At 63.7% G+C, this 175,320-nt stretch carries 143 protein-coding genes, 2 rRNA genes and 1 pseudogene (2 of these 146 cut by a window edge); 92 read left to right on the top strand and 54 right to left on the bottom strand.

Going from position 1 to position 175,320, the window contains the following annotated elements; genetic code table 11:
- The 6 genes from L2Y97_RS19295 to glpK all read left to right on the top strand — a co-directional run.
- Positions 1–2,047, top strand: a 23S ribosomal RNA gene (locus tag L2Y97_RS19295); it begins 838 nt to the left of the window's first position.
- 122 nt (positions 2,048–2,169) lie between these two features.
- Positions 2,170–2,284, top strand: a 5S ribosomal RNA gene (gene rrf / locus L2Y97_RS19290).
- Between the two features lie 273 nt (positions 2,285–2,557).
- A complete protein-coding gene (locus tag L2Y97_RS19285; RefSeq protein WP_247429860.1) occupies positions 2,558–3,331 on the top strand; it encodes a DeoR family transcriptional regulator in 774 nt (257 codons plus the stop codon).
- A 203-nt stretch (positions 3,332–3,534) separates the two neighbouring features.
- On the top strand, positions 3,535–5,049 hold the full coding sequence (gene glpD, locus L2Y97_RS19280; protein ID WP_247429859.1) for a glycerol-3-phosphate dehydrogenase: 1,515 nt from the start codon (positions 3,535–3,537) through the stop codon (positions 5,047–5,049).
- Between the two features lie 42 nt (positions 5,050–5,091).
- On the top strand, positions 5,092–5,931 hold the full coding sequence (locus tag L2Y97_RS19275; protein ID WP_247436914.1) for an MIP/aquaporin family protein: 840 nt from the start codon (positions 5,092–5,094) through the stop codon (positions 5,929–5,931).
- 12 nt (positions 5,932–5,943) lie between these two features.
- Positions 5,944–7,449, top strand: a complete 1,506-nt coding sequence (gene glpK, locus L2Y97_RS19270) for a glycerol kinase GlpK (protein ID WP_247429857.1) — start codon at positions 5,944–5,946, stop codon at positions 7,447–7,449.
- A gap of 163 nt (positions 7,450–7,612) precedes the next feature.
- Here the strand turns inward: glpK and L2Y97_RS19265 are convergent, their stop codons facing one another.
- Positions 7,613–8,548, bottom strand: a complete 936-nt coding sequence (locus L2Y97_RS19265; protein WP_247429855.1) for a carbohydrate kinase family protein — start codon at positions 8,546–8,548, stop codon at positions 7,613–7,615.
- 383 nt (positions 8,549–8,931) lie between these two features.
- On the opposite strand from L2Y97_RS19265, the gene L2Y97_RS19260 reads away from it, so the two are divergent.
- The 15 genes from L2Y97_RS19260 (at position 8,932) to lpdA (ending at position 28,221) form a co-directional block, all read left to right on the top strand.
- On the top strand, positions 8,932–9,978 hold the full coding sequence (locus L2Y97_RS19260) for a rod shape-determining protein (protein ID WP_247429854.1): 1,047 nt from the start codon (positions 8,932–8,934) through the stop codon (positions 9,976–9,978).
- Between the two features lie 38 nt (positions 9,979–10,016).
- Positions 10,017–11,036, top strand: a complete 1,020-nt coding sequence (gene mreC, locus L2Y97_RS19255; protein ID WP_247429852.1) for a rod shape-determining protein MreC — start codon at positions 10,017–10,019, stop codon at positions 11,034–11,036.
- On the top strand, positions 11,033–11,524 hold the full coding sequence (gene mreD / locus L2Y97_RS19250) for a rod shape-determining protein MreD (RefSeq protein WP_247429850.1): 492 nt from the start codon (positions 11,033–11,035) through the stop codon (positions 11,522–11,524). Before mreC ends, mreD begins: the two co-directional genes overlap by 4 nt.
- Positions 11,521–13,536, top strand: a complete 2,016-nt coding sequence (gene mrdA, locus L2Y97_RS19245; protein WP_247429849.1) for a penicillin-binding protein 2 — start codon at positions 11,521–11,523, stop codon at positions 13,534–13,536. Before mreD ends, mrdA begins: the two co-directional genes overlap by 4 nt.
- A gap of 2 nt (positions 13,537–13,538) precedes the next feature.
- A complete protein-coding gene (gene rodA / locus L2Y97_RS19240; RefSeq protein WP_247429847.1) occupies positions 13,539–14,654 on the top strand; it encodes a rod shape-determining protein RodA in 1,116 nt (371 codons plus the stop codon).
- 62 nt (positions 14,655–14,716) lie between these two features.
- Positions 14,717–15,754: a lytic murein transglycosylase B gene (gene mltB, locus L2Y97_RS19235; protein WP_247429846.1), complete on the top strand. Its 1,038-nt coding sequence runs from the start codon at positions 14,717–14,719 to the stop codon at positions 15,752–15,754.
- A 161-nt stretch (positions 15,755–15,915) separates the two neighbouring features.
- Complete coding sequence (locus L2Y97_RS22575) at positions 15,916–17,262, top strand: septal ring lytic transglycosylase RlpA family protein (protein ID WP_425492785.1); 1,347 nt, start codon at positions 15,916–15,918, stop codon at positions 17,260–17,262.
- Positions 17,263–17,304: 42 nt separating this feature from the next.
- Entirely contained in the window at positions 17,305–18,528 is a 1,224-nt protein-coding gene (locus L2Y97_RS19220; RefSeq protein WP_247429843.1) for a D-alanyl-D-alanine carboxypeptidase family protein, read from the top strand.
- Positions 18,529–18,540: 12 nt separating this feature from the next.
- Positions 18,541–18,831 carry a DUF493 family protein gene (locus L2Y97_RS19215; RefSeq protein WP_247429841.1) on the top strand — a complete coding sequence of 97 codons (291 nt, stop codon included), beginning with the start codon at positions 18,541–18,543 and terminating at the stop codon, positions 18,829–18,831.
- A gap of 207 nt (positions 18,832–19,038) precedes the next feature.
- Positions 19,039–19,707, top strand: coding sequence for a lipoyl(octanoyl) transferase LipB (lipB, locus tag L2Y97_RS19210; RefSeq protein ID WP_247429839.1), 669 nt, complete (start codon positions 19,039–19,041; stop codon positions 19,705–19,707).
- A gap of 12 nt (positions 19,708–19,719) precedes the next feature.
- Complete coding sequence (lipA, locus tag L2Y97_RS19205) at positions 19,720–20,721, top strand: lipoyl synthase (protein ID WP_247429837.1); 1,002 nt, start codon at positions 19,720–19,722, stop codon at positions 20,719–20,721.
- 26 nt (positions 20,722–20,747) lie between these two features.
- Positions 20,748–23,066: a carboxy terminal-processing peptidase gene (locus L2Y97_RS19200; RefSeq protein WP_247429835.1), complete on the top strand. Its 2,319-nt coding sequence runs from the start codon at positions 20,748–20,750 to the stop codon at positions 23,064–23,066.
- A gap of 338 nt (positions 23,067–23,404) precedes the next feature.
- On the top strand, positions 23,405–24,250 hold the full coding sequence (locus L2Y97_RS19195; protein ID WP_247429833.1) for a mechanosensitive ion channel family protein: 846 nt from the start codon (positions 23,405–23,407) through the stop codon (positions 24,248–24,250).
- 404 nt (positions 24,251–24,654) lie between these two features.
- Positions 24,655–26,343: a dihydrolipoyllysine-residue acetyltransferase gene (gene aceF / locus L2Y97_RS19190; RefSeq protein WP_247429831.1), complete on the top strand. Its 1,689-nt coding sequence runs from the start codon at positions 24,655–24,657 to the stop codon at positions 26,341–26,343.
- 15 nt (positions 26,344–26,358) lie between these two features.
- On the top strand, positions 26,359–28,221 hold the full coding sequence (lpdA, locus tag L2Y97_RS19185; RefSeq protein ID WP_247429829.1) for a dihydrolipoyl dehydrogenase: 1,863 nt from the start codon (positions 26,359–26,361) through the stop codon (positions 28,219–28,221).
- Between the two features lie 80 nt (positions 28,222–28,301).
- Here lpdA and L2Y97_RS19180 read toward each other — a convergent pair whose 3' ends face one another.
- Together L2Y97_RS19180 and L2Y97_RS19175 are read right to left on the bottom strand one after the other, a co-directional pair.
- The gene (locus L2Y97_RS19180; protein ID WP_247429827.1) at positions 28,302–28,784 is read right to left on the bottom strand and encodes a DUF1330 domain-containing protein; all 483 of its coding nucleotides are present in this window, start codon (positions 28,782–28,784) and stop codon (positions 28,302–28,304) included.
- 76 nt (positions 28,785–28,860) lie between these two features.
- Complete coding sequence (locus L2Y97_RS19175) at positions 28,861–29,316, bottom strand: REP-associated tyrosine transposase (RefSeq protein ID WP_247436911.1); 456 nt, start codon at positions 29,314–29,316, stop codon at positions 28,861–28,863.
- A gap of 239 nt (positions 29,317–29,555) precedes the next feature.
- Between L2Y97_RS19175 and L2Y97_RS19170 the strand changes: the two genes are divergently transcribed.
- Positions 29,556–30,884 carry an APC family permease gene (locus L2Y97_RS19170; RefSeq protein WP_247429825.1) on the top strand — a complete coding sequence of 443 codons (1,329 nt, stop codon included), beginning with the start codon at positions 29,556–29,558 and terminating at the stop codon, positions 30,882–30,884.
- 45 nt (positions 30,885–30,929) lie between these two features.
- Positions 30,930–33,059, top strand: coding sequence for a beta-agarase (locus tag L2Y97_RS19165; RefSeq protein ID WP_247429823.1), 2,130 nt, complete (start codon positions 30,930–30,932; stop codon positions 33,057–33,059).
- An 81-nt stretch (positions 33,060–33,140) separates the two neighbouring features.
- On the opposite strand, the gene L2Y97_RS19160 is transcribed toward L2Y97_RS19165, so the two are convergent.
- The 4 genes from L2Y97_RS19160 to L2Y97_RS19145 form a co-directional block, all read right to left on the bottom strand.
- Positions 33,141–33,323: a DUF2061 domain-containing protein gene (locus L2Y97_RS19160; RefSeq protein ID WP_247429822.1), complete on the bottom strand. Its 183-nt coding sequence runs from the start codon at positions 33,321–33,323 to the stop codon at positions 33,141–33,143.
- 307 nt (positions 33,324–33,630) lie between these two features.
- The gene (locus L2Y97_RS19155; protein WP_247429820.1) at positions 33,631–34,038 is read right to left on the bottom strand and encodes a hypothetical protein; all 408 of its coding nucleotides are present in this window, start codon (positions 34,036–34,038) and stop codon (positions 33,631–33,633) included.
- A 2-nt stretch (positions 34,039–34,040) separates the two neighbouring features.
- Positions 34,041–34,508, bottom strand: a complete 468-nt coding sequence (locus L2Y97_RS19150; protein ID WP_247429819.1) for an Mpo1 family 2-hydroxy fatty acid dioxygenase — start codon at positions 34,506–34,508, stop codon at positions 34,041–34,043.
- 119 nt (positions 34,509–34,627) lie between these two features.
- Positions 34,628–35,524, bottom strand: a complete 897-nt coding sequence (locus L2Y97_RS19145; protein ID WP_247429817.1) for a phosphoribosylaminoimidazolesuccinocarboxamide synthase — start codon at positions 35,522–35,524, stop codon at positions 34,628–34,630.
- Positions 35,525–35,795: 271 nt separating this feature from the next.
- Here L2Y97_RS19145 and L2Y97_RS19140 point away from each other — a divergent pair, with 271 nt between their 5' ends.
- From L2Y97_RS19140 to L2Y97_RS19095, 10 genes are all read left to right on the top strand, one after another.
- On the top strand, positions 35,796–36,107 hold the full coding sequence (locus L2Y97_RS19140) for a c-type cytochrome (protein WP_247429815.1): 312 nt from the start codon (positions 35,796–35,798) through the stop codon (positions 36,105–36,107).
- Positions 36,104–36,919 carry a co-chaperone DjlA gene (gene djlA / locus L2Y97_RS19135; RefSeq protein WP_247429813.1) on the top strand — a complete coding sequence of 272 codons (816 nt, stop codon included), beginning with the start codon at positions 36,104–36,106 and terminating at the stop codon, positions 36,917–36,919. Before L2Y97_RS19140 ends, djlA begins: the two co-directional genes overlap by 4 nt.
- 173 nt (positions 36,920–37,092) lie before the next feature.
- The gene (gene rpe / locus L2Y97_RS19130; protein WP_247429811.1) at positions 37,093–37,767 is read left to right on the top strand and encodes a ribulose-phosphate 3-epimerase; all 675 of its coding nucleotides are present in this window, start codon (positions 37,093–37,095) and stop codon (positions 37,765–37,767) included.
- Positions 37,768–38,048: 281 nt separating this feature from the next.
- The gene (locus L2Y97_RS19125) at positions 38,049–38,825 is read left to right on the top strand and encodes an SEL1-like repeat protein (RefSeq protein WP_247429809.1); all 777 of its coding nucleotides are present in this window, start codon (positions 38,049–38,051) and stop codon (positions 38,823–38,825) included.
- Between the two features lie 26 nt (positions 38,826–38,851).
- Positions 38,852–39,619: a hypothetical protein gene (locus L2Y97_RS19120; RefSeq protein ID WP_247429807.1), complete on the top strand. Its 768-nt coding sequence runs from the start codon at positions 38,852–38,854 to the stop codon at positions 39,617–39,619.
- Between the two features lie 33 nt (positions 39,620–39,652).
- Positions 39,653–40,396 carry an SEL1-like repeat protein gene (locus L2Y97_RS19115; RefSeq protein ID WP_247429805.1) on the top strand — a complete coding sequence of 248 codons (744 nt, stop codon included), beginning with the start codon at positions 39,653–39,655 and terminating at the stop codon, positions 40,394–40,396.
- Positions 40,397–40,853: 457 nt separating this feature from the next.
- Positions 40,854–41,543, top strand: coding sequence for a proteobacterial dedicated sortase system response regulator (pdsR, locus tag L2Y97_RS19110; protein ID WP_247429803.1), 690 nt, complete (start codon positions 40,854–40,856; stop codon positions 41,541–41,543).
- Positions 41,540–43,537 (top strand): ATP-binding protein, encoded by a 1,998-nt coding sequence (locus L2Y97_RS19105; RefSeq protein WP_247429802.1) that lies wholly within the window; start codon positions 41,540–41,542, stop codon positions 43,535–43,537. The genes pdsR and L2Y97_RS19105 overlap by 4 nt, the downstream gene beginning before the upstream one ends.
- 201 nt (positions 43,538–43,738) lie before the next feature.
- Complete coding sequence (locus L2Y97_RS19100) at positions 43,739–48,391, top strand: RHS repeat-associated core domain-containing protein (protein ID WP_247429800.1); 4,653 nt, start codon at positions 43,739–43,741, stop codon at positions 48,389–48,391.
- A 481-nt stretch (positions 48,392–48,872) separates the two neighbouring features.
- Positions 48,873–49,163 (top strand): hypothetical protein, encoded by a 291-nt coding sequence (locus tag L2Y97_RS19095; RefSeq protein WP_247429798.1) that lies wholly within the window; start codon positions 48,873–48,875, stop codon positions 49,161–49,163.
- A 41-nt stretch (positions 49,164–49,204) separates the two neighbouring features.
- On the opposite strand, the gene L2Y97_RS19090 is transcribed toward L2Y97_RS19095, so the two are convergent.
- Positions 49,205–49,771 (bottom strand): hypothetical protein, encoded by a 567-nt coding sequence (locus L2Y97_RS19090; protein WP_247429797.1) that lies wholly within the window; start codon positions 49,769–49,771, stop codon positions 49,205–49,207.
- Positions 49,772–49,955: 184 nt separating this feature from the next.
- Between L2Y97_RS19090 and trpE the strand changes: the two genes are divergently transcribed.
- On the top strand, positions 49,956–51,431 hold the full coding sequence (gene trpE, locus L2Y97_RS19085; protein WP_247429795.1) for an anthranilate synthase component I: 1,476 nt from the start codon (positions 49,956–49,958) through the stop codon (positions 51,429–51,431).
- Between the two features lie 97 nt (positions 51,432–51,528).
- Here the strand turns inward: trpE and L2Y97_RS19080 are convergent, their stop codons facing one another.
- Positions 51,529–51,852, bottom strand: a complete 324-nt coding sequence (locus L2Y97_RS19080; protein ID WP_247429793.1) for a hypothetical protein — start codon at positions 51,850–51,852, stop codon at positions 51,529–51,531.
- Between the two features lie 54 nt (positions 51,853–51,906).
- Between L2Y97_RS19080 and L2Y97_RS19075 the strand changes: the two genes are divergently transcribed.
- Positions 51,907–52,629, top strand: coding sequence for a hypothetical protein (locus L2Y97_RS19075; protein ID WP_247429791.1), 723 nt, complete (start codon positions 51,907–51,909; stop codon positions 52,627–52,629).
- A 65-nt stretch (positions 52,630–52,694) separates the two neighbouring features.
- On the opposite strand, the gene L2Y97_RS19070 is transcribed toward L2Y97_RS19075, so the two are convergent.
- Positions 52,695–53,453: a hypothetical protein gene (locus L2Y97_RS19070; protein ID WP_247429789.1), complete on the bottom strand. Its 759-nt coding sequence runs from the start codon at positions 53,451–53,453 to the stop codon at positions 52,695–52,697.
- Positions 53,454–53,475: 22 nt separating this feature from the next.
- On the bottom strand, positions 53,476–53,835 hold the full coding sequence (locus L2Y97_RS19065; RefSeq protein WP_247429787.1) for a hypothetical protein: 360 nt from the start codon (positions 53,833–53,835) through the stop codon (positions 53,476–53,478).
- Positions 53,836–54,084: 249 nt separating this feature from the next.
- Here L2Y97_RS19065 and L2Y97_RS19060 point away from each other — a divergent pair, with 249 nt between their 5' ends.
- From L2Y97_RS19060 to L2Y97_RS19040, 5 genes are all read left to right on the top strand, one after another.
- Complete coding sequence (locus tag L2Y97_RS19060; RefSeq protein WP_247429785.1) at positions 54,085–54,567, top strand: DUF4019 domain-containing protein; 483 nt, start codon at positions 54,085–54,087, stop codon at positions 54,565–54,567.
- Positions 54,568–54,822: 255 nt separating this feature from the next.
- The gene (locus tag L2Y97_RS19055; RefSeq protein WP_247429782.1) at positions 54,823–55,158 is read left to right on the top strand and encodes a hypothetical protein; all 336 of its coding nucleotides are present in this window, start codon (positions 54,823–54,825) and stop codon (positions 55,156–55,158) included.
- 214 nt (positions 55,159–55,372) lie between these two features.
- Positions 55,373–55,813 carry a hypothetical protein gene (locus tag L2Y97_RS19050; RefSeq protein ID WP_247429780.1) on the top strand — a complete coding sequence of 147 codons (441 nt, stop codon included), beginning with the start codon at positions 55,373–55,375 and terminating at the stop codon, positions 55,811–55,813.
- A gap of 52 nt (positions 55,814–55,865) precedes the next feature.
- Positions 55,866–56,369, top strand: coding sequence for an Imm21 family immunity protein (locus L2Y97_RS19045; protein WP_247429777.1), 504 nt, complete (start codon positions 55,866–55,868; stop codon positions 56,367–56,369).
- Between the two features lie 20 nt (positions 56,370–56,389).
- Positions 56,390–57,073 carry a hypothetical protein gene (locus L2Y97_RS19040; protein ID WP_247429775.1) on the top strand — a complete coding sequence of 228 codons (684 nt, stop codon included), beginning with the start codon at positions 56,390–56,392 and terminating at the stop codon, positions 57,071–57,073.
- Between the two features lie 194 nt (positions 57,074–57,267).
- Here the strand turns inward: L2Y97_RS19040 and L2Y97_RS19035 are convergent, their stop codons facing one another.
- The 4 genes from L2Y97_RS19035 to L2Y97_RS19020 form a co-directional block, all read right to left on the bottom strand.
- Entirely contained in the window at positions 57,268–58,644 is a 1,377-nt protein-coding gene (locus L2Y97_RS19035; RefSeq protein WP_247429773.1) for a leucyl aminopeptidase family protein, read from the bottom strand.
- A 66-nt stretch (positions 58,645–58,710) separates the two neighbouring features.
- On the bottom strand, positions 58,711–59,412 hold the full coding sequence (locus L2Y97_RS19030) for an HAD family hydrolase (RefSeq protein ID WP_247429771.1): 702 nt from the start codon (positions 59,410–59,412) through the stop codon (positions 58,711–58,713).
- Positions 59,413–59,422: 10 nt separating this feature from the next.
- Positions 59,423–60,916: a substrate-binding domain-containing protein gene (locus tag L2Y97_RS19025; RefSeq protein WP_247429769.1), complete on the bottom strand. Its 1,494-nt coding sequence runs from the start codon at positions 60,914–60,916 to the stop codon at positions 59,423–59,425.
- A 267-nt stretch (positions 60,917–61,183) separates the two neighbouring features.
- The gene (locus tag L2Y97_RS19020; protein ID WP_425492784.1) at positions 61,184–62,539 is read right to left on the bottom strand and encodes a Do family serine endopeptidase; all 1,356 of its coding nucleotides are present in this window, start codon (positions 62,537–62,539) and stop codon (positions 61,184–61,186) included.
- A 439-nt stretch (positions 62,540–62,978) separates the two neighbouring features.
- On the opposite strand from L2Y97_RS19020, the gene L2Y97_RS19015 reads away from it, so the two are divergent.
- The 5 genes from L2Y97_RS19015 to L2Y97_RS18995 all read left to right on the top strand — a co-directional run bounded on the left by L2Y97_RS19015 (position 62,979) and on the right by L2Y97_RS18995 (position 68,768).
- Positions 62,979–65,123, top strand: a complete 2,145-nt coding sequence (locus L2Y97_RS19015) for an adenosylcobalamin-dependent ribonucleoside-diphosphate reductase (protein ID WP_247429768.1) — start codon at positions 62,979–62,981, stop codon at positions 65,121–65,123.
- Positions 65,124–65,147: 24 nt separating this feature from the next.
- Positions 65,148–66,245, top strand: coding sequence for a histone H1-like repetitive region-containing protein (locus tag L2Y97_RS19010; protein WP_247429766.1), 1,098 nt, complete (start codon positions 65,148–65,150; stop codon positions 66,243–66,245).
- 63 nt (positions 66,246–66,308) lie between these two features.
- The gene (locus tag L2Y97_RS19005) at positions 66,309–67,070 is read left to right on the top strand and encodes a TSCPD domain-containing protein (RefSeq protein WP_247429764.1); all 762 of its coding nucleotides are present in this window, start codon (positions 66,309–66,311) and stop codon (positions 67,068–67,070) included.
- A gap of 46 nt (positions 67,071–67,116) precedes the next feature.
- On the top strand, positions 67,117–67,707 hold the full coding sequence (locus tag L2Y97_RS19000; protein WP_247429762.1) for a hypothetical protein: 591 nt from the start codon (positions 67,117–67,119) through the stop codon (positions 67,705–67,707).
- Positions 67,704–68,768: a DUF262 domain-containing protein gene (locus L2Y97_RS18995; protein ID WP_247429760.1), complete on the top strand. Its 1,065-nt coding sequence runs from the start codon at positions 67,704–67,706 to the stop codon at positions 68,766–68,768. Before L2Y97_RS19000 ends, L2Y97_RS18995 begins: the two co-directional genes overlap by 4 nt.
- A gap of 75 nt (positions 68,769–68,843) precedes the next feature.
- Here L2Y97_RS18995 and L2Y97_RS18990 read toward each other — a convergent pair whose 3' ends face one another.
- Positions 68,844–69,671 (bottom strand): NaeI family type II restriction endonuclease, encoded by an 828-nt coding sequence (locus L2Y97_RS18990; RefSeq protein ID WP_247429758.1) that lies wholly within the window; start codon positions 69,669–69,671, stop codon positions 68,844–68,846.
- A 131-nt stretch (positions 69,672–69,802) separates the two neighbouring features.
- Between L2Y97_RS18990 and L2Y97_RS18985 the strand changes: the two genes are divergently transcribed.
- Complete coding sequence (locus L2Y97_RS18985; protein ID WP_247429756.1) at positions 69,803–70,600, top strand: hypothetical protein; 798 nt, start codon at positions 69,803–69,805, stop codon at positions 70,598–70,600.
- An 89-nt stretch (positions 70,601–70,689) separates the two neighbouring features.
- Here L2Y97_RS18985 and L2Y97_RS22570 read toward each other — a convergent pair whose 3' ends face one another.
- Together L2Y97_RS22570 and L2Y97_RS18980 are read right to left on the bottom strand one after the other, a co-directional pair.
- Positions 70,690–70,989, bottom strand: a complete 300-nt coding sequence (locus tag L2Y97_RS22570) for a hypothetical protein (RefSeq protein WP_425492783.1) — start codon at positions 70,987–70,989, stop codon at positions 70,690–70,692.
- 41 nt (positions 70,990–71,030) lie between these two features.
- Positions 71,031–72,017: a DNA cytosine methyltransferase gene (locus tag L2Y97_RS18980; protein ID WP_247429754.1), complete on the bottom strand. Its 987-nt coding sequence runs from the start codon at positions 72,015–72,017 to the stop codon at positions 71,031–71,033.
- Between the two features lie 780 nt (positions 72,018–72,797).
- On the opposite strand from L2Y97_RS18980, the gene L2Y97_RS18975 reads away from it, so the two are divergent.
- The 5 genes from L2Y97_RS18975 (at position 72,798) to L2Y97_RS18955 (ending at position 77,620) form a co-directional block, all read left to right on the top strand.
- On the top strand, positions 72,798–74,174 hold the full coding sequence (locus tag L2Y97_RS18975; protein ID WP_247429752.1) for a phospholipase D family protein: 1,377 nt from the start codon (positions 72,798–72,800) through the stop codon (positions 74,172–74,174).
- Between the two features lie 619 nt (positions 74,175–74,793).
- The gene (locus tag L2Y97_RS18970) at positions 74,794–75,264 is read left to right on the top strand and encodes a MarR family winged helix-turn-helix transcriptional regulator (protein WP_247429750.1); all 471 of its coding nucleotides are present in this window, start codon (positions 74,794–74,796) and stop codon (positions 75,262–75,264) included.
- A gap of 95 nt (positions 75,265–75,359) precedes the next feature.
- Positions 75,360–75,926 carry a hypothetical protein gene (locus L2Y97_RS18965; RefSeq protein WP_247429748.1) on the top strand — a complete coding sequence of 189 codons (567 nt, stop codon included), beginning with the start codon at positions 75,360–75,362 and terminating at the stop codon, positions 75,924–75,926.
- 101 nt (positions 75,927–76,027) lie between these two features.
- Positions 76,028–76,381, top strand: coding sequence for a hypothetical protein (locus tag L2Y97_RS18960; RefSeq protein WP_247429746.1), 354 nt, complete (start codon positions 76,028–76,030; stop codon positions 76,379–76,381).
- Between the two features lie 102 nt (positions 76,382–76,483).
- Positions 76,484–77,620, top strand: coding sequence for an alpha/beta fold hydrolase (locus tag L2Y97_RS18955; RefSeq protein WP_247429745.1), 1,137 nt, complete (start codon positions 76,484–76,486; stop codon positions 77,618–77,620).
- A 24-nt stretch (positions 77,621–77,644) separates the two neighbouring features.
- On the opposite strand, the gene L2Y97_RS18950 is transcribed toward L2Y97_RS18955, so the two are convergent.
- Together L2Y97_RS18950 and L2Y97_RS18945 are read right to left on the bottom strand one after the other, a co-directional pair.
- The gene (locus L2Y97_RS18950; RefSeq protein WP_247429743.1) at positions 77,645–79,183 is read right to left on the bottom strand and encodes a hypothetical protein; all 1,539 of its coding nucleotides are present in this window, start codon (positions 79,181–79,183) and stop codon (positions 77,645–77,647) included.
- A gap of 58 nt (positions 79,184–79,241) precedes the next feature.
- Positions 79,242–79,454 (bottom strand): hypothetical protein, encoded by a 213-nt coding sequence (locus L2Y97_RS18945; protein WP_247429740.1) that lies wholly within the window; start codon positions 79,452–79,454, stop codon positions 79,242–79,244.
- A gap of 82 nt (positions 79,455–79,536) precedes the next feature.
- Between L2Y97_RS18945 and L2Y97_RS18940 the strand changes: the two genes are divergently transcribed.
- Both L2Y97_RS18940 and L2Y97_RS18935 read left to right on the top strand, forming a co-directional pair.
- Entirely contained in the window at positions 79,537–80,886 is a 1,350-nt protein-coding gene (locus L2Y97_RS18940) for a serine hydrolase domain-containing protein (RefSeq protein ID WP_247429737.1), read from the top strand.
- Positions 80,887–81,127: 241 nt separating this feature from the next.
- Positions 81,128–81,907, top strand: coding sequence for a hypothetical protein (locus L2Y97_RS18935; protein WP_247429735.1), 780 nt, complete (start codon positions 81,128–81,130; stop codon positions 81,905–81,907).
- A 183-nt stretch (positions 81,908–82,090) separates the two neighbouring features.
- On the opposite strand, the gene L2Y97_RS18930 is transcribed toward L2Y97_RS18935, so the two are convergent.
- Entirely contained in the window at positions 82,091–82,558 is a 468-nt protein-coding gene (locus L2Y97_RS18930; RefSeq protein WP_247429733.1) for a DUF2846 domain-containing protein, read from the bottom strand.
- 159 nt (positions 82,559–82,717) lie between these two features.
- Positions 82,718–82,963 (bottom strand): hypothetical protein, encoded by a 246-nt coding sequence (locus L2Y97_RS18925; protein WP_247429731.1) that lies wholly within the window; start codon positions 82,961–82,963, stop codon positions 82,718–82,720.
- 659 nt (positions 82,964–83,622) lie between these two features.
- Here L2Y97_RS18925 and L2Y97_RS18920 point away from each other — a divergent pair.
- Entirely contained in the window at positions 83,623–83,856 is a 234-nt protein-coding gene (locus L2Y97_RS18920; RefSeq protein ID WP_247429729.1) for a DUF6429 family protein, read from the top strand.
- Between the two features lie 26 nt (positions 83,857–83,882).
- Here L2Y97_RS18920 and L2Y97_RS18915 read toward each other — a convergent pair whose 3' ends face one another.
- The 4 genes and pseudogenes from L2Y97_RS18915 to L2Y97_RS18905 all read right to left on the bottom strand — a co-directional run bounded on the left by L2Y97_RS18915 (position 83,883) and on the right by L2Y97_RS18905 (position 86,111).
- Positions 83,883–84,347 carry a hypothetical protein gene (locus L2Y97_RS18915; RefSeq protein ID WP_247429727.1) on the bottom strand — a complete coding sequence of 155 codons (465 nt, stop codon included), beginning with the start codon at positions 84,345–84,347 and terminating at the stop codon, positions 83,883–83,885.
- 90 nt (positions 84,348–84,437) lie between these two features.
- Complete coding sequence (locus tag L2Y97_RS18910; RefSeq protein ID WP_247429725.1) at positions 84,438–84,716, bottom strand: hypothetical protein; 279 nt, start codon at positions 84,714–84,716, stop codon at positions 84,438–84,440.
- 128 nt (positions 84,717–84,844) lie between these two features.
- Positions 84,845–84,991: pseudogene (locus tag L2Y97_RS22615) on the bottom strand (flavin reductase family protein); the annotation flags it as partial.
- A 199-nt stretch (positions 84,992–85,190) separates the two neighbouring features.
- The gene (locus tag L2Y97_RS18905) at positions 85,191–86,111 is read right to left on the bottom strand and encodes an alpha/beta hydrolase (RefSeq protein WP_247429723.1); all 921 of its coding nucleotides are present in this window, start codon (positions 86,109–86,111) and stop codon (positions 85,191–85,193) included.
- Between the two features lie 125 nt (positions 86,112–86,236).
- Here L2Y97_RS18905 and L2Y97_RS18900 point away from each other — a divergent pair, with 125 nt between their 5' ends.
- The 4 genes from L2Y97_RS18900 (at position 86,237) to L2Y97_RS18885 (ending at position 95,587) form a co-directional block, all read left to right on the top strand.
- Entirely contained in the window at positions 86,237–87,157 is a 921-nt protein-coding gene (locus L2Y97_RS18900) for a LysR family transcriptional regulator (RefSeq protein ID WP_247429721.1), read from the top strand.
- Between the two features lie 162 nt (positions 87,158–87,319).
- On the top strand, positions 87,320–87,892 hold the full coding sequence (locus L2Y97_RS18895; protein ID WP_247429719.1) for a hypothetical protein: 573 nt from the start codon (positions 87,320–87,322) through the stop codon (positions 87,890–87,892).
- Between the two features lie 16 nt (positions 87,893–87,908).
- A complete protein-coding gene (locus L2Y97_RS18890; RefSeq protein ID WP_247429717.1) occupies positions 87,909–90,560 on the top strand; it encodes a T6SS phospholipase effector Tle1-like catalytic domain-containing protein in 2,652 nt (883 codons plus the stop codon).
- 323 nt (positions 90,561–90,883) lie between these two features.
- Entirely contained in the window at positions 90,884–95,587 is a 4,704-nt protein-coding gene (locus L2Y97_RS18885; RefSeq protein WP_247429715.1) for an autotransporter domain-containing protein, read from the top strand.
- A 108-nt stretch (positions 95,588–95,695) separates the two neighbouring features.
- Here L2Y97_RS18885 and L2Y97_RS18880 read toward each other — a convergent pair whose 3' ends face one another.
- Positions 95,696–96,115, bottom strand: coding sequence for a hypothetical protein (locus L2Y97_RS18880; RefSeq protein ID WP_247429713.1), 420 nt, complete (start codon positions 96,113–96,115; stop codon positions 95,696–95,698).
- A 223-nt stretch (positions 96,116–96,338) separates the two neighbouring features.
- Positions 96,339–97,250 (bottom strand): LysR family transcriptional regulator, encoded by a 912-nt coding sequence (locus L2Y97_RS18875; protein ID WP_247429711.1) that lies wholly within the window; start codon positions 97,248–97,250, stop codon positions 96,339–96,341.
- Positions 97,251–97,421: 171 nt separating this feature from the next.
- On the opposite strand from L2Y97_RS18875, the gene L2Y97_RS18870 reads away from it, so the two are divergent.
- Together L2Y97_RS18870 and L2Y97_RS18865 are read left to right on the top strand one after the other, a co-directional pair.
- A complete protein-coding gene (locus L2Y97_RS18870) occupies positions 97,422–98,432 on the top strand; it encodes a zinc-dependent alcohol dehydrogenase family protein (protein ID WP_247429709.1) in 1,011 nt (336 codons plus the stop codon).
- A 220-nt stretch (positions 98,433–98,652) separates the two neighbouring features.
- Positions 98,653–99,564: an MASE1 domain-containing protein gene (locus tag L2Y97_RS18865; RefSeq protein WP_247429707.1), complete on the top strand. Its 912-nt coding sequence runs from the start codon at positions 98,653–98,655 to the stop codon at positions 99,562–99,564.
- A 9-nt stretch (positions 99,565–99,573) separates the two neighbouring features.
- Here L2Y97_RS18865 and L2Y97_RS18860 read toward each other — a convergent pair whose 3' ends face one another.
- Together L2Y97_RS18860 and L2Y97_RS18855 are read right to left on the bottom strand one after the other, a co-directional pair.
- Entirely contained in the window at positions 99,574–100,023 is a 450-nt protein-coding gene (locus L2Y97_RS18860; protein ID WP_247429705.1) for a hypothetical protein, read from the bottom strand.
- Between the two features lie 319 nt (positions 100,024–100,342).
- On the bottom strand, positions 100,343–100,921 hold the full coding sequence (locus L2Y97_RS18855; RefSeq protein WP_247429702.1) for a hypothetical protein: 579 nt from the start codon (positions 100,919–100,921) through the stop codon (positions 100,343–100,345).
- Between the two features lie 239 nt (positions 100,922–101,160).
- Between L2Y97_RS18855 and L2Y97_RS18850 the strand changes: the two genes are divergently transcribed.
- Together L2Y97_RS18850 and L2Y97_RS18845 are read left to right on the top strand one after the other, a co-directional pair.
- The gene (locus L2Y97_RS18850) at positions 101,161–101,982 is read left to right on the top strand and encodes an AraC family transcriptional regulator (RefSeq protein ID WP_247429699.1); all 822 of its coding nucleotides are present in this window, start codon (positions 101,161–101,163) and stop codon (positions 101,980–101,982) included.
- 11 nt (positions 101,983–101,993) lie between these two features.
- A complete protein-coding gene (locus L2Y97_RS18845) occupies positions 101,994–103,067 on the top strand; it encodes an alpha/beta hydrolase family protein (RefSeq protein WP_247429696.1) in 1,074 nt (357 codons plus the stop codon).
- Here the strand turns inward: L2Y97_RS18845 and L2Y97_RS18840 are convergent.
- The 10 genes from L2Y97_RS18840 to L2Y97_RS18795 form a co-directional block, all read right to left on the bottom strand.
- Complete coding sequence (locus L2Y97_RS18840; protein ID WP_247429692.1) at positions 103,064–103,324, bottom strand: hypothetical protein; 261 nt, start codon at positions 103,322–103,324, stop codon at positions 103,064–103,066. The two genes, L2Y97_RS18845 and L2Y97_RS18840, sit on opposite strands and share 4 nt — an antisense overlap.
- 2 nt (positions 103,325–103,326) lie before the next feature.
- Complete coding sequence (locus L2Y97_RS18835; RefSeq protein ID WP_247429689.1) at positions 103,327–105,267, bottom strand: hypothetical protein; 1,941 nt, start codon at positions 105,265–105,267, stop codon at positions 103,327–103,329.
- 326 nt (positions 105,268–105,593) lie between these two features.
- Positions 105,594–106,697, bottom strand: a complete 1,104-nt coding sequence (locus L2Y97_RS18830; RefSeq protein ID WP_247429688.1) for a DUF6351 family protein — start codon at positions 106,695–106,697, stop codon at positions 105,594–105,596.
- An 89-nt stretch (positions 106,698–106,786) separates the two neighbouring features.
- Positions 106,787–108,346 (bottom strand): M56 family metallopeptidase, encoded by a 1,560-nt coding sequence (locus tag L2Y97_RS18825; RefSeq protein ID WP_247429686.1) that lies wholly within the window; start codon positions 108,344–108,346, stop codon positions 106,787–106,789.
- A gap of 171 nt (positions 108,347–108,517) precedes the next feature.
- Complete coding sequence (locus tag L2Y97_RS18820) at positions 108,518–109,381, bottom strand: alpha/beta fold hydrolase (RefSeq protein ID WP_247429684.1); 864 nt, start codon at positions 109,379–109,381, stop codon at positions 108,518–108,520.
- An 85-nt stretch (positions 109,382–109,466) separates the two neighbouring features.
- Positions 109,467–109,961, bottom strand: a complete 495-nt coding sequence (locus L2Y97_RS18815; protein ID WP_247429682.1) for an SRPBCC family protein — start codon at positions 109,959–109,961, stop codon at positions 109,467–109,469.
- Positions 109,939–110,301, bottom strand: a complete 363-nt coding sequence (locus tag L2Y97_RS18810) for an ArsR/SmtB family transcription factor (protein WP_247429680.1) — start codon at positions 110,299–110,301, stop codon at positions 109,939–109,941. Before L2Y97_RS18810 ends, L2Y97_RS18815 begins: the two co-directional genes overlap by 23 nt.
- A 5-nt stretch (positions 110,302–110,306) precedes the next feature.
- Positions 110,307–111,356 carry an alcohol dehydrogenase catalytic domain-containing protein gene (locus tag L2Y97_RS18805; protein WP_247429678.1) on the bottom strand — a complete coding sequence of 350 codons (1,050 nt, stop codon included), beginning with the start codon at positions 111,354–111,356 and terminating at the stop codon, positions 110,307–110,309.
- On the bottom strand, positions 111,353–111,694 hold the full coding sequence (locus L2Y97_RS18800; protein ID WP_283248292.1) for a carboxymuconolactone decarboxylase family protein: 342 nt from the start codon (positions 111,692–111,694) through the stop codon (positions 111,353–111,355). Before L2Y97_RS18800 ends, L2Y97_RS18805 begins: the two co-directional genes overlap by 4 nt.
- Positions 111,695–111,706: 12 nt before the next feature.
- Positions 111,707–111,988 (bottom strand): hypothetical protein, encoded by a 282-nt coding sequence (locus L2Y97_RS18795; protein WP_247429677.1) that lies wholly within the window; start codon positions 111,986–111,988, stop codon positions 111,707–111,709.
- 181 nt (positions 111,989–112,169) lie between these two features.
- Here L2Y97_RS18795 and gcvA point away from each other — a divergent pair, with 181 nt between their 5' ends.
- Positions 112,170–113,081 (top strand): transcriptional regulator GcvA, encoded by a 912-nt coding sequence (gene gcvA / locus L2Y97_RS18790; protein ID WP_247429675.1) that lies wholly within the window; start codon positions 112,170–112,172, stop codon positions 113,079–113,081.
- 20 nt (positions 113,082–113,101) lie between these two features.
- On the opposite strand, the gene L2Y97_RS18785 is transcribed toward gcvA, so the two are convergent.
- From L2Y97_RS18785 to L2Y97_RS18775, 3 genes are all read right to left on the bottom strand, one after another.
- Positions 113,102–113,875: an SDR family NAD(P)-dependent oxidoreductase gene (locus tag L2Y97_RS18785; RefSeq protein ID WP_247429673.1), complete on the bottom strand. Its 774-nt coding sequence runs from the start codon at positions 113,873–113,875 to the stop codon at positions 113,102–113,104.
- A 100-nt stretch (positions 113,876–113,975) separates the two neighbouring features.
- Positions 113,976–114,989 carry an alpha/beta fold hydrolase gene (locus tag L2Y97_RS18780; protein ID WP_247436905.1) on the bottom strand — a complete coding sequence of 338 codons (1,014 nt, stop codon included), beginning with the start codon at positions 114,987–114,989 and terminating at the stop codon, positions 113,976–113,978.
- A 5-nt stretch (positions 114,990–114,994) separates the two neighbouring features.
- On the bottom strand, positions 114,995–115,936 hold the full coding sequence (locus tag L2Y97_RS18775; RefSeq protein ID WP_247429671.1) for a LysR family transcriptional regulator: 942 nt from the start codon (positions 115,934–115,936) through the stop codon (positions 114,995–114,997).
- A 112-nt stretch (positions 115,937–116,048) separates the two neighbouring features.
- Between L2Y97_RS18775 and L2Y97_RS18770 the strand changes: the two genes are divergently transcribed.
- Both L2Y97_RS18770 and L2Y97_RS18765 read left to right on the top strand, forming a co-directional pair.
- The gene (locus L2Y97_RS18770) at positions 116,049–117,485 is read left to right on the top strand and encodes an NAD-dependent succinate-semialdehyde dehydrogenase (protein ID WP_247429668.1); all 1,437 of its coding nucleotides are present in this window, start codon (positions 116,049–116,051) and stop codon (positions 117,483–117,485) included.
- Between the two features lie 10 nt (positions 117,486–117,495).
- Positions 117,496–117,825 carry a carboxymuconolactone decarboxylase family protein gene (locus L2Y97_RS18765; protein ID WP_247429666.1) on the top strand — a complete coding sequence of 110 codons (330 nt, stop codon included), beginning with the start codon at positions 117,496–117,498 and terminating at the stop codon, positions 117,823–117,825.
- Between the two features lie 51 nt (positions 117,826–117,876).
- Here the strand turns inward: L2Y97_RS18765 and L2Y97_RS18760 are convergent, their stop codons facing one another.
- Positions 117,877–118,413, bottom strand: a complete 537-nt coding sequence (locus L2Y97_RS18760; RefSeq protein WP_247429664.1) for a hypothetical protein — start codon at positions 118,411–118,413, stop codon at positions 117,877–117,879.
- 288 nt (positions 118,414–118,701) lie between these two features.
- Between L2Y97_RS18760 and L2Y97_RS18755 the strand changes: the two genes are divergently transcribed.
- Positions 118,702–119,787 carry an alpha/beta fold hydrolase gene (locus tag L2Y97_RS18755; RefSeq protein WP_247429662.1) on the top strand — a complete coding sequence of 362 codons (1,086 nt, stop codon included), beginning with the start codon at positions 118,702–118,704 and terminating at the stop codon, positions 119,785–119,787.
- 37 nt (positions 119,788–119,824) lie between these two features.
- Here the strand turns inward: L2Y97_RS18755 and L2Y97_RS18750 are convergent, their stop codons facing one another.
- Together L2Y97_RS18750 and L2Y97_RS18745 are read right to left on the bottom strand one after the other, a co-directional pair.
- Complete coding sequence (locus L2Y97_RS18750) at positions 119,825–121,741, bottom strand: sensor histidine kinase (RefSeq protein ID WP_247429660.1); 1,917 nt, start codon at positions 121,739–121,741, stop codon at positions 119,825–119,827.
- 8 nt (positions 121,742–121,749) lie between these two features.
- Positions 121,750–122,427: a response regulator transcription factor gene (locus L2Y97_RS18745; RefSeq protein ID WP_247429658.1), complete on the bottom strand. Its 678-nt coding sequence runs from the start codon at positions 122,425–122,427 to the stop codon at positions 121,750–121,752.
- Between the two features lie 289 nt (positions 122,428–122,716).
- On the opposite strand from L2Y97_RS18745, the gene L2Y97_RS18740 reads away from it, so the two are divergent.
- The gene (locus tag L2Y97_RS18740) at positions 122,717–123,454 is read left to right on the top strand and encodes a TlpA family protein disulfide reductase (RefSeq protein ID WP_247429656.1); all 738 of its coding nucleotides are present in this window, start codon (positions 122,717–122,719) and stop codon (positions 123,452–123,454) included.
- A gap of 127 nt (positions 123,455–123,581) precedes the next feature.
- Here L2Y97_RS18740 and L2Y97_RS18735 read toward each other — a convergent pair whose 3' ends face one another.
- Positions 123,582–125,231: an OFA family MFS transporter gene (locus L2Y97_RS18735; RefSeq protein ID WP_247429654.1), complete on the bottom strand. Its 1,650-nt coding sequence runs from the start codon at positions 125,229–125,231 to the stop codon at positions 123,582–123,584.
- 241 nt (positions 125,232–125,472) lie between these two features.
- On the opposite strand from L2Y97_RS18735, the gene L2Y97_RS18730 reads away from it, so the two are divergent.
- The 5 genes from L2Y97_RS18730 (at position 125,473) to L2Y97_RS18710 (ending at position 129,778) form a co-directional block, all read left to right on the top strand.
- Complete coding sequence (locus L2Y97_RS18730) at positions 125,473–126,969, top strand: DUF1254 domain-containing protein (RefSeq protein ID WP_247429652.1); 1,497 nt, start codon at positions 125,473–125,475, stop codon at positions 126,967–126,969.
- A gap of 92 nt (positions 126,970–127,061) precedes the next feature.
- Positions 127,062–127,676: a trimeric intracellular cation channel family protein gene (locus L2Y97_RS18725; protein ID WP_247429649.1), complete on the top strand. Its 615-nt coding sequence runs from the start codon at positions 127,062–127,064 to the stop codon at positions 127,674–127,676.
- Positions 127,677–127,827: 151 nt separating this feature from the next.
- Complete coding sequence (locus tag L2Y97_RS18720; protein WP_247429646.1) at positions 127,828–128,178, top strand: type II toxin-antitoxin system RelE/ParE family toxin; 351 nt, start codon at positions 127,828–127,830, stop codon at positions 128,176–128,178.
- A gap of 49 nt (positions 128,179–128,227) precedes the next feature.
- Entirely contained in the window at positions 128,228–128,566 is a 339-nt protein-coding gene (locus L2Y97_RS18715) for a helix-turn-helix domain-containing transcriptional regulator (RefSeq protein ID WP_247429644.1), read from the top strand.
- Positions 128,567–128,725: 159 nt separating this feature from the next.
- A complete protein-coding gene (locus L2Y97_RS18710) occupies positions 128,726–129,778 on the top strand; it encodes a class I SAM-dependent methyltransferase (RefSeq protein ID WP_247429643.1) in 1,053 nt (350 codons plus the stop codon).
- Positions 129,779–129,792: 14 nt separating this feature from the next.
- Here L2Y97_RS18710 and L2Y97_RS18705 read toward each other — a convergent pair whose 3' ends face one another.
- The gene (locus tag L2Y97_RS18705; RefSeq protein WP_247429641.1) at positions 129,793–130,437 is read right to left on the bottom strand and encodes a glutathione S-transferase family protein; all 645 of its coding nucleotides are present in this window, start codon (positions 130,435–130,437) and stop codon (positions 129,793–129,795) included.
- Positions 130,434–131,345 carry a LysR family transcriptional regulator gene (locus tag L2Y97_RS18700; RefSeq protein ID WP_247429639.1) on the bottom strand — a complete coding sequence of 304 codons (912 nt, stop codon included), beginning with the start codon at positions 131,343–131,345 and terminating at the stop codon, positions 130,434–130,436. Before L2Y97_RS18700 ends, L2Y97_RS18705 begins: the two co-directional genes overlap by 4 nt.
- A gap of 157 nt (positions 131,346–131,502) precedes the next feature.
- Between L2Y97_RS18700 and L2Y97_RS18695 the strand changes: the two genes are divergently transcribed.
- The 3 genes from L2Y97_RS18695 to L2Y97_RS18685 all read left to right on the top strand — a co-directional run bounded on the left by L2Y97_RS18695 (position 131,503) and on the right by L2Y97_RS18685 (position 134,592).
- Entirely contained in the window at positions 131,503–132,498 is a 996-nt protein-coding gene (locus L2Y97_RS18695; RefSeq protein ID WP_247429637.1) for an aldo/keto reductase, read from the top strand.
- 262 nt (positions 132,499–132,760) lie between these two features.
- Positions 132,761–133,000, top strand: a complete 240-nt coding sequence (locus L2Y97_RS18690; RefSeq protein ID WP_247429635.1) for a phosphopantetheine-binding protein — start codon at positions 132,761–132,763, stop codon at positions 132,998–133,000.
- Positions 133,001–133,284: 284 nt separating this feature from the next.
- Positions 133,285–134,592, top strand: a complete 1,308-nt coding sequence (locus L2Y97_RS18685; RefSeq protein ID WP_247429633.1) for a two-component system sensor histidine kinase NtrB — start codon at positions 133,285–133,287, stop codon at positions 134,590–134,592.
- 112 nt (positions 134,593–134,704) lie between these two features.
- Here L2Y97_RS18685 and L2Y97_RS18680 read toward each other — a convergent pair whose 3' ends face one another.
- Both L2Y97_RS18680 and L2Y97_RS18675 read right to left on the bottom strand, forming a co-directional pair.
- The gene (locus tag L2Y97_RS18680; RefSeq protein ID WP_247429631.1) at positions 134,705–136,012 is read right to left on the bottom strand and encodes an XVIPCD domain-containing protein; all 1,308 of its coding nucleotides are present in this window, start codon (positions 136,010–136,012) and stop codon (positions 134,705–134,707) included.
- 20 nt (positions 136,013–136,032) lie between these two features.
- Positions 136,033–136,530: a hypothetical protein gene (locus L2Y97_RS18675; protein ID WP_247429629.1), complete on the bottom strand. Its 498-nt coding sequence runs from the start codon at positions 136,528–136,530 to the stop codon at positions 136,033–136,035.
- 603 nt (positions 136,531–137,133) lie between these two features.
- Here L2Y97_RS18675 and L2Y97_RS18670 point away from each other — a divergent pair.
- Positions 137,134–137,436 (top strand): hypothetical protein, encoded by a 303-nt coding sequence (locus L2Y97_RS18670; protein WP_247429627.1) that lies wholly within the window; start codon positions 137,134–137,136, stop codon positions 137,434–137,436.
- 137 nt (positions 137,437–137,573) lie between these two features.
- Here the strand turns inward: L2Y97_RS18670 and L2Y97_RS18665 are convergent, their stop codons facing one another.
- Positions 137,574–138,464, bottom strand: coding sequence for a LysR substrate-binding domain-containing protein (locus L2Y97_RS18665; protein ID WP_247429624.1), 891 nt, complete (start codon positions 138,462–138,464; stop codon positions 137,574–137,576).
- Positions 138,465–138,681: 217 nt separating this feature from the next.
- On the opposite strand from L2Y97_RS18665, the gene L2Y97_RS18660 reads away from it, so the two are divergent.
- From L2Y97_RS18660 to L2Y97_RS18625, 8 genes are all read left to right on the top strand, one after another.
- Entirely contained in the window at positions 138,682–139,437 is a 756-nt protein-coding gene (locus L2Y97_RS18660) for a response regulator transcription factor (protein WP_247429620.1), read from the top strand.
- On the top strand, positions 139,400–142,921 hold the full coding sequence (locus L2Y97_RS18655) for an ATP-binding protein (RefSeq protein WP_247429617.1): 3,522 nt from the start codon (positions 139,400–139,402) through the stop codon (positions 142,919–142,921). The genes L2Y97_RS18660 and L2Y97_RS18655 overlap by 38 nt, the downstream gene beginning before the upstream one ends.
- A gap of 288 nt (positions 142,922–143,209) precedes the next feature.
- Positions 143,210–154,432: a VCBS domain-containing protein gene (locus L2Y97_RS18650; protein WP_247429614.1), complete on the top strand. Its 11,223-nt coding sequence runs from the start codon at positions 143,210–143,212 to the stop codon at positions 154,430–154,432.
- Positions 154,433–154,488: 56 nt separating this feature from the next.
- A complete protein-coding gene (locus L2Y97_RS18645) occupies positions 154,489–156,378 on the top strand; it encodes a TolC family protein (protein WP_247429612.1) in 1,890 nt (629 codons plus the stop codon).
- Between the two features lie 34 nt (positions 156,379–156,412).
- The gene (locus L2Y97_RS18640; protein WP_247429610.1) at positions 156,413–157,165 is read left to right on the top strand and encodes an efflux RND transporter periplasmic adaptor subunit; all 753 of its coding nucleotides are present in this window, start codon (positions 156,413–156,415) and stop codon (positions 157,163–157,165) included.
- A 4-nt stretch (positions 157,166–157,169) separates the two neighbouring features.
- Complete coding sequence (locus L2Y97_RS18635) at positions 157,170–158,552, top strand: efflux RND transporter periplasmic adaptor subunit (RefSeq protein WP_247429608.1); 1,383 nt, start codon at positions 157,170–157,172, stop codon at positions 158,550–158,552.
- Positions 158,549–160,678, top strand: coding sequence for a site-2 protease family protein (locus tag L2Y97_RS18630; protein ID WP_247429606.1), 2,130 nt, complete (start codon positions 158,549–158,551; stop codon positions 160,676–160,678). The genes L2Y97_RS18635 and L2Y97_RS18630 overlap by 4 nt, the downstream gene beginning before the upstream one ends.
- Before the next feature lie 423 nt (positions 160,679–161,101).
- Complete coding sequence (locus tag L2Y97_RS18625; protein ID WP_247429604.1) at positions 161,102–161,353, top strand: hypothetical protein; 252 nt, start codon at positions 161,102–161,104, stop codon at positions 161,351–161,353.
- A 227-nt stretch (positions 161,354–161,580) separates the two neighbouring features.
- Here L2Y97_RS18625 and L2Y97_RS18620 read toward each other — a convergent pair whose 3' ends face one another.
- Complete coding sequence (locus L2Y97_RS18620; RefSeq protein ID WP_247429602.1) at positions 161,581–161,835, bottom strand: CsbD family protein; 255 nt, start codon at positions 161,833–161,835, stop codon at positions 161,581–161,583.
- A gap of 148 nt (positions 161,836–161,983) precedes the next feature.
- Here L2Y97_RS18620 and L2Y97_RS18615 point away from each other — a divergent pair, with 148 nt between their 5' ends.
- The 5 genes from L2Y97_RS18615 to L2Y97_RS18595 all read left to right on the top strand — a co-directional run bounded on the left by L2Y97_RS18615 (position 161,984) and on the right by L2Y97_RS18595 (position 168,713).
- The gene (locus L2Y97_RS18615; RefSeq protein ID WP_247429600.1) at positions 161,984–164,584 is read left to right on the top strand and encodes a glycoside hydrolase family 31 protein; all 2,601 of its coding nucleotides are present in this window, start codon (positions 161,984–161,986) and stop codon (positions 164,582–164,584) included.
- Positions 164,585–164,715: 131 nt separating this feature from the next.
- Complete coding sequence (locus L2Y97_RS18610; protein WP_247429598.1) at positions 164,716–165,750, top strand: glycine betaine ABC transporter substrate-binding protein; 1,035 nt, start codon at positions 164,716–164,718, stop codon at positions 165,748–165,750.
- A gap of 38 nt (positions 165,751–165,788) precedes the next feature.
- Positions 165,789–166,973, top strand: a complete 1,185-nt coding sequence (locus tag L2Y97_RS18605; RefSeq protein ID WP_247429596.1) for an ABC transporter permease — start codon at positions 165,789–165,791, stop codon at positions 166,971–166,973.
- Positions 166,970–167,887 (top strand): ABC transporter ATP-binding protein, encoded by a 918-nt coding sequence (locus L2Y97_RS18600; protein ID WP_247429594.1) that lies wholly within the window; start codon positions 166,970–166,972, stop codon positions 167,885–167,887. Before L2Y97_RS18605 ends, L2Y97_RS18600 begins: the two co-directional genes overlap by 4 nt.
- Before the next feature lie 112 nt (positions 167,888–167,999).
- Positions 168,000–168,713: an ABC transporter permease gene (locus L2Y97_RS18595; protein WP_247429592.1), complete on the top strand. Its 714-nt coding sequence runs from the start codon at positions 168,000–168,002 to the stop codon at positions 168,711–168,713.
- A 195-nt stretch (positions 168,714–168,908) separates the two neighbouring features.
- Here L2Y97_RS18595 and L2Y97_RS18590 read toward each other — a convergent pair whose 3' ends face one another.
- Positions 168,909–170,957: a M13 family metallopeptidase gene (locus L2Y97_RS18590; protein WP_247429589.1), complete on the bottom strand. Its 2,049-nt coding sequence runs from the start codon at positions 170,955–170,957 to the stop codon at positions 168,909–168,911.
- A gap of 240 nt (positions 170,958–171,197) precedes the next feature.
- On the opposite strand from L2Y97_RS18590, the gene L2Y97_RS18585 reads away from it, so the two are divergent.
- The 3 genes from L2Y97_RS18585 to L2Y97_RS18575 form a co-directional block, all read left to right on the top strand.
- Entirely contained in the window at positions 171,198–171,974 is a 777-nt protein-coding gene (locus L2Y97_RS18585; protein WP_247429586.1) for an iron-containing redox enzyme family protein, read from the top strand.
- 59 nt (positions 171,975–172,033) lie between these two features.
- Positions 172,034–174,778 (top strand): putative bifunctional diguanylate cyclase/phosphodiesterase, encoded by a 2,745-nt coding sequence (locus tag L2Y97_RS18580; RefSeq protein WP_247429583.1) that lies wholly within the window; start codon positions 172,034–172,036, stop codon positions 174,776–174,778.
- A gap of 190 nt (positions 174,779–174,968) precedes the next feature.
- Positions 174,969–175,320: the 5' portion of an HAD family hydrolase gene (locus L2Y97_RS18575; RefSeq protein ID WP_247429581.1), read on the top strand. Its footprint extends 323 nt past the window's final position; 352 of the gene's 675 nt are visible here — the first part of the coding sequence; its start codon is at positions 174,969–174,971; its stop codon lies off the right edge, out of view.

The following is a 175,320-nucleotide window of genomic DNA, read 5'->3' as shown; positions in this document are numbered from 1 at the left end:
GGGTAGAGCACTGTTATGGCTAGGGGGTCATTGAGACTTACCAAACCATGGCAAACTCCGAATACCAGGACATGCTACACGGGAGACACACGGCGGGTGCTAACGTCCGTCGTGAAAAGGGAAACAACCCAGACCCGCAGCTAAGGTCCCAAAGTCATAGCTAAGTGGAAAACGATGTGGAAAGGCATAGACAGCCAGGAGGTTGGCTTAGAAGCAGCCACCCTTTAAAGAAAGCGTAATAGCTCACTGGTCGAGTCGGTCTGCGCGGAAGATTTAACGGGGCTAAGCTATGCACCGAAGCTCGGGGTGTACGGATTTTGATCCGTACGCGGTAGAGGAGCGTTCCGTAGGCCTGTGAAGGTGAGTCGTAAGGCTTGCTGGAGGTATCGGAAGTGCGAATGCTGACATGAGTAACGATAAGGGGGGTGAAAAGCCTCCCCGCCGAAAGCCCAAGGTTTCCTCGCGCAACGTTCATCGGCGCAGGGTGAGTCGGCCCCTAAGGCGAGGCAGAAATGCGTAGTCGATGGGAAGCAGGTTAATATTCCTGCACTTTTCTACAGTGCGATGTGGGGACGGAGAAGGTTAGGTCTACCAGGCGTTGGTTGTCCTGGGGAAAGGCGGTAGGCGGTGATCTTAGGCAAATCCGGGATCACATACGCCGAGCACCGAGACCAGTCCTATGAGGACGAAGTGACTGACACCACGCTTCCAGGAAAAGCCACTAAGCTTCAGCTGTAGAAAAACCGTACCGTAAACCGACACTGGTAGGCAGGGTGAGAATCCCAAGGCGCTTGAGAGAACTCGGGTGAAGGAACTAGGCAAAATGGCACCGTAACTTCGGGAGAAGGTGCGCCCTTTGGTGTGGTCACGTGCGTGACTGAGCATCGAAGGGTCGCAGTAACCTGGCCGCTGCGACTGTTTATCAAAAACACAGCACTCTGCAAACACGAAAGTGGACGTATAGGGTGTGACGCCTGCCCGGTGCTGGAAGGTTAATTGATGGGGTCAGCCGCAAGGCGAAGCTCTTGATCGAAGCCCCAGTAAACGGCGGCCGTAACTATAACGGTCCTAAGGTAGCGAAATTCCTTGTCGGGTAAGTTCCGACCTGCACGAATGGCGTAACGACAGCGGCGCTGTCTCCACCCGAGACTCAGTGAAATTGAAATCGCTGTGAAGATGCAGCGTTCCCGCGGCAAGACGGAAAGACCCCGTGAACCTTTACTATAGCTTTACACTGAACGTTGAGTTCTTCTGTGTAGGATAGGTGGGAGGCTATGAAACCGAGACGCTAGTTTCGGTGGAGCCATCCTTGAAATACCACCCTGAAGTGCTTGACGTTCTAACCTAGGTCCGTAATCCGGATCGGGGACCGTGTATGGTGGGTAGTTTGACTGGGGCGGTCTCCTCCCAAAGAGTAACGGAGGAGCACGAAGGTACGCTCAGCGCGGTCGGACATCGCGCACTGTGTGCAAAGGCATAAGCGTGCTTGACTGCGAGATCGACGGATCAAGCAGGTACGAAAGTAGGTCTTAGTGATCCGGTGGTTCTGTATGGAAGGGCCATCGCTCAACGGATAAAAGGTACTCCGGGGATAACAGGCTGATACCGCCCAAGAGTTCATATCGACGGCGGTGTTTGGCACCTCGATGTCGGCTCATCACATCCTGGGGCTGTAGCCGGTCCCAAGGGTATGGCTGTTCGCCATTTAAAGTGGTACGCGAGCTGGGTTCAGAACGTCGTGAGACAGTTCGGTCCCTATCTGTCGTGGGCGTTGGAGATTTGAGAGGGGCTGCTCCTAGTACGAGAGGACCGGAGTGGACGTTCCGCTGGTGTTCGGGTTGTCATGCCCATGGCATTGCCCGGTAGCTATGAACGGAAGCGATAACCGCTGAAAGCATCTAAGCGGGAAGCGCGCCTCAAGATGAGATCTCCCGAGAGCTAGACTCTCCTTAAGGCACCATCAAGACTAGGTGGTTGATAGGCACGGTGTGGAAGTGCAGCAATGCATTGAGCTTACGTGTACTAATGAGCCGTGAGGCTTGACCATATAACCCCAAGACGCTTCACCGTCTTAACTCTTATAAGCTCGATCCGAATCAAACCCGGACGCTTGTCACTCGTTTACACCCTCTGTGGAGCCGGCGCTCAAGGCGCTGCTCCCACCCCTTCCCTGGCGGCTATAGCGGCGTGGTCCCACCTGATCCCATCCCGAACTCAGAAGTGAAACGCGCATGCGCCGATGGTAGTGTGGCTCAAGCCATGCAAGAGTAGGTCACCGCCAGGGGCTTTATCCTAGAAGGCCTCCCCAACCGGGGAGGCCTTCGTCTTTTGTAAAACCCGGTCTCAATGAGGCCGGGTTTTTTCTTGCCCGCAATTTACCCAACCGCTCCTGTAGGAGCCCACCCTGTGGGCGACATCTCCTCGCCCAAACCCCCCATCCCCCCGCGACTCCCTGTCGCGCACAGGGTGCGCTCCTACACCGCGGTTGCGGGGTTTGGTCGACGGTTGGTGGGCGGTTTGGTTCAAGACAGCGTGCGGCTGGGCTACTCTTACGTTTATGACAACGGATCTCCGCCTCAACCGCCGCCAGGAAGAACTCATCGCGATCGTCCAGCGCGAAGGCTTCGTGGCCGTCGATGAGCTGGCCACGCACTTCGACGTGGCGCCGCAGACCATTCGCCGCGATCTCAACCTGCTTGCCGATGGCGGCCTCATCCGCCGTTACCACGGCGGCGTCAGTGCACCCTCAAGCATTGAGAACGTGGCGTACGCCGCGCGCCAGACCCTGCAGGCCGCGGAGAAGAACCGGATCGCCCAGGCGATCGCGCGGCACATCCCCGATGGCTCGTCGCTCTTCATCAATCTGGGCACGACCAACGAGGGCGTGGGCCGGGCATTGCTCGAGCACCGCAACCTTCGCGTCATTACCAACAACCTCAATATCGCCATCCTGCTCAGCGACAACCCGACCTTCGAGGTCATCGTCGCCGGCGGGGTGGTGCGCGGTCGCGACCATGGCGTGACCGGCGAAGCCACGATCGAGCTCATCCGCCAGTTCAAGGTGGACTACGGCATCATCGGTATCTCCGGCATCGAGCTCGACGGCACCTTGCTCGACTTCGATTTCCACGAAGTCCGTGTCGCCCAGACCATCATCGATCATTCCCGCCAGGTCATCCTGGGCGCGGACCACACCAAGATCGGGCGTAACGCCATGGTCCGCCTGGGCGATTTCTCCCGTGTCGATGCCTGGTACACCGACAAGCAGCCACCCGACGAGCTGATGCCCGTGCTGGCCGCCTCAGGCACCCAGCTGCACATCGCTGAGTAATCCATCCCTATTTACGCTGCATTGCAGCGTGCGATGTTCGTTTGTGTTCGAATATGCTCCTTTGACGCCAGCGAAGCGTGACACGCAGTGTGAAATGTTCGTTATCGCGCAAGGATGCCGCTGAAAATCGTAAAAACGAACGTACCCGAGCGTAGGGTTTTTCCTCGTGCAGCCACCTTCGCCCCTACCGAGCGGAGCGTGTGATGGTTGAGCAGGTCGATGTCCTGGTGATTGGTGGTGGCGTGAACGGCGTGGGCATTGCCCGCGACGCAGTAGGACGTGGCCTTTCGGTATGGCTGTGCGAGCGCGATGACCTCGCATCCCATACATCCAGTGCCGCCACCAAACTGATCCACGGTGGCCTTCGCTATCTCGAACAGTTTGAGTTTGCGCTGGTAGGCAAAGCACTCGCCGAGCGCGAAGTGCTGCTACGCGCCGCGCCACACATCATCTGGCCGCTGCGTTTTGTCTTGCCGCACCAGCCGCATCTGCGCCCCGCGTGGATGATCCGCATCGGCCTGTTCCTCTACGATCACCTCGGTCGGGGCCGCCGTACCCTGCCAGGTTCGCGCCGCGTACGCTTCGGCAAGCATGTCACCGGCGAACCGCTGCGCAGTGAGTTCACCCAGGGCTTCGTCTACTCCGATGCCTGGGTGCAGGACGCGCGCCTGGTGGTGCTCAATGCCATGGATGCCGTGCACCGCGGCGCGAAGATCGAAACGCACACCAAGTGCGTCAGCGCACGGCGGGATGGCGACAGCTGGGTCGCCGAGCTTGAGAAGCGCGACGGTACCCGCCACTTCGTTCGCGCACGCGCGCTGGTGAACGCCGCAGGCCCCTGGGCCGCGAGCTTCCTCGATGACGTCGCGCACGTGAAGCACAGCCACACCCTGCGCCTGATCAAGGGCAGCCACATCGTGGTGCCGAAGATCTTCGATCACCGCTACGCGTACATCTTCCAGCAGCCTGATCGCCGCATCGTGTTCGCCATCCCCTACGAGCGCGACTTCACCCTGATCGGCACCACCGATATCGAATACAAGGCCGATCCCTCGCACCCGGTCATCGATGCCGAGGAAACCCAATACCTGTGCGAGGCGGCCAACCGTTACTTCAAGAAGCAGCTCACCCCGGCCGACGTCGTCTGGAGCTACAGCGGTGTGCGCCCGCTCCTGCAGGATGAAGCGGGCAGCGCCTCGGAAGTCACGCGCGATTACCTGCTCGATATCGACCAGACCGGTGGCGCACCCTTGTTGAACGTCTTCGGTGGCAAGCTCACCACGTTCCGCAAGCTGTCCGAAGAGGCGATCGACAAGCTGGCCCCGTTGCTCGGGAACGACAAGCCCGCCTGGACGGCCGATGCCCGGCCGCTTCCTGGTGGCGGTGAGCGCGATATCGATGCGCTCACTGACGATATCCGTTCATCGCGCCCCTGGCTGCCGGAAACCTTCGCCTGGCGCCTGACCCACATGTACGGCACCCGCGCACGCGATCTGCTCGGCGAAGCGAATGGGCTTGAAGCACTGGGCACGCATTTCGGTTCCGACCTTTACCAGGCCGAAGTGGATTACCTCGTACGTCACGAGTGGGCCACGGAAGCCGAGGATATCCTCTGGCGGCGTAGCAAGATCGGCCTGCGCGTGAGCGCCGACGATGTGCGCCGCCTTACTGACTACCTCAAACAACGGGTCCCGCAAGGGCCAACCACCACCCCGTAACGCCCCCGGGCGCTACGCACCATGAAACCGATGGAGAGACGGATCATGCGGCAACAGATCGGCGAACTGATATCAGAAGCCCTCGCGATGTTCATCATCATCGCGTTCGGCGATTCCGTAGCGTGCATGTACGTGCTCTACGATCCCAGTCCCTACCTCAACGCGTATTGGGGTGTGTGTATCGCGTGGGGCCTGGCCGTCACCATTGCGATCTACGCGACCGCCTCGGTTTCCGGTACCCATGCGAACCCCGCGGTAACACTGGCCCTGGCCATCTTCCGCGACTTCTCGTGGAAGAAAGTGGTGCCGTACTGGATCGCCCAGGTGATTGGCGCGTTCCTCGGCGCGGCCATCGTGTACGCCCTGTTCGGGCCGGTCATCGATCACTTCAACGAAACGCACAACCTCACTCGCGAGGCAGGCGGCGCGGCCGGTGTGTTCTTCACCCACCCGGGCCTGGCGATCACCCCGATGCACGCGTTGTCCGATCAGATCATCCTGACCGCCTTCCTGCTGTTCGGCATCTTCGCCATCACCGAGCAGTACAACGAGACCGCGCCGGGCGCCAACAGCGGCGCGCTGATCATCGGCCTGCTGGTCGCCACGATCGGTGCCTCCATGGGTTACCTCGAAGCCTGGGCGATCAACCCGGCCCGTGATTTCGGCCCGCGCCTGTTCGCTTACTTCGCCGGCTGGGGTCCTTCGGCGCTGCCTTCACCGGATAACTACTGGTGGGTGCCCATCGTCGGCCCGCTGATCGGCGGTGTCGTCGGCGGTGGCGCGTACCAGCTGCTTGTGCATCCGTTCCTGCCGGCCCGCCAGCGTGCGCTCGAAGAGGCGCGCCAGGCGGCGAACCGCAATTCTTCCAACCCCACCCGTTAACAGAGGCCAGAGATGAGCAAGCAGAAGTACATCCTCGCCATCGACCAGGGCACGACCAGCTCGCGTACCATCCTGTTCGATCACGACGGCAACATCGCCGGCACTGCGCAGCGCGAGTTCCCGCAGATCTTCCCGCAGCCGGGCTGGGTGGAACACAACCCGCGCGAGATCATGACCAGCGTGCTGTCGACCATGACCGAGGTCATCAGCAGCTCCGGCATCGATGCCTCGTGTATCGAAGGCATCGGCATCACCAACCAGCGTGAAACCGCGGTGGTGTGGGACAAGGCCACGGGCCAGCCGATCTACAACGCCATCGTGTGGCAGTCGCGGCAGACCGCCGACATCTGCGAGCGGCTGAAGAAGGAAGGCCACGACAAGATGGTCCGTGACAAAACGGGCCTGCTGATCGATGCGTACTTCGCCGGCACCAAGGTGCGCTGGATCCTCGATCACGTGGAGGGCGCGCAGGAGCGGGCGGAGAAGGGCGAGCTGCTGTTCGGCACCATCGATACCTGGGTGATCTGGAACCTCACCGGCGGCAAGGTACACGTCACCGATTACACCAACGCCTCGCGCACGCTCATGTACAACATCTATGAGCGGAAATGGGACGACGAGCTGCTGAAGATGCTCAACGTACCCAAGGCCATGTTGCCGGAAGTGAAGTCGTCCAGCGAAGTGTATGGCAACACGCAGGCCAAGCATTTCTTTGGCCGTGAAGTACCGATCGCCGGTGTCGCCGGTGACCAGCAGGCGGCACTGTTCGGCCAGGCCTGTTTCGAGCCGGGCCTGGCGAAGAACACCTACGGTACCGGTTGCTTCATGCTGATGAACACCGGTGAGAAAGCCGTCCCATCGAAGAACGGCCTGCTCACCACCATCGCGTGGGGGCTGGACGGCAAGGTGGAATATGCGCTGGAAGGCAGCATCTTCGTCGCCGGCTCCGTGATCCAGTGGCTGCGTGATGGCCTGCGCATGCTGGGCAAAGCCTCGGATTCACAGCAGTACGCCGAACGTGCCAAAGATAACGATGGCGTGTACTTCGTACCCGCATTTGTTGGCCTGGGTGCACCGTACTGGAAGAGCGATGTGCGCGGCGCGGTGTTTGGCCTTAGCCGCGGCACCACGAAGGAGCAGTTCATTCGCGCCGCGCTCGAATCCATGGCCTACCAGACCCGTGATGTACTCGAGGCAATGCAGAGCGATTCGGGCATCAGCCTGAAGGAACTGCGTGCCGATGGCGGTGCCATCGCCAACGACTTCATGGCCCAGTTCCAGGCCGATATCCTCGACGTGACCCTGCTGCGCCCGAAGGTGCAGGAGACAACCGCCCAGGGTGCCGCCTACCTCGCCGGTCTCGCCGTCGGCTTCTGGAGCAGCAAGGAAGACATCGCCAAGCGATGGGCGGTCGATCGTGAGTTCAAACCCTCGATGACGAAGGAAACCCGTGACGATCTGTACGACGGCTGGAAGCAGGCGGTGAACGCCACGATGGGCTTCAAGCCCCGCAACTAAGAATCGCCGATTCCTGTAGAAGCGCGCTTGCGCGCGATGTGGGTTACCGCAAACCCCATCGCGCGCAAGCGCGCTCCTACCGGGGGGCATGTCGCCACGGCAAACGGCGGGCACAAAAAAGGGGGCGGCGCATTGCTGCGCCGCCCCCTTTTTTTAAGGCTTATCAGCCCAGCTTGTAACCGAACTGATCTTCAAATTCAGCGACGAACTGGTCGTAAGTGAAGAACTGGTTCTGCGTGCCCGGGTGCTCGACCTTCAACGCACCCATCAGCGATGCCATGCGGCCCACGGTGGCCCAGTCGTAGTTCTTCATGATGCCGAAGATGAGGCCGGCGCGATACGCATCGCCGCAACCGGTCGGATCGACGACCTGGCGCTCGCGGGCCGGCGGGATCTCGATCGTGCTGCCATCGGCGTAGATGAGCGAGCCGCGCGGGCCAAGCGTCACGATGTACGCCTTCACCTTCGAGGCGATCTCTTCCGCGTTCCAACCGGTGCGCTGCTGCAGCAGCTGCGACTCGTAGTCGTTGACGATGACGTAGGTCGCCTTCTCGATCATCGAGCGGAACTCTTCGCCGTTGAACAGCGGCATGGCCTGGCCCGGATCGAAGATGAAGGGCACGCCGCGCGCTGCGAATTCATCCACGTGCTGCAGCATGGCTTCGCGGCCATCCGGCGCGACGATGCCGAACTCGTAATTCGGGATATCGCGCACGTGGTTGTCGTGCGCGTTCGACATGGCACCCGGGTGGAACGCCGTGATCTGGTTGTTATCCAGGTCGGTGGTGATGAAGCACTGCGGGGTGAACATGTCGTCGTACTGGCGCACGCCATCCAGGCGAATGCCGTGCTTTTCCATGTGCGCGCGGTACGGGGCGAAATCCTGGCCCACCGTCGCGACCGGCATCGGCTCGCCGCCGAGCAGCTTCAGGTTGTAGGCGATGTTGCCGGCGCAACCGCCGAACTCGCGGCGCATGGCCGGCACCAGGAACGACACATTCAGGATGTGCACCTGATCCGGAATGATGTGGTTCTTGAACTGGTCCTGGAACACCATGATGGTGTCATAGGCGAGCGATCCGCAGATTACGGCAGTCATCGTGTAAGCAACCCTGAAGAAAATAGGTAGGTCGTAGGAGCGCACCCTGTGCGCGACATCGTTACGCGATGACGCAGCAGGGCTTGTGGCTCTTCCGCGAACGGCGTCGCCCACAGGGTGGGCTCCTACAGCCGGACAGCGTCGCCCACGGGGGCGCCTACGGAAGTCGTGCCGGAGAGGGCTCCGGCAAACCGGCGGATCGTACTAAAAAATGCCCCGCCGGGCGACTCCCCCATTGCGTACAGATTTACGGGATCGGTACAGCATCCACTCGCATCATTCAGACTTACAAGGCTTTCTTAACTTCTCCGCCCTTGCGCCCCAAGGGGTCGCAATCTAGACTTCCGTGCTTACTTTTCCGGCTATCGGGCGCCCGCCGCATCATGTTTAAGAAGTTCCGCGGACTCTTTTCGAACGACATCTCCATCGATCTCGGCACGGCGAATACGCTCATTTATGTGCGTGGGCAGGGCATTGTCCTGAACGAACCGTCGGTGGTCGCCATTCGCCAGGACCGTGGTCCGGGCGGCCCGCGCGCGGTTGCCGCCGTGGGTGGCGATGCCAAGCGCATGCTGGGCCGTACCCCGGGCAATATCGCCACGGTGCGCCCCATGAAGGACGGCGTCATCGCCGACTTCACCATGACCGAGGCGATGCTCCAGCACTTCATCAAGCAGGTGCACCGCTCGCGCATGCTGCGCCCCAGCCCGCGCGTGCTGGTGTGCGTGCCCTGCGGCTCCACCCAGGTGGAACGCCGCGCCATCAAGGAATCGGCCGAAGGCGCCGGTGCCCGTGACGTCTTCCTGATCGAAGAGCCGATGGCGGCCGCGATCGGTGCCGGTATCCCGGTGCACGAGGCCCGCGGCTCCATGGTCCTCGATATCGGCGGCGGCACCTCCGAAGTGGCGGTCATCTCGCTGAACGGCATCGTGTACTCGCAGTCCGTGCGCGTCGGCGGCGATCGCTTCGACGAGGCCATCATCAACTACGTGCGCCGCAACCACGGCACCCTCATCGGTGAATCCACCGCCGAGCGGATCAAGCTCGAAGTGGGCTGCGCCTTCCCGCAGAGCGAAGTCCGCGAGATGGAAATCTCCGGCCGTAACCTCGCCGAGGGCGTGCCGCGCATGTTCTCGATCAACTCCAACGAGGTGCTGGAAGCCCTGCACGAGCCGCTCTCCGGCATCGTGGCGGCGGTGAAGGCCGCGCTGGAGCAGACCCCGCCGGAGCTGTGCTCCGACGTGGCCGAGCGCGGCATCGTGCTTACCGGCGGTGGCGCCCTGCTGCGCGACCTGGATCGCCTCATTTCCGAGGAAACCGGCCTGCACGTGGCCGTGGCCGATGACCCGCTCACCTGCGTGGCCCGCGGTGGCGGCAAGGCCCTGGAGATGATCGACCAGCACGGCAGCGATTTCTTCGCGTTCGAATGATGGACGCGCGCGCCGCGTCGGCCTGGGCGCGCTAATCCATGGCCCTTAATCGCGACGATAAGTCGCCGTTGTTCTCGCCCGGCGTGGCGGGCACCCTGCGGCTTATCGTGTACCTCGCGCTCGCCTGCGTGCTGATGGTCCTCGACCATCGCGGCGGGTGGCTGGCCAATGTGCGCTACGGCCTCTCCATCATCGTCGAGCCGGTGTATCGCATCGCTGGCCTGCCGTCGCAGGGTTTCCAGGCGGCGACGGTGGCGTTCGCCGATCGCCAGCGCCTCACCGAGGCCAACCAGCGCCTGCGCGAGGACCTGCTGCTGGCCAATGCCAAGCTCAACCGCATGGCGTCCGTGGCCGAGCAGAACCAGCGCCTGAAGGAACTGCTCGATACCCAGCACAGCCTCTCGCTCAACGTGCAGCTGGCCCGCCTGATCGGCGTGGACCTGGGCGCGTTCCGCCACCGCATCACGCTGAACGTGGGCGCGCGCGACCAGGTGAAGCCGGGGCAGGTGGTGATCGATGCGCGCGGCGTCATGGGCCAGATCATTGAAGTGATGCCGACCACCTCGGTCGCCATGCTGATCACCGACCCCAACCACGCCATTCCGGTGACCATCGAGCGCACCGGCCTGCGTACCGTGGCTTACGGCTCGCGCGGCGGCGACATGCTCACCTTGCCCAACATCCCGGTCTCGGCCGATGTACAGGCCGGCGACAAGCTGGTGACCTCCGGCCTGGGCGGCCGTTTCCCGACCGGCTTCCCGGTGGGCACCATCCGCGACGTGGGCCAGACCGCGTCGGGCACGTTCCTCTCAGCGAACGCCATGCCGGCCGCCGATCTGGATCGCAGCGAAGACGTCCTGCTCCTGCACGATCTGGCCGAACCGGCCGGCCCGCCCGAACTGGCGCCCAATGCCGGTCCGCCGGCCGACATGGCCCCGGACCCGAACGCACCGCCGAGCACGCCCGTACCTAACCCGACGCTGCCCAAGGTCACCGCACCCACGGCCAGCGGCGCGCCCGCGCGCGCTTCCACCAGCGCCACCGGGAGCACGCCATGAACAAGACCCGCGTACGCCAGCTCTGGTTTGCCGCCACGCTGCTGCTCTCGCTCGTGCTCATGCTGATCCCGCTGCCGGGCCCGCTGACGCCCTACAAGCCCTATTGGCCCGCGCTCGTGCTGCTGTACTGGTGCCTGCAATCGGGCGATCGCGTCACCCTGGGCCTGGCCTTCTGCCTGGGCGTGGGCGCCGATCTGTTCGATGGCATGCTGCTGGGCGAGCAGGCGCTGCGCCTTACCGCCATGGTGTTCATCGCGCTGCGTTTCCGCTCGCGCCTGCGCTTCTTCCCCATGTGGCAGCAGACCCTCGCCGTGCTCGGCTTCCTGCTCAACGATCGCGTGCTCCTGCTGCTGGTTCGCGTGCTCGGTGGCGATCCGCTGCCGCCGGCGGATTTCTGGATCTCGCCGTTCGTGGGCGCGGCGCTGTGGCCGTTCCTGTTCCTGATCCTCGATGACCTGCGTGCGCGCCTGCGCATCCACGAGGCATGAGCCGGCGGCGCGCCTCCATTAAGGAAATGCGCGGTGAGGTGGCGTTGTTCCGCCGCCGCGCCCTGGCTGGTTTCGCCCTGATCCTGCTCGGCCTCATCGCGGTGTGCACGCGCTACGTGTACCTGCAGGTGTACCACCACGATGAATTCGCGGCGCGTTCGGAGCAGAACCGGATCAAGCCGCGCGCGATCCCGCCGGCGCGCGGGCTTATCTACGATCGCAATGGCGTGCTGCTCGCCGACAACGTGCCGGCCTTCCGCCTGGAAGTGACGCCGGAACAGGTCGGCGACATGGACAAGATGCTCGCTGATCTCGGGGCCGTCGTGCCGCTCAGCGACGACGACATCACCCTGTTCAAGAAGCAGGTGAAGCAGAGCCGCCGGTTCGAAGGCGTCCCGCTGAAGCTCAAGCTCACCGAAGACGAGATCGGCCGCTTCGCCGTGAACCGCTGGCGCTTCCCCGGCGTGGACGTGGTGCCGTACCTCACCCGTCGTTACATGATGGGCCCCGAGTTCGCGCACGTGCTCGGCTACGTCAGCCGGATCGATGCCGATGACCTCGATCGCATGGACGATGACGAAGAGGCCAGCTACAAGGGCACCACGCACATCGGCCGGATCGGTATCGAACGTTCTTACGAAAAGCTCCTGCACGGCGCGCCGGGCTATGAGCTGGTCGAAGTGAACGCCGATGGCCGCACCCAGGCCGTACTGGATACCACGCCGCCCACGCCCGGCAAGAACCTCTACCTCTCGATCGATGTACGCCTGCAGAAGGCGGCGCTGGAAGGTCTCGCCGGCCGTCCTGGCGCGGCAATCGCCATCGATCCGCGCAATGGCCAGGTACTGGCCTTCGCGAGCTACCCCACGTTCGATCCCAACCTGTTCGTCAACGGCATCAGCTCCGCGGACTACAAGTCGCTGACCACCGACCCGGACAAACCGCTGTACAACCGTGCGCTGCGCGGCGTGTACCCGCCGGGCTCCACGGTGAAGCCGCTGCTCGCGCTCGGTGGCCTTACCCTGGGCATCCGCCGCCCGAGCGATACGGTGTTTTCGAATGGCCAGTTCTGCATCCCGGGCCAGAGCCGCTGTTACCGCGATGACGACCGCGGCGGTAACGGCACGGTCAACATGATGCAGGCCATCGAAAAATCAACGAACACCTACTTCTACAAGCTCGCGCTCGACATGGGCATCGACCGGTTGTCCGCCTGGATGTCGAAGTTCAGCTTTGGCAGCAAAACCGGTATCGACCTGGTCGGCGAGGCCGAGGGCGTGTTGCCGTCGCGCGAGTGGAAGGCCACGCGCTCGAAGGCCGGCTGGTTCCCCGGCGAAACCATCATCGCGGGCATTGGCCAGGGTTACTGGGCGGTCACGCCGATCCAGCTGGCGCATGCGATCGCCACCTTTGCTGGGCATGGCATTCCGTACGCGCCACACCTGCTGATGGATACCCAGGATGGCGTGGATAGCCCGCGCGTGGCGCAATCGTTCCCGCCCGAAGGGCCGTCGATCGTCAAGCGCGATAGCGACTGGCAGGCCGTGAACCAGGGCATGATCGACGTGATCAACTCGGGCAAGGGTACCGGCAAGAAGCTGGGTATCGGCTTCCCGTTCGTCATGGCCGGCAAGAGCGGCACCGCCGAACGCTTCTCGCGTAAAACCGACGCCTACGACAACAACAAGAACTCCGCGTACCTGGCCAGCCGCCACCGCGCGTGGTTCATCGCGTATACGCCGGCGGATGATCCGAAGATCGCCGTGGCCGTGCTGCTGGAAGCCGGCGCCTGGGGCGCGCAGGATTCCGGCCCGATCGTGCGCAAGATCCTCGACCAGTGGGTGGTCGACCAGGGTGGTGCGCGGCCGGAAGAGTTGCCTGCCGGCCCGATCGCCACGTCCGATGCGCCGATCGAGAACGCACCCGCCAGCGCCAGCAGCGTGCAGGGCGCGCAGCCCGCGCCGGCCGAAAGCAGCGAATTGCCGCCGGACGACAACGGCGAGGACCAGTAACCGTGCTCGATCAGCTCACCGTCCGCCTGAAGCGCTTCGGCCTGCGCCTGCTTACGCGGCCACGCCTGGACCTGCCGCTGTTGCTGGCGCTGTTCCTGCTCGCCTGCGCGGGCCTGGCCACGCTGTACAGCGCGGGCGGCGGCAATTACTCGCTCGTGGGCGGTCAGGCGGCGCGCTTCGTGCTGGGCGGTGTGCTGCTGCTGGTGATTTCGCGCATCCCGCCGCCCGTGCTGCGCTCATGGACCCCGTGGCTCTATGCCGGCAGCACAGCGCTGCTGTTCGTGGTGGCTGCGCTGGGCGAGGGCAGGGGCGCGTATCGCTGGCTCGACCTGGGCTTCATGCGCTTCCAGCCGTCCGAGCTGCTGAAGCTCACCATGCCGATGATGGTGGCCTGGTACCTGCACCCGCGGCAGCTGCCGCCGGGCTGGAAGGACATCATCGTGGTCGGCCTGCTGATCGCCGTGCCGGCTGGCCTTATCGCAGAACAGCCTGATCTCGGCACCGCGCTGCTCGTGGCAGGGGCGGGCGCGTTCGCCCTGTTCCTCTCGGGCATGGCCTGGTGGCGTATCGGCCTGCTGGTAGGCGGCGCGGGCGCCGCCATCCCGGTGGCATGGCAGTTCCTGCACGAATACCAGCGCAACCGCGTGCGTACCCTGCTGGACCCGGAATCCGATCCGCTGGGCAACGGCTGGCACATCATCCAGTCGAAGATCGCGGTGGGCTCCGGCGGCGTGTTCGGCAAGGGCTGGCAGCACGGCACGCAGTCGCGCCTGGATTTCCTGCCCGAGCACACCACCGACTTCATTTTTGCCGTGTTTTCCGAAGAATTCGGCCTGGTCGGCGTTATCGCCATCATGCTGCTCTACGCCTTCATCATCGGCCGCTGCCTGTGGATCGCGATGAATGCGCGCGACACGTACTCGCGTCTCCTCGCGGGTGCGATTGGCATGAGCTTTTTCGTATACGTGGCGGTGAACGGTGGCATGGTGGCCGGCATCCTGCCCGTGGTCGGCGTGCCCATGCCGCTCGTTAGCTACGGTGGCACGTCTGCGGTGTCGTTGCTCACGGGCTTCGGCGTGCTCATGTCGATCCATGCCAACCGCAAACTCCACGATTAATGGCTGAACACGCGCATCCCGCGGCCCCGGATGCGCCACTTTTGCGTGGTACGCTTCGGGCCATGGATGATGCTCTGCCTGCGCACCGCGCACGACCCGCTCGATTCGCCCCGCGCCTTCTCGGCGTGACGCTCCTGCTCCCCCTGCTTTTCGCCGCGAATGCGCGGGCCGCCACGGAAACCCATCCGGGCCAGGCCGCCCTCGTGCGCGAAGTGGCGAAGGACACCGGCAAGAGCCCGTGGGCGCTGAACAAGCTGCTGAATGGCGCGAAGATGCAGCAAAGCATCATCGATGCGATGAACCGCCCGGCCGAAGGCAAGCCGTGGAGCGCCTACCGGCCCATCTTCCTCACCGAGGAGCGGATCCAGGCGGGCGCGGACTTTTACCGCACGCACCAGGCGCTGCTCGATGGCATCAGCCGCAAGTACGGCGTGCCGGCCGAGTACATCGTCGCGATCGTGGGCGTGGAAACCTTCTACGGCCGCAACACCGGCAAGTACAAGGTGCTCGATGCGCTCACCACGCTCGCCTTCTACTACCCCAAGCGCGCGCCGTTCTTCCGCGAACAGCTGAAGGTGCTGCTGGAGCTGCCCGCGAACCACCTGGGCGGCCCGCTGGATACGCTCACCGGTTCCTACGCGGGCGCGCAGGGCTGGGGCCAGTTCATGCCCTCGTCCATTCGCGATTGGGGCGTGGATTACGACGGCGATGGCCACATCGACATGAAGGGCTCGATGGGCGACATCTTTGCCAGCGTCGCGAACTACTTCAAAGAACACGGCTGGCAGACCGGTGGCCCCATCGCTGCCCGTGCCCAGCCCGATCGCCGCGCGCAGGCACCGGCGGTGCCGAAGGACTGGCGCCCGGTGGCGCCGGTGGAATCGTTCGTCGCCGACGGATTTGCACCGCTGCAGCACCTGGACCCGGGCCGCGATGCACAGCTCGTGCGCCTGGATGGCCCCAGCGGTGACGAGTACTGGTTCACCTTCCAGAACTTCTACGTCATCACCACCTACAACCGCAGCCCCATGTACGCCCTGGCGGTTCATCAGCTGGCGCAGGAAATCCGCGCCCGCGTGAAAGGCCCCGGCGCACGATGAGCAGGGGCACCGTGGGGGCGGTGAACCAGCACGTGGCGAGCGCCCGCCGTAGGAGCCCACCCTGTGGGCGACATCTTTCGGCAAGAGCGCGACAGGGCCTGTGGCGGTTGGGCGAACGGCGTAGCCCACAGGGTGGGCTCCTACGGGTATGCGTTCTTCTTGTGTTCGCGCTGCTTTTGACCGCGTGCGGTGGCGGCAGCCACAACACACGACCATCCTCGGGCAAGCGCAGCAGCGGCTCCGGCCGTCCCTACGACGACATCAGCCGCTCGCAGGGCTCGCGCTACGGCAGCAAGAACGACAGCGTTCCCACGGAGATGCCGGACTTCAGCAAGATCCCGGAGCCGGTGCCGAAGAACGAACCGCGCTCGCTGTACGGCAACAAATCGCCGTACTCCGTGTTGGGCCAGACCTACAACGTGCTGCCTACGCCCAAGGGCTACGTAGAGCGCGGCATCGCCTCGTTCTACGGTAACAAGTTCCACGGGTACAAAACCTCGAACCTCGAGGAATACGACATGTACCAGTTCAGCGCGGCGCACAAGACGCTGCCGCTGCCGAGCTATGCGCGCGTCACCAACCTTGAGAACGGCAAAAGCGTCATCGTCCGCATCAACGATCGCGGCCCGTTCCACGAGAACCGCATCATCGATCTGTCGTTCGCCGCGGCGGTGAAGATCGGCGTATGGCCCAGCGGTACGGGCCTGGTCGAAGTGCGCGCGATCGATCCGAACGATCCGTCGGCCACTTCCACGCCGCCTTACGTGCAGACCACGCCGAAGCCGGCGCCGGTCACGGCCCCACCGCCGCCGGTACGCTCCACGCGCACCCCGCCGGCACCTTCGGCACGTACCGCGCCAACGGCCGCAGCCGTCGCGACCGGTGCCGCGCTGGCCGCCGCCCCGCGTCCGGCGCCGACGTCCACCACCTCCACGCCGGTGGCCGTCGGCAACCCCGAGGATGCTGGTCCGGTCCCGGGCATGACCAACGCCTCCGTGGGCGATGCGTTGCCGCCCGTCGCAGGCGGGCAGGGCAGTGGCATCGTGACCTCGCGTGGTGCGGAGAGTGCGCGGCCGGCCAGCACCGGCACGCCGTCGCCGGCGGCCCTGGGTGCGGCGCGTGCACCTTCTGCCGATATCCAGGCGCCCGTCGGTACCAGCATCCCCGTCGCGAAGCCGGCCGCCGCAGCACCCTCAGGCGCCACGGCCGCCGTCGGAGCTGCCAGCAGTGCCACGCCGAACAACCCTTCGAGCCCGGCCGCCGTCCCCGGCAAACCCACCATCTACCTTCAGGTCGGCGCGTTCTCCGATGTGGCCAACGCCAACCGCGTGGCCGATCAATTGAACCGCGCGGGCCTGGGCCCGGTCAGTGTGATCGAGACCAGCCTGGGCGGCCGCAACGTGCGCCGGGTGCGCGTGGGCCCGCTGGCCGATGTGGATACCGCTGACAAAGTGACCGACCAGATCGCCGGCATGGGCCTGCCCAGGCCCTCGGTCGCGGTAGACTGAGCCCCTTTTTTCCTGTTTGTTTTTGACTGGACCGCTGAAACGATGAAGCTCTTGCCCCGTTCCCTGTTCGCTTTCGCCGCCGCCGCGCTTGTCGCCGGCGTGACCGTGGCGCAGCAGACGCCGCCGCGTCCCGCGGTGCCGCGCCCCGTGGTGCCCGAGGCCCCCGTGCCGCCGCCGCCGGAAGTGGATGGCAAGAGCTGGGTGCTGATGGACTACAACACCGGGCAGATCATCGCGTCGAAGGATCCGGATGTGCAGGTCGAGCCGGCCTCGATCACCAAGGTGATGACCGATTACGTCGTGTCGGCCGAGATCGCCAACGGCAAGATCCACATGACCGACCCGGTCACCATCAGCGAGAACGCATGGCGTGGCGGCGGTGCCAGCACCGATGGCTCCACCAGCTTCCTCAAGCTCAACAGCCAGGTCCCGCTGAAGGATCTGCTGTACGGCATGATCATCCAGTCGGGTAACGATGCCGCCATCGCCCTGGCCGAGCACACCGCGGGCAGCGAGCCGGCGTTCGCGAACCTCATGAACGCCTATGCCAAGCAGATCGGCATGGTGCATTCGAACTTCCAGAACGCCTCGGGTTACCCGATCGCCAACCACTACACCACGGCCCACGACATCGCGATCCTGTCGCGCGCGCTCATCCACGATTTCCCCGAGGATTACGCGATCTCGGCCGTGAAGGAGTTCGAGTGGAACGGCATCAAGCAGCACAACCGCAACCTGCTGCTGTGGCGCGATAACACCGTCGACGGCATCAAGACCGGCCACACCGCGGCCGCCGGCTACTGCCTGGCCGCCTCGGCCAAGCAGGGCGATGCCCGCATGATCGCGATCGTGATGGGTGCCAGCAGCGAAAAGGGCCGCGCCGATGCCGCGCTGGCGCTCATGAACTACGGCTTCCGCTTCTACGAAAGCCACAAGCTGTACGACGCCAACAAGCCGCTGGCCACGCCCAAGCTGTGGAAGGGCGCCGATAACACCCTGCCGCTGGGCGTCACCGAAAACGTGATGATCTCGGTCAAGCGCGGTGATTACGACAAGCTGAAGGCCAGCCTCGATATCCCGGGTACCCTGATCGCTCCGTTCAAGAAGGGCCAGCAGGTGGGCACGCTGCACGTCACGATGGATGGCCAGCCGGTCACCGACGTGCCGCTCGTGGCCCTGCAGGACGCGCCGGAAGGCGGTTTCTTCTCGCGCCTGTGGGACACCATCATGCTGTGGTTCCATAGCGACGACAGCGGCAAGAAGTAAGGAAGGCGCGCCATGAAAGAGATCGATTTCAGCCAGGCCAAGGCCGAAGGCAAGGGCTTCCAGTTCCCGGGCCAGTTCGAGATCACGGCCATCGGCAACGCCAACACGGGCCTCACGGCCCGTGTGCCGGAGATCCTGCACGGTATCGGCCTGGAAGTGCTCCACGAGACGGTGACCTCCAAGCTCACCCCGGCCGGCAACTACGAGTCGGTCGCGGTCAGCTTCGTCGCACCCAGCCGTGAGAAGTACATGGAGGCCCACGAGGCCCTGCGCGCCGACGCCAATATCCGTTTCACGCTGTAAGGCGTCGACACCCTTGTAGGAGCCCACCCTGTGGGCGACATCCTTTCGCCCCACGGCCCCACGGCCCCAGCTCCTGTGGCCATGTCGCGAAAACATGTCGCCCACAGGGTGGGCTCCTACGCGTAGCGGCGGGCGGGGTCGCCATCTTGTATCGTGTCGACCTCACCCGCAGATACCCCGACATCCCCGTCCTCCCCTGAAAGCACCATGACCCTCCCCCTCAACGTTCGCCGGCTGGGGCGCGTGCCCTACGAAACCTCCTGGAAGGCCATGAGCGCCTTCACCGACAACCGCACCGACGATACCGTCGACGAGCTGTGGCTGCTGGAGCATGACCCGGTGTTCACGCTGGGGCAGGCGGGGCTGGATGAACACGTGCTGTTCGCCGGGGATATCCCCGTGGTCCGCGTGGATCGCGGCGGCCAGGTCACTTACCACGGCCCGGGCCAGATCGTGGCCTACCCCATGATGAACCTGCGCCGGGTGGGGGTGAGCGTCCGCGACATGGTCTGCAAGATCGAACAGGCCATCATCGATACCCTGGGCGAGTGGAATATCGGCGCCGAACGGCGCGATGGCGCCCCCGGCGTGTATACCGCCGATGCCAAGGTGGCCGCCTTGGGCTTGCGCGTCCGCCGCGGCTGCAGCTTCCACGGGCTGGCCTTCAACGTGAACATGGACCTGGAGCCCTTCCACCGCATCAACCCCTGCGGCTACAAGGGCTTGGAGGTCACCCAGGTGGTAGACTTGGGCGGTCCGTCGCGGTTGTCAGACGTGGAAGACCAGCTGGTACAGGAATTCTGTAAGCAGTTCGGGTTCCACGAAGTCCCCTCTGAACCCGTTATCCCCGAACTCCCCGCCCGCGTTGCGGTCTGAGGTCGTAGCCAAATGAGCCAAACCGTCCCCACATCCCCCGCCCGCAGCATCCCCATCGCCGTCGTCGACAAGCCCGGCGAGAAGATGCTCGGTAACGACAAGATCGCGCTCAACCGCGCGGCTTTCGATACGGATGCGCCCACCCTGCGCAAGCCGAGCTGGATCCGCGTGCGCCTGCCGCAGGGCAACGCCGTGCAGCAGCTCAAGGCGCGCCTGCGTGAAAACTCGCTGGTCACCGTGTGCGAGGAAGCCTCGTGCCCGAACATCCACGAGTGCTTCAGCAAGGGCACGGCCACCTTCATGATCCTGGGCGAGGTGTGCACCCGCCGCTGCTCGTTCTGCGATGTGGCCCACGGCCGCCCGCTGGCGCCGGATCCGCTCGAACCGGCCCGCCTGGCCGAGACCATCCGCGACATGCGCCTGAAGTACGTGGTCATCACCTCGGTGGACCGCGACGACCTGCGCGATGGCGGTGCCGAGCACTTCGCCTCGTGCATCCGTGCCGTGCGCCACGCCAGCCCCAACATCCGCATCGAAATCCTCACCCCGGATTTCCGCGGCAAGGGCCGTATGGAGCGCGCGCTGGAGGTCCTGAAGGATTTCCCGCCGGATGTGTTCAACCACAACCTGGAAACCGTGCCGCACCTGTACCGCGAAGTGCGCCCCGGTGCCGATTACCAGTGGTCGCTCGACCTGCTCAAGCGCTTCAAGGCGCAGCACCCGGATGTCCCGACCAAGTCCGGCATCATGCTGGGCCTGGGCGAGACCATGGAGCAGGTGCTCGAAACCATGCGCGATCTACGCGCCCATGACGTCGACATGATCACCATTGGCCAGTACCTGCAGCCGACGGCCCACCACCACCCGGTGGTTCGCTACTGGACGCCGGACGAATTCGAGGCGCTGCGCGTCGCTGGTGAAGAGATGGGCTTTGGCCATGTCGCTTCCGGCCCGTTGGTGCGATCCTCCTACCATGCCGACCTGATGGCCCACGCCGCCGGCGTCGTCGAATAAACGCTTAAAGCACTTCGAGGCACTACATGACCCTTCGCCCCGTGTCGCTCGCCCTCCTGCTGGCCCTTTCCGCCACGGGGGCGTACGCCCAGAATGCCGCCCCTCAGCAGCCTGGCGCGACACCGCCGGCGAAGAGTGCCGCGCCGCAGCCGAAGGATGCGTCGGAGGCGGCCACCTCGCCCGAGCCGCAGAAGAAGGAATCCTCCCTTCCGCTGAAGCCCACCTCGGCCGAAACCCAGGCGGCGCAGCTGTCGGCGCGCTTCCTCACCCGGTTCCATTACCAGGCCCAGCCGCTCGACGACGCCATGTCGGCCAAGATCTACAAGGCCTACTTCGACGATCTCGATAGCGAGAAAGTGTTCTTCACCCAGGAGGACATGGCCAAGTTCGAACCGCTGAAGACGCAGTTCGACGATGCCATCTGGAACCAGGACCTGAGCGGCCCGTTCTCGGTGTTCAACCTGTACATCACGCGTGCCGTCGATCGCATGAACTATGCGCGCGGCCTGCTGAAGAAGGGTTTCGACTTCAACACGAACGAAACCTTCAACTTCGATCGCAAGAAAGCCGCCATCCCGAAGGACCAGGCCGAGCTCGACGAGGTGTGGCGCAAGCGCACCATGAACGACTGGCTGCGTCTCAAGCTGGCCGGCAAGAGCGATGACGATATCCGCAAGACGCTCGATAAGCGCTACGCCACGTACATCACGCGCGTGCGCCAGCTCGATGACGAGGACGCCACCCAGGCGTTCATGACCGCCTACGCGAACTCCACCGATCCGCACACCGATTACCTCGGCCCGCGTGCGGCCGATGCGTTCGATATCGCCATGCGCCTGTCGCTGGAAGGTATCGGCGCGGTGCTGCAGGCGCGCGACGACTACACCACCATCCGCGAGCTCGTGCCGGGCGGCCCCGCCGCCAAGTCGAACAAGCTGAAGCCGGGCGACCGCATCGTGGCCATCGGCCAGGGCGAAACCGGCCCCATGGTCGATGTGGTGGGCTGGCGCCAGGATGACGTGGTCAAGCTCATCCGCGGCAAGAAAGACACCACCGTGCGCATCGAAGTGCTCCCGGGCGATGCGGGCGTGGATGGCAAGCACGATATCGTGACCCTTGTGCGCAAGAAGGTCACGATGGAAGAGCAGGCCGCCAAGTCGAAGGTCATCGACGTGAAGGATGGCGATGTCACGCGCAAGATCGGCGTGATCGAACTGCCCACGTTCTACCAGGACTTTGGCGCACGCCGTAACGGCGATGCCAACTTCAAGAGCGCCACGCGCGATGTCGCCAAGCTGCTGACCGACCTGAAGGCGCAGCACGTCGAAGGCGTGATCATGGATCTGCGCAACAACGGCGGCGGCTCGCTCAACGAGGCCACCGAGCTCACCGGCCTGTTCATCGATACCGGCCCGGTCGTGCAGGTGCGCGATGCGCGTGGCCAGGTCGAAGCCCAGGGCGACGACCAGCCGGGCATGTCGTGGGATGGCCCCATGGCGGTCATGGTCAACCGTGGTTCGGCCTCGGCATCGGAGATCTTCGCTGCCGCCATCCAGGATTACGGCCGCGGCCTGATCATCGGCGAGCCGACCTTCGGCAAGGGCACCGTGCAGAACCTGGTGGACCTGGACCGCTTCGGCAAGGCGCAGACCGGCGAAGACGCGAAGTACGGCGAGCTCAAGATGACCATCGCCGAGTTCATCCGCATCAACGGCGACAGCACGCAGCTGCGCGGCGTCACGCCCGATGTGCAGTTCCCGCAGAACGGTGATGCGAAGGAGTTTGGTGAATCCACCTACGACAACGCGCTGCCGTGGCGTCATATCGATCCGGCCGATTACAAGCCGGTCGCCGATCTGAAGCCGATCGTCGGCCCGCTCAACCAGAAGCACCAGGCGCGCGTGGCCACGTCGCCGGCGTGGAAGCTGATGCTGGATGAGCTGGCGCAGTACCAGAAGCTGCGCGACAAAACCGATATCTCGCTGAACTTCGCGGCCCGCCAGGCCGAGCGCAAGCAGTTCGATGCCACGCAGGCGGATTTCCGTGCACGCCGCAAGGCGATCTTCGGCGGCGATGGCAGTGCCGATGCGTCTGACCAGGACAACGGTGATGACGGCCTGAACGCGAACGAGCGCAGCATCAAGAGCGACCTGAAGCAGGAAGCCGAGGCGAAGAAGGCCAAGGACACCCCGCTGGATGAGGCGGCGCATATCGTCAGCGACGAGGTGGCGCTCATCAAGGGTGATGCGAAGCTGGCTTCCGATGTGCTGCCGTATGGCGGGAAGAAGATCGATACACCGCCGCAGACGGCCCAGGCCGCCAAGCCGGTGCCGAGCACGCCGTAACGCTCAAAAGGCCCCGAAAGGGGCCTTTTTTCGTTGGGACCACCATCGCGACGCAGCGCCCGTGCTCGTCCCCCGTGCTCGTCCTCCATGCGCGTCCCCCGTGCTCGTCCTCCGTGCTCGTCCCCCGCGCTCGTCCTCCATGCGCGTCCCCCGTGCGCGTTCCCCGTAGGAGCCCACCCTGTGGGCGACGCTGTTCGCGATCACGTCGCAGGGCCTGCAGCGGAGTCGCGAAAAGATGTCGCCCACAGGGTGGGCTCCTACCGGGCGTGCCACCGGGTCTTCACGGTTTGGTTGATAGCCTGCCCAACGATTCTTCGCTTCGAAAAGGCAGGCATCGCATGCTCGATTTCCTTGATCACCTCGGTATCGACCACGCCACGCGGCTGGTCATCATCGCCTGGTCCATCCGTATCGGCCTTTCGCTTGTGGCGTTGGCCATCGGCTTCTGGATTGCCGCGCGTGTGGCCAATCTCGGTAAGCGTGCGCTGGAACGGGCGCGCGTGGATGACACGCTCGCGGGGTTCCTGCGTAACGCCATCTATGGCCTGCTGATCGCATTTGTGATCGTGCAGGTGATGGGGATGGCGGGTATCCCCACGGCTTCTTTTATCGCCGCACTCGGCGCTGCCGGCCTCGCGATTGGCCTGGCGTTGAACAGCTCACTGTCGAATCTTGCGTGGGGTGTTTTGCTCATCCTGTTCCGCCCGTACCGCATTGGTGATTACGTGCTGGTCGGTGGCGTGGAGGGCACGGTGGAGAGCATCAACCTGATGCATACCTACGTGATCACCCCCGATAACCGTGAGGCCGTGGTGCCGAATTCGAAGGTGGGTGGCGATGCCATCATCAACTTCAATCGCCGTGGAACGCGCCGGTTCGAGGTGAAGGTGGGCATTGCTTACACCGACGATATCGGCAAGGCCATGGATATCGTGCGTGGCCTGCTTGAAGCCGATTCGCGGATCATGAAGGACCCGGCTCCGGGCGTGTGGACCGATAGCCTGGGCGCCTCGAACGTCACGCTGGTGATCCGCGGCTGGTGCACGGTTTCCGATATGTACGGCGCGCAGACCACGCTGCTGCTGAACATCAAGGACCAGTTCGGCCAGGCGGGTATCACCATCCCCTCGTCCTCGACCGATATCCGGCTGCTGCCGGCCGAGCAACCCAAGCCAGCCACCTGACCGTTTGCCGTCCCACCCCGGATACCCCCACGTTCACCGTCACCCCTCCTGACGCCCGACTGTTCACGGTCCCACCGCCTGACGCCCGACCGACTGTCCCACCGCCTGGCACTGCACCGTGTAGGAGCCCACCCTGTGGGCGACGCTCTTCGCCATACCGCAACAGGCCCTGCGGCGCTGTCGCGAGAAGATGTCGCCCACAGGGTGGGCTCCTACAGGGGGCGACCGGCCTATGGCGGGGCCTATTCGGCAGTCGCACAACAGAAATCACCCCGAACAACCGTTTGAATCGTGGGAATCTTCTCCTGAGGGATTACAATCGACCGGTTGCGCCGCAGCACGGCGCCCGACATTCCCCCGCGGGAGGGTTCGTCCGCCCTTCAGCGTTGTTTTGAGGAGGTTCCATGGCCGACGTGAAAGAAGCCCGCGTGCCCGATATCGGTGGCAAGCCGGTGCCCATTATCGAAATCCTGGTCAAGGTCGGCGATACCGTCGAAAAGGACCAGAGCCTGCTGACCCTCGAGTCGGACAAGGCGACCATGGAAGTCCCGGCGCCGTTCGCGGGCGTCATCAAGGAGCTGAAGGTCAAGGTCGGTGACGAGGTCAACGACAACGACGTGATCGCCCTGGTGGAAGCCGCTGGCGCCGCCCCGGCCGCTCCGGCTCCGGCCCCCGCCGCCGCAGCGCCCGCCCCGGCACCCGCCGCTGCCGCCCCGGCCCCGGCTCCGGCCGCCGCCCAGGCTGCCGCGCCGTCGGCCAGCAAGGCCTCCGGCCCGGTCAACGTGAATGTCCCGGATATCGGCGGCAAGCCGGTGCCGATCATCGAGATCATGGTCAAGGTGGGCGACAAGGTCGAAAAGGACCAGAGCCTCATGACCCTGGAATCCGACAAGGCCACGATGGATATCCCGGCCCCGGCCGCGGGTGTCATCAAGGAGCTGAAGGTCAAGGTCGGCGATGAAGTGAACGATGGCGACCTGATCGCCGTGCTGGAAGGCGAGGGTGGCGAAGCCGCTCCGGCTGCCGCCCCGGCTCCGCAGGCTGCCGCTCCGGCGCCCGCACCGGCCCCGGTGGCTGCGGCCGCCCCGGCCCCGTCGAAGGCGGAAGCCCCGGTCGGCGGCGCCCCGCGCACCCCGCCGGTGTCGTTCGATGCCTCGGTGATCATGCCGGACAACGCCCCCTACGCCAGCCCGGCCGTCCGCGCGTTCGCCCGCGAGCTCGGCGTCGATGTGGCCCAGGTGAAGGGCAGCGGCCGCGGTGGCCGCATCCAGCGCGAAGACATCACCGGCTACGTCAAGAACGTGATGACCTCGGGTGGCGCCTCGGTCGCCACCGGCGGTGCTGCCGCCGGCGGTAATGGCCTCACGCTGCTGCCGTGGCCCAAGGTCGATTTCTCGAAGTTCGGCGAGATCGAAGAGAAGCCGCTTGGCCGCATCCCGAAGATCTCGGCTGCGAACCTTGCCCGTAACTGGGCGGTGATCCCGCACGTCACGCAGTTCGAAGATGCGGATATCACCGAGCTGGAAGCCTTCCGCAAGAAGCTCGGCGAAGAGAACAAGGATCTGAAGATCACCCCGCTGGTGTTCCAGATCAAGGCCGTGGTCGCGGCGCTGAAGAAGTTCCCGACCTTCAACGCCTCGCTCGATGCCGCCGGCGAAACGCTCACGCTGAAGAAGTACTTCAACGTCGGTATCGCCGTGGATACGCCAGACGGCCTCGTCGTCCCGGTCATCCGCGATGCGGACAAGAAGGGCCTGCTCGAACTCGCCGCGGAACTCGGCGAGATCTCGAAGAAGGCACGCGACAAGAAGCTCACCGCGGCCGACATGCAGGGCGGCTGCTTCTCCATCTCGTCGCTGGGCGGCATTGGTGGCACGGCGTTCACGCCGATCATCAACGCGCCGGAAGTGGCGATCCTGGGCGTCTCCAAGGCGGCGATGAAGCCGGTGTGGAACGGCAAGGAATTCGCGCCGCGCCTCATGCTGCCGCTGTCGCTGTCGTACGACCATCGCGTGATCGACGGCGCGCTGGCTGCACGCTTCGCTGTGTACCTGGCCCAGCAGCTCGGCGACATCCGTCGCCTGCTGCTCTGACGGAGGCCTGCGTCCATGGCAAACACCATTGAACTGAAGGTGCCCGATCTCGGCGGCTCGCACGATGTGCCGGTCATCGAGATCCTGGTGAAGGCCGGTGATACGGTCGAAAAGGACCAGAGCCTCATCACGCTCGAATCCGACAAGGCCACGATGGATGTGCCCGCCTCGCAGGCCGGCAAGGTCGTCGAGATCAAGGTCAAGGTCGGCGATGAAGTGAACGAAGGCGCGGTCATCCTGACGATCGAAGCCGCTGCGGGTGGCGATGCGAAGGCACCGGCGGAAGCGAAGCCGGCTGCTGCCGCGCCCGCTCCGGCGCCCGCCGCTGCCGCGCCCGCTCCGGCGCCCGCCGCTGCCGCGTCGAAGCCGGCCGGCACCACCGTGTCCGAATCGCCCGCGCATCCCGCGGCCGCTCCGGGCAAGGCCGGCCCTGCGCCAACCGCCGCTGCCGCCACCGGCCGCAAGGCCGATATCGAATGCCAGCTGGTCGTCCTCGGCTCCGGCCCGGGCGGTTACACGGCTGCCTTCCGCGGTGCGGATGTGGGCCTGGATACCGTGCTGGTCGAGCGTTACGAAACGCTCGGCGGCGTGTGCCTCAACGTCGGTTGCATCCCGTCGAAGGCGCTACTGCACGCGGCGGCCGTCATCGATGAAGCCGCGGCGATCGAAGCGCACGGCATCAGCTTCGGCAAGCCCAAGATCGACCTGGACAAGCTGCGCTCGTTCAAGGAAAAGGTGGTCGGCAAGCTCACCGGCGGCCTCGCCCAGATGGCGAAGGCGCGCAAGGTGCGCACCGTCACCGGCGTCGGCACGTTCGTATCGCCGCACGAGATGGAAGTGCAGACCGCTGATGGCGTGAAGCTCATCCGCTTCGAAAACGCGATCATCGCGGCCGGCTCGCAGTCGGTGAAGCTGCCGTCCTTCCCGTGGGATGACGAGCGCGTCATCGATTCCACCGGCGCGCTGGAACTGCGTGATGTGCCCAAGACCATGCTCGTGGTCGGCGGCGGCATCATCGGCCTGGAAATGGCCACGGTGTACGCAGGCCTCGGCACGGAAGTGACCGTAGTCGAGCTCGCCGACCAGCTCATGCCGGGTGCGGATATCGACCTGGTGAAGCCGCTGCAGCAGCGCATCGCCAAGCGTTACAAGGGCATCCACCTCAAGACCAAGGTCGTCGAGGCGAAGGCCACGAAGAAGGGCATCGAAGTCACCTTCGATGGCGAGAGCATCCCCGAGACCAAGCTGTTCGATCGCGTGCTCGTGTCGGTCGGCCGTTCGCCGAACGGCGGCAAGGTGGGCGCGGACAAGGCGGGCGTGGAAGTGACCGATCGTGGATTCATCCCGGTCGATCGCCAGATGCGCACCAACGTGCCGCACATCTTCGCCATCGGCGACCTGGTGGGCCAGCCGATGCTGGCGCACAAGGCCACGCACGAAGCGAAGGTGGCTGCCGAAGCCGCTGCGGGCCAGAAGAGCTTCTTCGATGCGCGCGTGATCCCGTCGGTGGCGTACACCGATCCGGAAATCGCATGGGTGGGCGTGACCGAGCGCGAGGCGAAGGAAAAGGGCCTCAAGATCGGCGTGGGCAAGTTCCCGTGGGCGGCCTCCGGCCGTGCTATCGGCATCGACCGCACCGAGGGCTTCACCAAGCTGCTGTTCGATGAAGAGACCCACCGCATCGTCGGCGCCGGCATTGTCGGCCCGCACGCGGGCGATCTGATCAGCGAGCTGGCGCTGGCGATCGAGATGGGTTGCGAGGCGGGCGACATCGGCCGCACCGTGCACCCGCACCCCACGCTCGGCGAATCCGTCGGCATGGCGGCCGAGGTGTACGAAGGCACGATCACCGACCTGTACATCCCGAAGAAGAAATAAAGCGATACCTACGACGCACCCGGTGGGCGGCCTGATGGCCGTTCACCGGGTGCGTTTTTTTGTGCGCGAACCGGGTGCCGTTACCCAGGATGAGGCTGACGAGGGACGGCGGCATTCAGTTCGCTCAGCGGCAACAGTCGCGAATCTTCGAGGGCGGCCGTCCGGTGCCCAAGACCAACGAGATAAGCCGCGTTGTCGGCGAAGGCGAGAAAGGATTCGACGTTCCGCTGCTTCACCAGCATGGCCACATCCCAGCGTTCATCTGCGGGCCCGATCAATAGGGGACCGCCGGTACCGACAAAGAGAAGCTCACCGCCACTCTCGCGGAGAAAGGGCAGGGTGTGTTCGATGTAGCGATCGAAGGCTTCGGCACCCGAGATGGGCGAGGCCGGGGCGAGCACTGGATGCTCCGAGTAATCCGCGATATCGCGAAAGCGCAGCAGGTTCAGCATCACGACGTTGCCGGTCAAACCGCGACCGACGAAGGCCCGGCCAGCGGCTTGGGTGGGCTCAAGGTACCGCTGGGTTGGGGCTTTCTGTGACATGGCGAAGAGCGATGGCATGGGACGTCCCGTTCCGGAGAGATAATTCACCCGGCTAAAATACACTGCATTATTGTCCGGGTAAATACCCGCGTTCCTACAGCCAAACGGCGTTCCAGTAGGGGTATTGGCCAGCACGTTCAACGATGCCTGCACGAACCGGGTTTGCAACGATGTAGCGGGCCGCGGCGCGGACATCGTCTTCTGCTCGTAATGCGCGATCGTGGAAACCCTTTTGCCATAGCGGCGATTGCCGTCCGTCTTTTCGAAACGCCTTGGCTATGCGTGATTTCAAGCGATGGATGACCTTTGAAAGGTCTTCGTCACCGACGCGCACCAGACCATGCCAGTGATCCGGCATGAGCACCCATGCCATGCATTCGGCGTCACCCCACGTCTTGCGTTCATGAATGATGCGCGCGGCCATGCGGGCGTGGAGGTAATGGCGGAACGCGGGCGAGCGGTTCCATGCCACACACGTCACGATGTAAATGCGGCCCGGCTCCGATACGCGCCCGCGTCGAAGTGCCGCCTGTCCAGGTTTGATAGTCATGCCGTAAAGGTTGCGATCGAGACGGCGCCACAACCATCAGGAAACGCAGCGCCGCCGTGTAGGAGCCCACCCTGTGGGCGACGCTGTTCGCGCCTGGGCAGCAGGACCTGCGGCGTCCGGCGAAAAGATGTCGCCCACAGGGTGGGCTCCTACCGTTGTGCGGAGATGTCGCCCACGGGGGGCGTTTCATGACCTCGGTCATATCGCACAGCAGCGTCGGTTTATGGCATGGTCGCCCGATGCCCGTACCTCAGCCAGCTCACTACCTCCGTCGTCTCGGCACCTGGGATGCCGCGATGATCGTCATCGGCGGTGTTATCGGGGCGGGTATCTTCCGTACCCCGGCCGCTGTCGCCAAAAGCACCAGCTCGGGCACGGAGGTCATCATCCTCTGGGCCGTGGGTGGCCTGCTCACCCTGGCGGGGGTGCTGTGTTACGCAGAGCTGGGCGCGCGAAGGCCGCAGGCGGGCGGTACCTATGTGTACCTGCGCGAAGCCTTCGGCCAGCTGCCGGCGTTCCTGTTCGGCTGGACCATGGCGCTGATCAACTACCCCGGCAGCGTCGCCGCAGTGGCTACCACCTTCGCCGATTACGCCACCCGCGCCGTCGGCCTCCCGCACGAGTGGGTGAAACCGGTGGCGGTGGCGGCCATCAGCTTCATCGTGGCGGTGAACCTCTTCGGCATCCGCGCCGGTGCCTGGGTGCAGAACATCTTCACCGTGCTGAAGCTCGGCGCGGTGGCCATGCTGATCGCCGTCGGCCTGTACCTGGCTCACGGCCACCTGGGCCTCGCGTTCGCGGCGGATACCACCCGTGATGTGCCGCCGGGCATGGTGATCGGCGCGCTGTTGCCGGCGATGTTCGCCTATGGCGGCTTCCACTACCTCAACGACCTGGCTGGCGAAGTCCGCGATCCGCAGCGGACCCTTCCGCGTGCGTTGGGCCTAGGCATGGCCAGCGTCGTGATCTGCTACGTGTTGATCAATATCGCCTACATGGCGGGCCTGGGCCACGCTGGCCTTGCGGCCAGCACGGCTCCCGCGGCCGACCTCATGCGCCGCGTGTTTGGCGAATCCGGTGCCACGGTCATCGCGGTCGGTATCGCCTGTTCCACCTTCGGCTATTGCAGCATTGCCATCGCTGGCGGCGCGCGCGTGCTGCAGGTGATGAGCGCCGATGGCATGTTCTTCAAACCCATCGCACGTATCGATGCGAAGACCGGCGCGCCGCAGATCGCGCTGCTGGCGCTGGGTGCGTGGGCGATCGCGCTGATTCTCTCCGGCAGCTTCGAAGCGCTGGTGGATTACACCACCGTGGGTGAATGGCTGTCGCACGCGTTCGGTATCGCGACCATCTTCTGGTACCGGCGCAAGCTGAAGTCCGAACCGTCGCCGTACCTGGTGCCGGGGTACCCTTGGGTGCCGCTCATCTTCACCACCACCGTGCTGTGCGTGATCGTGGCCACCGCCATCACCCAGCCGCAGAACGCCGGCATGAGCCTGCTGATCATCGCCCTGGGCATTCCGGTGTTCTACCTGTGGCGCAAACGCCTGAACCGGGCTGGTTAACGATCCTACAAATGCGGTTCACGTCCTGGATGAGAAGGTGTGCCGATGATGCTGACACTTGCCCTGTGGCTTGCTGGCCTGGATATGGATTTCCGCCCACCCATGGCGGATGTCGCCCACCCGACGGACCGGATTACCACCCGGGATGCCACGCTGGACCCCACGCCGCGTAGCGTGGCCGGCGGCCCCACTTACGCGGCCGTGACCTTTCATCCGGCGCCTGCCCCCGCGCTTATCGTCCAGCCGCCAGCGAGCTGGCTGGGCCATTTCCCCGGGCGCAAGAACGGCGGGCTCTGGGTGGTCATGCAAAATGGCATGCCCTGGCCGGTGACCCTTATCGTGGATGTCGCCGCGGGCGAGCAGCATCTGAAGACGACGGTGGGCTTACCGCCTGGCCCGCCGCAGGCCTTCACCATGCCGCTTACCGCGACCTCGCCGCGCGCCTATGGCATGCAGGTAGGGCCACCCATGCCCTACATGGATGGCGACCAGAGCCGGCTCGTCGCGCTGACCACCGAAGGCGCGATCGACACACAGAAAATCACCTCGATCACGTTTTCCATTCCGCAGCCCGGTGCGGCGCAGACCGTGCTGTTCGGCAAGATGTTCCTTATCGGGGATGACGGTGGCCTGGGTGGTGCCTACAAGGGCATCGTCGATCGCTTCGGCCAGTTCACCCGAGCCACGTGGCCGGAGAAGATCGATACCGATGCGGCATTGAAGAAGCGGGCGAACGCCGTGCCGAAGGCCGACAACGCCACGGGCCTCGACCCGTTCGGCGGGCGTACCGACATGCCTGCATCGCAGGCCTCGGGCTTTTTCCGTGTGCAGAAGCAGGGCGCGCGCTGGTGGCTGGTCACGCCCGAAGGCCATGCGTTTTTCTCGCTCGGCGTGAACGCCGTGAACCACATCGATGGCCGCACCTACGTGGAGGGCCGCGAGTTCATGTTCACCGCGCCGCCCGCAGCGGGCGCGCCATTCACGGGCACCGGCGATAGCCGCAGCGACAACGGCTCGCAGCGCGATAACGGTATGAACCACGGCCTGTGGTGGGATGTGTATGCGAACAACATCGCACGCACCCTGGGCAATGATTTTGAAGCGGGCTGGCGCAAGCGCACGCTCGATCGCCTGAAGGCCTGGCGCTTCAACACGCTCGGTAACTGGAGCGATCCCGCGTTCGCCGGTGACAAACGCATGGCGTACACCGTGCCCATCTTGATCAAGGGCGACTTCAACACGGTAAGCACCGGGTACGACTACTGGGGCCGCATGCCCGATCCCTTCGATCCGCGTTTCGAGAAGGCCGCGCAACAGGCTGTGGCAAACGCGACGAAGGGCAAGGCGGATGATCCCTGGCTGCTCGGCTATTTCGCCGATAACGAGCTCGCCTGGGCAGGGCAGGGCCCGCAAGGCCGCTGGGCGCTGGCGGTCGGCTCGCTGGCGCAGGGCCCACAAAGCCCCGCGAAACAGGCGTTCCTCGCATATCTGAAAAAGACCCACGGTGATGCCGCGGCGTTTGCGAAAGCGTGGGGCGTCAACGTCACCACCTGGGACCAGGTAGCAGAGCAGAACTTCAAAGCGCCTGATCCGAACGAACCGCATCCGGCCATCGCCGCCGACTACATCGCCTTCCTCAAACTCTATGCCGGGCAGTACTTCAAGACCGTCGCGCAAACGCTGAAGAAGGCCGATCCACACCACCTGTTCCTCGGCGGCCGCCTCGCAGTGCGTACGCCGGAAGTGGAGGAAATGAGCGCGCAGTACACCGATGTCACCAGCATCAACACGTACACGGATCTGCCGGAGCACGGCTTCGATGTGGCGGAGTTCAAGCGATGGGATAAGCCCGTGCTTCTGACGGAGTTCCACTTCGGCTCGAGCGACCGTGGCCCGTTTGGCAACGGCGTGGCGGCGGTGGCGAACGAGGAAGAGCGCGGCAAAGCCTACGCAAAGTTCGTGGAGGCGGCGGCCGCGTCGGGCATCGTCGTCGGCACGCACTGGTTCCAGTACGTCGATCAGCCGGTCACCGGCCGGATCCTGGATGGCGAGAACGCGCACATCGGGCTGGTCGGCATCACCGATATCCCGTTCGAAGGGTTTACGCGTGCGGTGAGCGAAACGAACGTGCGGGTCGGCGGCGGTGGGGCGGGAAACGGAGGGGCGCGCCGCTAAAACCGGGCATCCGGACAAGGCCGGGGGGCCGGAAGCAGGGCAGGCCGCAGGCGATAACGGCTAGCTGGCCGGTGGGGCGGATCAGGCGGCGGGCGCCACCATCATTCCCGTGCGGGTCTCTCCGAGCACGGAACGGCCGAACACAAAGGCCAGCGGCTCAGCCACGCCAATCAGCGCGCTGATCGCCACGTTCTGGTTTGCCGCATAACTCATGGAAAAGGCGATGCTGAAATGCGTCGCCGCGAACTTGATCTTCCGGGCCATGGCCACGTCCTCAATGGGAATGAATCTCATTATGGGGACGGCGCACGCGAAGTCCAACGCATCCTGTGCATGGATCCGATAGCTCCGGGCTATCGCGACCTGCGTAGGAGCCCACCCTGTGGGCGACGCTGTTCGCGGTGCGCCACAGGGACTGTTTTTTTTCGCGAGAAGATGTCGCCCACAGGGTGGGCTCCTACCAGGGGGCGGGAGACAGGGGGCTTAGCGGTGCGCCACAGGGATTGTTTTTTGTCGCGAGAAGATGTCGCCCACAGGGTGGGCTCCTACCGGGGGGCGGGAGACAGGGGGCTTAGCGGTGGATCGTCGTGCCGACGACCAGCGCCACCACCATCACCATGGCGACGGCCATGCAGGCACTGCTCGGCTTCACCCGGCGGGCGTCGATGCGCGGGACCATGCGCCAGATCAGGAACGCGCCCACCAGCATGTCCACCACCAGGGCGGCGCGCATCCAGGGCAATACGAAGATGGACTGGCCGGCGGCCTGGCCGTGCTGGGCGGCGATCACCAGGCCGCCGGTGAGCACCGCGAGCAGGGCCCACAGCAGGCTGGCCAGGTAGGCGCGGTTGAAAACCACCGGCGTCTTTTCCAGCCAGCGCAGCACGAAGAACGCGATGACCGCAGGGACCACGGCGGCGGCGCTGGAATAGATCACCCACCAGATGGCGGCGGAGAACAGCGTAAGCGTCGTCTGCACCGTCAGTAATCCTTGCCCGCGCGGCGCAGGGCCTTGCTCATGAGCCATGCCGGGCCGATCAGCAGGTACTGCAGGTCGGTGAAGAACGACGGCCGGCGGCCCTCGATCTTGTGGCCGATGAACTGGCCGATCCAGGCGGCCACGAACACGATTGCCGCCAGCCACGCGAGGCCAGAGGGCCCAAGCGCGTAGTAGAGAAAATCGGTGAGGAAGGCGAGCGAGATGAAGGCGCCGGCCATGGCCAGGCCGATCACCCGCGACAGGCGGTAGTAGTAGAAGCAGAACGCCAGGAACATGCCGACCACGGCCCACAGCCCCGGCTTACCGAACGCCGAGGGCACCGGGATCAGCCAGATGAAGGCGATGACCGTCCAGGTGATCGCCGGTACGCAGATCCAGTGGATCAGCCGGTTGGTGGGGTTCTGGTGATCCCGGCTGTAGTTGCCGAACCAGGTGGCCGCGTCGCGCATGGGGGCTCCGTAAAACGTCATGTCCGTGAAGCGTTACGCGCCCAGCGTAAAGCGTGGGCGGCGCAGCGCAAGAGCGGGTGCAGCACCTGGTGCCGCCCCCGTTCCTGCGGCACCGGCCTTTAGCTGACGCGGATATCGGCCAGGCGTTCCAGCGCTTCGGCGTACTTGGCGGCCGTGCGTTCGATCACGGCGTCGGGCACGGACGGCGCCGGCGGCTCCTTGTTCCAGCCGCTGTCCAGTAGGTAATCACGCACGAACTGCTTGTCGTAGCTGGGCGGGCTGATCCCCACCTCGTACGATTCGGCCGGCCAGAAGCGCGAGGAATCCGGGGTCAGCATTTCATCCATGATGTAGAGCGTGCCGTTTTCATCGGTGCCGAACTCGAACTTGGTATCGGCAATGATGATCCCGCGGGTGGCGGCGTATTCAGCGGCGAACTTGTAGATCTTCAGCGTGGCATCGCGCACGGCGTTGGCCATGTCTGCGCCCACGGCGGCTACGACCGCCCCAAAGCTCACGTTCTCGTCGTGGTCGCCCACGGCGGCCTTGGTCGAGGGCGTGAAGATCGGCTCCGGCAACTGCTGGGCCTGCTTCAGCCCCGCGGGCAGGGTGATGCCGCAGATGGCGCCGGTGGCCTGGTAGTCCTTCCAGCCCGAACCGATGATGTAGCCGCGGGCGATCGCTTCGACCGGCACCGGCTTCAGGCGCTTGGTGATGACCGCGCGCTTCGCGTACAGGGCCGGGTCCACCCCAGGCGGCAGCACGGAGGCCACGTCTTCGCCGGTCAGGTGGTTGGGAATGAGGTGTTTGGTCTTCTCGAACCAGAAGTTCGAGATCTGGCAGAGCATCTCGCCCTTGCCGGGGATCGGGTTGGGCAGCACCGAATCGAACGCCGAGAGGCGATCGGTGGCCACCATGAGCAGGCGGTTGCCGGGCAGGGCGTAGACATCGCGGACCTTGCCGCGGTGGATAAGGTCCAGGCCGGGCAGGTCGGATTGGCTCAGGGTGGTGGGCACGGCGGGCTCCAGGATCAGAAAACAGGGGACGTAGACAGAATATCTGCCCATTGTACCGGCCGAGCGCCCGACCCGCCGGTAGGAGCCCACCCTGTGGGCGACATCCTTTCGCGACAGAGGAGCAGGGCCTGTTGCGCCAGGCGAAAGGATGTCGCCCACAGGGTGGGCTCCTACCGGGGGCTGTATGTGGCGGCGCTGCGGTGGCGGGATGCCGCAGGTGGCCAACGGCCACCTGCTAGAATTTACGGCTACAGCCCCCACACCTTGGTCCATGCGCAAACTGACGACCGCGGCACTCGCCCTGGCCCTGATCACCCCTGTCCTCGCTGCCCCGCCCGCGAAACCGGTGCGGTTGGGCATGTGCGCGGCGTGTCATGGGGAAAACGGCGTGGCCATTAACGCCGATGCGCCCAACCTGGCGGGTCAGAAGGCGATTTACCTCAAGGCGGCCCTGCACCAGTACCGCGATGGCCACCGCGATAACCCGATCATGCGCGCCATGGCCGGTCCCCTTTCCGATGCGGATATCGACCAGCTTTCCCAGTGGTATGCCGCCCAGTCCCCCTCCAAGGGCGCTCCATGAATTTCACCGGTCTTCTCATCGGTGCTGTCGCCGGTATGTGGCTCACCCACAACCTGCTCGGCGCCCTCATCGGCGGCATGATCGGCTTCATGTTCGATGCCAGCCGCCAGCAGAGCCAGCGGCGGCGTGCCCCCGTGCAGGGCGGTTATGTGGCGCCGCTGTTCGCGCTGATCGGCGCCGTGGCCAAGGCCGATGGCCGGGTTTCCGAAGCGGAAATCGCCATTGCCGAGCGCCTCATGGCGCGCATGAACCTGGACCAGGATGACCGGGCCAAGGCCATCGATGCGTTCAACGAAGGCAAGCAGCCCGAGTTCAACGCCAACGAAGTGATCGACCAGCTGCGCCAGTGGGTGGGCCACCGCCGCGACCACGCGTTCCCGGTGATCGATGTCGTGATCGAAACCGTCCTGGCCGAGGGCAGCGCGCCCTCGCCGGAGAAGATGGCCATCCTGCGCCAGCTGGCGTTCGCACTGCGCGTGAGCGATATGGAGCTCATGGCGCTCATGGCCATGAAGGGCTACGCCTGGAATGGTCAGGCCGGCGGCAACCGCGGTTACGGCGGCCCGCGTGGCAACGGTGGCTACGTGCCGCCGCAGCGGAACACCATGGGCCCGGATCCGTACGCCGTGCTGGGCATCCAGCGCGATTCGGACGAACGTGCGATCAAGCGCGCCTACCGCAAGCTGATTTCCGAGCACCACCCCGATCGCCTGGGCGACCTGCCCGAAGACATGCGCCGCCGCGCCGAATCGCGCGCAAGCGAGATCAATGCGGCGTATGAGCGGATCAAGTCAGAAAGAGGCTTCAAGTAATCCCAACGTGCTGGCCGTTATGATGGTGCCTTAGCGCTGTAGGAGCCCACCCTGTGGGCGACGCTGTTCGCGACAGAGCAGCAGGGCCTGTGGCGATGAGGCAAAAGATGTCGCCCACAGGGTGGGCTCCTACATTTTCGATACGCCGTTTCCATTGCCTACAGGTACACGTCATGGCCAAGCAGTCTCCCGTCATCGCCCCGTCCATCCTCTCGGCGGATTTCGCCCGCCTGGGTGAGGACACGCGCAAGGTGCTCGATGCCGGTGCGCAGTGGGTGCACTTCGACGTGATGGATAACCACTACGTGCCCAACCTCACCATCGGCCCGATGGTGCTGAAGGCGCTGCGTGATTACGGCATTACCGAACACATCGACGTGCACCTGATGGTGAAGCCGGTGGACCGCATCGTCCCGGACTTCGCCAAGGCCGGCGCGCGCAGCATCAGCTTCCACCCGGAAGCCTCCGAGCACGTGGACCGCACCATCCAGCTGATCCAGGGCGAAGGCTGCGAAGCCGGCCTGGTGTTCAACCCGGCCACGCCGCTCAACTGGCTCGATTACGTGCTCGACAAGATCGACATGGTGCTGATCATGTCGGTGAACCCGGGCTTTGGCGGGCAGAAGTTCATCCCCTCCGCGCTGGACAAGATCCGCCACGTGCGCGAACGCATCGACGCCAGCGGCCGCAAGATCCGCCTGGAAGTGGATGGCGGCGTCAACGCCGACAACATCGGCCAGATCGCCGCCGCCGGCGCGGATACCTTCGTCGCCGGTTCGGCCATCTTTACGGCCCCGGATTACGCCGACGTCATCCGCCGCATGCACGCGGCCATCGACAAGGGCTGATAAGCCCTTTGTAGGAGCCCACCCTGTGGGCGACATCTTTTCGCCTGGCGCTACAGGCCCTGTTCCTCTGTCGCGAAAGATGTCGCCCGCAGGGTGGGCTCCTACATTCGGGTCGCGGGTGGTGGGGCTGCCGGGATTAGGTCAACCCGGCGCAAGAATTCGTAGTTGACCCTGAGTCATAAAGAAAATTTCACGCCCTAAAAGCGTACCCAGGAGTACTGTAATAACGGTTGCAACCCCTGGCACGGGGAACGGTGCCGGCACGATGAAAGGAGTCGGTGATGTCCATACGTCGTATGGCGGCTACGGCCGCGCTGTTCCTCCTCGCTGGTACCGCGGCCGCCGCGCAGGCGCCCGCCACGGCCTCGGCCGATCCCACCGGCGCCCTGAAAGGTGTTGCCACGTATTGCCCCCCGGTGGTCGAAACCGTCCTCCCCGGTGAGTACTACTTCTGTGCCGGCAGCCAGGCGTTCGCCCGCGGCGATACGCAGGCGGCCATGCGCCGCATGCAGGACGCCGCCCGCTGGGCCAGCAAGCCCGCGCAGTACGTGCTCGGCCTCATGTACCTCAATGGCGACAATGGCGTGCGCGATCCGGCCAAGGGCGTGGCGTGGCTCGCCCTCTCCGCCGAGCGGCACGATCCGGTTTACGAGAAAGCTTTCCTGGTCGAGTTTTCGAAGCTCAACGTCGAGCAGCGCAAGCAGGCCAATGCCTACTGGCGCGACCTGAAGAAGGATTACGCCGATAACGTCGCGGGCCGTCGCGCCGAGCGGCGCTTCAATGCCGGCATGAAAGACATGCGCGATGCCGACTTCGCCGGCAACGATGTGTTCCTCGATGGCATCAGCCCGCCGCAGGGCGGCGAGGCAGGCACCTACGAAGGCGGTGGTGAAAACCACGGCTCACGCGTCGGTGGTGGCCAACGCGCGTTCGCCTTCATCCGGAAGATGGACAAGATGCGCGATGACTATTTCCACGGCATGGAAGGCCATGTGACCGTGGGCGAAGTGACCTATGGCGGCACCGTCGGCGAACTCGCAGCGGCCCCGTCGCACTGACAGCACGGCATACAAGGAAAACGCAGATGAAGTCGAAATCGCTGTTGCTTCTGGCCGCTTTCATCGCCACCGGCGTGGCATTCGTTGCGAACGCGGGCGAGCGCCCTAAGCCGCTGCCCGGACAGAACAAGAACACGGTGAGCCAGGCGTTGCTGCTTTGCCCCTCATCGCTGGAACGGTTCCTGCCCGGCGATTACTACTACTGCGATGCCGCGCGTGACTTCTGGTCAGGCCGTGATGCCAGTGCGCGCGAAAGCCTGAAGGATGCGGCTGCATGGGCCAGCAAGCCCGCGCAGTACGCGCTGGGCATCATGTACTTCAATGGCGACCACGCCGAGAAGAACCGCCCGCTCGGCCTGGCCTGGCTGGCGCTGGCCGCGGAGCGGCACAACCCGGATTACGAGCCGGCGTTCGTGGATGCCTACCAGCGCGTCACGCCTGAGGAGATGGCCCAGGCCAACGTCTACTGGCAGGAGCTCAAGGCGAAGTACGCCGATAACATCGCCGCGCCACGGGCGAAGAAACATTTCGATCGGGCGTTCAACGACATCGCCTTCGCCGTGAACTTCGGCGGTTCCATCTTTATCGATGGCGTCGCGGGTGTGCAGATGAGCGATGGCGTGAACGGTGGCGAGGGGGCGTACGGCCAATCGGGCTTCAGCGTGGGCCGGTACCTGCAAGGCCGCGAAGCCGTGGCACTGGCAGGCTGGCAGTCCAACGTCTTCGTCGGCGAAGCGCAGCTCGTACCGATCAGCGAGGTCGTGAACCGCGGCAAGGCCAAGCAGGCCGATTAAGTCGGTACACCCATCACCACAGAAGGAGTGGGCATGAACGGAATACGCGTCGCCGCGGCCATTGCCGCGGCCCTGGTGATCACGGCCTGTAGCCACGCCAGCCGGCCCAAGCCGCTACCCGGGCAGGAAGCGCACGTGGCCAACCTGTTGCAGGGCTGCCCCTACGGGCTGGAACGGTTCCTGCCGGGCGATTACTACTTCTGCGAGGCCGGCTCCAACTACTGGGCCGGCCGCTACGGCATGGCCCGCGATGCCCTGGAATCCGCCGCGCGCTGGGGCAGCAAGCCCGCACAGCAGACGCTGGGCATCATGTATTTCAACGGCGACCACGTCGCGGCCAACCGGCCGCTGGGCGTGGCTTGGCTGGCGCTTTCGGCCGAGCGTCACGGGCCCGAGTATGAATCGCGCTTCGTCTCGGCGTACCGCGAGCTCAGTGCCAGCGAGCGCACGCAGGCCGATGCGTACTGGAACCAGATGAAGCCGGTCTACGCCGATAGCGTCGCCGCCGTGCGTGCCGATCATCGCTTCAACCGGGAGTTCTGGAAGCTGCAGGCCGCCCTGCAGTTCGGCGGCACTGCGTACATCAATGGATTGACCCCTGGCACCGAGAACGGGCTGAGCCTCGCCAAGCGGATCAAGAACGAGCGCGATACCTTCTTCGCCGGGTGGGATACCCAGGTGTGGGTAGGCGATATGGAGCTGGTGCCGCTGGGCCAGTTGCCCGCGGTGACCAAGCCGGCCACGCCGCCGGCGCCCCCTGCACCCGAATCCAACTAGCGCACGCGAAAAAGCTCCCCTGGATAAACGCCAGGGGAGTGAAGGAGCGTCCACACCAGGAGCTCGAGGGGGAAACGGGTAGGGCTTGAACCGGTGCGGTCAGTGCAGGCCGCAGAGCAGGCCCAGCAACAGGGCCCCGAGCGCCAGCGTGACGCGCAGCGGCTCAAAATTACGTTCCAGTTCGGTGTTGTCAGCGTCGGGCTTGGTCTTCATGTTCTTCTTTATCCTTCGGCGCCAACAGGGCCGCCGTGGTGCCAGTTCAGCGCCTGCCGGGGCGGCAGGCGCGGCTCCCGTGGGGCAATCCACGGGCTGTTTGTGGCAAAACGCGGGCAAAGGGGGCGTGTAGGCCGGGGAAGGGCTCGTGCACGGGCAAAACACGGGCAATCGTGCGGTGGTGCTTGCGCGATGGGGGCGGCCATTGCACCCTGCGCACGCCAACCCAAAACACGGAACCCCCATGGGCCGCAGCATCGCCATTGTCGAAGACGAACCCCTCATCCGCGCCAACTACGTGGAAGCGCTCACCCGCTTCGGCTACGACACCCGCGGCTATGGCTCGCGCTCGGAGGCCTCGGTGGCCTTCGCCATGCGCCTGCCCGAGCTCGTCATCATCGATATCGGCCTGGGCGATGAGCCCGAGGGCGGGTTCGACCTGTGCCGCGAGCTGCGCGCCAAGAGCGCCACGCTGCCGATCATCTTCCTGACCGCGCGCGATTCCGATTTCGATGTGATCAGCGGCCTGCGCCTGGGTGCCGACGATTACCTGTCCAAGGACACCAGCCTGCACCAGCTGGCCGCGCGTATCGCCGCACTGTTCCGCCGCATCGAATCGCTGAAGACCCCGGCCGCCAGCGAGAACGTGATCACCCACGGCCCGCTGCGTCTGGAAAGCGAGCGCATGCGCATCACCTGGAACGGCACCGAAATCCCGCTCACGGTGACCGAGTTCTGGATGGTCCACACGCTCGTGCGCTTCCCCGGCCACGTGAAGAACCGCGACCAGCTCATGCGCGAAGCCGAGCTGGTGGTGGATGACGCCACCATCACCTCGCACATCAAGCGCATCCGCAAGAAGTTCGTCGCGCTGGCGCCCGATTTCGACGCGATCGAAACCGTGCACGGCGTCGGCTATCGCTGGACCCCGTGACGCTTCGCCAGAAGCTGCTGCTCGTCGCCTTATGCACCCTGGCCCTGCCTGTGGCCGGGTGGCTGTATGTGCGGCAGATGGAAACGTTGCTGCGCGAAGGCCAGGCGCAGGCGCTGGTGGCCTCCGCACGCGCGCTGGCACGCAGCCTCGTGGTGGTGGATGCGCCGCTGCCGCCGGCCGGCAACGCGTGGTACGTGCAGACCGCCAACGTGCCCATCACCATCGATGGCTACGCCGACGATTGGGCCTCGCTGAGCCCCTGGGCGCAGTCGTTGGGCCGCAATGCCAAGGTGATGTTCGCCGAGGACGACCGCTGGCTGTACTTCACCATCGATGTGCGCGCCCCGCAGCGCCGGCGTGCCGATGCGGCCGATCGCCTTGCGCTCAGCGCCGATCACCTCATCGTCTCCATTGCGAGCAATGAAGATGCGCAGCGCTACTTGTTGGCCAGTGCCGCGCCGGGCGCCACCACGGCCATCGCCCTGGATCCGGAAGCCGGCGTGCTGCCCGATCGCATCAATGCGCAGTGGCAGGAAGATGGCGGCGGCTTCCGCGCCGAGTTGAAACTCCCGCGTGGCCTGCGCCTGGATCGCTTCGGCGTGGGCGTGCACCTGGCCGCGGAGGGCGACGGCGAACCGCTTAGCGCCGATACCCGCCCTCTACTCGAATTCTCGCCGTCGCTCTCGCAGGAGCTGGCGCGGCTAGCGCCCGATGGCGTCCGTGTCCGCGTGCTCTCGCCCCATGCGTGGCTGATGGCGCAGACCGGCCGGCTCGCCTTGCCCGATACGCCGGCCAACGGCCAGCCAGGCTGGTTCGCCGCGCTGGTGTACCGCTCGCTGCTCGCCACGCGGCTGGACGATAACGCCGCTTGGACGGAGGACGCGCCGAAGATCGACCTGCCGGAAGTGCGCGAAGCGCTATCGGGCAAACCGGCCACTGCATGGCGTGCGGGTGAAGCGCGCGGCAGCGTGGTGCTCGCCGCGGCCATGCCGATTACCCAGGGCGGCAAGCTGCATGGCGTCGTGCTGCTCGAACAGCCCAGCCGCGCCGTGCCGCTGCTCGCCAACCGCGCGCTGTTTGGCCTTCTGCTCACCAGCTTCGGCGTGCTGCTGGTCGCCGGTGGCGTGCTGCTGCTGTTCGCCACGCGGCTCACCTTCCGCTTGCGTCGCCTGCGTAACGCGGCGGAGCGTGCGCAGGATAACGATGGCAAACTCGATGGCCCGTTCCCGCTGATCGATGCCACCGACGAACTCGGCGACCTTGCCCGTAGTTTTGCCCGGCTGTTCGATGTGGTGGGTGGCTACACGGACTACCTGCGCACGCTCGCCTCGAAGCTCTCGCACGAACTGCAGACGCCGCTCGCCATCGTCAAATCCTCGCTGGATAACCTCGACCACGCAGGCCTGCCGCCTGAAGCCGAGCCGTACCTGGCGCGTGCGCGCGATGGCATCACGCGGCTGAGTGCGTTGGTCCGCGCGATGAGTGAAGCCAGCCGGATGGAGCGTGCGATTGCATCGGCTGAAGCGGAAGACGTGAACCTCGTCGATGTCGTGCGCGGTTGTGCCGAAGGTTACCGCAGCCTCGCGGGTGATAGGCCCATCGAGGTGGATGTGCCGAGCGACCCGGTGGTGATGCACGTATCGCCGGAACTCATCGCGCAGGCGCTCGACAAGCTTTTCGATAACGCGCTTTCGTTCACCCCTCCCGGTGGGTGGTTGCGTATCGCGCTGCATCCCACGGTGGATGGCGCTGACGTGGAACTCGCGAACCAGGGGCCGCCGTTGCCCGCCGCCATGCAGGGGCGTTTGTTCGATTCGCTGGTGAGTTTGCGTGACAAGGCCACGCCGGGTGAGGCGCCGCATCTTGGCCTGGGGTTGTACGTGGTGCGGCTTGTTGCCGAACGCCACCAAGGTACGGCCAGTGCGCGGAACATCGATGATGGCGTGGCGTTTACGCTGCATTTGAAGGGGCTGCCGCGGCAACGGTTGGCGTAACTGCCAGGTTGCGGTTGTTGTAGGAGCACCCGCCGGTGCTTAGTCCTTAACCAGTTTCAGCCGAATATGTGTAGGCGCATACGCACCACGTGTGCGCCAGTTCCTACAGAACGCATTCCGCCCGATTTTTCAGAATCCTTCCATAGATCTTCGCGATGACGATCTCTACCGTGCGCCCCTCGTACACACGCAGGGGAAGTCATGTCGCACGAATCATCGCTGGGGCGTCGTCGTCGCGCGCTCGCCATCGCCATCCATATCGCCGTGTTCACCGGCGTTGCGCACGCTGCGGATGAACCGGCCAGGCCATTCCCTGCGTTCCTCGATGGCCACGTCGTTCCGGCCTCATTTGATGAGCCCGGCGCATCGGGATACGTCCATCACGAGGCGGGATGGCTCGCCAGCGATGTGAATATCGCCGTCGATCGTTACTGCGGCACGACGCCTGATTGCAGCCTCGCGGGTTATTCGGCACGGGAGATCGCCGGAGCGAGCGGCAAGGGGAGCGCGTACTCCGTTCTCGACATCTCGATTGTCGTGGGTGACCCGTCGTCGCCGCGCACTGTGACGATCAGCGGTGATATCAAGCTGGTCCGCTCCTGTCCGGTCGATGCACTGCTTGTCACCGATCGTGGCGGCTACCTCGAAAACCGTGATCGCGTCACGGGCACCGACCCCGTCGCCTGCGTCTCCCCCGACGTGCTCCCCAAGACCGCCTCCATGGGCGCTCCCGAAGAGAGCGGCGCGAACCAGTGCCCCATCGGCAACAGCCCCACCGTGGGCAACCCTATCAACCCGCTGACGATGAGCAAGATCGAGTCCGCGGTCGACTATGCCGGCCCCGCGTCCTCCGGCCTCGTCTTCGTGCGGAACTATCACAGCGGCGCCTTCTCGCTCGATAGCGGCGTGAGCCGGGTGGGTGCGCGTTACCCCGCCGGGGCACGTATCGGGGCGCGCTGGCGCCACAGCTACGACCGTGCCTTCGTTCGCCGCCCTATCTTTAGCGCAAGCGGCTGGGCCTATGGGTCGGCCTTGTACCTGCTGCGGGAAGACGGTGGCGAAACGCGCTTCACGAAGAAGGGTGATACCTACGTGGCGGAGGAGGGTGAGCGGGGCATCCTTCGCGACGACCCGGCCGGTGGCTGGACACTCACCAAGGCGGACCTCACCGTCGAGCACTACGACGACAAGGGGCGCATGCGCTCGCGCATCGACCCCAACGGCAATGCGCTTACTCTGCACTTTGACGAGATCACGGTGGGCATCGGCATCAAGGTGAACGTGCTGGTGCGCGTCACCGATCGCCAGGGGCGCGAGCTGAAGCTGGGCTACGACCGCTATGGCCGCGTCGAGACCGTCGATACGCCGGATGGACGGATCCGGTACGACTACAGTGGCGACCTGCTCGAAGGGCTGGATGCCGACCTGGTCGAGGTCAGTTATCCCGATGGCCGCAAGGTGAAGTACGGCTACGACGAGCAGGGGATGGGCGGTACGCGAAACCACAAGCTGACGGGCATTGTCGGCAACGATGGCAAGCGCTTCGCGACATTCCGCTACGACAGCGCGAACCGGGCCATCGCGTCGTCGCACGGCGATAACCTGGAACTGACCGAACTCACCGGAATCGGCGCCGCGGAGCTCAATGTCAGGCGACCGGGTCTGGGTGAAGAGACTTGGTACCCGGGCTACAAGGAAGGCGTCGTCCGCCTGGGGCAGCGCAGGGAGACCTATCGGCGCAAGGAGGTAACGCGCGACTTCGATTACCTCGGTGGCGGACTCGTGGCGCGCAACACCGATTACCTCGGCGTGCCCACCTCGTATCGCTATGACGTATCGCGCCGGCTCGAAATCGAGCGCACAGAAGCCGATGGCACGCCCGTGGCACGCACGGTCAAGACGACATGGAACCCGTTGTTCGACAAGCCCATTCGCATCGACAACGGCGCGCAGTGGACGGTGTTCGAATACGACCTCAAGGGCAACCTCCTGAAGCAGCGGCAAGGCGGACTCGCCGATGCGGCGAACCCCGGCGAGGGGCAGTGGCCCGAAGAACGGGTAACGGAGTTCACTTACGACGCAGCGGGCCGGGTGCTTAGCGTGGACGGGCCGCCTAAAGGCACGGCGGACACGACGCGCTTCGCCTATCGGGCCTCGGATGCGCCGGGTTGCTCGGCCACGGCGTGCGCCTGGCGCGCCGGTGATCTGCACACCGTGACCCACCCGCTCGGCCAGGTCGATACCGTGCTGGCCTACGACGCCGCGGGGCGTCCTGCCGCGGTGACCGATGCGAATGGGGTGCGTACGGACCGGCGCTTCGACGCGATGGGGCGGCCGCTTGAAGTGGCGATTCGTGCGCGTCGCGATGGGGCGCCGTCGGCCGGCGACATCGTCACGCGCATGACCTATAACGCCAATGGCGACATTGAGACGATCACCGATCCGGACGGCGCGACGCTCACGCATCGCTACAACAGTGCGCATCGGCTCGTGGAGCAGGTCGATGCCGTTGGGAATACCCGCCGCATTGAACGTAATGCGCAGGGTCTGGTCGGTAAGGACGCGTTTACCCGGGCCGACGGGACGCAGGACCTGGATCGCGTGTACACCTACGATAGCCGCGGCGTCCCGGAGAACATCGAGTATTCAGGGAAGAGCGTCGATTACAGCGTCGACGCGAATGGCCAGTTCCTGCGAACGTCTGGCTACCTCAATGGGCCGACCTACGGGCGCGATGCACGTGGCCGCGTCGATCGCGTGACCGAAGGCAGCGGTAGCGAGAAAGCCGAGACACACCTGGCGTACGACGGCGCGGATCAGGTCAGGACCGTGGTCGATCCCAAGGGCTTGTCGACCGCTTACCTACGCAACGGCATCGGCGACCTGCTGTGGCGCCGCAGCCCTGATACGGGCGACACCTCGTTCGAGAACGATGCGAATGGCCAGCCGCTCCGCGAGACGCCAGCCGATGCGCGAAAGATTGACCGTGCATACGACGCCCTTGGCCGCGTGACCACCGTGACCTATAGCGATGGGGCACGCACGACCTACACCTACGACAAGCCGGCATCCACGTGCGGTGCGGGTGCCGACTTCGCCATCGGGCGGCTGGCCGGCGTGACCGATCGCGATGGAAGCACTTCGTTCTGCTATGACTTCGCGGGGCGCGTCACGCAGAAAACGCAGGTCACCCGCGGCGTGACCCTGGTCGTCCAGTACGCCTATACAAAGGCGGGCAGGCTGGCTGCGATGACCTATCCTGACGGCCGCCAGGTGATCTATACCCGCGACGCGGCGGGACATGTCACCGGCATCGATGCGCAAGCCGCGCTCACCTCAAGCCAGTCCATCGCGAGCTCGGTTCGCCATGATGCGCTGGGTCGCCCGGTGAGCTGGACGGCGGGCCTGCGGACGCTGGAGCGCACCTACGATGGGATGGGCGCCGTGACGACGGTCCGGGACGCGCGTGCGGGCGGCCTTAACCTTGCGGTGTCTTATCTCAACAGCAATGTCGACATGATCACCAACGGCTCGGTCACGAGCTACATCGATACAGACGCCCTCTGCCGGGTGACGTCCGCGGGCGCCCTCGATCCGTCACCGGATAATCCCTTGGGCGACATGCACACCTACCGGTATGACAAGACCGGCAACCGCCTTGCGTGGAACAGCCTGCCGTTCACCAACCGCAGCTTTGTCTATGCCGCCGACAGCCACCGTCTGCTGACGGCCAACAAGATCGCCCGAACCTACGACGCCAACGGCAACACGACCAGCATCGGCGATCGCCAGTTTGTCTACGACGCCAGCAGCCGCATGAGCCAGGCCAAGGTGAATGGCGTGGTGGAAATGAACTACGCCTACAACCCGTTCGGCCAGCAGGTGGCGCGCTACATCGCCGGGCAAATGACCGTGTCGCTGCACGACGAAAGCGGCCACTGGATCGGTGATTACGATGCGGCGGGCCGTCCGGTTCGGCAGGTAGTGTGGCTCGGCGACCTACCCCTAGCCGCGCTCGACGGTGATGCGATTCGCGACATCCAACTCGATCACCTCGGCACGCCACGTGTTGTGATCGACCGTGCGTCGGACAAGGCGATATGGACCTGGTCGGTATCGGGCGAGGCATTTGGTAGCGCTGCGCCGAATGAGGACCCCGATAAGGATGGGCGCAAGTACGTGTTCGATATGCGGTTCCCGGGACAGCGGTATGACGCTGTGACGGGGCTCTTTCAGAATGGGTGGCGGGATTATGATCCGCAGAGTGGGCGGTATGTGCAGAGTGATCCGGTTGGGCTCAGAGGGGGCGTGGCGACCTATGCGTATGCGACGGGCAATCCATATACCAAGGCCGACCCATCTGGGCTGATAGTGAATGGAACGTTTTCACTGTCCACCGGGGAGCTGACTATTGAGGACCTCGATACTCGCATGACATATCGAGTGGATGCTCGCTCAGGCGGGACCTTTCAAAGGGATGGCACGTTCGAGGCCCGACCTTCGGAGCAGATCCCGTTGGGAACCTATCAAGTGCTCGGCCATCGAAAAGAGGATTGGTTTCGTCTTGATCCATTGGACGAATATCCACTTAATGACGTCGATGACGCGACCGGGCGTGACGCCTTTCGTCTTCATCCTGGCACCAACAGTATGGGTTGCATCACCGTGAACTCGTCTGGTGCTGATGCGGCCTTTTACAAAGGTGCCGTCGTCCCTGCGATACGGGGAACTTCGACGCTTGATGTCATTGATTATTCGCGGCGCTCATGGATACGTGGCCCGCTTCCAATCAGGCGAGGCAGTCCTGTGCGGGAGCCGATTAGGTACTACGGAACGATACGCGTTGTTCCCTAATGCATAAACAAGAGACAATTTACATTGCGGCTAGATGGATCGTGACATTCGTTGCCATAGTCACTTGCGTAATCTATTTGCTCTACGTTGGACTGTTCTGGTTTGGGGCATCGATGGCCTTATGGAAGGGCAATCCGCCGGAGCTCACGTGGAAGATGGTCCTGGTGCTCCAGGTTGCTCCTGCGTTGGGCATTATTGCGCTCAATATCGGTGTTTTATGGTTCCCAAGGACCTTTGATTTGAGAGCGGCGTACGTCGTCACGTGTCTGGGTGGTCTTGGGATTGTTGTGTCGGCGATTATGCTCATTTTACCGATCATTCAGTGGTAAGCCATTGGTCAAATCACGGACTGGCTCGAATGCGGATGAGGCGACTAAAAATGCCGGCGTTGCGATCATCCGCAGTGTTGATGATGATCTACGGCGTGGCGACATGCGTCGATAACCTTCCGTTCTCAGTTTCCGCCAGAAGGATCGCGGCAATGGATCGTCGCATCAGTAACGTCACCGGGACCGTTTCGGACAAGGATGTACGGGTACGTTCGTTGCTTGAGTACGGAGATGACGTCGGGCGTTTAGCTGAGGTGACGGCAGTCGTTTCGGGCCCCATAGCCACTGTCCAGGCAACGTATGCCGGACGGATCTCGGAGGGTGTTCCTGCGGATGATTTCGCGCTGAAGGAGATGCGATACGCGCAGTGCTATGTCGTGATCGTCTGTGTCTTTGGCGAGCAGATTGACATCGACGGATCCAACGCGATGCGGCAAGAGTGACATTGATTTCCGCGGCGCTCCAATCCTGGCCGCGTATGTTGCTAACGCCACGCGTCATCAAGAACCGTCAACGCCACCTGCAGCGCATCATCAGCCCGGCTAGCGATCCCATAGCCTGGACGAAACAGTCGCGCATGCCTTCCATCGTAAGTAAGGGTGCATGACCCGTCAGCGACATCCCTCACTTCGGTGATCTTTCCAGTCATCACTCGCTTCCACGCCGCGGTGAACCGCCTTGCGTCTGCCGCGTTGAGTTCGGTGTCTTCTGGCGGGTCGTCGCTGCGGAGGCTCACCAGCCATCGGCCTGATGGGGTCTGCCGGACTATCCAGGCGCCGGAGATGCGTCCGTCTTCGGCGACTGACCAGAGCACTGCGAAGCTACCGTGGGCCTTGGCGAGTAGCGGGTCTACCGCGCGCGATGTGTCAGCGAGGTACTCGCGGAAAGACCGCTCGCATCGCGATGCCTGGCTTCCCGGCTGACTGCCTGCCTCGGTGAGGGCTTGGGTCAATGCTGCCGAAAGGGTGGGTACCTCGGGCGGCGTCGCATTCGCTGCCATGGGCACCGCGAGGAAAAGGGCGAGCATGGCGGTCAGGGGGCGGGTTTTCATGCCAAGACGATACCCGGGAAGGGGCGTGCGTTGTCGCCAGGTTTTATCGCGTGCAAGCACGCTCCTACAGGGGGTGGCATCACGATGCGGCCCGCCCACCAAGGCAACCGGCACCCCCGGGTAGGGCACACAAGCCAATTAGCCCTACAATCCAAGGTCACCCCACCGGGCATCCCCAGACCCCATGATCTCCCGCGAACAATTCGACGCCTACGCCGCGCAGGGCTACACCCGTATCCCGCTGGTGCGCGAGGTGTTCTCCGATCTCGATACCCCCCTCTCGGTTTACCTGAAGCTGGCCGATGGCCCGTACACCTTCCTGTTCGAATCCGTGGAGGGTGGGGCGACCTGGGGCCGCCATTCCATGATCGGCCTGCCGGCAAAGCGCGTGTACCGCCTGCGCGGGCATGAACTGGAGGTGGAAGAGAACGGCGAGGTGGTCGAGACCCGCCACCTGGCGGATCCCCTGGCCGAGATCGAGGTGCTGCGCAAGCAGTACGAGGTGCCGAAGCTGCCGGGCCTGCCCGACTTCACCGGCGGCCTGGTCGGTTATTTCGGCTTCGAGACCATCGGCTATATCGAAGAGCGCCTGGCCCAGTGGGACAAGACCGATGAGCTGGGCACCCCCGATGTGCTGCTCATGCTGGCCGATGAGCTGGCGGTGTTCGATAACTTGAAGGGCCGCCTGTACCTCATCGTCCATGCCGATCCGTCGCGCCCGCAGGCCTACGCCGAGGCGATGCGCCGGCTGGATGCGCTCACCTTCCGCCTGCGCCAGGGCGGGGTGAGCTACCCGCAGATCCAACAGTCAGTCGCCCTCGACGAATCCGATTTCAAATCCTCGTTCACCCGCGAAGAATACGAAGCCATGGTGCGCACCGCGCAGGAGTACATCCGCGCGGGCGATATCTTCCAGGTGGTGCCCTCGCAGCGCCTGAGCATCGGCTTCAACGCCCGTCCGGTGGATGTGTACCGCGCCCTGCGCGCGATGAACCCGTCGCCGTACATGTTCTTCATCGATATCGGTCCCACCCAGATCGTGGGCTCCTCGCCGGAGATCCTGGTGCGCCTGAAGAACGGCCGCGTCGTGCTGCGCCCCATCGCCGGCACCCGCCGCCGCGGCAAGGATGAAGCCGAGGACATCGCGCTCGAAACCGAGCTGCTGGCCGATCCGAAGGAACGCGCCGAGCACCTCATGCTCATCGACCTGGGCCGCAACGACGTGGGCCGCGTGAGCCAGACCGGCACGGTGGAGCTCGCCGAATCGTTCGTGGTGGAACGCTACTCGCACGTCATGCACATCGTTTCCCAGGTGGAAGGCGATATCAAGGACGGCATGTCGTACATGGATGTGATCAAGGCGACGTTCCCGGCCGGCACCGTCAGCGGTGCGCCGAAGATCCGTGCGCTGGAGATCATCCAGGAACTGGAGCCCTTCAAGCGCAACATCTACGCCGGCGCCATCGGCTGGCTTGGCTGGTGGGGCGATGCGGATACCGCGATCGCGATTCGCACGGCGGTCATCCAGGACGGCCGCCTGCACGTCCAGGCCGGCGGCGGCGTGGTCTACGATTCCGACCCCGCAGCCGAGTGGGAAGAAACCATGAACAAGGGCCGCGCCCTATTCCGTGCGGTAGCCCAGGCCGCCAAGGGCCTGTAACCCGCCCTTGTATGTAGGAGCGTGCTTGCACGCGAGGGGTGCTCGCACTGACGTGGGGTCGCGCGCAAGCGCGCTCCTACAACAGGCCTTGGCTGAATTAATAGAGTTCGTTCATCAGGCGAAGGTACTCGTCGACGGTCCACAGGATGGGCCTTTCATGCTTTCGCTTGTGCCGTTTCAAGCCTTGCTCAATATCGATGGCGAGGCTGGCAAATCCGCCATCCCATTCGGGCCTTCCGGCGGGCTTTAGCTCCTGATCGAACCGGTCCGTTACCCTCAGCTTGCCCACGGGTACCTTCAACTCATAGGCGACATGCGTCAGTAATTCATCGAACCGGTCGAACGTCATCACCGTCGTGTAATTGGCTTCCGTATAGATTTCCTGCAACGAAAGGGTCGCTCGATCAGTCGGGAATGCCATGCCAGGGCCTCACTTACGCAGGGTCGCGGATGGGCGGATAATAGCGGGCTGGTGATGGCCTGGGGTCGCGCGCAAGCGCGCTCCTACACGAACATGCAGGTGTCGGTGATGGTGGCGAAGACGATCATGGTGGCGGGTTCGATTGCGGTGATGGCTTCGGTCTCGTCGCCGTCCGAGGCGCGCACGCCCTTCACCAACGATATCGCCTCGCGCACGCAGGCGCTGGCGCTGCTGGAAACGCTGAACGCCGATCTGCTCAGCCATGCCAGCGCCACGCTCACCCTTGAGCGCTGGTGCGGCGATCACGGCCTGGCGCCGGAAGCGAAGATCGTGGCGAACCGGGTGAAGGGCCAGGACAAGCCGCTGCCGGCGGAGGATCGCGCCGCGCTGGGAATCGGTGCCGACGAGCCCGTCCGCTATCGCCGCGTGCAGTTGGCCTGCGACGGCCATGTGCTGTCCGAGGCCGATAACTGGTACGTCCCGGCACGGCTCACCCCGGAAATGAACCAGGTGCTGGATAGCACCGACCAGCCGTTTGGCAAGGTGGTGCAGGGCCTGCATTTCCGCCGCCAGACGATCAGTGCCGACCTGTTGTGGTCGCCCCTGCCCAAGGGCTGGGAGATGGAGGCGCCGCTGCCTGCGGCCGGGCAGGGCCCCCTGCCGATCCCGCACGACGTGCTGCGCCACCGCGCCATCCTCTACACCCAGGACAACCAGCCCTTCAGCCTGGTGGTCGAGACCTATACGGCGGAAGTGCTGGCCTTCGGCAAGCGCTGACTAATCGCGCCTCGGTTGATGGGCTGGCGGCAATGGAACGGAAGGCGCCATTGCCGCCATATCACCTAACGGCCGAGGTCGTTAGCCAAGGCGAGAAGCGCTTGTTCGTTGGCTTTTACCGCCTTTGGGTCCAGGGGCCGTAGAGCCAGTTCGTACGAGGTTGAATCCGTCACCCATGCCACGGACACGACAGTCGTACCTGATGCGTATCGGACCGTTTTCAGCGTGGCGGGAAACCCGGATACCTGGGTATTGAGCCACTCGCGAATGAGCGTAATGGACGTCCCTGATTCGCGGTACTCGGCTTCGCTCAGCTGGATGTTGCCGAGGCCTGATACGAGCCAGGTGCGGGTGACTCCGCTCCATTTCCCCTTGTCGAGTTTTCCGCTCGGATAGATGTCCTGCACGGGGGTGTGCGCCAGCGCGGTGCCGGCAACCGACATGGCGTCGTAGCGGAGGTGGGGGCGCGCGGCATCGAGGGAGGGGTACGAGGTATCGAGCCACCGCTCGAGACGGTTTTTGGGGCCGCGAGCCGCGGGGCGTAGTGCCGCGTCGTTATCCTGGGTCGAAAGGAAGCTGCCCTGTTCAGCCTGCGCCTGTATGTCGCTGCGGATCTGATCTGCCAGTGCGCCGGTAAAGGGAGAATCGGCGAGCGCAACGATGTGTACGCCTGGCTTTGTCGACAGCCGGCTAAGGTCGACGCCGGACCGCATGGCATCGAGTCGGCTTGCTTCAGGAACGATGGCTGAGGGATTCCGTTCGTTCGCGGCCTGGGGCGGGACATCGGTTGCGGCGGCGGCCGGGATGCTCAGCATGAACGCCATGGCGATGATTCGGCTTGTCATGTCACCACTCCGTCAGGTTACAGTCGGTTGCGATCGTCCGTTCGACGGCGAGCGAAGACATGTTGTCGCCGAAGATGTGGGTGCCGCTTACCGTGTTGTGGTTGCTGTCCCCCGTGTCGCCAGCGTACGAACGCCATGTGGAGGCCCAGTGCGCAGTCACGGCGTGCCCGGCGACGGCGCCAAACCCGACATGCTCGCTCATGGTGTACATGAAGTGACTCATCATCGAGGGGCGGTCGTAGGTGACCGACTCATTGATGATGCCGGCAATACAGTTGGCTCGGCTAAGTGATTTCACGCTGGCGCTTGCCTGAAAACTGGCCAGGCATGCCACCAGCGCGATGGCGGCTTTCCGTTTCATGGTGTGTCTCTGGTATCACCCGTCATTGGGCGATCTACAGACTATGGATTGCCAAATAGCCTGTTGAGCGGTGCGACGACCGGCTCGGCGTGGTCGGCGCCCGCTGGATATTGGGGCCTAAGGCCCACTTTTCCGGCCATCTTGTAGGCTCCGCCCGCGCCGTGGCCGAACGGATTACCCCCTCTAGCCGAATTGCCGCATTCGCCCGGCCCGCCCAAGCTGGAGCCGTATTCTCGGGGGAGGTTCCCAATGCCCAGCGCCACGGCTCCTGTTCGCAAGGCCCCCGCCGGCCGGCCGGCCTCCACCCCGTTGGGCGCGATGCTCACTGTGGCCAATGCGCCGCGGATCGGCCCCCAGCCCAAATCCCTGGATAAGGCCCTGGCCAGTGCCCAGCACTGGGTGCAGCTCTCCGATGCCCGCCGTACCGATGCCATGTGGCTGGAGGCCGGGATGATGATGCAGCGGATGGTGCCGCGCGCCGAGTGGGTGCGGTACCTGCGCAAGATTCGCGTGGATCGCGGCGTGCTGGTCGGCCGCGAGTGGTTCGAGATGGCCCGCGTGCGCGACCCGGTCGGGCTTCCGGCCGGCGATTACCTCAATGTGATCTTCCTCGCGCATTACACAAAAGCGGTGCTTTTCGAGACGGTGTCGTTGGCCCCGGGAGCCGATGGGTGGCTCCCGGTGGGGTACGTGATCCGGCCCGTGCAGCGCGAAATCAATTTCGTCCAGTAGGAGCCCACCCTGTGGGCGACATCTTTCGCGATAACGCCTCAGGACCTGTTGCGCTGACGCGATAAGCGTCGCCCACAGGGTGGGCTCCTACAGGGTGAAGGCCCAGCGGTGTGTTGGTTCTGCGGTCCCACAGGGGGAATCGCCATGCTCCATGTTCGAATTTCAAACGACACCGTGCTCTGGTGGGATCTGCCGGCGGGAACGTTTACGGCTCGGCGCGCTTATACTCGGCCGCAGGCCAAAAAGGACCCTGCCATGAGCGAACACGACACGCCCGTCCGCGGTGAATACACGCGCCCGCCCATGCAGCGCGGGGTGGATCCGCAGCGGATGAACTGGCTGTGGCAGTTGATCCTGCAGGCGACCGACCTGAAGCCGGATGAGGTACGCGCGGCGCTTAATGCGATTGGCGTGGCCGCCACCGACAAACGCCTTGCCAGCTGGGCCGTGAGCGATCGCGACGAGAACTATTTCCCGCTCACCATCGCCGAACTGGAGCGCAACCTGCGCGCCGTTGTAGCGGTGAAGCAGAAGCGCGCCGAGGCGGCGACGCAACCGCCAGCTCCCACACCAGCCGACCCGGCGGCCTAAACCCTAAAGCGTGCCGCGCCCCCGTAGGAGCGCGCTTGCGCGCGAAAAGCCAACGGTGCGGTGAGGCAAGCCCCCATCGCGTGCAAGCACGCTCCTACAGGCGGCGCGTCCAGCGTGTGCAGGCTGGGCGGTGCGACGGTCGTTGACACTTCTGGCAGCCCCTCGCTAGATTTTGCGAATGCTGGCGTGCGCTGGCGCACAGGGGAAGCATGGCATGAGTGTGGACGTGCAGGGCGCGGCGGGTAGCCGTTCGTCGGGTCATGCGCCAGGATCTCCGGAATGCCCCGAGCCCACATTGAAACTCGCCATGATCAGGCTGCTGGGCCTCTTTGTCTCCATGGAAGGTCAGGATACGACCAGGGGCTTTTTCACCACGGTGTTTGTCACCATCGATACGTTCCCGGTGATGCGACAGGCGGCCAGGGACGCCTTGCTGGCGCGTATGGCGCGGCATGGTGTGGTGCCGATGGCGAAGGGCCCCTTTCGCACCCTTTGCGTCATGGTCTCGATGTCCAGTGTTGAGATGGATAGTGACGACGTGCGGGAGGCGGATGGCTTCTCGTTCTTCCGCCAGGGAACGCTTCTATCGCGAATTAGCGGCGCCATTGAAGGCGCCTGGCGGCGGTGGCGGCATCCGGACAGGGTGCTGGTCTGATGCGAGCTATCACCCTTCGAGCCAATCCGCCGCATGCTCAGGGCGCGCAGCCGTGAGCGATCTTCCATGGATAGCATCCGAAGGCGGACCGCTGGTCTTCATGCATCGCTCGTTGCTGGGTACGTGGCGCGGTGTATCAGGAACGGTGGATGCCGGCGCCACGACGGATTACGAGCGCGCATGCGCCGTGGACGATGAGCTCGGTGTGCTGGGTGGCACGCCGGGGATACTCGTCCTCGGCGATGAGCCGGATGCTACGTCGCTTCGGCAGTTCGGTGACGCCACCGTTATTGTGCGGTGGCGCTCGGCGCCTTCGGCCGCGCTGATGGAGACGGCGCTCAGCGAAGGGCTCGGTCATGTTGCCTTCGTGTCAGTTGGGCCATTCCACACGATACCCGGCGAGCATGTTCTGTTCGATTCGGCGTGCGCGAGGTCGGACATGGCCTCGTCTATCGTGGCCACGCTCACTGGCACATCGTATGAGCTGGCCACGGCGATGCTAGTCGATGACCGTGGCGTCTCGGCATTGCTTCACCGGCTGAGTGGGGTTGGCTGAGCATGCGTACCCGGTGGGCCATGGGGATTCTGCTCGTTGCCGCCACCCAGCTGATGGCGGCAGACTGTGCGGCTTTTGGTCCGCAGGGTTTCCCAGCGAGGTCGCCGTCGCCGGCCTCGGCGGCGAGCCAGGCAGAGGTCGATGCCACCTTTCGTGCCCTTGACGATCACAAGGCCGCGGTAAGCAACCCGACGTTTAATGCGATACCGGCCACGGCTGAGCATCCGTCGAATGTCGTTGATGCGATCATTCGGTATCAGCTCGTGTCGCGAGCACATGATTACGACAACCCAGCTTCCTTCTGGGTGGCATGGCCTGGGCGTGGGTATCGACTCGATCCCTTGGCTGGGAAGGGGATCGCCCTGGTTGCTGTGCGCACGAAGCCGCCCGGTACCAAGTCGTATGGCGTTGCGTTGACGGTTCCGGACGCACCTTGCGTCGATCCCCCCGTGGCAACGCCGGTGTCGTTCGTGCTCGATGGCGTTCGTATGTCGTTCGAAGGGCGATGCGTGGGGGATCTGCGGGTTTATCGGCCACGACGGGCGTCTGATCGGGTGCAGCTGGATCGCCGGATGCAGAAGGGTGGGCGGCTTGAAGTGCAGAGCACCGATCTCACTGCAACGTTCGACCTCGCCGGTATCCCGGTGCTCAACACCATGTTTGAGGCCGAGGCCGCGTTAGCGAAATCCCGTCGCTCCCACTAATCACGGCCACCCCTGTAGGAGCGCGCTTGCGCGCGATAAGCCTACGAAGCGGCGACGCAAGCACCTAACACCTGTAGGAGCCCACCTTGTGGGCGACGCCGTTCGCGTAAGAGCAACAGGTCCTGTGGCGTTGTCGCGTAAAGATGTCGCCCACAGGGTGGGCTCCTACAGGTGCGTGAGGCGTTTGGCGCGCTTTAGGAATAGCGGGTCGAGAGGAATTTGAAGAACGCGCGGAGGCCCTGGGCTTCGCCGCCGCGGGGGTGGCCGGGGCGGTCACCGTCGTTCCACGCGTAGGTGTCCAGGTGCATCCAGTTCTGGCCTTCGGGCACGAAACGCTCGAGGTACAGCGCGGCGGTGATCGCGCCGGCGTGGCGTGACGGCCCCGCGTTGGCGAAATCGGCGATGTACGACTCCAGCATGCGCCGGTAGGGGCGCCACAGCGGCAGGCGCCACATCGGGTCGTCCACGGATTCGGCGGCGCCGATTACTTCATCGGCCAGCTTGTCGCGGTTGGTGAAGAGGGCCGGCAGCTCGGGGCCCAGGGCCACGCGGGCGGCGCCGGTGAGCGTCGCGAAATCCACGATCAGGTCGGGCGACTGTTCCACCGCGAAGGCCAGCGCATCGCACAGCACCAGGCGGCCTTCGGCATCGGTGTTGTCCACTTCCACCGTGTGGCCCGCGCGCGTGCGGATGACTTCGCCCGGGCGCATGGCGTTACCGGCGATCGCGTTTTCCACGGCCGGCACGAGCAGGGTGAGGCGCACCGGCAGGCGCGCCTTCATCACCAGGCCGGCGAGGGCGATGGCGTGGGCGGCACCGCCCATGTCCTTCTTCATCCAGCGCATGCCATCGGACGGTTTGATGTCCAGGCCGCCGGTGTCGAAGCACACACCCTTGCCGACGATCACCAGCTTCGGGTTGGAATTCTTGCCCCACGTGAGTTCGATGAGGCGTGGCTCGCGATGGCTCGCGCGGCCCACCGCGTGGATGGTCGGGAAATTGTTGGCGAGCAGTTCGTCGCCCACCCACTCGCGCACCTTCGCCTTGTGCTCGGCGGCGTGGGCGTGGATGGCGGCGGAGAGATCGGCCGGGCCCATGTCTTCGGTGGGCGTGTTCACCAGGTCGCGCACTTCGAACACCGCTTCCATCAGCGGCTGCACCGCGCGCAGCGTGGCCGGTTCGACCAGCAGCTGTGCGACGGGGCGGGTGGCCTTGCGGTAGCGCTCAAAGCGGTACGCGCCCAGCGCCCAGCCCAGGGCCAGCAGCTCGCGGTCTTCAACGATCGAGTCGTCGGCCAGCTGGTAGATGCCTTCCGGCAAACGCTGCGGCAGGCCGCCCAGTACCGAGAGGGGTTCCTTGCGATCGACGCCTACCACCACGCGGGAGATACCGCCCGCATTGTTGGGCAGGACGGCGACGGCGCCGGAGGTCGGACGAAAACCCAGCGATGCCAGCCACTGCCGGTGCGTGGCACCCAGCTTCTGCTCCATGGCCGGCATGGAAGCCGCGTCCACGAGCTCAATAATGGTGACAGAGCGCTTGCCGGATTTCCGGTCGATCAGTGGCGACATCAGGCCTCCCGTGCCTCGCGGCAGTTGGTGGCCGCGTCAATGACTGGTGGTGGTTGCGCCCATATTCTAGCCAACCCTGGTGGCAGAAGCGTCAAGCCAATCGGCCAGACCGCGCATATCTGCAAATTCGAGGTCCGGGGCAGGGCCATGCGCCCACACCTCGCCGGTGCGGTTGAGCCAGACAGTTCTCAAACCGGCCTCGCGGGCACCCACCACATCGAGCAGCGGATCGTCGCCGACGTGAAGGATGTGCGCCGCCGGCACGCCCAGCGCTTCGACCGCGGCATGGAAGATCTTCGGATCCGGCTTGGCCACGCCCGCACCGCTGGCGTTGATCCGCGTGTGGAAAAGATGATGCAGGCCGATCACTTCCAGATCGGCGTTGCCGTTGGAGATGCTCGCTATCGGCAGCTTTGCCGCGATGCGCTCCAGGGCGGGCAGGGCATCGGGGTAGAGTTCGACGTTGTTGCGCGCCGCGAAGTAGATGCCCCACAGGGCATCCACTGGCGCATCGTCGATACCGCAGGCGGCGAAGGCCTGGCGGATGGTGATGCGGCGTTGTTCGCTGAAGTCGTGGGCGAGGTGGGTGTGCTCACGCGCCACCTTCTCGCGCAATTCGCGCATGGCCTCGATCGGCCACTGCGTCGCCACCTCGGGGTGGTGCGCCTTCAGCCAGCGATCCACGCAGTGCTCGGCCTCGATCAGGGCCGGGAGTACCGGCCACAGGGTGTCATCGAGGTCGAGCGTGATGGCGCGGATGGGGAGCACGGGTGCTATCTCAGCGCGCAGACACCTTCAGCGTCTGCCCCAGCTTCACGTTGTTGTCCTTCAGCCCGTTCATGGCGCGGAGCTGGTTTACGTCAACGTTGTTCTTCTTCGCGATCGAATACAGCGTGTCACCGGCGGCGACCTTGTAGGTCTTGCTGCCCGCGGCCGTCGGCTTTTTCTCGGCCTTGGCCACGGCTTTTTCTGCCACCGGCTTCTCGGCCTTCGCTGCCGGCTTTGCCTCGGAGACCTTCGGCGTTTCCACCTTGGTCGACTTCTCGCTGGCATCCACCGCCGGCTTGGCGGTGTTCTTGCCGGCGACGGTCACGGCATCGCCCGTGACCTTGGCGAACTTGCCGCCGATCTTCGCGTTGTCGGACGAGGTGAAGGCTTCGCCGCGGACGCCCTTGAAGCCCTGGTGGGCCGTGGTGCTGACGCTGGCGGCGACGTGGGCGAACGGCGAGGCTTCGGTCGCTGCCGCAGCGGCCTTGGCGGTAGCCGCCGCTTTGCCTTTGGCGACCGCCGGGGCGGCCTTGACAGCTTCCTTCGCGGCTTCGGCAGCAGCGGCCGGCGCAGCGGCAGCGGCGACGGTCGGCGTGGTCATGGCCTGGCCCACGTTGCCGCGGGTGCCCACGGTGGAAGCGATCTTCTGGCGGCGGGCGGCATCGCCCGAAGCCAGCGCCATGCCATCGGCGTACGGCAGCAGGTTATGCGCCTTCAGCAACGAACCACCCTGGTTGGAGGTCACGAAGGAGAGGAACTCCTTCACTTCCGCCGCCTTCGGGCTGGCATCGTTGCTCACCAGGTACAGCTCGGTGTACAGCGGGTAGCTGCCGCTGGCGATCGACGAGGCGGTCGGCTTCACGCCATCGATCGAGAGGATCTTCAGCTTGGCATTGCCGCTGGCGCCGGCCAGGGTGGTGGCACCCAGGCCACGGCGATCGAGCGTGACGCCTTCTTCCAGCTTCGTCTGGTTCACGTACAGGCGCGGCGCGGCGACCGGCTGGTTGCCGCGGCCGAACAGCAGGCGGCGCAGGCTCCATTCCACGCCATCGCCCGGGCTCGCCACGGCGTAGAGGTTGATCGGCGCATCTTCGCCGCCCAGCTCCTTCCAGTTCGTGATGTGGCCCATGTAGATCTCGTGCAGCTGCATCAGAGTGATGTTGCTGACGGGGTTGGCCGGGTAGGTGACCATCACCAGGCCATCCCATGCCACCGGGGTGAAGGTGAGCGACTGCTCCTTGCCACCGATGCTGGGGCGGGCCGAACCGGCGAGGTCGGCGGTGCCGGTCGAGACGGCATCGATACCCGAGGCCGTGTTGAACGGCTGCAGCTCGAACTTGCCCTTGCCGGCTTTCTCATAAGCCTTGGCCACATCGGTCACCACGCCGCGGGCGGTGGTGACGTCGCCGCGCCAGATCAGCTGGGGCGTGGCGGCGAGAGCGGTAGCGGAGGCGCTAAGGCCGATCAGCGTGGCGGTAAACAGGCGCGCGAGACGAAGAGACATGGACGGCAAGAACTCCGGGCTAATCGGGGTGGCAGATTTTGGGCCGCAATTGTGGGCCATAAGGGCCCCGCGCGCACCATTGACGTCATTCAGCATCCTGCCGGGCCGAAACAGAACGTAGCCTGTCGGCCAAGAACAATCTCATGAGACATGCAGACACGGTAGGAGCCCACCCAGTGGGCGACATCTCTTCGCGACCACGCAACAGGCCCTAGGATGCTGTCGCGAAAGATGTCGCCCACAGGGTGGGCTCCTACAGGAGCTGCATCACAGGACGGCGTAGTAGACGGCGTCGTCGCGCACCACGGTGAGCAGAAGCTGCCGGCCGCCCAGCGTGCCGGTAGTGGGCAACCCCTTCACCCCGGGCACGCGGCGCTGGCCGATCTGGGCGACCACGTCGCCGTCGCGCAGGCCGGCCTGGTAGGCGGCGGAGGTTTTCTGCACGTTGGCCAGGGCCACGCCGTACAGGCCCTGGGCTTTCTGCTCGGGCGTGAGATCGGTGAGGGTCACGCCGGCCAGGCGCTTGTCGAGCTTCGCGCCATCCAGCGTGGCGAGCTTCGAGGCTTCTATAGAAGCGGTGATATCCCGTGCCGCGCCTTCGCGCTGCACGCTCAGCTTCACCTGCGAGCCCAGCGGCAGCAGGCCTTCGGTGTTGCGTACATCCTGCGCCGAGCGCACGGCTTTGCCATCGATCGCGGTGAGCACATCGCCGGTCTGCAGGCCGGCGCCATCGGCGGGCGAGCCGGCCGTGACCCCGGTAACCACCGCGCCATTCGTGTCCTTCAGGCCCAGCGCCGTGGCGATGCGCGGGGTGATGTCCTGCACCTCCACGCCCAGGTTGCCGCGGCGGACCTTGCCGTAGGCGAGCAGCTGCTTCATCACCGAGGTGGCCAGGTCGGTGGGGATGGCGAAGCCGATGCCCACGTTGCCGCCCGAGGGCGTGAAGATCATGGAGTTGATGCCCACCAGCTCGCCGCGCAGGTTCACCAGCGCGCCGCCGGAGTTGCCGGGGTTGATCGAGGCATCGGTCTGGATGAAGTTCTGGATGCCTTTGCCCAGGCCCGTGCGGTTCAACGCGGAGACCATGCCCGAGGTGGCGGTCTGGCCCAGGCCGAACGGATCGCCCACGGCCACCACGAAATCACCCACGCGCAGCTGCGCCGAATCGGCCACCGGCAGCGCCTGCAGGCGCTCGGCGGGAATCTGCAGCACCGCCACGTCGGTATCCGGATCGGTGCCGATCAGCTTGGCCTTGAAGTCGCGGCCATCCTGCAGGGTGACCGTGATATCGTCCGCGCCCCCCACGACATGGTTGTTGGTCAGGACATAGCCCTTGGCCGCATCCACCACCACGCCCGAGCCCAGGCTCTGCTCCACGCGCTCGCGCGGAATGCCCTGGCCGAACAGTTGGGCGATCAGCGGATCATCGTAGTAAGCGCCACGGGCGCGTACGCGGGTCTTCGTCGAGATGTTCACCACCGCGGGCGTGACCTTGGCCAGCATGGGCGCCAGCGACGGCACGGGCTGGCCATCGACGGCAGGCGGAATAGCGGCAAATGCCGGTGTCGCCAGGGCCATGGCGAGGGTGGCGATGAGGGTCCGCGGGGTGGGGCGGGCGGGCATGTGGATCTCCTTGGCTGGGGCGCTCGGTTTAGAGCATCGCGCGCAAGCGCGCTCCTACAAAAGATCTGCGGTGCCCTTGTAGGAGCGCGCTTGCGCGCGATGCCGTTCACGCGGTTTGAGACCACCCGATTCGGCATCAGTTTCAACCCCTGAGACAGGCGTAGGTAATGCTTTACAACGACCCACCCTGAGCGTAAGGTTCAACCCCGGCCGCAACCACAACATCTTGTGTTCCTTCGTTCGATAGTTACCAAGTGCTGGTGCTGCGGATACTCAGGTTCAAGCGTCAAACCGGCGTCCCGTAAAGGCTTTTTACGGTGCACGCGGGGGTGGTAAAGGATGGTCGATTTCGTCCGGGGGGAGGGAATCGACAGGTTGCGCCCACGCATACCAATAAGAACGGCCGACACAGGCCGAGTACTTGAGGACGACACACACAATGAGCACCGCACGCGCCCAGGCCCTCGGCCTTGAATCGGCCATTCCGCTGCAGCCCGCCTCTTACGACATCTGGGACAAGAAGTACCGCCTGAAGGCGAAGAACGGCGTGCCGGTCGATGAGTCGGTCGATGGCACCTACCAGCGCGTCGCCCGCGCCCTGTCCGATGTGGAAGCCACCGACGAGCTGCGCGCGCACTGGAACGAACGGTTCCTGTGGGCCCTGCGCCGCGGTGCCATCCCGGCCGGCCGCATCACCTCCAACGCTGGCGCGCTGGAGCACAAGCCCGCCACCTCCACGATCAACTGCACCGTCTCGGGCACCATCCACGATTCCATGGATGACATCCTGGAGAAGGTGCACGAAGCCGGCCTGACCCTGAAGGCAGGCTGCGGCATCGGTTACGAATTCAGCACGCTGCGCCCGCGCGGCGCGTACGTGAGCGGTGCGGGCGCCCATACCTCGGGCCCGCTGTCGTTCATGGATATCTACGACAAGATGTGCTTCACCGTCTCCTCCGCCGGCGGCCGCCGCGGTGCGCAGATGGGCACCTTCGATATCAGCCACCCGGACGCCAAGGAATTCATCCGCGCCAAGCGCGAGGATGGCCGCCTGCGCCAGTTCAACCTGTCGCTGCTCATCACCGATGGCTTCATGGAAGCCGTGGAGCACGACCAGGATTGGCCGACCGTGTTCCCGGTGCACGTGAAGGAGCAGGGCGAGATCGACCTCACCGACGCCTCCAAGGTCGTGTGGCGCGAGTGGCCCACCAAGGAAAACTACGTCACCCGTGATGACGGCCTGGTGGCCTGCAAGATCTACGGCCACATCCGCGCCCGCCACCTGTGGGACATGATCATGGTCTCGACGTATGACTACGCCGAGCCGGGCTTCATCCTGATCGACCGCGTCAACGAGATGAACAACAACTGGTGGTGCGAGCACATCCGCGCCACCAACCCGTGCGGTGAGCAGCCGCTGCCGCCGTACGGCTCGTGCCTGCTGGGCTCGGTGAACCTCACCACCTTCGTGCGCGATCCGTTCGGCCCCAAGGCCCGTTTCGATTGGGATGAATACCGCGAAGTGGTCCGCGTGTTCACCCGCATGCTCGATAACGTGGTGGAAATCAACGGCCTGCCGCTGCCGCAGCAGCAGCACGAGATCCTTTCCAAGCGCCGCCACGGCATGGGCTTCCTCGGCCTGGGCTCCACGCTGGCCATGCTGAAGATGAGCTACGGCTCGGCCGAATCCGTGGGCTTCACCGAAGACGTGAGCCGCGAGATGGCCGTGGCCGGCTGGGAAGTCGCGCTGGACCTCGCGAAGGAAAAGGGCCCGGCCCCGGTGCTGGCGCAGACCTTCGACGTGACCGGCGACATGCTGCGCAAGCGCCCGGAGATGGTGAAGGACGGCTGGAAGGTCGGCCAGCAGATCAAGGGCTCGGTGCTGCACGCCAAGTATTCGCGCTACATGCAGCGCGTGGCCTCGGTCGCCCCGAACCTGGTGGCCGAGCTGGCGGAAGTGGGCGCCCGCTTCACCCACCACTCGTCGATCGCCCCCACCGGCACCATCAGCTTGAGCCTGGCCAACAATGCCTCCAACGGCATCGAGCCCAGCTTTGCCCACCACTACTCGCGTAACGTGATCCGCGAAGGCAAGAAGTCGAAGGAAAAGGTCGAGGTCTACAGCTACGAGCTGCTGGCCTACCGCGCCCTGATCAACGGCGATGCCATGCCGTTCTCGGAAGACCCGAAGACCCGCCTGCCGGAGTACTTCGTCTCGGCCGACGACATCAGCCCCAAGGAGCACGTGGATATCCAGGCGGCCTCGCAGAAGTGGATCGATAGCTCCATTTCCAAGACCGCAAACGTCCCCACGGATTACCCGTACGAGGACTTCAAGGACATCTACACCTACGCCTATAAGCAGGGTTTGAAGGGCTGCACCACGTTCCGTTTCAACCCCGCCGCGTTCCAGGGCGTGCTTGTCAAAGAAACCGATCTTGAGAACACCCTCTACCGCTTCGAATTGGAAGACGGTAGCGTTGTCGAACTGAAGGGTAACGACGAGGTGGAATATGACGGTGAAATGCACACCGCCGCCAACCTCTTCGATGCCCTGAAAGAAGGTTACTACGGCAAGTTCTGACCCCGCGGAGAGGGAAACAAAGTTATGACGAACGACGAAAACCAGATCGACGAGGCGGCGGAATTGCCGGTGAGCGACACCACCGACACCACGGAAACCACCGAATCGACCGAGCACACCGACGCGAATGACGCCGGTTCGGCCACGGCCGAGCACGCCCCGGTCGTCGCCAAGAAGGTGGTGAAGAAGAAGCCGATCGCCAAGAAGGTGATCGAGCCGGCCCCGACCGCCGAAGCGACCGACGCCGTCTCGTCCAGCGAGCCGGACTACATCGCCGAACTCGACGCCCCGGCACCCAAGGCTGAAAAGCCCAAGGCCCCGCGCAAGCCCAAGGCCCCCAAGCCGCTGGTGAGCCAGGCCGACATCGCCGGCGACGAAATCGCCGCGCACCAGGCCGACGAAGCGACTGCCGCCGCTGTAGGAGCCCACCCTGTGGGCGACATCTCCTCGCGAAAGCCCACAAAGAAAGCCGCCCCGAAAAAAGCAGCCGCCAAGAAGGCCCCGGCCAAAAAGGCCGCCGCAGAACCGGCAGCCCCGGCCAAGAAGGCTGCTGCCAAGAAGGCAACGGCTAAAAAGGCTGTGAAGAAGGCCGCCGCCAAGAAAGCTGCGCCGAAGAAGGCCGCAGTGAAGAAGGCTGCTGCCAAGAAGGCCGCCCCGAAGAAGGCTGTCGCCAAGAAGTCGGCCGCCAAGAAGGCCCCGGCAAAGAAGGCCGCTCTCAAGAAGGCAACCAAGAAGGTCGCCATCAAGAAGGTCGCCAAGAAGGCCGTAGCCAAAAAGGCACCGGCCAAGAAGGTCGCCGCCAAGAAGGCTCCGCTGAAGAAGGTCGTCGCCCGCAAGGGTAAGGCCGTCGTCAAGCAGGTCGGCCGCAAGGCCACCACCGCGAAGAAGGCCGCCAAGAAGGTCGTCGCTCGCGTCGCGAAGAAGGCTTCCACCGCCCGCAAGGCGGTCAAGAAGGCCGTTGCCAAGGTCACCCGCAAGGTCACCGCCCGCACGGCTCCGAAAAAGACGGTCCGAAAGGCCGCTGCTCCGAAGAAGGTCGTGAAAGCGGCCAAGAGGTCCACTGCCAGCAAGACCGGCCGTACGTCGGCGCGCAAGTCCGCCGCCCGTGGCCGTCGTAAGTAAGTAGTACCCATCCGGCCCGGCGTACGCGCCGGGCCGGATATCCACCTGTTAGAGAGAAACACCATGGCGATCAAGATCGAAAAGAAGATCAAGGGCTATAACGTCGTTAAGCCCGAGGACAAGACCACCGCAGCCGCCGCTCCCGCGCCGGTCAAAGAGGTCGCACCCGTCGCCGAAGTCATCCAGATGCACGAGAGCCTCGAGCGTCCGGAAACCCTGGTGGGCAACACGTACAAGATCAAGTCGCCGCTCTTCGAGCACGCGCTGTACGTAACCATCAACGATATCGTGCTCAACGCGGGCACCCCGCACGAGCAGCGCCGCCCCTTCGAGCTGTTCATCAACTCGAAGAACATGGACCACTTCCAGTGGATCGTGGCGCTCACCCGAATCCTGTCCGCCGTCTTCCGCAAGGGTGGCGACGTGACCTTCATCGTCGAAGAGCTCAAGGCCGTCTTCGACCCGCGTGGCGGCTACTTCAAGGCCGGCGGCGTTTATATGCCCAGCATCGTGGCCGAGATTGGTGCCGTGATTGAGCAGCATATGAAGTCCATTGGGCTGATTCATGACCCGGAGATGGACGAGGCGACCAAGCGGTTGATCGCTGAGAAGCGCGCCGCCTATGAGAACGCGAACGCTGTAGGAGCGCGCCCTGCGCGCGATACCGTTAGCGACAAGGCTGAGGCCCCGGCTGCTGATAGCCATACCAATGCGGCTGGCTTCCCGGCTGGCGCCACCCTGTGCGCTAAGTGCAATACCCAGGCGTTGGTGCTGATGGATGGGTGCCAGACTTGTTTGAATTGTGGGTATTCGAAGTGCGGTTAGTCTGAAGGGGCGGAATCCGCTCTCAGGGAAAGAAGGGGGGATGGGGATGGATTACGCAGGCGCTATTGAGCGGGCGGCGGTCGCGAAGCGACCGCTATTGGCCGTCTGTTCAGAACTATTCTTGCTGGGGCCGACCCACGGTTTTGCCGGGTGGGAGGAGGAGTCGTTCGCGCTCTTCCACGAGATTGCAGATTTTTTCCAGGTCAGCGTGCGGGCCATTCACGTATGTGGCTCTGCCAAGCTTGGCTTCAGCCCTACAAAGAAGACGCAGTTCACGGCCGGATCTTCCGATCTGGATGTTGCAGTGGTTGATCCTCAGTGCTTCCAACGATACGTAGAGCGAATCGTTCACGAGACTAACGGCTATCGTGATCGCAGTGCGTTCCCTCGCAAGGACGACGGACGATCCCTTTACGAAGATTTTAAGTATTACATGGCAAAGGGCATGCTGCGGCCCGATCTTATGCCCTTGATCGCGGAGCGAGTGGAGTGGGCGCGGTTCTTCGCGGGACTTAGTAGAAAGCATTCCAGGCGATTTAAGCGAATCTCGGCAGCCGTGTATTTGTCCGACTCCCTTTTCGCAATGAAGCAGATGTCGGCCTTGCAACAATACATAAACGAAAAGGAGTTCTTATGATTAGCTATCATGTTCGATCGCGCGATCTCATTACCGTGATCAATGAGATCAAAGCGGGTCGGCTGATTCTTGATGCTTACTTTCAGCGCGCGCTGGTCTGGCGCGAAGCGCACAAGCAAGACTTCATTAAGACCTTGCTGCTGGGTCTTCCTTGCCCGCAGATCTTTGTTTCAAAAGGCGCGATCGACGTTGAACGTATGCTAACCACCTCGTGCGTAGTGGATGGGCAGCAGCGCTTGAATGCGATTTCAGAGTTCATCGACGGCGAGTTCAAGGTTGACGGCCGGGCTTATCAGGAGCTTTCTGGCGACGAAAAGTCCGCCTTCTTGAAGTACGAATTGGCTACCATCGAGCTCGATGTCGACAATAATGACCCCGTCGTCAAAGAAATCTTTCAACGCCTCAATCGCACGGCGAATTCTTTGACGTCAATCGAGAAGCTTGCTTCACAGTACGCGCCGTCCGAATACATGCTTGTGGCAAGTCACCTAGCAGATGAGCTCGAGTATCGCGATCAGGACGAAGACCTGAAATTTCGCGTCGACCCAGCGATCGATCCGGCATTCTTTGCTTGGGCGGATGCGCATCCTGCGGCATCGTTCTCCAACCTCATTCAGGATTCCGGCGTCTTTCGATCGCACGAGTTGTCCCGGAAAGTTCATATTATGTATGTACTCAATTTGATGAGTACGTACCTATCTGGGTTCTTCAATCGCAACGAGCGAAGCCGCGAACTCCTGGATGAATACGCGAATGATTTTCCGGAGAAAGAGGATGTGATTAGCGTATTCTGCGACGCGGCGGAGTTGTGGAAGGAATTAAACATTCCGCCGGGCTCTTATTGGTGCAATAAGGCGAACTTCTTTACGCTCATAACCGCGCTAGCAACGTCTGTGCGGGAACGTATCAATGTTGACGTCGCAGGTTTGGCAGGTCGCCTCGAAACCTTTGCAGGTGACGTCCCAGCTGATTATAGGCTTGCAGCAACTGAGGCAGTGAACAACACGCGGCAGCGCGAACTTCGGCACGGGTACGTGTGGAGGTTGATTGTCGACAACTAGCAGGCTTCTTTGCATTGGAGCGGTGCTTTGGTTCTTAACCATCAGAAGCTTTTGATTGAACTGCAGGACGGGTGCCTAGAGAACTTCTTTTGTGGATGGAAGAACTACCCAGTCGTCGCCCTCGAGCGCATCGAACCCCAGGCGCTTCGCTTCGAGTTGGTCAACCTCATAGGTCGCGCAAAGTACGGTTAGTCCCCGGCTTGCGAGCTCGGCTTTCATCTGCCGAGCTCGCCTCATCGGATCCTTTTGTTGGGCGACTTGCTCTAAGAGCTGCCGTGGGATGATCGTCCCTCGTACGGTGAGGAAAAGCTCTCTAACTCTCGCCACGCCAGATCCCGCTGTTAGGATCCGGTGCCGTGCTTCGTCGTCGAGGCGCAGGAGAATATTCGGCTTAATCCGTCCATTCCGAACAAGCCAACGAATGCGTGTCTTGCCCAACGCGGAGATTGATGCCTTCCCGTCGCGGTTCTTTCCAGCCGTAAGGTTATCGAGTGAAGCGCGGACGAGCCCGAGACTGAAGGTTGACGAATTGTCGTCCCCGCGGACGACGATGCAAAGCTCATCGATCGCCTCGGCAGGAATCATCCATCCGCCGGAGAGCGAAAATTTCGTATCGACTTCGTGCCCCTCGATTAGGTTATCGAGCTTACGGCCTCGATCGAGATCCAGTTCGTTGCGAAGAATGATCTCGACCTTCGTCCCGATGTAGGTTTTCTCGGTTTTCTCGAGCTGTTCGATTCGGAATCGTCCGGTCCTGGGGCCGTCGATCACCTCGTCAAAAGCTTTCCGCAAAGCGGACGACAGCCGGGCCTCAAGATTCGGAACCCTCGATAATGCCCCTGCCACCGCCTCGAGCGCTGGGTCGAGCCCATGCCCATCGTGCAGATAGTTCCCTTCTACCATTTGATGTTCCCCCCAAGCGCGCATAGCCTTGGCACTGCCAAATGTAGGGGATGGCTGATCGAGTCGCAAGATTTGCGCCTACGAACGTGTAGGATTATCCCCACAAGGGAGAGAATCCAATGGACGTAACAATGCACGATGTTGAGGCGCGGTTCTGCCGGTCACGAGAGGCGCGAAATCTCCTTGGGCATTGGACAAGGGACAATTCGCGAAAACATGTCGTTGAAACGATGTGTTCGCACACTAGCTCCTTTACCAACGAAATTTCCTCGGAGGAGATTGCACGTGTCTGCGCTCGGATTGGCTCGGACGAAGCGCTTCACGCGCTGGGGCGCCTTGCAAAGGCTAATTCCAATGAGAAGGCTGTTCGAAATTGGTGGCCTGTATTCGCGTTCACCCACGTGTTTCATCTTATTCTCGAGGACGAACGTCGCCTTCTCTTCTTCGATGAACTAATACGACATCCTCGATTTCGAAAGTTAATTTGGCCAGATGCAACTGCGCTGATTGATCGCTTGGCGGCATCCAATTCTGATCCTGCGTTCATGCAGCGCGTGCGCGACTCAGTGCGCTGGCGTATCGCTCTTGCGTACTACGCTCATGTAAAAGAGTTGTATGCCGGAAGCATACTTCGAGAAAGGGGGTTTCCTGTCGTGATGCATCCGGTTGCCGATGCGTTATTCAGGACAGATCTTTGGATCGACAATATCAACATCGACCTCTTCCTTCCTAATGGCGCGTATCGGTCGCGCGACAGTAGTGGTGGTCGAAAGCGTCGCGCGGCCGACATCCTTGCGGACGCACAACCCTGTTTTCGTAACATTACGTTGGTTTGCCCCGCGGTTCACAAGTTTGGCGAAGTGCGTCTGCCGGACCAGGTTGCATTGGTCGGCACCTTTCGAGCTGCGTGGTCCTCACTGGAAGGATGAGCGGATGGCCGCTTTCGTAGGAGGGTCAAGGAAGTCAGTCGGCCGCCCCTTTACGAGCGACAGCTCGGCGAGCTCACGTTCCCAGATAGTTAGGGCGCGCTTGCCATCATGGAAAAACTGACTAATGACAGTTGAGTCTCGACCTCGATTGCGCTCCAACTAACTTTTCCAGTATTCGGTGTTAGTGGGCGGCACTCGGCCGTCGATGCAAGCCTCATGCAGATGCCAGAAGAAGCCGTGGACGAAGGTTGCCATCTTCGTCTTGGTGAGGTGATATCAGGTCGACCTGGAAAGCGGCAATCACTCGCACGAGAGCGATTGCCGGGGGAGTGTAGGGTGCGGTGGACTGCTAGTTCTGGCTTCGTATTTGTTGAGTGAATCCGGGTCATGTTCTCGGATGTGCATCCGTCAACACATGGACGTGCTTGCATTAGGCCGCAGAACGCTTCTTGCTCGCCGATGCAGCAAGGTTCAGCGCCCTGGCAATCTGGTCGCCGACCGCTTTCGCGACCGGAGGCGGAAAGGCATTCCCAACCTGGCGGTAGGCGCTGGTCTTTTTGCCGCTGAATGTCCACTCGTCAGGGAAGCCTTGAATCCTCGCAGCCATTCGAACAGTGAGCTTCGGCATGCCCAGATGGTCAGGCGCTGGTGGCTCATTTGCGATACCCATCCCGTCAACCCCGAGTGCCGCCCACGCGCGCTTGGCTCGAGTCGGCCCTAGGTCCGGACCGCCGTGCTTCTTACTTCCGCCAACCAACGTGGGAGCTATCGCTTTTGCGCCCTCCGCCCAACTCGCCGCACCCGTCCAGCCATTTGCCGACATGAGATCTACCAAGGACTCACCCACGGTCTTTGGCGGCAACTTACTCGCCTCTGGCCAAGCGAAATGTTCGGAGATCTCTTTGCGCGTCGCCACGAAGATTACCCGAGGCCGCAACTGAGGAACGCCGAAGTCGCTCGCTTGGAGGAGCTTCCATTCGGCGTGATATCCAAGACGCTTCAGTTGACGGACCAGGTTTTCGCGGTAGTCCTTGAATATCGGATCTAACATCCCGCGAACATTCTCTAGCATTACAGCTCGTGGCCTGCATTGATCGACGATGCGGATCGCCTCTGGGAACAGATCTCGTTCATCATCCGCACCGAGCTGCTTTCCCGCCTTGGAAAAAGGTGGGCATGGGACGCCGCCCGCAAATAGGTCAACACCCTTGTGTCCCGCCCCGGAGTATTCGCGAAGATCTCCTTCATGCACGTCCCATTCGGGACGATTTAGGCGAAGCGTCGCGCAGGCGGATCCGTCTAGCTCAACGAGCTGGAGATGGTCAAATCCTGCCATCTCCAGGCCGAGCGCTTGGCCGCCCGCACCGGAACACACTTCCACGGAGGTCAACGACAAAGGCGACTTTTTCGACATCATTGGGTCCAATCGGTTACTGGCGGGGCTGGAAGTAGCACACATTGCGGGAGCCCTCGCTCAAGCCATGAGATTTGTGCCTGACGCCCATGGCTTGGCCATCCAATGATGCCAAATAGTCACTCGTATGTCTAGGCTGTTGAGTCGATAAGTGTATGAATTTATGAGGAAATGGATATCGGATTTGCTTGAGTTGCGGGTATCCTGGTCATTGTTGCATCGGAGGGCTGGGACCCCCTCGTTCGCAACCTTGAGCCGGCGACGGATCTGTCTAAAGCTATCTACCCCCTGGTGACCCGGAGGTCGCTTGGCCGATTGCTGCTGCGTCGTATTGCTTGAGCACCGCCAGCACCGTTGGGGGACTCAACGGCAAGGATGTCGCGATGGAGCATGGTTAGATCATCAGAGTTCGCATGCTGCGGCGTCCCGTTTGGCGGCCGAATGTTCTAACGTTGGCCCAGCCACCCGGTTCGTCCATTGAACTTACTTCGTCCAGGCGAATGTAGTCAGCCCAGAGGGGCTGCCATTTAGCTCTATGCGAGCGGGAACGGTAGTGCACGAAGAGGTCAGCTCGCGTTGTGTCCAGGTGAGAGCGCACGTTGTCTATGAATGTAAGCGTCCTGACCGGAATGTGTCGGGTTGTCTATCGGAAGACAATCGCGAAGACTATTGCGGCGCACGTCTTGTCCCTTCAGTTTCGTAGCCGATCGCCGATAAAGCAGAATATGGCGCGGACCCGTCCGGGTCGAGGAAGCGTCGCGATAAATTGAAGGAGGAATCGCCTTGAAACTGGTCGGCTTAGAGCCGTACGGTGAGCTTCTCAGGTCGCTAAGCGCAGAATGCGTTACAGATTGCGACGAGCTCATCGTGGCAATTCCTTACGCAGAGAAAGGCAACCACGAGTTGCTCCTTTTCGACGAGGCTATCCGGAACAAGAAGCCAATTACTTTCTACGGACGAATCGACGGGACTTGCCCGATTGATCCAAATGTCTTGAATTGGTTTCTCTTACGCCAGAGGGCTATAGCTAGCGTTGAGTGTCGGCTGGTGCCTCACTGGCTGCACGCGAAAGTTATCTGGTGGTCAGGTGTTGGAGCTTATATCGGATCCGCCAATCTCACGGACCGCGCTTGGAATAGGAATTTTGAGGCCGGAGTTTTCCTCACCCAAAGCGAGCTGGATGCAGAAGGGTTTACGCAGCGTCTCGATGACTTCTTTGATGGCCTATTGGCGCGTTCAATCCCGCTAAGCGATGAGGTGTATAAGGACCAGGTCGACCTCAAGCGACGTTTGCTGGACGCGCGCAAGCAAGAGGATAGAGTTCGGGATGAATTCGAATCGCGACTTAGATATCTGAGTGATCGGAGCAGTCCCATCGCGCACATTCCAAGTCGCTCGTCGTTCACCACGAGAAAGCGCTCCTTCATCGACGAATGGCACGAGACGATTGCCTACTTGAGGCCTCTCGCGGACCGAGTGGCCCGCCCAGAAAACAGGCCGTCCTGGATTCCAGATTCCACGCCAGCGACTGTTCAATGCGATCAGTTTCTACATGCGTATTATTACAACGTAGTCAGTCCACGGTCAGAGAAGGATGCCTATCTGCGTCATTTCGAACGAAACCGTCTACGGACTGAGGATGCTCTGCAAGAAACGTTATCCTGGTGGAAAGAATCGAAGGAATTCACGTACGAGAGCGAGCTCGAAATGATGGTCGCGATCGCGCCTGCGTTTGAGACTAATTTCGCTGAAAACGCGATCCTTAGCCTTGATCGCGAAACGTTCGCAAATACGCTCGCACACGCTCATGCATTCGGAATGCATTCGACCAGGAAGAGCGTAGAGGAACTCGGGTTTGCGGCTCCACCAGGTTCTTGGCCAAAGATTCTCGCTCATGGCCGAATGATCTACGATGCAAAATCGGTAAGCGGCGCATTTAGTGGTCCAGAGGTGTTTAGATATGTCATCTGGGGACCCGGTGATGTAGCGGAACGCATTTGGAATGCAGTGCATGAGCCCGACTATCAGTTGGACGGAATCGGTACTTCTACCTTTGGCGAGGTAGTCGGGTGGACGAGACCAAATTTATACCCTCCGAGAAACCAGCGTACGAACAAGGCAATACGAGCTCTAGGGCGGAAAATAAAGATCGCGCCATAGGTGGTCGGTCGCATGTCCGGCGGTCACATCAATGGCGATCGCGATTACGTGGCACGGTGCCGTCGGCTGAGGTATTTGGCGGTGCCGCGAAATTGGTTGGCTACCCCGGCCGATAGAGGGGCGGAGAGTGCGGCGCGTGAACGGAATCTTATAGTCATTCCTTCGTGCTGTTCGGTGAATGTCACATGTTGTGTGCGCCGCTCGATAACGTTCGGCGCGGTGTTATCTCAGTGCGTGAGGGTGTTGGGGGTTTGGGAGACGGCGCGACGTACCTATTGAACGGTCGTGTACGTGCGGCCCATCGGTGCACCGTGCACCAGTAGGTCAGTCAACAACGCACGCACGTTCCCGCCTGCGGTATTGAGCATCTGTAGCCAAGCCCCCGTCTTCTCTTCCAGGGCGTGATAGCAATAACCGTCGAACGCCCCTCCTCATCATCCCCGTATGATCGCCTCACAACAAAGGGATACCCCACATGCCAGCAGCCCAACTCGCAGCCTGGTTAATCGAAAGCCACTCATCCGGCGAACTGTCTTTGGGTTGCGCGCCCCAGCGGGCCTTGCAATGACCTTGATAGTCAACTAGATTGACTATCAAGGTCATTGCCGGAGCCGTGCCCATGAACCGCGACAACCCCGCCTGGTACGAAGAAATCGTCGTTCCCGCCCTCCTGCGCCACGCTCGCGGCACCTATGCCTCGGCGATGCGCCGTGCGCTTGACGAAGCCGGCTACGACGATATTCCCGAGAACGGCCTCTACATCATCGGTGGCCTTGCCCTGGGAGCGCCCGACGCACCGATCGGCGCCATGGCGCAGCAGCTGCGCATTACCAAGCAGGCCGCAGGGCAGCTGGTCGATACCCTCGTGATGCGCGGCTACCTAACGCGCGAGGGTGATCCCAGCGATCGACGAAAGCTCGTCATCACCTTGACCGACCGTGGCCGCGATGCCGCGGAAGTGCAGGGCGCCGCCCGCGATCGCATCGATACCGAGTTGCATGCGCGCATTGGCGACAACGGCCTTCGTGCCCTGAAGCGCGGACTTGCGGCCATCATGGAAATCGGTCGCCAGGAAAATACGACCACCTGAGCTTCATCAACGCATGCGGCAACTCAGGAACAACGTCCGAGACAGCAAGTATCATTAAATCGCTCGACCGCTGACGCCCAAAAAAGGAATCCGTCATGCCAAAGCGTCGTTCGCCAGCTCGCACTTTGAATGTCGTAGCCTCAACAGTCCTTCTGGCCTCGCTTGCGTTCGCCCACGTGGCCCCTGCAGACGCAGCCCCGAACGATCAGCCACCTGTCGCTCCGGCTGGCAATGCCGTACCGGACCTTCAGGGCCTCTGGATAACGCTCCTCGAATCGATACCGCCCGACGATCCCATGCGCGAAGGCGAGCGCTCTCCGTGGTATCTATCCGTCGCTGAATCCGAGCAATCGATAAGCGACCCGCCACCGGCCGTTACCGCGAACGTGCGCATTCCAGGTATCCAGGTGCTCCCCGCCGCCGTGTCCCCGTACAGCAGCGCATCGGGGCATGGCGACCTGGCGCCACCCCTCATCTTCATCCATTTCCCGACCGAACTCCTCGACGGACGATACGAGGTGCTCTACGAGTACTACCTCGGCAGAAACGGCGGCACGCATCTCGTGCGGGCCATCGCGATGCATGATGTGGGGGGATGGCATATCTTCTCGCGTGAGCCGTATCCCGGGCCGTCAGATCGGGTCGGTCCCGCCATCATGTAGCACCGCACGGTGGAAGTACCTACGCATCATCATTTGCGATTTTCTGGACGTTGGTGCAACACAGCCCAGAACGAGTGATGTCCACCTCAAGGCGAGGTCTGATGGATAACGCTGCAGTTGGTTTCCTCCTGGGCGTCGTTCCCGGCATGGCGTTCGCCGTGCGCAATATGCTCAATCACGTCAGGGTCGTCACTCGTGCGAGGCAGGTGGTGCGGGAGCACGGGGAACGGTTTGAACACATCGACGATCTCTCTGCGTTCAATGGCTTTGCATTCAAGTCATCGGAGTACGTCAAGCCAACTGACGGACCCGGCGTCCGTGAGGCCAAGGAGATGCTCTTGGCGCGGCGGGACAAATTTATCTACAACCACCTCAAAGCCTTTTTCTTCATCGTGGTCGGCGCGATGGGCGGTGCGTTCCTTGGTGCGGTGTCGAAGCTGTTGATAGGTGGTTAGCTCGCGAAGGCGCTTGAATCGGCCCCCTAACCGACCTCAGTCTCGTTTACTATCCGAGGCTTCGTGGCAACAGCCACCGACGCACACCAAATGGGGCAACGCTTGAACGTTCACCGGAAGAACCCGTCGCCAAAGCGACTCTCCAAGCGCGTCGCACTCTCGCGCGTAACACTCGCCCTCGCTGCCTGCCTCAGCCTTTCGGCCATCCCCAAAGCATCCGCCACCGACACCCCGACCGTCGTCGACGACCCCGCCTACACCCATCCCCAGCAACTCGTCGAAGTCGCCTCAGGCCGCAGGCTCAACCTTTACTGCGTAGGCCACGGCTCACCCACGGTCATCTTCGAAGCTGGCATGGGCGATGAAGCGGGTACCTGGGGACTGGTACAGCCCGTGGTCGGCACCCAAACGCGCGCATGTTCTTACGAGCGCGCCGGCCTCGGTTTCAGCGATCCAGCGGATCGCCCGGGCACCGCCGCCAACGCCGTCGACGATCTTCACCACTTGCTGGCGGCCGCCAACATCGCTCCGCCTTATGTCCTGGTCGGTCACTCCTACGGCGGTACGGTGTCGCGCCTCTACGCGAACCTCTATCCCAAGGAAGTCGCCGGCATGGTTCTGGTCGATACGCAGGTCGAAGACTGGCCGACCATCTTCTGGCAGCTCGATCCCGACCAGACCCCATGGAAAACCATGTGGGACGAACTCTACGCCCCCGATACCATTACCGCCGCCGGCCAGCAGTGCGTCGATGCCGCCAGGGCAAACGGCTTTGAGCCGGGAAGCGAGCTTTATGGTCACTGCGTGCCCGAGCCATTCCCGAAGTTCTCCAAGGCGCTCAACGACGCCTACGCGAAGGTGCACGTAACGTCTGCATTCCAGTCAGCCTCCCTTTCAGAGCAGGCACAAGTCGAATCGACAAGCGCTGACGAACTTCGCGCCTCACGGCGCTGGTACGGCGACATGCCCTTGATCGTGCTTCATCCGGTCCTGCCGACGATCATGCCGAAGAACGTGCCGCCCGACGAAACGCAGCCTCATTGGACAGCAGAGACCCACGCCCTCGAAGCGTTCAATGATCAGCTGGCGGCGCTTTCAAAGAAGGGTGAGATCCGCGCCGTTGAAAACACCATGCATTACATCCAGCTCCAACAGCCTGAGGCCGTAACCAAGGCGGTGCTCGATGTGGTTCACCAGGTCGATGGCGCCAACCAGAAGGGGGTTGGCGCGGCACCTTGAACAGGCCGGAGGGCGGCGATCCATCTAGGTATCTAAAGTTTCCCCAGCGTGTTGATGAGAGTCTTCTGGAAGAACGTTCCATGTATATGACGTGTATGGATGGAACTCCGGAAGCAGGCTCCGGATCTGCCCATCTTCGAAAAAGTGATGGGCTACGTTGGGGAACATGCATGGATCTATCGAATGTGTTGCTTTCGGATTGTGGAATAATGACAATCCCTCAGCCCAGGTCTCAGTGATCTCGCCTTGCTTCACTTCGAAACAAAATGGTTCGGGCAGCGCAGAGTTAGCATCGTGCTTGTGCTTGAGTCCCACTCGCACTAGTCGTTGATCGGGGAGGCCAAAGCCAGCTAGCTTCCCCATGCGATTGAACTTCGATAGCGTCCCAGAAGCGGAGAACAATACGGCACTGATGTGTTCAGAATTGGGCTGTAGGAAAAAGCCGGAGGGAATTTTCTTGCCTTCGTATTCGTGATGTTCGATCTTAACCGGACTTATGATCAGCTTCCCTTCCTCGTCCTTTGAGTAATCATGCTTTACGCCGTAGAGATAGTTGATGAGCGCTGTTGAGGTCCACGTCATCGATTGTTTTTCATGAAAGTCTGCAATCGCGAAGACAAGCGGGTTTCCCTGGACATGCTCCATCTCCCAGTAGGGCTTGGCGCGAGTTAGTTTTGACCATAGGGCGCTGCCGAACTTTATAGGAATTTTGGTCGCGTTGAGCTTGAAGATTTCGTAAGGCGACCGTCTTAGTGGACTATCATCCGGCTTGGCCACAGGCTCATTGGCGGACGGATTGACTGTAACAGCCTCGATGAATACCTTGCGTCGGCCATCGGATACCATGAAGTCAGGAGCGGGATTGGGCTTCTCGACGAATAGCCCCTCTTCAAGGAGCGCTGCATAGAGATAAAGCTCCCAGATTCGGGCATCAAAACCGGTCGTCTGAAATTGTTCGACAAAATTGCCGTCGACATCGCGAAAATGACGCATCATTTCGGACAATATTGAACGTGCGGGAATCCAGTGGTTGCCCGACTGCATGAGGCGAAAAGTGTGACTCATTTGCTCATCAGGGACGACCGAGGTAAACAGATCGACTCCTGCTTTGTCTTTGCCCTCATCGCCTTGAGGAAACACCTGCGTGCCGGCGTCATAATGATCTTTTAGTTCCTTCAAAACTTCTCGTCTAGCGTCCGCCAATGTCAGCCCTGTGTTGAGCTTAATGCAGCGGTACCGACCCTTTTCATCACGGCCAAGCGCCACCCAGTTGTAATCTCCGTCTGCCGCGTCGCGGATAATGACTCCAATGACATATTCATTTAGCGTCGAGAAAAACTGCAGTTCGTCACCCATGAACTGAGCAATGGGTGACCGCGTCCATGCCACAAATGCGTTGTAGCGCTCAAGTGTGAGCACCTTGACTGAGTGCGCAGCCAAAATTGCATCCACTCGCTCGTTTTTGTTGCGCCCCTTGAGTCTGGCCTGCCCCATGCCGCCCCCTTGTTGCATCTGGTTAGTATGTTTCCGTGTCGGAACCGATAGTGAAAGCCCCATCAGCATTGAGGTGCCACGGGCTTAGCAAAGCTTAACGCAGATGCAAAGGCTAGGAACTCGTACGCTACCAATAGGGCTTTCTATCGCGCATAGTGATCGGGAAAGCAAGAAAAGCTACTTCTTCAGGGAAATCAGTCCTCAACCGTGTCTCCGGCTTTGGATTTATGAAGTAGTTGATCCGTAAGTCGATCTGCTGATTGTCGATCGTGCGGACGAAGTAGTGCGCTTGATCTATGCGACAACCATCAACTTCGTCCCGTACGATAAGGAAGGCCATGCCATTGCGCACTCCGTCCGTTCCCCGTCACGTATTGCGGCATATCGCTAAATGTCTCCTGGTGGGCTGTATCGCTTTCCCCGTGTGTACCGCCACCCAAAGCCCAGAGCCAAAACACACAGCCTCAGAGGTCGCGCTCTTCACCAAACAGGCCGACGCCATCGTCGATCGCCTGACCCAGCCCACCGGCCCCGGCGCCTCCGTCACGGTCACCCGCAACGGCCAGGTGATCTACCAGGCAGCCCGTGGCGAGGCGAGCGTAGAGCTGCACGTGCCCATGAAGCCGGGCAACATCCTCCGCATCGGATCCATCACCAAGACGGTAACCGCGGCGACCATCCTCACCCTGGTGCACCAGGGCAAGCTTTCCCTCTCGGATCCCCTTTCCCGATTCTTTCCGGATTTCCCGGAAGGATCGACCATCACGATCGCCCAGCTGCTCAGCCACACGGCAGGCATCAGCGATGCGTGGAACGCCGACCCCACGCAACCCCTCGACACCAAGACGCTTGTGGTCCTGATCGCCAAGCAACCGCTGGATTTCAAACCCGGCAGCGAATGGCGCTACAGCAATTCCGGCTACATGCTGCTCGGCGCCGTGATCGAGAAGGTGACAGGCAAACCCTGGCGCGACGCCATGGCCGAGCTCGTCCTCGCCCCCTTCGGCATGACCCATACCGATTACTTCGCCGATGACGTGGTCGTGCCCAGCGCCGCGCAGGGCTACAGCGCAGACGCCACCGGAAAGACCACCCGGCCACCCTTCGTCTCGATCACCGGCCCCATGACCGCCGGCGCCCTGACCTCGACATCCCAGGACATCGCCCAGCTCGGCGACGCCCTCAACAACCCGTTGATGTTCCCGCCCGATCTGCTGAAGGCGATGACCACGCCAGCAAAGCTATCGGACGGTACCGAAGCGCCTTACGGGTATGGTCTGTTCCCCATGACCGTCCGCGGCGAGCCCGCCTACGGCCACAACGGCGGCATCGAAGGCTTCTCATCCCAGTTCGTCTACATTCCCAAAGCCCACGTCTCCGTCGCCGTACTGGTCAACTCCGATGCCGGCACCCCAAGCGCACGCGCCATCGCACTACAGCTCGCCGCCGCAGCCATCGGTAAACCCTACAAAACGTTCGTCGACAAGAAACTGGACGACAAGCAACGCCAGGCGATCGTCGGCAACTACCGGATCGACGGGAATTCAGTACACGCCATCACCCAGAAATACGGTGAGCTCTATGTACAGCGCGCACCGGGACCGAAGCGCCACCTGGTGTCAGCCGAGGGCGATGTTCTTTACTACGCGGGTGAGGGCACCGATTACTTCCATGTTGTGAAGGGTGCTGATGGCCGGGTGACGGCTGTAGAGTTCTTTAGCGATGGGATGGCGCCTCCGCGCATTGAAAAGCGCGCGAAGGGTTCGCAATAGCGCTTCGGCTACGCGTGCGCTGCCTTGCCGATGAAGCAGGGTCTGTATGCAGGATCCCGAGCCGAGTCTGGGGGATGCCGTGGGCAGCTAGCCACGCGGATACGGCTTCACCCGACCAGCGTGTGCGCCTGCAAGCGCTTCGTCGTCGCTCGGGCGTTGAAGCGCCATTTGGCGCGATGCTAAAGCCGTGGCTCCTTCAACCGATAACGTAGGTTCTAGCCTCACCTAAGATAGCCATGCCATGGATACGGTATTTCGAGCGATACGAAAACTTCTCCCACGACTTCCTTATCTCTCATTGGCTATCGCGCTTCTTTACATGGCCGGCCGCCAGTACAACGTCTCATATTGGAAGGGAATGGGCCTTCCGTTAATGATTGCAAGTCAGCCCGTTGCCGACACGGTCGCTGACGGCTTCTACGCGTGGGCCTTGTTGGTCTTCTCATGGTTCCCCTTGGCGGTCGATCCTCTATGGCTCGTCATTTGCGGTCCATTGATTTGTGCCGGAATGTTCTTTTTCGGCGAAACATTGACGAAAAGGGTGGAGCGAAGACGTGCGAACGGGCACAGGTTCCCGCGACGAACAAAGGCCCCCCCGATTGTGCAGGCCGCAGGCGGAGCGCTCATTCGAATCTTCGAGATCTTTCCCGGTTTCGCAATTCCGCCAATACTGGCGATTGTTACGTTTATCGGTGGATTGCTTATTGTTATTTCGCCGATGAAATCCATCGACGTGATAGCCAGAAAGCAAAGTGCCGCTGAGGCGGCGACCTATAGACACAAGCTTGAGAATATATCTGATGGCGCCGCCGAAGTATCAGTGGTCAGGTACCAAGGAGGCGGCGATGAAAAGAATGCGCTCGGCATCCCTATGACTTGCAATACGGACCGCTGCTCCATCATGACGTCATCTGGACCAGTTTCGCTTCCCAAAGACAAGATCGTCGAGGAATATCTTCAAGCTGCCAGGTCCACCTCCGCACGTACAAGTAAGGCAGAGCCTGTACGCGGGCCTCTCTGATGCTTCTGCCCGTAAGTCCCTTGATGAGGAGGATTTGGCGCTTAAGCCAATGATCACGGGATCGTCGTTCACACCCGCATTCCGCTCACCAAAGAGAGAACGGGTAGATCGTCAAATTAAACTACCCGTTCACGCATCGCGAATGGGGCATCTTGCACGCTCTTCCATCGCGCCATTCGAAGCTCAGTTCTCGCTCTTCACAACCGAAGTGCGATCAGTCATCCCCGCAATAGCAGCACGCCCCACCGAAGGCGACACAGCCTGCAGCTGGATGGTCTCCTTCAGCGCGTTACCCGCCGCATCCCACACGAAGTAATACGTCTTACCCGCTTCGAAGTCGCCTTCAAGGCCAAGTGGCGGTGTCGCCATCATCATGGCCGGGTAGGAGACATCCACGATGTGGTGGCCCGGTGCCACATTCACATGCGGATATGTATTGCGGCGGATATCGCCGACTTTCTTCCCGTCGATATCGACGTTTTGCCACCAGGCCGTACCGAATCCGTCCTTCTGGCGCTGGGCGACAACGACGGTCGCCATGCCCGCTTTCTCACTGCCTTCCCCGGCGAAGGCATGGGCATCGTATTTTACGCTTCTGGTACAGCCGCCAAGCACCATGACGGTGGCGACGATAAAGGCTACCCGCTTCATACTTCCCCCTGTGGAGCCCGCCGCGGTGGCGTGCTGCGCGAGCATACACGGGGCGGGGAACGGACGTGTGTAGGCGGCCGCCCGCACGAAATCTAGCCAAGGGTAGGGTGCCCGGATGCCATACCAAACGGCATTCGCCAGGCAGCGAAGCCCCCCCTCCTACGGGACGCCCTCCATCGCAGCCTCCCAGCTCAACTGCGCCCTGGCCTCACCCAACTGCCTGGTCCCATGCGAAGTCATGGCCGCAATCGCCTCCAGCGAGAGCGACAGGTGTTTGCAGTCGAAGTCCTCGGCCTCATGGATCAGATCGGCCAGCATGGCCGTCACCCCACGGGCATATTGAAGCCATTGCGTAGCGTCATTCAGAAGATCGTGAACACTCGATACTTGTTCGTCGGATGTCATGCGTTTCGCCCGTACATTCATGGATGGCCCGCGGTCTAACGTGGCGCGACGAGCATTCACTCGCCGCACCACGGACCATAGGTTCGCGGGTTCACCGGCCACCCGTGACCGGGTGCCGGATGGCTTGGTTGACGAAGTAGGGGCGGCAAGAGCCGGACGTGAGGTGCACCAGGCGTTACGCCTGCCTCATCCGATCAAGAATTACCTCAACAGCGGCTTGTGCCGCGGTTCGCCAACCGTGCCTGCAGACTAGGCAGGCGGTCCGTGGACCGGCGAGGTGCCACCAAGGGGATTCGGCGGGCGAGCGGTTGCCGTATGATCAGTACCAGCCATTATCAACTCTCGTTTAGTTGGTTTTGGTTAGCGGGCCAGCGGTGCTGTCACACCTCTGGCTCGCGCCTCTCACCGCCATGAGCGGTGGTCACCAGCGCCGTAGCTTTGTGGGCGCGCTGGTGACGAGAGAAACCTAGCAGATCGGGCGGGTGTTGTGTCCACAACGTCGGAAGCGATCGTGGTTGGTAGGGGCCATACTGGCGACGAGCGTTGATTTGGCGCTGCCATCCAGACAGCAAGCCTCGCCTTGCACGAGCGCAGTATGCGACGCACGAACTGAATGACCTCAGATTATCCTGACATCATTAGGATAGGGAGTAAGCAAGATGAGCATTGACACCGCCGCCATCGACGACGCCATCCTCGCATTGCTACAGCTCGGCCTGCATGAGGGTAATCTTTCCTGGAAAGGCTACGACTGGGATGCGCTCGAACGCCTTCATCAGAGAGGACTTATAGCGAATCCCGCAAACAAGTCGAAGTCAGTGATCCTGACCGGCGAGGGCCTGGCCGAATCGGCTCGACTGTTCAATGAGCATTTCGTCAACCGGGTCCGGTAGCGAGAGAGTCGACCGTCGACGCCGGGTTACCGATCAAGAAACTCAGTAGGAATCCAGAACGCCGCTTCTCCGTTGGCTCCTGAAACCTTCGCGTTATTCGTCTTCTTACTCACCTCAACCACCACAACGCTAGCCCCAGCCTTCAACGGCGAACAAGCCTTCAGCGCATCATTCGCCGAAGCAACACCCGACGCCTCACGCAACCGCTTCGCCACATCGGCCATATCGCCGGTGGCCTTCGCTTCGATGGCGTTGGGGTCGACGGTCGCCTGCTGCGTGCTCGCCGCATCAGAGGCCACCAGATACAGCGTGAAGTTGCTATAGGCCGCCAGGGCATCAGTAGGGCAGGCGGCCACCGGCTCGCCCGGGGCGCTATAGGTCGTGACATGCTGGCCGACCTCACAGGCGTTCTCTCCGCAGGTTGTTGCGGATGCAGAGGCGGCGAAGAGCGTGAGGGCTAGCGAAACAAGGATCGGCGAGGTGCGCTGCATGTACGAAGCTCTTGGGAGGCAGTCCGGGTCGGCGGAAACTATAGCCGGTAGGGGCCCCGCCATGCAGTCCGTTACGCCTGCCGCCTTACTTCACACCCTGGCGAGCGGCTCGTAAGCCTCCTCCGGAATCTCGGCCAGCCGTGACGGATGCACCTGCGCACTCAGCCCATAGAACTTTTGGAAGTTCATGATCAACGGCGACCACTTGTCCGGATCGATACGGTGGGCATGCCCGGCCATCAACAGATCCGGATGCACGTGCACCCGCTGGATCCGCACCTCGAACAGCTTGATGAAACCCCGAAGGTCGTCGCTATCCTCGCCAATGCCGTGGATAGCCGCGACCACGGCTTCCAGCTGGATGGGCACTCGAGCGCCCGAGCGGCCGAGACCGTATCCGCCGCTACCCGGGTCATGCCCGCCCGGCCGAACTTGTCGGGTTCGTAGACGTAGCCAAGCGCCTGCCTGAACTCCGACACCGGGTTGCTGCCCGTGGTCCGCGCAATGCGATCCACCGCCCACACCTCATTCGCCGACGGAAGGTTCAGTACGCACTCACCAGTACGAACCAGGTTGCGCGTCGTCTGCGAATCCGCCGCAAGCCCAAGCACCCCTCGCCAGCCGAGCCAGAACGCCGAGGACATCGGGGCGAGGTTATGGCTGCCGTCTTCGTTGACGGTGCTGACCAGGACAACCGGTGTACCGAGATAAAGAATGTGCGGCTCGGCGACGACGTGGGGGCTCTGCATGACGGGTGCTCCGTGTGTGGATGCCGCCATGGTGCGGATCGACCGCGTTAGCCACCATCCGGATCTTGCCGCGGGCTCGATCCATCCCGGCTCATCACATCTTGTTCTGAAAGAACGGCGCGAGCTGCCCAATGGCCTCGTTGATGTAGTCGGCTCCGTCATACATCGACATGTGATTGGCCCCTTCGACGATGTACTGCTGCTTGTCCGCGCTCGCCGCACGGCGCATCAGGTCGTCACTCATCCATTTGCTGCCCGCCTGGCTGCCCACCACGGTGAGCAAGGGTTGGGTCAGGAAGGCTTCGGCCTTGTTGTAGGCATCGTAGGTAATGATCTGGTCGAGGCTGCGTGCGGTCATGTAGCCGGGCGCGGTGGGGTACTGGGCGCGCGGCGTGTGGTAGTACTCCCATGCTTCGCGCAATTCGGCGTTGGGCGCGTCTTCTTCACGCATGGGTGCCAGTGGGAAGATGCCATCCTTGCTGCCGTCGGCGGCAGCCCTGCGTGCATCGGATCCCATGTTCCGCACAGGGATGGCATCCGCATCGGTGATGGTGTTCTGCCAACCGTTGCGGAACATCTGGCCGATGTTGACCATGCTGACCGTACCCACGGCCTTGATCCGGCCGTCGTTGATCGCGGCATTGGCGGTGTACCCAGCACCGGCGCAGATGCCCATGGCCCCAATCCTGTCGTTATCCACATAGGGGAGGGTGTCGAGGTAATCGATCACGGCGCTGACATCTTCCGTGCGCACGTAGGGGTTCTCCAGCTGGCGCGGCTCGCCGGTGCTTTCGCCCTGGTAGGAAGCGTCATAGGCGATCGTCACGAAACCCTGTTCGGCCAGCTTCCTGGCGTAGGTGCCGGCGGTCTGTTCCTTCACGCCACCGCCCGGGTGTGAGACGACCACGGCGGCATAGCGTTTGCCGGCATCGAAGCCATCGGGATAGTTGATGACGGCCGACAGGGTGATGCCGTTGCCGTTGCGGTTGGGGATGCTGATCTTGTTGGATGCCACGGTACGTCTCCTGTGAGGGGTCGGGCGGATGCCGCCCGGTACAGGACTTCAATGTACGGCTGGAATCTGTGGGCATAAAGCGCCTAATCTGTACATCACTCGTAAACACAGCTTTACAATCTTCCATGAATCCTTCCTTGCTCCCCTCCCTGGCCTGGTTCGTCCATGTGGCTCAGCACCGCAGCTTCACGAAGGCGGCGGAGGAGATGGGGATCACCCGGGCGGCGCTATCGCAGAACCTGAAGGCGCTGGAAAAGCAGCTGGGAGTCGCGCTGCTCTATCGGACGACGCGTGATATGTCGTTGACCGAAGCAGGCCAGCAGCTCTTCGATGCCCTGCAGCCTGCCCTGGGGAACATTCAAAATGCGGTGCGCAGCGTGGGTGATGCCAGTGGCACGCCATCGGGCCTTATCCGGCTCAACACGTCGCGCATGGCGGCGAAGGCGCTTATCGAACCGCACCTGGCGGAGTTCTACACGCGCTATCCGAAGTTGCGGCTTGAACTGGTCATGGCGGAGCCACTGTCCAACATCGTGGCTGACGGATGCGATGCCGGCATTCGCCTGGGACGAAGCCTCGCGGAGCATGTGGTTGCCGTACCCATCACACCCACCTTATCAATGGCGGTGGTGGGAGCGCCCGCTTACTTCGCACGCCACGGCGTACCCACGACGCCGGATGATCTCGTACACCACAACTGCATCAACTACCGATACTCCGGCAGTGGTGCCGTCCACGACTGGGACTTCAATGAGCGTGGCAAACACGGCCAGCACTTCACACAAGCGGTCACGGGAAACCTCATCACCAACGACGATGAAGGCATGACCCGCGCAGCGCTCAACGGCCTTGGCCTTATCCAGAACATCGACATAGCCGTCCAACGCTATCTGACGGAGGGACGTCTGGTGCGTGTGCTTCGTGAATTTACCCACACGCAGGCAGGGTTCTATCTGTACGTGCCGACGCGTGAGCAGATGCCTTCGAAGATGCGTGCGCTGATGGACTTCCTGGTGGAGAAGCGGGAGGAGATTGTGCTTGGTTAGGGATGTGATCGTTGCGGTTACGCCGCGGCGATCTATGTGCCGATCCCCGAACATCCTCACTAACTTTCAGAATATTCGCGTAGTTTTGTGATGGTCTTCGAGGCTAGACTCGCGCCGGAACTTAGAATTGCTGTCTATGGACTACAGATCTGGAGGATCTTAATGCGATCGGAAGAATCGGCTCGACGGATGGCAGGCCCCCTCTATGGGAAGGAGCCTTGGCCCATCCGCTTTTACACGCACACCTTTTCGGCGGCGTGTTTCAACACGCTCGCGTGCAGCTTTCTGTACAACAACTACCAGTTCGGTACGCAGAAAAAGGACTGGACCGGTCAGGTCTTTGAGCAGCCGTCCGGGCCGCCGCCTGAGGATCGGCGTGTTCTTTGGAGTCGCGAGAACATCATCACGCCAAAAAACGGGAAGACGTTTCCCGGGCCGGTCGAGCTTGCCTGGACATCTCTAGACAACACGCAATTCCAGGTGTCCGTGGATTTGGACTTTCTCTTCAAGGACAGGCTGGTCCTGCACAACGTTTCTCGCGAACAGGTCAAGGAGACTTGGCTCAAGTCGCTCTCCAGGGAGCCGGTGACCCCAGCGGTCCTCGTCGAATTGGATGACCGGACGGTGAGTGTCTACATGAAGGCACTGATTGCCACCGAAGAAGAGCAGGTTCCAGGAGATCCCTACACACAAAAGCGTATCGACCCTGTGTTGGCGTGGAAGCACACTTACTGAGCACGGAGAGCTCAACATGGACAAGAAAATCGAGGCCGCAGATGGCGCGCCGATCGACGCCGGTGGGCATGACTACGCCAAGCCGGAACACTTAGCACGATTCAAGGATGCGAGCGACGAACTTTCGAGGTTCAAGGCGCCTACGTTCCTTCACGCAGGCAGTTCCACGGATCGCCTCGTTGTCGTCGCGTTTGACGGAACTGGGAACAACAAGTACACCGATCCCGACCATGCAACGAACGTAGCCAAGATCAGCGATGAGTTCGATGCGTTGTCGCGGCACGACGCGCGGGTCCACGTTATTTACATAGAGGGGCCAGGGACAACCGGAAGCCGCCTACAGCGTGGCTACGACAGCGCCACGGGGGCATCGTTCGAAGACAATATCGAGAAAGCATATGAGCGCTTGGTCGCCAAAGCGAACGAGTGGCGCGCGGAGACGCCTGGGATAAAGGTCAGCGTTCAAACGATCGGCTTTAGCCGGGGTGCCAGTCAAGCTGCCGGTTTCGCAAACATCTTGCATGAACGTGGGATACCGGACACGTCGGCCGAGGTCGTGTGGGAAGGCGGCGCCTACAAGAGGCGTTTTATTACTCCGGCTGAGCAAGTACCCAACGCCATCGGCATCTTCGACCCGGTAGCGACCGGCGTCCCCATGCAGTTCGATCGCCGCCTCCCTTCATCCGTTGTATCTGGCTTCCAGATCACGGCAAAGGATGAGTTCCGCGCGTCGTTCCCCTCCGATCAAATCATCCAGCCCGGGTTATCGGCCGATGGCCGCTTCCTCAACATTACCGTGCCGGGTGCCCATTCCGACGTTGGTGGCGGCTACCTGAGAAACGGACTGTCGATCCGGTCGGGCAACCTGATGCGCGATTATCTCGCCGCGTTCAACGAAACCCCGAGCCTGGTCAAGGAATTCGAACCGACGGACACGCGGTTCAATGTCCTGCATCGCTCGGTGGAAGGGCAGCACATCTTCCGCCTGGACCCTCGCGTGGGCGTACGCGGTACACCGAGTGGTACGAACCTGGTGCTGGCGCCGGAGCATGCGAATGGTGCGGGCTCCTGGCCGCAGAAGCCGGCTGAACTCGATCCTCACCTCGCCATGCCGACGCGGCCCATTCCGATTGGCCCGCCTACGACTGAACCGAACCCGCATCTCAGCTTCGCCCGGCCGACTGCGGCACAGCTTGCGGAGGCGGGGAGGGGGCCTTCGTATGCGGGCGCCGTGGGGCGCGTGGTGGGTGTCGGTGCGACGGTTGCCGATGTCGTTGCTAGCGGTAGCGCAGCGGCCGATGCGTTCGAATCGGGTAACCACGCCGGGGCGATGTCGCAGGTGGTCCATTTCGCGGGGCGCAATGCCGGCGGGTGGGCAGGTGCAGCCGCGTTTGCCTCGGCGGCGGGTGCCGCTGGCGTCGAAACCGGTCCTGGTGCGCTGGTCGCTGCCGGTATCGGCGGCATCGTGGGCGGCGTAGCAGGCGAGCGCCTGGCAAAGGAGTACGACCAGTACCGTATCCATAACCAGCGGGATGCCCAAGGCAATACATGGACGCTCGACACGACCCATGGCTGGTCACAACGCCTACCGGCACTTCCCGATCATCCGCGGGGGCAGGTCGTCATAGCCAGCCCTGAGCTCTCGCGCCGGCTCTCGTTCCAGGCGAGCAATACCGCGGTTGAGCTGGCGCTCGCCAACGAATACCAGCCCAAGGACCCCTACCGGCAACCGCCATCGGAACACGATTCGCGCACGACCGACGCGGTGCCATGGGTCCGTGACACGGAGACCAAGGCGTGGTCGCGACACATCACCGACCAGTGGCTCGAGCACGGTATGTCGCGTTCACACGTCGAGGTCGCGTCACCGCAACGGGCGGCTGAGCTCGAGGCGAGTGCCGAAAAGATCATCCAGGAGAACATCGCCCAGTCACCCCTGGGCGTCGCCGAGCGCTATCTGGCGGTTTACGAGCAGGAGCGCTGGCACGAACTGGGCAAGATCCCGGAGGCCGTCCAGCACGCGACGCTGGCCCCTACGGAGAAGGTGCTCGCCTCCGATGGGCATACCTATACCCACGACCGGTCCGGCGATTGGTCATCGCCCAGCCTGTTCGGCGCGCGGCATGCCACCGACAATCTGAAGGAGGAGCTCGACCGGGGATCCGAAGTCGCGAGGGGTACCAGTCGTAAGGTCAACGACGAATTGGCGTCGATCGATCGGGCAAGCATGGCACCGCCAGCGAAGCCGACCCGACTGGACGATAAGTCACATCCAGACCACGAGCTCTTCAAGCAGGCGCGCGCGCACGTCGCCAACCTCGACAAGACCCTTGGCCGTACCCCCGATCAATACACCGACAACCTCGCATCGGCCCTGACCGTCCAGGCGCGCAAGGATGGACTCTCCCGTATCGACCAGATAGCGCTCTCGGACGACGGCAGCAGACTCTGGGCCGTACAGACACCACCCGGCCGCAAAGACCACCTGTTCGACCTGCAAACCAAGGTACCTACAAACGAAGCGACCACTCCCATGGAGCAGAGTGCTGCGCAATGGCCGGCCGCCATGCAGCAGTTCCAGGTGCTGGAACAGGACAAGGCGATCGCACAGCAGCAGACGCTGGAGAGGCAGCAGCAGGAGAGTATGGGGAGGGGGATGTCGCGGTGAAGTTTGATCCACCACGACGTTACTGGGACCGACAGCAAGCCTTGAGCCAGCAGCAGGCACAGTCGCAAGACGGTCCCTCGATGTCGCGAAATCGCTGAGGTGCGATGGCGTGCCGGGCCTCATGGGACGGACGCATGGGACCTGTACCCCCAATTTCGGGGGTACACATGCCGTGGTCGTGCGCCTAACGTCCCGTGTTTGACGACGTTCGTTAGGCGGCAGGTGCCGTCAGCCACGTTAGGGGGAATGCCACATCGACCGTCAGACGCCTTCGCAGTGCCTGCGAGCGCGCTTCGTGTGGGTCTGGCTTAGGGGAACATACGATGGAAACGATGTCGCGAGACCGCCGGCCGGCGAGCCGGACCGGCAAATCCTTCAGCGGGTTGCGCTTCGTAGCGCTTTGCCTGCTTCTTTTTGGTTTCTCGAAGAGCGCATGGGCGGTATGCACATCGCCACAGTCTGCGACCATCGGGCAAGGGGGCTCGGCCACCTTCTCCTGCGCCGACTATGGCTTCTCGTCACCAGCTATTGCCAATCCATCGCATGGCAGCTTGCTGTTCGACGAGCCCACTCTCATCTACAACAACAGTGGGGATGGGTCATCCTCCGATACGTTCACCGTGACAGATGACAACGGCCAGAACATTGTCTTCAACATTACGATCACAGGCGGCTCCCCGCCGACGGGTACGTCCAATTCGGTGATCGTTGCCTACGGCAGCACCAACAACAATCTACCGTTAACGGTAACCGGTTCGCCGACCTCGGTGACGATCACCTCGGCCCCGTCCCATGGCTCGGCCAGCACCAGTGGTGCGTCGATTCTTTACACGCCCACGGCGGGATACGGCGGTGCCGACCAGGTTACGTACACGGCCACGAACGCCTCGGGTACGTCGTTGCCGGCGACGGTATCGATCACAGTCGCTGCGCCGGTGATTACTTACGCACCGGCCAACCCGCCTGACGGAACGTTCGCGGTTGCCTATAGCCAGAGCATCGCGGGTGCCTCGGGTGGCACGGCGCCGTACACCTACGCCGTCACGTCGGGGCAACTGCCTAGCGGTATCGTCCTTGATCCCAATACGGGTGTTTTGAGCGGTACACCCTCTGCCGCAGGCACGGCTAGTTTCTCCGTGACGGCCTCGGATCACTCGACGGGTGGGGGCCCCTATCATTCGGCGGCGAAGGCACTCACGCTTACCGTCAACGGGCCAACCATTACGCTGTCGCCTGCCACGGTACCGAACGGCACGGTCCACGCGGCTTATCCCAGTACCTCGTTGACCGCCTCGGGCGGTACCTCGCCGTACAATTTTTCGGTACCCACTAACCAGCTGCCACCGGGGCTTACGCTTACGACGGGCGGTGTACTCAGTGGAACACCGACCACGGCCGGCACCTACAGTTTTACCGTAACAGCCACGGATGCAAACTCCTCAACAGGCACCCAGGCATACAGCGTGACCATCGCTGCAGTGGCCCCGCAGGCACCGACCATCGGCACCGCTACAGCGGGCGCCGCCGGAAGTGGCCAGGCTCAGGTGGCCTTTACCCCGCCGTCCGATGACGGCGGTTCGCCGATTACGACCTACACCGCCGTATCGACGCCGGGCAATCTGACAGCAACCGCCTCGGGCAGCCCTATCACCATCACGGGTCTTTCCGCGGGCAACAACTACAGTTTCAAGGTAACGGCAAAGAACAGTGCCGGCACGAGCCCCGAATCAGGCGCGTCGAACAGCGTGCAGATGCTTGCCGCACAGACCATCACATTCAATAACCCGGGATCCTTGCAGTACGGCACGTCGGAGACGCTTACCGCTTCGGCCTCGTCAGGGCTGTCGGTGCAGTTCAGTACATCGTCCGCTGGCGTTTGCACCATTACCTCGGGTGGTGCGCTGACGCTTGTCGGCGCCGGCAACTGCATCATCAATGCCAACCAGGCGGGTGACACCACCTATGCCGCGGCTCCGCAGGTGACGCAGACGTTTGCTGTTACCGCTGTATTGCCGGGTGCGCCGACCATCGGTACGGCGACCGCTGCCGATACCCAGGCCACCGTCTCGTTTACGCCGCCGGCAAGCAACGGTGGCGCACCGATCACGGAATACATCGCAACATCGAACCCCGGCGGCATCACGGGCACGAGCAGTGGCAGCCCCGTGACCGTGCCGGGCCTGACCAACGGCGTTCCCTATACGTTCAAGGTGGTTGCCAGGAACAGCCAGGGCACGGGTGGCGAATCGGCCGCGTCTAACAGTGTGACCCCGATAGCGTCGCAGACCATCACGTTCAACAACCCAGGCCCCCAGAACTTTGGTACGACGCCGGCCATGGTGGCCACGGCAACGTCCGGGTTGCAGGTGACCTTTACGTCGGGCACGCAGAGTGTGTGCACCGTGACCACGGGAGGCCAGCTGACGACGATTTCTCCGGGTAACTGCACGATCCACGCCGACCAGGCGGGTAACTCTTCGTTCACCCCGGCACCCCAGGTCACCCAGACGTTCCAGATCGTAGTGCCAGGCGGCGCTGTGTCGTTTGCAACACCCAGCCCGTTGCCTACGGCGACGGGTGGTTCCGCGTACTCCCTCACGCTGTCATCCTCAGGTGGTGCCGCGCCCTACAGCTACAACCTGATCGCTGGCACGTTTCCGCTCGGTATGACACCTAGCAGCGCGGGCACCATCGCCGGTACCCCGATCACCGCAGGCGTCTTCAATTTCACCATGCGGGTGATCGATGCGGCGTCGCAGACCGCGACCAAAACCTATCAGCTGACGGTAAACGCGCCGGCGGTTGCGCTGACTCCTTCGACGTTGCCGCAAGGCAAGGTGGCCGTGGCCTATGCCACGACGACGCTTACCGCATCCGGTGGTACGGCGCCTTACCACTTTGCGGTAAGCACAGGCACCTTGCCGCCCGGTCTGGTGCTCGCCCCGAGCGGCGTGGTGTCGGGTACGCCGACAGTCCCAGGGGCGTTCAACGTCACGGTGACTGCAACCGACTACAACGGCTTCCAGGGTGCCCAGGCATACTCGGTTGCGGTTGGCCAGGCGGTGCCTATCGTGGTGAACGGCAGCACCTCTGTGCCGGCCAATGGTGCTGTGACTATCCCGGTCGCCAGCCAGGGTGGCCCGGTCACGAGCGTGACGGTGAGCCAGGCACCCGCGCATGGCACGGCGGTCGTGAATGGCCTCAATATCGTCTACACGCCAACGCACGATTACTTCGGTAGCGATACGTTGCAGTACACCGCGACAGGGCCGGGTGGTACATCGGCACCGGCGAGCGTGGCAATCACCGTGGTGCCAGGCGCTGTGCCCACGGCCAGCGCGCAGGCCGCGACATTGCTTGCCGGCAAGTCGGTCACGATCCACGCGGTAGCCAATGCGACCAATGGCCCGTTCACCACTGCGGCGGTGGTCACGCCGCCCACATCGGGCACGGCCGTGGTGCAGGGCACCGATATCGTCTACACCGCGGCGGCCGATGCCTCGGGGTCGCTTGGCTTCGATTACACCGTGAGCAACGTCTTTGGTGCATCGCAACCGGCCCACGTCGCGCTGACGGTTAACCCGATGCCGGTAGCGCCGTCGCTGGCCGGTACCGTTGTCGCAGGCAACAGCGTGGCGGTGAACCTGACCGCTACGGCGCACGGCGGCCCGTTTACGGCGGCGAAGGTGGTTTCCATCGCCCCGAGCAATGCGGGTGCCGCCAGCATTCAGTCCACGGCCGATGGCTACGTGCTTTCGTTTAACGCGGCACCCGCCTTCGGTGGTTCGGCGCAGATCATGTACACGCTGAGCAACGCGTATGCGGAATCCACACCGGGCACGGTCACCGTGACGGTGACGCCGCGCAGCGACCCGTCGAAGGATCCGGAAGTGCTCGGCGTGCTGGACGCGCAGGCGGAAGCCGCACGGCGCATGGCCACCGGCCAGATCAGCAACTTCCAGCGTCGCCTGGAGACCTTGCACAGTGGCGGCGGCGCCAGTGGCTTCAGCAATGGCTTGACGGTTTCTTCGGCAAGCAACTCGCGCCGGCTTCAGGGGATGAATGGGCCTGACGGAGCGGATCCGCTGTATCGCGTGGATACGACGGGCAATGCGCGTTTCCTTGTCCAGCCGGATGCGACGCCTACCCCTGCCGCCGACGGTAGGTCCGCTGGCGGCAGCTTGCCGGGCGACATCGCGGTGTGGACCGGTGGTGCCATCAACTTCGGCAAGATGCAGGCCGGTACCAGCGACAACGGTATCGACTTCACCACCTCCGGCGTCAGCATGGGCGTGGACAAGGCATTCAGCAGCACGTTCGCCGCGGGCCTTGGTGTGGGCTACGGACACGACCGTTCCGACGTCGGCGAGCACAACAGCCGCAGCTCCGTGGATGCCTATAATGCTGTGCTGTATGGCAGCTACCACCCGGCCGATTCGGTCTACGTGGATGGCTTGCTCGGCTATCAGTGGCTGGATTACGACGCGCGCCGCTATGTCACCGATGACGGTGGCACGGTGCATGGTAGCCGCGATGGCAAGCAGTGGTTCGGTTCGATCTCGGTGGGATACCAGCATCAGGCCGATGACATGACCCTGACGCCGTACGGCCGCCTGGATGTGGCGCGCGCGCAGCTGGAGGGCTACACGGAATCTGGTGATTCCGTCTATGCGCTGACGTACCAGGGCCAGACGGTGAAGACCGCCACGGGAACCCTTGGCCTGCTGGCGCAGTGGACAGCCAGGCGCGATTACGGCGTGTGGTCACCGCAGCTGCGTGCGGAGTTTGGTCACGACATGCAGGGTTCGAGCACGGCCACCATGCGTTATGCCGACTCGCTGCAAGGTCCGCTGTACCAGGCAACGTTGGCCAGCCAGTCGCGTAACCACACGATGGTGGGCGTGGGCGTGGCGCTGCAGACGTTGAAAGGCTGGCTGTTGCGCATGGAGTACCAGAACTACCTGGACAACACGAGCAAGGACAACCAGTCGATCCTGCTTGGCATCGAGAAGAAATTCGATCCGTGATGACAGAGCATGCGCCGCCTAAAGGAGGCGCATGCCTTTCGGCTCGCGACGAGAACTAATTATCGCGCGGCCGGCAACGCCAAAGAAGGCGTGTGAGCGGGTTGGTCGTCAGAGCTGCAGGGCTGTTACTGCGATATGCAGTTCAGTCGGGCTTTTCCCGGTTGGCGACGCCGTGACAAGCCCTTGCACGGAGACCGTCTTACCTATCATTGCCTTCAGGTGCGAGGCGAGCTGGGCATCGTTCGAAGAGAACGACAGGTCATACACGTGGTAGGCGTTCTGCGAGAAATTGTCCTTCTGCGAGGACGCCGAAAAATTGATCGGCTTCTGAAGATGTAGGTAGGTATACATATGAGTCGAGCCACCCTGCGTGGCTTCACCCTGGCGGACTTCGGCACGGAGCCAGGGCGATGGCTGCCCTTGGTTGACGACGATAGCCTGGTCGTCGCCGCCGGCGGTAAACGCCCCCTGGCCAAACGCCGCAAGGGAACCACCGAGAAAGACCACTGCCGCCAACGCCCGAATCATGGAGCCTCTTCTATTCCGTGCCGACAATTAGCGAATTCTCGGCATCGAACCAGCGCATTGCAAGCAGCGGTTTAAGGTGCAAGCGCTCGCGGGCATGACCTCCACCGCGGGGGCAGGGTCGCTCAGTTGCAAAGAGCCCGTTCCGGCATCGTGGGACGACCCCTGCATGGCTTGTCTGAATAATCGTTTCACTATCTATGCCAGCAGCCCCTGGCCGAGGTCGTCACTCCAACCACGTGCGATCGAGCGAGGCGAAGCGTTTCTGGAGCCAGTCGGCAAACGCGCGTACCTGCGGGGCAACAAAGGTACGCGTGGGGAGCAGTAAGGCGACGGGGCGCGCCGGAGGCCGATACGTTTTGAGTATCTCCACAAGTCCTCCCCGCTGCAGCTGCTGATCAACCAGTAGCCCCGGCACTTGTACGATCCCCAGGCTGGCGACTGCGCATTCGACATAGGCCGTGGAGTCGTTCACCAGAATCGGGCTCGGATACGTCACGCTGCGTTCGACGTCGTTCACTACGTACTGCCAAGGCAGTACGCGCTTGTTGATGCCCGATTGGAAGTTCACGACGGTGTGTGAGACGAGGTCGTCGGGGTGGATCGGCTCGCCCCACTCATCAAGGTAGGCGGGCGATGCGCATGTGATCATGCGCGCACCTCCCAGCCTGCGCGCAACAAGGCTGGAACTCGGGAGCTCGCCCATACGGATGGCGCAGTCCACGCCCTCAGCAACCAGGTCCACGGTTCGATCACTCACGCCCAGCGTCAACACGATGCCTGGATGCGTGCGACGAAAGTCTCCCAGTGCCTCGATGACGGCACGCACGGCAAACGCCGGAGGTAAATCGAGCCGCAGGCGCCCCGTGACCGCCCCATCGTTGGCGCCGAACATGGTGGTGGCCTCGGCGACCACGGCCAATACCTCTTCGGCCTTGGCCATAAAGGCTTCACCGGCGGGCGTCAGGTTGACCATGCGGGTCGTGCGCTGGAAAAGCCTGACCCCCAGCTCCGCCTCCAGCTGGTTGATGACCAGGGTCACCTTGGGTCGGCTGATCTGCATGGCATCCGCGACGCGCGTGAAGCTGCGCAACTCGGCGAGCTTGCTGAAGACGCGTATCGAGTCGAGTAGTTCCATATCGGATCACGGCCTGCGGAGGAAGGGCAACGGCGCGGTTGCGTCTGATTGTTATCGCTGATAACAACAATCTTGACAACAACAGGGCATTTATCGAGAGCACCGAAGGGCGAAGAATTTCCGTGTCGGCACTGCCTGTAGGGCACGGCCTTTCCACTCTCGGAGAACTCCATGAAAGCTTGGCTCTTGAACGACTTTGGTCTCGATAACCTCCAGCCCGGTGAAACGCCTACGCCGACGCCCAAGCCAGGTGAATTGCTAGTCAAGGTAGGCGCGGTGTCGCTCAACTTCCGCGACAAGGCCATTGTCGATGGGATCTATGAGCCTGCCAGTGTGCCCAAGCCGCTCATTCCGGTCAGCGACGCCGCTGGCACGGTAGTGGCCATCGGCGAGGGCGTCACCCGCTTCAAGGTGGGTGACCGCGTTAATTCCCATCTCTACTCCACGTGGATTGATGGGGCCCCTCTGCCGGACGCGCCGGCGCACTGCGTGGGTATGCCGCTTCCCGGTGGTCTTGCGGAATTCATGATCATCCACGAGACCAGCGCCGTAGCGGCACCTGGCAACATGACCGACGAGGAGGCCTCGACCCTTCCCATCGCGGCGTTGACCGCGTGGTACTCCCTGGTCGATTACGCCGATATCAAGGCCGGCCAGACCGTATTAGTGCAGGGTACCGGCGGCGTCTCGGTGTTTGCCGTGCAGATTGCAAAGGCCCTGGGGGCGCGCGTTATCGCGACGTCCAGTAACGACGAGAATCTGGCCAAGATCGCTGCCTTGGGCGCCGACGCCCTGATCAACTATCGCAAGACGCCCGCGTGGGACACAGAGGCACTGAATCTCACGGACGGACTGGGCGCCGACGTCGTCCTGGATGTCGCCGGTGGCGATGGCATCAACCAGTCGGTGCAGGCGACCAAGGCGGGCGGGAAGATCGCGCAGATCGGCTTCCTTGGCGGTCAAACCGCGGCGTTGGATTTGATGCCTCTGATTTTTCGGCAGACCACGATCCGCGGCATCGCGGTAGGAACGCGCACCTCATTCGAACGCATGAACGCCTTCTTGAATGACCATGTTATCCGGCCGGTCATCGACACGGTGTACAGCTTTGACCAGGCACGTGAGGCCTACGAGCATCTCACCCGCGGCGCCTTCGGCAAAATTGTGATCAAGATCGACTGATCCCCTGGCGAAGGCGCCTCCCCACGCCTTCGCCTCAGACAATTCATCCCGTTGCTTGTCGTGGTGTCGCCTCCCCATAATTGGGGATACCGATCCGTCAATCGTGACGCTTTTTCGGCACCGAGTGCCACTTAGCCCGATAACTGCGACTTACAGCAGGATTTGGCCTTCCATTTCTGCCACCCTTTGAATCTCATCTTGAGGCGCTAAAGGAAGTGGCGTGACCAAAAGCACGAAGCATTGGCTGGTCTGGGGACAATATCTTGCTGTTGCGGCTGCCTATGCCGCCTTCTATCGGGTCGCTTTTCAGCTCAGCGTCTCCCATTGGGAGCTCACGGTGGGCTTCCGGCTGTGTTGCCTGTTGCTGGTGCCGATGCGCTTCTGGCCCGCCTTGGCCGTAGGTGAATTCCTCCCGGTGATGGAAAACGCCCTGGCCTGGGTGCACAAGTTCGGGCCGGTATGGGTGCTTGCCGCGGGCGTACCCCAGATCGTCGTCTGTATGGCCGCTATGAAACCCCTGCGCCGTTGGGGCACGGTACGCGCGCCGGATGGCAGCATCCGCATGGGTTATGTCATCGTCGCCACGCTGCTATGCGCACTGCTCAGTGCGTTGCGCGACACGGCATCGCTATGGGTCGCCTTGACCTACATGCCGGCCGAAGCCGCACCCTGGGGCAGCATTGGCGTCGGCTTCAGTGCCTATCTCCTGGGCGGCTTCCTCGGCGGGCTCACCCTCGCACCGGTTGTGCTGGCCGTGCAGGACCGCATGGCGCCCGAACCCACCTTCCGCATGTTTTGGCACAGCCCGCTGTTCCGGGATGTCTGTGTGTGGCTGGTGCCGGTGCTCGTCGTGTTGACGATCCAGGCTAACAGCGCTGAGATGCCCGGTACCCTGCAGCTGCTGCGCCTGGGCATGATTCTGCCGATGCTAAGCCTGGCCTGGCGGTATGGCTGGCACGGTGCTGCGATTGCCGGCTCAGCGGCGAGTCTCGCCATGGCACTCACCAGCGACACCATGCGCGATCCAGCGCTCATCTACTGCCAGGCCGCGCTCGCCCTGGCGTTCTCGGCGGCCTTGCTGCTGGGCGGCCTGCCTAAACCTGCCGCCCAGCCCGCACTGCAAGAGGGGTAAGCCTCAGGCTTATCCCTTGTTGCACTCGATCGGATCACCCTTGCAGTCGCCCCCCACGGCCATCAGCCGTGCCGTGCCATCTGTCTGCGGCGCCACGAAGACCTGGATGCCGTCACCGCTGTACACCTGGGTAGACACGCGGCTAGCCGGCGCAGGCAACGGCTCGTCCGGCGTCGACAGATTGCCGGCATCCGTGCCCACAGGCAGGCCCACCACGGTGTAAGGCGTACGAGCAAACGCCCCACGCACCACACCCTGTGCATCATTGATCTGGATATACCGGGTATTCCCTCGTACAAACACATAGACGTGCCAGTTGGGGCTGGCGCTGACATCGGTGGTGTTGGGCCAGGACTGGCCGAGACCGGTAACAGCCGGCGAAGCGGCAGCGGCAGAGCCAGCAAGGAGCCCGGTCATCAGGGCAAACACCGGCAAGGTACGACGGACGTACACGCGCATAAGACCTCCATGGTCGGAATGGTCCGACTAGCGTAGCGTGCGACAGCGCTGTCTTTGCTTTCGATATCCGGCAAATACGTGGTCTGGAATGGGTTTGCGCTACGCGGATTCGGCAAGGTTAGGGTAAGAACGATCTAACGATTCGCCACGCGTTCTGCGAGGGCCTCGATGGCTTCAGGGATAGTGCGAGCTAATTGGATGGAAGAGCATAAGGTCATCGTCGTCCTCCCGAGCATTGCATCTGCGCCATAATTCGACTCGCGACGCTTAGGCGTGGACCTAAGCGTCGCGAGCGGCCACTCTGCGTTGAATGCTGAGGTCAGGTGAGGCCAAACGCTCGGAGGTTCTTCTGCCGCACTTCGTCCAGAAGCGCGATTGCCGTGTCGGCACCTTGCCGAAGTTCGGCCTGGAGCCTATGGCAATGCTCAACATCACGTTTGGACAGTTGCGGAAGGATCTGCTCCATGACGTCTATCGCCCGTGCACCCTGCCAATCCAGAACCAGCCCGGACGCATACACAAGATGTGCATGTGGGTTGAGCATCGCTTCTGATCCATCCAGAAATTGCAAGAAAGCCTGCAAGCTCGTCGGGGGCCCAGGACGAAGGGCATCCGTCAGTTCTGGGTGTGCCAGTACGCGATCCACGATGGCTTCTTCAAGAAGCTCGTCCCTCGCAATAAATCCGCCGGAAGAAAAACGATTGCTGTAGAGCAGGTTCTCCCCGAAGAAATCAAGCAACGGGAACCTGAAATGCCATAGATGCATGCCACGCGGCACGTATTCGAGGAGGACACCCCGCAATACGTGCTCGAATTCTCCGTGGAAGAAATACCCCCCGGATTGCTTAAGACCCTCAATACGCTGACACATCAATCGAGCGATCTTTCGCTTATTCATTCTTCACTGGCCTACATGGATAGATGTGTGCGAACACAGTGCCTATTGGGAGCGTAGCAGCATCGGTCAGTCGCACTAGGGGTGTAATTAGGCAGTCTTGGTCTCACGGCCCTGTGGCATGTGCTTCGTTCGTTCCGAACTGGTGATCCCGGTCAGGCGCGTACGCCATCGCAAGCAAGATTTATCAAATGCGTACCCCTCAGGCCCTCTATGATCTCCTGACACGACGGAGTGGGCATATGCCGGCAGTCCAACGCGCAGTCTGGTACATCGAAAGTCACTCCAGCGAAGAACTCTCGCTGGGTGATGTCGCCAGTGCGGCCGGTATCTCTTCTTTCCACCTGGCGCGGCTGTTTCGTGCGGCTACTGGCTGGTCCGTGGCCCGTTACATCCGCGTACGTCGGTTGAGCCAGGCGGCGGCGGAGCTCGCTGCCGGTGCGCCGGATATCCTGCCCCTTGCCCTTTCCTCGGGCTATGGCTCGCACGAGGCGTTCACCCGCGCCTTCCGCGATGCCTTCGGCCTGCCGCCGGAAGAGGTGCGCAAGCGTGGCCACCTCGATGGCCTCGCCATTCTCGCTCCAGTGCGCGTCATGGAAGAGCCCGTAGGCCCGGCCCCTGAGCTGCGCACGGAAGTGATCGGCCCACTGCTGCTGACCGGTATCGAAGCCTCGTACCTGTCCAGCGATACCGCAGGCATTCCATCGCAGTGGCAGCGCCTGCACACCGAGCAGTCGCTGGACCGCTGCCGCTACACCTACGGCGTGTGCAGCGCCACCGATGGGGAAGGGCGGCTTGATTACCTCGCGGGCTACGAGGTGGAGCACTTCGGCCAGGCACCTAACGGTTACCGCCGCCTGCGCCTGCCGCAGCAGCGTTACCTCGTGGCCCGCCACGAAGGCCACATCGGCTCGATCCCCCGCACCTGGCACGCGCTGTTGAGCGACTGGCTGCCCGCCGCGGGTTACACCCCCGTCGATGCCCCCGACTTTGAACGCTACGACGCCGCCTTCGATCCCACGACGGGCTATGGCGGTGTCGATATCTGTGTCCCCGTGGAATAAGGGAATCCAACATGTTTCAAATGAGCTTGAGTCGAAGCTTCATCGCCCTCGTCCTGTTCGCGCTGGCAGGGCAAGCCGTGGCCGCCGTGGGCGAAACCCACCGCACCACGACCACCCCTACGGCGGCACTGCGCAATGCCGATGGCTCACCCAAGGTGGCGATCACCGTGTGGTACCCCGCAAAAGAAGGTGCCCACGAAACCCTGCGTGTGATCGGTCCGGATAACGCCCCCCTGTTCAAAACGGGGAGTGCCGCCGACGATGCACCACCCGCGCAAGGCCGGTACCCCGTGGTGCTGCTCTCCCACGGCTTCGGCGGTACCGCTCGCATGATGGCTTGGTTTGGCACGGCACTCGCGCGCACCGGCATCGTCGTCATCGCCGTAGACCACCCGGGAAGCAACGGCCGCGGCCTGATCACGGGTAACGGCGCGGCATGGTGGTGGGAGCGCGCCGAAGACCTCAAGGCCGCGTGGAACACCATTCAGGCCGATCCGGAACTCTCGCCACATATCGATGCGAAACGACTTGGCGTGGCGGGATTCTCGGCGGGTGGCTTTGCGGCTCTCGTTGCTGGCGGCGCACGCGTGGATGTCCAGCACTTCGCCGACTTCTGCCAGAAGCACCCCAACGACGGCGTGTGCGCACCGCAGCTCGAAGCGCCCGACCTAACCGCCCGTGACATCGGCAAGTGGCTGAAGGATCCGGCCATGCAGGCACGCTTCAAGGACGCTGCCGCGGATCACGCCATTCCCGGCGTCCGTGCCGTATTCGTCATGGCCCCGGCCATCGTGCAGGCCATCGCACCGGATTCCCTGCGCCGCATGCAGGTGCCTGTCTCTATCCTGGTAGGCACCGCGGATACCGTCGCACCACCAGCCACCAATGCCGATGTGGTCGCGCAGCTAGTACCGGGTGCGACGGAGCAGCGCCTGGCCGGCGCCACGCACTACGATTTCCTGGGTGATTGCCAGCCGCCCGCAAAGAAAGCCGTACCGCAATGCGCCCAGGCAAACCACCAGGCGCAGGCGCACGAAGCGGCGCTTGCGGCAGCGATCAAGGTGTTCCAGCAGGCATGGCATTAATCCTTGCCAGGCTTCCCCGCCGCCTTGCGCACCAGCGTGTCAAACGCGGTAGCCGTCTGCTCATCAGTGAACTCGCAATGGCCGTCGCCGACGGGATCAAGCACGGTCAGCCACTGACCACCGCCCGCGGCTTTGACCTGCTCCGGATACACCGCATGGAAACGCCTGGTGATGGTCGGATCGAAGGCGTTCCACTGCATGACGAGTGGGGTGCCGATATGGCCGGTGAGCGTGGCGTTTAGCTTATCCTTCCGCATGGCTAAAGATGGATATGAGGGTGAGTTAGGTCGTGCCACGCTTTGTCAACGGCTTTCTTCACATCACCTAAGACCTCTTTGCCCACGTCGTCGATGTCAGAAGGCTTCTTAACGACCCGCGTGAAGCGGTCCCACGATACGACAACGACCGCGTTTGCCTGCTTTAATCTGTCGAAAATCAGTAAAGCCGCCTTGACGAAGTCATTATTGGGTCCAAATTTCTGTCCGGCGAAAAGGACCTCCGGGTCGTCTTTCTTCGGACACTTGGGCTGAGTCTGTCGTTTCCATTCGCCTTGAAATGCGCCGATGCTCCCGGTGCTTTTCGGTACATCTGCGTCAGGAATAGCCGCTATATTCAAGTTCGCCGTCGCGAGATAGCCTTCCCTTTCTACGGAACTTCTCAGGTCGCTCCACGTTGAGCGAATGCTCCCATTCGTGTCTCCCTCCTTCAGAGATCCTCGCGCGCCTAAGCCTCGCTTTTGATATCTGGCAACTGTATCAATAAGTACCGATCCTGAGGCTGGCGAAGCTAGCAAAAGAGTGGGAAGTCTTAAGCCGAGTCTCAGATCTCCGGTTGTCTCAATCAGAACTGGAACATTCTGGCATGAGAACAAAGGGCCGAACATGATGGCTGTTTGATCAACTGCCTGAATCGGTCTTAGGGCAAGTCTAATATCGAGCGTATGTTGAGCCTCTCCAGTTAGTGTTGAGTCGGTTGAAATGCCGCCGCCAACGACAGTTCCGATGACTGCCTTCACGACGGCGCTCGCGCGCGCTGTTACGTGAATGGCTGCGTGCAGTCCATCCTCCGTGTGCCAAATTGGCTGTACTGAGTCGATCTGCAAGTCCCCTGATGTCGACGCCAAGGTCATCGTTAGACCGACATTGTCGTGCGCTAGAACGCTTGCGGTGGCGTCGACGAGGGTTCCATGAAGATCGTGAGCCTCAGCGTGAACACGGCGGCTTTCCGGCGCTAAAGAGCCGAATTCGAGAAGTGGGCGTTGAAGGAGTGATTTACCAAGCCAAAGCGCTACATCTGACTTGGGTGTGACTACGTTTGATGACTTCGATTGGATGTCTCGCTGAAGTCGATCTATAGTCTGGCGAAGCGCAACGGGGTCCGACGATAGTAAGGCGGGATCCAGTGGTTGAAAGGCTGGTCCGTCTCTAACCAGAAGCCAGATGCCATTTCCTATGGATAGCGGCATTGCGAACTCAACCGATTGACCAATGGTCGTGACCGGCATCGTTAGCTTGAGCTTGAAGTTAGTGTTAGCCAGCTTCACTTCGTCGTCGGAGTCTACCTTGACGTCGCTATGTGTTGGCACTCTTAAAGGAAGACGCACAATTAGAGCTTGGCCTAAAGCTTCAGCGACGTGCGCCGATGCAACGTTCTGCAGCAAATCCGATGCTCTTAAGTCGAGGATGTAAAACGATAAGGATGGCTTAAGGTCAAGCATTGAGATGCGGAATAGTGCCGTCGCCATGCCTGGGTCTCTTGACGTCTCTATCGCTTTGAGTATCAGTAACGCCTTTCCGTGGACCCGAGCGCTAATTGTGTCATTCGTTGAGTAGCTTGCTCGCAAGGCCACCTCGACTTGAGTTGAACCAGGCTGGATATCGGCATCAAGTGACTCAATTTCGAAGGTGACATTCGGTAACTGCTTAATCTGAAAAGTTGTCCCTTGATAGGTATCGAGGATGCGATTGATAACCCCTTCATTGAGATAGGCTGCCGCATCCCAGTCGTACGGTATACGTCCGCGGTTGAGCATCTGGCGAGCGATGTCTAGCTGAACGACCTCGTCCCGCAACGTCTCCTTTAGTTCGACACGATCGAGCCGATATGTGCGAATACAAATGAATGCGACCGCAGTGCAGAACAGTGCTAGCAACACGAGCCCGGCCCATCGCGCCACTCGTCCTAGTGAGATCGTTGCCATCGTGGGCCTCCACTCTATCGCCTGATTGGGTAATCCGCTCACCCTAGTGGCAATGAAGGATTCCGCCTTGACTTGGGTGTCATGGAAGGGAGCCTACGCTTGAGAAATCTCCCTCTCGACATGTCAGATGTCGTAAGTAGATTTACCCGCTCAAGAGTGGGAGATCGAGTAGCTCATTTCCTCGCTGTGATATTTGGCCGCAGAGACGTGTCCAATTTGATGACATCGCGAGCGCGATCTTGGCTTTCTGCGAGCGAGAGGCGATTCGGTCGGGCGCGCGAATCGGCGCTCGCAGCGGCCATCGAGGTCTTCCATGAGGTGCGGCATTAGTTCTTGCTGGACTTCGCTCCGACCTTGCGCACCAGCGTGTCAAACGCAGTAGCCGTCTGCTCATCGGTGAACTCGCAATGGCCATCACCCACGGGATCAAGCACGGTCAGCCACTGGCCATCACCCGCAGCTTTGATCTGCTCCGGATACACCGCATGGAACCGCGTGGTGATGGTCGGATCGAAGGCGTTCCACTGCATCACGAGTGGCGTGCCGATATGGCCGGTGAGCGTGGCGTTTTGCCGGGCATACGCCATCGCCTTCGGTGAGCCGCTATAGCGATGCACCTTGCGATTGAACGCGGCATCGTCGCCGAAGCCCTCATAGACTTCTTTGCGGTTATCGACCGGCATGCCGCCGGCGCGCTTCTCGAGTTCGCGGAACACCATGTAATACAGGCCCAGGGTGCCGGATAGGGTTTCCGGCTTCTCCTCCAGGCGTTTCGCCAGGATGGCGGCTTCCGCCGGGTGTGCCTTCAACGCGGCTTCGATGGCGTCGGGCGAGATGGCAGGCGGTGAATCCGGCGCCGCCAGATCGGGAATGACGCTCGGAATCAACGCATCAAAGGCCACGAGGGCCGTCACCACGCCACGAGCCAGGATATCCGGCGTGGACACGGTCAACCCGCAGGTGATCATCGCCCCAGTATACGCGTGCGGATAACGCTCGATGCTGGAGGCGACCTCCATCCCTCCCAGCGAAAAGCCATAGATATACGTGTGCCCCGGCTTGCCGTAGGTCTGAACGAAGTGCTGGCGGAGCCGCTCGTTGTCCGCAATCGCATCACTTACCGCCCAGCCCTGCGAGGCGTATTGGCTCTGGGCCACGGCGTAGCCTTTCTTGAGGAACACGGGCGTTGAATCCGCCGCCGTCATCGGCGTCGTGATCGGGGCGCCAACGGGCTGGTAGCCATGCATGAGCATGACCAGATCGCCGTTCCAGTGCTCGGGCACATCAATGCGGTAGAGCGCACCCTGCAAGGTGCCGGTGTACGCACCATGGCCGGGCTTCGCGGCATGCGCCGGCGGGGAAACGACGGCGCCGCCCAGCGCCAGGGCCACGCAGAATCCGGTCAGGTTGCGCCATGCGGTCACGGTCATCTCATCACTCCAAGGGCGGGAACGGGGCGCAAGGTTTCCCGGGCAGCCTCGAGAACGCTGCCGGCGGCCACCGTGCGCGGTGGATAGGCTCAGGTATCGGGTGGGGAAGCCATGGGCGAGTAACGGACGGCGTTCGCCAGCGTGCCATCCGCATCGACCACCAGCATGATCGTCTCGTCGCCGTTCGTGCGTACGACGCGATACGTATCTGCACCGAACTCGTTCACGCCGGTAAATGTGAAGGATTGCACGGCACCGATGCGCGCAAGATAGCTTTCGCGTGCGGCCTTCTGCTGCTGGCGTTCAAAGGCAAGCTCGGGGCTCATGCCAGCGCCACTGTCGGGGTCGCTAAGCAGCAGGCGCAGCGCTTTCTCGCTGCCGGGGAAGGGTTTCTGTGCCTTGATGCGCGCGGCGAGTGCCTCATTGATGCGATGCGCCGTCACATCGTCAATGCGGGGCCGATCGAGGATGATACGTCCGCCCTGGGTCGCTACCAGGCGCACGGCGTACCCCGACCCATCCATTACGAAGCGCACCGCCAGGGCATCGTTGCCCTGCACCGTGAACTGGTCATGGCCAGCGCCAACGAGGCGGAATGGCTTGGGTGCCGCCATCTGTCCCGTGATGCGGACCGATAGCGCCCCATCGGCCTGCGTCACCTCGACGAGCGACACAGGGCTGACCTGATAGAAACCGATATAGCGATTGAGATTCCCTGCGCGGTGCACGTCAGGCGGGGTGATCTGCGCGGCAAACACCGCCATGCCGATCGAAAGGCAGATCAACACCGCCGCCGATTCCCGCACGCCCCTGCGTGGTTTGCGCAGCATCTGGCGCATGCGCAGTTCAAGGAACGAGGCCGAATCGCTCATCGCCGGTAGCAGGGGGATGTGCCGCGATTTCTGCTGGCCGACGTGGAGCAGTGTTTCGCAGTATGCAGAGACATCGCCACCGTCCTGGAGGACCCGTGCATCGCAATCGATCTCGATGGCACGGCGCAGGCGGTGGAACTGCCACCACAGCGCCACGTTCCACGGCATGAGCGTGAGAAGGCCCAGGGCAAACGCAATGAGCAGTGGGTCGCGGGCTTCCCGGTGTGAGCATTCGTGGGCAAGGGCGTATGCCTGCTGTGCCTTGCTCATGGTGAGAAGCCATTCGGGAACGACGATCTGCGGGCGCAGCAGACCGATGACGGCCGGCCCGGTATCGGGCGTGATGCACACACGCTCGCCGTGCAGCGTACCGTCTCGCCAACCGCGCCTGCGCCGCGCGACCCAGAACACGCCAAGCACAAGCATCAGTGCCATGCATGCCGATGCCGCCATCCATAGATCAACCGCCACCTGGTCGGCACTGATCGACAGCCCATACACCGGGCTATGGTCGAGGTGGAGCTGGGTGAGGGGTGTTCGAATGGATGTGGCGTCACTGAGCAGCAGCGGGGCTGAGGCCCTACCGTCTGCCGCGCTACCAGGGAGCCGTATCGAAGCAAAAGCGATGATCACCGGCATCACCAGCGATCCCAGCAGGGAAGCCAGCCACGGCCACCGCGTCGATGCGCCACGATCCTTTGCTGCCCGTTCGACCATGAATGCCGCGACGGCCAGGACAAGCCCCACCATCAACGCATAAAGCATCCAGGCAATCATCAGGACGCCTCCGTGGCGGAACGTTCGGCCAGCAGCCAACGCACGCGATGGATCAGCCCCTTTCCACGATCCGCCAGTGAGATAGTCATCCCTTGGGTCCGTTCCTACTATGAAGATAGTAGTAACTCGGCCGGCGAGGGCGTGTCAACTATGGGTTTAGTAGGAGCGGGCTTACCCAAGAAACCGCCCAACCATCTCCGCCATCATCGGCTCCACAGGCAACGTGTAATGCGTCGTGCCCGGTACGATGGCCAGCTCGTTGCTGGGTCGCTGCGAGCCATCCACGCCTGCATCGTGCTGCCCACCACCCAGCGCCTTCCAGAACTCAACCATGTGTTCCGGTCGTACGGCATCCGCATCGGCATAGACCAGCAGCGTGCGTGCCTTGATCCGGGCGACGTCCGCACTCCAGTCGAACGGGTGTGCGGTCATTTCGCCGGTCTTCCTGAAAAGATTCGTCCAGTCGACATCGGGGTAGGCCTTGCCTAACGGCGATGCCTTCACACCGGGGCCGACGTTGGGCGCATTGGCCTCCATCTGCTGGAAGGCCTTCACTACATCGGGATAGAAGCCATCCTGCTTCATGACCGCTGAGACGATGACGAGCCGGTCCACTACCTGTGGATGACGAATGGCGATCTGCTGCGCGACGCTGCCGCCGAGCGAATAGCCCATCACATCAGCCTTATCGAGCTTCAGGTGGCCGATGAGCGCGGCCATATCATCGGCCAGGGATTCGCAACGCAGCGGCCGGGCGGTATCGGGTGTACGCCCGTGGCCCTGCAGGTGTGGCGTGATCACCTGCCGGTGTTTGGCGAGTTCGGCGAGGTTCCCACCGAAGCAATCCGGATTGATGCCGCCGTGCAGGAGGATGAGCGGCTTGCCGGTGCCATGCACGCTGTAGAAGACGTGCTGGCCGTTGACGTCGGCGAAGTGCTCATTGGAAGCCAGGGGCGTTTCCTTGGCTTCAAGCGGCAGTACGGCTGCCATCACGGTGGCGGCCATGGCCGTCTTCAGGAAATCACGTCGACGCATAACGTCCTCCCCAGGTACCCAACGAACTGGCGCAGCGGCGATCGCGTATTGCAGCGAACCGCCGCTGGCCGTGGCGTGGTGACGATCAGGCAGCGAGCAGTTCGTCCAACTGGGCGAACTGTTCCGGCAGGCCTTCGGCCGAACCGGTGATGGCTTCGTCGCGGGCTGCCGTGGTGGGGTAGAGCTCATGCAGCGTGACGAACGTCTTGCCGCCGCGCGCTTCGAAGCTCACCGTGGTCAGGGCACCATCGGGGCCTTCTTCGTTGGTCCAGACCATGCGCTGGTTCGGCGTGACTTCCTTGTAGGTGCCGAAGAAGGTCATCGGCTGATCGAACTGCGGATGGCTGAAGGTGAGGCGATAGCCGCCACCGGTGCGGATGTCCATCTCGCACGACACCATGGTCATGCCCGCGGATTTCGGCACCCACCACTGCTTGAACAAATCGGGCGTGCTCCACGCCTTGAAGACCAGATGCAGCGGTGCATCGAACGTTCGCGTCACGACGAGCTCGCGGTCGCCCCTGGCCTCTACGTTGGTGCGGTTCTTGACGGCGGTACTACCTTCGTTTCCGTGGGGCATGTGCCTTCTCCTCGCGTTTCAACTGTTCGACAACGGCATCCAGCGCATCAAAGCGTGCGCTCCAGAGTTCGCGGTGCTTCTCGATCCAGGCCGCCTCCTCTTCGAGGCGGCGCTCACCCAGCCGGCAGGTCCGTACACGCCCCACCTTTTCCGTCGTGACCAGGCCGGCATCCTCCAGGACACTGACGTGTTTCTTCATGCCCGTCAGGGTCATCTGGAAACGCTGGGCAAGGTCGGACACCGAGGCATCCGCCCGCCCCAGCTGCTCCAGCACCCCGCGCCGGGTGACATCGGAGAGGGCGGCGAAGGTGGCGTCGAGGCGGGCTTGATAGTGAACCATGTGGTTCACTGTATGCCGGGTGCGGGGCCTTTGCAAGGGGAGGGTGTGAGTACAAGCCGAAAACGCGCTTCTCCGGCGCTGAGCTTTGCGATCGCGGCATTGGCGTCGGCGAGGGGATAGCACTCGACCATCGGCAAGCGCTGCGTCAGCTCGCTGAACGCAAGCGCCCGCTCGATGTCCCGCGGTGTACCGGTGAGTGAGCCGTGGACGGAACGTTCCGCAATCACCAAGGGGCCGCCAGCCATCGGCATGGCCTCACGGCCTGCGGCGAGAAGGATCAATCGACCGCCTGGTGCAAGGCCGGCGACGAACGATGCCGTGAGTTGTGCGTCGGCCACGGTAGAGATAATGCACTGCGCACCGCCGAGCGCACTCAGCCGCGCCGGTCCATCGCCGTGGGCCGTATCGATATACGCGTGTGCACCAAGCCGCTCGGCATCTACGGCTTTTGCCGTGCCGCGACCCATGGCGACGACACGGAAACCCATGCGGTTGGCATACTGGATCGCCATATGCCCCAGCCCGCCAATCCCGAGGATGGCAACGGTATCCGAGGGCTGGGCATTGGACTTTCGCAACGCGTTGAGGGTCGCCACACCAGCACAGAGAATCGGCGCAGCCTCGACGGGATCGAGCGCAGTCGGGATCGACACCAGGCCGGTGCCGCGTGCCAGCATGAGTTCCGCGTAGCCGCCGTCACGCGATGAACCCACGAAGGCCTGGTGAGGGCACAGGTGGAACTGTCCCTCACCGCACACACGGCAGTGCCCGCAATGGCCGGCCAGTCGCCCCACGCCCACCCGCTGGCCTACTGCCCAGATAGGCGCGACGCCTGAGCCGATGTCGATGATGCGCCCGACCACCTCGTGCCCGGGCACGCGCGTTGAGCCAGGCGTGCTGGCTGCAACGCGGATGTCAGCGAGATCCGCACCACACATGCCACACGCCTCGACCTGGATCAGCACTTCACCCGCGGGCGGCGTGGGGCGCCTGCGGGTGACGAACTCAAGCGCGCCCGAGGGCGTGACTTGCAGGGCGCGGTAGGTCGGGCTCATTCCGGGCGGAACGCGTCGAATGCATCGAGTGCGCGCGCGGTATATGTCAGGGCTGCACCGGCATTCAGCGCGATGGCGGTGCCAAGAACCTCCGCGATCTCTTCGCGAGTGGCGCCGTGATCGGCCGCGAGTTTCGCGTGCGTGGCGATGCAACCATCACAACGGGTTGTGATGGCCACCGCGAGTGCGATGAGTTCGTGGATCTTCGGCCCCAGGGTGCCGTGGGCGGCTGCACCGGAGATCATGCCGAGCCCGCGCATGGCATCGGGGTTGAGCGCGGCGAAGGCGCCGACCGTTGTGTGCAGGGCTTCGCGGTAGGTCTTCCAATCGTTGAGCATCGGTCGGTTCCTTCAGGCGGCGTCGTAGACGCGCACGTCGGGTGCGTCGGCCAGAAGCGGTTTAAGGGCGTTGACCACATCGCGCGTGAAGAGGGCACTGCCGAGGTAGGCAGCCGCGTTACGGGCCGTATCAAAGCCATGCAGGACTTGTACGTCTTCGTCACGAATCAGCAAGGTCTTGCTTTGCGCACCCACGATCGTGGTGAGGAACTCGGCTTTGTACTTCTCGTACACGCCCGCGGCGGCGGGCCGATGCGCGGGGTCAATCTTCAGGGTGATTTGCAGGTATGCCATGGCTTCGTGTCTCGTCGTTGAAACGTCGGTCGGAATGCCGGGCCGAAGGGAACCGCACCGGCCAGGGGCCAGTGGTGTTGCTCGGGCGGCGGGGAGTGGTGTTGCTGGAGACCATGGTGGGACTTGCCGTGCTGGCGCTCAAACGGGATATTCTTTCGTACCTCGATAGAAAACCTTCGCGATGAAGTCCCCGGTCTACCTCAACGCCCTCCGGGCTTTCGAAGCGGCGGCAAGGCTTCAGAGCTTTGCGGCGGCGGCTGCGGAATTGCACGTCACGCCAGCTGCCATCGGGCAACTGGTACGCGGCCTGGAAGACTGGCTTGGGGTGCCCTTGTTTCACCGCACACCGAAAGGAAAACTTCGCCTGGTGCCCACCGAGGCCGCGGAGCGTGCGTTACCGGAGATTCGCGCGGGCTTCGATCGGCTGACCGTAGGCCTTAGCCGCCTGCGGCAGGGTGGCCGCAGCGGTGTGCTTACCGTGACGGTTAGTCCGGCGTTTGCGGCGAAATGGCTCTTGCCGCGTCTGGAGCGGTTCCGCGAGGAGTGCGCGGAAACCGACGTACGCCTGGATACCAACCACCGCCTGGTCGATTTCGACGAACAAGGGATCGATATCGGCGTCCGTTACGGCCGCGGGAGCTGGCCGGGTCTGGTCGCCGAGAAACTGATGGATGAACTGGTGTACCCGGTGTGCTCGCCGCGTTGGCTTGAAGCACATGGACATACGGCGACGCCTGCGAGCCTGGCGTCGGCGACCTTGATCCACGATCTATCCGTGGATACGCATGCCGGCTTCCCATCGTGGGCGGCGTGGTTCGAACAGGCAGGCGTGAAGGGCGCGGATGTGTCGCGCGGCCTGCAGATCAACAATTCGGCTGCCGTATTGCAGGCAGCGATCGATGGCCAGGGCGTGGCGCTGGCGCGCAGCGTGATGGCCAGCGATGACGTGGCGAGTGGCCGGTTAATCCGGTTGTGCCCCACGGTGGAATTCGCCTCACCGTTGGCTTACTACGTGGTGTATCGCGCGGACAGCGCCTCGTTGCCGAAGCTGGTGGCGTTCCGCGAATGGCTGCATCGTGAGGCGACGCGTTAAGCGCCGCCCCACCGTGCCGGTCAGTTGCGACCGGCCATCACACCGCCATCCACATCCCAGATCGCCCCGGTGACCCACGAGGCGCGATCCGAGAGCAGGAACGCGACGACCTCGGCGACATCCTGCGGCGTGCCAACGCGACCGATCGGGTGGAAGGCGTTGAAGCCGTGCAGCGCCTCGTGCACCTGCTCCTTCGGGATGAAGCCTTCGTAGATCGGTGTATGCACCACGGCTGGCGCCACGGCATTCACGCGAATGCCCTTGGGGGCGAGTTCCATGGCGGCATGTTGGGTGAGGGCGTGCAGGCCGGCCTTGGCCATGGAGTAGGCCGATGAGGGCGTGGCAGCGATGGCCTGGTGCGCCCACATGGATCCGATATTGACGATGGCACCCGGGCGGTCGCGTGCCACGAGGTTCGCCGCGACCTTCTGGGTGATGAAGAACGATGCCTTGTTGAGCTGCATGTAGCGCTCATAGTCCGCCGCCGTGTGCTCCAGGAAGGGCTTGGGCGCGAACACGCCTGCGGCGTTCACGAGCAGGTCGATATCGCCATGCCCCGCGTCGATCGCCTGCAGTGCCGTGGACAGGCCGGCATCGCTGGCCAGGTCGGCGACCAGGACCGAGGCGTCGCCCAGTGCCGTCAGTTCGCGCAGGGCCTCCTCGGCCTTGTTGGCGCGCTGGCCAAGCACGACCACCGAACCGCCTTGCGAGGCGACCATCCGCGCCGTCGCCAGGCCCATGCCGCTCGTGCCGCCGACGACCAGCAGCTTCTTGCCTTCAAATTCGCGTGCCATACCGGTGTACCCAATGCAGTGAATGAATACGGCATTGTTTCCAACCGGGCAGGGCGGCGGCAAACGAGAATTTGTTCCTGTGTCGCGAAGAAAATCTATCTCAATTGTCCCCCGCCAGAACACGCCGGATGGCATCGATTACCACCTCGGGTCGGTCGAACGGGATCAGGTGGCTGGTGTTGGCGACGTACTCGATACTGCCCCGCGACGACATGGCAGCGAGCTCGCGGTGCATCTGGTCCTTCATGGCGGAGCGTGCGTCGTACTGTGCCTGGGTAAACCGTTTGAGGCGTGTATACGGTGCATCGAGCACGATCAAGGGCATGTCGCCAAAATCGCGGCGCGTCGCACGGGTCTGCTCGGCGCCTTCGCGTGGGAAGGTCTGGTATTCCGACGCCACCGCCTGCTGATAGGCGAGCGTAGCGGCAATACGCATGTTCGCCGCGTTAATCGCCTCGCTGAAGCGCGCATCGGGTTCGCCCACGCACGTCGCATATGCCGGTGAATCCGTGGGGATGGTGCCGCTCTTCGCCGCATCGACGCAGTTGACTTCATCCGCTGCCGGCTTCGGACGTACATGCCCCTCGGCCTTGTCGAGCGCCTGAAGGCGGCGATCCTGATCCTCGTGTGATGGGTCGACCAACACCATGCCCACGACTTCGCTGCGGTAGCGGTCGGCAAACACACGGACAGCCCTTCCCCCCGAGGAATGGCCCACCACGACGTAAGGCGGCCGCACGCCCGCGATCCGCAGCGCCTTGTGAATATCATCGACGTCGTTGCGCGGCGTACCTGGCCGCGTGGCGGCATCGCTGAAGCCGAGCCCCGCGCGGTCGTACGAACAGGTCATGTTCGTCTCGCTGATCACCGGTTGCACCCGTGCCCAGGCAATCGTCGAATCGCTCAGCCCTGAGTCAAAGATGACGGCCGGCGAGCCCGTGCCGCGGCAGTAGAGGTTGATGCGCCGGCCACCGCCGACATCGACCAGGCGCACCGGTGCGGTGTAGACAGGATCCGTGATGACGGGAGGCTCAGTGGCGTCGGCCGCCCCGGCCGCCGCGGCCAGTGCTGCTGTGGCCAGCCATGAAACGGCGACCAGGCGTGCCCATGTCATTCCCCTCACGTCGCATTCCCTTTTGTGTAGGGTGCCACTGCCCAACAAGGTGGCGCACCAATCGCTGCTTTGAGTTGATCCAGTACCAAACGCACGGTAGCCGAAGGCTGCGCCAACGCCCGCAGCGCAAAGATCCCCGTTTCCGCGCGCTTGCGTCGGCCGCCCAGCGTCACTTCGACAAGATCACCGCGGTTCACATCGTCACCCACTATCCAATCCGGCAGGTAGGCGACACCCAAGCCGCCCAGCGCGGCCAAGCGCATCGCCTCGAAATCATCGCAGGCAAAGCCGGGCCGCCGCCCGGCGTAGCCGACCGGATGCCCCAGTACCTCCGCCCAGCCGAGCAGATCGTTACCGTGCATCTTGTCGATAAGACAGCACTCGGCCAGATCGTCCGGCGATGCCGGCCTTGGTCGTTCAGCGAAGTAACCCGGATGCGCACAGAGAATCCGTTGCTGCGTCGCCAGCCGTGTCGCGATCAAGACGCTATCCGCTAGCTCGCCAATGCGGATCACCAGATCCAGCCGTTCCGCCACCGGATCGGCGAGCCGTTCCGTGAGGTCGAGTTCGAAGCGCAACGCGGGATACCGTGCCGACAACGCCGCCATCACCGGCACGACGTAGCGCTTCCCGAACGTCGGAAAACACGCCAGCCGGAATACGCCACCGATCTCGCCACCGATCGATGCGATCTCCTGCTGTGCATCGGCGAGCTCATCCAAAATCCGTCGTGCACGTACAAGCAGGGCTTCGCCGGCATCGGTGAGCGTCAGCAGCCGGGTCGAGCGCAGGAACAGGGCCGTGCCCACCTGGGCTTCCAGCATGTCGATCTGCCGCGATACCGAGGACGGCTGCATGCCGCGGCGCCGTGCCGCGCCCGAGAAACTGCCTTCGCGCGCCACATCGGCAAACACGCCCAGGAATTCAGCGAATCGCTCCGACTGCATCTATGCACCCTGCGCAAAGCCGTTGACGGCAATGGATGGATTATCAACCAGAAGGGCCGCCCTTAGCCTTTTTCCCATGACGGAGACGCCCCGCCTCCCGAGGAAAAAGCCCATGAACGTTGCGTACGATCCCCTGTTTCTCTTTATCGGCGGCGAATGGCTGCCGGCTGTCGACCGCGACACCGCCCCCGTGATCAACCCCGCCGATGGCAGCGTGCTCGGCCGTGTGCCGCTCGCTACCGAGGCCGATCTCGACCGTGCCCTGGCCACTGCCAACGCCGTAGCCACCACCTGGCGCAACACCTTCCCCGATGTGCGCGCCACGATCCTGCGCCGCGCCGGCAGCCTTATTCGGGCACGGGCCTCGCAGATCGCCCGCACGCTCACGCTGGAAGAAGGCAAGCCGCTGAGCGAGGCGCTGGATGAAGTGGACCGCGCCGGCGAGTATTTCGAATGGTTTGCGGAAGAGGCACGCCGCATCGATGGCCGCGTGGTACCCGCCAATCGCCCGGGCGTGCAGCAGTTGGTTAAGCGCCAGGCCATCGGCCCCGTCGCCGCCTTCACGCCGTGGAACTTCCCGGCCATCACGCCGGCCCGCAAGCTCGCTGCGGCGTTGGCGGCCGGGTGCCCGGTCATCATCAAGCCGGGTGAAGAATCCCCCGGCACAGCCCTCGCGCTGGCTCGGGCGCTGGATGATGCCGGCCTGCCGCGGGGCGTATTGCAGGTCGTCTTCGGTGTGCCTGACCAGGTCTCGAAGCAGCTCATCGCCTCGCCGGTCATTCGCAAGGTGACCTTCACAGGCTCCGTGCCCGTGGGCCGTTTGCTTTCGGCACGCGCGGCGGAGGGCGTTAAACCCATCACCCTGGAACTCGGTGGGCACGGCCCGGTACTCGTGTTCAACGATGCGGATATCGAAGCCGCGGCCGTCGGCGGTGTCGCCAATCGGTTCCGCGGGACAGGCCAGGTGTGCATCTCGTCCACGCGCTTTCTTATCCAGCGCGAGGCGTATGAAACCTTCACGCGCTACTTCGTAGAGGCTGCCCGCAAGCTCAAGGTAGGCAATGGCCTGGTCGAAGGTACCCAGGTCGGCCCGCTCGCCAACGTTCGCCAACTGGAAAAGATGGAGCAGCTCGTCGCCGATGCGGTGGAGCGCGGCGCCAGGGTGCTGGTTGGCGGCAAGCGCGTTGCTGGCCCCGGGTTCTTCTTCGAACCGACCGTGCTCGCCGATGTACCGATGGACGCGCGCGTCATGCAGGAAGAACCCTTCGGTCCCATCGCGATCCTGCGCCCGTTCGATACATTGAAGGATGGCCTGGAAGAAGCGAATCGCCTGCCGTACGGCCTCTCGGCGTACGCCTTCACCCGCGATGCGCGCACGGCCATCGATGTGGGCGACGGCCTCGACGCCGGCATGATCGGAATCAACCAATACCGAATCATCGCCACCGAACTACCGTTTGGCGGCATGAAGGACAGCGGGCACGGTTCCGAAGGCGGCGCCGAAGGCATCGAGTTCTACCTCACCAACAAATTCATCAGCCAGGCTTGAGGCACACACCATGACGACGATTGATTTCAGCAGCCCGCGTGAAGCGGCGCGCGCGTTCACCCCGAAACTCACCGGCTTTGTCGAAGAGCCGTTGTTCTCGAAGGTGTGGCCGGATACGGACCTGGCAAAGCGCGATCGTTCCATCGCGACGGTCGCGGCGCTTATCGCTGGCGGTCATGCGAACGAGTTGCCAGCCCATTTGCGCCGCGCCGTGGAAAACGGCGTAACGAAGCGTGAGCTTTCCGGGCTGATCACGCACCTGGCGTTCTACGTAGGGTTTCCGGGGGCCATCACGGCATCGGCGATCGCCGCGGCCACGCTGGGGCCCCTGACGGATTGATAGGTGCGAAACGAGGCGCCACCGCGGCAGTCCGCGGTGGTGCCGAGGCGCTTACTTCGCGCCGTTAGCGCGGGCGCGGCGCTCGATGCTGGCAGCAAACAGCGGGGTTTCCCGGCTGTTATGGTCGCTGGAGGCGGACTGGCGTGCAGCGGCGGCTTCTTCGATGGTCATGCCGTGTTCCTTCAGCCATGCCAGGTACTCTTCCGGCGCGGACGACACCACGGCGTTGGTGTACTTGCAGCTCTTGTCATCGATCGGCTCGACCGAAAGATCCCAGATCACCTGTACGCGGCTGCGGCCCTGCGGTGCGAACACATCGGAGAGCGAGACCATCTTGCAGTGGTTTGGCTCGGCGACTTCCGCGATGTACTGCTGGATCACCAGGCCCTTGCCGATCTGTTCCACGTTGATCGACATGCGGCGGCCATCATCGGTCCACGTGGCGCCGGCGGCGATGTGGTCGGGCGGGCAGCAGCGCTTGTATTCATCGCTGGGCAGGCTGAACAGCCACTCGGCGATATCGATCTTGTCGGCCGGAAGATTGATCACGGCGCTGTAAGCGGACTGCGAAAGCACGTTGTTCGTCATGGTTCTTCTCATCGTCGGGGAAGTGAGTGCGATGAGATTGTTGCGAGTGCAGCAAGAGGCCTTCTTGTACCAATCGCATTGGAAGAATGGACGAATCGGCTGTTTTGTGGGCTGGATCGTCCTTTTTCCAACCGAAGGTATAGGGGCACCGAAACCGATGTGGACGGTCGCTAACGCCTCTGCCTTCCGCTTCATTCCCGTGACACAGGTGTGTCATCCGTCATGGCTGTGCGGGCCCCTGCGCAACTGCTATGTTGCGCGAGGCAACGCGCCACTCCAGGGGAAATCATGATCCGTCTTTCGATGTTGGCCTTCGTGCTGGCCGCTACCGTGTCGCATCCCGCAGCTGGGGCGACCGATGCGCCGGCCCCCGATTCGCCAGCCGCTGTCTCGTTGTCACCCGCCTGCAAGGGCAAGCCGGGCAAGGTCGATGAATCCGGCTTCGTGAAGATCGGTGGCATCGAGCAATGGGTGACCGCCAAGGGCGATAGCTGCGCCAGTCCGGTGCTGTTCTTCATCAGCGGTGGCCCGGGTAACCCGCTGAGCGCCATTTCCGACAGCGTCTACAGCGCCGGCGAGCGCGACTTCATCGTGGTGCAGTGGGACCAGCGTGGTGCGGGCATGACCTACGGCCGCAGCCCGCCGGCCGAGGATGAAAAGCTGACCATCGAGCGGATGGCCCAGGACGGCAATGAACTGGCCGCTTACCTCGCAAAGCGATTCGGCAAGCGCAAGGTCATCCTGTGGGGCAGCTCGTGGGGCTCGATCCTGGCCGTGTACATGGCGAAGGCGCACCCGGAGCTGTACTACGCGTACGTGGGTACCTCGCAGGTGGTGAACTCCGTCGAGGCCCAAGCTGCCAGCTACAAGGAACTGACGGCGATCGCGACCCGCGATAACGATGAGGCCTCGCTCGCGGTGCTGAAGCAGGTGGGCACGCCACCGTGGACCGATCCGCGCAGCTTCGGCAAGGTGCGCAAGATCATCCGCAAATACGAAGCGAAGGTCACGACACCGCCGCCGGCAAACTGGGGCAAGGCCCCGGAATACACCACGCCCAAGGCCGAGGCCGATTACGAAGCGGGGGAGGATTACTCCTTCCTCAACTTCGTGGGCCTACATGGCGATGGCATGCTGTCACAGGTGGACCTGCCGAAGCTCGGAACCGACTTCGCCATGCCGGTGTACCTGATCGAAGGCGCCCACGACATGCTGGCGCCGCCGGAACTGGCAAAGAAGTACTTCGACAGCATCCACGCACCCGCGAAGGGCTTTGTGCTGCTGGAGCATGCCGGCCACGATCCGAACCAGGATGTCGTGGATGCGGAGTACAAGGTGCTGCGCGAGAAGGTGTTGCCGATCGCGAAGCACTAGGCGTGGATCGCGGTGCCGGAGGGTTATCCGGCACCCGTTACGCGGGTGCGATCGTGGTGCTGGCCGGGGATGCGTGCGCGGAAGATTCGTCGCCCACCGGGCGCTGCTGCCACCCGGCCATCGACACCACCATGCCAACCCATGCCCCGCGCCCAAGCCGGCTTTCCACGGTCAGTTCGCCGCCCAGGCGTATGGCGCGGCTGCGCAGGCTGTTCAAGCCCGCACCGCGATGGAGCATGGGGTCGTTGATCTCGAAACCGCGGCCGTCATCGCGCACGCCGACCAGAAGACGCCGCTCGTCCCGGCGTTCGACCACGATTTCCACGTGTTCCGCGTTGCTGTGCTTCAGCACATTGGTCAGCAGTTCCTGCAGGAAACGCAGCAGATCGAGTGCATGACCGGGGATGGGGTGGATGCCTTCCAACCGTGCGAAGGCCCAGAGGTCTTCCATGCCGGCGATCTCCAGCCGCGTGCTCCAGCGGTGGCGTAGCGGGGCGAGCAGGCCGGGAAGGTCGGTGTCGTGGTCGTGCGCGGAGGTGTCGATCACCAGGCGCAGGTCGTCGCGCAGTTCCTTCAGGGCCGCGACGGCGTGCTGCTGTTCTTCCGAGTGTGGCGACATCTCCAGCACGGTGATGGTGTTGAGCAGGCTGCCACCAAAGCCATCATGGATGTCGCGGACCAGATTCAGCCGCTCGCTCGTGCGCGTGTGCGTGAGGTTTAGCTGGTGTTCGCGCGAGAGCGTGGCACGCAGCTTGTCCGTCGCTTCATCCACTTCATGGCGGAGTTCGGCATTGAACCCTTCCACCCGGCGCATGGCGGCGGCGAAGCGGAATGCGAGGGCGAAACCCATGCCGATCAGCGACAGCGGAGCGGTCACGGCAAGCAGGTAGTTGTCGCTGTGGGTGATGCCGAACAGTGCGAGGAAATCGTGCACACCTGCGGCGCAGGGAATCACCAGGCACGCCGCCAGCACACGCAGATCCCAGCGCCGCTCCTGCACGGCAAAGCCGATGAACCACACGGTGGCCGCCAGGTTGATAAGGCTGCCGACGACGAAGCCCAGGCCACGATTCACGCCTGCGCTATGCGGCGAGGCGATGGCCCATGCGATCTGCGCCAGGGCCACGCCGAGCAGCGCGTACTCGGTCCACCGCCAGCGCCGCTCGCAGAAGCGCAGCAGGAACACGCAGTACACGCTGGCGTTCGCCACGAAGGCCGAAAGGATGAACGCCTGCCATGCATCGGTACTGGCGAAGGGCCAAGTGCTGTCGGCGATGAAGTTGGCGTTGTAGCAAAGCGAGATGAGCGAGGTGAGCGCGTACCAGCCGAAGGCGGTGTCCTTGCGGCGTAGCAGCCACAGGATCAGGAACAGGCCGCAGAACACGGCATCGATGGCCTGGCTGAAGAGATGCAGGCCGTAGCGCCAGAACAGCTCGGAGCGATAAAGCGCCTGCACCGCACGTGGGGACCCGACACTCACCGCACCCAGCCCTGGCTGGTAGGCCACGATGCCGGAGACCCGGATCCATATCTCGTTATCGCCCTTGTGCAGCAGCGGCTGGTCGATCAGGAAGTAGTGCGGGCGAATCCAGCTGCGCGACAGGGGCTCGGTGAGGTTGCTGTCGGCATAGACCAGGCTGCCGTTGACGTACACGGCCTGGGCCATGCAGGCATAGCTCACCAGCAGGCCGATGGGCGATGCGTTGTCATCCTGGTGCCAGTGCAGGCGGTACCAGACCACGCCGTTGTGCTCGGGCCAGCGCAGGTCCCAGTAATCCATGAGCGGTACATCCAGCCAGCCGTCCGCGGGCGGTGTAGTGGAATCCGGGGTGCCCTGCGCGACCTGGGCCTGGGTCAGGGTGACCACGCTGGTGCTCGTGGCTTGTGCGGCGGCCGCGGGCAGCAGCCATGCGCTCAGCCACAGGGCGACGAGCACCTGAAGCGAGCGGGCCATGCGCGCGCTCAGCACAGCAAGCCGCGCGATCGCGCCTCGAAGATCGCCGCTGTGCGCGAACGCACCGCCAGCTTGCGATAGATGGCCTTGGTGTAGCCCTCGATCGTGTGCCGGGAGAGGCCGGTATGCTCGGCGATATCGCGATTGCCCATGCCGCGTTCCACCAGCTGCAGGATTTCGGTTTCGCGCGGGGTGAGGGCAGCATCGGCGCCTGCGGCGGCATCCGGCGTGTCGGTGGCCTTGTTCACGACCAGTGCAAGGATGTGCCGCGCGACGGAGGGATCGATCGGTGCGCCCCCGTGCTGGATGCTGCGCAGGGCCAGGTCGAGCTCCTCGTCGTCACGTTCCTTCAGCAGGTAACCCACGGCACCTGCCTGCAGGGCCTGGACCACGGTCGCGGCATCGCCGTAAGCGGATACGACTACCGTAAGGGTTTGCGGGCGGTGCTCGTTCAACCAGGCGACGAGTTCAATACCGCTGGCATCGGGCAGGCCCATGTCGACCAGGGCAACGGCGGGATAGCTCTCGCTGAGCTGCTGCAACGCTTCGTCCACGCTGCTGGCGAAGGCGATGGTGGAATCCGTGCCGGCATGCCCGCTAAGCAACCGGGCCAGGCGCTGTTGTGTGGCCGGGTCATCATCCACGACCAGGGCGGGATGCAGGCCAATACGGTTGGATACGTTCACTTCCGTGCCCCAGACGATCCTCTTACCCCCAATTCTGGGGGTCCCCGGCCCGGAGTATAGACCGTAGGGTGGGGGTGCTACAGGGAATCCACCGATGCGCCGTATTTGCACCTCGTTTCCGCGGGGTGCCCCCGCAAGGCGGCCACCCCGCCTTGCGGGGCCTTGGCGCCAGAGCCCGTCCCCCACCCGGCAACACCCCCTTGTAGGAGCGTGCTTGCACGCGATGGGTGCTGGCCGTACCTTCAGTCCCGCGCAAGGCTCAACGGACGATCCGCAACGGAGGAATGCCATGAAGTGGCTTAGTGCTGTTTTCGTGCTTTTCGCAGTCGGCAGCGCCGCCGACGCTGCTACCTCGGGCGCCACCGCGCCCCAACCGCCTCTTACTCTCGCCACGCTCCGCCAGATCTGCGGCGATACCACCAGTCCAAAAATCGTCTTTCGTGACCAGGCCGGTAAGGTGATCGACGAGAACACCTTCATGGCAGGGATGCACAGGGGTCTGGCTTCGAGCTGCAAGCCCGCCAACGGTAGCGGTGTTGCGGTCATGACGCTGGCGCAGGCCACGCCACCGCCCAAGGTCGAGGTAAGCAACCTGGTGATCGGCGAAGCGTTGCCTGCGTTTTCGCTGACGTCGAGCCGCGGTCGCACGGTCACCTCCCGTGCTTTTGATCACGACCTGACCGTTATCGATTTCTTCTATGACTGCACGGGGTGCATCGCAGATATTCCCGCACTCAACGCCTTCCACGCCGCGCACCCGGAAACCGGCGCGCTGAGCATCACGTATGACTCCGTGGCGCAGATGCCTGCGTACCAGAAGCAGTTCGGGCTGACCTGGGAAATCGTCCCTGATGCGGTCACGTTTTACGAGAAGGCGAACATCCAGCGGTTTCCCACGGTGGGGATCGTCGATCGCCACGGGCGCCTGTTGGCCTTGAAGGAGGCGTGGACCTTGCATCCGCCCGGCCGGAAGCTCACCGGTGAGGACATCGCACGCTGGGTCGCGGATGTCAGAAAGGGCGCGTAGAGGCCTGCGCTCCTGTCACGGAACACTGCGTTCGTTCCCTCCGTACGTGTGTAGGAGCGTGCTTGCGGCACCGTGAATCGCGCGCAAGCGCGCTCCTACAAAAGGCGACGAATCGCCGTGTAATGGTTTAGAACAACGCCGCCGCCTTACCCACCGCAATCCACACGCCGATCAGGAATGGAATCCCCACCAGCGCCCAGGCCACCAGGCCGACGATGCCGAACGAGCCACGTGCGGCATCCTGCGCCCCCGCCGACACGGCTGCGGATTCGCGTTGCAGCGATTTCTCGTGCGCGAGTTCGGCGTCGGTCATCAGGTCGCTTTCCTTCACCGGCTTCACCAGCAGGTTGCAGACCATGCCGACCAGCAGAAGGATGGCGAGGATGTATAGCGTGCGGTCGTAGACGAGGTTCTTGGCCACGCCCGCATCGAGCTGGGCCTGGCGCACCGCGGCGATAAGGAATGGGCCCGCCACGCCCGCCACCGACCACGCGGTGAGCAGGCGGCCGTGGATCGCGCCGACCATCTGTGTGCCGAACAGATCCGAGAGGTATGCGGGCACGGTCGCAAAGCCACCGCCATACATGGAAAGGATGATGCACACGGCCAGCACGAACATCGCCGCAAGGCCCGCGTGCCCCAGCGTGGGCAGCGTGCAGTACAGGGCGATACCCAATGCGAAGAACACGAAGTAGGTGACCTTGCGTCCCATGAAGTCCGACAGCGATGCCCAGAAAATGCGGCCCAGGCTGTTGAACAGGCTGATCAGGCCAACCAATCCGGCAGCGGAGGCTGCGATGGCCGCCTTCTGCTCTGTGCTCAGTTCCACAGAGGCATCCAGCCCCAGCAACTTCCCGCCGAACACATCCTGGAACATGGGGCTGGCCATGGAGAGCACGCCGATGCCGGCCGTGACGTTCATGCACAGCACCACCCAGATCAGCCAGAACTGCGGCGTTTTCCACGCGCGGTTGAGGTGCACGTGGCGGTGGGTGATCAGCTTGTTCGTGGATTCAGCCGGCGGGGTCCAGCCCAGCGGGCGCCAACCCGAAGGCGGCACGCGGAAACCGAAGGCACCGGCAGTCATCACGACCAGGTAGATCACACCCATCACGATCAGCGTGGTCGATACACCCGGCACACCGTCGTGCGAGAACCGCTGCATCAGCGAAACGGCCAGCGGGGCACCCACGAGGGCGCCGCCGCCATACCCCATGATGGCGAAACCGGTAGCCAGGCCGCGCCGGTCCGGGAACCACTTGATCAGCGTGGAGACGGGCGTGATGTACCCGAGCCCCTGGCCGATGCCGCCGAGCACGCCGGCCCCCAGGTACACCAGCCAGAGCTGGTGGATGGCCACGCCGATGCCACCGACCACCAAGCCACCGCCCCAGCACAGCGCGGCGATAAAGCCAGCCTTGCGCGGGCCGGCGTGTTCCAGCCACGCACCCCAGATCGCCGCCGAGATACCGAGCATGGCGATGAAGGTTTCAAAAATGTGGTTCACCGCCGGGACGGTCCAGTTGCACCCGGACGAGAACAGCTGCTCGAAGAAGCCGAGCTGCGCGCACATGGCCGGGTTGGCCTCGGCCACCAGCTTGGTCATGGGCAGCCAGAACACCGAGAACCCGTAGGCCATGCCGATGCACAGATGGATGGCCAGGGCGGCCGGGGGGACCAGCCAGCGGTTGAACCGCGGCCCGGCAAGGGTGTTTTCCCGGGCCAGCACAGAACCACGCGCCGACGGTTGCCCGCCGGGCTTCACAGCCTCATCCATTCGCTTGTCCCCCAGGGCGATCGCCGGGCCGGGTGGCCATCATGGAGCGATACCCGCGCGGGCGAGAGGGTGCCACGGATTTGCGTCAGGTCAAAGTCGGCTTTGGTCTAGGGTGGCTTGGTAAATCTACGCAGGCTTGCCCGGTAGCTTTTCGCTTCTTGGGCCGGCCCCCGGCGTGGGCATCATCACCTGTCGGCCGGGGCCATCGCCGCCCCGACGCTTCCTGCTGCTGGGGTGCCTTATGTCTTCGAACCGCTTGCGCGTGGTCATGTTGATTCTCACGGCCACCCTCGTAGCCGCCTTCGCTGGCGGTGCCGCCGCGCAGACATCCGAGAGCCACGGCTGGCTCAATAACGACCAGGCCAGGACGCCATACGGGACGTTCCAGTTCAAGAACGGCTACCCGACCGCCGACACCAGCCGGCAGGTGCGCGACGTGATCACGCGCAACCGGGCTATCGAGGTCTATATCGCCCAGATGCCCACCGTATCGTGGTACGCGGTGTGGAAGGGCATCGCCGGGGCCGGCGGCAAGCAGCCCAACCAGCTGGTGATATGGGAGCGGTTGATGGATGCGAAGACCCTGCTGCTCACGGGCAATACCGAGACCGTCTACGGGCTGGCCGCGATGGATCTGCGCAAGGGCCCCATCGTTATCGAAGTGCCACCCAAGATGCTCGGCGGCGTCAACGACATTCGCCAGACGGAGATCTTCGGCATCGGGCCCACGGGCGTGGACAAGGGGCAGGGCGGCAAGCTGTTGATCGTGCCGCCGGGGTATGCCGGCACCATCCCACCGGGCTACATCGTCGGCCATTCACCGGGATATCGCATCGTGTTCGCCGTGCGTGGCTTTCTTGAAGAAGGAAAGCCCGATGCCGCGGTGGCGCTGATGAAGAAAGCACGCGTGTACGCACTGGCCGATGCGGGCCATCCGCCAGCGCAGGCCTTCGTCGATGGCTCGGGCAAGGAGATCGACACGATATTCCCGGACACGGCGACGTACTTCGACGATCTCGGGCAAATCATCCAGGATGAGCCGGCGGAGATGTTCACGCCTTCCGATCGCTTCGCGATGGCGAGCATCGGCCTGGTGTCCGGCAAGCCCTTCACGCCCGATAACGCGCAGCGCAAGCTGCTGGCCGAAGCGGCACAGATCGGCAGCGCCTACGCGCGCGTCAACGGCTTTGATTCGCAGGATGCGACGCGCATTGTCTATCCCGATAGAAAATGGGAGCAGCTCTTCATCGGCGGCAGCGTGACCTGGGATGCGCAGGGGTACCCCAATGAAGATCGCCGCGCGGCGTTCTCGTACTCGGCCATCGGCATGTCACCCGCGATGACCTCGAAGGCCGTGGGTCAGGGTTCGCAGTACATCTGGACCATGCGTGATGCGCAGGGGCGTTACCTGGATGGCGCAACGAACTACGTGTTGCACATACCGCCAAACATTCCGGTGAAAAACTTCTGGTCGATCGTGGTCTACGATGCACAAAGCCGATCCCTGCTGCGCAGCCACCAGCCGTTCCCCTCGGTAAGCCAGTACACCGGGCCGGTGGCCAATGCCGATGGGTCCTACGACATCTACTTCGGGCCGAAGGGGCCGCCCGGCAAGTCAAAGAACTGGATCGAAACGGTGCCTCAGAAGGGCTGGTTCGTGCTGATGCGCTTCTATGGGCCGCTGCCGCCGTTCTTCGACCAGAGCTGGAAACCGGGGGATATCGAGGTGGCCAAATGAGCAAGGCGGCCAGATAGGCTCCAGCACTCCCCACAGGCCGTGCCGGCCCCGCGTGCCCTACACTGCGTGCAACACGGCATGGCGAGGGCAGCATGGTTCGCAAACACGTCGTCCTCGCGGGCGACCTGGCTGGCACGGTGGTGTTCGCCATTGAAGGTGCCATGGCGGCGATCCACGCCGGGCTGGATCTGCTGGGCGTGCTGGTGTTGTCGTTTATCGTCGCGCTGGGTGGCGGCGTGGTGCGCGATCTGCTCATTGGCGCGACCCCGCCCAATGCCATTCAAGACTGGCGCTATCCGCTTCTCGCGTTTGCGGCGGGCCTGGTCACCTTCACCTTCCACACCCAGGTGGCTGCCGCCCCACCCATGCTCCTGATCACGCTGGATGCCGCGGGCTTGGCCATCTTCGCCGCCACGGGCGCGGAAAAGGCGCTCGATTACAAGATCACACCGGTGAACGCCGTACTGATGGGGGCGGTCACAGGCTGCGGTGGCGGCGTGATTCGCGACCTGCTGCTGACGCGTACGCCGCTGATTCTGATGGCCGATATTTACGCCACCGCGGCGTTGCTGGGTGCGGCGGTGGTGGTCGTCTGCACGCGCCTACGCTGGTCACCGGCGCTGGCCATGGCATTGGGCTGCGTGGTGTGTTTTGCCGTGCGGATGCTGGCGGTGGTTTATCACTGGCAGTTGCCGCGGGTGGGTTAGTCGGTACGAAACTCTTTCGCCAGGGAGAGGATTGGTGTCATCGAAGACCCACAGGGCACGACGTGGTTGGCCGACATGACCTATCGCGAACCTTGCATCCTTATAAGGTAACGTATACGGTACCTTTGGTGGCATGACAAGAGGACGTCCGATGCCACGGGTACGAGAGTTCGTTGATAAGGATGGTCGAAACCACTACCGGCAATTTTTCAGCTCGTTGGCAACGGCCGCTGCGGTCAAAGTAGCTGCGGTTACGGCGCGCTTGGCCGCCGGAAACACGTCGGGCCTCAAGACGCTTGGTGCGGGTCTTACCGAATGGCGAATCGATTGGGGGCCCGGTCTGCGGATTTATCTGCATCAGGATGGCGACGATCTGATTCTACTCATGGCGGGCAGCGACAAAAGCGATCAGAGCAAGGCGATTGCATTGGCGCGTGGATTGGTCACTGAGTACAAACTACGGAAGCGAGCCGAGCGAAAAAGAGTCGTTCTAGTGAGGTGAAACAGTTTGTGGGTTGAATCCAAACATCTACGTGAGAGGGCATAACGCCATGGTATTGACGGTCGACTATCGCGAAACCATCGCGAAGCGCATCCAGAGCGATCCGGCATTTGCCAGGGCGCTTTTGGACGAGGCAACCACGATGTTCGTCAACGGCGAGACTGAGGCTGCGCGGCTCTTGATGCGCGATCTCACCCATGGCCTCATTGGCTTCGAAGGCCTGGCTAAAGCGACTGGTACGCCGCCGAAGAGTCTCCATCGCATGCTGTCCGCTGGCGGCAATCCTGGGATGGATGCGCTGGGTGCCATCTTCAGCCAACTAGCACGGGCTGTCCTTCATAGCTCCTCGGCATCAGTACACGTTGAGCCAGCGGGCGCGCCGGCATAGGGCAATTTCCACCTCCTCTGGCGGAGGAAATTACCTGACGCGGAAATTGTTCCCGCTCGTTCGCGAGCCTAAAATCCCCAAGCCCTTCCGCGCCCCACGGCCGGCCGGAACCGCTAGTGCACTGCCTCGCCGTACCCCTCGGTTGCGGAGGGCATGGCCATGCCCATCAACGAAGACAAACTCAATGCGTTCCTGGGTAAGGCCGTAGGCGACCTGGGCGCGGCGTATAGCGCGGTGCTGGTGTTGCTGGGCGACGAGTTGGGGCTCTACAAAGCCTTGGCCAAGGAGTCGCTGACCCCAGCCGAACTCGCCAACCGCTGCGGCACCAACGAGCGATACATGCGCGAATGGTTGGGTAACCAGGCGGCTGGTGGGTATGTCGACTTCGATGCCGCGACGGGCAAGTACCATCTGACTGAAGAGCAGGCCGCCTGTCTCGCCGATCCTGCCGGGCCCGTGGATCTCCCTGGGGCCTATGAAATCGCCCGGGCGCTGTTCCACACCTATCCACGGGTGCGCGACAACTTCATCAGCGGCAACGGCATGGAGTGGGGGGAGCACCATCCTTGTCTGTTCCACGGTGTGGAGCGGTTCTTCCGCGGGGGGTACAACTCGCACCTGGTGAGTGAGTGGCTTCCCGCGCTCGATGGCGTGGTGGATCGGCTATCGCGTGGTGGCAAAGTCGCTGATATCGGCTGCGGTCATGGCGCGAGTACCGTGCTGATGGCGAAGGCGTTCCCGGCTTCGCAATTCGTTGGATACGACTACCACGGGCCATCGATCGATACCGCGCGGGAGAGGGCCAAGGCGGCGGGCGTCGCTAATGTGACGTTCGAACAAGCCGATGCCGCTACTTACAAGGGCAAGGATTTCGACCTCATTGCCTTCTTCGATTGCCTGCACGACATGGCCGATCCGGACGGCGCTGCGCGTCACGCGCGTAGTGCGCTAAAGGACGACGGCACCTGCATGATCGTCGAACCCTTCGCTGGCAATAGCACCGCCGAGAACCTGCATGCAGTGGGGCGGGTGTACTACGCTGCCTCGTCGATGATTTGCGTGCCCGTGTCGCTGGCGAAGCATGGGCCGGCGCTCGGCGCGCAGGCAGGTGAAGCGCGACTGCGTAAAGTCGTAGTCGATGCGGGCGGCTTCAGCCGCTTCCGGAGGGCGGCCGAAACGCCGTTCAACATTGTCTTAGAGGCGCGGCCCTAGGCCTCACGAATCCACTACGAACGCGTGTTATAGGCCAGCTGGTCAGCAAACGCCCGCTTGAAAGCGGGCCGCGCTTCACCGCGCGCTACATACGCGGCAAGCTTCGGGAATTCATTGATGATCCCCGAGGGTTTCAGCCGTTGCAGCACCGAAATCATCACCAGGTCACCCACGCTGAAATCACCATCCAGCCATTCCGAATCGCCCAGCCGCTCCTGCAATTGCGCGAGCCGCTGTTTGATCCGTTCTACTACCAGCGGCATGCGCTCGGCCGCCCACGGCTTATCGCCTTCGGCAAACCTTGCCGTCTGAAGATCGAGGATGGGGTTCTCAACCGAGTTAAGCGCGGCGAACATCCACATGATGGCGCGCGAGCGGGCGTGTGCATCCGGCGGGAGCAGGTCACCGCCGTACCGCTCAGCGAGATAAAGAATGATGGCGCCCGACTCGAACAACGTCAGGTCGCCTTCCTCGAACACGGGAATCTGCCCGAAGGGATGCCGCGCCAGATGCTCGGCCTCCTTCAGCGCGGGGAAGGGCACCCCACGTACTTCGTAGCGCTGGCCCACTTCCTCCAGCGCCCAGCGTACGCGCGTGTCGCGCGCCAGGCCCTTGCCGCCGTCGGGTGATTTTTCAAAGCACGTGATCGTAATCGTCATCGTGAAGCCCTCCCGGTCGGCGCACGATACCGCAATGCCTCTACCAATGCTGTCAACGCGGGCGCCCCCTGCCGACGGTTCGGGTAATAGAGGTGATAACCCGGAAAGGGCTGGCACCACTTATCGAGTACGCGCACCAGGGTGCCATCCGCGATGTGGCCAAGCACCATATCTTCCGGCACCCAGCCCAATCCAAGCCCACGTAATGCGGCATCCATCACCTGGGTGCCGCTGGTGGCGGTGACCTGGCCTTCCACGCGCACCTTCACCTCGCGGCCGTCCTTCTCAAAATCCCATTGCATCAGGCCGCCGTGTGTCGGCAGGCGCAGGTTGATGCAGTTGTGGTCGGGGAGATCTTCGATCGTCTTTGGCTTCTTCCGCTTGGCGAAATACGCAGGCGAGCCCACGACCGCCATTCGGACCTCAGGGCCGATCGGCACGGCGATCATGTCGCGGGCCACTTGTTCGCCCAGCCGGATACCGATATCGAAGCGTTCGGCCACGATATCCACCAGCCCGTAATTCACCGCCACTTCCACGGAGATATCCGGGTACTGCGGAAGGAAGCGTTCCAGGGCGGGCCAGATAATCGTGTTGGCCGCGTGCTCGGCCGTGGTGATGCGCAGGCTGCCGGCGGGTTTCTCGCGCAGTTCGCCCAGGGCATCCATCTCCGCCTCGATCTCGTCCAGGCGTGGGGCGACGGTTTGCAACAGCCGTTCGCCCGCTTCGGTAGGGGCCACGCTCCGCGTGGTGCGGGTGAGCAGGCGTACGCCCAGGCGGCTTTCCAGCCCGCGGATGGTGTGGCTCAGCGCCGATTGCGAGGTGCCCATCCTGGCCGCGGCCCGCGTGAAACTGCGTTCCCGGGCCACGGCGATGAAAGCCATGATGTCCTGAATATCCTTGCGCATCGGGGCGGTACCGGGCGGGGGATGGGTGCGGATGATGCTAGCACCGGGGCCGGTCATTCATATCAAGGATTCATAAGCCCATGCGGAATGAGCCGTCTAGTTCACGAGCGGCCGGGGCCTTAGATTGATCCTCGACCCCATCCCACCGAGACACATCATGCAAAAGCGCACCCTGGGTTCCAGCGGCCTCGAAGTCTCCGCCATCGGCTTCGGCTGCATGGGCCTGAACTTCGGCTACGGCACGGTCACCCCCGAAGCCGAGGCCATCGCCCTCATCCGTGCTGCGTACGAGCGCGGCGTCACCTTCTTCGATACGGCCGAGGTCTATGGACCGTTCACCAATGAGCTGGTGGTCGGCAAGGCGCTCGCCCCGATCCGCAACGAGGTGGTGATCGCCACGAAATTTGGCTTCGAGATCGATCCGGATACCGGCAAGCAGAACGGCCTGAACAGCCGCCCCGAGCACATCAAGAAGGTGGCCGAGGCCTCGCTCAAGCGCCTGGGCATCGAGACGATCGATCTGCTCTACCAGCACCGCGTGGATCCGAACGTGCCGATCGAAGACGTGGCTGGCGCGGTGAAGGACCTGATCGACGAAGGCAAGGTGCGCCACTTCGGCCTGTCTGAACCCTCGGCGGAAACCGTCCGCCGCGCACACGGCGTGCAGCGGGTGACCGCCCTGCAGAACGAATACTCGCTGTGGACCCGCGGCCCGGAGACAAACGGCATTCTCGACACCTGCGAAGAACTCGGCATCGGCCTGGTTGCCTACAGCCCGCTGGGCAAGGGCTTCCTCACCGGCGCCATGAGCAAGGAAACCCAGCTCAACGACAATGATTTCCGCAAGATCCTCCCGCGCTTCACCGCCGATGCCATGCAGGCGAATGAAGCGTTGGTCAGCCTGTTGAAAGTCATCGCCCACGACAAACAGGCGACGCCTGCGCAGGTGGCCCTGGCCTGGCTGCTGTCGCGTAAGCCGTGGATCGTGCCGATTCCCGGTACGACCAAGCTGCACCGCCTGGAAGAAAACAATGGCGCGGCCGCTGTTGAACTCACGGCATCGGACCTGGAGCGCATTGAAATCGCGGCGGCGGATATCGCGATTACGGGTGATCGCTATCCCGAGCATCTGATGAAGATGGTGGGGCGCTAGTCGTCCAAAATAGGTCATTGCCTGCGTTCTGGCAGATCATGTTGGCGTCGACGCCCAGCCTCCAACATGGCATCTGCCACTACAGTTGCCCCACGATCCCCAACAAAGAGACGTTGCATGGGACGTGGGGTGCAGGCATGCGGGAACAAATGTGAGGCGGATTAACGGATTAAGCAGCCCGTGCCACATAAGTGCCGAAGTTTTCCTGCAAGGAGGCCCCTTATGGGCTAAGTTCAGGCTCCCCTAGCCAAAGGAGATGGCGATGAAGCAGGCCGATGCACTTAACGACATACGCGATGCGATTAACGTGCACGCGGAAACGACGCTCGAAACGCTTTCGCCGTCGGACAATCTTTCCGGTCTGGGCCTTGATGCTCTCAGCTACGTCGAGGTGACGATGAGCCTTGAAGAGAAATGGGGCATCTCCATCGGGGCAGATCTGCCTGACTTCGAAGACGATCTGACGGTACAAAGCCTGCTCGACCAGGCCCCGAAAGGGTAGGGGCCGCCGGTCGCAGGCCACTACGATGTGCTCCGTGCTATCCGATGCAAGGTCGGAGAGGCATCGCGCCGAGCCGACGAACTGGAGGTGTGGGGGCGGCTACAGGCGGAGTCGCGCGGCGTAGTGAAAGCTGGCTTCCTAAACCTGGGCGGCCAGAAATGTGAAGGGCACGTCAAGAACACGCGTTGACGGTCGCTGCACGGATATTATTTATCCTTCGTGCCGTCCCTCGGCTCCGGCCAAGGCCCGCTCAACCGTACGAGCCCATGGGCACGGGAGCCCGCTTGCCGCAGACGTTCGCCCAACAGCAGCAACTCATGGACATTGCCCAGGATTGCGTCATGCAACTGGACCTGGCCGGCCAGATCACCGCCGTGAATGCGCCCGGGGTGATATTGCTGCGTCTTCCGAATGCCTCGGCCGTCATTGGCCGCCCTTGGTCTGCGCTGTGGCCGAAGGAATTTCAGCAGACAGTCGCCGATGCCGTGGCGGCCGCAGCCACCGGGCGTACCACTCGGTTCGTCGCTGCTACGGAAGGCGCCGACGCGCAGCGTCGCTGGTGGTCTGTTTCGGTCGGGCCGCTGACGAAGCCCGATGCCTCGGTCGAGGCGATAGGCACGGTCAGCCGTGAGATCACCGAGCGGGTGCAGCTCGAAGCATCGCTCGATGCCATCAACACGACCCTGCGTGAGCGCCTGGCCGCGGCGCAATCCACGATCGCCAGCGGTGTCCGTCGTGAAACGGGGTTGCGTGATGAGCTGGCTATCGCCGAACGCGCCGTGACCGCCAGCGATCGGGAGAACGCGGATTTGCACGACCGCCTGGACCTCGCGGCCCTTGCCCAGTTCGCCGCCGAGCGGGTGGCCCAGCAAGCGCAGAAGGGCGAAGCCGTCGGCCAGTTGGTCGCGGGCCTGTCGCACGACTTCAACAACAATCTGCAGACGGTGATCTCGGCACTCGATGCGCTGGTGGCCATGGATGACCTCACGCCGCAGCAGGGCAAATTCGCAGGTTTCGCGCTGGATGCGGCCCGGCATGCGTCGGTCATGTCGCAGCGCTTGCTCGCCTTCACCCGTGTGCATCCGTACGTGCCAAGTCACCTTGATCTGGTGGCCGTCATGGCCGATATCGTGCCGATGATGGCAGGCACCCTCGGACGCGGTATGCGCCTGGAGATGGATGCGGGCGCCGGCCCACTAGCGGTGTTCGCCGACGCGCATTCGATCCAGCAGGGTTTGATGAACCTCTGCGTCAACGCACGCGATGCTTGCGAGGGCAACGGCACCATCCGCATTACGTTTGGCGCGGAACACGTGGACGCCGAACAGGCATCCCTCGTGCTGCCCGAGGGCGACTACGTGTTTGCCGAAGTAGCCGACAATGGCCCCGGCATGCCCGATGAGGTGAAGGAACGATTGTTCCAGCCGTTCTTCACCACCAAACCCGCCGGCCAGGGCACTGGCCTCGGCATGGCGCAGGTATTGGGCCTGATGCGCCAGGCCAGCGGCTCGGTGGAAGTGCAGTCGCAGTTAGGCGAAGGTACTCGCGTGCGGCTGGTTTTCCCGCGAGTGGTTGCCCCGGCGGAAGTGTGATGCGTGCGCGCATTGGCTCGCGCGCATCGCGGAACTTCGCCCTTGCGGTCGCGGTGCCGGCGGGCGAAGCAATTGCTTCGCCCCGCCCGGCTATTCGGACATAGTGAATTATTCAGCGAGTAAGCGCTGGTGAATGGGCTGGCTGAGCTTGATCCTGGGCCTGAGCCGGCTGCTGTGCCTGTTGCTCTGCCTGCAGGTGGCCAAACCTCTCCATGGCTTGCGGCCACATGGCGCTTGTCTCTGCTACAGGCGTCATCGCGGCCTGTGTGGATACGCTCGTGAACTGATCGTAGAAATGATCCCTTACACCAGGAGGTCGCTGTGCGCCCCACAAACGCGAGCCGTCTTCGGACAGAGCGATCTGGTCGATCCTGAGCAACCCGTCTTGCCGCGCCGCCACCGTCAGGCCTGCGGCAAGATTGTCGCTGTGCGCGTCGGACGTACGGCCCATCTCCTGATCGAGTCGATAGACGTGGCTACGAACCTGCATATAGAGCGCATGATCCGCGTGCGCGGGCTGGTCCAGTGACACTGAGACTGGCTGGACGAGCGCATCGGCGATCGCGTCGCGCGTCCGAGATCCAACAACGCCATCGGAAGTCAGTGCGTGATCGCGCTGAAACGCTTCTACTGCAGCAAGGGTGCCTGGGCCGAAGTGTCCGTCGGCAACAAGAAGATGCCCATGGGAATCGTGATAACCCAATTGAGCTAGCTGGGTTTGAAGATCAGCAACCGATTGCCCATGTGAGCCCTGGCGGAGCGCGCTCGATGCGGCTTGTCCCCGAACTTGCGGTGTGTGCGTCCGCTCATAGAAGCCGGAATCGGGAGGAAGGCGGCCGTGCTCTTGCTCATGGCGCTCCACGAAGCGCTCGAATGCAGGAATAAACGGCATGACGTGTTCGCGCGAAAGGGCTAAGGCTTCGGGGCTCGCGCGGGCGCCATCGTGATGGTAAGCGTAAATATACTCTTCGCTTTCGCCACGTCGGCTGGCACGGGAAGCGTTGTCCTTATAGTATGCGACGAGCGCTTCCGCCTGTCGCGTCATGTCGCCGCGCTGTTCGTCAGGAATCCCATAAGCACGGCCCGTGTTCTTAACAAACTGCCCCACGCCGTAGGCAGAGGTAGGGCCTGCTGCGGCATCTGGATTGAAACCCGATTCAAATCTCGACATCGCCAATACGTATGCCGTCTGATGGTTATCGAGACCAGCACGTTGGGCCGCAGCCACCAACGCATCCATGGCCCCTGCCTGTACTTCAGGGCTAGCGTCTCCGTGGATGTGGGAGTTGCCTGCCAAGCGGCCCGGCGATTCATCGATCGGATCGTAATAATGGGAATATCGCTGATCGACCTGACTGTCCCGATACGCGGGGCCCCTAGGTTGAAGCAAGGGGCCATAAAGATCATCTTGTTCCGTCACTTACATCTCCTGTGTTGCTATTAGTTTCCGTACGTCATGGGTGCGTCGGGTAACTTCAGTTCTTTCGATACCTTGATAAAGTCAGTCGAATTTGGGTGCCTGCTTTGACCGCCAGGGAGCGACGGGTCGGAGACAAATGCCGGATCGCTGCGAGTCAGGATCTTTCCGTCGGAACTGAAGATGTGGTGCCACTCGCACGACGCACATGTATGGGAAGCACCGCCATATTCGACGACGAAATACGAACGGCTGTCGCGGGTGCGGGCGCAGGAAAGGCCGACGGGATCATAATCCTCCAGGCCATGCGGTAGCGGCAAGGCTCTCGGAGCGGTCATGCCTTGCCGAATAACCAGCTCGTTTCGATCGCAGTTCGCATGGCCTGGACTGCAGTGGATGATCATCGTCGACCCACCGCACGTCTTCGCAAATGCCTTGCGCGAGCCCTCTGCGTGTACAGCCAATGTGCCGAATGCGAACATGGCCGAGAGGGAGCCAAGCAAGAGTTGTCGTTTGAGCATCGTCCGTTCCATGTGTCTATGCGTGACAGACCATAGCCGGACTCGATCCATTGAGCTAGATGCCAGCCAACGGCAATTCACGACGTTGGATGAATGGGCGGCGAATCACATGTCGTCGAGGCGCCCATGAGTCACGCGAGTTATGCCGTCGGAGGCAAAGGACTACCGAATAGGCACTAATGTCGCGCCCTACGCCTACAGACAACCCCAACGTGTTTTGATAGCTTGGTTCCGTTGCCCGCACCTCCATCACGTCGCGTGCGGGCAACGCATCACCCTTGGGTGATGAAGCGCGAACCAGGCGCGTTGGCGCGCACCTGGTTCGCTGACCACCAATAACTTCACAGGAGTTGATCAGTGGCTACCCACGATCATAAAGCACTCGCTCGCCCGCCGGATCCCCCCGGCAGCACCCTCACCGGAAACCTGGCCGCCTGCGGTCGCAGGCACGGCTGACGAAGCACCTTCATCAGTCACGCCCGGCGTCCGGTCACGGCCAGCCGGTGTCACCGCGAGTGCGGTGGTCCGTGGCGCGTTGCGATGTTTCGTAACGCGCCACGTTAGAGAGCGTGCTGATGAACCTGCAATCAGAAGGAATGAGCGATGGAAAAGAAAGACATCCCCAACGGCGAGCGCGTACGCATGTTGTCCCCCGATGAACTGCCGCCCCCGCCGCTGAGCTCCACCGAGCAGTTCAACCAGGCCCTGGAGTGGCTGCACTTCTCCCGCGGCTCGGCGCAGACCCTGGCCGACTACCTGCACGAAGCCGAATCGATCGACCTGAAGGACACGGCGCTGGCCGTGGAATCCGTGGCCGCCATGATCCGCGAAGGCGCTGAGCGCATCTCGCGTGCGCATTCGCTGTTGCGTTGGGAATTTGCAGAGCAGGCTGGCCTCACACCCTGAGCCGCCGCTAAGCCACCCGCTTTGTGTAGGAGCGCGCTTGCGCGCGATGGGTTCGGCGAAGAATCCGCAACTCTTCCGTGCTTCGCGAAAGGCGATCGCGCGCAAGCGCGCTCCTGCAGTGGGCGCGGTTCAGTGGATTACGTGAGCGGCGTAAGACGGCTTTGCATGAATCGCACGAAGCTGACCGTGGCATCGGATGCGACACGGCCGGTGACGGTAAGCGCATGCAGCGGTAACGGTTCCGGCTCGAATGCCTCGAGCACCGTCGTGAGTTTGCCTGAAGCGAAGTTGCCCGCGACAAGGTAATGCGGCAACTGCGCTACCCCCAAGCCGCCTTCGACTGCAGCGAGTAGCGCCGCGACATCGGCCAGCGCGACGCGCACGTTGCGGCGGCGTGGGGCCATGCCGCGGAAGTGCCAGAAGCCGGCGCCATCGGCGCCGAGCGCGAGGCAATCATCATCGTCCAGGTCGTCGGGGTGGCGTGGGGTGCCCACGCGCTTCAACAGATCAGGCGATGCCACGGTGACGCGGCGCAGGCCACCCAACGCGCGGGCCACCACATCGGTGCTGTCCGGCAAGGTCTCGCGCAAGCTCAGGATCACATCCGTCTGCTGGCGCAGCAGGCGGTTCATATCGCCGCCACCGACGGTCACCGCGAAGCGCACACGCGGATGCACCACCGTGAATTCCGACATGAGGCTGGCGACCATCGGCGATAGCAGCCCATGGGCTTCGATGCGCACCAGCCGCTGGGCATCACCCTGCAAGGCCGCCGCCTGTTCCGCCGCCTGTGCCGCCTCGCACATGGCCGAGGCGTACTGGTATACCCGCTCGCCGGTGGCGGTCACGCCAAACTGGCGGGCGTTGCGGTGGAGCAGGCGGGCACCCAGCCGCTCCTCGAGCGCCAGGATCCGCCGGCTGATCAGTGAGCGGGTGGTACCCAGCTTGGCGGCCGCGGCGGAGAATCCGCCCGCCTCGATGGCCTGCACCAACAGGTACAGGTCGCCAAGATTGTCAATCGAATCCATGCCTTGCACGGGCTTCTCGTCGCTGCTGCGTCGTTTCGGATTAGCAGAAATGGTAGTGCCCCCCATGTGATGGCGGCTTTGCGAGAACGTCAAAGCCGTTTGCCCTGGCGGAAATGATACCCAACACGGCCGTATACTCCGCGGCTGGTCCGCCACCGGAAGTGGCGGTTGCCTTCACAGGGGGAAGGACGTGTCGGCGCAGGAACCCCACATTCTGGTGATCGACGATGCCCCCGAGGGCATCCGCGACCTCGTGCAAGCCCTCCGGGCCGAGCCGTTCCGCGTGAGCCTGGCCACCTCGGCTGCGCAGGGTTACCAGCGCGCGCAGGTGTTGTCGCCGGACCTCATCCTGCTGGATGTGCGTATGCCCGGCACCGATGGTTTTACCCTGTGCCGTTTGCTGCAGGAACTACAACCGGGCCGCGATACGCCCATCCTGTTCCTCACCGCGGCCGCCAGCGAAGAAGAACGCCTGGCCGGCCTCAGCCAGGGCGCCGTCGATTACATCCTCAAATCGTGCAGCCCCGCCGAGCTGCTGGCGCGCGTGCGCATTCATTTACGCCTGACCCGCCGTGGCGTGCTGGACGAAGCGCCGCACGACATGCCCATGGGCCGCGATGAAGTCGTGCTCCGTGCCGCCATGCGTTTCATCGGCCAGCGCCTGGCCGAGCCGCTGGGCCTGGATGCGATCGCCGAAGCCGTGGGCACCTACGACAAGCGGCTCTCGGCCATCTTCCGCCAGCGACTTGGGACCACGGTGTTTGCGTGGATCCGCGAGGAGCGCCTGCGCAAGAGCCGCGAGCTGCTGACCTCCACCACGCTTGGCATGCAGGATATCGCCAGCACGATCGGCTTCAGCAGCGCGGCGAATTTCGCCACCGCGTTCAAGGAACGGTTGGGCGTGACGCCGGGCGAATACCGCAAGGCGGCCGCGGATGAGTCAGCGCGCGATGCGGCCGCCGCACGTGGGTAGCGCCTGGCGGCATGTCATCGCGGTGGTGCTCGTCGCCGCTGCGGCGTGCCTGGCGCTGCCGCAGGCGCGCGCCTCCACGGTGCAGCTGCCTCTCACCATCTACGACCAGGGCACGGGCCTCACCAGCCTTTCAGTGGTGCGATTGTACGAAGGCCACGATGGCTTCCTCTGGGTGGGAACGGAAAAAGGCCTCTACCGTTTCGATGGCCTCGGCTTCGAATCGATCGGGCCCTCGCGCGGCTTCCAGACCTCGGAAGTGGTGGCGATGACCGAGGACACGGGGAACCACCTGTGGGTGGCATCCCGCGCAGGGCTGCAGCGGCGCAAGGACGATGGGTCGTTCGAATGGGTATCGCCGGGTGGGAAGCGGTTGCTCGTGGACCGTGGCCGTTCGCTGGCGGCCGATAGCGAAGGCGGCATGCTCGCGGTCAGCGGGCACCGCATGTTGCGCCTCACCCAGGATGCCAGGGGCGAATGGTCCGTGAGCGAGCCGCTTGCCCATGTGCAGGCACTCGCCCCGGGTGACATTGCCGCGGTGATTCATAACAGCGGCACGACGTGGTTTGGATGCGGCCCGGCGCTGTGCCGCCTGCGCAACGGCGTGCTTACCCGCTTTGGCGAAGACAAGGGCGTGCCAGCGGACAAGTGGCTGGGCCTGCTCGCCTCGCGCGATGGCTCGGTGTGGGCGCGCGGTATCGCCCATGTATTGCGCCTGCCGGCGAACGCCTCGGCGTTCGAGGCGCACGATATCCCCGGCGGCCACATGAAGGTCGCCGCCTCCAGCATCGATATCGTGGAAGACCGGGCAGGGCGCATCCTGACCCGTACCGATGTCGGTCTCGCCCGTTGGGATGGCGCGCGCTGGCAGCTGTTCGATCCGGACAACGGGCTGCCGAGCGTCGGCATCTCCTCCATGGTCTCCGATCGCGACGGCATGGTGTGGATGGGCACCTACGGCCGTGGCGTGTACTTCTGGAGCAGTGCCGATGCGGTGGAAGACTGGACCGCGGCGCAAGGCCTGAGCGGCAGCCTGGTCTGGTCGATCGCGCGCGGTGATGCGCGTGAGTTGTGGGTGGCGAGCGAAGCGGGCGCCGAAGTGATCGCGCCGGATGACAACGCCGCCCACCGTGCGCCGATCACGCTGCCACCGCCGGCGCAGGCGCATGCCGTGATCGCCGATGGCAAGGGCGCCATCTGGTACTTTCTCTTCGATGGCCGCGTGGCGCGCTACGACACGAAGACGCGTGACACGCGCATCGTCGCCACGCTGCCGTACCTGATCCGCGGCGCGCTGATGGATCGCCAGGGCCGGCTCTGGGCGTACACGCTAGGCGGGCTGTTCCAGATCGATCCGCTAAGCGGCGCCGTCACGCGTGCCGCGCCCGATCTGATCCCTTCGACCATGTGTTCGGACGCGACCGAAGACACGCAGGGCCGGCTCTGGGTAGCGTGCAGCGCCGGCCTGTTCCGCCTCAGCGGTGAGCGCTGGGCACACGTGACGCTGCAACCCGGCGAATCCGCCGGTGGCTATGAAAACGTGGCCGTGACGCCGGATGGCCGGTTGTGGCTGAGCGCGTTGCAACCGGGTTTGTGGGTGGCGGATGCGAGCGATGCCGATACGCTCGCCGCAGCGCCGGTCGCTGACGCGCTACTGGCCGATACCCGTTTTTACTTCCTGCGCGTGGACCTGCGTGGTCGCCTGTGGGCCGGCGGTGGCAGTGGTGTGGATGTGCTCGACCACGGCACCTGGGCGCGCCTGACCATGCGCGATGGCCTGTTGTGGGATGAAACCAACCACGGTGCGTTCCTGGCCGATGCCGATGGCACGGTGTGGATTGGTGCACCGGTGGGCCTCACCCACGTGCTCGATCCCGATCAGTTGCTGGCACCGCGCAATATCCTTCCGGTGATTGCGGATGTGCTGTACGGCGACACGCGCGTCGCCGCATCGGCCACCTTGCCATCTCGTGAATCAACGGCGCTGGTGCTGCACTTTGGTGTCGCCAACAACAACGCCGGCCATCCTGTGCGCTTCCGTTATCGCCTCCCGGGCGTGGATGGTGACTGGGTGGAGACCGCGCAGCGCGAGGTGCGCTACGCATCACTGCCGCCCGGCCAGTACACCTTCAGTGTGCAGGCATTGGATGTGAACCGCCGCGTGGCGTCGCCGCCGCTCACGATGACCTTCACCATCGCGCCGCCGTGGTGGCAGACCGCGTGGGCGTACGCCGGTGCCGCCGTACTGGTGCTGCTGGCGTTGTGGGGTGCGTGGCGCTGGCGCATGCGCGTGCTGATCGCACACGCCCGCAGGCTGGAAGCCGTGGTGGAGGTGCGCACCACGGAACTGCGTGATGCGTTGCAGGCGCGGCGCATGCTGCTGGCCCACGTCGGCCATGACCTGCGCGCACCGCTCAACACGATTCTTTCCGCCGTGCGGAAGTGGCGCGGTGGCGATAGTGAGCGCGATTACCCGCGGATCATCGAGCGCCACGTGCACCAGCAGATGGCGCTGATCGATGAGCTGCTGGAGTTCTCGCGCGGTGAGCTGACCGGTTTGCAGCTGGAACCGGCGCCGGGCTACCTGCATGCGTTCCTGCACGAGGTAGCCGAACGTGCCGAGCTGCTGGCCGAACGCCACGGCAACCACCTCACCACGCATTTCGACGAGCGCCTTCCAGCGCTGGTGGTCGCTGATTTCCGCCGCCTGGGCCAGGTGCTGATGAACCTGCTGGGCAATGCGGCCAAGTTCACCCACGGTGGGCGTGTAGCGCTGCACGCCAGTTTGGCGCCGGGCGAGGGCGGCGCGGCACGCATCGCCTTCGTGGTGGAAGACACCGGCATCGGCATGGACCCGAAGGCGCTGGAAGCCCTGCGCCAACCGTTTATCCGCGGTGATAACGCGCAACGCCACGATGGCAGCGGCCTGGGCCTGGCTATCGTTGAACAACTGCTGCAGCACATGCGCTCGCACCTTGCGGTGGAAGCGGTGCCCTCCGGTGGCAGCCGGTTCGCCTTTAGCGTGGTGCTGCCCGTGGCCGGTCCCGATGATGTGGAACCCGAGCTACCCCCGGGCGAAGACGCGGGGGAGATCGAAGGGGACGACCGGGTCGTGCTCGTGGTGGAGCCGCACGCGCCCACGCGGGCGATCCTGTGCGATCTGCTGGATGGCTACGGTTTCCACAGCGTGGCCGCCGCCGATGGGCAGGGCGCCGCCCGGGCCCTGCAAGCCACCCGGCCGGCCCCGGTGGTGACCGAACTGCAGTTCCCCGGCGGCGATGGCTGGCGCCTGTTGCACGCGGTGCGGGAGCAGTACCGCGACGTGCCGGTGCTACTGTATGCCGCCACCGCACCGGCCCCCACCTTCGTCACGAATGTGAACTTCAACGGTGTCTTGCTGAAGCCGGGCACGGCGGGCGAGTTCATGCGCCAGGTCATGAAACTGGCCGTTACATCGCCGCGCGTAACCGGCAGCCCCGTAAGGTGAAAAATTCCTAGCTGCCGATTCAGGGCACTCCCCTTAAGCAAAACTACTGAGAGCCCGCTGCGGCGCGGTTTTCGGGACAGGCCTTTGCTGGAGGGGAAGTTCGTCACGCCACGCGTGACATAAGTTCCTGCGTTACCCCCTTCCCCGTATCAGGGCTGATACATAGGATCGCGCCAAACTCTGTGACTTAGTTCACAGCTTTTCTACCGAACCTTCACGCCTGCGGCTGAGCCAGCCGCGGGATGGGTGCGTTCGGCCCGTGATTGCCAGCAAAGAGCAAGGCGCACCATGCCAGGGATCAAGTCGAACAACCCCCTCCGCCCGCGTACCCACCGTTACGCGCTCGAGCCCCGCCAGATGTACGACGGCGCGGCGCTCGTGGAAGCCGCCCATCACGCCGACCCGGCGGAGGCAGCCCACGATGCGGGCAAGTTCCACAGTGCCGCTGCCGACCAGCCCGGCCATGCCGTGCAGGCCCCGGCCGCGCCGGCACCGGCACCGGCGGCCGCGCCTGCTCCCGCCGCTGCACCGACCGCTGCCGAGGCACAGCCGCACGAGGTGTACGTCGTCGACGAGAGCGTGGCCAATTGGCAGTCGCTCGTGGCCCAGCTGCCCAAGGGCAGCCAGGTCATCGTGATCGATGACAACTCCTCGGGCATGGAGCAGCTGGCCAACGCCCTGCGGGGCGAGCACGACATCAGCGCCATCCACATCATCAGCCACGGCTCCAGCGATTCCATTTCGCTGGGTACCGATACGGTGACCGCCGCCAACATCGACAGCTTCGCCCGCCAGCTGGGCGATGTCGGTTCCACGCTGACCCAGGATGGCGACATCCTGCTGTACGGCTGCGATGTGTCGAGCAAGGACACCGCGCTGGTCACCGAGATGGCAAAGCTGACCCAGGCCGACATCGCCTCGTCCACCGACGAGACCGGTGCCGCCGACCGTGGTGGCAACTGGACCCTGGAAGCGAGCACGGGCCACATCGAAGCGCGCACGCTGGCGCTGAGCTACGACGGCCTGCTCGAAGCGCCCACGGTCGATACGACCGCCAAGAGCGTCACCGCCTCCGAGCCCAGCCCGCTGAACGCAAGCGGTGCCGACCGCGCCACGCTCACCGGCTGGACCATCACCGATTCGGGCAATGTCTCGGTGTCCGTCGCGCTGGGCGATACCAGCAAGGGCTCGCTGCTGGATGCCAGCGGCAAGGGCACGCTGATCAACGGCGTGTACACCTTCACCGGCACGGCCGCCGATGCGAGCGCGTGGCTGAACCAGCTGCAGTTCGCCGCCGCCGATGTGGAACTGGGCAACACCGCGGCCAAGACCACGATCACGGTGACCGTGACCGACAGCGCCTCGTCGCTCACCGCGAGCAAATCGCTCGACGTGACGATCACTCCGTCGAACGACCCGGTGACCGTCGCCGATGCAACCCAGGACGTGGCCGAAGTGGATGGCGGTACCGGTACCGTGATCACCAAGGACACCCTGGTGGCGATGGATCCGGAAGTGACCGCCGGTACGCAGACGGCCTCGCAGATCGTTTACAGCGTCACGGCCATTCCGACCCACGGTTACCTCACGCTCAACGGCACGCGCCTGGGCGTGGGCTCGGTGTTCACCCAGCAGGATGTGATCGACGGCAAGGTGCGCTACGTGCACACCGCCACCGGTGCTGACCAGGACACGGCCGATGGCTTCACCGCGCGCGTGAACGATGGCGCGACGCCGCTGGCCAGTTCCGATACCGTGCACATCACGCTGAATGTCGTGCCCGAGAACCAGGCGCCGACCATCGGTGGCGACGGCAACGTGTACGAAGGCCAGCCGGCCAACGCCGTGGATACCGGCAACGTCGGCCAGTACATCGTGGCGGGCAGCGGCGGTGATCCGCAGGATACGTCGCTCACCATCACCATTACCTCGCTGCCCACGCACGGCACGCTCTACTACAACGGCGTGGCCGTGGTGGTGGGCCAGCAGTTCAACTACGCCGACCGCAACCTGCTGACGTACAGCAACGACGGCGTGGATGGCGTGACCCAGGATACGTTCGGCGTGCGCGTCACCGACCAGGGTGGCGGCACCGGTACGCCGGCCTCGACCGATGGCACGGTAACCCTGCACGTGCAGGCGGTGGATGACGACCCGGCGCTGGTGGCGACCAGCACGCGCGATGCGACCGTGACCCAGGCGGGTAACGGCAGCGCGGGTGCCTATTCCGTGGTGCTCACCACGCAGATGATCGGCGCCACCGACGTGGATTCGCCCGATTCCAACATCAGCTTCGTGACCAATCAGGCCGCCATGACCCATGGCTACCTGCTGTTGAACGGCCAGCGCCTGCAGAACGGCGCGGTGTTCACCATGGCCGATATCGTGGCCGGCCGCGTGCAGTACGTGCAGACCACCGGCGCGACGACGGGCGAGACCGATACCTTCAACTTCCAGGTGATCGACAACACCACGGCACTGCGCTGGAACGCCGATGGCACCACGTTCACCCGCGTGGGTGGCGATTACACCGGCGGCCTGAAGACGGATACGCTGAAGAACTACACCTTCACGATCCACCTGGCCAACACGCCTGACGGCAACGGCGGCAACTTCGACCCCACCACCAGCGTCGTCAACCATTCGGATTCGACCTACGCCGGCGTGGACCCGGCCGGTACCGCGAAGGGCACGGTGGATGAGGGTGCGTCGATCGTCCTGCACGGCACGACCACCAACGGCCAGCCGACCGACTTCACCTCGACCCCGGGCCTGAGCTTCACCTCCGACGGCGTGCCGCCGGCGCAGGTCGTGTACACCTTCCTGGGCTTTACCACCGATGCGGGCATGACCGGCGGTGGCAGCATGCAGAAGCTGGTGAACGGCTCGTGGGTGAACATCCCGCTGTACGGCACGTTTACCCAGGCTGACCTCAACGCCGGCAACGTCCGCTTCCAGCACGACGGTGGCGAGAACTTCCACCTGGTGGCCAACTTCTCGGTCTCCGCTGGCCTGACGGTGATGCAGAACGGCGTGGCGACCGCGGATACCTGGACGCCCACGTTCGATATCTACGTGAATCCGGTGAACGATGCGCCGGTGGTGTCCGGTTCCTCGAACACGGTGATCGGTGAAGGCGAAACCGCCATGATCACCACCGGCCAGCTGAACATCACCGACCCGGATGATGCGACCAGCCAGAGCTACCTCGAAAACACCACGACGCAGCCGAACGGCACGCCGAACTACGCGTACAACAACGATACCGCCGGCGCGAACGCGCTGAAGTTCATCGTGACCACGCTGCCCACCGGCGGCACGCTGCAATACTCCACCGACCACGGTGCCACCTGGCACGATGTGGTGCAGGGCCAGGCGCTCGATGCGTCGATCATCACGGGTGATGCATCGACCACCGGCTTGCGCTTTGTCAGCAACGGCTCGGAAGTACGCAATACCAGCTTCACGGTGTCGGCGGTGGATCGCTGGAGCCAGGCCTCGGCCACGACCGGCACGGTCGGTATCCAGATCACCAACGTCAACGACGCGCCGCAGATCGCGAAGGATCCGACCCAGGCCGACCCCGCGGTCCCGAGCGATTCGCCGAACAACATTGGTGGCACGCCGGTGAACGAGCCGCTGACCGTGAAGGAAGGTGGCTGGGGCCAGATCACCACCGACATGCTGCAGGCCTACGATCCGGACAGCACCGATACCCAGGTGCAGTACACGATCACCAGCGCCCCGGCGCACGGCAGCATCGCGCTCTCCACCGATGGCGGGCAGACCTTCCATATCCTGGGCGCCGGTTCCTCGTTCACCCAGGCCGATGTGGCCGCCGGCCGCGTGTACTACCTCAACGACGGCACCGAGCCGCTCGGCCATACGTACACCAGCACGGATAACACGCCCGACGACAAGTTCGGCTTCACCATCTCCGATGGTGACAAGGAACAGGCCGGTAATTCGTTCTGGATCTACACGACGCCGACCAACGATGCGCCGGTGGTGAAGGCGCCGAGCGGCCCCATCAACATCGACAGCACGCAGCCGGCGAACAACCCGATTCCTGGCTTCAGCGTGTCCGACCCGGACCTGACCACGGTCAGCGGCGGCGAGCAGGATTACATCGAAGTCGTGGTGCGCCTGCTCCACGACGATGGCACGGCGTTCTCGGCCTCCGAGTACAGCGATGTGACCATCGGTTACGGCGCCGGTGCGAGCGTAGATGCCGACAAGAATGGCAACCACGACTACCTCGTGCTCACCGGCAAGGCCGCGGACGTGAATGCCGCGCTGGCCGCGCTCACGGTCACGTTCGCCACCGACCGAGATGCGAAGTACCAGGTGCAGGTGATCGCCGATGACCGCCTGCGCGATACCAACGGCAACCTGATCGGCGGCGCCAACGGCGGCACCGAGAACCAGTCGACCACGGCGGGTACCGGCACCGGCACGGCCACCAGCCCGGTCGATGCCACCAACTACGACTGGTACACCGATACGGTGCCGGTGAAGAACGGCAACATCTCGGCGGCGGCCGTGACCGTGCGCGCCTCGAGCGTGAACGAGCCGGGCGTGCTGACCGGCCCGACCACGGTGACCACGAAGGAAGACCAGGCCACGTATATCGGTGGCAGCTTCGTGGTGAGCGATCCGGAATCGGCTGCGTTCGATACGCCGGTGACGGTCAAGCTGCACGTGGATTTCGGCACGCTGGGCATTGGCGGCACGGGCACGCAGACCTCGTTGAATGGCGTGACCATCAGCGGCGATAACACGGGTGACCTCGTGCTGACCGGCCTGGCCAGCGATATCCAGGCCCTGCTCAATAGCGGCGCCACCGGCCTCACCTACAAGAGCGCGCCGGATGCCAACCACGACCAGAACGACTCGGCCGCGGGCGACGTCACGCTCACCGTCAAGTTCGACGACACCGGCTCGGCCATTGGTGGCGACGTGGGTAACGGCAGCGTCTCGAACAACCCGCCGGACCTTGCCATCGCCATCACGATCGACGCGGTGAACGATGCGCCGACGGTGGGTGTGGACGCGGGACAGACGGGCCTCGTTTACCTCGATGGCACCACCGCGGTGCCGGGCTTCTCGGTCAGCGATCCGGACATCAACGACGCGGGTGGCATCGCCACGGGCGAGAACGACTTCCTGCAGGTGACGGTACGCGTCACCAACAAGGATGGCAGCGCGCTGGCGCTCAACGACTATGCCGGCATCACGCTGGGCTCGTCGGCCACCACCAGCGGCGTCACCATCGATACGGTGTACGACGGTAACCACGCCGCGCTGGTGATCCGCGGCACGCAGGCTGAGATCAATGCGTACCTCGCCGGCCTGCAGGTGTCGATCACCGGTACGCTGGCCAACGCCGACAAGAGCTACCTCGTGCAGGTCATCGCCGATGACCGCATGCGCGACAACACCGGTGCGCTGGATGGCTCGAACGCGGCCAACGGTGGCCCGGATGCGAACGCCGGCAATACCGGTGTCGTGAATGTGCCCACCACGAACATCGACCCGTACGCCGCGCTGCCGACCGGCCTGACCCAGAACGTCAGCACCAACGCGCGCGAGGTGTTCCCCTCCTCGGTGAACAACCCCACGGCGATCGGCGTGGCCGACCAGAACAGCGGCAGCGAGAACGCGGCGGGCACGTACACGCTCAGCCACATCACGCTGGATGACCCCGATGTGGGCACGTCCAACATCAGCGCGACGCTTTCGCTGCCGTCCGGCTTCACCATCAATGGCGTGAGCGGCGATACCACGCATACCAGTGGTGATATCAACGGTGCGCACTGGGTGCTCAGCAGCGATCGCAGCTCGGTGACCATCACCGGCGGTATCGATGCGGTGGAAGCTGCGCTCAACGCCGTGAGCATCAAGCTGCCGGCCGCCGACCAGCACGACAACAACACGCAGTGGAACGGTACGTTCCAGGTGCAGCTGGTGGTGAACGACGGTGGCAACCACGGTAGCCGCCCCAACCAGACCACGCTGGACCAGGACCAGGCGGCCAACGAGCAGGACGATCCCACCACGGTGGGTGACACCTACGGCTATGCCGATGGCACGACGCCCCAGCTGGTGACCACGCGGGTCATCGGCGTGACCATCAACGCCGGCGGCCAGGTAAGCGAGGCCGGCCTTGTCTCGCACAATGGCGACGAAGTGCTGAAGGGCACCGAGACCATCGCGCTGTTCAACGACCTGGACAGCATCACGATCGGTGGCAAGACCTTCACCCTGGCCCAGCTGATGAACCTGGGCACGGCATCACTGGCCGATCGGACGATCACCACGCCGGACGGCACGCTGGTGCTCACCGGTTACGCCGCCGATGACAACGCCCACGGCGTGCTCAGCTACGAGTACACCCTGGGTCATTCGGTGAACCAGACCGTGAGCGGCGCCAATACGGATGCCATCACGGTGGTCACGCGCGACGTGAAGGGCCAGGTCAACACCGGCAGCCTCACGGTCACGATCAAGGAAGACAAGCCTGCCGCGGTGGATGACACCGCCCAGGTGTCCGAGGATTCGACCCCGGTGACCGGCAACGTCGTCGGTACCGACCAGGCCGGCGCGGGCGATAACGTCGACTACATCGGCGCCGACGCCAATGCCAACCCGGTAACCAGCATCACCTCGGGGACGACGACCAAGCCGGTCTCGTCAGCCGGGACCACGACCATTGCCGGCAAGTACGGCACGCTCGTGATCGGTGCCGACGGCAAATACACCTACACCGTCGATAACAACAACGCCGCGGTCAACGCGCTGAAGGACGGTAAGACCCTCGGCGACACCTTCACCTACGTCATCACCGATGGCGACGGCGACACCAGCACGGCCACGCTGAAGATCACGATCAACGGCCGTACCGATGGCGATCCGTCGATCGCGCCGCACGACACCAACGGCAAGGACACCTTCGGTGGCGATTCCACCGTGTGGGAAGCCGGCCTGACCGTCGATGGCCCGAACGGCGAGAGCAAGAGCGCCTCGGACACGATCGATATCAGCGCAGCGGATGGCCTGGCCAGCATCGTGGTGGGCGGCCGGACGATTACGGCAGCGCAGCTGGATACCCTGCATAGCACGGGCACGCCGATCGTCATCACGACGACGCACGGCACGCTGACCCTTACCGATTTCGACGCGGGCCCGCGCGTGGGCGGTGTCGTTACAAGCGGTACGCTGCATTACACCTATACGCTCACCGCCGCCTACAACCAGCCCAGCAGCGACCATGGCACCGACACCATCGCCCTCAAGGTGACGGATGCCGGTGGTGGCACCTCCACCGGCAACCTGGTGGTCACCATCATGGACGACGCGCCGACGGCCAAGGCCGATACGGCCGATGCCTATGAAGATGGCGCTGGCGCCACCGGCAATGTCATTGGTGGTACCGGCACCACGCCGGGCGCTGGCGATGTGGCCGATCGCCAGGGTGCGGACAAGAATGTCACCGTGACCGGCGTGCAGGCCGGCACGACGACGGGTGCGATCACGGGCGGCGTGGCGGGCACCGGCGTGACCGGCAGCTACGGCACCCTCGTGCTCAACGCCGATGGCAGCTACACCTACGCCGTGGACAACGATAACGCCACGGTCAACGCCATGAAGACCGGCGAGTCGATCACGGATACGTTCTCGTACACGATCACCGACAAGGACGGCGATACCAGCACGACGACGCTTACCGTCACGATTCACGGCAACACGGATGGTGTGCCCGCCGTCACGGCGAAGGACAACAACGGCGCGGCCGCCGGCGATGCGACGGTGTACGAGGCCGGCCTGGTCGACATGGTGGGTGGCAAGACCACCAGCGGCACGATCACCGTGAGCGCGGGCGACGGGCTGGATCACATCACGATCGCATGGGATGGCACCAGCTTTGTGTTGTCGTCCACCGACCTGGCGAACATGGCCCAGCATACGGAGACCGTGACCTTCACGTCGCCCTATGGGCAAGTGGTGTTCAACGGCTTTGAGGCGACGACGACCGTGGGTGGCGTGACCACCGTTGGCAAGCTTTCGTATACCTACACGCTGAATACGGCACCGCACATTTCGGGCACGAGTACCTCGGATACGTTCGATATCGTGGTGACCGACGTGAAGGGCGTGAACAGTGCAACGGCGACGTTCACCGTGGATATCGTTGACGACGCACCCACGGCCCACGCCGATACTGGTGATGTCACCGAAGACAGCGGCGTACCGCTGCAGGGCAACGTCATCAGCGGCACCACGCACGGCGATGCGGCGGATCGCGTCGGCGCGGATGGCGCCACGGTCTCCGGTATCACGGTGGATCTGGCGAGCAGCACGGGCACCGGCACCGTGGGCACGGGGCTGGATGGCCAGTACGGCACGCTCAAGCTCAACAGCGATGGCAGCTACACGTACACGCTGGATGACACCAACGCCAAGGTCAACGCGCTGAAGGACAACGAGACGCTGACCGAGACGTACCACTACACGATCACCGATGCAGACGGCGACACCAGCACCACGACGCTGACGATCACGATCCACGGCCACACCGACGGCACGGCGACGATCGCACCGCACGACGGCAATGGCACGAACGCCGCGGGCGGCGACGCCCTGGTCTACGAATCGGGCCTGACCACCGATGGCCCGACCGGCCACGACAAGAGCACCACCGATACGATCGACATCAGCGCACCCGATGGCCTGACGGGCATCACCGTGGGTGGCAAGCCGCTGAGTGTGGCCGACCTCGCCGCGCTGAGCCCGACGAACCCGACGACGATCACCACGCCGGACGGCAGCACGCTGACGCTTAACCACTTCGAGGTGACCGAGTCCGTTGGTGGCGTGCCGACCAAGGGGACGCTCACTTACACCTACACGCTTAACACCACGCAGACGCAGCTGGCCGGCAGCACCTACAGCACCGAGACCATCGACCTGGCCGTCGATGACGCGGGCGGTGGCCACGAAACGGGCACGTTGAAGGTCACCATCATGAACGACGTGCCGACGGCGAATGCCGACGCCGCGGACGTGAATGAGGATGGCAGCGCCGTGACCGGCAACGTCATCGGCGGCACGGGCCATGGCGCCAGCGACGTCGCCGACCGCCTCGGTGCCGATGGCGCCGCCACCGGCGGCCCGGTGACGGGTGTGCAGGCGGGCAACGCCGGCAGTGCGGGTGGCCCGGTCAGTGGCCAGGTCGGCAGCGGCGTTGCCGGCCAGTACGGCACGCTCACGCTCAACGCCGATGGCAGCTACAGCTACGCGGTGGATAACGCCAACGCCACGGTGAATGCGCTGAAGGACGGCCAGCAGCTGACCGAAACCTACACGTACACGATCACCGATGCGGATGGCGATACCAGCACCACGACGCTCACCATCACGATCCACGGCCACACCGATGGCAGCCCGTCGATCGTGCCGAACGATCCCACCGTGTGGGAATCGGGCCTGACCCCGGATGGCCCGAACGGCCAGCCGCGCAGCGTCTCCGAGACGATCACGGTGGATGCACCGGATGGCCTCACCAGCATCACCGTGGGCGGCACCACGCTCACCACAGCCGATCTGGCGGCGCTCTCCAGTGGCACGCCGGTGAGCATCACCACGGCCGAAGGCAGCACGCTGCTGCTGACCGGTTTCACCCCCGACGTGACCAACGGCATCACCACCGGCGGCACGCTGTCGTACACCTATGTGTTGAACGGCCCGCACACCCAGGCCCCGGGCACCAATGGCGTCGACAACATCGCGCTCAGCGTGCTCGATGCCGGCGGCGGCACCTCGGCCGGCACGCTGGTCGTGGACATCATCAACGATGCCCCGACCGCGCACGCCGATACGGGCGATGTGAACGAAGACGGCGCAGCGCTCACGGGCAACGTGGTCAATGGCAACACGCACGGCGATGTGCCGGACCGCGTGGGTGCCGATGCCACGGCCACACCGGTGATCGGTGTACAGGCGGGCACGGCGCCTGGCCCGGTCAGCGGCCATGTCGGCACGGGTGTGGCTGGGCAGTACGGCACCCTCACGCTCAACGCTGATGGCAGCTACAGCTACGCGGTAGATAACGCCAACGCCACGGTCAATGCGTTGAAGGACGGTGAAACCCTCACCGAAACCTACACCTATACGATCAGCGATGCCGACGGCGACCGCAGCACGACGACGCTCACCATCACGATCCACGGCCACACCGACGGTGCGCCCGTGATCGGCGCGGTGGATGGCAACGGTTCGGCGACGGGCCATGCCACGGTGCACGAGTCCGGCCTGGCCGACCACGATGGCAGCCAGACCACGACCGGCACGCTCACCGTGACCGCGACCGATGGCCTGGCCAGCGTCACGATCGATGGCACCACGCTGACGGCGGACCAGCTTGGCCAGCTCTCCAGCGGCAACCCGGTCACGATCCACACGCCGGATGGCACGCTCGTGCTCACGGGCTTCCAGCCCACGGCGACCAACGGCACGGTGCCGACGGCCGGCACGATCACCTACACGTACACCGTGGACCACGCCCTGCACCAGAACGGCGCGGACAGCACGGATACCGTGGCGCTGAGGGTGACCGATCGCGGCGGTGCGACCTCCAACGGTACGCTGGTGATCGATATCGCCAACGACGTGCCGGTGGCGCATGACGATACCGCCAGCATCGTGCAGGACAGCGGCCAGACCTCGGCCAGCGGCAACGTGTATGTCGGTTCCGATCGCATCGGTGCCGATGGTGCCGCCACCGACGGTCCGGTCACGGCGGTGTCCTCGCAGAACACCGGTGCCACCGGCACGATCGGCGCGGGCAGCGTGGGCCAGTACGGCACGCTCATCCTCAACGCCGATGGCAGCTACAGCTACAAGCTGGATGTGGCCAACCCGAAGGTGAGCTCGCTGGATGCCTCGCGCACGCTGAGTGAAGTGTTCGTCTACACGATCACCGATTCGGATGGCGATACCAGCACGGCCACGCTCACCATCACGATCCACGGCACTACGCCGCCGATCCAGGCGAAGCAGGGTGATGAGATCTGGCCGATCGGCTACGACCACACCCAGCGCGATATTCGCCAGGAATGGGAGCCGGGCCTGTTCGTGCTGCCCGACGGCGTTGAGTTCTCGCAGGAATTGTTGGCACAGATCGACGCGGAGCGCCGCGTGGGCCTGAACGATTTCGCGCCGGACCACAGCCCGCTGTGGGATGACTTCTCGCCGTTCGCCCCGGGCAAGCACGCCGAGCGCGAACACGCCCGCGAGAAGCACCACGCCCACGAAATGGAACACGCGAAGCACGTGGCGCAGAAAGCGCCGCAGGCCTCGATCGAACCGCCGCAGGTGCCCGTGGCTATCCACGTGCCGCCACCGGCGAGCACCCCGGGCGGCGCGCCCTCGCTCACGGCCCGCATCGCGGCCATGGCGAAGGCGAACAACCCCGCGGTCGCCGCCGTGCCCACCGAACAGCCACGCCACTAATGCGCGCCAAAAGGACTTTCCGACCCATGTCTCACCTTCAGCCGATGAACACTGCCATGTCGCGTTCCTCCCTGCGTTTTGCTCCCCTGGCCGCCGCGGTGGCCCTCGCGGTCTTCCTCGCCGGTTGCGGCGCGGTGAAGCCCAAGCCGCTGACCCACGACGAGATCGCCGCGCGCGTCCAGAAGGACACCCAGGCGATGTACAAGGGCCAGGAGCCGGTGAACGGCCCGCTGACGCTTTCCGACGTCATGGCCCGCTCGCTGAAGTACAACCTGGATTACCGCCTGAAGCTGATGGAGACGGCGCTGTCGCAGGGCCTGCTCGACGTGAGCAAGCTGGACATGCTGCCCAAGCTCACCGCCGATGCCGGTTACCGCTGGCGCAGCAACGATTCGGGTGGCACCAGCATCGGCATCGAGGACCGCATCGTTTCGCTGCGCCCCTCGACCTCCGAAGAGCGTGCGCACCTGCTGGGTGATGCCACGCTGTCGTGGGATGTACTCGACTTCGGCCTGAGCTACTACCGCGCCAAGCAGGCGGCGGAAGACGTGAACGTGACCCAGGAGCGCCGCCGCAAGGTGCTGCAGAACATCGTGCAGGACACCCGCGATGCGTACTGGCGCGCCCTGGGCGCGCAGCGCCTGCTGAACGAAGCGACCGACGTGGCGAAGAACATCGACGCGGCGCTGGAGAAGACCCGCCAGGCCGAACGCGCCGGCATCCTGCCGCCGGTCGAAGGCCTGGAATACCAGCGCGCGCTGCTCGATGCGATGAGCCTGGTCACCCAGAAGCGCCAGGAAATGGAGTTCGCCAAGCGCGAGCTGGCCGCCCTGATGAACCTGGCCCCGAACACCGACTTCACCCTGGCCGATACCACCGAGGGCGCGCTCTCGCCGCTGCCCGCGAACATCGACCAGCTCGAGCAGATGGCACTGGAACAGCGCCCGGAACTGCGCGAGGAAGACTACAAGACGCGCATCGATGCGCTGGAAGCGAAGAAGCAGATCACGGCGCTGTTCCCGAACCTCAACCTGTTCGGCGGTATCGGCTACGACTCCAACAAGTACCTGTACAACGAGAACTGGACCCAGGGCGGTCTCAGCATGTCGATGAACCTGGTGCGCCTGGCCGGTATCCCGGCGATCAAGCGCACCAACAAGGCGCGCATGGAAGTGGACGATGCCCGCCGCATGGCGCTCAGCATGGCGGTGGTCACGCAGGTGCGCGTCTCCGTGGAGCGCTACAAGCTGGCCGTGTACGACCACAACCTCGCCCAGGAGTCGGCCAGCGTGGATCAGCGCCTCGCCAGCGTCGCCCGCGCCGGTTCGAACAACCAGCTCACTAGCGACCTGGAAACGCTGCGCACGCAGGCCCGCTCGCTGGTTTCGCGCTTCCAGGAAGCCTCGTCGTATGCCGCCGCGCAGTCGGCCTACGGCCGCGTGCTGAACTCGGTGGGTATCGACCTGATGCCGGAACAGGTATCCGGTAGTGACGTGGCGACGCTGTCCCGTGCCATCCAGACCAGCCTGGTGGAAGGCGAGCAGCACGTGTTCACCCAGGTGGCTGACGTCGCCCACGTGGATCGTCCGTTCGCGCTCAGCGTCTCCGGCCTGCCGGCCAAGGTGGATGGCGACGCCGTGCGCAACGCCGTGGGCAACGTGCTCACCGGCAACCGCCTGCCGCTCGGCAACGGCAACGACAGCCTCGCGGTGGAGCTGCGTTACAGCGCCTCGCGTGGCAAGGCCACGACGCGTGCGGTGTGGGATGTGACCGTGCAGGACAAGGGTGGCAAGCAGCTGATGAAGCAGAGCTACCAGAGCTACCTGCCCGATGACGTGACCACGCGTTCGGTCAGCGCGCTGGCCGAGGCCGCCGTGCTCTCCGTGCTCGACCAGCTCCGCCAGCTCTCCGCCGCGCCGGAAACCGCCGCGGCGAACACCCCGTAACCCGACGCTCCGTCACTTACGCAGTAGAAAGACCATGAAGACGTTGAAGTGCCTGCCGGCCATCCTCGCGCTTGGCATCGTTTGCTCCACGGGCGCCGCCGCACAGGCCGCGCCCGCCACCACCGCCCAGGCGCCGGTCCGGTTCCTGGTGGTGGCGGACCAGGAAAGCCCGATGTCGGCGGCCACGCCGGGCCGCGTCGCACGTGTGTACGTGCAGCTCGGTGATGCGGTGGCCAAGGGCAAGGTGCTGGTGGCCTTCGATTGCAGCGACCTGACGGCGAAGCGCGAAGCGGCCGATGCGGAGTTCAAGGCCGCGCAGCTGCGTTACGAAGCGAAGGCGAAGCTGCAAGGCCTGCAGTCCGCCGCCGCGCTGGAAGTGGAACTCACCGCCGCCGATGTGAACCGCACCAAGGGCCAGCTGGGCATCATCAACGCGGAGATCGCCCAGTGCCGTTTCGTGGCGCCGTTCGATGGCCGCGTGGCCCGCGTGCACGTGAAAGAAGGGCAGGGCGTGGGCGCCGGTGCGCCGGTGATCGACCTCGTCGGTACGGGCACGCCGAAGGCGCGCCTTAACGTGCCTTCCAACTGGATCAGCTGGCTGAAGCCGGGTGCGCATCTTGATGCCACCGTGGACGAGACCGGCCAGCGCTACCAGCTCACCGTCACCCGGCTGAGCGGCCGCGTGGATGCGGTGAGCCAGACCATCGAGATCGAAGCCGATTTCACCGGCGATACCAGCCGCGTGCTGCCGGGCATGAGCGGCCGCGCCGCGCCGGGCAAGGGCTAAGCCGATGACCGCCAAGCCTGCCGCGGCCGCGCCGGCATCGTCGCGTTTCTACGCGCTGGCCTCGCGCGTGGAAGCCGCCACCACGGCGGCCGAACTCGGCTTTGCTATCTGCAACGACACGCGCCTGCTGGTGGATTACCGCCAGGCGGCGCTGGTCGTGATGGGCAGTGCACCACGGCCGTCCCGGCTGGTGGCGCATTCGGGCCTGGCCGATGTAGACCCGAACACGCCCTACGCGCTGTGGCTGTCGGGCGTGACCAAGGCGATCGCCGCGCGCTGCGCGGAACTTCCCGCCAACGCACGCGTGCTGCCGCTCTCGCCGGATCTGCTCGATGAAGAGCTGGCAACCGCCTGGAGCGAATGGTTCCCCGCGCAGGTTTGGGTGCTGCCGTTGATGGGTCCGGACAAGACGGTCGCGGCCCTGTTGTTCCTCGGCCGCGATGAGCCGTGGCCGACCACGCTCACCTCCGATGGCGAAGAGTTCGCGCTGCTGCACATGGCCGGCTTGTACGGTTATGCGTGGTGGTCGCTGGTGGCACGGCCCTCGCGCGTGCAGCGCTGGTGGCGCGCGGCGACAAGCGGCCGCCGCTTGCGCTACATCGCCGTTGGCTTGCTGGTCGTGTTGTTGCTGCCGGTACGCGAGTACACGCTGGTGCCGGCCGAAATCATTTCGCTGCACAGCCAGGTCATCGCTTCCCCGCGCGAGGGCGTGATCCGGCGCATGGTGATCCTGCCGAATGCGGCGGTGAAGGCGGGCCAGGTGCTGGCCGAGCTGGATGACACCACCCTGCGCAACAAGCTGGCCGTGGCCCAGGCCGAGCTCGCCACCGCCAACGTCGAAATGCACCAGGCCGCGCAGCAGGCGATCGAAAGCCAGAACGCCAAGGCCGACCTGGGCATGGCCGAAGGCAAGCTGCACGAGCGCGAAGTGGATGTGGCCTCGCTGCAGCGCGAAGTCGAGAAGCTCGAGATCCGCGCGCCGGTCGATGGCGTGTTCGTGTATTCCGATCCGGATGACTGGGCGGGCCGCCCCGTACAGACCGGCGAGCGCATTGGCTTGCTCGCCGATCCGCATACGCTGGGCGTGCGCGCCTGGGCGCCGGTGGGCGAGCCGACCAACCTGGAAGGCGGCGCGCCGATGACTGTTTTCCTGAAGACCGCGCCACTCAGCCCGATCGGTGCACGCCTGGATTACGCCGGCTACCAGTCGGTGGAATCGCCCACGGGCGTCGCCAGCTACGTGCTGCGTGGCACGGTGGATGGTGATGCGTCGGCTGCGCGCATCGGCTTGCAGGGCACGGCGCGTGTCTCCGGCCGCTGGAGCGTGCTGGGGTACCTGTTGCTGCGCCGCCCGCTGGCCACCGTTCGCGCCTGGTGCGGGGTATGAACGCGGCGGCCATGGCCGCCGTAGGTGCAGGCGCTGGCGCGGCGCCCCCGCCGTGGCCCGCGCTGCGCGATGAACTGGATATCCATGCCGCCGGGCGTAACCGTGACGGTTCGCCCGCGTGGCATCTCTCCGATCCCGTGCGTAACCAGTTCTTCCGCATCGGCTGGCTTGAGTTCGAGATGCTGCAGCACTGGGGGCTGGGCGACCCGGCGCGGATCGCGGAAGCGGTTGCTGCGACGACGACACTGGCGCCTGAGCCGGATGACGTGGTTGAGTTTGCGATGTTCCTGAAGCAGCAACAGCTGCTGCGCAACGCGCAGCCGAAGCGGGCCACGTCCACGGGCCATTGGTTGCTGCAGAACTACCTGTTCATTCGTGTTCCGCTGGTGCGGCCCGAGCGTTTCCTGCGCAAGGCGTTGCCGTATATCCAGTGGATGTTCAGTGCGCGTTTCCTGATCGCCACGCTGATCGCCGCGGTGCTTGGCCTGATCTTCGCCGCGCGGCAGTGGGATGTGGTGCAGGCCAACCTGCGCGGTGCGCTCACGTGGGATGGCGTGTTCGCCTTCGCCGGCGCGCTGGTGTTTTCCAAGTGCTGGCATGAGTTCGGCCACGCGTTCATGGCCACGCGGCACGGCGTGCGCGTGGGCCACATGGGCGTGGCGCTGCTGGTGATGTGGCCCATGGCCTATACCGATACGGGCGAGAGCTGGAAGCTGGAGCGCTCGCAGCGTCGTCTCGCTATCGCCTCCGCAGGCGTGATGGCCGAGCTGGTGCTGGCCGCGTGGTGCACGCTGCTGTGGTCGTTCGCACCCGATGGCAACTTCCGCAATGCGCTGTTCTTTCTTGGCACGACGGCGTGGGTGCTTACCATCGCCGTGAACGCGAGCCCGTTCATGCGCTTCGATGGCTATTTCATCCTGGCCGATGCGCTGGATTATCCCGGCTTGCATGAGCGCGCCGGGCGCTGGGCCAAGCGTTGGGTACGCCACACCTTCCTCGGCATGGAGGATCCGCGTCCCGATGCGGTGTCGCGTCCGTTCGCCGTCTTCCTTACGAGCTTTGCCTTTACGACCTGGCTTTACCGCCTGACGCTGTTCGTGGGCATTGCCGTCGTGGTGTACCACGCCTTCTTCAAGGCGATGGGCCTGATTCTTTTCCTCGTGGAAATCGTGACGTTCGTGGTGAAACCCATGCAATACGAAGTACGTGTGTGGTGGCACCGTCGTGCCGAGATCCGCTGGCCCGTAGCGCGCCGCTGGTTGATCGGCCTGGGCTTTGTCGCGTTGGTGCTGCTGGTGCCCTGGTCGTCGACCATCCATGGCGATGGCGTGGTGGAATCCGGCTTCGAACAGCCGCTGTTCACGCCGTTCCCGGCGCAGATGGAAAAGGTACTGGTGCACGATGGCCAGGCGGTGAAGCGCGGCGATGTGCTGTTCGAGCTTTCGGCGCCCGCACCGCAGGATGATGGTGCGAAGGCCGATGCCTTGCGCGAGGCGTATGAATCCGCCGCACGTGGTGCGTCTGCGCTGGATCGCGATGGTGTCGCGAAGCAGGTGGTGGCCGACCGCATGGCCGAGCAGTACGACGCGCAGCGTGCCGCCAGTGCGGCCGAGCTGCACCGCTTGCGCGTGGTCGCCGCGGGTGATGGCGTGGTGCGCGACGTGGATGAAACCTTGCGCGCTGGTAGTTGGGTGTCTTCCAACGCCCGCATGGGCACGCTGGTCGGCGGTATGCGGTGGCGCGTGGAAGCGCTCGTCTCTGAAGCTGACCGTGCGCGCCTTAGTGTGGGCAGTGAGGCCACCGTGTTCCCGAAGGGCGCTGCGGCTCCCCTGCACGGCAAGGTCGTGACCGTGGATAACGGCGCGCTGGAACACCTGCCCAGCCTGGCGCTAGCCAAGGAACGCGGCGGCCCCATTCCGCTGAACCCCACGGCCCCGGCCAAGGAGCTGCGCCCCGCCAGCGTGTGGTACCGCGTGCGGGTGGAAGGCGAGGGCAGCGTCCCCGTCGCGACCGAGCAACTTGTATCGGTGCATATCGATGGCAAGCGGGAAAGCCTGGGCCGCCGGTGGATCGATAGCGCGCTGCTCATTCTGTTGCAGCAGACGGGGCTGGGTAAGGACGGGTGAGCCCGACGAGACCCGCGGCGTACGGAAATTCGTATGCCCGCTGGCCCACGATTTTCGGTTTCCAGGGTCCGGCACGGCGCCGGTGGGCCAGCAAACCCCTGTTACTGCGCGGTCGACCGAGGAATTAACGAGGTTTTTCCAACTTTTTCGCTCCCGGCGGTTATCTGGTCACGGTAGAAATGACCTGACCCCACCCTAAGGAGCTTCCCCATGTCACCGGCCGTCCTGCAGATGGAGCCCCAAGCGACGACCGATGCGCCCTGGGTGCCATCGCGCGCAAGCGCGCTCCTACACGGGGCGTCAGCGGCGGGTAACCCTGCTACCTTGGCGGCCCCGGATGGGCTTACCGCAATTTGTCACATGTTTCGCGTAGGACAGTCATGCGATCCCGGTAGATATACCCAAGACCTTCCGGAGGATTCCATGATGGCCCTGGCCGCCCTGCGTATCGAAACCTTCGCGCCCCTGGCGGTGATCGCCGGCGTCTGCGAGGGCGTGGACGACGCCACCCGTCTGGTCGACCTGCCCGAGGATGTGATCGATTCCCTCGACCGCTATATCGCCTTCGACCTGCCGACGCACGGCTCGTTCGGCGAATGGATCGTGATGCAAGCGATGGATCCCACGCAGCCTGCGGTGACGGTGGGTGAGCTCAAGGCGTATTACGCGTCGTGATGTCGAGGCGAGCATGCCTGACGTCTTGTGTGATGTAGTTCTCATAAGACAAGAATTGAGAATTCTTCTATATCCACGAGGCTCTCTCGTTTTCTAAGGGTCGCCGCTTTGCTGGCGTTCTTGGAGGAAGGAGAGGTTCATCCGCGTTCGCGAATGAACCGCAACCGGGGTGCCGCATGCACCTGCAGCACCCCGGAAATCCGCGATGAACCAAAAAAACGTGCTGCCTAGTCCCGGCGGGCCAGCAACATGCCGACCAGGATGCCGACGCCGAAGCCGCTGAGGATGGCGCCGAGGGGGCGGTGGGCGACGGCGTCGCGGACGTGTTCTACCGCATCGCCCGCTTTCTGCTGCACGCGGCCGGCGGCTTCGCGCACGGCGCCTTCGCCTTCCAGGCCATGGTCGCCGGTGAGGGCGCCGGCGGCACGCTGTACACGGCCACCGATGGTATTGGCGGCGCCGCGGATCTGGTCTTCGTTCATGGGTCTCTCCCTCGGGGTGGATGCAGGGGAGCACCATGCCGGGCGGTTAGTGCAGGAATCGCCAAATCGACGTCAAGCCTTCACCGGCACTCCATGCGGCGACGCGTCATAATGGTCCACCTCTGGTCATGAAGGGGTGCGCCCGCCCATGGAAGCGACGAAAGACCTCCCGTCCCAGGCCGGCGCTGCCGCCTGGCCCGAGGCCACGATCGAGCGGGGGGCTGTGCGCTTCACCGTGTTGACCCCTCGGCTGATCCGGCTCGAATGGAGCGAGGACGGCGTCTTCCGCGATATACGCACCCAGGTCGTCGTACACCGGGCGCTGGATGTGCCGCCTTTTCATATCGACGAGGACGAAACCACACTGCAGGTGGATACCGGCCTGCTGCGCCTGCGCTACATCAAGGATTCCGGGCCGTTCACCCCGGATAACCTTTCCATCGCCGTCCGCGGCCCCGGCCACGAAATCAGCTGGCACCCGGGCAACGCGCAGGCACAGAACCTGGGCGGCACCTACCGCACGCTGGACCGCTACGAAGGCGATACCTGGACCGATGGCAGCAAGCTGCCACTGGAAGACGGCCTGATCGCGCGCGATGGCTGGCACGTGGTCGACGATACCGGGAGCTTCGGCATCGATGAATCCGGCTGGGTGGTGGCGCGGCCGGAAGGCAAGCGCCAGGACTGGTATTTCTTTGGCTATGGCCACGACTTCCGGGCCGCGTTGTCCGATTTTGCGGCCATCGCCGGGCCGCAACCGATTCCGCCGCGTTTCGTGTTCGGTTACTGGTGGTCGCGCTACTGGAATTACTCCGACGAAGAACTGCGCACGCTGGGCGCGCGGTTCGAAAAGGAACGCATCCCGCTGGATGTGCTCGTGCTGGACATGGACTGGCACACCACGCCGGGCCTTTCGTTGCGCCCCGGCCACGAACACCACGATGTGTTTGGTGAGCAATCCGGCTGGACCGGCTATACCTTCAACCGCAGCCTGTTTCCCGATCCGAAGGCGTTCATGCGCTGGGCGCGCGGTGAAAACCTGCGTATCACCCTGAACCTGCACCCCGCGTCGGGCGTGATGCCGCATGAGGAGAAGTACGAAGCGATGGCGCAGGCGCTGTCGTGGGATACCTCGACGCAGGCGCCGATTCCCTTTGAAGGGGCTTCGCAGCCGTATCTGCGGGCGTTGTTCGATAGCATCCTGATCCCGCTGGAGAAGCAGGGCGTCGACTTCTGGTGGCTGGATTGGCAGCAGTGGAAGGAATCCAAGGCCTTCCCCGGCCTGTCGAACACGTGGTGGCTCAACCATGTGTTCTTCACCGAGATGCAGCGCGAGAGCGACCAGCGCGGCCTGATCTACCACCGCTGGGGCGGGTTGGGTAACCACCGCTACCCCATCGGGTTTTCAGGCGATAGCGTGATCAGCTGGATTTCGCTCGCGTACCAGCCGCATTTCACCGCCATGGCCTCCAACGTGCTGTACGGCTACTGGAGCCACGACATTGGCGGGCATACCTTCGACAAGGCGATCCCGCGGCCCGAGCGGCACCTGGATCCCGAGTTGTATGCACGCTGGATGCAGCTTGGCGTGTTCTCGCCCGTCTTGCGCACGCACTCGGCGAAGGAAGCCAGCCTGCACAAGGAGCCGTGGCACTTTGGCCCGCCGTATGGCGATGCCGTGTTCGCGGCCATCCGCCTGCGCTACCAGCTGGCGCCGTATATCTACGGTGCGGCACGCGATGCCTACGATACGGGCCTGTCGATCGTGCGGCCCATGTACTACCACTGGCCGGAGCACGAGGAGGCCTACACGAATCCCGGGCAGTACATGTTCGGCAACGACATCATGGTCGCGCCGGTGACGACGCAGGTGGGGCCCGACGGGACGGTGCCGTTCCCGGTGTGGCTGCCGCCGGGGCTGTGGTACTCGCGCGATGGTGCCGAATCGTATGAAGGCGGCGGCATCCTGGCGCGTTCGTACAACCTCGAGGAGATCCCGATTTTCGTACGCCCCGGCAGCGTGGTGCCGCTCTATCCGGAAGGCATGCGCAACCTCGCAACCGTGCCGGATACGCTGATCCTGCAGGTCTTCCCGGGCGACGAAGGCTCCACATCGTTGTATGACGACGACGGCACGAGCCAGGGCTACCAGCGCGGTGAGTTCGCGCGGACGCCCGTGCGTAGCCGCCGTGGCGATCGCGCGCACCACGTGCGCATCGATGCGATGGATGGTGATTACACCGGGCGGCCCACGACGCGGCGCTATGTGGTGGAGCTGCTCGATGCGGGCATCCCTGAGAGCGTCGAGGTCAACGGCGAAGCGCTGCCGTACAGCGATGAGCCACAGCCGCGGTCGTGGCTGTTCGATCCGGCGTGGTTGTGCATTCGCATTGACCTGGGGCCGAAGCCGGTAAGCCGGCCGCAGGACATCGTCGCGCGCTTCGCGCCGGAGCACGCCATGCCACGCGGGTTGTTGCACCGCATGCGCCGGGCGCGTGATGCGGTGTTGTACCTGAAGCAGGTGTGGGGCGATATTTCGGCGTTGCCGGATGACGTGGACCTGGCCGGGCAGGCGGCACGCGTGCTGTCGTATGCCATGGAGAACGGTGATGGCGAAGGCCGCGCCGAACGCTTCAGCCAGGCCGTCGCCGAGTTCGAAGCGCGTTTCAAGGGCCTGCCTGCCAGCGTGAACGCTACGCCGATCGACGACGCCTTCAAACGCACCTTCGCCGACCTGCTGAGCCGCTGATGGTGCCAATGCGATCGATGCGCCCCCGTAGGAGCCCACCCTGTGGGCGACATCTTTCGTACCGACCTGACGGGGCCTGTGGCGCTCTCGCGAGAGGCGTCGCCCACAGGGTGGGCTCCTACGGGTGGTGCGTGGGATTCTCGTCGCGCCGTGCGGTACCGCGAGCACCCATCGCGCGCAAGCGCGCACGTACCGTGCTGCTGTTTATCCTGCTGTGGTTCTGCACGGGGGTGTTTGCGCAGGATGCGGTGCGGGTCGGCTCGAAAGCGGACAACGAGGGTGCTTTCCTCGGTCAGGTGATCCTGCAGGTGCTGAAGCATGAAGGCATCCCGGTGGTCGACCATACGCAGTTGGGGCCCACCTCGATCGTGCGCCGCGCGCTGCTCGGCGGCGACCTTGATGTGTACCCCGAATACACGGGTAACGCCGCGTTTTTCTTCCACCGTGAAAACGATGTCGCATTTCGCGATGCGGCGCAGGCGTATGCGCTGGCAGCATCGCTTGACCGTGTGAACCATGTGACCTGGCTGACGCCGGCGCCAGCGGATAATCATTGGGCGATTGGTGTGCGCAAGGACGTGGCGGAGGCGAACGGGTTGCGTTCGTTGGTGGATTTTGCGCGGTGGGTGAACGGTGGGGTGGGTGGGATCGCGCGGAAGCGCGCTCCTGCAGGTGGGGTCGATGCGGGGGCGGGGTCGGTACAAGGCACGGATTCGATGGAGACCGGTGTGCTGCTGGCGGGTTCGGCTGAGTTTGTGGAGAGCGACGCGGCGTTGCCGGCGTTCCAGAAGACGTACGGGTTCACGCTGCGTGGCGAGCAATTGCTCGTGCTTGCGGGCGGTGATACTTCGGCCACGATCAAGGCGGCGGCGGAGGGCATCTCCGGAGTGAACGCCAGCATGGTGTATTCCACCGATGGCGCGATCGCGGTCACGGGCCTGGTGGTGATGGCGGACCCGAAGCACGTGGAGATGGTGTACCAGCCTGCGCCGGTCGTGCGCGACGAGGTGCTTAAACGCTACCCCGCCATGCGTGGTGCGCTGGAAGCGGCCTTCGCGCCGCTCACGGTGGAGCGCCTGCGCGCACTGAATGCACGCACGCAGATCAACGGCGAAGACGCTTCCGCCGTCGCCGCCGATTACCTGCACACCCAGGGGCTACTCTGATGCCCCGCACCAGCGTTCCCCCCGTAGGAGCCCACCCTGTGGGCGACATCTTTCGCAAGCGCGCGCCACGACCCGATGTACCCCGCGAACGGCGTCGCCCACAGGGTGGGCTCCTGCACGAGCCGGGGCGGTTGCCGGTGGTGGTGTTGGGTAGCGTGGGGCTGCTGGCCACGCTGGCGATGGACTTCCTGCATGTCGCGCCCAATCGCTTGCTGAGCGGTTACCCGGCCAACCCGCATGTGGCGTTGCTCACGGCGGCGTGGATCATGACCGCCGCTGCGGGATTCTGGCGCGGCGGTGCGTTGCTCGCGCTTTTGCTAACGCTGGGTTTGCCGTTCCTCGCTGGTCACGATGCAACGCTGTTGCTGCAAGGCGCGGCCCCTACAACGCGTATCCAGCTTGGTGCCGGCTTCTGGACCATGTGGCTCGCTGCGGCGCTGTTGCTGCTGGACCGGTTGCGTCACCTGCGCATGACCTGGCGTGCCGCTGCATGGCTGTGCGTTGCCGTGGCGTACATCGCGGGTGGTGCGGCTGGCGCGTTCAGCAATCTCGGCCTTGTGCGTGAGTGGCAAGCGCAGCGCGGCGCATTCGCGGATGCGCTGACGACGCATATTGCGCTTTCACTGGTGACGCTGGGCATCGCGCTGGCGGCCGGCGCGCCGTTGGGTTATCTCGCGTGGCGTAAACGCCGGACCGGCGGCGCCTTGCTCGGTGTCCTTGCGTTCCTGCAGACCGTGCCATCACTCGCCTTGTTTGCGCTGTTGATCGGCCCCTTCGCCTGGCTCGCACGCGCATGGCCGGCACTCGGTGCGCTTGGATTTGGCGGCACTGGCGCGGCGCCGGCTGTCTTCGCGCTGGTGCTCTACGCATTGCTGCCGGTGGTGCGCTACACGGTGGCGGGGTTGGACGCGGTGCCTGCCGATGCGCGGGAGGCCGCGCGCGGCCTGGGCATGAGCCGCGGCCAGGTGCTGCTGGGCATTCAGTTGCCCCTGGGCTGGCCGGTGTTGCTGGCCGGCCTGCGCATCGTGGCGGTGCAGACGATCGGCCTGGCGGCAGTGGCCGCCCTGATCGGCGCGGGTGGCATGGGCCGCTTTGTGTTCCTTGGCATCGGGCAGGGCGCGACGGACATGGTGTTGTTGGGTACGCTGGCGATCATCGTGCTGGCGCTCGCCGCCGATCTTCTCTTCCAGGGCCTCATGGCCCTCACCGGACGCCGCGCATGATCGAGTTCGACCACGTCCACAAGGCCTTCGGCGATCACGTGGTGATCGAGGACCTGTCGCTGCGCGTGGAGGATGGCGAGTTCTTCGTGCTGGTGGGGCCATCCGGTTCGGGCAAATCCACCTTGCTGCGCACGGTGAACCGGCTGACCCACATCGATAGCGGGCGTGTGCTGGTGGATGGAAAAGATGTCGCCACGCAGCCGATCGAAACGCTCCGCCGTGGGATCGGCTACGCGATCCAGTCGGTGGGCCTGTTTCCACACCGCACCGTCGCTGAAAATATCGCGGCCGTGCCGCACCTCCTCGGTTGGCCGAAGGCGGACATCGATGCACGGGTGGCCGAGCTGATCACGTTGCTTAAGCTCGATGAGCCGGGCATGGCGGATCGCTACCCCGATACGCTCTCCGGCGGCCAGGCGCAGCGCGTCGGCGTGGCGCGCGCATTGGCGGCACGGCCGAAGATCGTACTGATGGACGAGCCGTTCGGCGCACTGGATCCGTTGACGCGTGAGTCGTTGCAGGCCAGCGTGAAGGCCATCCAGAAGGACACCGGCACCACCATCCTGTTCGTGACCCACGACATGGATGAGGCCTTCCGCCTGGGCGACCGCGTAGCGCTGATGCTGGATGGGCGACTGGCGCAGGTTGGCACGCCGCTGGAGCTGATCCGTTCACCCGCCGATGAGCGCGTGAATGAGTTCGTGGGCGGGACGCGCGCGTACCTGCGTGAACTGGCGGTACGGTGCGTGCGCGATAGCATGCGCCGCGACGAGCGCGCGGACGGGGACGCCATCGCCCCCGAGGCGACCCTGCAGGAAGCGCTGGGTGCGATGCTGGAGAAACGCCGCGACCGGCTTGCCGTCATCGGCGGCGGCGCGATCCTGCTGGCCGATATCGTGGCGAGGCCGAGATGAGGATCGCCCGGCCGTACCGTGTCGCGATCCGCCGACAGGCGGCAACCCGCATCACCCCTGCAGGAGCGCGCTTGCGCGCGATAGCCAGCGGCAGCCGGCGCACGTATAAGCCATGAAAACCTGGCTCCCGCTCATCGCGCTTTGCGCACTCCTTCTTGCGCTCCCCCATTCCGCGCCGTTGTTCCACGCGTGGCTGCCGGAACTCTCGCATCCGCTTTATTGGCGCACGTCGTTTGCGGAACTCGCGCTGGCCCATGCGGCGCTCGTTGCCATCGCTACGCTGATCGCGGTGGTGGTGGGGCTTTCGCTGGGCATACTGGCTACCCGCCCGGCGGGGCGGTCGTTGTTACCAACCGTTCGCGCGGTCGCGGTGATCGGGCAGACGTTTCCACCGGTTGCGGTGCTGGCGATCGCCGTGCCGCTGCTGGGCTTTGGCGCGGCCCCGACGTTGCTCGCACTATCGCTTTACGGCGTGCTGCCGGTACTGGGCCAGACCGTGGCGGGCCTGGATCAGGTGCCCGCCAGTGCGCTGCATGCGGCCGATGGCATGGGCTACGGTCGTTGGCGCAGGTTATGGGAAGTGGAGCTGCCGCTCGCGGCAGGGCCGATCATGGCGGGCGTGCGGCTGTCGGCGATCGTGAGCGTGGGCACGGCGACGATCGGTTCGGCCGTCGGTGCCGCGACGCTCGGGGCGCCGATCGTCGAAGGGCTGGTGGGAAACAACACCGCGTACGTGGTGCAGGGGGCGTTGTTGGTCGGTGCGTTGGCGTTGTCGGTGGATGGCCTGTTGGGCCTCGTCGAACACCGGATTCGCAAGCACGCCTAAACCCACGCACCCACCACGGCGACGGCCGTCTACAGCACAACGAACACAACCGCCGCGATCGGCATCAACACCGGTAGGAGCCCACCCTGTGGGCGACATCTTTCGCGACAGCACCACACGACCTGCGATGTGATCGCGAAAGGATGTCGCGCACAGGGTGCGCTCCTACGGGAGGCACCCTGTGCGCGTGGGGGTTTACCAGATCTTCACGCGCTGCTTCGGGTCGAGGTACAGCTTCTGGCCCGGCTTGGGCTGGAACGCGTCGTACCACGGATCGAGGTTGCGCACGGTCTGCGCGCGGAAGGTGCCCGGCGCGTGCACGTCGCCGATGACCTGCTGGCGCAACGCGGCATCGCGGGTCTTCTCACGCCAGCTCTGCGCGAAGGCGAGGAAGAAGCGCTGGTCGCCGGTCAGGCCGTCGATCACCGGGGCCGGCTTGCCGCCCAGGCTGTTCTTGTACGCGGCGTAGGCGATGGTCAGGCCCGACACATCGGCGATGTTTTCGCCCAGTGTCTGCTGGCCGTTCACGTGCAGGCCCGGCAGGGCTTCGTACGCGTTGAACTGTTCCACCAGGCGCTGGCCGGCTTCCTTGAAGTGCTTCTGGTCGGCATCGGTCCACCAGTTGGCCAGGCGGCCCTGCGCATCGAACTCGGCGCCGAGGTTATCGAAGCTGTGGCTGATCTCGTGGCCGATCACCGCGCCGATCGAGCCGTAATTCGCGGCCGGGTCGGCCTTCGGATCGAAGAACGGGGCTTCGAGGATCGCCGCCGGGAAGTTGAGCGCGTTCTGTAGCGGCAGGTTCACCGCGTTCACCGTCTGCGGGGTCATCCACCACTCGTCGCGGTCCACCGGCTTGCCCAGCTTGGCCTTCTGGTGCGCGTACTCGGCCAGCTCGGCGCGGATGTGGTTGCCCACCGCGTCATCCGGCTTGATCTCCAGCTTCGAGTAATCGCGCCAGGTATCCGGGTAGCCCACGCCGACCTTGATGGTGGCGATCTTCGCCTTGGCCTTTTCGCGGGTGGCCGGGGTCATCCATTCCAGCTGGCCGACGCGGTCGTCGAACGCCTTCAGGATGTTCTTCACCATGTCCTGCACTTCCGCGCGCGAGGAGGCCGGGAAGTACTGCTTCACGTAGATCTGGCCCACGGCGTCGCCGAGGTCGGTGTTGACGCGGCCCACGCCACGCTTCCAGCGATCGCGCTGCTTGGGCGTGCCGGTGAGGGTCTTGCTGTAGAAATCGAACGCCAGGTCATCGAACTTCTTGCCGATGAGGCCACCGGTGTTCTCGTTGATGGTGTGGAAGCGCAGCCACGCCTTCCAGGTATCCAGCGGCTCGCTGCTGACCAGGGCGCCGAACTTCGTCACCGTATTCGGCTGCCACACGATGAAGGTGGGCTGGTCGTTGAGGCCGGCGGCGGTGAAGTAGGCATCCCAGTCGATGCCCGGGGCCTTCGTGGCGAAGGCGGTGCGCGGCCACGGGTTGTTGGCCTTGTGCACGTCCTCGCTATCCACGATGGATTCCTGGGCCTGGGCGATCTTCGTTTCCAGCGCCACGATGGCCTTGGCTTCGGCGGCGGCATCCTTGTCACCCGCGGCGGCCAGCACGGCCTGCACGTAGGCGGCGTACTTGGCGCGCGTCTCGACCATGTCCTTGTCGGTCTTCAGGTAGTAATCGCGGTTGGGCATGCCCAGGCCGCCCTGGAGCAGGTAGGGCACGTTCTTGGAAGGATCTTCCAGGCCCTGCGCCACGAACAGGCCGAGCAGGTGCTCGGTATCGAGGTTGGTCGCGTTGATCGGATCCACGTCGGCGCGCAGCTGGGCGCCCAGGGCCGTGGAGAGATCCTTCTTGTCCTTGATGGCGGCGATCTTGTCGAGCGCCGGCTGCAGCGGTTTCAGGCCGGCCTTCTCGATGCCGGCCTCGTCCATGTAGGCCTTGTAGTAGTCGGCGATCAGGCGCTGGTTCGTGCCGGCGGCCGGGTTGCCTTCGCCGGCGGCCTTGATCAGGTCGGCGTTGCGCTTCTCCGCCTTCTGGAACACCACCAGGAAAACACCGGTGCTGGCGCGGTCGGCCGGGATCTGTGCCGTCTTGATCCAGCTGCCGTTGGCGTATTCGTTGAAGTCATCGCCGGGCTGCACGGCCTTGTCGATGCCCTTCAGGTCGATGCCGGATGGCGCCGAGGCGGCGAGGGCGCCGGTGCTGGCGAGGCCGCAGGCGATGGCCGCGGCGAGGAGGGTGGATTTCATTCGGGCAGCCCTTTTGACGAGGAACGGGACGCCACGATAAGCCCGGGCGGGCCCGGCCGCGCCCATGACGTATGGCCTAGATGGTTCCTTGTCCCGTCCTACGAATCGGCCTCGACAGATGTGAAGGGGCCTTATGCCCTAATGACGGTCCGGCCCCGCAACGGGTGCCGGCGGGGCGGGCCGCGGGTCGCCCGGGCCTGCCCTGACCTTTCCTTGGCAGTGATCTTTAGGGAGATCGACATGAATGCACGTTTTGAACTGACCGGCCCGCAGATGGACATCACCAGCTATCCGCTCTGGGCACAGGACATGGTTTCGTCCTGTGAGGATGCGCGGCGGGCCATCGTCAGCCACGAGATGTGGTCGCTGATGGTGGCGGCGCAGCTCGACCCGGTGGTCACCCGCAACTTCATGGTGGGGGTGTGGCCGGTGATCGAGCGTTTCCCGGGGTACATGGCGCATAGCCTGTTGAAGACCCGGTTTGGCCGCAGCCCGGGCGATGACCTGGCCCGGCGCTGGCTGGTGCGCAATATCCGCGTGGAACAGAACCACGCGGAGTACTGGCTGAACTGGGCCGAGTCCGCCGGGGTGTCGCGGGCCGAGGTGCTGGGCGCGGAGCCGCCCAAGGGCTCGCAGGCCCTGGCCGACTGGTGCGAGGAGGTGAGCCGCAACGATTCGCTCGCCGCGGGCATCGCCGCCACCAACTACGCCGTGGAAGGCGCGACCGGCGATTGGTCGCAAATCGTCTATGAAAGCAGTGCTTATGCGGAGAGCTTGCCGATTACGGGCCGCAAAGCCGGCCTCCGTTGGCTTCAGCTTCATGCAGCATATGACGATACCCATCCGTGGGAGGCGCTCGAGATCGTCTGCACCCTGCTCGGGACCAACCCTCCCGTGGACCAGGTGGAGCACATCAAGGAGTGCGTGCGCCGCAGCTATATCAGCATGGCTATCACGCTGGATCGCTGCATGGACGTGGTCGGCTCGTATCGCGGTTTGAACGAGGTGGCCGCATAACTCGCAAGTTGGGTCGCAAGTAGCGCACTATCACCCCCGCGATGGGAATCCAGTTACCGATGCACCGTGTTGAAGCCAACCACCTGCAACCGCTCACCAGGCGCCTCCGGCCCCTGGGGTACGCGCTTGTGGCGGGCGCGGTGCTGGTGCTGGCCCTGACCTGGGTGGCAGTGCAGACCCAGGTGACTCTCGCCGGTTTCCTCAACGGCGAGAGTCTCTGGTCCAAGGCGCAGAAGCAGTCCGTGATTGACCTGGATGCCTATGCCGCGCACGGCCGCAGAGCCGATCTTGAGAGCTTTCGCAGCAACTTCGCCGTACTGATGGCCGATCGCTGGGCTCGCGATGCGATCGCCAGTGGCGATTATGAAAACAGCGAAGTGGAAGATGCGTTCGCCCGCGGCGGCGTGATCCCCGAAGCGATCCCGGGCATGGTGTTCATCTTCGCCCACTTCAGCAGCATGCCCTACGTGCGGGAGGCCATCGCCGAATGGCGTTCGGTCGATGCGAGCCTGGTGGAACTGGAAGATACCGCCGACCGCCTGCAGCACGCGTACGAGGCGGGCACCATGGATGCGGTCGCGATCGACCGCGAACGTGCACGCATCGAAGACCTTAACCGCTATATCGAGCCGCGCGCGAAGGCGTTCTCGCTCGACATCGCCAATGGCGCCTCTTGGCTGGGCCGCGTGCTGTTCGTGGCTGTGGTGGGCGTGGCCTTGCTCGCCGCGCTGCTGTGGATCCGTTTCGCCCAGCGCATCCTTGCCGGTATTCGCGGTACCGAGGAGCGCTACAGCCTGCTGTTCGACAGCGCGGCCGATGCGATCTTCATGGTGGACGAAGCCACCGGTGCCATCCTCGATGCGAACCACCGCGCGGCCGCGTGGGTGGGTTGCCAGCGCGGCGACCTGATTGGTTTGCCGCTCACGTCACTGTTCCTCGAAGGGTCGGCGCATTCCGGCGTGGGCCAGATGCGTGCGGCCAACGGCACCACCCGCCCGGTGGAGACCCAGAGCAGCCTGGTGGTGTGGGGCCAACAGCAGGTGTGCCAGGCCATCGTGCGCGATATTTCCGACCGCGTGGCGATGGAGCAGGAACGCAAGATCGCCGCGGAGGCGCTGGCCAGCATCGCCGAAGGCGTGATCATCGCCGATGCCGACCGCCGCGTGACCACCACCAATGCGGCCCACCAGAAACTCACCGGCATGCCGCTGCACACGCTGCGCAATACCCGCCTGGATGCGACGCGCACGCTGCCCGATGGCCGGCCGTTGCCGCAATCGCTATGGGATGAGATCGCGGCGGGGGATAACTGGCTGGGTGAGGTGGAAAGCCGCCGCGCCGATGGCAGCGTGTACCCGGAGCTGATGAGCATCAGCAGCATCCGCGACAAGGATGGCCGCCCGCAGCACTACGTGGCGGTCGTGTCCGATATCACTACGCGCAAGGCCGATCGCCAGCGCCTGCAGCACATGGCCACGCATGATCCGCTGACGGGCCTGGTCACTCGCTCCGAATTCGAGCGCCGCTGCGCCGAGGCGATCACGCGCGCGGCCCACGCACGCGGCGCCTGCGTGGTGCTGTTCGTCGACCTCGATGCCTTCAAGGTGGTGAACGACAGTTACAGCCATGCCACCGGCGATGCCCTGCTCATCCGCGTGGCCGAGCGCATCCGCTCGCTGCTGTCGCCGCATGACGTGGCCGGGCGCATCGGCGGCGATGAGTTCACCGTGCTGCTGACCGACCTGCGCTCGCGCGAGGAAGCGCTGGTATTGGCCGAGGCATTGCTGGCCGCGCTCTCGCGCCCGTTCGACCTGGGCGATTACGAGCTGTTCGTCTCGGCCAGCATCGGTATCGCCGGTTACCCGCTGGATGGCAACGATGCGGTCACGCTGATCGCCAATGCCGACGCGGCCATGTATGTGGCCAAGATGGAGGAGCGCAACGCATTGCGCTTCTACACCCCCAAGATGCACGCCGATGCACGCCGCCGCCTGAAGCTGGCGGGCGAACTGCGCCAGGCCTTGCAGCGGAACGAGTTCCACCTGGTGTACCAGCCCAGCGTGGAAATGAAGACCGGCCGCATCCTTGCAGTCGAAGCGTTGATCCGCTGGCAGCACCCCGAGCGCGGGCTGGTGCCGCCCGATGAGTTCATCCCCATCGCGGAGAGCCTGGGCCTCATTCGCCAGATCGACCAGTGGGTGTTGCAGCGTGCGTGCGAGCAGTTGCGTGTGTGGGACGAAGCGCGCCTGCCGCCGTTGCGCATGGCGGTGAACGTTTCCGCGGGCTCGTTCAGCCATCCGGATTTTCTTGCGGGCGTGGGCCAGGCATTGCTGGCGAGCGGCATCCCGCCGAAGCGCCTGCTGGTGGAACTCACCGAGAGTGCCATCCTGCGCATGGGCGAGGACACCGAGCGGGCCATGCTGGCGCTGCACAACCTGGGCGTGGCGGTGGCCATCGATGACTTCGGCACGGGCTATTCCTCACTGGCGTACCTGAAGCTGCCCGCCGTGGCCTACCTCAAGATCGATCGCAGCTTCGTCACCGGCCTGCCGGCCAGCGGTAACGATGTGGCCATTACCGAGGCCATGGTGGCGATTGCCCGCAGCCTGGGCCTGCATACGATTGCGGAAGGCATCGAGACCGAGTCGCAACACGATTTTCTGCTGCGCGCCGGCTGCCACGAGGGCCAGGGCTACCTCTATTCCCGCCCCGTCTCGCCCGACGATATCGCGCGCCTGCTGGCGCCCAGGCCCGGCGCCACCGCCGGCAAACACCTCAGCCTGGTCCCCCCGCGCCGCGCCTGACCGAGTAGGAGCCCACCCTGTGGGCGACAGCTTTTCGCGAGCGCGCCACAGGGCCTGTCGCGGTGAGGCGAAAGATGTCGCCCACAGGGTGGGCTCCTACGGGTGGGCCTGTACAAGACGTTTCCGGCCCCTGTGATTCACCCTGAGGGTCCCCATATATCGGCCCAACGTCCCCGTGCAAGGATCCCCCGTGTCCACCCACGATCCCATCGTCTTCCTGTTCGATGTCGATAACACCCTGATCGACAACGATCGTTTCAGTGCCGACCTCGCCGCGCAGCTTGAAAGCCGCTTCGGCAAAGCCGGGCACGAGCGTTACAACGCCATCGATAAAGAGATACGCGCGCAGGTGGGTTACGCCGATTACCTGGGTTCGCTGCAGCGCCTGCGCGGCCAGGAAAGCAGCCCGGATTTCATGGAAATGAGTTTCTTCCTGCTCGATTACCCGTTCGAGGAACGCCGTTTCGGCGGCGCGCTCGAGGCGATCGACCACCTGCGCACGCTCGGCCGCCCGGTGATCATGTCCGATGGCGATACCGTGT

The sequence above is a fragment of the Luteibacter aegosomatissinici genome, assembly GCF_023078495.1.
Classification (GTDB): Bacteria; Pseudomonadota; Gammaproteobacteria; order Xanthomonadales; family Rhodanobacteraceae; genus Luteibacter; species Luteibacter aegosomatissinici.
The sequence above is the reverse complement of the archived record's forward strand: the minus strand, read 5'-3'. Positions and strand labels throughout refer to the sequence as shown.

What these genes read in the sequence shown, in the direction of transcription:
- trpE (WP_247429795.1), top strand. Translation starts at nt 49,956, where the DNA reads ATGATCTCCCGCGAACAATTCGACGCCTACGCCGCGCAGGGCTACACC.
- L2Y97_RS19265 (WP_247429855.1), bottom strand. Translation starts at nt 8,548, where the DNA reads ATGACTGCCGTAATCTGCGGATCGCTCGCCTATGACACCATCATGGTG.
- L2Y97_RS18925 (WP_247429731.1), bottom strand. Translation starts at nt 82,963, where the DNA reads ATGACATCCGACGAACAAGTATCGAGTGTTCACGATCTTCTGAATGAC.
- L2Y97_RS19125 (WP_247429809.1), top strand. Translation starts at nt 38,049, where the DNA reads ATGTCCATACGTCGTATGGCGGCTACGGCCGCGCTGTTCCTCCTCGCT.
- lipA (WP_247429837.1), top strand. Translation starts at nt 19,720, where the DNA reads ATGAGCCAAACCGTCCCCACATCCCCCGCCCGCAGCATCCCCATCGCC.
- L2Y97_RS19160 (WP_247429822.1), bottom strand. Translation starts at nt 33,323, where the DNA reads ATGGCCCGGAAGATCAAGTTCGCGGCGACGCATTTCAGCATCGCCTTT.
- L2Y97_RS18755 (WP_247429662.1), top strand. Translation starts at nt 118,702, where the DNA reads ATGATCCGTCTTTCGATGTTGGCCTTCGTGCTGGCCGCTACCGTGTCG.
- L2Y97_RS18640 (WP_247429610.1), top strand. Translation starts at nt 156,413, where the DNA reads ATGAAGACGTTGAAGTGCCTGCCGGCCATCCTCGCGCTTGGCATCGTT.
- L2Y97_RS19165 (WP_247429823.1), top strand. Translation starts at nt 30,930, where the DNA reads ATGATGCTGACACTTGCCCTGTGGCTTGCTGGCCTGGATATGGATTTC.
- L2Y97_RS19065 (WP_247429787.1), bottom strand. Translation starts at nt 53,835, where the DNA reads ATGAAACGGAAAGCCGCCATCGCGCTGGTGGCATGCCTGGCCAGTTTT.
- L2Y97_RS19100 (WP_247429800.1), top strand. Translation starts at nt 43,739, where the DNA reads ATGTCGCACGAATCATCGCTGGGGCGTCGTCGTCGCGCGCTCGCCATC.
- mreD (WP_247429850.1), top strand. Translation starts at nt 11,033, where the DNA reads ATGAACAAGACCCGCGTACGCCAGCTCTGGTTTGCCGCCACGCTGCTG.
- L2Y97_RS18690 (WP_247429635.1), top strand. Translation starts at nt 132,761, where the DNA reads ATGAAGCAGGCCGATGCACTTAACGACATACGCGATGCGATTAACGTG.
- mrdA (WP_247429849.1), top strand. Translation starts at nt 11,521, where the DNA reads ATGAGCCGGCGGCGCGCCTCCATTAAGGAAATGCGCGGTGAGGTGGCG.
- L2Y97_RS18675 (WP_247429629.1), bottom strand. Translation starts at nt 136,530, where the DNA reads ATGCTCAAACGACAACTCTTGCTTGGCTCCCTCTCGGCCATGTTCGCA.
- L2Y97_RS18750 (WP_247429660.1), bottom strand. Translation starts at nt 121,741, where the DNA reads ATGGCCCGCTCGCTTCAGGTGCTCGTCGCCCTGTGGCTGAGCGCATGG.
- L2Y97_RS19220 (WP_247429843.1), top strand. Translation starts at nt 17,305, where the DNA reads ATGAAGCTCTTGCCCCGTTCCCTGTTCGCTTTCGCCGCCGCCGCGCTT.
- pdsR (WP_247429803.1), top strand. Translation starts at nt 40,854, where the DNA reads ATGGGCCGCAGCATCGCCATTGTCGAAGACGAACCCCTCATCCGCGCC.
- L2Y97_RS18740 (WP_247429656.1), top strand. Translation starts at nt 122,717, where the DNA reads ATGAAGTGGCTTAGTGCTGTTTTCGTGCTTTTCGCAGTCGGCAGCGCC.
- L2Y97_RS18885 (WP_247429715.1), top strand. Translation starts at nt 90,884, where the DNA reads ATGGAAACGATGTCGCGAGACCGCCGGCCGGCGAGCCGGACCGGCAAA.
- djlA (WP_247429813.1), top strand. Translation starts at nt 36,104, where the DNA reads ATGAATTTCACCGGTCTTCTCATCGGTGCTGTCGCCGGTATGTGGCTC.
- L2Y97_RS19170 (WP_247429825.1), top strand. Translation starts at nt 29,556, where the DNA reads ATGCCCGTACCTCAGCCAGCTCACTACCTCCGTCGTCTCGGCACCTGG.
- L2Y97_RS19195 (WP_247429833.1), top strand. Translation starts at nt 23,405, where the DNA reads ATGCTCGATTTCCTTGATCACCTCGGTATCGACCACGCCACGCGGCTG.
- L2Y97_RS18930 (WP_247429733.1), bottom strand. Translation starts at nt 82,558, where the DNA reads ATGAAGCGGGTAGCCTTTATCGTCGCCACCGTCATGGTGCTTGGCGGC.
- L2Y97_RS19120 (WP_247429807.1), top strand. Translation starts at nt 38,852, where the DNA reads ATGAAGTCGAAATCGCTGTTGCTTCTGGCCGCTTTCATCGCCACCGGC.
- L2Y97_RS19080 (WP_247429793.1), bottom strand. Translation starts at nt 51,852, where the DNA reads ATGGCATTCCCGACTGATCGAGCGACCCTTTCGTTGCAGGAAATCTAT.
- L2Y97_RS18870 (WP_247429709.1), top strand. Translation starts at nt 97,422, where the DNA reads ATGAAAGCTTGGCTCTTGAACGACTTTGGTCTCGATAACCTCCAGCCC.
- L2Y97_RS18820 (WP_247429684.1), bottom strand. Translation starts at nt 109,381, where the DNA reads ATGCGTCGACGTGATTTCCTGAAGACGGCCATGGCCGCCACCGTGATG.
- L2Y97_RS18855 (WP_247429702.1), bottom strand. Translation starts at nt 100,921, where the DNA reads ATGAATAAGCGAAAGATCGCTCGATTGATGTGTCAGCGTATTGAGGGT.
- L2Y97_RS18995 (WP_247429760.1), top strand. Translation starts at nt 67,704, where the DNA reads ATGATTAGCTATCATGTTCGATCGCGCGATCTCATTACCGTGATCAAT.
- L2Y97_RS19060 (WP_247429785.1), top strand. Translation starts at nt 54,085, where the DNA reads ATGCCCAGCGCCACGGCTCCTGTTCGCAAGGCCCCCGCCGGCCGGCCG.
- gcvA (WP_247429675.1), top strand. Translation starts at nt 112,170, where the DNA reads ATGAAGTCCCCGGTCTACCTCAACGCCCTCCGGGCTTTCGAAGCGGCG.
- L2Y97_RS18720 (WP_247429646.1), top strand. Translation starts at nt 127,828, where the DNA reads ATGCCACGGGTACGAGAGTTCGTTGATAAGGATGGTCGAAACCACTAC.
- L2Y97_RS18935 (WP_247429735.1), top strand. Translation starts at nt 81,128, where the DNA reads ATGGATACGGTATTTCGAGCGATACGAAAACTTCTCCCACGACTTCCT.
- L2Y97_RS19075 (WP_247429791.1), top strand. Translation starts at nt 51,907, where the DNA reads ATGGCCTGGGGTCGCGCGCAAGCGCGCTCCTACACGAACATGCAGGTG.
- L2Y97_RS19055 (WP_247429782.1), top strand. Translation starts at nt 54,823, where the DNA reads ATGAGCGAACACGACACGCCCGTCCGCGGTGAATACACGCGCCCGCCC.
- L2Y97_RS18860 (WP_247429705.1), bottom strand. Translation starts at nt 100,023, where the DNA reads ATGCGCGTGTACGTCCGTCGTACCTTGCCGGTGTTTGCCCTGATGACC.
- L2Y97_RS18765 (WP_247429666.1), top strand. Translation starts at nt 117,496, where the DNA reads ATGACGACGATTGATTTCAGCAGCCCGCGTGAAGCGGCGCGCGCGTTC.
- L2Y97_RS18775 (WP_247429671.1), bottom strand. Translation starts at nt 115,936, where the DNA reads ATGCAGTCGGAGCGATTCGCTGAATTCCTGGGCGTGTTTGCCGATGTG.
- mreC (WP_247429852.1), top strand. Translation starts at nt 10,017, where the DNA reads ATGGCCCTTAATCGCGACGATAAGTCGCCGTTGTTCTCGCCCGGCGTG.
- aceF (WP_247429831.1), top strand. Translation starts at nt 24,655, where the DNA reads ATGGCCGACGTGAAAGAAGCCCGCGTGCCCGATATCGGTGGCAAGCCG.
- L2Y97_RS18645 (WP_247429612.1), top strand. Translation starts at nt 154,489, where the DNA reads ATGTCGCGTTCCTCCCTGCGTTTTGCTCCCCTGGCCGCCGCGGTGGCC.
- L2Y97_RS19070 (WP_247429789.1), bottom strand. Translation starts at nt 53,453, where the DNA reads ATGGCGTTCATGCTGAGCATCCCGGCCGCCGCCGCAACCGATGTCCCG.
- lipB (WP_247429839.1), top strand. Translation starts at nt 19,039, where the DNA reads ATGACCCTCCCCCTCAACGTTCGCCGGCTGGGGCGCGTGCCCTACGAA.
- L2Y97_RS18725 (WP_247429649.1), top strand. Translation starts at nt 127,062, where the DNA reads ATGGTTCGCAAACACGTCGTCCTCGCGGGCGACCTGGCTGGCACGGTG.
- L2Y97_RS18705 (WP_247429641.1), bottom strand. Translation starts at nt 130,437, where the DNA reads ATGACGATTACGATCACGTGCTTTGAAAAATCACCCGACGGCGGCAAG.
- rpe (WP_247429811.1), top strand. Translation starts at nt 37,093, where the DNA reads ATGGCCAAGCAGTCTCCCGTCATCGCCCCGTCCATCCTCTCGGCGGAT.
- mltB (WP_247429846.1), top strand. Translation starts at nt 14,717, where the DNA reads ATGGATGATGCTCTGCCTGCGCACCGCGCACGACCCGCTCGATTCGCC.
- L2Y97_RS19000 (WP_247429762.1), top strand. Translation starts at nt 67,117, where the DNA reads ATGGATTACGCAGGCGCTATTGAGCGGGCGGCGGTCGCGAAGCGACCG.
- L2Y97_RS19090 (WP_247429797.1), bottom strand. Translation starts at nt 49,771, where the DNA reads ATGAAAACCCGCCCCCTGACCGCCATGCTCGCCCTTTTCCTCGCGGTG.
- L2Y97_RS19020 (WP_425492784.1), bottom strand. Translation starts at nt 62,539, where the DNA reads ATGCCCGCCCGCCCCACCCCGCGGACCCTCATCGCCACCCTCGCCATG.
- L2Y97_RS19005 (WP_247429764.1), top strand. Translation starts at nt 66,309, where the DNA reads ATGGCGATCAAGATCGAAAAGAAGATCAAGGGCTATAACGTCGTTAAG.
- L2Y97_RS19285 (WP_247429860.1), top strand. Translation starts at nt 2,558, where the DNA reads ATGACAACGGATCTCCGCCTCAACCGCCGCCAGGAAGAACTCATCGCG.
- L2Y97_RS18965 (WP_247429748.1), top strand. Translation starts at nt 75,360, where the DNA reads ATGCCAAAGCGTCGTTCGCCAGCTCGCACTTTGAATGTCGTAGCCTCA.
- L2Y97_RS18580 (WP_247429583.1), top strand. Translation starts at nt 172,034, where the DNA reads ATGCACCGTGTTGAAGCCAACCACCTGCAACCGCTCACCAGGCGCCTC.
- L2Y97_RS18845 (WP_247429696.1), top strand. Translation starts at nt 101,994, where the DNA reads ATGTTTCAAATGAGCTTGAGTCGAAGCTTCATCGCCCTCGTCCTGTTC.
- L2Y97_RS18805 (WP_247429678.1), bottom strand. Translation starts at nt 111,356, where the DNA reads ATGAGCCCGACCTACCGCGCCCTGCAAGTCACGCCCTCGGGCGCGCTT.
- L2Y97_RS19025 (WP_247429769.1), bottom strand. Translation starts at nt 60,916, where the DNA reads ATGTCTCTTCGTCTCGCGCGCCTGTTTACCGCCACGCTGATCGGCCTT.
- L2Y97_RS19095 (WP_247429798.1), top strand. Translation starts at nt 48,873, where the DNA reads ATGGATCGTCGCATCAGTAACGTCACCGGGACCGTTTCGGACAAGGAT.
- L2Y97_RS18700 (WP_247429639.1), bottom strand. Translation starts at nt 131,345, where the DNA reads ATGCGCAAGGATATTCAGGACATCATGGCTTTCATCGCCGTGGCCCGG.
- L2Y97_RS18810 (WP_247429680.1), bottom strand. Translation starts at nt 110,301, where the DNA reads ATGGTTCACTATCAAGCCCGCCTCGACGCCACCTTCGCCGCCCTCTCC.
- L2Y97_RS18915 (WP_247429727.1), bottom strand. Translation starts at nt 84,347, where the DNA reads ATGCAGCGCACCTCGCCGATCCTTGTTTCGCTAGCCCTCACGCTCTTC.
- L2Y97_RS18815 (WP_247429682.1), bottom strand. Translation starts at nt 109,961, where the DNA reads ATGCCCCACGGAAACGAAGGTAGTACCGCCGTCAAGAACCGCACCAAC.
- L2Y97_RS18730 (WP_247429652.1), top strand. Translation starts at nt 125,473, where the DNA reads ATGTCTTCGAACCGCTTGCGCGTGGTCATGTTGATTCTCACGGCCACC.
- L2Y97_RS18990 (WP_247429758.1), bottom strand. Translation starts at nt 69,671, where the DNA reads ATGGTAGAAGGGAACTATCTGCACGATGGGCATGGGCTCGACCCAGCG.
- L2Y97_RS18735 (WP_247429654.1), bottom strand. Translation starts at nt 125,231, where the DNA reads ATGGATGAGGCTGTGAAGCCCGGCGGGCAACCGTCGGCGCGTGGTTCT.
- L2Y97_RS19140 (WP_247429815.1), top strand. Translation starts at nt 35,796, where the DNA reads ATGCGCAAACTGACGACCGCGGCACTCGCCCTGGCCCTGATCACCCCT.
- L2Y97_RS18970 (WP_247429750.1), top strand. Translation starts at nt 74,794, where the DNA reads ATGAACCGCGACAACCCCGCCTGGTACGAAGAAATCGTCGTTCCCGCC.
- L2Y97_RS19215 (WP_247429841.1), top strand. Translation starts at nt 18,541, where the DNA reads ATGAAAGAGATCGATTTCAGCCAGGCCAAGGCCGAAGGCAAGGGCTTC.
- L2Y97_RS19175 (WP_247436911.1), bottom strand. Translation starts at nt 29,316, where the DNA reads ATGACTATCAAACCTGGACAGGCGGCACTTCGACGCGGGCGCGTATCG.
- L2Y97_RS18840 (WP_247429692.1), bottom strand. Translation starts at nt 103,324, where the DNA reads ATGCGGAAGGATAAGCTAAACGCCACGCTCACCGGCCATATCGGCACC.
- L2Y97_RS19010 (WP_247429766.1), top strand. Translation starts at nt 65,148, where the DNA reads ATGACGAACGACGAAAACCAGATCGACGAGGCGGCGGAATTGCCGGTG.
- L2Y97_RS18760 (WP_247429664.1), bottom strand. Translation starts at nt 118,413, where the DNA reads ATGACGAACAACGTGCTTTCGCAGTCCGCTTACAGCGCCGTGATCAAT.
- L2Y97_RS18615 (WP_247429600.1), top strand. Translation starts at nt 161,984, where the DNA reads ATGGAAGCGACGAAAGACCTCCCGTCCCAGGCCGGCGCTGCCGCCTGG.
- L2Y97_RS18655 (WP_247429617.1), top strand. Translation starts at nt 139,400, where the DNA reads ATGAGTCAGCGCGCGATGCGGCCGCCGCACGTGGGTAGCGCCTGGCGG.
- L2Y97_RS18835 (WP_247429689.1), bottom strand. Translation starts at nt 105,267, where the DNA reads ATGGCAACGATCTCACTAGGACGAGTGGCGCGATGGGCCGGGCTCGTG.
- L2Y97_RS18670 (WP_247429627.1), top strand. Translation starts at nt 137,134, where the DNA reads ATGGAAAAGAAAGACATCCCCAACGGCGAGCGCGTACGCATGTTGTCC.
- L2Y97_RS18945 (WP_247429740.1), bottom strand. Translation starts at nt 79,454, where the DNA reads ATGGCCTTCCTTATCGTACGGGACGAAGTTGATGGTTGTCGCATAGAT.
- L2Y97_RS19040 (WP_247429775.1), top strand. Translation starts at nt 56,390, where the DNA reads ATGGGGATTCTGCTCGTTGCCGCCACCCAGCTGATGGCGGCAGACTGT.
- L2Y97_RS18770 (WP_247429668.1), top strand. Translation starts at nt 116,049, where the DNA reads ATGAACGTTGCGTACGATCCCCTGTTTCTCTTTATCGGCGGCGAATGG.
- L2Y97_RS18715 (WP_247429644.1), top strand. Translation starts at nt 128,228, where the DNA reads ATGGTATTGACGGTCGACTATCGCGAAACCATCGCGAAGCGCATCCAG.
- L2Y97_RS18980 (WP_247429754.1), bottom strand. Translation starts at nt 72,017, where the DNA reads ATGATGTCGAAAAAGTCGCCTTTGTCGTTGACCTCCGTGGAAGTGTGT.
- L2Y97_RS18695 (WP_247429637.1), top strand. Translation starts at nt 131,503, where the DNA reads ATGCAAAAGCGCACCCTGGGTTCCAGCGGCCTCGAAGTCTCCGCCATC.
- L2Y97_RS18650 (WP_247429614.1), top strand. Translation starts at nt 143,210, where the DNA reads ATGCCAGGGATCAAGTCGAACAACCCCCTCCGCCCGCGTACCCACCGT.
- L2Y97_RS18590 (WP_247429589.1), bottom strand. Translation starts at nt 170,957, where the DNA reads ATGAAATCCACCCTCCTCGCCGCGGCCATCGCCTGCGGCCTCGCCAGC.
- L2Y97_RS18585 (WP_247429586.1), top strand. Translation starts at nt 171,198, where the DNA reads ATGAATGCACGTTTTGAACTGACCGGCCCGCAGATGGACATCACCAGC.
- L2Y97_RS18625 (WP_247429604.1), top strand. Translation starts at nt 161,102, where the DNA reads ATGATGGCCCTGGCCGCCCTGCGTATCGAAACCTTCGCGCCCCTGGCG.
- L2Y97_RS18795 (WP_247429677.1), bottom strand. Translation starts at nt 111,988, where the DNA reads ATGGCATACCTGCAAATCACCCTGAAGATTGACCCCGCGCATCGGCCC.
- L2Y97_RS18800 (WP_283248292.1), bottom strand. Translation starts at nt 111,694, where the DNA reads ATGCTCAACGATTGGAAGACCTACCGCGAAGCCCTGCACACAACGGTC.
- L2Y97_RS18830 (WP_247429688.1), bottom strand. Translation starts at nt 106,697, where the DNA reads ATGACCGTGACCGCATGGCGCAACCTGACCGGATTCTGCGTGGCCCTG.
- L2Y97_RS19050 (WP_247429780.1), top strand. Translation starts at nt 55,373, where the DNA reads ATGAGTGTGGACGTGCAGGGCGCGGCGGGTAGCCGTTCGTCGGGTCAT.
- L2Y97_RS18785 (WP_247429673.1), bottom strand. Translation starts at nt 113,875, where the DNA reads ATGGCACGCGAATTTGAAGGCAAGAAGCTGCTGGTCGTCGGCGGCACG.
- L2Y97_RS18950 (WP_247429743.1), bottom strand. Translation starts at nt 79,183, where the DNA reads ATGCTGATGGGGCTTTCACTATCGGTTCCGACACGGAAACATACTAAC.
- L2Y97_RS18710 (WP_247429643.1), top strand. Translation starts at nt 128,726, where the DNA reads ATGCCCATCAACGAAGACAAACTCAATGCGTTCCTGGGTAAGGCCGTA.
- L2Y97_RS22570 (WP_425492783.1), bottom strand. Translation starts at nt 70,989, where the DNA reads ATGACCCGGATTCACTCAACAAATACGAAGCCAGAACTAGCAGTCCAC.
- L2Y97_RS19150 (WP_247429819.1), bottom strand. Translation starts at nt 34,508, where the DNA reads ATGCGCGACGCGGCCACCTGGTTCGGCAACTACAGCCGGGATCACCAG.
- L2Y97_RS19035 (WP_247429773.1), bottom strand. Translation starts at nt 58,644, where the DNA reads ATGTCGCCACTGATCGACCGGAAATCCGGCAAGCGCTCTGTCACCATT.
- L2Y97_RS19180 (WP_247429827.1), bottom strand. Translation starts at nt 28,784, where the DNA reads ATGCCATCGCTCTTCGCCATGTCACAGAAAGCCCCAACCCAGCGGTAC.
- L2Y97_RS18630 (WP_247429606.1), top strand. Translation starts at nt 158,549, where the DNA reads ATGAACGCGGCGGCCATGGCCGCCGTAGGTGCAGGCGCTGGCGCGGCG.
- L2Y97_RS18895 (WP_247429719.1), top strand. Translation starts at nt 87,320, where the DNA reads ATGCGATCGGAAGAATCGGCTCGACGGATGGCAGGCCCCCTCTATGGG.
- L2Y97_RS18665 (WP_247429624.1), bottom strand. Translation starts at nt 138,464, where the DNA reads ATGGATTCGATTGACAATCTTGGCGACCTGTACCTGTTGGTGCAGGCC.
- L2Y97_RS18890 (WP_247429717.1), top strand. Translation starts at nt 87,909, where the DNA reads ATGGACAAGAAAATCGAGGCCGCAGATGGCGCGCCGATCGACGCCGGT.
- L2Y97_RS19015 (WP_247429768.1), top strand. Translation starts at nt 62,979, where the DNA reads ATGAGCACCGCACGCGCCCAGGCCCTCGGCCTTGAATCGGCCATTCCG.
- L2Y97_RS18920 (WP_247429729.1), top strand. Translation starts at nt 83,623, where the DNA reads ATGAGCATTGACACCGCCGCCATCGACGACGCCATCCTCGCATTGCTA.
- L2Y97_RS18600 (WP_247429594.1), top strand. Translation starts at nt 166,970, where the DNA reads ATGATCGAGTTCGACCACGTCCACAAGGCCTTCGGCGATCACGTGGTG.
- L2Y97_RS18620 (WP_247429602.1), bottom strand. Translation starts at nt 161,835, where the DNA reads ATGAACGAAGACCAGATCCGCGGCGCCGCCAATACCATCGGTGGCCGT.
- lpdA (WP_247429829.1), top strand. Translation starts at nt 26,359, where the DNA reads ATGGCAAACACCATTGAACTGAAGGTGCCCGATCTCGGCGGCTCGCAC.
- L2Y97_RS18960 (WP_247429746.1), top strand. Translation starts at nt 76,028, where the DNA reads ATGGATAACGCTGCAGTTGGTTTCCTCCTGGGCGTCGTTCCCGGCATG.
- L2Y97_RS18900 (WP_247429721.1), top strand. Translation starts at nt 86,237, where the DNA reads ATGAATCCTTCCTTGCTCCCCTCCCTGGCCTGGTTCGTCCATGTGGCT.
- L2Y97_RS19115 (WP_247429805.1), top strand. Translation starts at nt 39,653, where the DNA reads ATGAACGGAATACGCGTCGCCGCGGCCATTGCCGCGGCCCTGGTGATC.
- L2Y97_RS18880 (WP_247429713.1), bottom strand. Translation starts at nt 96,115, where the DNA reads ATGATTCGGGCGTTGGCGGCAGTGGTCTTTCTCGGTGGTTCCCTTGCG.
- L2Y97_RS18635 (WP_247429608.1), top strand. Translation starts at nt 157,170, where the DNA reads ATGACCGCCAAGCCTGCCGCGGCCGCGCCGGCATCGTCGCGTTTCTAC.
- L2Y97_RS19200 (WP_247429835.1), top strand. Translation starts at nt 20,748, where the DNA reads ATGACCCTTCGCCCCGTGTCGCTCGCCCTCCTGCTGGCCCTTTCCGCC.
- L2Y97_RS18850 (WP_247429699.1), top strand. Translation starts at nt 101,161, where the DNA reads ATGCCGGCAGTCCAACGCGCAGTCTGGTACATCGAAAGTCACTCCAGC.
- L2Y97_RS18985 (WP_247429756.1), top strand. Translation starts at nt 69,803, where the DNA reads ATGCACGATGTTGAGGCGCGGTTCTGCCGGTCACGAGAGGCGCGAAAT.
- L2Y97_RS18780 (WP_247436905.1), bottom strand. Translation starts at nt 114,989, where the DNA reads ATGACATGGGCACGCCTGGTCGCCGTTTCATGGCTGGCCACAGCAGCA.
- glpD (WP_247429859.1), top strand. Translation starts at nt 3,535, where the DNA reads ATGGTTGAGCAGGTCGATGTCCTGGTGATTGGTGGTGGCGTGAACGGC.
- glpK (WP_247429857.1), top strand. Translation starts at nt 5,944, where the DNA reads ATGAGCAAGCAGAAGTACATCCTCGCCATCGACCAGGGCACGACCAGC.
- L2Y97_RS18825 (WP_247429686.1), bottom strand. Translation starts at nt 108,346, where the DNA reads ATGATTGCCTGGATGCTTTATGCGTTGATGGTGGGGCTTGTCCTGGCC.
- L2Y97_RS18875 (WP_247429711.1), bottom strand. Translation starts at nt 97,250, where the DNA reads ATGGAACTACTCGACTCGATACGCGTCTTCAGCAAGCTCGCCGAGTTG.
- L2Y97_RS18595 (WP_247429592.1), top strand. Translation starts at nt 168,000, where the DNA reads ATGAAAACCTGGCTCCCGCTCATCGCGCTTTGCGCACTCCTTCTTGCG.
- L2Y97_RS19260 (WP_247429854.1), top strand. Translation starts at nt 8,932, where the DNA reads ATGTTTAAGAAGTTCCGCGGACTCTTTTCGAACGACATCTCCATCGAT.